This window comes from Pseudarthrobacter sp. NPDC058196, assembly GCF_042882685.1.
In the GTDB taxonomy this organism is placed as follows: domain Bacteria; phylum Actinomycetota; class Actinomycetes; order Actinomycetales; family Micrococcaceae; genus Arthrobacter.
In genome coordinates this window covers 1-227,504 of the sequence record NZ_JBHVVN010000001.1, presented here as the reverse complement: position 1 = coordinate 227,504, position 227,504 = coordinate 1, and the positions used below count along the sequence as shown (strand labels likewise).

The window sequence follows — 227,504 nt, the reverse complement described above, 5'->3', positions numbered from 1 at the left end:
GTCGACGTCGGTGGTGCCCACCAGGACCCGGTCACCCATCGGGTAGATCAGGACGATCCGGCCGTCGGTGTGCTCAAAGAAGATCTCCCGGCCGCGGCACGCGGCCAGGAGGCCCGGGTGGTCCAGCACAATGTGCGAGCCCTTGGTGCCGCCCATGAATGATGATGCGGCACCCATGGCTCCGTTGGTGAGGTCCACCCACGCGCCGGTGGTGTTGACGATGACGTCCGCCGTGAAGTCGAATTCCTCGCCGGTGAGTTCGTCGCGAAGCCGGACCGTGCTGCCCCGTCCGGTCCCGGGGTTGGGGGCCGGCGACATGGACTGCAGGGAGAGGTAGTTGCTGGCACGGGCCGTGTTGCCTTGAGCCTGCTCCGTCCCGGCCGGGCGGCCGGCTTTCTCGCCGTCCTGCAGGACATCGAGGGTGAGCCGCTCCGGGTTGTGGACGGAGGCATCGAAGTAGGTGGCCGTGTATTTGACGTCCGGGCGGAGGGCAGGCAGTTCTGCGAGGGCCGCCTTGTGGGTCCGGAACTGGTGCCGCGGCACGGTCCCGCCGTCACGGGAAAACGAGTCGTAGAGGCTCAGCCCGGCTTTGATGAGGAACGCACCGCGCTCCTTCGGCTTGCCCTGCTGCTTGTGGGTCAGGAAGCGCAGGGGCGCGGACAGGATGCCGGAGAACGTGCTGAAGATGGGAATGGTGGTCTGGAGCGGCTTGACGTAGTGCGGCGCGATTTTCAGCAGCCGGTTGCGTTCCACCACGGACTCACGGACCAGGCGGAACTCGCCGTTTTCGAGGTAGCGAATGCCGCCGTGGATCATGTGCGACGACGCGCCGCTGGCCCCCTGGCAGTAGTCACCGCGTTCCACGAGCGCCACGTCGACGCCTTGCAGCGCCAGGTCACGGAACGTGCCGACGCCGTTAATGCCACCACCCACCACCAGCACTTTGGCGTGCGGGCGCCGCCGGAGGCTGTGCACCGATGAACGTTCGGCTCCGGCTCGGGGGGCGCTGGCAGACGGTTGGACAGTTGGTTCCTTGGGTCCCAAAACAAACTCCCTTGGGGCTTTGAGTGATGCGGTCGCCACCGTGGCGCGCCGCCGTTCTGCTCTATTCTTTGGAGAGATGGAAAATGGAGTCAAGCACTATGCACAAACGTGCAGAACGGAAATGAGATGACACTTTCCAGGGACGCAGATGCCCTCCGAGCTGCACAAATGTACTATCTGCAGGACCTCACCATGGACGCGATCGCACGCGAACTGCGCACGTCCCGGTCCACCGTTTCACGCCTCCTGTCAGCCGCCAGGGAATCGGGACTGGTGCAGATCCAGATCCGCAACCCGCTCGATACCGGCCCGGAACTGGAAGGCATGATCCGCCGCCGCTACAACCTGGACGTGCACGTTGTCCCGGTCCTTGGGACGCTCAACGAGGCAGAGACCCTGGACCGTGTGGCCATGCAGGCCGCACGCACCATCGGCCCCCTGGTGGACTCCAACGCCATCATCGGCGTTGCCTGGGGATCCACCCTCAGTGCGGTCAGCCGGCACCTCACCAGGAAGATTACCCACGACAGCGTCATCGTCCAGCTCAACGGCGCGGGAAACATGCACACCACGGGCATTACCTACGCCAGTGACATCATGCGCAGATTCGGCAGCGCCTACGGCGCACGGGTGGAGCAATTTCCGGTGCCGGCCTTCTTCGACCACGCCGCCACCAAGACAGCCATGTGGAATGAACGCAGCGTGCAGCGCATCCTGGAACTCCAGGCCAAGATGAGCATCGCCATCTTCGGCGTCGGTTCGGTCCACGCCGACTATCCCAGCCACGTCTACGCCGGCGGATACCTCGACGAGGAGGACCTGAACGCGCTGGCCAACTCGGACGTGGTGGGCGATGTTGCCACCGTGTTCTTCCGGGCTGACGGGTCCTCGGACGGGATCGTCCTGAACGAACGCTCCACGGGCCCGGCACTGGCCCAGCTCCGCCAGGTTCGCCGGAGGATTTGCGTGGTCTCAGGTGTCTCCAAGATCAACGGCCTCCGCGGGGCCTTGGCGGCCAGGCTGGCCACCGACCTGATCCTGGACGAAGCCACCGCCCGCCGCCTGGTCGATTACGAGGGCCTGACAAGCTGAAGTGGGTAGAGTCGTTTCCATGAGAACCTCACCCCGGCTCAGCCTGAACAACGGCGTGCTGATCGACCAGCTTGGCTTTGGGCTGTACAAAGTGCCGGCGGCGGACGCCGAAGGCCTGGTGGCCACGGCGCTCGCGGCAGGCTACCGCCACTTTGACACCGCGGCCATGTACGGGAACGAGACCGGCGTTGCGCGCGGCATCAGTTCCCAGCTTGGCGACGGAACCGGAAGTGGCGGGTCCGGGGAGCTGTCTCCCTCCCTGGCCCGGCAGGACGTCTTCATCACCACCAAGGTCTGGAACGACCATCACGGCTACGATTCCACGCTGCGTGCCTTCGACGACTCCATGGTCAACCTGGGCCTCGACTACGTGGACATGTACCTGATCCATTGGCCTTGCCCGCGACGCGGGCTGTTTCCGGAAACGTACCGCGCACTGGAGACTCTCTACCGTGAAGGCCGCGTCCGTGCCATCGGCGTCAGCAACTTCCAGCCCGCCCACCTTGACCGGCTCCTGCAAAGCGCTGAAGTGGTTCCCGCCGTCAACCAGGTCGAACTGCACCCCTGGCTGCAGCAGGAGGAGTTGCGGAGCAAGCACGCGGACCTGGGGATCCGGACGGAAGCGTGGAGCCCGCTGGGCCGCGGCCAGGTACTCGCCGATCCGGTCATCGAGGCCTGCGCTGCCGAGCACGGCAGGACCCCGGCACAGGTTATCCTCCGCTGGCACATGCAGCTGGGCAACATCGCCATCCCCAAGGCAAGTTCCGCGGACCGCATCCGGGAGAACCTGGACGTCTTCGGTTTCGACCTTTCCGAACGGGACCTGGCTGCGATCAATGCGTTGGACCGCGGGCAGCGTACCGGTTCGCATCCGGACAACGTCAACTAGGCGCGGACATGGATACCGTGAACCCGGGGCCCTCCCCTGCGCCCGCATACTTCAGTGCCGGACTGGCAGCGCGAACTGCAGCCGGCACCGTAACCCTCGACGGCGGCAGGGTGGCGTTCTGGACCTATGAGCCGCTCGAGGAAACAGCGGAAACCCGCACCATCCTGGTGATCCATGGTTTCCGCGGTGACCATCATGGGCTCCTGCGTGTCGCGGACCAACTTCCGGACATGCGCATCATCATGCCGGACCTGCCGGGCTTCGGCCGTTCGGACGCCTTCGCCCGGGACGAGCATTCGGTGGAGCGCTACGGACAGTTCATCAGCGACTTCATGGCGGCCCGGGGGCTGGGACCGGACACCGTGCTGCTGGGCCACTCTTTCGGTTCGATCGTGGCAGCGCACTTTGTGGCCGGCCATCCCGGCGCAGTCCGTCCCCTGATCCTCATCAACCCCATCGCTGCCCCGGCGCTGGAGGGGCCCAAAGGCGTGATGACGCGCCTGGCAGTCCTGTACTACCGGCTGGCGGCAAGGCTCCCCCGCACGCCGGGGCTGGCCCTGCTGCGCAACCGTCTGATTGTGCGCGTCATGAGCGAGACCATGGCGAAGACCCGTGACAAGGAACTGCGGGCGTTCATCCACGGCCAGCACCACGCGTACTTCAGTTCCTTCGCCGACCGCGACAGCCTGCTGGAGTCATTCACGGCGTCGGTCAGCAACCACGTGGCCCAGGTGGCCGGCCGGCTGGACCTCCCCGTACTGCTGGTGGCCGGCGAAAGGGACGAAATCGCCACGCTTCCCAGCCAGCAGCGCCTCCTGGCACTGCTGCCGGACGGGGAGCTGAAGGTGATTCCCGGCGTCGGACACCTGATCCACTACGAAACCCCGGAGCCCGCCGCCCGCTATATCCGCAGCTTCCTGAAGGATCATCCCGCGTGAAGATTGTCATTGATGCCCGCTTTACCCGCACCGACCACCATGACGGCATCAGCCGCTACGGGGCCAGCCTGATCGCCGCTACGGCCAAGCTCGCCGACGTCTCGATGCTGGTCTCCGATGTCCGGCAGCTCGCCCTCCTGCCGGATGTCCCCTACACGCTGATCAGCAGCCCGCTCTCACCGCTGGAGCTGTTCGTGGCCCGCAAGGTCAACAGCCTCGGGGCCGACGTGGTGGTATGCCCCATGCAGACCATGGGCACCTGGGGCAGGAAGTACGGCCTGATCCTGACCCTGCACGACCTCATCTACTACGAGCACCCCACTCCCCCGGGATTCCTGCCGGCACCGGTCAGGCTGCTCTGGCGCCTGTACCACAAGGCGTTTTGGCCCCAGCGGCTGCTGCTGAACCGGGCCGACACCGTGGCCACCATCAGCCGTACCACCGAGGCACTCATAGCCAAGTACCGTCTCACCCGCCGCCCGGTGCGCATCATCGCCAACGCCCCCCAGCCCGCCCGGGTCCACCGCACCCCGGGCGATGGCGCGGACAGGACGATCATCTACATGGGCTCGTTCATGCCCTACAAGAACGTGGAAACCATGGTGGCCGGAATGTCCGGACTGCCGGGCTACACCTTGCACCTGCTGAGCCGGATCAGTCCACAACGGCGGGCGGAACTCGAAGGCCTGGTGCCGCCGGGCGCCTCCGTGGTGTTCCACAACGGCGTCACGGACGAGGAATATGACGGGCTCCTGCGGCGGGCCACCGCGCTGGTGAGCCTGTCCAGGGCCGAGGGCTACGGGCTCCCTTTGGTGGAGGCCATGGCCGTGGGGACGCCCGTGATCGCCAGCGACATCCCGATCTTCCGCGAGGTGGGTGGAGACGCAGCCCTGTATGTGGATCCTGGCTCCCCCGAACAGTTCGCGCGCGCCGTGGCGCAGCTGCAGGATGACGGGCATTGGCAGGACCTGTCCCGGCGTTCCGTGGCGCGGGCAGCTGAATTCAGCTGGGAGGAATCAGCGAGGCAGCTGGTGGATGCGGCACACGAAGTGGTGGCGAACAGGCGGCGCTGAACGGGCGCCGAAGCCGCGACACGCAGGCCGGGCAACAGGCACCGTGCCGGGAACGTCCTACAGGACGTCCACGCCGTCCAGGCGCAGCTGTACCGGCTCAACGGTCCGCTTCGCGGCTGAGGCTGCCCGGGTGACCCGCAGGACGCGGACGACGGCGGCCGCCTGGCCATAGGGGAAGAACAGCAGGGTCCGGACGTCCTCGGCCGAGCGCCTCCCGGACGGCGGAGCGGTGAGCACCAGCGGCGCAGGGCCCGCGGTCCGCACCGTTGTTCCGACGCTGCCGAGCCCGGCCTCGACGGCGGCCGTGTAGTGCTCCACAGCGGCGCGCGGCCCGGTGACGGATGCGATTCGGACCGCCGGCGGCAGTTGGAGTTCCATCCGCAGGGACAGCTCCCGCTGTGCGTAGCCAGCGGGGTCCCAGCGGAGCAGTGCGCCCGTGGCGGCAGGGTCCGTGGCCGTCACCACCACCAGGCCGCCGTCCGGGGCAGGCCGGACCAGGGCCGCGGCGTTGAGCCACCGGCGGACCGTATCCTCGCCGGCACGGAGCGTTTCCCGGCGCAGCAGGGAATCGCCGTCCAGGAGCAGGGCCGCTGCATAGCCGCCAGCTGCGACGGGCTCAGCCCCCACCGTTGCCACCACCAGGGCTTTTGCTTCCCCCACCCGGGCCTTCACTTGGTCGCCGGACGAGGTAATGACGGTCTTGCCGGGAAAAGCCCGGCCCAGTTCCTCGGCAGTACGCAGCACCCCGGTGGCCCCTTTCCGGAGCCGCCGCCCGCCGCAGTGGGTGCACTTCCAGTCCGGTGCCGGAGTGGAACACCAGCGGCACTGGGGCAGCGCTGACGTGCCTGCCAGTGCCAGCGGCCCCTGGCAGGTTCCGCAGCGCGCTGGTTCGCGGCACGTTTCACAGACCAGTGACGGCGCGTAGCCGGCCCTGGCCACCTGCACCAAGACAGGTCCGCGCTCCAGGCCTTCCTTGGCGGCCTGCCAGGCCGCGTGGGGAAGCCGGGCGACAGTGGCCAGCGGGTCCCGGGCCTGCTCGTAGGTGTCGGAGGTGCTGACGACGCGGGGAACGGTCGCCCTTAGGGTGTCGCGCGCGGTGCTGACGGGGACGGCCCAACCGGACTCCACCAGCCGCTGGACCTCCGTGCTGCGCGAGTGGCCGGCCAGGAGGCATGCGGCGCCTTCCTGTTCCGCCCGCAGGAGCAGGACTTCCCGGGCGTGCGGGTAAGGTGCCCGTTGCTCGATATGGAGGTCGTCGCCGTCGTCCCAGCAGGTGACCAGCCCAAGGTCTGGTACCGGCGCAAAGGCGGCAGACCGCGTGCCAATGGCCACCTTGGCGGTGCCGGCCAGCAAGCGCAGGTAATTCCGGTACCGGGGTGTGGGGCCGTCGTCTGCGGTGAGCCGTGCCACGGCATCATCGGGCAGCACATGCTTGAGTGCTGCTTCGAGGCGGTCAAGGTCACGGTAATCCGGCACCACCACCAGGGCGCCCCTGCCTGAGGTGTAGGCGGCGGCAGCGGCCTCGGCGAGCAAGTGCGGCCACCCGGCGGGTCCGTAACCCTGGAGCGGGTTGACCACCGCGCGCGGCGTTCCCCCGGCCGCCAGGTGCCGCAGAAAGGCCGCCCCGGTGCGGTAGGCCGTCCAGGCTGACGGGCCGGCGGAAACGGGAGCGGTGCCCGCTTCTGCGGCCGGGCTACCGCCGGGGTATTCCTTTTCCAGCTTGGCGACGCGGGGTGGAACTGCGAGGCGGAGCACGTCGCTGACGGTGCCGGCGTACCGGGCGGCGACGGCCGTGGCCAGATCCCGGACGGCGGGGGTGAGGACCGGAACCGGTGAAACAACCTTGGCCAGGGGCACCAGGGCGTGGCCGGCGTCGGACTCCGCCACCCGTTCAAGGAGGAAGCCGTTGAGGTCCTGGCCGTTGAACTTGACCTTGACCCGCACCCCAGGCCGGGCATCCTGGTCAAGAGAAGCCGGGACGGCGTAGTCGAAGGGCCGGTCCAAGTGCGGGAGGGAGGACTCCACGAGGACCCGCGCCACCGGCAGCTGCGCTGCCAGGGCCCCGGCGGACGGAGTCCGAACCGGAAACCCCTGCAGCAGCGATGGCTGGACCGAACTGTCAGCAACCATGGCGGTTACCTCCGTTCAGCTACCGGGTTGGACATGGACAGCCAAGCACAGGGCACTGACATTGGTCTTCCGGACGCCTCCACGAGAACTGTCAGGCGTTGAAGAACGCCTTCAGGTCATCCACCCGGTCCAGCCGTTCCCACGTGAAGTCGGGGTCGTCGCGGCCGAAGTGCCCGTGCGCGGCGGTCTTGGCGTAAATGGGCCGCTTGAGGTCCAAGGCGTCGATGATGGCGCGCGGGCGCAGGTCGAAAATCTCGGCGATGGCGGCGCTGATCCTTGCCGGGTCAACGGTCTCGGTACCGAAGGTCTCCACGTACGTTCCCACGGGCCGGGCCTGGCCAATCGCGTACGCGATCTGGATCTCGGCACGCTTGGCCAGTCCTGCGGCCACCACGTTCTTGGCCACCCAGCGCATGGCGTACGCAGCGGAGCGGTCCACTTTGGACGGATCCTTGCCGGAAAAGGCGCCGCCGCCGTGGCGGGCCATGCCGCCGTAGGTGTCGACAATGATCTTGCGGCCGGTGAGCCCGGCGTCCCCAACCGGTCCGCCGATGACGAACTCACCTGCCGGGTTGAGGATGTTCGCGGTGCGCGAGAGGTCCAGGTTGGCACCGGCGAGCACGGGTTCGATCACGACGGCGGCGAGGTCGGCCCGGAGCTGCGCGAGGCTGGCGCCCTCCGCGTGCTGGCTGGAGATCACCACTGTCTCCACGGAGACGGGAACGTCTTTGTCGTAGCCGACGGTCACCTGGGTCTTGCCGTCCGGGCGGAGGTAGGCCAGCTGGCCGGTCTTGCGGACCTCGGTGAGCCGTTCGGAAAGACGGTGGGCAAGCCAGATCGGGGTCGGCATGAACGAGGGGGTCTCGTCGCTGGCGTAGCCGAACATCAGGCCCTGGTCGCCTGCGCCCTGGAGGTCGTAATCGTCCTCCTGGCGTCCCTCGCGCGCCTCGAGTGAGTTGAACACACCGCCGGCGATGTCGTTGGACTGCTGTCCGATGGAGACGGAGACGCCGCACCGGGCACCGTCGAAGCCGTTGGCCGAGGAATCGTAGCCGATGCCCAGGATAGTCTCGCGGACGATCTGCGGGATCTCGACGTAAGCGTCGGTGGTGACTTCGCCTGCCACGTGCACCAGGCCTGTAGTGGCCATGGTTTCCACGGCCACACGCGACTCGGGGTCGGCCGCAAGCAGCGCGTCCAGGATCGCGTCGCTGATCTGGTCGCAAATCTTGTCCGGATGGCCCTCGGTGACCGACTCGGACGTGAAGAGCCGGAGCGCGGGGGGCGTGGCCCCATGGGCCTGGGGAAGGTGCAGCGGTAAAGTCACTCAACTACCTTACTGGTTGGTGTTGGTTGCCAGGCGGGAGATGTCCCCGTGCTAAGCAAACGTGGCCTGAAACACTTCAGGCGCGGGGTGAAACGTGGTTCAGTTCAAAGCTGATGCGCCTGATGATGGCTTCCGCAACCTCGGTTTTGGTCCCGGACGCCTCCTGTGGTTCGGAGCCGGCCCGGGAGAGGATGACCACCGCATTGGAGTCCTGTCCGAAGACCTTGTCCGTCCCCACATGGTTGAGGACCAGCAGGTCGCAGCCCTTGCGCCGCAGTTTGGCTTCCGCGTAGACCAGGACGTCGCCTTGGCTGTCTCCTGTTTCGGCAGCGAATCCGACGACGAGCTGCCCGGCTGCGGCACGGTGTTCGTTGCGCTGCTCCACGAGTTCCTGCAGGATGTCCGGGTTGCGGACCAGGGTGATGACGGGGTCGGCGGTGTCGTCCCGCTTCTTGATTTTGGTGTCCGATACTTCTGCGGGCCGGAAATCGGCCACGGCGGCGGACATGATGATCACGTCGGAATCGGCGGCTGCGGCCAGGGCGGCCTCACGTAGCTCCAGGGCCGTCTCCACCCGTTGCACGTCAACCCCTGCCGGCGCCGAGACCTCCATGTGGGCTGCCAGCAAACGCACGGTTGCTCCGGCGTTCCGCGCGGCGACGGCCAGCGCCACGCCTTGCTTACCGGAGGACCGGTTGCCGAGGAACCTGACCGGATCCAGGGGTTCCCGGGTGCCACCGGCACTGATGGTGACGGTGCGTCCTGCCAGCGGAAGCTGGTAGTCTGACCGGCCCTGCACCAGGGCCATGGCCGCCTCGAATATCGCCTGGGGTTCCGGGAGCCTGCCGGGTCCCGAGTCGGCGCCGGTCAGCCTGCCGGAGGCGGGTTCCAGGACCGCCGCGCCACGCGTGCGGAGCGTCTCCACATTGGCGCGGGTGGCGGCATGTTGCCACATCTCCGTGTGCATGGCCGGGGCGAAGAGCACCGGCCCGTGCGCCATGAGCAGGGTGTTGGTCAACAGATCGCCGGCCTGGCCGGTGGCTGCCTTGGCCAGGAGGTCGGCCGTGGCCGGTGCGACGACCACAAGGTCGGCCTCGTGGCCCAGGCGGACGTGGTTGACCAGGTGCACGTCATCGAAAACACTGTTGCTGACCGGGTTGCCGGACAGCGCCTCCCAGGTGGCGGTACCGACGAACCGGGTGGACGCCTCGGTGGGAATCACCGTGACGTCATGGCCGGCTTCAGTAAAAAGCCGGAGGAGCGATGCCACCTTGTAGGCGGCAATCCCTCCCCCGACTCCGAGGACTATGCGCACGTGACCTCCGTCAACAGCGAGTCAGTTCGGCTGCAGGACTACTCTGCGGCTTCGATCGGCGTGGAAACCAGCTTGCCTTCGTTGATCTCGCGCAGGGCGATCGAGAGCGACTTCTCGTTCAGCTTGGTGTCGACCAGCGGGCCGACGTATTCGAACAGGCCCTCGTGCAGCTGGGCGTAGTAGGCGTTGATCTGACGAGCACGCTTGGCACCGAAGATCACCAGGCCGTACTTGGAATCCGCTACCTTCAGCAGATCGTCGATCGGCGGGTTGATGATGCCTTCAAGGTTCGTAGACACGAATTTCTCCAAATTCCTAGCGGGCTGACGGTTCCGGCAGATGTGGATGCGGTGTCAGCCCCATGAGTGAAACAAGCTCGTCCGCTGCCCGGCGGACGTCATCGTTGATGACGGTGTGGTCGAACTCCGGTTCAGCAGCGAGTTCCAGTTTAGCGGTTTCCAGCCGGCGCTGCTGTTCCTCAGGGGTTTCGGTCCCCCGGCCCACCAGTCGCCGGACCATCTCGTCCCACGTGGGCGGGGCCAGGAAGACGAACTGTGCGTCCGGGACGGCTGCCTTGACCTGGCGGGCGCCCTGGAGGTCGATCTCCAGCAGGACCGAACGGCCCTCGGCGATCGCCCGGTTCACGGTGCTCTTCAACGTGCCGTAGGTGTTCTGGCCGTGGACCACAGCCCATTCCAGGAGGTCACCGTCGGCGATGAGCTGCTCGAACTCTTCCTTGGACTTGAAGAAGTAGTGGACGCCATCCTCTTCACCCGGCCGGGGGGCGCGGGTGGTGGCCGAGACGGAAAGCCAGACTTCGGGGTAGTTGTCCCGGATGTAGGTGGACACGGTGCCTTTGCCAACAGCCGTCGGACCTGCGAGGACTGTCAGTCCCGGTTTCTTGCTCACGAATTCCTTTTGCTGGAGGTGGGAAAGCGCAGGCGCCCGGCCTGCGCTAATGCTCGTCTATAAAATCTACCAGCGCCCGCCGCTGGTGGACGCCCAGTCCGCGGACCCGGCGGGACGCCGCAATGCCCAACTGCTGCATGATGGCCGCGGCCCGGACCTTCCCGATGCCGGGAAGGGCTTCGAGCAGTTCGGACACCTTCATCCTGGCCAGGGCGTCGTCCTCAAGGGCTGAGCCAATGATGTCCGCCGCGGACCTGTCCCCGTTTCGAAGGCTTTCCTTGGCCGCCGCCCGGGTGGCCCTCGCCGCTGCCGCCTTGCCCAGGGCCTCGGCCCGTTCAGTCGCAGATAAAGGTCGCAGGACCATCACGGACACCCCCGGAGTCGGCGGAATTCATCCAAGGGCGGCCGCCCTTGGACCTGTCCTGAAAATACCCTTTGGTGCAGCCCGAAGCAATGCATCCGGGCAATTGGCGGACTATTGTCCCTGCAGCCCGTCCAAGGTGCGCTGGGCGGCCTCCCGCAAACCGCCCTGCCGGGGCCCTGCCGAGAGGATGTCCCGGCTTGAGGTTCCCAGGACCAGGGGGTATGCGTCGCCGAACGTTGCCCGAAGGTCCGCCGGGGTTGCGCCCTGGGCTCCGAGGCCGGGCGCCAGGATGGGGCCGCGCAGTGCTGCCAGGTCCAGGTCCAGGTCCAGCAGGGCGCTGCCAACGGTTGCCCCCACCACGAGGCCCACGGACCCGAGGTTTCCCACGTAGCGGGCGTTCTCCCTGGCTGCGGCGGTGGTGATCCTGCGCGCCACCGAATCGCTGCCGCCGACGTGCTGGACGGACGCGCCTTCCGGGTTGGAGGTCAGGGCAAGGACGAACACGCCCCGGCCCGTCTCCGCGGCAAGGTCCAGTGCCGGCCGCAAGGACTCGAACCCGAGGTAGGGGCTAAGGGTGACCGAGTCCGCCGCGAGCGGGGAGCCGTCACGGAGCCAGGCGTCGGCGTAGGCGGCCATGGTGGAACCAATGTCCCCGCGCTTGGCGTCGGCGATGCTGAGCACCGACTGGTCGCGGGCTGCGGCCAGGACCTCCTCCAGCACGGCAATGCCGGCGGATCCGTGCCGTTCGTATAGCGCCACTTGGGGCTTCACCGCGGCAGCGAGCGGAGCCACGGCCTCAAGGACAGTCAGCGAAAACCGCCTCAGCCCTGCGGCGTCGTCGTCCAGTCCCCAGTTTTTGAGCAGCGCCGGGTGCGGGTCGATGCCCACGCAGAGCGGACCGCGGGATGCCATGGCGGCGCCCAGCCGGGAGCCAAAGGACTCCCGGCCGGCGCCCGGTACCTGCTCAGGCATGCTGCAGGGCCGCTTTCCGCTGCGACTCGGCAAGTGCTGCCGCGTGCTCCTGCAAGCTGGTGACGGACCACTCGTAGGTGCGCATGGCTTCGATGGCCTGGACGGCGGCGTTGAACTCGGCCACCGTGGTGATGCACGGGATGCCGATGGACGTGGCCGCGGCCCGGAGTTCGTAGCCGTCGCTGCGGGCTTCGCCGCCGGACGGCGTGTTGAAGACCATGTCGATCTCGCCCGCGACGATGAGGTCGGCAATGGTGCCTTCCCCTTCAGCGCTGCTGCCCTCGGCCACCTTCCGCACCGGGGTGGCCTGGATGCCGTTGCGGCGCAGGACATCGGCGGTCCCGCCGGTGGAGACGATCTCGAAACCGAGGTCCGAGAGCCGCTTGACGCCCATGATCACCGAGCGCTTGTCACGGTTGGCCACGGACACGAAGACCTTGCCCTCGGTTGGCAGCGCGTTGTTGGCACCTGCCTGGCTCTTGGCGAAGGCGGTGTCGAAGTGCTTGTCGATGCCCATGACTTCGCCGGTGGAGCGCATCTCGGGCCCGAGCAGGGAGTCCACCACCTTGCCCTCGAGGGTCCGGAACCGGCTGAACGGCAGCACGGCTTCCTTGACGGCCACGGGGGCGTCCAGGGGCAGGGTGGAGCCGTCACCGGTTTCGGGCAGCATCTTGTAGGCGCTGCGCAGCTGGTTGATGGTCACGCCGGTGCCGATCAGTGCGGCGGCCTTGGCCATCTGGACGCCGGTGGCCTTGGACACGAACGGGACGGTCCGGGAGGCGCGCGGGTTGGCTTCCAGGACGTACAGGACGTCCGAGGCCAGCGCGAACTGGATGTTGATCAGGCCGCGCACGCCCACGCCCTCGGCGATGGCCCGGGTGGCCACGCGGACCCGTTCGATGACGTTGCTGCCCAGGGTGATCGGCGGCAGGACGCAGGCGGAGTCACCGGAGTGGATGCCGGCTTCCTCGATGTGTTCCATGATCCCGCCCAGGTACATGTCGGTGCCGTCGAAGAGGGCGTCGACGTCGATCTCGACGGCGTCCTCCAGGAACCGGTCGATCAGTACCGGGTGGTCCGGGGTGATCTCGGTGGCGTTGGCGATGTAGCGGGAGAGGTTGGGCTCGTCGTAGACGATTTCCATGCCGCGGCCGCCGAGGACGTAGGACGGGCGGACCAGGACGGGGTAGCCGATCTCGTCAGCGATCTTCTTGGCGTCCTCGAAGGAGACGGCCGTGCCGTTCTTCGGTGCCACCAGGCCGGCCTTGTCCAGCACGCGGGAGAAGGCGCCACGGTGCTCGGCGAGGTCGATGGCCTCCGGTGAGGTACCCAGGATGGGCACGCCGGCGTCGGCGAGCTGCTGGGCCAGCTTGAGCGGGGTCTGGCCACCGAGCTGGACAAACACGCCCATGACGCCGCCTGTGCGTTCCTCGGCTGCGATGACCTCCAGGACGTCCTCGAGCGTGAGGGGCTCGAAGTACAGCCGGGTGGAGACGTCGTAGTCGGTGGAGACGGTTTCCGGGTTGCAGTTGACCATGACGGTCTCATAGCCGGCCTTGCGCAGCGCCATGGACGCATGGACGCAGGAGTAGTCGAACTCGATGCCCTGGCCGATGCGGTTGGGGCCGGAGCCGAGGATCAGGATGGACGGCTTGGAGTGCAGCGCAACCTCGTCCTCCTCGTCGTAGGCCGAGTAGTGGTACGGCGTGTACGCGGCGAACTCGGCGGCGCAGGTGTCAACGGTCTTGTAGACCGGGCGGATGCCCAGGGCCTGGCGGACGCCCCGGACCACAGCCTCCGGGTTGTGGGTGAGGGAGCCGATCTGCTCGTCCGAGAACCCGTGGCGCTTGGCGCGCTTGAGCATGTCCGCTGTCAGCGCACCGGCCTGGCGGATTTCATGGGAGATCTCGTTGAGCAGCTGGAGCTGGTCAAGGAACCAGGGATCGATCTTGGTGGCTTCGAAAAGTTGCTCCACGGTGGCCCCGCCCAGGAGGGCGCGCTGGACCTGGTGCAGGCGCTCGGTGGTGGGCCGTTTGGCCTTTTCGATGAGTTCGGCCACTTCCCATTCCGGGACGCTGCTGAAGTCCAGCTGCGAGCCCTTCTGTTCCAGGGAGCGCAGTGCCTTCTGCAGTGCTTCGGTGAAGTTGCGGCCCATGGCCATGGCCTCGCCCACCGACTTCATGGTGGTGGTGAGGGTGTTGTCCGCCGCCGGGAACTTCTCGAAGGCGAAGCGCGGGACCTTGACCACCACGTAGTCCAGGGTGGGTTCGAAGGACGCGGGGGTCTTCTGGGTGATGTCGTTGGGGATCTCATCCAGGGTGTAGCCGAGCGAGAGCTTGGTGGCGATCTTGGCGATCGCGAACCCGGTGGCCTTCGACGCCAGCGCCGACGAGCGGGAAACGCGGGGGTTCATTTCGATGACCACCACGCGGCCGGTGGCGGGGTCGATGGCGAACTGGATGTTGCAGCCGCCGGTATCGACGCCCACTTCGCGGATGACGGCGATGGCGACGTCGCGCAGCTTCTGGTACTCGCGGTCGGTGAGGGTCAGCGCCGGAGCCACGGTGATGGAGTCGCCGGTGTGCACGCCCACGGGGTCGAAGTTCTCGATGGAGCAGACGACAACCACGTTGTCGTTCTTGTCCCGCATCATTTCGAGTTCGTATTCCTTCCAGCCCAGGATGCTCTCTTCGAGCAGGACCTCGCTGGTGGGGCTGTACTGCAGGCCCTGGCCGACGATGCGGCGCAGGTCGTCCTCGTTGTAGGCGAGGCCGGAGCCCAGGCCGCCCATGGTGAAGGACGGGCGGACCACCATCGGGTAGCCCAGGTCCTCTGCTGCCGCGAAAGCCTCATCCATGGTGTGGATGATGTGGCTGCGGGCGGATTCAGCACCGCAGCGCTCCACCACGCCCTTGAACTTCTCACGGTCCTCGCCGAGCTCGATCGCGGCGATGTTCGCACCGATCAGTTCCACGTTGTACTTCTCCAGCACGCCGTTCTTGTCCAGGGCGATGGCGGTGTTCAGTGCGGTCTGGCCGCCGAGGGTGGGCAGTACGGCGTCGGGCCGTTCCTTGGCGATGATCTTCTCCACCACCTCGGGGGTGATGGGTTCGACGTAGGTGGCGTCGGCGAACTCGGGGTCGGTCATGATGGTGGCCGGGTTGGAGTTCACGAGGATGACGCGCAGGCCTTCCTCCTTGAGGACGCGCAGGGCCTGCGTGCCGGAGTAGTCGAATTCCGCAGCCTGGCCGATGACGATCGGGCCGGAACCAATGACGAGGACGCTTTTGAGGTCTGTACGTTTCGGCATTACTTCTTGTCCTCGGTCTTGTTGTCGGTTGCAGTCTTGGTGTCAGTGTTCCTGGTGTCCGCCATCAGGTCGATGAAGCGGTCGAACAGGTACGCGGCGTCGTGCGGGCCGGCGGCCGCTTCGGGGTGGTACTGCACGGAGAACGCCGGGATATCCAGGCAAGCGAGGCCTTCCACGACGTCGTCGTTCAAGCTGATGTGGCTGACTTCCACCCGGCCGTACCGTGATTCCGGCGCCTGGGTGGCGCCGTCGAGCGGGGCATCCACGGCGAAGCCGTGGTTCTGGGAGGTGATTTCGACCTTGCCGGTGCGTCGGTCCATCACGGGCTGGTTGATGCCGCGGTGTCCGTAGCGGAGCTTGTAGGTGCCAAAGCCCAGAGCCCGGCCCAGGATCTGGTTGCCGAAGCAGATCCCGAAGTACGGCAACTTTTCGTCCAGTACCGAGCGCAGGAGGCTGACCTGGGCGTCTGCGGTGGCTGGGTCGCCGGGGCCGTTGGACATGAAGAAACCGTCGGGGTTGACGGCCTTGACGTCGTCAAGGGTGGCAGTGGCAGGCAGCACGTGGACGCGGACGCCCCGCTCGGCGAACCTGACTGGGGTCATGGCCTTGATGCCAAGGTCGATCGCCGCGATGCTGAAGCGGGGTTCGCCCTCCCAGCCGTGGTCCTTCGGTTCCACCACATAGGCTTCGTCGACGCTGACCTCCTCTGCCAGGCGCGAACCCTCCATGGGGGCGCTGGCCAGGACGGCGTCGAGCAGTTCCTTGTCCGTGGCCTCTGCCGCCTCGCCGGAGAAGATGCCGGCGCGCATGGTCTTGTGTTCGCGCAGGTGCCGGGTGATGGCGCGGGTGTCCACGCCCTGGATGCCGACGATGCCCTGGGCCACCAGTTCTTCGTCAAGGGAGCGCTCGGAGCGCCAGTTGGAGGGCCGGCGGGCGGCGTCCCGGACAATGTAGCCGGCCACCCAGATCCGCCGGGACTCGGCGTCTTCGCTGTTCACACCGGTGTTGCCGATGTGGGGTGCGGTCTGCACCACGAGCTGGCGGGCGTAGGACGGGTCCGTAATGGTTTCCTGGTAGCCGGTCATGCCGGTTGCGAAGACGGCTTCGCCCAGGGCGGTGCCGGTGGCGCCGTAGCTGGTGCCTCGGAAAATGCGGCCGTCTTCGAGAACCAGCGCAGCGGGGGCTGACACAGGAGCGGAGGTGGTTGCTGTCAATGTATTCGCTTTCACTGTCTTACTTTCCACTGGTGGCACCAGCCGCTGGGGCTGACGAAATCAATTCCTGAAGGGCTTGGTACAGCACGTCTTTGTCCGCGGCGCGGCGGGTCCGGAATCCCGTGTCGAGTTCGTGCGCGCCGAGCGTCCAGGCCAGCACAAGCAGGCCGTCCTTCTCGACGAACTTCCCGGCCATGCCGCTCTCCTGGCGGACACCGGCCAGCGAAGCGGCCGGGATGTAGAGCGCCGGCGCTCCGGACCGTTCGTAGAGGACGCCATGCGGGTACGCCGCGAGGGTTGCGTTGGTGCGGATGCCCAGGCCGTGGACGGCGATCCGGTCAAGCCAGTCGCCGGCGGTCGTGGTGGCAACGTACTGCCCTTCGGCGACGGCGACCGGTTCACCGGGTGCCGCAGGCACCGGGGGCAGCTGTTCGACGTCGGACTGGCGCTTGAGCCGGTTCCGCCAGCCGAGCCACATCATCACCAAGACGACGGCGATGATCGCCACGGTGAGCACGCCGGACAGGAGTTTGGTGTCCATCAGGCGACGCCTGCCGTGGTGGCTGCGGCGTCGGGGTGGGGCGTGTTCAGGGCACCCTCGAGCACCGTGGGGTGTCCCTTGTAGAAGGTGGCCACCACCTTGCCCGGCAGTTCCCTGCCCTTGAACGGCGAGTTGCGGCCCATGGTGGCCATCGCGAACGGATCGACGGTCCAGCGGGCTGCCGGGTCCACCAGGATGAGGTTGGCGGGTTCGCCCGCTTCGATGGGCCGGCCCTGGTCAGTGAGCCGCCCGATCTTCGCGGCGGCCGTGGACGTGACCCTGGCGAAATCCGCCCATGTCATCAGCCCGGTTTCGATCATGGCGTGCTGGACGACGGAGAGGGCGGTCTCCAGTCCGGTCATTCCCATTGCGGCCTGCGCCCATTCACATTCCTTATGCTCGCTGGGATGCGGTGCATGGTCGGTACCCACAACGTCGATCGTGCCGTCTGCGAGTCCGGCACGCAATGCCTGGACGTCTGCGTCGGTCCGCAGCGGCGGGTTGACCTTGAAGACGGGGTCGTAGCTGCGCACGAGGTCATCGGTGAGCAGCAGGTGGTGCGGGGTCACCTCCGCTGTGACGTCGATGCCCCGTTCCTTGGCCCACCGGATGATTTCCACGGAGCCGGCCGTGGAGACGTGGCAGACGTGCAGCCGCGAGCCGACGTGCTGGGCCAGCAGGACGTCCCGGGCGATGATGCTTTCCTCGGCGACCGCGGGCCACCCGGTCAGGCCGAGGACCGCGGAGACGTCGCCCTCGTTCATCTGCGCCCCGGCGGTGAGGCGGGGTTCCTGTGCGTGCTGGGCCACCACGCCGTCGAACGCCTTGACGTATTCCAGCGCCCGGCGCATCAGGACGGGGTCGTGGACGCAGATGCCGTCGTCGGAGAACATCCGGACGCGGGCGCGGGAATCGGCCATGGCGCCAAGCTCTGCCAGCTGCTCCCCCGCCAGTCCCACCGTGACGGCCCCGACCGGGCGTACGTCCACCCAGCCTGCGGCGCGGCCCAGGGTGTAGACCTGTTCGACGACGCCGGCGGTGTCCGCGACCGGGGTGCTGTTGGCCATGGCGTGGACGGCGGTGTAGCCTCCCAGCGCTGCTGCGCGGGTTCCGGTTTCGACGGTTTCGGCATCTTCCCGGCCGGGTTCGCGGAGGTGGGTGTGGACGTCCACCATGCCGGGCAGCGCCACGAGGCCGGCGGCGTCGATCACCGTGGCTCCGCCGGCGGCCAGGGCCTGGCCGATTTCGGCGATGATGCCGTCGCGGACCAGCAGGTCCGAGGCTTCGCCGCCGAGGATGGAGGCGCCCTGGATGAGGTAGGTTCCGGTGGTGGTCATCAGATGCTCTCCTTGAGGGGCGGGGCGGCTGTGTAGGCCGGGGTCCGGGTTGCGGCTGGTTCGCGGGAATCCCCGGAGAGCAGCAGGTACAGTGCCGCCATCCGGACGGACACGCCGTTGCGGACCTGGGCCAGGACGGTGGACCGGGGTGAGTCGGCGGCGGCGGCGCTGATTTCCAGGCCGCGGTTCATGGGCCCGGGGTGCATGATGATGGTGTCCGTCATGCCGAGGTCGTCCAGGGCGCGGAGACGGTTGTCGTCGAAGCCCCAGCGGCGGGAGTATTCCCTGGTGCTGGGGAAGAACGAGGCGTTCATGCGTTCGCCCTGGACGCGGAGCATCATGACCGCGTCCACGCCGTTTGCCAAAGTTTGGTCGAGGTCGTAGCTTACGCTGCAGGGCCATTGTTCGACGCCGACCGGCAGCAGCGTGGGCGGCGCCACCAGGGTGACCTCCGCACCCAGGGTACGGAGCAGCCAGACGTTGGACCGTGCCACGCGTGAATGCAGGACATCGCCTACGATGGCCACGCGCAGCCCCTTGAGGTCGGTACCCTGCGACGCCGTCCCTGCCAGCCGCGCCCAGTGCCGGCGCATGGTGAAGGCGTCCAGGAGGGCTTGGGTGGGGTGTTCGTGGGTGCCGTCACCGGCGTTGATGACACCGGCGTCGATCCAGTCCGTTGCAGCGAGCCGGTGCGGTGCGCCGGACGCCCAGTGGCGGATGACGACGGCGTCGGCCCCCATGGCGGACAATGTCTGGGCGGTGTCCTTGAGAGATTCTCCCTTGGATACCGAGGACCCCTTCGCGGCGAAGTTGATCACATCGGCAGACAGCCGCTTGGCCGCGGCCTCAAAAGAGATGCGGGTCCGGGTGGAGTCCTCGAAGAAGAGGTTGACTACCGTGCGTCCGCGCAGGGCCGGGAGTTTCTTGACTTCCCGCTCCCCCACGGCCGACATTTCCTCGGCGGTGTCCAGGATGCGGATGGCGTTCGAAAGGCTGAGGTCCTGGGTGGACAGGAGGTGTTTCATGCGCCGCCCTCGATCACGACTTCGTTGACCGGGTTTCCACCCTCTGGCGTGTCGGTCTCTTCGAGCCGGACCCGTACCTTTTCGGCTGAGGACGTGGGCAGGTTCTTGCCGACATGGTCAGCACGGATGGGAAGTTCGCGGTGGCCCCGGTCGATCAGGACTGCAAGCCGGACGATGCGCGGGCGGCCGAGGTCCACGAGGGCGTCCAGGGCGGCACGGATGGTGCGTCCCGAGTACAGGACGTCGTCGATCAGCACCACCACCTTGTTATCGATCCCTGTCCGGGGCAGTTTGGTGGGGTACGGCGGCCGGGTCCCCTGATGGGAAAGGTCGTCGCGGAACATGGTGACGTCCAACTGGCCCACGATGGCGGCGGCGTCCACGGTGGCGTCGGCAGCAGCGATTTTTTCGGCCAGCCGGACAGCCAGCGGGTAACCGCGGCGGGGAATGCCCAGCAGGACCAAGTCCCGGGATCCCTTGTTGGCCTCGAGGATCTCATGGGCGATACGAGTGAGTGCCCGGTCAATGTCCGCCTGGCTGAGGACAACCCTGGCTGGAACCGGTGCGCTGGTGACAGAAGTCAACGCTCGTCTCCCCTTTCCCCGCCTCACAGGACGGAATTAAAAAAGGAACATTTGCTGTTCAAAATTACCACATGGCCTTCCGGTGCATGCTCCCGGGGGAACGCGTTGCTGATCACATCGGCTGGCTTGGGTTAGCGGTTCCTTGGCGCTCCGACGGCCCCCGCCTAGGCTTTCCGGTATGCCGACGTATCCGCAGCAACCAACACCCGGGCTCCCCGACCACCCCTACCGCGAAGCGCCCGGGCCGCTCCCACGGCAGGCCAACCCCAGCTGGATGGGCCAGGTCCATCCAGGACATTACCGCGCGGCACCGGGTCATGGCGGCCAGCCCTTGGCCACCGTCGGCCCACCGGCACCGGGGACTGTCCAGCGGGCCTCCCGGGCGCGGAGCGGGCTGGCGGGGCTGTCCATAGCAGGCGGTGTCCTCGCGTTCCTGAGCCTGTTCCTGGTGGTCCCGTTCCTGCTGTCCAATACCGGCGCAGGCGGATTCCTGATCGGGTTCCTCGCGTCATTGGTCCCTTTGTCGGTGGTCCTGGCGGCGGTCCACATAATCGACAGATGGGAACCGGAGCCCAAACGGCTGCTGTTGTTCGCCTTCCTGTGGGGCGCCGCGGTATCCGTCGCCGTGACCCTGCTCATCCAGCCGTTCTTCGTCATCGCGTTCCAGTTCACGGACCAGCCGGACCTGCAAACGTATATGGCCACCGTGCAGGCGCCCGTCGTAGAGGAATTCGCCAAGTCCCTGGGCCTGCTGATCATCCTGCTGGCAGCGCGGCGGCAATTCGACGGGCCCGTGGACGGCGTCGTGTTTGCCTTCACCATCGCCGGCGGGTTCGCCTTCACCGAGAACATCCTCTACTTCGGCAGGGCCGTGGCCGAATCGGCCTCGCCGGCCGGCGACCTGGCCCAGATCTTCTTCCTCCGCGGCGTGATGTCGCCCTTCGCGCACGCGATCTTCACCGGAACCACGGGACTGGTGATGGGGTTCGCCGCGCGGAAGTGGCATACCGGAGCCTCCGTGGGAGCGTTCCTCGTGGGGCTGCTGCCGGCGATGTTCCTGCACAACAGGTGGAACAGCATGGGCGGGGGCTTCCTGCTGGACTACATCATGGTCCAGGTTCCGATCTTCCTGCTCGCGGTGGCGGGCATCGTCTTCCTTCGGGTTGCCGAGAAGCGGCTGACCCGGCAGCGCCTGCTGGAGTATTCGGCCGCAGGCTGGTTCACGCCGGACGAGGTCCAGCTCCTGGCGACCGCGGCCGGAAGGCGTACGGCCTTGTCCTGGGCCGCCAGCTCGGGCCGGAAACCTCAGATGAAGCAATTCCTGAAGGCGGCCACACAGCTCGCGAATATCCGCCAGCGGATCCTGAGCGGGCGGGATGTGCCCCTTCACCAGGCCGAGGAGCGGCAACAGCTCCAGCGGATCCTGGAGCTCCGCGCGGTCATCGCCGGGTGAGAACGCAGAAGGGGCCCGCCGGTTGTCCGGCGGGCCCCTTCTGCGTTCAATTGATGCCGCGAGCCTGGTCTCCAGGCTAGGCGAGCAGCGAGGGCTTCAGCTGCTGCAACCGGCCCAGCAGTCCGTTGATGAACTGCGGTGACTCATCCGTGGACAGCGTCTTGGCCAAGGCAACGGCCTCGCTGACCGCCACCCCGTCAGGGACGTCGTCGTTGTACAGGAGCTCCCAGGTACCGATGCGCAGGATGATGCGGTCCACTGACGGCATCCGTTCCAGGCTCCAGCCCTGCGAGTAGGTCTCCAGGAACTCATCAATGGCTGCCTGCTGGGACACTACGCCCTCAACGATTTCCAGGGTATAGGGGTTGACCACCTGGTCGGTCTTTTCCCGGCGCGCACGAAGCACGTCAAACGCCGAAACAGAGCGCTGCTCCGCCTCGAACAGAACATCCAGTGCCCTGTTGCGGGCTTTACCGCGGGCGCTCACTACTCGGTGACCCGGCCCAGGTAGCTGCCGTCACGGGTGTCCACCTTGACCTTGGTGTTGTTCTCGATGAACAGCGGCACCTGGATCTCGTAACCCGTTTCCAGGGTGGCAGGCTTAGTGCCGGCGGACGAGCGGTCACCCTGCAGGCCCGGCTCGGTGTAGGTGATTTCGAGGACGACGCTCGGCGGCAGTTCGATGTAGAGGGGGTTGCCGTCGTGGATGGCAATGTTCACCATCTGGTTCTCAAGCATGAAGTTGGTGGCGTCCCCCACCGTGGCACCGGAAACGGTGATCTGGTCGTAGTCGGAGGTGTCCATGAACACGAAGTCTGCGCCGTCCTGGTACAGGTACTGGTAGTCGCGGCGGTCGACGGTGGCCGTCTCAATCTTGAGGCCGGCGTTGAAGGTCTTGTCGACAACCTTGCCGGACATCACGTTCCGCATCTTGGTGCGGACAAACGCGCCGCCCTTGCCGGGCTTGACGTGCTGGAACTCGATGATGTTCCACAACTGGCCCTCAAGCTTCAGGACCGTTCCGTTCTTAATGTCGTTAGTGGTTGCCACTGGTTTCCTCTGGTTTCTTTATCTGGCCGTTTGGGCCAGGTGCTGTATGCCGGGCGGGCAAACCAAAGCGGCCCGCCTGCACGTGTTTGTCAAAAATCGCGTGGATGCAAAAATTCCACAACCATTCTACCGGTAAATACCGGGCAGCCTGTCCGCTGCCGCCTCAGCAGGCCAATTCCAGGATGTCCCGCGCACGCTGCAGCGCCACGGTGGAGGAATAGATCTGGGCAGCATCCGCGGACTGAGCCACCCGCAAGTCCAGCGCCTTGGAGAAAGACTCCACGGCGGCGGAGGTCTGGCCCGCTGCGTATTGTGCCTTGCCCAGGAACTGAAGTGCCAGCGCTTCCCGGGGCGTGCCGTGCACCTCTGCCAGGAGCTGCCGGAACAGATCAATGGCGCGGTCCATCCGGTGGGTGACGCTCAGTACCTCGGCTTCAAAGACGCGCAGCCGGAACGATTCAGGGTCCTTGAACCGTGCTTCGGCCAAGAGTTCAGCCGCTTCGGAAGCGTGGCCATCGACCAGCAGGACAAAAATATGGTCGGCAGGGTCAGTGGAGGCTGCCAGGGCCTCCCGGACGGCGTCCTGATTGACTATCTGGGGCATCAAGGTATCCGGATTGATGCGGATACCGGGAAATCCTGCCTGGGGCCAGTCGGCGGTGCCGGTCATGTCGCCCTGCATCAGGACGCAATTTCCTGGTAGGCGGCGAACAGCAGCGAGGTGTCCGGCACGTCCAGTATGCCCGGCTTGGCGATTCCGTCCAGCACCACGAAGCGCAGCAGGTCGCCGCGGGACTTCTTGTCGCGGCGCATCCCGTCCAGCAGCCCCTGCCAGCGGTCCCGGCGGTAGGTGACCGGCAGCCCGAGTCCGTCCAGAATGCTCCGGTGCCGGTCGGCGTCGGCGTCGCTGAGCCTGCCCACGCTGCGGGCAAGTTCGGCCGCGAACATCATGCCCACGGACACCGCGGCGCCGTGCCGCCACGAGTAACGCTCCACCAGCTCGATGGCGTGGCCCAGGGTGTGTCCGTAGTTCAGGATTTCCCGGAGCCCGGATTCTTTGAGGTCCTCGGACACCACCTTCGCCTTGACGGCGATGGCGCGTTCAATCAGCTCACGCAGGGCGTCCGAGCGGGGGTCCACCACCGCGGCCGGGTCTTTCTCCACGAGATCGAGGATGGCGGGGTCGGCAATGAAGCCGCACTTGATCACCTCGGCGAGCCCGGAAATGATCTCGTTCTTCGGCAGTGTGTCCAGCGTGTCCAGGTCCGCCAGGACGGCCGCGGGCGGGTGGAACGCCCCCACCAGGTTCTTCCCCTCGGCGGTGTTGATGCCGGTTTTGCCGCCCACGGACGCGTCGACCATGCCCAGCAGGCTGGTGGGCATGTGGATGACCTTGACGCCGCGCAGCCAGGTCGCGGCGACGAAGCCGGCGAGGTCGGTGACCGCGCCCCCGCCCACGGCCACGATGGCGTCCGAACGGGTGAAGTCGTTCTGGCCCAGGACCTGCCAGCAGAATGCCGCAACCTGGATGTGCTTGCCTTCCTCGGCGTCAGGGATTTCCGCTGTAAGCGAGGTGAAGCCGGCCTCGGCAAGCTCGTCGCGGACGGTGTCGCCAGTGAGGCGCAGCGCGCGGGGGTGGATCACCAGGACCCGGCGGACGCGTTCACCCAGCAGGGCGGGAAGTTCACCAAGCAGGCCGCGCCCGACGACGACGCCGTAGTTGTTTCCGGCACCTTCGCCGGTGACGTTGATGACTGTTGATTGCGTGTTCACTTCTCAACTTCCTGTTTGGCAGCTGCGTGGTGCCGCAGTGCTGCTTCCAGCCGTCCGCCGAGCTCGGGTATGGAGCCGTGCCGGACGTCCAGGGTAATGTCAGCCAGCCTCTCGTAGACCGGCCTGCGGGTGGCGAACATTGCTGTCCAGCGGCCCATGGCGTCGCCGGCGAGGAGTGGCCGCCCCGAGTTCCGGGCGATCCTGTCTGCCACCGTATCCGCGTCGCATTCGAGGTAGACCACGGTGCAGCGGCCCATGAGCTGCTGCGTCCCGGAGTCGAGCACGGCCCCGCCGCCAAGCGAAATCACCGTGGTGGTCTCTGCCGCTTCCTCAACGGCGTCGGCGACGGTCCGGGCTTCGATTTCCCGGAACGCGTGCTCACCGCGCCCCGCGAAGATATCGGCGATGGAGCCGTGCCCGGCGACGATGACGGCGTCCGTGTCAATGAAGCGGGCGCCCAGCTGCTGTGCCAGTTGCTGGCCTATGGCCGATTTGCCGACGGCCATGGGGCCGATGAGCACGATCGGCCGGCCGCCTGCGGGGCCGGTACTGCTGTGATGGAGCACTACTGGCCGATCGAGTCCAGGGAAGCCGGGATGTTGTCCAGGTAACCCTTGATGTTGCGGGCGGTTTCCGCCACGGAGTCACCGCCGAACTTCTCCATGACGGCTTCGGCCAGGACCAGGGCCACCATGGCCTCGGCCACGACACCTGCGGCCGGGACGGCACAGACGTCGGAGCGCTGGTGGTGTGCCTTGGCCGGTTCACCGGTGCTGACGTCGATGGTGCGCAGGGCGCGCGGCACGGTGGCGATCGGCTTCATCGCGGCACGGACCCGGAGGACGTCGCCAATGCTCATACCGCCTTCGATGCCGCCGGCGCGGTTGCTGGCGCGGCTGATCCGGCCCTTGCCGTCACGGACAATTTCGTCGTGGGCGGCCGAACCGCGGCGCGCAGCGGTCAGGAACCCGTCGCCCACCTCCACGCCCTTGATGGCCTGGATTCCCATGAGCGCCGCGGCCAGCCGGGCATCGAGCCGGCGGTCCCAGTGAACGTAGCTTCCCAGTCCCGGCGGAAGCCCGTAGGCGAGGACTTCCACCACGCCGCCGAGCGTTTCGCCTTCTTTGTGTGCGGCGTCCACCTCGGCAACCATGGCGTCGGAGGTTTCGCGGTCGAAGCAGCGCAGAGGATCGGTGTCCAAGGCGATGACATCGCCGGGCAGCGGCAGGGGCCTGCCTTCGGGCACGGTGACGCTGGCGATGGATACGGTGTGGCTGACCAGTTCGATCCCGAGGTGCCGGAGGAACCGGGCCGCCACGGTGCCGAGGGCCACCCGGGTTGCCGTTTCGCGGGCGCTTGCGCGCTCCAGGACGGGACGGGCCTCATCGAACCCGTATTTCTGCATGCCGGTGAAGTCGGCGTGGCCCGGTCGGGGCCGCGTCAGCGGTGCGTTGCGGGCCTGGTCGGCGAGGATTTCAGGATCCACGGGGTCGGCAGACATGATCTGCTCCCATTTGGGCCATTCGGTGTTGCCCACCTGGATGGCGACGGGACCGCCCTGGGTGCGGCCGTGCCTGACACCGCCGAGGATGGTAACCACGTCCTGCTCGAACTTCATCCGTGCGCCGCGGCCGTAGCCGAGCCGGCGGCGGGCCAGGGAGTCTGCGATGTCCCCGCTGGTGATTTCCACACCAGCGGGGACGCCCTCAATAATTCCCATCAAAGCCGGGCCATGGGATTCACCGGCAGTCAACCAACGCATAATTTCCATCCTGCCACGTAGGGCGGTCACAACGCCCGTCGGGCAAGGCCGACTGCGTCACACATCACATCTATGACAGCTGCGTTAACGTCTTCCCCGCGCCGGGTGAAAAGCCGCACCTGCTCCACCGCCTGGTACAGCAGCATCTCCAAACCGGGCACCACGCGGCCGCCGCCGGCCTGCCACACCGAGGCCACCAGGCTGGGCCAGGGATCGTAGGCGACATCCAGGAGGACACCCGGCGTCGGTGTCTTCAAGGCGGCGATTCCGGCGGCGAGCCCGTCGGCCGCGCGTGGCGGCAACGTGGAGATGACGACGTCGGCTTCCGACGTCGGGCGGGCGGCGGCGGTGAGGGGACGGACTTCCAGCGCGACGCCCAGGCTGCCGGCAGCGGCCCGGACGTCCGACGTCCGCGCGGCATCACGGACGAAGACCTGAACCGCAGGGGTGCCGAGTTCCTTCAGGGCAGCAACAGCCGACGCCGCCGTGCCGCCGCCGCCGAGGATGACGGCGGTCGGCGCCGCAGCAGTCCCGGCGTGGCGAAGGGCGTTGACGATCCCGGCGACGTCGGTGTTGGAACCCACCATCTTGACCGTTCCTCCAGACTCCTCGAAGGTGACCGTGTTGACCACGCCCAGGGTCTGCGCCACTCCCCTGACTTCGTCCACCTCATTGAGCATGGCGGTCTTGAGCGGCATGGTAACGGAGAGCCCGCGCCAGCCGGCCTGGTTCCGGATCTGGCGCATGAAGGACGGCAGCAATTGCTCGGTGACGTCGATGGCCGTGTAGCTGATGGCCGCATTCAGCCGCTCATACGCCGAAAGGTGCAGCGCGGGAGACTTTGAGTGGCTGATCGGGTGGCCCAGGACGGCAGCCCGCAGGCTCATGTGCAGCGGCCCGCGTTGGCCTTGCACCACGCGTTGTACTGCTCCACGTAGGCGTTGTGTTCGGCCAGGGTCTTCGCGAACTTGGTTTCCTTGGTGTCCAGGTTGACGGTCACCCAGTACAGGTAGTCGTTGGATTTGGGCTTTGCGGCTGCGTCGATGGCAGTCTTGCCGGGAGAACCGATCGGGCCCGGCGGGAGTCCGGGGTTGGCGTAGGTGTTGTACGGGTTGGACTTGTCCTTGCGCTGTTCATCCGTGAAGTTGAAGCTCTTCGTGCCCAGGCCGTAGGTCACCGCCGAGTCCACCTGGAGGAAACCGCCGGTCTGGTCGTTCGGCTTGAGCCTGTTGTAGATCGCACCCGCCACGTCGCCGTAATCAGCCTGGCCGCCCTCGGCCTGGACAATGCTGGCCACAATGACGGCCTCGTACTGCTTGGCGGGGTCGGTGATTCCCTGGGACACCAGCTCGTCGGTGGTGGCTTTCACGAGGGACTGCAGGATGTCCTTGGCAGGGGTTCCGAGGGGGAAGCGGTATTCGCCGGGCGCGAGGTATCCTTCGAGGTTCTTAGCGTTCGCCGGCAGGCCAAACTGGGCAGGCTGGTTACTTAGGGCCTGGAGCTGCTGCACGGAAACTCCAGAACCCTCCGAAATGGCCTGCAGCGACTCTCCGATCCGCAGGCCTGCGCTGAGGGCGAAGTAGATGACCTTGGACTTGTCCTTTCCGGCAAGGACGTCGACGGCGTCGGCGTTCTTCATTTCAGTCTTGAAGACATAGTCGCCCGGCGACAGCGTTGCGCCGGATGCATGGAACGCCTGCATGAAGGTGTCGGCGTTGGCGACGACCCGCTGGTTCTCAAGGTCGGCAGCAACCGAGCGGGTACCCTCCCCGCTTGCCACGGTTACGTGGACCTCTCCGGTCCCCGGACCCGGGAAGTCCGATGGCTTGCCGCTGCCGAGGAGGGGCTTGAGGAACTGGGCGCCCACGGCCACGGCGGTCACGAACACAGCCAGTGTCAGGAACAGTGCGAGCAACCTGCGCCGGCGCCGGACCTTTTTCGAGGGCCGGGGCACTACCTGGGCTGCCGAGGACACGGGAAGCAGCTCGTGGACTGCATCCGTGTGGCCAGCGTCCGGATGCGCATCCTCGTGGTACCCGGCGTCGTATGCAGGGTCGTCGGGAATCTCCCCGTAATGGAGCCCGTCGGCGTCATGGTGCCCGTCGGTGAAGGGGGCGTGGTCCGGGTGGTGGGCAACGTCGTCGTGGTGCCGTAGGTCCCGGTGGTGCGCAACGTCCGCGTAGGCGTACGCGTCCCCATGGTGCTCCGCGTCCCGGACGTGGGCCAGGTCGTCGTGCTGGTGTACGTCGTCGTCAACCTGCACGTGGTCATGGGCCGCAACGGCGTCGTCGTGGGTGCCGGCCGAATGCTCGTTGCCCCAGGCACCATCAAGGTGGGAATCACCGGCAGGCCGTCCGTCCTGGATGGACGGTGGCGCTTGGGGAGCAGCCGGCACGTCACCGGCGTCGGGAAGCGGAGCGAAGGTTGGTTCGGCGGCGGAAGCAGCGGCTGCCGGCGGCGTGACGGGAGGCGGCGGGACCTCGCCCGTCTCATAAGCCTGCTCAGGGACGGCGTCGTGGCCACCGGTATTGAGGCTCTTCTCGCGTGCGCGCAGTTCCTTGCGGGTCAACGGCCTCGCGGCCCCGGCATCCTGCGGGCCGGAAGTGTCGTCAATGTTGGCAGGGCTCACTGTTGCCTTCCATTATCTGAAGATTGGGCCGTGTCTGCGGAGGCGGCGCGGACTGGTTCGTCCACCCCACCGGCCCCCAGGTCCACGGTCGGGGATGGCGCTGTCACGCGTGAGCCGACATCCGCTCCCCTGGCTTTCTGCATGTCGATGGCGTGCTGAAGGATACCCGCCGCCGCGACCTGATCAACTACTTTACGGTGGTTCCTGCTGCTCATGCCAGCTTCGTGCAGGTTCCGGTGCGCCGTGACGCTGCTCAGCCGCTCGTCCACGAGGTTCACCGGGACCGCCAAACCGCGGCCGGAAAACTCGGCGACCAGCAGCAGGGCGTAGTCCGTGGCCATCCTGGCTGAGGCGTGTTCCTCCCCCTTCATGGTGCGTGGCAGCCCCACGAAAACCTGGACGGCTCCAAGTTCCTCCGCCAGGTTGGCGATGACCCGCACATCCGAGTTCTTCTTGGCGTTCCGGTCAAGTGTCTTGTACGGCGTGGCCAGGATCGCATCGCGGTCACACATGGCCACCCCGACCCGGACGGTGCCCACGTCCACCCCCAGTTTGACGCCCTGGGGGTAGCCGCCGGCAGCTGCAGGATTGTTCATGGCAGGATTAGCGCGCCGAAATGGCGTTGACGACGGCGGCCAGAGCGGCGCCAACCTTTCCGGCGTCGGTCCCTCCACCCTGGGCGACATCGTCCTTGCCGCCACCGCCACCGCCGAGCACGCCTGCGGCGACGCGGACCAGCGCACCCGCTTTGACGCCGGCTTCCCGGGCTGCCTCATTGGTGGCGACCAGGATCAGCGGACGGTCGTTGGCCACACCCGCGACGGCAACCGCGGAGGGCGCCGACCCGAGCCGGTTGCGCAGGTCCAGGGCCAGGCCCCGGAGGTCGTCCGCTCCGCTGACGGTGCCGGCGTCGTGGGCCAGTACCTTTACTCCGCCGGCGTCCTTGGCGGTGTCCACCAGCTGCGCGGCCGAGGCGGCCAGCTGTTCCTTGCGGAGCCGGTCCAGTTCCTTCTCCGTGGCCTTCAGCTTGGCCAGCGTGGCGGAAATCCTGTCGGCGAGCTGGCCGGACGGGACCTTCAGCAGGTCCGTCAGTTCGGTCACCAGGGCCCGCTCGGCGGCAAGGTGGCGGAAAGCCTCCATGCCCACGAAGGCTTCCACGCGCCGGTTGCCTGAACCGACGGACTGTTCGCCCAGGAGGGACAGGCTGCCGATCAGCGAGGTGTTGGCAACGTGGGTGCCGCCGCAAAGCTCGCGCGACCATGCGCCGTCGATTTCCACCACGCGCACTTCGCTGCCGTAGTTCTCGCCGAAGAGGGCCATGGCCCCCATGGCTTTGGCCTCGGCCAGGCCCATGATCTTCGTTTCCACCGCGTAGTTGTTGCGGATGGCAAGGTTGGACACCTCTTCGATTTCAGAACGCGTCGCGGTGCTCAGGCCTTCGCCCCAGGCAAAGTCGAAGCGCAGGTAGCCGGCCTTGTTGAAGGAGCCACGCTGGGTGGCCTCCGGCCCGAGGATCTGGTGCAGGGCGGCGTGCACGATGTGCGTGCCCGTGTGGGCCTGCTCTGCTGCATGCCGGCGTTCACGGTCGACGGCGGCGCGCACCAGCGAGTCTGCACCAATCTCGCCTTCGCGGACAACTGCTTTGTGGACGCTCAGCCCCTTGATGGGGCGCTGGACGTCCAAGACCTCGACGACGAACCCGTCACCGGTGATGAGGCCGGTATCGGCAGCCTGGCCACCGGCCTCGGCGTAGAACGGGGTTTCGGCGAGCACCAGTTCGATTTCGTCGCCGGTGGCAGCTTGCTGGACCTTGCGGCCGGCGCTCAGGAGGCCGCGGACACGCGACTCGCCCTCAAGTTCGGTGTAGCCGGTGAAGACCGTCTCACCCTGGCCCAGGAGCTCCTGGAAGACGGTGACGTCGGCGTGGCCGCCCTTCTTGCCCTTGGCATCTGCCTGCGCACGCTGGCGCTGTTCCTGCATCAGGCTGCGGAAGGCCGCCTCGTCAACCTTCAGGCCCGCCTCTTCGGCCATCTCGAGCGTGAGGTCGATGGGGAAGCCGTAGGTGTCATGCAAGGTAAAGGCATCCTCGCCGGACAGCGGCTTGTGGGCAGCCTTGGATTCCTTCACCGCGTCCTCCAGCCGCGCAGTGCCGGACGCAATGGTGCGCAGGAACGCTTTCTCCTCGGCGTAGGCGATCCGGCTGATCCGTGCGAAGTCGGTGTCAACCACGGGGTAGACGCCCTTCATGGCATCCCGCGAGGCCGGCAGCAGTTCCGGCAGGCAGGCCTGTTCGACGCCCAGCAGGCGCATGGAGCGCACGGCGCGCCGGATCAGGCGGCGCAGGACGTAGCCGCGGCCCTCGTTGGACGGGGTGACGCCGTCGGAGATCAGCATCAGGGCCGAGCGGATATGGTCGGCCACAACGCGCATCCGGACGTCGTCCGTGTGGTGGGGGTCCTCGGGAGTCTCAGCGGAGGTGTATTCCTTGCCGGAGAGTGCCGCGGCTTTGTCGATGACAGGCCGGACCTGGTCGGTCTCGTACATGTTCTCGACACCCTGCAGGATCATGGCGAGGCGTTCCATGCCCAGGCCCGTGTCGATGTTCTTCTTGGGCAGCTCACCCACAATGTCGAAGTCCACCTTGGAACGCACGTTCTCGATCTGGTACTGCATGAACACGAGGTTCCAGATCTCGATGTAGCGGGTCTCGTCAGCCAGCGGCCCGCCTTCGATGCCGTAGGCCGGTCCGCGGTCGTAGTAGATCTCCGAGCAGGGCCCGGCCGGACCAGGCTGGCCGGTGGACCAGTAGTTGTCCGACTTGCCCATGCGCTGGATGCGTTCAGCGGGGACGCCGGTGTTCTTGAGCCACAGTTCCTCGGCTTCGTCGTCCTCTTCGTAGACGGTCACCCACAGCCGCTCGGGCGGAAGGCCGTAGCCGCCGTCGTCAACGCCGGTGGTGAGCAGCTCCCAGGCGAACTTGATGGCGTCTTCCTTGAAGTAGTCGCCGAACGAGAAGTTGCCGCACATCTGGAAGAAGGTGCCGTGCCGGGCCGTCTTGCCCACTTCTTCGATGTCACCGGTGCGGATGCACTTCTGCACGCTGGTGGCACGGGAGTAGGGCGGTTCCTCACGGGCGGTGAGGTAGGGGATGAACGGGACCATGCCGGCCACCGTGAACAGCAGCGAGGGGTCGCTGGAGACCAGCGATGCGGAGGGAACCGCCGTGTGGCCCTTGCTGACAAAAAAGTCCACCCAGCGCTTTGTGATCTCCTGCGACTTCATGAGCTGTTTTCTTACCCTTCGTGGTCCGCGGCTCCTGCCGGGCGCGGAAAGTTAATTCAGGTGGCGGGTTCCAGGATCGGTTCCCGCCGGTTGTCGTTGGCTGCCGTTGCATGCCCAGCGGCTCAGCGGCGTACCAGCTCCGCGGAGTCGACGCCCAGTGCGGCGCGGAGGTCGGTCTCACGCTCGCGCATCCCGGCGCGGACGGCGTCGGCGAAGTCGTACACGCCGTCTGCCAGGCGCCCAACAGCACGGTTGAGGCCTTCGGGCCCGAGGTTGGCCTGCGCCTCAGTGACTTTACGGAACGCGATGACGCCGATGGCCACGCCAATTCCCATCCAAACAATTCTTTTCATGTTCGTTCTTTTCGAATCTAGCGGCTGCGGCGGCCGGCTGCGGGCTTCCTGCGGTTCGCGAAGGCGCTGCGAACGCCGTAGCTGAACGCCGCCACCTTGATCAGCGGCGAACCCACCGTGGCGGCGACCAGCGAGGACAAGGCGGAAATGTTGGCGGACGCATCCGAGACGTTGGACGAGATGCCGTCGACCTTCTTCAACTGCTGGTTGGTGGTCGACACGGTGGCGGTGACCTCGTCCATCAGGGGCGTGGCGCCGTCACTGATGGATTTTATGGCGGTGCGCACCTCGTCGAAGACACTTCCCAGCTTCAGGATGGGTACCGCGAGCAGCAGCACCAGGAGCGCGAACACCCCGGCAGCGATCAGGCCGGCAATATCGCCACCAGACATAGACGTTCATCTCCTCGAAATTCCGTGGTCGGGTTCCATCCTGGCCGGACCCGGAAGGCCCGATGCGCAGATGTCCCCCAAGTACCTTACATACAAAGAAGCCCGTGGCGCTTGCCACGGGCTTCTTTGGATACGCTGCTGGGATTTAGCGTGCGTAGAATTCGACGACGAGCTGCTCTTCGCAGGTCACCGGGATTTCCGAACGCTTGGGGCGGCGGACCAGGCGGGCCTGCAGGGCTTCCAGCTTGACGTCCAGGTAGGCCGGAACGGCAGGCAGGACGTCGCGGTGGGCACCGGCGGCGGCAACCTGCAGCGGAACCATGGTCTCGCTGCGGCTGTGGACGTGGACCAGCTGGCCCTCGCCGACGCGGAACGACGGACGGTCAACGCGGACGCCGTCAACCATGATGTGGCGGTGCACAACCAGCTGGCGGGCCTGGGCGATGGTGCGGGCGAAGCCGGCACGCAGGACCAAGGCGTCAAGGCGCATTTCGAGCAGTTCGATGAGGTTTTCACCGGTCAGGCCCTTGGTGCGGCGGGCTTCCTCGAAGGCACGGGTCATCTGTGCTTCGCGGATGCCGTACTGGGCACGCAGGCGCTGCTTTTCGCGCAGGCGGACGGCGTAGTCGGAGTCCTGCTTCTTGCGGGCGCGGCCATGCTCACCGGGGCCGTACGGGCGGCGCTCCATGTACTTGGCGGCCTTGGGGGTCAGAGCGATGCCGAGGGACCGCGAGAGGCGGGCCTGACGGCGAGCACGAGTGTTGTTAGCCACTTGTGTCCTTCCAATATCTGCGGTGTGTCAGTGTTACTGGCCTCCACGATGGAGAGCATCGGCCAACCGCTGCCTTTTGCTACTGGGCACAGGGCATAAGCTTCTCAACGGTAAAATTGGGGAGATTGTGCGCCGGGCCTTGCCAGACAAACATATAGCCTACCACGGCAGCTACTTGCCCCTCACAATCTTCCGCAGCCGCTCCAGCCGTACCGCGATGTCCCGTTCGGCTCCATTGTTCGTTGGCTGGTAGTAGTCCCGCCCCACCAGGTCGTCCGGCGGATACTGCTGGCCGGCCACCCCGTGCGGAGCATCGTGGGCGTACTTGTAGCCCACACCGTGGCCCAACTGCTTGGAGCCCGGATAGTGTGCATCGCGGAGGTGGGCGGGGATTCCGACCCCGAAGCCGGCCCGCACATCGGCGATCGCCTTGTTGATGCCCATATAGGCGGCGTTGGACTTCGGCGCGGTGGCCAGGTGGACCACTGCCTCGGCCAGGATGATCCGCCCCTCCGGCATTCCGATCAGCTGCACTGCCTGGGCTGCGGCCACTGCCGTCTGGAGCGCGGTGGGATCCGCCATGCCCACATCCTCTGCCGCGGAAATGACGATCCGCCGGGCGACGAAGCGGGGGTCCTCCCCCGCTTCCAGCATCCGCGCGAGGTAATGCAGTGCGGCGTCCACGTCGGAGCCCCGGATGGACTTGATGAAGGCGCTGGCCACGTCATAGTGCTGGTCGCCGGCACGGTCGTACCGGACCGCGGCAGCGTCCAGGGCACGCTCGGTGTGGCGCAACTCCACGGTGACCGGTTCATCGGTGACCGGCTCCCCCGCCGCACCTTCCTCTCCCGCTGAACGTTCGACGTCGTCCGCGTCACCGAAAGCGACCCCCGCCGCGGCCTCCAGCGCCGTCAACGCCCGGCGGGCGTCGCCGCCGGAGAGCCGGACCAGGTGGTCGAGCGCCTCCTCGCTGAGCCGGACCTTGCCGCCGAGACCGCGGGGGTCTTCCACGGCCCGCACCAGCAGGCCCTCGATATCGGCGTCCGTGAGTGGCTTGAGGGTCAGGAGCAGGGACCGTGACAGCAGCGGGGAGACCACGGAAAAGGAAGGGTTCTCGGTGGTGGCGGCCACCAGGACCACCCAGCGGTTTTCGACGCCGGGCAGCAGCGCGTCCTGCTGGGCCTTGTTGAATCGGTGGATCTCGTCCAGGAAGAGCACGGTGGTGGTCTTGTAGAGGTCGCGGGCGGTCAGGGCGTCATCCATGACGCGCCGGACGTCCTTGACGCCTGCCGTGATGGCGGACAGTTCGACGAATTTCCGTCCAGGCCCGCGGGCAATGACGTGCGCAAGGGTGGTCTTGCCGGTGCCCGGGGGTCCCCACAGGATCAGGGAACTGGGCCCCGCCGGACCTGCGGCATCGGCCCCTGCGGCCAGCTGACGGAGGGGTGATCCCTGGCCGAGCAGGTGCTGCTGGCCCACCACCTCATCCACGCTGCGCGGCCGCATGCGGACCGCCAGCGGGCTCCGCGGCGATCCCTGTCCCCGCGCACCGTGCCCCCCGGTACCGGCGCCTGCCCCGGCGACAGGACCGTCGTCGTCGTCGTTTTCTGGGCCGTGCCCGAAGAGATCATCCACATAGATAGGCTACTTCCAGTCCACTCCTGCTTTTCACGGCTCCCGACAGCAAAGGATCGCCATGCCCGCCACTGCTTCCGCCGGCGGACCGCCGTCCGTCCGGACGGCATTCGTGGCCGGCGCCCGGCTGGCCGGCTGGGTGGAACGGTTCGGTTCCTCCCACGGCGGTTTCCGGTTGCGGGATGACGACGACGGCCTCCGGCTTTTGGCCGCTGACGGCAGCGAGGCGCTCCTGCAGGCGCCGTGGCCGGCGGACGGCCGTCCCGGACGCGGCGACGACCCGGTGGAACGCCTGGCCGCCCTGGCGTCCCAGCCGCGCCGCCTGGGACTGCTGCTGGTGCGGCGGGGCGGCTACGGCATAGGGGTGGCAAGCGAAGGCATGCTGTTGGCGTCCAAGGCAGGCACCAGGTACGTTCAGTCGCGCACCGCGGCGGGCGGCCAGTCCCAGCAGCGGTTCGCCCGGCGCCGTTCCAACCAGGCGGACGCCTTGGTGGCCTCCGTGGCGGAACAAGCGGCAGCGGTATTCGGCGGCGAGGCGTTCGAGTACGTGGTGCCGGGCGGTGACAGGGCCCTTGCGGACCTTGTCCTGCAGCAACCGCCCCTGCGCCCCTATGCCCAGCTGTCCCGCCTCGCATATCTCGACGTACCGGAGCCGAGGGGCGCCGTGTTGAAGAAGGCGGCGGCGGACGCGTGCTCGGTGAGGGTCACCGTGACCGACGCGTCCGGCTAGTGCGCAGGTGATGCCTGGTCAGCAGCCCGTCAGCGACCGGCGCGGCCGCTCCTGGCGGTACAGATAGCGTCCGGATTCACTGAAGCCCGCCCTGGAATAGAGCGCCCGGGCACCATGGTTTTGCGCCGTCACCAGCAACCAGAAGTCCGTCACACCGCGGTCGACGCCGGCCCGCAGCAGGGCGTGGAGAGTGGCAGCCGCATACCCCTTACGGCGCGCGTCAGGACGTGTGGCCATCCCGTACACGCCACCAAGGGTGCCGCCGGCAGGCATGGCAAGGCGTCCGACGGCGGCCGCGCGGCCGTCGCCGTCCCGCGCCAACGCGTACAACGACGGGCATCCTTCGAGGATTGCCCGTGCGGTGCCCAGGGCATCCCCGCCGCCGCGGCCGTCCACCTCCCACCAAAGCCGCAGCCAGTCCTCGGACGGCACAGGTGCCAGTTCGACCGCCGCGCCTTCACGGCCGTCTTCAGGGGTACCGCCTGCGGCGGCGCTGCGGGTCATGACCACGGTCTCGGACTGGCGGGTGAACCGCTCGGCGTCGAGCAGGTCGTGGAGCGCTGCCGCGGCGGGATTGTCGAACAGTTGGAAGATCACGGGCAGCCGGCGCTGGCGGTACCACGCCCTTGCGTCGGCGAGCAAGGCGGCCAGGTCGCCGTCGGATTGGCCGGCCTCCTGGGCACGCGGCCAGATGGAGTTGGCCCGCTGAGTGACGCCAGCCGCCGCCCGGAGCACCCAGTTGCCGGCTTCCTGCCTTTCAAGGGCCGGCCACGCAGCGTCCATGGCAGCTTCGAGATCCAAGGCAGCGGGTTTCGTATTGTCAGGGGTCGGCATCGGCATTCCTTCCTTAACGGCCGAAGGTCCCCCGGTTGGACCCGGGGAACCTTCGGTGGCGGCGCCTTGGGCGGCCGTCCTTTTTTTACTGCTTTTCTACCGGCTTTTTAGCTTCCGGTTTGAAGTCCACGCCTGCTTCCTTGCGCTGCTGGGGCGTAATGGGCGCCGGAGCCTCGGTCAGGGGGTCATGGCCGCCACCGGACTTCGGGAAGGCGATGACGTCGCGGATGGACTCAACTCCTGCCAGCAGCGACACCACGCGGTCCCAGCCGAAGGCGATGCCGCCGTGCGGGGGTGCGCCGTACTTGAAGCCCTCGAGCAGGAAGCCGAACTTGGTCTGGGCGTCTTCCTTGTCCAGGCCCATCAGTTCGAAGACGCGTTCCTGCACTTCGCGCTGGTGGATACGGATGGAGCCGCCACCGATTTCGTTGCCGTTGCAGACGATGTCGTAGGCGTAGGAGAGCGCCGATTCCGGATCCTTGTCGAAGGTGTCAAGGAATTCAGGCTTGGGCGAGGTGAAGGCGTGGTGGACGGCGGTCCACTGGCCTCCGCCCACGGCGACGTCGCCCGAGGCAACGGCCGCGGCGGCGGGCTCGAACATGGGCGCGTCCACGACCCAGCAGAACGCCCAGTCGGTGGGATCGATGAGGCCGGTGCGGTGGCCGATTTCCACGCGGGCGGCACCAAGCAGTGCGCGCGACGGGGTCTTCTCGCCCGCGGCGAAGAAGATGCAGTCGCCGGGCTTGGCGCCAACAGCGTCTGCGAGCCCCGCCCGTTCGATCTCGGTGAGGTTCTTGGCCACCGGGCCAGCGAGCTCGCCGTCGTCCTTGTACAGGACGTACGCGAGGCCCTTGGCGCCGCGCTGCTTGGCCCATTCCTGCCACGCATCCAGGGCGCGGCGTGCCTGCGAGGCGCCGCCGGGCATGACGACTGCGCCAACGTAGGGGGCCTTGAAGACGCCGAAGTTGGTGTCCTTGAAGAATTCGGTGAGTTCGGTCAGTTCCTGCCCGAAGCGAAGATCCGGCTTGTCAGAGCCGTACCGGGCCATGGCGTCGGCATAGGTGATGCGCTGGATGGGAGTAGGGATGTCCGCCCCAATGAGCTGCCACACCGCCTTGACGATGTTTTCGCCCAGCCGGATGATGTCGTCCTGGTCCACGAAGCTGGCCTCGATGTCCAGCTGGGTGAATTCCGGCTGCCTGTCCGCACGGAAGTCCTCATCACGGTAGCAGCGCGCAATCTGGTAGTACTTCTCGAATCCGCCCACCTGCAGGAGCTGCTTGAACAGCTGCGGGGACTGCGGGAGGGCGTACCAGGAACCCGGGGCCAGGCGGGCCGGAACCAGGAAGTCACGGGCGCCTTCCGGCGTCGAACGGGTCAGCGTGGGCGTCTCGATCTCCACGAAGCCCTCATCGTGGAGAAGGTCGCGCGCCACCCGGTTCGCCTCGGAACGGAGGCGCAGGTTCCGGCTGGGCCCAGGACGGCGGAGGTCAAGGTAGCGGTGCTTGAGGCGCGCTTCCTCGCCCACCTCGACGTGCTCGTCAATCTGGAAGGGCAGCGGGTCCGAGGTGTTGAGGATAGTGACGTCCTCGGCGATGACCTCGATCTCACCGGTGGCCAGCGCCGGGTTTTCGTTGCCCTCGGGCCGCCGGGAAACAATGCCCTTGACCTGCAGGACGTACTCGTTGCGCAGGCCATGGAAGACCTCTTCTTCACGCACCACCACCTGCGAGACGCCGGAAGCATCGCGCAGGTCCACGAAGGCCACACCACCGTGGTCACGACGGCGGCCCACCCAGCCGGCCAGGGTTACGGTTTGTCCAATGTGCTCGGAACGAAGGGATCCGAGGTCATGTGTGCGCAGCACAGCACGCCTTTCTGCGGGAAAACAGTGGGAAGTTCAATATGATCGTTCCGGGAACGATCCCGTCCGAGTTTACCCGCTGGAAAGGTACTGCCGCCTCATGGGCCAACCCCAGCAGCTTCAACGCCGGCTCGGCACCTTCGATGCCACCGCCATCGGCCTCGGCTCCATGCTGGGCGCCGGCGTGTTCGTGGTGTTCGCTCCCGCCGCAGCCCTGGCCGGGAACCTGCTGGTCTTATCCGTGGTTCTGGCCGGTGTTGTGGCGTACTGCAACGCGGTAGCCTCGGCGGCGCTGGCCGCAACGTATCCCACCAGCGGCGGCACCTATGTTTACGGCCGGAAACAACTGGGTGAGTGGCCCGGCTTTGTCGCTGGATGGGGATTCGTCACGGGGAAGACCGCATCCTGCGCGGCCATGGCGTTGACCTTCGGCAGTTACGTGGCACCGGGCTATGCCGCGCCGGTGGCCGTTGGTGCGGTGCTTGCCCTGACCGGCATCAACCTGCTGGGAATCACCCGAACTGCCCAGCTCACACGGATCCTGTTGTGCCTCGTCCTGGCTACCCTGGTGTTCGTCGCGGTTGCCGCAGTCCTCGGCCCGCATCCTGCCGCGGACATGGCTGGCCCAGGTTCCGGCGGGCCGGCCGGGGTCCTCCCTGCGGCCGGCCTGATGTTCTTCGCGTTCGCCGGGTACGCGCGAATCGCCACACTGGGGGAAGAAGTAAAAGATCCCTCCCGTACCATCCCGCGGGCCATTCTCGCCGCGTTGGCCGCCGCCTTCACCATCTACCTGTTGCTGGCTTTGCTCCTGCAGGCCCACCTGGGAGACCGTCTGGCGACTGCCAGGACTCCCCTCCTGGACACGGTGTTGGCATCGCAGCTGGCGGCGGGCGCACCGCTGGTACAGGTTGGTTCCGCTGCCGCATGCCTGGGCGCCCTGCTCGCCCTGATCACCGGGGTCGGGCGCACCACGCTGGCCATGGCGCGGGAAGGTGACCTTCCCCGCTCCCTGGCCAAGGTGGGCGGGGCGCACGCCGTACCGTTTGTCGCTGAACTGGCCGTGTCCGCCGTCGTGATCCTGCTCCTGCTGACCACTGACGTGATGACCGTGGTGGGCTTCTCAAGCTTCGGGGTACTGGTGTATTACGCAGTTGCCAACGCCTCCGCCTACACCCTTGCTTCGCATCCGGGCCACGCGCCGCGCTGGCTGAACGCGGCGGGCTTCCTGGGGTGCGTGGTCCTGGCCTTCACACTGCCACCCGCTCCGGTACTGACCATGGCTGCGGTCCTGGCCGCGGGTACGGCCGGCCGTTGGCTGGTGCTGCGCTTCAGGCAGCACCAGCCCAGCCGGCAGCGAGGCCGCTAAACGGACGCTGTTGCGTTGGCCGTGGTGCTCACCTGTACCGTGAGGTCCTCCAGCGGCGGGGTCCAGGTCTCCGGAGCGGCCACCACCTGTTCGCCGGTCCGGATGTCCTTGACCTGGTGGGTGCCGTCCTCGTCCGTGAACCATACGAACGGGATTCCGCGCCGGTCAGCGAACTTGATCTGCTTGCCGAATTTCTCCGCCTTCGCCGCAACCTCGGTGGGGATGCCCCTGCTGCGAAGCAGGGCAGCAACGTCCTGCGCGGCACCCCAGCTGTCGTCGTGGCTCAGGGCCACCAGGACGGCCGTGGGCACGGAACGGGAGGCCTTGGCCAGGTCCTGGCTGAGGATCCGGGACACGAGGCGGGTGACACCGATTGACAGGCCCACCCCCGGGAACTTTCGGTTGCCCTTCGACGCCAGCGCATCGTAACGGCCGCCGGAGCAGATCGATCCCAGCTGTTCATGGCCAACCAGGACGGTCTCCACCACCGTGCCCGTGTAGTAGTCCAGGCCGCGGGCGATGCTCAGGTCCGCCAGCACCTTGCCGGGGGCCCGCTGGACGGCGGCATCGATCACCTGTTCCAGTTCATCCAAGCCCTCGTCCAGGAGCTCGTCGCTGACGCCCAGGGCACGGACCTTCGCCACGAAGGAGGTGTCTTCCGTGCGGATGGCCGCCAACTGCAGGGCCTTGGCTGCCTGCTCGTCGGAGGCACCGAGTTCCGTCTTCAGCAACTCCGCCACCTTGGCGGGACCGATTTTTTCGAGCTTGTCGATGCTGCGCAGCACGCCGGCGGTGTCATCGAGCCCGATCCCCCGATAGAAGCCTTCAGCCAGCTTGCGGTTGTTGATCCGAAGCCGGAAGTCCGGGATGGGAAGCGCGCTGAGCGCCTCGGCGATCACCAGGGCAATCTCCACGTCATAGCGGAACGGCAACTCACCGTCGCCCACAACATCGATGTCCGCCTGGGTGAACTCCCGGGCCCGGCCTTCCTGGGGCCGCTCGCCGCGCCACACCTTCTGGATCTGGTACCGGCGGAACGGGAATGCCAGGTACCCGGCGTTTTCCACGACGTACCGGGCAAACGGAACCGTCAGGTCAAAATGCAGGGCAAGCGCGTGGGGATCAGCCTTGCCGCCCTTGACGGGGTTGTCGCCGTCGTCTTCCTGCAGCCTGCTGAGGCCGTACACTTCCTTGTCGATCTCGCCCTTGCGCAACAGCTGGCCCACCGTTTCCACGGCGCGGGTTTCGATCGAAGCAAACCCATGCAGTTCAAAGACCCGGCGCAGGGTATCGAGCACATGCAGCTCCACCAACCGCTCCTCGGGAAGCCACTCGGGGAATCCGGACAGGGAGGCGGTGCGTGCCATGGGGAAAGTTCTCCTTACGGTGGAAGGTGCGCCGGGGCTGCCCGCGCGCCGCTCCAAGGCGACGTTCGGCGGCAGCACAGCCAGCCATGCATAAACTATGTGCGGCAGCCAGTTTATGCGCCATCCGTGTGCATCTCTAATGCAGCGGACCGGCGCTGACGGCCGCCCCACCTGCGCCCGGCGGCCATTCGCCGGGCATCAGCAGCCCGACGACGAGGAGGACCCTTGGCGGCCAGTTCACGCAGTGCCCGCGAAACAAAACGGCGCATCCAGCAAATGGAGGCCAAGCGCGAGCTGCGGCGCAGCCAGGACAAGCGGCGCAAACGCGACAACCTCGTGGCCGCCGGCGCGGGAGCCGCCGCCGTCGCGCTCGCCGTCGTACTTCAACTCACAGCCTTCGCCGGGAATCCCACCGAAGACGAATACGCTGCCGCGCAAGCCGGGCTGACCGACCCGTCGGCGTCCGCAAGCGCCTCCGCCGCTCCGTCTCCGCAGGTGTCCAACGGGGCGAACATTCCAGCCGCGGACACCGCCGCCGGCAAGACGTTCTCCGGTGAGCTGTCCCTGAACGGCAGGCCCCTCGGCGTGGAAGTGGACGGCACCAAGGCGCCGCAGGCGGCCGCAGTCTTCAAGTCACTCAGCGATCAAGGCTTCTTTAACGGCAAGGCCTGCCACCGCTTGACCACAGCAGACCAGTTCGGTGTCCTGCAATGCGGCTCCGCCAATGGTGACGGCCAGGGTGACCCGAACTACTCCTGGGGCCCGTTGGAAAACACCCCCGCCGACAACAAATACCCCGCAGGGACCATCGCCGTGGCGCGGACGGGCAACAACGCCTATGGAAACGGTACCCAGTTCTTCATCGTCTACAAGGACACCGTGATCAATCCGGACTCCGCCGGGGGCTATACGGTGGTGGGCAAGGTGACGTCCGGACTGGATGCGGTGTCCAGGATTGCCGCCGCAGGTATTACGCCCGGGGCCAGTGACACAGACGGCGCACCGATCCAACCAGTCACGATAGACTCGTTTTCTCTGAAGTAGGACGCCGGGCCCAAGCGGACACGGTGCAGTACGTGAGTATTTCCCTCCAAGCGAAAGACTTTTAGCGGTGACAGACAGTCAGAAATCCGACGAAACAGCAACAGACCTGACCGTGGCGGCGGCCTCGGACACCAGCGAAGGCGCCGGCACCGAAGCAGCCAACCCACCGGCAGCCGCAGCCCCGGAAGAGGCCGCTCCCGCGGAAGCACCTGAAGCGGCGCCCGCACCGGCTCCGGGCCCCCGGCCTTCCGCGCCGTCTCCTGCCGCGTTCGCCTCGCGCCCGAAGCCTGCTGCCGCCGCTCCTGCCGCCGCACCCGTTCCTGCCGCTCCCAGCACGTCTGTCGCCGAGGCCTCCAAGTGGGGCCGGGTTGAAGGGGACGGCCACGTTTACCTGACGATCGACGGCGGTGAACACCCGGTTGGGCAGTACCCCGGCGTCAGCGGTGAGGAAGCCCTGATCTACTTCGCCCGGAAGTATGACGACGTCGTGGCCCAGATCGTGCTCCTGGAACAGCGGGTCAGCTCCAAGGCCCCCAGCACGGACATGCAGAAGACCGTGACCCACCTGCACGAGCAGCTCGCCGAGCGGAACATGGTGGGCGACCTCCGCGCCGCCGAGGCCAGGCTGGAAAAGCTTGCCGGCCAGATCACGGAACTCGAGAAAACCGAAAAGGCCGAGCACGACGCCGTCCGCGCCGCCGAACTCGCGGCCAGGGAAGCCATCGTGGCTGAAGCGGAGGAGATTTCCGGCCAGGATCCCGCGCAGACGCAGTGGAAGACCTCCAGCGCGCGGATGAACGAGCTGTTCGAGAACTGGAAGGCCGCGCAGAAGAGCGGGGTCAGGCTGGGCCGGAGCAACGAGGATGCGCTGTGGAAGCGGTTCAGGGCTGCACGTACCGTCTTTGACCGCCACCGCCGGGCTTATTTCTCGCAGCTGGACAGCAACAACTCCGCGGCCAAGGCCGCCAAGGAGAAGCTGATCGCCGAGGCTGAAGCCCTGTCAACATCAACGGACTGGGGCTTCGCCGCCGGCGAATACCGCCGTCTCATGGACCAGTGGAAGGCATCGCCGCGTGCCAGCCGGAAGGACGATGACGCGCTCTGGGCCAGGTTCCGCGCCGCCCAGGACGTGTTCTTCACCTCCCGCCAGGCTGCCAACGACGAGATCGACCAGGAGTACACGGCCAACCTCGCCGTCAAGGAGGAACTCCTCGCTGAGGCCAACTCGATTCTTCCGGTAAACGACCTCGCGGCCGCAAAGAAAGCATTGCAGTCAGTCCGTGACCGGTGGGAAGAAGCGGGCAAGGTGCCCCGGGCAGACATGGGCCGGGTCGAAGCCGGCCTGCGGAAGGTGGAGGACGCTGTCCGCCACGCCGAGGAAGAGCAGTGGCAGCGGTCCAACCCGGAGCGCAAGGCCCGCACCAACAGTGCCCTGTCGCAGCTGGAGTCCGCCATTGCCGGGCTCCAGGAAGACCTCGCGAAGGCAGAGAAGAGCGGCGACCAGCGCAAGATCAAAGCCGCGCAGGAAGCCCTCGAAGCCCGCCAGGCCTGGCTGGACCAGATCCAGCGATCGGCCAGCGAGCTGTCCTGACCCTTCCCCGACTGACGCACGGGCCCGGTCCGGTTATCCACATAACCTGGACCGGGCCTGTGCTCGTTAACGGCCATCCGGGCAGGATGGGGACATGGCCACAACACCAGTTCCTTCCGGTCCCTGGCAACGCAGCCCTGCCGCGGCGGGCAGCCCGCTGCAGGGCACTGACGTCGCCTCCGCTCCCCGTTTTCCGGAGCTGTACGCGCCCGGGGCCCCCTTTGCGGGGCCGGAACTCCAATCCCTCGCCGCCGACGGCCTGTTGGCCCGGTTCCATCACCACGGCTATACCCTGCCGGGGATGCCGGCGTCGCCGAAGCTACGGGCCCGGGCAGCCGCCGCCGTCGTTCCCACGGCGGTAAGGCAACGCGTGGTTGCGGGGCGGATGACCGCAGCCTGGATCTACGGCTGCGCGGCGGAGCCTGACCGGCTGGCATTGTTGGTCGATACGAAACGGAGGGTATCAAGCCTGCGGAACACGCGAGGCTGCACCCTTCACGAAGTGAAACTCGGTCCGCTCGATGTCATCAGCCTGGGCGGGCTGATGGTCTCCAGTCCGCTGCGGACGGCGCTGGATATTGCCTTGCACGTGGAAACGGAACGTGCCCTGCCTGCCCTCACCGCCCTGCTGGCGCGGCCGCAGCAGGACGTAGGGCTTCGGCTGCTGGTACGTGCCATCGAAGCGTCCCCCCGCGTGCCCCACAAGCGGGCGGCGTTGGAGAAACTGGCGCTGCTAGCTCCGGCGCTTGTTCCCGGTGGTCCGGTAGACGTCGAACACCCCGTCGATCCTTCGGACGGCGCTCAGCACATGGCTGAGGTACTTGGGGTCGCCCATCTCGAAGGCGAACTTTGAGATGGCCACCCGGTCGGTGGACGTGTGGACGCTGGCCGCCAGGATGTTGACGTGGTTCTCCGACAGGACGCGTGTGACGTCCGAGAGCAGGGATTTCCGGTCAAGTGCCTCTACCTGGATTTCCACCAGGAACACGCTGGACTGGGTGGGCGCCCAGTCTACGTCCACGATCCTGTCGGGCTGGTCCTTGAGGTCGGAGATGTTGGTGCAGTCGGTACGGTGCACGGAGACGCCCGAGCCCCTCGTCACGAACCCAAGGATGGGGTCCGGCGGCACCGGGGTGCAGCACCGGGCCAACTTCACCCAGACGTCTCCCACGCCACGGACCACAACGCCGGAATCCGAGAAGCGGGCCTTCGTGACCTGGGTGGGGATGCTGATCTCTTCGACGTCATCATCGGCGCTTTCATTGCCGCCCAGGCTCTCGATGAGCTTCTCCATGACGGACTGGGCCGAGGTGTGCCCGTCACCCACGCCTGCGTAGAGTCCGGAAATATCCGTGTATTTGAATTCCTCGGCCACCGCAGCCAACGCCTCGTGCGTCATCAGCCGCTGCAGCGGAAGGTTCTGCTTCCGCATGGCGCGGGTCAGCAGTTCCTTCCCGCGGTCGATCGCCTCTTCGCGGCGTTCCTTGCTGAACCACTGGCGGATCTTGTTGCGGGCCCGTGCGCTCTTGACGAAGTGCTGCCAGTCCTGGCTTGGGCCGGCACCCTCAGCCTTCGAAGTGAAGATCTCCACCCAGTCGCCGTGGTTCAGTTCGCTGTTGAGCGGAACCAGCTTCCCGTTGACCCTGGCGCCAATGGTGCGGTGCCCCACCTCGGTATGCACGGCGTAGGCGAAGTCAACGGGAGTCGATCCCGCCGGCAGCGCCATGACCTCGCCCTTGGGGGTGAAGACGAACACTTCGCGCGCGTTGATTTCAAAGCGGAGCGAGTCCAGGAACTCTCCGGGATCAGACGTCTCCTGCTGCCAGTCCACCAGGGAACGCAGCCAGCCCATATCGCCGTCGCGCGGGCTTCCCGGGCCGACGGCGGTGCGGTTGGGCTGGTCCTTGTACTTCCAGTGTGCCGCCACGCCGTACTCGGCCCGGCGGTGCATCTCATGGGTCCGGATCTGGATCTCCACCGGCTTCCCGCCGGGGCCGATCACGGTGGTGTGCAGGGACTGGTACATGTTGAATTTGGGCATCGCGATGTAGTCCTTGAACCTGCCGGGCAGCGGGTTCCAGCGCGAATGCATGGTGCCCAGGGCGGCATAGCAGTCCCGGACCGAGTCCACCAGGACACGGACACCCATGAGGTCGTTGATGTCGTCAAAGTCCTTGTCGCGGACAATCATCTTCTGGTAGATCGAATAATAGTGCTTGGGCCTGCCGGTGATGGTGGCCTTGATGCGGGCGGCACGCAGGTCCTCGGTGATCTGGTCGCGGATGACGCCCAGGCTCTTTTCCCGCTCAGGGGTCCGGTCCCCCACCATCCGGACTATCTCCTCGTACACCTTGGGATAGAGGGCCGCGAAGGACAGATCCTCAAGCTCCCATTTGATGGTGTTCATGCCCAGGCGGTGCGCCAGCGGAGCGAAAATCTCCAAAGTCTCCCGGGCCTTGCGGGCTGATGACTCAGCGGACACAAACCGCCAGGTGCGCGCATTGTGCAGCCGGTCCGCCAGCTTGATCATCAAGACCCGGATGTCCTTGGCCATGGCGACGACCATCTTGCGGACCGTCTCGGACTGGGCAGCTTCGCCGAAGCTGACCTTGTCCAGCTTGGTCACTCCGTCCACCAGCATGGCCACTTCCTGCCCGAAGTCGCGCTTCAGGTCCGCCAGGGTATAGGGGGTGTCTTCCACGGTGTCGTGCAGCAGGGCGGCCGCGAGGGTGGTGCCGCTGAGCCCGAGTTCAGCCAGGATGGTGGCGACGGCCACGGGGTGGGTGATGTAGGGGTCGCCGCTCTTGCGCTTTTGCCCGCGGTGGCTGCGCTCGGCGACGTCGAACGCACGCTGGATGAGGTCAAAGTCCTCTTTGGGATTGTTGGCCCGGACCGTCCGCAGCAGTGGTTCGAGGATGGGCGAGTAGGTTGCCGCCCCCCGCCCCGTCAGGCGGGCAAGCCGGGACCTGGTACGCTCCCGGCGGCCGGGAAACGTGGCGCGCGAGCCGGAATTGTCCACGGGAACCAACGATCCGGGGCGCGCCGAAGATGCCATACCGGCCTGTACACCGGCAGGATTCTTATCATCCTCTGCCGTAGGCGCCGACGCCGATCGTTCTTCCAATGAAGCACCCCTCACCACCATTTAATTACCCCAGTCTATTCCCCATGGCAGCGACTTTTATAACCGGCCCCGCATACGCGAAGACCGGGCGACGCAGAGTCTGCGTTGCCCGGTCTTGCAGGGACCAGCGGGTACCGCCGGCGGCGGATCAGGCCTTGGCCGGCGAGGCCGGAACTGCCCGTTCCGCCGCACCCGCACGCCGTTGTTCCACGCGCCGTGCCTGCTTCACCAGGTCCGGTTCGCCCTGGCGGAGCCACGCATACATCGGCGCAGCCACGAAGATGGTCGCGGCCGTGCCGATGAGGATCCCGACGAACAAGGCCAGCGACAGGTCGCGCAGGGTCCCCGCACCAAGGAGACCGGCACCGATGAAGAGGATGGCCCCCACAGGAAGGATGGCCACCATCATGGTGTTAATGGAGCGGACCAGGGTTTGGTTGACGGCGAGATTGACCTCCTCGCCGAAGGTCCGGCGGGTGGAGGCCTCAATGCCGGAGGTATTTTCCCGGATCTTGTCGAAGACCACCACGGTGTCGTACAGCGAGTAGCTGAGGACCGTGAGGAAGCCAATGATGGCAGACGGCGTGACCTCAAAGTCGCTGAGGGCGTAGACCCCGGCGGTGATGAACATCGTCACCGCCATGCCTGCAAGAGCCGAGAGCGACATCTTCCATGTGCGGAAGTACAAGGCCATCAGCAACGCCGCGAGGAGCACGAAGACCACCAGGCCGATCAGCGCCTGCTTGGTCACGTCCGCACCCCAGGTGGGACCGACGAACGTAGAGGTCACCTCGTTGTCGGTCACGCCGTAGGCCGTGGTCAGGCCCTGCTTGATCTTGAGGGTTTCATCATCCGCCAGCTTGTCGGTTTGGATGCGCATGGTGTTGCCCGCGATGTTGGCCACCCGGGGAACGCTGCCCGCCACGACGTCGGTGACTGCGTGCTCGCCCACGGTGGGGTCGGTCGTCTTCACGTTGGAAACCGTGAATTCGGACCCGCCGCGGAACTCGATCCCAAGGTTGAATCCGCCCTTGGCCGCCGGGATGATGATGGACAAAGCCACTGCCACGGCAGCGATGAGGAACCAGATCTTCTTGGCGCCCACAAAGTCGTAGGAGCGCTTTCCGGTGTAAAGCTCATTACCAAAGCTGGCGAAGCCTGACATTACTTGTTCTCCTTCGCGGAGGTTTTCGACGAGCCGGCGAGCTGTTCCTGCTTCTCCGCCAGGCGCCGTTCGGCGATGGTCATGCGGCGCTCGGCCTCTGCCGCGGCACCGGCGTTCTTGCCGCGCACCGCCACGGGCCGGTCCTCGGGGGTCCGCATGCGGCCGGCACCGCGATACAGCGGCACCGCTCCCAGCCGCTCCGGGTCCAGGCCGGAGAACTTATGGCCCTCACCAAAGAATTTGGTGCGCGCCAGGAGTTGCAGGGTGGGGTGCGTGAACATGAACACCACGATGAGGTCGGCGATGGCCGTCAAGCCCAGGGTGAAAGCGAACCCCCGGACGTTGCCCACGGCCACGAAGTACAGGACGAGGGCAGCGAGGAGGTTGACCGCCTTGGAGGCCAGGACCGTGCGCTTGGCGCGCTTCCAGCCGTTTTCGACGGCGGACACCAGGCCGCGGCCCTCACGCAGTTCGTCACGGATGCGTTCGAAGTAGACAATGAACGAGTCCGCCGTCTGGCCGATGGCCACGATGATGCCGGCGACGCCCGCCAGGGACAGCCGGTAGTTCTCGGTCCAGCCAAGGATGGCGATGGCCAGGTAGGTCAGCGCACCGGCCACCACCAGCGATGCGATGGTGACAAATCCGAGGGCCCGGTACTGGAACAGCGAGTAAACCACCACCAGGAGGAGGCCGATCAGGCCGGCCAGGAGACCCATGCGCAGCTGTTCGCCACCGAGCGTGGCCGAAATCTGCTGGTCGCTCTGGATTTCGAAGCTGATGGGCAGGGCGCCAAAGCGCAGCTGGTCGGACAACGCCTTGGCGGTCTGCTCGGTGAACCCACCGGTGATCTGCGGGCGGCCGTCGGTAATCACAGCCAGCGAACGCGGGGCAGAAATGACGCGATCGTCCAGCACAATGGCGAACTGGGACTTGGGATCGGTGCCCGACTCGCCTCCAGCGGCAACGTAGAACTGGTTCAGGCGCTCGGTCACGTCCTTGAACTTGGCAGTGCCCTCGGCGTCGAACTGGATGTTGACGGCCCAGTCATTGGTGACCGCACCGTGCACGCCCTGCTGCAGCTGGAAGGACGACGTGACGATGTTGGTGCCTTTGACCTCCACCGGCCCCAGAATGTACTTGATGGCAGGGGTTTTGGCGGTGGCAGGTTCGCAGGTTACCAACGGCTTGGTGGGATCGGACCGCTGCGGATTCTCGGCCTGGGCACTGTTGCAGTCCAGTGCTTCGAACTGCTTGTAGATCTCGGGCGTGATCCAGTTGGTGTCGCTGCTGTTGGCCGGCGCAGCCGTCGGCTTGGGCAGCTGGTCCTCCGGAGTCTGTGACTCTGCCGGCACCGCTGCGCCGTCGCCGTTGAGGATGACGGGGCGGAAGTTCATGTCGGCGGATGCCTGGATCAGGTTCCGGGTTTCAGCGGACGGCGTGCCGGGGAGGCTGACCACCACGTTGCGACCGGACTGGGTGCTGATTTCCGCTTCGGAGACGCCTGAGCCGTCCACGCGCTGGCGGATGATCGCCACGGCCTGGTTGAGTTGCTGTTCGTTGATGTCCGAACCCCCCTCAACCTTCGGCGCCAGGATCATCTGGGTGCCGCCTTCGAGGTCCAGGGCCAGTTTGGGTGCCCAGCTGGCTTGTCCGGCGATAGTGCCGCCCGCCAGGACGGCGGTCAGCGCTGCCAGGATTACACCAAGCCAGACCAGGACGCGGAGCCCTGGTTTCTTGCGGCCAGTTCGTGCCATTGTCGATCTTTCTCTTATTCGCGGAAGAACCGCCGGCACGGGCTGCAGCCTGCGCCGGCGGTCATCCGCAGCGGTAGAGGGAGGAAAGGAGCCAGCGGGCCTAGCTGTCCTTCTTGCCCTCGTCGTTGAGGCGCTTCAGGGTTTCCTCAGGAGTCTCGGTGCCCGTCACTGAGCTGCCCGATTCCGGGGTGGTGAGCGAGGAAGCATCATCGGGCACGGCAGGCGACGCGACGGACGGTTCCGCAGCAGGCTCGACCACCTTGGTCACTGACTGGCGGTGCACGGTGGCCAGGTTTCCGGGGGACAGTTCAAGGGTGACCTTGTTCTCTGCTTCGTCGATGTCCACGATCCGGCCGAAAAGGCCGAAGCTGGTCATGACCTCCACGCCCGGGGCAAACTTCGACTGGAGCTCTGCCTGCTGCTGCTGCGTCTTCTTGTTGCGGCGGAACATCATGAAGATGAAGACGCCGAGCATGACGAACAGGAGAATTGACATTGGATCCAAGGGGAATTCCGTTCTTTTGCGTGGGTGTTGCCGGTTTTCCAGCGACGTCGGCCTCGCTTCAGCCGGGGCGGGAGGTAGACGCAGGCAAAGCCTGACGGTTCCTTCCCCAAGCGACGGAGGCGTCAGGGCCACCGGCGAAACAAAGCGCCGAACGTGCCGGGCGTCATACCAGTCTAAAGGGAAAAGCTGAAGGGAGCCTGCTATTGGCCTTCCGGGGCCCATTCGCCGGCACTTGCGGCGCCTTCCCCGGAATCGAAAAGGTCCAGCTGTTCCTGCGCGAAGACTCCGGACGGAATGGCGTAGCCCAGGTGCGTCCACGCGGGCGCCATGGCGATCCGGCCGCGCGGGGTCCGCCCCAGCAGCCCCTCGCGGACCAGGAAGGGTTCCGCCACCGTCTCCACGGTTTCGGTTTCTTCACCGACGGCGATGGCGAGCGTGGACAGGCCTACCGGCCCGCCGCCGAACTTGGTGATCAGTGCCTCGAGGACGGCTCGGTCCAGCCGGTCCAGGCCCTTCTTGTCCACTTCATACATGTCCAGGGCTGCCGATGCCGCCCGTGAGTCGATCTGCTCGATGCCGTGCACCAGCGCCCAGTCCCGGACCCGGCGCAGGAGCCGGTTGGCAATGCGGGGGGTGCCGCGGGAACGGCCGGCGATTTCGGCGAAGCCGGCGGAGTTCACCTTCAGGTCCAGCAGGCCGGCGGAGCGCCGCAGGACCAGCTCAAGTTCCGGAACGGAGTAGAACTCGAGGTGGCCGGTAAAGCCGAAACGGTCCCGGAGCGGCCCCGGGAGCAGGCCGGCGCGGGTTGTGGCACCGACCAGGGTGAACGGCGGGAGCTCCAACGGAATGGCGGTGGCGCCCGCGCCCTTGCCCACCACGATATCCACGCGGAAGTCTTCCATGGCCATGTACAGCATTTCTTCTGCCGGCCGGGACATGCGGTGGATTTCGTCAAGGAACAACACCTCGCCCTCCGACAGGGAGGACAGGATGGCGGCGAGGTCGCCGGCGTGCTGGATGGCCGGCCCGCTGCTAAGGCGCAAGGGGGCGTTCATCTCCGCGGCAACGATCATCGCCAGCGTGGTCTTGCCGAGGCCGGGCGGCCCCGAAAACAGCACGTGGTCCGCCGTCCGCCCGCGCATCCGGGAGGCCTGCAAGACCAGGGACAGCTGCTTGCGGACCCGGTGCTGCCCAACGAAGTCATCGAGGTTCTTGGGCCGCAGCGCCGCCTCGATGGCCCGCTCTTCCGGCTCCTCCCCCGCTGCAACCAGTGACGGTTCAGCCACGGCTGCCTATGCGGTTGCCTGCCCGGGCACCGTCCTGGCCCAGCCAGCGGAGCGTGGTGCGCAGGATCTCCGGGACGTTGCCGCGGAACGAAATTTCCGGCTCATCGGCCAAGGCTTTGTCGATGCTGCCCGACGCATCTTTTTCGGACCAGCCAAGGCTGGTCATCGCGGCGATCACCTGCGGCTTCCAGGCCGCCTCGGCGGGGGTGGCGGCGCCGGCGGCGGGAGCAGTCCCGTGCGGAACAAGCTTTCCGGCCAGCTCCAGCACGATCCGGCCCGCCACTTTGGGACCGATCCCCGGGACCTTCGTGAAAGTCTTGCTGTCCCCCGTGTGCGCGGCAACGCGGATCGCCTCGGGCTCATGGACCGCCAGCACGGCAAGGGCGAGCCTGGGACCGACGCCGCTGACACTGAGCAGGACGTCGAATACCTCACGTTCGTCGTCGGAGGCGAAGCCGAAAAGCGTAAGCGAGTCTTCCCGGACGATCAGGGATGTGAACAGTTGCCCCTGATCGCCCACCTGCAGCCGGCTGAGGGTCTGCGGCGTGGCGTTCACGCTCATTCCGGCGCCGTTAAGGTCGATGACGGCCGTGGACAGGCCGACGTGCGCTACGGTTCCACGGAGGAAACTGATCAAGGCCGGGCTCCCGTTGTATCGCCGGTCTCGCAGTGAGCACCCGGCTATCCGAACATATCTACGAATACCCTAGCAAGCGGCAGGGATATTCAGCGCGCGCGGCGCGCCTTGGCCTCCGCCTCAGCCCACGCCCGCTGGGCGGGCGTCAAGGATGAACTGCCCGGCCCGGTGGTTGCCACGGCGGCACCGCTCCCGGCCCGCCACGCGTGGGTGATGGCCAGCGCCAGCGCGTCGGCGGCGTCGGCCGGGCGCGGAGGGGCCTCGAGGCGGAGGATCTTGGTGACCAGTTTGGTTACGGCGTCCTTGTTGGAAGAACCGCTCCCGGTCACCGCCGCCTTCACTTCCGACGGCGTATGCAGCGCCACCGGTATGCCGCGGCGGGCGGCCGCCGCGATGACGACGCCGGACGCCTGCGCCACGCCCATCACGGTGCTGACGTTCAGCTGCGAAAAGACGCGTTCGACGGCGAGGACCTCGGGTTCGTACCGGTCCAGCCACTCGTCAATGGCGGTGGCGATGACCAGCAGCCGCCGGTCCAGCGATTCGTCGGGCGATGTCCCCACCACCCCGACGGCCACCATCGTGGCCCTGCGGTTCCGCTCGACGTCCACCACGCCGATCCCGCAACGGGTCAGGCCTGGGTCGACGCCCAGGACGCGGAGCGTCACCGCTGGTGCCGGGCCTTAGTTGGCAAGGCGGGACGTCACTCTGATTCCAGGGCAGCCTGGACTTCGTCGCTGAGATCGGCGTTGCTGTAGACGTTTTGGACGTCGTCGAGATCTTCGAGGGCGTCTGCCAGCTTCAGGAACTTGCGGGCGCCGTCGACGTCGAGTTCCACCTGCATCGACGGGACGAACTCCACCTCGTCGGTGTCGTACTCGATGCCGGCTTCCGTCAGTGCCTCGCGGATTGCCTGCAGGTCACCCGGTTCCGAGTGGATTTCGAAGGTCTCGCCGTTGTCCTTGACTTCCTCGGCGCCCGCATCCAGCACGGCCATCAGGACGTCGTCCTCGCTCAGGCCGCTCTTGGGCAAATTGACCACGCCCTTGCGGGTGAAGAGGTAGCTGACCGACCCGGGGTCGGCAATGGTGCCGCCGTTGCGGGAGATGGCCAGGCGGACCTCGGAAGCCGCGCGGTTCTTGTTGTCCGTGAGGCACTCGATCAGCAGGGCCGAGCCTTGGGGGCCACGGGCCTCGTACATGATCTCGGTGTAGTCCACCACTTCGCCGGTGAGGCCGGCGCCGCGCTTGATGGCGCGGTCGATGTTGTCGTTGGGTACAGAGGTCTTCTTGGCCTTGGTTACCGCAAGTTCCAGGCCCGGGTTGCCCGCGAGGTCCGGTCCGCCCATCCGGGCGGCTACTTCGATGTTCTTGATCAGCTTGGCGAACGACTTTGCCCGGCGGCTGTCAATGATCGCCTTTTTGTGCTTGGTCGTCGCCCATTTGGAGTGGCCTGACATGCTCTACGCTTCTCCTCTGATCATGCGGATAAAAAGTTCGTGTACGCGTTTTTCGCCAGTCACTTCCGGGTGGAAGGAGGTGGCCAACAGCTGGCCGGAACGCACTGCCACAATTCTAGCCGCCCCGGGCAGCGGGACGGCGTGGGAGGCGTGCTCCGGATCCGCCGGTTCAACCTGGGCGAGGACTTCCACGCCCGGGCCCACCCGCTCAACCCAGGGGCCGCGGATGAAAACGGCGTGCACCGGTGCCACCCCTGATTCGGTGGCACTGAAGTCCAGTCCCTTGAAGTCCAGGTCGGTTTCGAAGGACTCGCGCTGGCGGCCGAACGCGTTGCGGCGGACGGTAATGTCCAGTCCTCCGAATGTCTGCTGCGGTGCGCCGGAGAGGTCGGTTGCGGGATCCGCGATGTCCGAGGCGAGCAGGATCATGCCGGCGCAGGAGCCATAGACGGGGAGTCCTTCGGCGATGTACTTCCGGAGCGGATCGGCGAGCTCGAAGGCCCGGGCGAGCTTGTCGATGGTGGTCGATTCGCCGCCGGGGATGATGAGGCCGTCCAGGCCGTCCAGTTCCCGGGGGCGCCGCACCGGCATGCCCCGGGCGCCGGTAGCCTCGGCCGCATGCAGGTGCTCGCGGAAATCGCCTTGCAGGGCCAGGACACCGATCCGCAGGCCTGTTCCCACGCGCGAAGGAGCAGCTGATGGGGGATTTGTCATCCCTCCAGCATACGGGCCACGACCTTCGACCGCCGTCGGGCGGCACGGTCCGGCAGCGGTTGCATGCCGTTGCTGGGATATATTCAAAACATGGTCTTCTTCAGTGTTCCGCTCGGCAAGCTGGTCCGCCGGGTGTCCCGGCTTCGGGGCGGCGGCTCGGCCCTGCCGGGCCTGGTGGTCGAGAAAATCGATCCCGGGTTCATGCGGCGGACGCTCAGCACCCTCCCCCATGGCGTGGCCGTCGTCAGCGGCACCAACGGCAAGACCACCACCACCAAAATGGTGGTTGAACTGCTCGAAAGCCAGGGACTGAAGGTTTTCACCAACCGCACCGGCAGCAACTTCACCCGTGGCGTGGCGGCGGCGCTCCTGGGCGAAGTGGACTGGCGTGGCAGGCTGGACGCCGACGTCGCGGTCCTGGAACTCGACGAAGCGCACGCGGTGCACTTCGTGAACAGCGTCCCACCCCGCTACTGCCTGCTGCTGAATGTGCTGCGCGACCAGCTGGACCGCTTTGGCGAGATCGACAAGACCGCCCAGCTGCTCCAGCACATCGCCGCCAAGACCACCGGCACTGTGGTGCTGAACCGTGAGGACCCGCGGGTGGCACGCATCGCGGTCACCCTGACCGGCCAGGAGGTCAAGTACTTCGGCCTGGACGAGTCGTTGCTGGCAACCTTTCCCAACGACGACGACATGCGCGCAGCCCCCGGCAGCCCGGCTCCGGCGGGCCTGCCGCAGAAGCCGCCGGCCGACGTCGTACTGCTGAAGGTGGGCGCGGACAGCGCCGAGTTTGCGTACGACGGCGGGGCAGTCACCACGGCAATGAAGCTGCGGGGCGTGTACAACATCTTCAACGCCGCGGCGGCGCTGTCGCTGGCCCGCAGCATTTGCGGGGGCGGAGCCGCCACCGCAAATCACGCCACCTTGCTGGAGGCGTTGTCCCGGGTGGCGCCCGCGTTTGGACGCGGCGAAAGCCTGACCGTCGACGGCCTGCCGCTTGACCTTGTCCTGGTGAAAAACCCCAGTGGATTCCGGCTGGGGCTCAAGTCGTTCCCGGCCGGCGGGTACGCCACCATGATCGCCATCAATGACAACTACGCCGACGGCCGGGACATGTCCTGGCTCTGGGATGTGGAATTCGATTCGCTCCGGGCTGAAGGTGTTGACCAGCTGACCGGTTCCAGGGCCTATGACATGGCGCTCCGGCTGCAGTACGACGACGTCCGCATCGGCGCCGTCGAACCCGAGATCGCCCCCGCGCTGGCGGCTTTCATCAGGGAAGGCCGCGGGAAGCCCAAGCGGATCTTCTGTACATACACCGCCATGCTGGCCATCCGCCGTGAGCTGGCCAAAATCACCACCGTGGAGGTTGTCTCGTGAATCCGGCCGAAACCTCGACCGCTGCCCATCCATCCAAGGGCACCCTCCGCGTAGTGCAGCTCTACCCGCGGGACATGAACATCTACGGTGACTGGGGCAACGCCCTGGTCCTGCAACGCAGGATCGCCTGGCACGGCTACACGCCCGATGTCCTTGAATACAACGTGGGCGATCCTTTTCCGGACAATGTGGACATCATCGTCGGTGGCGGCGGGCAGGACAGCGGGCAGCTGGTCATCCAGGACGATCTGCAGGCCCGGGCCGGCGAATTGCGGGAACTGGCCGAGCAAGGTGCGCCCATGCTGGTCATCTGCGGCCTGTACCAGCTTTTCGGCCGGTTCTTCAAGACCCGCACCGGTGCCGTGATCCCGGGCATCGGCATCCTGGACGTGGAAACCCACGGCACGGACGAACGCCTGATCGGCAACGTGAAGGTGTCAACCACCGAGTTCGGCGAAGTCCTTGGCTACGAAAACCACAGCGGGCAGACCACGCTGGGCGGCGGGGTACGGCCGCTTGGAACCGTGGCAAAGGGAACGGGCAACAACAGCAACGACGGCCACGAAGGTGCCCGGTACCGGAACATCGTGGCCAGCTACCTGCACGGTTCCCTGCTGCCCAAGAACCCGGCCATTGCCGACTTCCTGATCCGGACCGCGGCAGAACGCAAGTTCGGCAGCTTCTCCCCCGGAACACCGGACGATGCCTACGCTGTCCTGGCGCGGGAGCACGCAGCCCGCAGGCCCCGCTAAAGTCACTGCCGCACGCGGGCGCTGCCTTCTAGCGCCACTGGAAATACTCACGGTGGATGTTCGCCCGGCGGACTCCGGCCGCCCGGAAAGCCCTCCGGAACTGGCGGAGCATGGTGTCCGGGCCGCCCATGAACACCGACAGCCTGCGCGGTTCGGTGCCCACAGCTTCCAGGACCGCTTCGGGGGTCAGGCGGCCGTCCGCCGCGGTGTCCACCACGTGGACCGTAAGCCGCGGATGGTTCCTGGCGACGGCGGCGATCTCGTCGGCGAATGGGGACGGTCCCGCCGACGTGACGAAGAAGTGGACGTTCTCGTGCAGTTCCCCGTCAAGTGACCGGAGCCAACTCAGGAACGGCGTGATGCCCACGCCGCCGGCGATCCACACCTGGTCGGCGGTGCCGCGGTGCCGGTCGAAGCGGCCGTAGGGGCCGCCGACCACCGCCGGCATCCCCGGCCTGATGACGTCCGGCAGCCTGGTGGTGTGGTCCCCCAGAGCCTTCACCGTGATGCTGATGCCACCCTCACCCGCGGGCCCGGAAATGGAAAAGGGATGCCGTTGCCAGCCCTCTGCCGTTTCCAGGTAAATCATGGCGAACTGCCCCGGCCTGAAGCTCAACGGCCGGCCCAGGGGACGGAGGGCCACCTCCACCAGGTCCGCAGCGACCGTCCGGACGCCCGACACCTGGTAATCGTGGTGCGGCAGGAAATGGCGTGATAGCAGTTCCCGGTAGGCATAGAAGGCCAGCCCCGTCGCCCCGATGGCCACGTAGCTCCACCGCAACGCAGGGGCCGCCTCGAAAGCGCTGGCATCCAGCAGGCCGTGCAGGAATCCGGCAGCAACGAACAGTCCGGTCAGCCGGTGGAAACCGCGCCAGCGTTCATAGCCCCCCAGCAGGCGGCCCACCAGCTGGAAGGGCCGGGTTTGCAGCGAGGCGATGACAACGCGGCGCGCGGCCGCCGGAAGCATGGTCCGCCACCGCGGGAGGATGGCCCACACCACGAGCGCAATGAGGCCGCAGGTGGCTGCCACGGCCAGCGTCTTGCCGAGGCTCGTGGCCTCGGGGCTGGCCGCAAATTCAATGTGCGGCAGCAGCAGGACCGTCGCGGTGATTGCCGCCCTCCGGTGCCAGATGGCCGCGTGGTCAATTCCGCCAAAAATAGGTTCAACGTGCGGGAGCGTGCTGACCAGGACCAAGGCAATCGAGTACAGCAGGACGGACTCCCCGCCGAAAAGCTGCCCCACGTAGCCAAGGACAGGTTCCCCCGCCGGACGCACCGCGTACCAGAACAGGGCGTACGCAACCACCAGCACCAGAACCACCCCGGGACCCATCCAGCGGAGGGGCATTCCCAGGACGGCGGCCCGGGGCCTCGTGGCAGGCTTGGTCATTGGCCGGATCCCTTCGTGGTGGCAACCTGCTGCGGATCCAGGCAAAGGACGCGCAAATGCGGGCCGCTCGTGGCCCGCACTCGCAATTCTAGGGAGGGCAACGCGCTGCAGCCGCCTTTTCGGGCAATTGAGAAGCGTGGCCCGCTGTGAAAGGTTTACCCCATGACGAACCCGCTCCTGACCTCGAGTCCCCTGCCTTATGGGCTGCCTCCGTTCGCGCTCCTCTCCGCCGGGCACTACGGTGAGGCCGTCAAGGCCGGGTTGGCGGAGCACCTGCGCGAGATCAAGGCCATCACAGCCTCTGAAGAGGCCGCGACCTTCGAAAATACCGCACTGGCCATGGAGCGCTCGGGACAACTGCTGAACCGGTCGGCGGCTGCCTTCTTCACGCTGGTTTCCGCCGACGCCTCGCCGCAGATCAGGGAGCTCGAAACGGAACTGTCGCCGCTCCTGTCAGCCCACCAGGACGAGATATATCTCAATCGGGCCTTGTTCGACAGGTTTTCCGCGATCGACACCGACCGCCTCGATGCCGAATCAGGCCGGCTGGTGGAGGAATACCTCAAGGAGTTCCGCCAGTCCGGCATCCAGCTGGACGACGCCGGCCAGGAACGCCTCAAGGCGATCAACGCCGAACTGTCCACCCTCGGAACCGAATTCGGCCAGCGCGTCAAGGAGGGCATGAAGTCCGCGTCGCTGCTCCTGGACGATGCCGCCGAGCTCGCGGGGCTGCCCGCGGACGACGTCGCCAGCGCCGCCGAGGCCGCCCGCACCGCTGGGCACGAGGGGAAGTGCCTGCTGACCCTGATCCAATCCAGCAACCAGCCGGCCCTGGGAGCGCTGCAGAACCGCGAAGTCCGGCGTCGCCTGTTCGAAGCCTCGATCGGCCGCGGCAGCGCCGGGGGCAGCCTCGATGTGCTGGACCTCGTCAAGGAGATGGTCCGGCTCCGCGCCGAAAAGGCCACCCTGCTCGGCTTCGCCAACTTCGCCGAACTCAGCGTGGACCAGCAGACCGCCCCCGACTTCGAAGCCGTCCAGGCCATGATGAACCGGCTGGCACCGGCGGCGGTCCGGAACGCCGACGCCCAGGCGGACGCCTTGGCGGAAGCCGCCGCCCACCCCCTGGAGCCCTGGGACTGGGCCTACTATGCCGCCAAGGTGAGGCGGGAGAAGTACGACGTCGACGAACAGGCACTGCGCCCGTATTTCGAACTGGACCGGGCCATAACGGACGGCGTCTTCTTTGCAGCCACAGCGTTGTACGGGATCACGTTCCATGAGCGGACCGACCTTCAGGGCTATCACCCCGACGTGCGGATCTGGGAGGTCCGCAGTGAAGACGGTACCGGCCTGGGGCTCTTCCTCGGGGACTACTACGCCCGCGACACCAAGCGCGGCGGGGCATGGATGAACTCGCTCGTTGAACAGTCCGCGCTGCTGGGCACCAGGCCCGTGGTGATCAACACCCTCAATATTTCCAAGCCGGCACCCGGTGAACCCACGCTGTTGACCCTGGATGAGCTGCGGACCCTGTTCCACGAGTTCGGCCACGCAATGCACGGCCTGTTCTCGGCGGTCACCTATCCGCGCTTCGCCGGGACGTCGGTGCCACGGGATTTTGTCGAGTACCCCTCCCAGGTCAACGAAATGTGGATCATGTGGCCGGAGGTGCTGTCCAACTACGCCCGCCATTACGTCACTGGTGAGCCGTTGCCCCAGTCCATCGTGGAACGGCTGGAGGAGTCGCGGCTGTGGGGTGAAGGTTTCGCCACGACTGAGTACCTGGGAGCGGCGCTTCTCGACCTCGCCTGGCATGTGCTGGAGCCGGGAGACATCCCCGACGACGCACTGGCCTTTGAGGCGAAGGCCCTTGCAGCGGCCGGCATCGCCCACCGCTTGATCCCGCCGCGGTACCGGACCGGGTACTTCCAGCACATCTTCGCGGGGGCGGGATACGCGGCAGGCTATTACTCCTACATCTGGAGCGAGGTGCTGGACGCCGAAACCGTCGACTGGTTCACCGAGAACGGCGGGCTGACCAGGGCTAACGGCGAACGTTTCCGCAGCGAGTTGCTGTCCAGGGGCAACAGTCGCGATCCGCTGGAATCGTTCCGGATCTTCAGGGGCCGCGACGCCCGGCTAGACCCGCTGCTCAAGCGCCGCGGCCTGGAGTAACCGCACCACAACGCAAACGACGGCGGCCTGTCGCCCAGAGGAGTGACAGGCCGCCGTCGTCGTTCCATCGGCAGAGCAAGGCGCAGGTCGGCGTTACCCGGCAGCGCGCGTAAAAGGGCCCCCGCGCCCCGCCCAGCCGCGAAAGCTGCCAAGGGAGCGCGGGGAATAGCGCGCAGAGGGTGACGCCGACCGACGCCCCCAGGCGCCGAAAGGGTAAGAGTTACCAGCCGCGCTCGGCCAGGCGGTGCGGCTGGGGGATCTCGTCGACGTTGATGCCCACCATGGCCTCGCCCAGGCCGCGGGAAGCCTTGGCGATGACGTCGGGGTCATCGAAGAAGGTGGTGGCCTTCACGACGGCGGCCGCGCGCTGGGCGGGGTTGCCGGACTTGAAGATGCCGGAGCCAACGAAAACGCCGTCGGCGCCGAGCTGCATCATCATGGCGGCATCGGCGGGGGTGGCGATGCCACCGGCGGTGAAAAGGACCACGGGGAGCTTGCCTGCGGCGGCGACTTCCTTGACAAGCTCGTACGGGGCCTGCAGCTCCTTGGCCGCGACGTAGAGCTCGTCCTCGGGCAGCGCGGCCAGTTTGGCGATCTCGGAACGGATCTTGCGCATGTGTCCGGTGGCGTTGGAGACGTCGCCGGTGCCGGCCTCGCCCTTGGAGCGGATCATGGCCGCGCCCTCGTTGATGCGGCGCAGGGCCTCACCGAGGTTGGTGGCGCCACAGACGAAGGGAACCTTGAAGTTCCACTTGTCGATGTGGTTGACGTAGTCGGCCGGGGTGAGGACCTCGGACTCGTCGATGTAGTCGACGCCGAGGGACTGCAGGATCTGGGCCTCGACGAAGTGGCCGATGCGGGCCTTGGCCATGACCGGGATGGACACGGCGTCAATGATCTGGTCGATCATGTCCGGATCGGACATGCGGGACACGCCGCCCTGGGCACGGATATCGGCCGGAACACGCTCCAGCGCCATGACTGCCACGGCACCGGCGTCTTCGGCGATGCGGGCCTGCTCGACGTTGACGACGTCCATGATGACGCCGCCCTTGAGCATCTCGGCCATGCCGCGCTTCACGCGGCTGCTGCCCGTGACGCTGTTCGCGGAGGAACCGGCCTCGTTGCTTACATCAGGTGTAGACACAAAAACCCCTATGGGTAGACAGATGATCTTCGCCGGGCATGCGGCGGCAGCTGCCGGAGGTGCACGCACGGATTGCCGGGTCGCTTGACCGGGCACTTATATACTAGTCCCCCGCCGCACGGCAGGCTTAATCATGTCTAATCTGCGGGCGTGGGCTCTGCCAACGCCTGCCGGCGCACGGAAGTGATGCGCTGGACCACCGTCACAAGGCTTGCCGCCGCCAGGAGGACCAGTGTTGCCAGGAGCACCATCGTCGGGAGGCCCAGCCCCGTAAGGCCGGTGACCACCAGGACGGATACCAGGCGTTCGGCCCGCTCGGCGATCCCCACATTGGCGGTGAACCCCAGCGACTCGGCCTTGGCGCGGGCGTACGAGACAACCATGCCCAGGACGAGGCAAACCAAAGCCGCCGTCGCGATGATGGCATTGTTGCCACCGGTGTAGAACCAGACGGCCACCCCGGCGAACAGTGCGCCATCGGCGACGCGGTCGAGGGTGGAGTCAAGGAAGTTGCCCCAGCGGCTCTTCACGTTCTGCATCCGGGCCATGATGCCGTCCAGGACGTCGGAGAAGATGAATGCCGTGATAAAGACCGTTCCCCAGAAGAGTTGGCCCAGCGGGTAGAACACCAAAGCCCCGACAGCCACGCCAAGGGTTCCTGCGATGGTAACCGCGTCAGGGGAAACGCCCATCCGAAGCAGCCAGCGGGCCAGCGGGGTGAACAGTGCGGTGAAGAATCCGCGGGCGTGCCTATTCAGCATCCGATTCCCCGGGCCAGGCGTCAGCCACTTGTTGCCGGACCTCGTCGAGGGTCTGGGTGATGGCTTTGGTCTGGGCAATGATCGGGAAGAAGTTGCCGTCGCCGCCCCAGCGCGGAACGATGTGCTGGTGCAGGTGGGCGGAAATGCCTGCCCCGCCCACAACGCCCTGGTTCATGCCGAGGTTGAAGCCGCCTGGATTGGAAACCTTGCGCAGGACCCGCATGGCCGTCTGGGTGAGCTCGGCGAACTCGGCCGTTTCCTCAAGGGTCAGGTCCGTGTAGTCCGGGATGTGCCGGTAGGGGCATACCAGCAGGTGGCCGGGGTTGTAGGGAAACAGGTTCAGCACCACGTAGCAGGTCCTGCCGCGGTAGACGATGAGCGCCTCTTCGTCGGTGCGGCCGGGGCCAAGGCAGAACGGGCAGTCGTTTTCATTCTTGAACTGGTGCTGGCCGCCCTTGATGTAGGCCATGCGGTGCGGAGTCCACAGGCGCTGGAAGGCGTCCGGGACACCGGCGAGGTCGAAGTCGTCGGTAACGCCGGCATCACCTGGATACCCTGCGCCTGTGTTCTCCTGCACTGTCCTGGTTCCGTTCGGCTAGCTGGTCCGGTTACGGACGGCTTCGGTAATCCGCTTGACCGCCTCGGCCACAGGCACGCCGTTGTCCTGGCTGCCGTCCCGGAAGCGGAAGGACACGGCTCCGGCCTCCGCGTCGTCGCCTCCGGCGATGAGCACGAACGGGATCTTGTCCTTGCTGGCCGTGCGGATCTTCTTGGGGAACCGGTCCGAGGAAGTATCCACCTCGGCGCGGATGCCCGCCGCCTTGAGCTCGTCGACGACGTCGAACATGTACTCGTTGAAGGCCTCCGCCACGGGAATGCCCACCACCTGGACAGGGGCCAGCCAGGCGGGGAACGCGCCGGCGTAGTGTTCGGTCAGGACGCCCATGAACCGCTCCACGGATCCGAACAGCGCACGGTGGATCATCACGGGGCGCTGGCGGGTACCGTCAGCGGCCTGGAATTCAAGTTCGAACCGTTCGGGCAGGTTGAAGTCCAGCTGGATGGTGGACATCTGCCAGGTCCGGCCCAGTGCGTCCTTGGCCTGCACGGAGATCTTGGGTCCGTAGAAGGCCGCTCCGCCCGGGTCCGGCACCAGTTCCAGCCCGGACTCCTGCGCCACCTCGGCGAGGGTCCTGGTGGCTTCCTCCCAGGTGGCGTCGTCGCCCACGTACTTCTCCGGGTCCTTGGTGGACAGCTCCAGGTAGAAGTCGTTCAGCCCGTAGTCCTTGAGCAGGTCCAGGACGAAGGTCAGGGTCTTGGTGAGCTCGTCCTTCATCTGCTCGCGGGTGCAATAGATGTGGGCGTCGTCCTGTGTCATGCCGCGGACGCGGGTCAGGCCATGCACCACACCGGATTTCTCGTACCGGTAGACCGAACCGAATTCGAACAGCCGAAGCGGCAGTTCGCGGTAGGACCGGCCGCGGGAGCGGAAGATGAGGTTGTGCATGGGGCAGTTCATCGGCTTCAGGTAGTAATCCTGGCCGGGCTTGCGCACGGTGCCGTCCTCGTTGAGTTCGGCGTCCACGTGCATGGCGGGGAACATGCCGTCCTTATACCAGTCCAGGTGTCCCGAGACCTCGTACAGGTGGCCTTTGGTGATGTGCGGGGTGTAGACGAACTCGTAGCCGGCCTCGACGTGTCGCTGCCGCGAGTAGTCCTCCATCTCCTTGCGGATGATGCCGCCCTTGGGGTGGAAGACCGGCAGGCCGGAGCCAAGCTCGTCCGGGAAGGAGAACAGGTCGAGTTCGGAGCCGAGCTTGCGGTGGTCGCGGCGTTCGGCCTCGGCGATGCGCTCCTGGTATGCCTTCAGCGCGTCCTTGGTGGGCCACGCGGTGCCGTAGATGCGCTGCAGCTGCTGGTTCTTCTGGTTGCCCAGCCAGTAAGCGGACGAGGACCGGGTCAGGGCGAATGCGTTGGAGATGAGCTTGGTGTTGGGCAAGTGCGGGCCACGGCAGAGGTCGCACCAGACGGTGGCGCCTTCCTTGCGCTCCACGTTGTCATAGATGGTGATGTCGCCGGCACCGACCTCGACGTTGACGCCCTCACCAGCCTCGGCGGCATCGTTCTTCTTGCCGAGAAGTTCGAGCTTGTAGGGCTCGTCCTTCATGGCCTCCCGGGCTTCGTCTTCGCTGACCACGCGGCGGACGAACTTCTGGTTCTGGTTGATGATCTTCTGCATCATCTTTTCGAGGGTCTTGAGGTCCTCGGGGGTGAAGGGCTCGGCAACGTCGAAGTCGAAGTAGAAACCATCGGTGATGTAGGGACCGATGCCAAGCTTGGCGTCGGGACGCAACTGCTGCACCGCCTGGGCCATCACGTGGGCGGTGGAGTGGCGCAGGACGTTCAGGCCGTCGGGTGAATCGATGGTGACGCCCACCACCTCGGCGCCCCCCGGAAGTTCCTGGTCCAGGTCCTTCAGTTCGCCGTTGACGCGGGCTACAACAACATCACGGCGCTCAAAGAAGAGTTCCGCACCGGTTGTCCCGGTAGTCACCACGGTCTCTTCGCCATCGACGAGAAGGGTGATCTGCTGGGCATCTGACACGGGTGTCTCCTATTCAAAGTTCAGGCTTCATAGCTTGTGGCATACGGGGACCACAGCCAGCCACCGTCAATGCTATCGGTTTCGTGAGGGGCCGACCAACGCGGCACACGGTGCCGGTGGGAGGATTCAGCCGCTGAAACCGGTAATGGCCAGCGCCCTGCTGATGCCATCCAGGGGATGCGGGCCATCAGAGTCCGGAGGCGGTGTTGATTCCGGGAACGGCAAAGTCCCGGTCCGGGCCAGGTCCCAGGCCATGCTCGCGCTTAGGCTGATGCCCCGTGGGCCGGTCCTCCTGGTGGTACCCCGGATCAGCAGCAAACGGGTACCAAAAAGGAGGGGCCCTGCGCTCTCCTGGGCCTCATGGAAGAATACCGAGTCCACGCAGCCGGTGCCGTCGTCGATGCTGATGAACACCACCCGCCTGCCGCCGCGCATGGGAGGGGTCTGGGTTGCCACCCGCACACCGGCTACCAGGACCTCGGTGCCGTTGCGCAGGCTGAGGAGGGAGTCGGCTGTGGTGACGCCGAGCCTGTCCAGCAACGGCCGGTGGCTTTCCATCAGGTGGCCGCTGACATCGACGGCCATGAGATCGAGTTCGGCCCTGACGTTTTCCACCAGGGTTGGTGCCGGCAGTCCGGGTTTGATGTTCCGCAGTTCAACATCGCCCAGCGGCAGTGACAGCTGGCCTTCCAGGACTTCCACGCCCTTCCGCGCCCCTTTGCCGGTTTGGAGTTGTTGGAGGTGATGTACAAGGTCTGCCCGGTTGGCGTGGCCTCCCGCTTCACGGTGCAGCGAATCGAAGGCGCCTAATTGCGCGAGGCGCCTGATGCTGGGCTTGCTGAGCCGCGAGCGCGCCCTGAGATCCGCCAGTGAGTCGTAGGGCTGCCCGGCCACAATCCGCTTCAATTCTGTCGCTGAGAGGCCGTAGATTCCGTTCAAGCTCAGCCGGATGCCCAATTTTCCCTGGTCCTTGCCTTCCTCCACCCGTTCCACCCGGTACTGGGCCTGGCTGCGATTGATGTCCAGCGGCAGGATGGGGATGCCGAGCCGCCGGGCTTCGGCAACCAACAGACGCTTGGGATACATTCCGGGATCGTGCTCCCAGAGTCCGGCCAGGAACGCTTCGGGATGGTGGGTCTTGAGCCAGGCCGACTGGTAGGTGGGTACGGCAAAGGCGGCACCGTGGGCCTTGCAGAAACCAAAGCTGCCGAATGCCTTGAGGGTTCCCCAGACCTTGTCCACCACTTCTGGAGCGTAATTGCGTACACGGGCTTCGCGGCGGAAGAATTCCTCCACCGCCGCCTCCAGGGCTTCGTTGCCGAGGGCGCGCCGGAATTCGTCCGCGCGGGCCAGCCCGCACCCGGTCATGACGTCGAAGGTCTTGAGGATCTGCTCATGGAAGACCGTCACTCCATGGGTTTCCTGGAGAACGGGTTTGAGGTCCGGGTGCGGATACACCTCAGGAGCGAAACCATGGCGGTGTTCCAGGAAGGGACGCACCATGTCCGATTTCATGGGTCCCGGCCGGAACAGGGAGATGTCGATAATGAGGTCGTTGAACTCCCGGGGCGCCAGCTTTCCAATCAGTTCCCGCTGGCCAGGGGATTCGATCTGGAAACACCCCAGGGTATGGGTGCTGCGGATCAGCTCATAGGTTGGTTCGTCATCGAGTGGGACGGCGTTGAGGTCGATCAGGCCGTCAGCGGTGATGTAGTCAGGTCCGCTGCCATCCGGACCTGCGGGGTGTCGGCCCTCAGCAACCACCTCGGCCTTGGACGGATGCAGGCGGATCACTTCCCGGACAGCGAAGGCCATGGCGCTCTGCATCCTGACACCGAGGACATCGAGCTTGAGCATTCCCATGGGGTCCATGTCGTGTTTATCAAACTGGCTCATGGGCAGGCCCAGGCCGCTTGGCTGGACCGGGGTGCGGTCCAGGAGCGTGGCGTCTCCCAGGATTACACCGCAGGGATGCATCGAGATGTGCCGGGGCAGCCGGTCAAGCCTCTCGGTCAGGTCCACCAGCAGGTCAAGTTGCTGGTTTCCGTCAGCGTCCCGATGCTGCACCCGGCCGGCGAACTCCTTGAGCTCGGGTTTTTCCTGCAGCGCTTCCCGGAATTTCCTGGCCGAGAACCGCCACAACTGCTTGGCGATCTCCCCCACCTCGTCGTCGTCCATCCCCAGCGCCATCCCGGCGTCGCGCACTGCCCCGCGGGCCCGGTACCCGTTTTGCATGCTCATCAGGGTGACGCGCTCGGAGCCGAAGCGTTCGAAGATTTGGCGGTAGACGTTATGTCGTTCAGCGCTTTCGACGTCGATATCGATATCCGGCAGCGTGGCCCGGTCGTTGGAGAGGAACCGTTCGAAGATGAGATCGTGCTGCAGGGGATTTACGTGGCTGACCTCGATCAGGTAATTGACCAGGCTGGACGCCCCGGACCCACGGGCTGCCGCCCTGACTCCCATGTCCTGGATCATCCGGGATACCTCTGCCACTGTCAGGAAGTAGGACGAGAAGCCCAGGTTCCGGATGATCCCCAGCTCATGCTCCAGCCGTGCCAGCATCGTTTTTTCGTCGTGTCCGCCGATCCCCGGGAACCGCCTGCCAATTCCCGCATGGCACCGCTGGATGAGTTCCACATGCGGATCCCGGGTGATGCCAATGACTGATGCCTCCGGCACCACGGGCTGCTTCCACCCCATGTCCGTGGTGGGGTCCATCCGGCAGAGGTCGGCGAGCGCCTCGGTTTGTGCCATCAGTTGCTTTAGGTCGGCGGTCCCATACCCTGCTGCGGAAATGATTTCCTTGCCCAGGCCGAGCATCTGTTCCGCGGTTTTCAGCCACCCCTGGCCGGTGGGCTGGAGCAGCGGTTCCCCCGCCAGTTCGGGCAGCGACTTCAGGGTCCGGGCAGAGTCCAGGACATCCGCGGTGGGCGCCCCGTCCGCAGCGCAATACCGCACCGCGTTGCTGAGGATGGCGGGAACGTGGTGTTCCTCGGCAAGCCGGAGCATGCGGACAGCATGGGCCGTGCTGAAGGGAAAGCCGGGGGCGCTGAGCTGGGAGACGATTTCTGCAACGACGGTTCCCGCGGGCATGGCATCCAGCCATTGTTTGAAAAGGGTTCGGGGGCGGAGGTAACGCCGTCCTCCCATGGCCCTGCCGACGTCGGAATCCGGTCCAATCAGGACGGCCAGCACCGGCTTGAGTGTTGCAGGGTCGAGGGTACGGGAGGCCAATTCGGCACGGGTGACAGCCACCGGCACTGTTCCCCCGGCCTTCCCGGAAGTCCGGGCGTGGGCGTCGGAAACCAGCCGGCACAGGGCACGGTACCCCGCACCATTGTTGTGCCCGCGGGCCAGCACCACCACACGACCGGCTACCTGAGTGCGGTGGTCCCCGTCGTCGTCGAAGACCGCAAGGTCCACCCCCACGATGGGGTCGATGCCCGCAGCCAGGCAGGCCTTAAGGTGCTTGATGGTGCCGTACAGGCCGTCCCTGTCGGTGCAGGCCAAGGCAGTGGCACCGTCGCTTGCGGCAGCCTGCGCAAGTTCCTCCGGCCAGGAGACGCCGTAATGGGCGCTGAATGCTGTGGAAACGTGTAAGTGGGTGAAGCTCATGCTGTTCTGGGGCGCAGGGCGTCATGGATCCTCAACAGCCGCCACCGGCCGCTGCCAACATGCCGGGTGAGGTCGAGGGTCAGGGGTTCAGAAGCATTGTTCGCGGCAGCGGGAAGCACCTGGATGCGCCAGATTTCGTGGTCCACCACGCCTGGGCCGCTGCCCAGGGGTGCCCTGGCGTCTTCAGCCCACCACTGCCGGCGTTCATACCACCGGACGGGTTCGGCGCAGACGAGGTAGTTCCTGCCTGCCCACGTTAACGATTCTGGTTGCCCGGAGGGGGAACATGCCACGTCAATGGACTCGCTGAACATGCCCATGCGCGCCTCCCGGACGGTACTTCCCAATTGCCAGATTCGAATATGTGTTCGAATAAATAAAGTCTACGCCGGGCAAGCGGCAAAACATAGGCGGGGGTGGACGGAGCGTGCGTCAGGGAGCAGGATGATGGCATGAGTACCGATGACGCACTCCTGAAGCAGGCAAGCATCAAGACCCAGGACTCCACCCTGGTGGCCACGTTCAATATCGATGGCGCCATTCCGGGTTCCGGCGCCTACGTGGTGGGCTTGATGGGCGCCACACCGGACTATTCCACGCAGCGGCGGCTGTGCATTGAATTCATGAACGGGGAGGCCATTGCCTGCTACGCGTTCAACCGGGACCAGGGAATCGAGGAAGACTACGACCTGTCCGGCGTATCCCACTCGGAAAGCACCATCACCGGAAGCTTTCCCGCCACTGCCTTGAACGGGCTCGGGAAAGGACACGTCCTGTCAGCCTTCAGCGAGGCCGACGGACGGGAGTTCCAGCATGGGGTTCCGGTGGAGGAATCCCTGTAGGGGTTCCTTAGCTGTTTTCCTTATGGATCTTCAGTTCGAGCTCAATAAACGCGGAGATCATGGCCCGGTAGGTTGACTCGACGATGTCCGGGTCAATGTCCTTTTTCTCTGCCGCGGCCCGGACGTGCTCGATGATCCGTTCCACCCGGCCGGGGGCCCGTACCTCGGCGTCGTCGCCTTTCAGCGTTCCGGCGATCCGGATCAGCCGTTCGCGGCGGGCGATGAGGGTGACAATCTGTTCATCCACCTCATCGACGGCAACCCGGACAGCTGCAAGCTGCTCCTTGTCGGCCTGGGCATCCCGATCGTTTCCTTGAATTGTCGCCATCATCTGACAGTATCGAAGCATGGAGCCCAGAGTCGACTTTATCTCCCTCGGTGTCCGCAGCGTTGACCGGTCGCGGGCCTTCTATGTCGACGGCCTCGGCTGGCCGGTCCACCGCGAAGTTGCCGGAGAGGTGCTGTTCATCCAGGTGAACCACGGACTGGTGCTCTCCCTATGGGACGCCCGGCAGATGCAGGCGGAAGCAGGGGTCAGCCCGCCGGACGGGGTTCCCTGCATCACCCTCAGCCATAATCTCGGCAGCGCCATGGACGTGGACCGGGTCATGGAAGAGGCCGCGGGGGCGGGCGCCGTTATCATCGCCGAACCCGTCACGCAGCCCTGGGGCGGCTATACGGGGTACTTCGCGGACCCTGACGGCTTCCGCTGGGAAGTCGCCTACAACCCCACCTGGACCGTGGACGACGCCGGCACGGTCACCGTGTGATGGCCGTCCGCACCCTCGGCGGGGCTGCTAGAACAGGGCCTCCACGGGGCGGATCAGGTCCGGTCCGTTGTTGCGGACGTTACCCACGTCTTTGCCCACGGACTCCACGTGCCAGTCGGCGGCAGCTTCTTTGACCCCGGCCCGCACCAGGTCCACAAGGGCGGCAGCGTCGTCAGCCTGAGGGTCCAGCCACGCCTGCGTGGTGGTTTTGTCCATGGGCAGTGGCACGCGGTCGTGCAGCTCCGTCAGCTTTCCGAAGATGGTGGATTCAGTCCCGGGCGGTGGAGTATCCGCAGTGAGGATGGAGGTGGACAACAGCCAACGCCCCGGTTCACCTTCCGGAACGGACGGATCCTTCCACCACTCATACAGGCCGGCGAATACCAGCTCGTGCCCCTCGCCGGGGTGCACATAATAGGGCTGCTTGGACTTGCCGGGCCCTTGCTTCCATTCGTAATAGCCGTCGGCGGGAACGGCACAACGCCGCGACTTCACTGCCTTCCTGAACGCGGGCTTCTCCAGCACCGATTCGCTGCGGGCGTTGATCATGCGCGACCCGATCCCGGGATCCTTGGCCCAGGACGGGACCAGGCCCCAGCGGGCCACATGCAACTGCCGCACCTGCCGGGCCCCCGCAGCGTCCTCCACCAGCCGCTCCAGCACGATGGGAACGGCGTCCGTAGGGGCTACATTCCACGACGGCGGGATGCTCACCTCGTCCTCCAGCTCGGCGTCGAACTCCGCCAGGAGGTCCCCCACGGCGCGTGCAATTACGTAGCGTCCACACATGGGACCAGCATGCCACCGGCGCCACATACTGTCATCCAGGCGCCCCGCGGCCCCGGAAAGCCCGGGAATACCGACGGCCACGCTACCGTTGACCGTAAGGAAACCTTTCAAGCGACGTTTAGGAGATCCGCGTGGACTTCACTCCCGAATCCGGCACCATCACCATGTTTTCCACCACCTGGTGCGGCTATTGCAACCGGCTGAAGAAGCAGCTGGATGCAAAGGGCATCGGCTACACGGAAATCAACATCGAAGAGGTCGACGGCACTGCCGAACTCGTGGAGAAGCTGAACGGCGGCAACCGCACCGTTCCCACCGTCCTGTTCCCGGACGGTTCCGCAGCCACCAACCCGTCGGCCGCCGAGGTCCAGAGCAGGCTCGCTGCCTGAACGGCTGGAGACACCCGGCTTCGCGCCGAAGAACTGATGCGGGTCACGCCCCCAGGCTGCTGAAGGAAGCAGTTTCCAGGGTGGCGTGGCCCGCATACGTTTCCAGGAGGGCATGCTCCACGGCCGCCACATCCAGCCCTGGCACCAGATCGTCGGCGGCACCGGCCGTGGACGGGTCCCAGGCCAAGCCGAGGGCGGCATAGCAGTCCGTGAGCACCTTCCGGATCGGGGCGGAATCCTCCACCACAATCACCGAGCTGAAGAGCCAGCCACCGGAAACCACCCGTTGCGCGGTGCCCACCAGCTTCACCCGGCGGGAGCTGTCCGACGCATCGGTTCCGTGCACACTGAACTCGCCGGGGCAGTATTCGCCGGGGATCTCCCCCACCCCAGCCTGGACCCCGATGCTCCGCAGGGCCTCTGCGAAGAGTTCACCAAAGTAGCCGAACCGGGCCTTGGACCCTGCCACCGCGTCTGCGTCCGGTTCGATGTGGTCCACCACCAGGGTGCCTTGGTGGTAGGCGGCGGCCCTTCCCCCGGCCCTGCGGACCAAGGGTTCAAATCCGTTGGCCAGGCAGGCCCGGGCGGCCGCATCAAAGCCGGGCAACCGGGTGTCCCGCTGCCCGAAGGCGACAGTGGGAGCGGGCCGGTACAGGCGCAGGGTGGGACCGAGGCTGCCTGCCCTGGCCCTGCCCAGCAGCTCCAGGCCGAATTCGAGGTCCCGTCCCGCGCCGAGGGATACGTCCTGCCGCACCACGGTCAGCGGGCGGGCATCGGTACCGGTGTGGTGCATTGTTGCTGAACTCCCTGGGGTCGGTGGCGGCCGGCGGACAGGCCTCCCTTAGGTTACGCCCGACGACGGCACACGCCTTAACGGCCCCGGCGCCCTGCCCAGAGGGCGTGCAGCAGGGGAAACGAAGAGACGGTCATCAGGACGTTGCCAAAGACAAGGTCGTCAGCGCGGACGATGGCGCCTGCCACCAGCAGTGCACCGAAGACCAAGGCCGAACCGGAGCGCCGCGCCGCCCTCTCCAGCCGGGCAGCCTGCCGCTCCAGCCGCGGGACTGCGACCTCGAGCGATCCCGCCTCGAGCCTGCCGGCCAGGGCATCCAGCCTGCCCGGCAGGCGGAACGCGGTCGCGGCGGCATCGAGGGCCTGCCGGGCCACGTCCTGGACCACGTTGCCGCGTTCGGTCCGCAGCAGCTGCGCCGCGTAGGGTTCCACGGAGTCCCAGAGGTTGAAGCGCTCATCCAGGGCGCTGCACACCCCTGAGGTCAGGGACATGGCGCGGATGATCAACAGGAAGTTCTCCGGCAGCTGGAACGGCAGCGAGCGGACCACGTCTCCGAACTCCACCGCGAAGTCGCGGAACTCGCGGGGGTCCACCTCGCGGAGTTCGGCAAAGCCCATGCCGCCGAACCGGGCAAAAAGCTGGCTCATGGCCCGCTCCAGTCCCGCGCCGTCCGCCGACGGCATCAGGACGCCGACGTCGTTGATCGCCGCCACGAGTCCCTTGCCATCGCGGGCGGCCGCGGCGATCAGCAGCTTCCGCAGGCCGCTGCGCGTGGAGGCCGTGACCTCGCCCATCATGCCGAAGTCGATAAATGTCAGCTTCCAGCCGCGTTCCCCCGCGCCCGCGGGGGCCGGCGTGACGAAGATGTTGCCAGGATGCGGGTCTGCGTGGAAGAACCCGTTAGTGAAGAGCTGGTCGAACATGATGGACGCGAAGACGGGGGCCACCGAGGCCGGATCGATGCCGGCGGCCCGGAGCGCTCCCGCATCGGTGATCTTGATGGCCGTGACGTCCTCAAGGGTGAGCACGCGGCGGGTGGTCCGTTCCCAGACGACATCCGGCACTGCCACCCTGGCGTCGCCGGCAAAGTCTGCGGCGAAGCGTTCAGCGTTGACGGCCTCGTGCAGGTAGTCGATCTCCTGCAGGCTGATCTGGGCGAATTCCTCCACCAGTGCCGGCATGTCCGCGCGGCGGGAGACGAGCCGCACATGGCTGAGCCAGCCGGCCACTTTCCGCAGTGCGGCAAGGTCGACGTCGACGATCGCACCGATGCCCGGACGCTGTACTTTCACGACGACGGCTTCCAGACCCGTATCTTCGGCGTCCAGGGGATTCAGGCGGGCGCGGTGGGCCTGGCCCAGGGAGGCGGCAGCAATCGCGGATTCGTCCACGGCGGCGAAGACCCGGCCCACGGGAGCACCTAGTTCCTGTGCTGCCAGGGCGGCGATCCGCGGGAAGGCCACCGGCGGCACCTCGTCCTGAAGCCCTTCGAGTTCTTTGGTGATTTCCGGCGGGAGGACGTCGAGCCGGGAGGACAGGAACTGTCCCACCTTGATCATCAGGCCGCCGAGGTCGATGGCCAGGTCGTGGAACCTGCGTGCGAAGTTCTGCATCCGGCGGGACCGCGTCCGCGCGGAGATCCGGCCCAGCCCCACCCTGGGCAGGAGCAGTTCGAACCACCACGTGGTGGCAAGATGCCAGGCGGCGAAGCGGAGGATCCGCCGGTACCGGCCGCGGTGTTCCCGTACGGCCGACGCCGGGTCGTCCCGGTCCCGGACGGTCAGCGCCACCCGGGTCAGTCCTGCGCGAGGATGGCGTACAGCCGCCGGCGGGCCTCGTCGAGCACCGCCACCGCCTGCTGTACCTGGTCTGGTGAACCTGTCCGGCCCACCTGCGCTGCGGCCTGGGCCAGTTCGATCCCGGCCTTCGGAAGGGAGGCGCCGCCGGTTCCGTAGGTGGGGGCAGCGGGATCCCATGGCGCGGACCCGTGCTGGTCCGCCGCCTCTTCGCGGCCGGCATCGGTCAGTGAGTAGATCTTCCGGTCGTTGGATTCCTCGGCCCTGATGGACCCTTCGTCCGCCAGCAGCTGCAAGGTGGGGTAGACCGACCCTGCGCTCGGCTTCCAGCTGCCGCCGCTGCGCTCCTCAATCTCGCGGATGACCTGGTAACCGTGCATTGGCCGCTCAGCGAGCAGAGCAAGAATCGCCGCCCGGACCTCGCCCTTTCCGGCCCGGGTTCCGGCCCGTTTCTCGAATCGGGAGCGAAGCTCCTCGACCGCCTGCCACATTCCGTCCAGGTTGTTCCCGCCGAACCCGCCTGCAGGGTTTGAACCACGCATGATGAACTCCTTCGTCAATCGCGAACGATACACAACGATACTCAGCGATACATTCAGGCACCATAGCCGCCCGGCCGGTTTTCCGGGACAGGAAGGGCTGAGGCGACGTCAGGTCCTGCGCAGGGTGAGGATCTGCTCCGCCCGGCCAAAAGGTCCCTGCCGGTCGTGCAGCACCGTGGACGTGAGGCCAATCCCGTCAGAGCCGAAGGAAACGGCGTTGTCCAGCCCCAGCCACTCCCCTGCCGGCCGGCGGTACATGTGGATCTGCAGGTCCAGGTTGGGGAACGCATAGCTGTCTTGGCCCGGCGGGACCCTGGCGGCGATGCCGTTGGCGGTGTCCACCATGCCCATCAGCCGCGCCAGGTCGCCGCTGTCGGCCCGGTCGGTCAGCGGGTGCTCGGTGCGGAGCCACACCTTCCCGGCCCCGGGGCGGTGCCCCTCAGCCACCCGCATCTCTAGGGAACGGATGTAGCCTCCCGGCCAGACCGCCGAACCATCGTACGGCTTGCATTCGTCCGGGCCGGGTATGGCCGTGTCTTCGACCTCTGCTACCGGGCTGGTATCGCTGGTCAGCATGCGCCACGCCGTGGCACGGATGGCGGTACGGCCGCCGGCCACCAGTTCGGCCTGCACCAGTTCAATGGTCCTGCCTGGCCGCAGGGTGGTGGTGTCGATCCGGAAGCCGCCCCCGGGGATCAGTCCCAGGATCTCGTAACTGATCCTGGCCATCCGCATGTCGTCGCGCGGCTGGTGCCGTTCCAGGAGGTCTGCCATCAGGCCCGAGGCCGGGGCCATGTGCTGCTCGTGGGCGTTCCAGGCGCCCTGGGCGTGGATGGTTGAACGGAACCGGCCACCGCCCAGTTCCTGGTAATAGAAGTTGCCCTCGGCGAGTTCAGGCAGGTCTGCAGTCAAAGCTGGCCCCTTACGCAAAATTCAGTGAATTGCCACTAACCCTATCGCCAGTCGGTGCGCCGCGACGCGGAAGGCAACGAAATGTTGGCGGGTACAACAGCCAAGCGGACTACACTCAGGAACTGGTCCTGTCAGCAACCCTCAAAAGAGGTGTTTCATGCGCGTCATCAGCTACAACCTTCGCAAGCATGCCGCAAGCGGCGAACTTCTCGCCCTGGCACGGAATCACGACGTCGATGCGCTGTGCCTGCAGGAGGTGGATGCCAGCGACCTCCCGGAGACCCTGGGCCCCCTCCATCTGGCGGACGCCACCAAGGGCAACAGGCTGGGCCTGGCCATCTACTACCGGACCAGCAGGTTCACGGCGCTGGATACGCAGTCCTTCGCATTGAAGAAATCCATGCACGACAGGGTCCTTGCCCCGGCCCATGAGCGGCTGATCGGCACCCGGGTCATGGACAACGAGACCGAACACGAACTGGTGATCGGCTCGTTCCACGCAGCGCCCCTGACGGCGTCGAACTCATTGCGGCGAAAGCAGATCCACGCGGCCCACGCCGAGCTGCTGAGCATGGGCAAGGGCCTCATGACGCTGATGGTGGGCGACTTCAACTATCCGTTCTTCACCAAGAACCTGGATATGCACATGAAGAACTCCGGATATGCCCTCTCCCTGAGCAACCGGCGCACCTACACCCGGTACAAGGTTTTCAAGGGCCATTTCGACTTCGCCACCTCCCTGGGCCTGGATATCGCCAGCGTGGAAACCCTTCCGCGCGGCAATTCGGACCACCTGCCCATCCTGGTCACTGCCGAGTACGGCGAGGGCTACTAGGAACCGGCAGCACGGCCGCCGATTACCAGGATTCGCCGGCCTCCAGTTGTGCCAGCAGGTCCGGCCAGGCGGCCGCGAAACCGGGGTGGAGTTCCATGCCGTGGACTTCAGCCACCGGAACCCACAGCAGGGCAATGCTCTCCGGATCGCTGATTACCGGCTCAAAGGATTCCCGGACACGGACCGCCACAGTGGTGTAGGACCAGTAACCGTGGTCCAGCACGGAGGTAAAAAGGACTTCGACATTGTCAGGCGGAACGGAAGCTTCCTCGTAGGCCTCCCGGAGGGCGCCGTCAACCGGCTCTTCGCCCTGGTGCAGGGCTCCGCCGGGCAGGCCCCAGGTTCCGCCGTTGTGGCTCCATACCGCGCGGTGCTGCAGGAGGACTCCCCTGGCGGGATCCCAGGCCAGGACCCCGGCCGCTCCGAACCTGCCCCAGAACCGGCCGCGGTCGCCTTCCACCCAGGCGTCGCCCGGATCGCGGGGGCCGGTCCGCGGCGGCGGAGTGGAAGACAGGCTGGAGGGCGGGAAATGATCCATTGGCCCAGTTTGTCAGGTGAAGGGGCGGGACGTCAGGTGCCCTGCCCATGGTCGACGGCGAAATCACCGCCGGGATACATGACCGTTTCGTGGCCGTCGTCGAACCGGACCAAGTAGGGCGGCCCGCCGCCCGGGCCGCGCACCTCCAGGATCACCCCGTGCCGGTCGGTGGACCCCACATTCCTGCCGCGCACCACGATCCGGTCGCCTTGGGCTGCCTCCATGGCAATCACCTCCACGGCCCAAGGGTACGACTCGCGGCCGCGCCGGAACAGGGCCGCACGGCAGGATTTCCGATATGCCATTGAATCCCGGCGGCTGGGTGGAGGCAGCCCTGCTGGACGAAGCGATATTCGACGCCGGCGGCCTTGCCGGGGCCAGGCTGGTGGACGTCCTGCGTTCAGCCGCTTGGCACGTGGGCCGGAATTGCCTAGGCTGGAACAATAAGCAAGCTTAGTTTTTGTTGGCAGACCATTCCGCAATTGCCGGTTGCTTCATATCCCGGGCTGCCGAGAGCCCGCGTCCCGCCCGAACAGGAGGACCCCATGACTGACCAGTACACCTTCCGCAATCCCGTGACCGCCTACGAAAAAATCTCCCCGCCCAAGCAGCACCAGCCCGAACCGGGCCTCGACGCCGACCTGGAGCCCAAAGCGGACCTGGGTGAGGAAACCTACCGCGGCACCGGCCGGCTGGAAGGCCGCCGGGCCATCGTTACCGGCGCGGACTCGGGGATTGGCGCCGCGACGGCCATCGCCTTTGCCAGGGAGGGCGCCGACGTCGTCCTTTCCTACCTGCCGGAGGAAGAGGAAGACGCCGCGCGCATCGCCGGGATTATTGAGGCCGCGGGCCGGAAGGCGGTCAAGGTGCCGGGCGACCTCAAGGACTCCGCTGCGTGCCGCGAACTGGTGGATACTGCCGTGGCAGTCCTGGGCGGGGTGGACCTCCTGGTCAACAACGCCGGAAAGCAGGTTGCCCAGGAAGATCTGCAGGACATTTCGGACGAGCAGTTCGACCACACGCTCAAGACCAACGTGTACGCCATGTTCTGGGTCACGAAGGCTGCCGTGCCGCACATGCCGGCAGGCTCCACGATCATCAACACCACGTCCATCCAGGCCTACAACCCGTCGCCAACCCTGGTGGACTACGCCACCACCAAGGCCAGCATCAACAACTTCACCAAGGGCCTGGCGCAACAGCTTGCGCCGAAGGGTATCCGCGTGAACGCAGTGGCGCCCGGGCCCATCTGGACTCCGCTGCAGGTCAGCAGCGGCCAGCCCAAGGAGGCGTTGCCCGAGTTCGGCCGCTCCACTCCCCTGGGCCGCGCCGGCCAGCCCGCTGAACTGGCCCCCGCCTACGTCTTCCTGGCCTCATCGGAGTCCAGTTACGTGGTGGGCGAGACGCTGAACGTCAACGGCGGCAGCCCCACGCCCTAGCATCCCGGCCGGACCCGCCCGGTTTGGGTGCCGTGCTAGTCCGCGGCGTCCTGGCCGGCCAGCAGTTCATCGGTGGCGGGGTCGGGCTCGCCGTCGAAATATTGGGCCAGGACCGTCTTGAACACTGTTTCCCCGGGCGCGGCCCGGAGAAACAGCGTCATGGACGAGCGGAGCTTTTGCGCATCGATTCCGCCAAGGATGTCCGCCGCCGAACGGCCGGCATGGGTAGTCAAAGCCAGGGCGCACTCAAGAAGGCGCGGGCCCAGGACGGGGTGGTCCAGGTAGGCGCGGGCCTCCGCCAGGGACGAGATGGCGTAGGTGCGTGATGTGGCGCTCTGCCCCAGCCCGGCAACCTGGGGAAAAATGAACCACATCCAATGGCCGGTCTTGTTGCCGAGTTGCAGTTCGCCCAGCGCGTGCCCGTAGGTGCCCCCACTGTCTTGGGCGGCGACGAATCGTTCCAGGTCAACCGGCTCACTCATGGGGTCTCCTCTGTGGGTTGCGGGTCACTGCGTCAACTCTTGTTCCAGGAGGCCTGCTGCCGCTTGGAGCCGGGGTTCCGGGTCTTCGCGCCACCGCGCCAGGACGGCGGCGGCCCGCTGGCGGTCGCGGTCGCCCAGGCCGGCCAGCAGGGGCACGAGGACGTCGGAGACCAGCGGCGCGGCCAGGTCGGCCGCCTGGGCCGAGCGCAGGAAGCCCTCCAACCGGGTCAGGTCCGAATGCCGCAGCAGCTGCACCTTTGTTTGCAGGAGGACGACGGCGGCGAGGCGGCGTTCGAAGACCGGCCAGGAGCCGGGTTTCGGCTGGCCCCACAGGGCGGAGGCCAGCATGACCGTGGTGTCGTGGCCCATGTCCTTGAACTTCCGGAGGGCGTCCCGGACGGTGCCGCGGACTGCGCCGATCGAAGACCCGTAGGAGGCCATGGCTCCGCCCAGCCGGTAGCCCACCTCGTCGGCCCGGTACCAGGCTCCCTCGTTCCGGAGGGTCCGGTCGATGAATTCAGCAGCAGCCGCGACGTCGGACACCTCGGTCACCGCCCCCGTCCCGCAGACGCATGAAGGATACAGAAGGGGGTCCAGGGCCGCGCCTCGAGCCTGCCGTCCGCGATGGGCTCGCCGCAGACCACGCAGGTTCCATAGGTGCCGTTGGCCAGCCGGGCCAGGGCTGCCTCCACCTGGTCCAAGCCGGCTGAACTCTGCCTCAACAATGCCGACGCCTGCGACAGTTCGAAGGCGATCGTGGCGCCCTCGGGATCGTGTTCGTCATCGACGTTGGAGTCCTGCCGGGCCGAGTTGGCCGCGTCGATATCGGCCCGCAGCGCCGGCAACAGTGCCAGCCGCCGGGCCCGTTCCTCTTCGAGCAGCACCCTGAACCGTTCGAAATCTGGCATGCCGAAAGCCTAGCGCGTCAGTCAGTACCAGTTCAGGGCGACAGAATGGCTCCAGGCGCCGCAGGGGGACCCGTAGCGGTCGCGGATGTAGCCAAGCCCCCAGTCGATTTGCGTCCGGTAGCTGGTCAGCCAGTCGCTTCCGGCGCTGGCGTACTTGCCCGGCGGCAGGGCCTGGGCTATGCCATAGGCCCCGGAGGAGGCGTTCGTGGCGGTGGTCAGCCAGCCGGATTCCTTGGTCCACAGCTGGGACAGGCATTGGAACTGGTCGGGGCCCCAGCCGAAGGCGCCCAGGCGTCCGGAGGCATAGGCCTTGGCGCCGGCCGGATCGTTGACGGCACCGCCGGGGACGGAAGGAACGACGACGGGCGGCGGGCTGGGCACGGCAGGCTGCGGCGGATTTCCGGGGATCGGGTCGGCCGGCGGGGCCGGGTTCGCTGCGTTGCCGGCCGGAGCGGCGGGCGCGGGTTTGGGCTGCCGCGCTGCGGCTGCGGCGGCCTGCGCCGCGGCTTCGGCCTGCTGGCGGGCCTGCTCCGCCGCAGCGGCCCGCTTGGCCTCCTGGGCCGCTTCATAGGCGGCCAGCGCCGCCTGGCCCTGGCGGTACTCTCCCTCGAGTGCCGCCGTCGTTCCCTTCAGCGAGGCCAGCTGGGCGGTCAACTCGGTGCTGTGCTGCTGTTCGTCACTGACCTGCCGGGCGAGTGCGTCCTGGGCGGAGCGGGCTGCATCCAGTTTGGCTTTTGCTTCCCGGGACAAGCGTTCGCGCTCATCGCGGGCCGCTTTTTCCTGTTCTGCCAGTGACGCGGCAACTTTTCCGGCGGCAGCAGCTTTGTCCACCAAGGCCGCAGTCTTGTCGCCCACCAGCTGGACGAGGTTGAGCCCCTGGACGCTGTTCTTCTCCAGGGCATCAAGGGCAACGAAGAACCCGGCATTGGTCCCGCCCGTCTTGTACGACTGGACGGCAAGGGCGCCGATTTCCTTGCGATGCCGGGCCAGTTCGTCGTTGGCGCGGGCGGCCTGGGCGGACAATGCGTCCAGCCTCGTCGATGCCGATTGCAGCTCGGCATCTGCTGCGGCGTAGTCAGCCGCTGCCCGGACCGCAGTATCACCGGCGGCTTCCGATTGGGTCTGGAGGCCGCTCAGCAGCCCGTTGATGGTGGTGATCTCCGCCGCTTTCGCCGCCTCGGAAGACTGCGCCTGCTGCACATCAGCCCAGGACGGATATCCGCCGGGCGGTGGAGGCTCGTCCGCAGAAGCAGGCAAAACCGTAGCCGCTGCCACTGCGATGGCGAGCAATCCCGCCAACAGCGGGGACTTGGGCGTAGTCACGAACAGGGGCATAGTCCCGAAGCATACCTGCGACACACCGGTGCGGAAAGGCGGCCGTGCCCGCTTTGTGACCGAATGGGGCTGCCCCGGTCCGACCGCAGTCCGGCGCGGACGGAACGGACACATCCAATCGTTGGTTGAATACGAGAGGGAAAGCTCGTATGTTACCGAAACGTGACAATTGGAGTGTCGGCGGGTTATGGTCTTCTGGTGTCCCTCCCCAAACGGGACATTCCCATCAGTTTGCCGAGCCCTGCCGCTGATACCGGGATTCAATCGCATTCATGCTGGCAGGGACGGGGGAACCAAGTTTCCACGGCCTCTGAGGTCTTGGGGTTAAGTCGGACAGCTCCTCCGCCCACCGCGGAGAGGTGTCCGGCCGGGTATCTCCAACCCGAACCCGACAGCTCACCCCGCAGGCATGGGAGAGGCGATCTACCGTGTCAAAAAATCTCACCACTGCCCGCCACCGCGCGACCCCGGCCCGCTCCATTGCGCTCGAGGGGCTGGCCGTGACGGCCAAGTCACAGGCCCGTTCGTTTGGCCGTCCGGCCCTCGCTGTTGCCGCCGCGTCCGGCATTGCCTTCGGCGTTGGCGCCCCGGCCCACGCGGGCGTGACTGGCGCGGACACCACTGAGCAGGCCAGCGTCCAGGCCGCCGCAGCTCCTGCAACTGCTCCGGCAGCCGCGGCAGCAACCGTCCACACGGTCGTTTCCGGGGACACCCTCGGCGCGATTTCGGCCGCGTACGGAGTCAGCCTCAATGACGTCCTGGCCGCAAACGGCCTGGGATTGTCGTCCATCATCTACCCCGGCGACCAGATCCAGATCCCCGGCGCAGGCTACGTGGCAGCACCTGCCCCGGCGCCGGCAGCGGCCCCCGTCCAGGCGGCAGCCGCCACCGCACCGGCGAACACCGGCATGAACATGTCCTACGCATCCGCCACACCGGTGGCTTCCACCACCGGGACCGGCACCGGCGCTGCCATCCTGGCCTCGGCCTACAGCCAGATCGGCGTGAGCCAGGACTGCACCGCCATGGTCGAAAAGGCCCTCCGCTCCGTCGGCAAGAGCGTCGGCGATCTGGCTCCGACGCAGTTCTTCCAGTACGGCAGCGTGGTCGGGAGCCCGGCACCTGGCGACCTGATCATCACTTCGGGCCACGTAGGCGTTTACGCCGGCAACGGCCAGGTCGTGAGTGGCGGCGTCAACGGCTACACCACGCAGGTGCACTCCATCAGCTGGCTCAGCGGCTACTCCGTGGTCCGCGTGGCCTAGCCTTCGCGCAGCAAAGCCTGCTTCCGACAGGAGGGTGGCAACCGGGTCTCCGGTTGCCACCCTCCTGTCGTTCTGCGGCGGCACTCGTTCCGTGGCGGATCAGGTCCCGCAGAAGGTCCTGTAGGTGCCGAAGTCCGCCGGGGCGCCTTCCATATAGCGTTCCAGTCCGGCCCGCTCGGTGAAAGGATCGGTGACGGCTTGAAGCAGGCGGTGCAATGGGGCCATGTCCCCTTCCGTGCCGGCGGCGAGGGCTTCCTCCACCAGGTGGTTCCGGGGAATGTACGCCGGGTTGACGCTCTCCATCAGCCCTGCGTCGGGTTGCAGTGCCAGCCACCGCTCCGACCAGGCGTCGAAGCCGGACAAATCCATCACCATCCCGCGCACGGGGCGCAGATCGCCGCGGGCCGCCCTGCCGAGGTTCCGGAAGAACAGGGTGTAGTCCACCGGGCCGTCTTTGAGGATGGCCACCACATCGTCAATAACACCGGACGCGGCGTCGTCGCTGACGTTTTCAGCGGCAAGGCCCAGTTTGGTCTTCATGCCGCCGGTCCACGCACTGCTGTACTGTCCGCGGAATCCACCGAGCACCTCTACCGCCGCAGCAACAGCCTTACCTTCGTCTTCGTCGATGAGCGGGAGCATTGCCTCGGCAAGGCGAGCGAGGTTCCATTCCGCAAGGACGGGCTGGTTGGCGTAGGCGTAGCGGCCACTGACATCAATGGAACTGTAGACGGCGGCGGGATTGAAGGCGTCCAGGAATGCACACGGGCCGTAGTCGATGGTTTCCCCTGAGATGGTCATGTTGTCCGTATTCATGACCCCGTGCACGAATCCCGCCAGCATCCATCGGGCCACCAGCCCGGCCTGGGCGGAAACAACGGACGCGAACAGTCCCAGGTAGGGGCTTGGGGCGTCGGCAGCGTGCGGATAGTGCCTGCTGATGGCGTGGTCTGCCAGCCGCTTCAGGAGGTCCACGTTTTCCGTGGCCCGGGCGTACTGGAAACTCCCAACCCTCAGGTGGCTGTGGGCCACCCGTGCCAGGACAGCACCGGGCAGCATGCCCTCACGCCGGACCTGCCGCCCCGTTGCCACGACGGCGAGGGAGCGGGTGGTGGGAATACCCAGGGCGTGCATGGCCTCACTGACAATGTACTCGCGCAGCATGGGCCCGACGACGGCCCGGCCGTCCCCGGCGCGGGCGAAGGGGGTGCGTCCCGAGCCTTTGAGGTGGACGTCCAGCACGCGGCCGCTGCGGTCCCTGATTTCCCCCAGCAGGAGTGCGCGTCCGTCGCCGAGCAATGGCGAGTATCCGCCGAACTGGTGACCGGCGTAGGCCTGCGCCACCGGGGTGGCGCCGGCGGGAACGTGGTTGCCCACAAGGAGGCGGACCCCTTCGGGACTGCGGAGGTATTGCGGGTCAAAGCCAAGGTCTGCTGCGAGCTGTTCATTCAGGACCAGGAGTTCGGGGCCTGGCACTTCCTCGGCCTGCCAGGGAACAGCGAGTTCCGCCAGTTCCCGGGCGAAACGGCCGTCGAAAATGACCGTGGATTCAGCTGCTGCCTTCATGGGTTAACCCTATCGCCGCGGTGGCGCCTGGTGCCCGGCACTGTGCGTTCACGCACTGCCGGCGTCTGCTGCCCCGTCATGCAACCCTTTGGCATAGGCGGCCTGGCCTGCGTGCTGTAGGCAGTCCCCCAGGATACTGACCAAGCGCACCCCAAGGGTTACCGGCGGATCCCAGCGCCTGTCCACCACACGGTCCAGGTCCGGGTCTTCCAGGCCTTCGAGGACCTTTGCGGTCTGTCGGTGGACTGCTTCGCAGTACTCCAGCAGGAGTTCAGCGGATGCCCTGACAGCATCCACCTGGCGGCTGGAGTGGCCGTAGCCCGTGTCGCTGTCCGCCAACGGGAGGCCAAATCGCGACACGAAGCCTTCCGACGTCCAGACCTGTTCCAACTCATAGGCGGACGAGACCTGCGCATCCTCCACCCTGCCCAGGTGCCACACCAGCCAGGCAATGGAGTTGCCGTGACCGGACGGGCGGTGCTGGAGCCGTTCCTCGTCCAGCCCGTCGAGCACCCGCCGGACCAGGCCCGGGAGGCGGCCAAAGGACTCGATCAGCAGTTCTCTGGAATGCATGGACCTGATGCCTTTCTCGTTGACCGCTGCAGGAAACAATAAGCTTACTGAGTAACGTATCGCCTGTGAACAGCCGCCCCGTCAACACTGGCCCTTGTTTCGGCTTTCAAGGGGGCGTGGGGTACAAGGTAACTAAGGTGCACCATTTCGTGGTCCGGATGGTGACGGCAAGCAAGGAGAACCGCATGGAACGCAGCAATTTATCCGCGGACGGACACGGGGCAGAACCGTCCCGGGCCCAGTCCCTCGCTGCAAGGATGTCAGCGCTCTGGGCAGACGGTCTGGGCCGGGCAAGCATCCGCGCGGTCCAGACGCTCTCACTGCTGGCGCTCGCCTGGGTCGCCGTGGTGGCCGCCACCCGGGTTCCGCTGGTGACCATCCCGGTCCTGGTGGCCTTGATCCTGGCCTCGGCAATGGCTCCTGCCGTCCGGTGGCTCGCCGCCCGCGGGCTCCCGCGGGCGCTCGCAGTGCTGTCGTCCTTCCTGGTGATCATCGCCGTTGCGGCAGGAGTGGTGGGCGGCATCATTGCCCTGGTCCGCCAGCAGGCCTCGGTGCTGGCAGCCCGGGCCGAGGCAGGGATCGGCCAGCTGCAACAATTCATCACCACCGGACCCATCGCGCTGACCGGCGCCCAGATCGACGCGGCCCGCAGCGAATTCCAGAAGTTCCTCGCCGGCGGGACCCTGGGAGCAGATGCGCTGACCGGGCTCAGGACTGCCGGCGAGATTGCCGCCGGCACGGTCCTGACGGCAGTCATCCTCTTCTTCTTCCTCAAGGACGGCGAGAAGATCAGGACGTTCATGATCGGGTTCCTCCCCGGCAACCATCAAGGAAAGGCGCAGCTGGCGGCCGAACGCAGCCTCCTGGTGCTCGGCGGCTACGTCCGGGGCACCCTCATCATCGCCGCGATCGACGCGATCCTGGTCCTGGTGGGACTGCTGATCCTTCGAGTCCCGCTGGCCGTCCCGCTGGCCGCCGTGGTCTTCCTGGGCGGATTCATTCCGATCATCGGGGCAACCACCGCCGGCAGCCTCGCCGTGCTGGTTGCCCTGGTGGAAAACGGGCCGGTTCCCGCGCTCATTGTGCTGATCATCCTGGTGGCCGCCAACCAGTTCGAACACCACATCCTCCAACCTGTCTTCATGGGCCGGGTACTGCGGATCCACGGGCTGGTGATCATCCTGGCACTGACGGCCGGGGCCACCTTGGCCGGAGTGGTCGGGGCCCTGCTGGCTGTCCCGCTGGCCGCCGTCGGATGGACCGTCTACAGGACGCTGGCCGGACGCGAAACAACGGCCGGGGAACCTCCAGCACCATCCGGGCCCGCGGCCTGACGGCCCTCCGGCTCCCCCGCTTCGGTGACTTTCGGCCCTAGAGTGTCGGTGGGGCGGGGGCCAGTCTTGAAGGGCAGGAAGACCCTTTCACGACAAGCAGGAAGTACGGCCATGCCATCCCAGAAACCCATCGCCGTGGGCACCAACGATTCAGCACAAAGCCAGGCCGCTGTCTTGTGGGCAGCCCGCCGCGCCCAGCGCGCCAACCTGCCCCTGGTGATCCTCCACGTGGTCGATGACCGGTGGATCGCCGAACCGTACCCCTGGTTCGGGACGCTCCAGCAGGCCGGCGAGGAACTCCTCAAGACCGCCGCCGGACGTCTCGAAGGGTCCGTGCCGGTCACCCCCGCCACGGAAATGCTCACCGGAAGCGTGGGCGGGTCCTTGGCCAAATATTCCAAGAAGACCTCCATGATGGTCATCGGCTCCGGCAGCGGGCACCTCGGAGGTACCCTGGCCGACCGGGCACTCCAGGTTGCCACCGCCGCCAAAGTCCCGGTCGCCGTCATCGGAACCCAGGACCTCGAAGGCAGGACCGGCGTCGTGGTGGGCGTGGATGGATCCGCGGAATCGACCCAGGCCGTCGCATTCGCCGCGGCCGAAGCAGACCGCAACGGTGACGAACTCACGGTCGTCTACGCCGTCAATGTCCCGGACCCGGTCGTCGATACAGGACTGACACCCGGCGCCCTCGCCGACCTGATCGTCGATGAGGAACGCATTGTCCTCTCCGAAACGGTCGCCGGGCTCAAGGAAGACTACCCGGACCTGACGGTGCACCAGCGCCTCGTATCTGACAGGGGCCCGGTGGACGCCCTGGTCGACGCCGCCGCAGGGGCCCGCCTCCTGGTGGTGGGGAGCCGGGGACGGGGCGCCTTCAAGCGCCTGCTCCTTGGTTCCACCGCCCACGGCGTGCTGAAACACCTTCCATGCCCCACCATCATTACCCGGACCAAGGCCATAAAGGACACCATCTAGCCGCAGAGCCCGCAGGTCTTCCCACCTGTCCATGACCACCCGGAAGGTCCGGCGCCATGAAAAAACCCGCCGCAATCATCATGCTGATCCTCGGGATCCTGCTGGCACTCCCGGGCCTTGCGGCACTGGCGGGCGGCGCCGTGGCTTCCGCGGTGGGCTCGATCCAGGGCGACGGTTACCTCACCTCCGGAACGTCACGGTTTTCCGTGAACTCATTCGCCTTGACCTCCCCCCGCGCCGACACCATGGGCCAGGAAGTGCCCGGCCGGCTTCCCTTTGACATTGGTACCCTCCGGCTGCGGGCAGAATCGGTGACGCCTGGCAAGGCGGTCTTCATCGGCATCGCACCGCAGGCCGACGTCGAAAAATACCTTGCCGGCGTGCACCATTCCGAACTCCTCAACGTCTACCAGCGGCCGTTCCGGGCCGATTACCGTGACGTTCCCGGGAACAGTCCTGCCGCCCCGCCGGCGGACCAAGGCATCTGGAGCGCCTCGGTGTCGGGCTCCGGCCAGCAGGAGCTCACCTGGAACCTGGCCCCGGGGGCCTGGGAGATCGTGGTGATGAACGCTGACGCCGCGCCCGGCGTGGACGTCCAGCTGCAGGCGGGGTTCCACTCAGACCTCTTCCGTCCGGCAGCCACAGCCCTGCTGGTGGCCGGGATTGTCGCCTTGCTGATCGGGATACCGCTAATTGTTTTCGGGGCGGCAGCGCTAGGGCGGCATGCAGGACCAGCCCAGCCTGGAGTCCCGGGACCATCCGGGGCATCCCCTGCACCACAGCCCTTCGCTCCGGTCCCGGTTCCTCCCGCGGGCTACCCGGCCAGGCTGGTCGGCGAACTGGATCCGGGCCTCTCCCGCTGGTTGTGGCTGGTCAAGTGGTTCCTGGCCATTCCACACCTCGTCCTGCTGTTCTTCCTCTGGTTCGCGCTTGTGATCACCACGATCGTGGCAGGATTCGCCATCCTGTTCACCGGCCGCTACCCGCGGGCACTGTTCGATTTCAACGTCGGCGTGATGCGCTGGAACTGGCGGGTGGCCTTCTACGCCTACGCCGCCGTCGGCACCGACCTCTACCCGCCTTTCACGCTGAGGCGCACCAACTATCCTGCCGACTTCGACGTCGACTACCCGGAGCGGCTGTCCCGCGGCCTGGTCCTGGTGAAATGGTGGCTCCTGGCCATCCCCCATCTCCTCATCGTGGCCGCATTCGAGGGAACCACGGGCACCGTGTGGAGGTGGGAGACGGGGGACAACGTCTTCGGCAGCACCTACGAACGCGGGTCGGGCCTGTCCCTCCTGGGCCTGCTGGTGCTGGTTGCGGCGGTCATCCTGTTGTTCACCGGCCGCTACCAGCGCCCCTTGTTCGACCTCATCCTCGGCGTGGACCGCTGGATCTACCGGGTCCTGGTGTACACCGCACTGATGCGTGACGAGTACCCACCCTTCCGGCTGGACCAAGGCGCAGGCGAGCCCGGGTTGGCCCCGGCCGCTCCCGCCGCAGGCCTTCCACCCGCCGGGGCCGGCCCGCCGCCGGCGGTTGGGCCCCAAGCTGCAGGGCCGGCGCAGTGACCTTCGCCCCTACCTCGCGGCGGCCGGGAAAGACGATGATGGGCGTGACCAGCCAAGTCCGATGAGGGAGCAGACATGAGCGTTGCCGGGGCACCAATAACCAGCATTGTGGTGGGCGTCGATGGATCGGAGGCATCCGTTGAGGCCCTCCGCCAGGCACAGCGGATGGCAGTGCCGTTGGGTGCCAAGGTCCAGGCAGTAGCCTGCTGGGACTACCCCCAGGTGTATACCGGCTACGTGATGATGGGGGTGGAGGGCTTCGAGGAAGGCGCCAAAGCAGTCCTGGACGACGCCGTGACGCAGGCGTTCGGCGCCGACACGCCGTCGAACGTCACCGCGACCCTGGTCCGGAGCCATCCGCGGGAGGCCCTGATCGACGCCACCCGCGAGGCCGACATGATCGTGGTGGGGCGCCGCGGGCACGGCGGGTTCGGCGGCCTGCTGCTGGGCTCGGTGAGCTCCGCCGTCGTCGCCCATGCCCACTGCCCGGTTTTGGTGGTGCACACCCCGGAGACCGGCGGCGCCGATTCCAAGGCCTCCTGACAGGGGCGGCGCCAAAGTCGATCAGCGTCCGGGGCGGGTGACGGCAAGTGCCGGCAAATGGCGTACGACGACGGACGCTCGCCCTGGCGATCGCCGGCGCCTTGGTGGTCCTCGCCGTAGCCTTGGTCATGTTTGGCCCGGCACCGGCGGGCGGCCCGCCGGTGCCGGCCCCTTCGGGGTCCTCAGCCGCACCGCCCTCCCCCCAGCCCACCCGGTCCCCGTCCGCCAGCACGGATGCTGCGCCCGCCACGACGCCGGCTGAAACGGACACGCCCGAAGCGGGCGAAACCCCGGTGGAACCTCCGGCCACAGTCGCGCCGGCCGAGCCGGGGCCCTCCGATGCACCGGAAGAACCGGCGGTACCGCCCACTCCCCAGCCGCCGGCATTTCCCGAACCCCTCCTCGGCCAGGACCTCACAGTCGTTCCCGGGGCAGGCCGCACCGTCGCACTGACCTTCGATGCCGGAGCAAACGCGGCAGGACTGCCAAAGATCCTGTCCACCCTCGCCGCCAAGGGCGTTGCCGGCACCTTCTTCCTGACCGGCAGCTGGGCCGCCAACAACCCGCAGGGGGTGGCACAGATTGCCGCCGCCGGGCACCGGGTGGCAAACCATTCCATGACGCATCCCGGGTTCACCGGACTGGCCGACGACGCCATCATCAACGAAGTGCGAAGCGCTGAACAGGCCATCCTGGCAGCAGGAGCCGATCCCAGGCCGCTGTTCCGGTTCCCCTACGGCGAACGCGACGCGCGGACCATCGCGGCCGTCAACGCCCTGGGATACGTTGCCGTTCGATGGACCGTGGACACCCTGGGGTGGAAGGGAACCAGTGGCGGCGCCAGCGTCCAGTCGGTGGCCGACCGCGTCCACGCCGGGCTGCAGCCCGGGGAGATCGTCCTGATGCACATCGGATCGAACCCCGACGACGGCACCACGCTCGACGCGGACGCCCTCCCCCAGGTCATCGACCGCATCAGGGCGGCAGGGTACGGTTTCGTCACCCTCGATGCCCTGCTGGGGCGCTGGCCTCCGGCCGGAACGGGACTAATGGCTCTGCCTGCGGTCACCGCGCAATCCAATACTGGAAGGGAAGGCAGCCGGTTGGCGGCGGCCTTCAGTGAATCGGAGGTCGGGGGAAGTGTGCGGCTGGAACGACGGCATGGGCCTGTGGGGCTATGCACTGATGAGCATCAGCATGGTGGTGGTTTGGGGAGCGGTCATCACCGGCATTGTCCTGCTGGCCCGCTCCCTGCGGGCCCCCTCCCCGCACAACCCGCAGCCTCCGTCTCCGCGGCTGGCGGAGGACCTGCTCGCGGAGCGTTTCGCCCGCGGGGAGATCGACGTTGCGGAGTACCAGAACAGGCTGGCCGTCCTGCACGGCCACCCGGGCACCTGAGCCAATGTCTCCGGCAGGAAACGGACACCGGGAGCCCATGATGCCTCTTTCTGAATTCGAAAAAAGGGAACTCGAACTGATCGGCCACGGGCTGGAACAGGACGACCCCAGGCTCGCCGTCAAACTCAACCACGACGCCTTCGCCCTGTCCCGCCGGACCAGCTTCCGGCGCGCCTTGGTGCTTTTTGCGGCCGGGCTCTGCATCCTCCTGCTAGGTCTCGTGGCCCACGCCCCCGCCATTGGCATTGCCGGCTTCGCGGTGATGAACGGCGCCGGATACTGGGCCATCAAGGATCTGCACTGGTCGCTGCGGAAGGCAACCCCGCATGTCACCCGGGTGGAAGGCACCACCAGCGAATAGCAGGTCTCGACGGCGGTGTCCCGGGTGGCGTGAGCCAGGCGCGCCAGTGTTTCAGGCGTCAGTGTTTCAGGGCAGTGCCGTTGCGTCGGTCCGGGAAACTTCCCCCGCGCGCCCGCTTTCCGCGGCGTGGACCACCAGCACCGGACAGTGGGCGTGGCTGACCAGGGTTGAACTGACCGAGCCAAGGACAAAGCTGCCGTGGCCCCGCCGTCCCACGATCAGGAGGGACGCGGTGCGGCTCGCGTCCAGGAGCACGGGCCCGGGCTTCCCGCGGACTATCCGGGTGTGCACGAAGGGCGGCGCTTCTCCGAATGCGTCCTGGATCGCCTGGCCAAGCACCTGCTCGGCGGCATACTTGAAACCCTCGATGCCTACGGCCAGGTAAACCCCGTAGCCGGCAGGGACATCCCAACACGCCCATGCCTCAACCGGCGCGCCCAGGGGTTCAGCCACCGCCCGCGCCACGCGCAACGCCGCGACGGACGCGTCGGAACCATCAACTGCCACGATGATCCTGGGGCGCCGTTCTGGTGCCGCGGACGGCTCCTGGTTCCCTGCTGTTGCCACATTCCCTCCCGTTGCCATCGGACCAAGCGTGGACCGGAACCGGCTGCCGGGACTAGGGCCAAAAGTCATGGCGGATTGGAGCAGCGCCACGGTCCGCACGGCGTACCCGGTGGCGGCCGGACCGGCCCGGCGGACTTTGGTCCCTTCCGGCCACGCCCGTTGCAGGTAAGAATGGGGTGTGGCCGCTCCGGGGAGCTGCCACACAGGTGTGGTTTGGTCCTGTAAGCGTTTGGGAGCGTGGGGTGCACATGCATGAAACTGCCGGCAGTGAAGCCATCGGGTCCGCCGGGCCGCTCCGCGTGTTCATTCTTGATGATCATGAACTTGTCCGGCAAGGCCTGAAGGACCTCCTTGAGGGCGAGGGTTTCGTGGTGGTTGGCGAAAGCGGTTCGGCGGCCGAGGCCACGCGCCGTATCCCGGCCCTGCACCCCGATATCGCCGTCCTTGACGGGCGCCTTCCCGACGGCACCGGAATAGAGGTGTGCAGGGATGTCAGGTCCCTTGATCCGCGCCTGCGCTGCCTGATCCTCACCAGTTACGACGACGAGCAGGCCCTTCGCGGTGCCGTCCTCGCCGGCGCGTCCGGGTACATCCTGAAGCAAATCAGGAGCGATGACCTCCTTGCCGGCATCCGGAGGGCCGCAGCCGGAGAGTCCCTGTTCGAACCGGGCGTTGAGCAACGGATCATCGCGGGCCTTTCCACAGCCCCCACGGACCCCCGCCTGGACGGCCTGAGCACCCAGGAGAAGAAAGTGCTCGCCCTGATCGGCCAGGGCCTGACCAACAGGCAGATTGGCGATGAACTGTTCCTGGCGGAAAAGACGGTCAAGAACTACGTCTCGTCCATCCTGGCCAAGCTCGGTTTTGAACGGCGGACGCAGGCCGCCGTCTACGTCACCCGGAACAGTGCGGAAGGCGCCTGACCGGGTACGCGGAACAGGGGTGCCGCGATTCCGGGCACCGTGCACTCAGGACAGACGGGCGGACCACGTCACTGACGTGCCCTCACCGGGGACGCTGTTGACGTCGCAGCGGCCGCCAAGAAGCCCGGCGCGGTAGCGCATGTTGGCCAGACCGCTTTCCTTGGCGGGTTCACTGAATCCGTGACCGTTGTCAGTGATGCACAGCTGAACGTCATCGCCGGCAACGGTGAGGCTGACCTGGATCTCCTCGGCACCGGAATGCCGCAACGCGTTGCTGAGCGCTTCCGAGAGCACGGGCAGCAGTTGGGCAGCCACATCTTCGCTGACCGAATCCACCGGACCGTCGAGTGACACCTTCGGAATCAGGCCATAGCTGCGTGAGCTTTCCCGGACAACCCGGAGAATCCGGCCGGTGAGGGGCTCCCGTTCCACGTCTGCGGTGCGAAGCGAGTAGATGGTATCCCGCAGCTTGCGGATGGTGTCATCCAGTTCCTTGGTGACCGCGGCGATTCGCTCATGGGCCACGGGGTCCATGGTGAAGCGCCGCAGGCTTTGGATGCTCAACCCGGCGGCAAACAACCGCTGGATGACAAGGTCGTGCAGGTCGCGGGCAATCCGTTCCCGATCCGTCAGGAGCAGGTCCTGCTCGCGCAGGGCACTCACGCGCGCCAGGTCCAGGGCCAGGCCGATCCTGCTCCCAAAGATGGAACCCGATTCGGCGTCGGCCTGGGTAAATGCGGCAGCTCCGTGGGCGCGGGCCAGCACAAGCACCCCGTTGTCGCTGTTGCCGTGCCCCAGTTGGCATACCAGGACGGGCCCCAGTTTTTCCGTCATCCCGTGCGCAAAGACCTGCCGCGGGTCCGCAGCCACGAAGGATTCACCGCTTGCGACGACGGCGGACACTGCACTGGAGACCACCAGTTCCTGCCCCGCCTGGAGCCCCGGCACGCCAAGGCACGACCGGCACCGTAGGACGCCGTCGCCGGCCAGGACCCCGATCACGGCCACCGCGGCTCCGGATACCTTGAGGGCGGTCCCGGCCACGATATCCAGGCTTTCAGCATCCCCTGCGTGGGGCGCCATGATCAGACGGCTGCTCAGTTCCATGCCCGCCTCCAGCCATTTCTGCCGGCGGCTGCTGTCTTCAAAGAGGCGGGCGTTCTGGATCGCGACCCCGGCTGCGGCCGCCAAGGCCACCGCGAGGTCTTCGTCCTCCTGCGTGAAATCAACCCCGCCCTGTTTTTCGGTGAGGTACAGGTTTCCGAATACCTCGTCCCGGACGCGGACCGGCACGCCCAGGAATGTCCTCATCGGCGGATGGTTGGGTGGAAAACCCGACGCTATGGGATGCTGGCCGAGGTCATGGAGCCGCAGCGGCTTCGGTTCGCGGATCAGCAACCCGAGGACACCGTGCCCGGTGGGCAGGTCACCGATGGAACGGATGCCCGCTTCATCAATTCCCACCGTGATGAAGTGGCTGAGCCGGCGGTCTTCGCCGATGACGCCAAGCGCCCCGTACCCGGCACCGACCAGGGCGCAGGCCGACCTCACCAGCCGGTCCAGGACGGCTTCAAGGCTCAGGTCCTCGGCGACGGCAATGACTGCCGCCAACAGTCCGTTGATCCGCTCACGGGTATCCAGCAGTTCGTCACCCCGGGCCGTGAAATCCCGCAGCAGGTCCTCCATCTGGTCCCGCATTGGAGAGCGCCACGGCTGCTCAGTGCTCACGTCCCACCTCCGGCGGCAAAAGCCCGCATTGCCGCAGGCCCGTAGCGCGAATCAAGTGTTCGAAGACATCCTCTGGGAGTAGTCTAGGGGTCCGCGTCAACGGCAGGCATCCCCTGCCGGCGGCGGGAATCCGGCCCACTGTCGCCAGCTCGCCTGCACCGGCGGGACCTTTTCCCCTACCGGCCGAATAATCGCGGCCCTAGGCTACGGCCATGAATACAGCAGGGGCAGATTCGGAGATCAAGGAACTCGGTGTCCACGATTGTTGGAAACTCCTTCATTCCACGTCCGTTTGCAGGATCGCGTTCATGGACGGCGACTCAGTTGAAAACTTTCCCATGAACTTTGTCACCACCAACGGAACCCTGCTGATGCGCACGGGTAAGGCAACAAAACTCTCCTCCTTCGACGGCAAGGCTGTGGCGGTGGAGGCGGACGGGATGAACCAGTACGGAACCATCGCCTGGAGCGTCATCCTCAAGGGCCACGCCACCGTGGTTTCCGATGCCGAAGAGACCCAGGACGCCGTGGATGCCGGACTCTCACCGTGGCAACCGGGCCAGAAGAACACCCTGGTACGGGTTACGCCGCACGACATCAGCGGCCGGAGGTTCGTCATCGCGGCGCCTTCGCACTGGTGGCCGCCCCGGGAGCCTGCAACGGACTGAAGATCGCGGCGGCAGGAACACGCTGCTCACCGCGCCCCCTCCACCCCCACAACACCCCAAAGGATGGCCCCCATGGCACCTGCCAAGCCAATCGCCGTCGGCATCACCAACACACCGGCGTCCGACGCCGCCCTGATGTGGGCCGCTGCACGGGCCAACAGGCTCAAGGCTCCCCTCGCCGTCGCCAACGTGGTGGATGACCGGTGGATGGCCTCCGAAGTGCTGCCCTACTTTGAGGTGTTGCGCGAATCAGGCCTGGGCCTCCTCAAAGAGGCCGGCGAGAAGGTCAGGGCCGCCTGCCCGGGGCTAAACGTTTCGCTGCAACTCCTGGAAGGAGGCGTGGGCTCGGCACTGGGCGCGTACTCCAAAGAGGTCGCCATGCTTGTCCTTGGCACCAGCGGCCACTCGCGTGGCGCACTGACAGACCGTGCCCTCCAGGCAGCCGCCACGGCGGAATGCCCGGTTGCGGTCCTCGGCGAAGGGCAGGACGCCGGCCGTGGCATATTCGTTGGGGTGGACGGATCCGAGGAGTCAACGCAGGCGGTGGCCTATGCCGCTGCCGAGGCTGATGTGCTCGGCGAAGAGCTGACGGTCCTCTACGCGTTCACCGGCCCCAACCGTTGGATCGCGGCAGGGTTGCCCTCAAGCAGCTTTGCCACCCATGTGCTCGAAGAGGAGCGGATTGTCCTGGCGGAAACCGAGGCCGGCCTGCGGCAGGACTACCCCGACCTCGCCGTCCACACGGTGATGGAAACCGTCGTCGAGCCCGCGGATGCCTTGGTGCGGGCGGCTTCCGGGGCGCGCCTGCTGGTGTTGGGCAGCCGGGGCAAGGGCGGCTTCGAGCGGTTGCTCCTGGGCTCCACGGCGCACGCGGTGCTGGCACAGCCCCCGTGCCCCACCATCATCACGCGGATGCACAAACCGCAGCACGGCGATTGAGCGCGCCCGCTTGGTGGAGCCTGCCATGCCGGCCGCCGGGGAAGCCGGGGCCTCCGCGCCCGACGTAGAGGGCCGCCGTGCCCGTGAAGGGCTGACTACCGGTGAAGTCCTGGAGCGGACCGCAGCCGGCCGGATCAACAGCGTGCCCACGGCCACCAGCCGAACATTCAGGGCGATCGTCCAGGCCAACGTATTGACGCTTTTCAACGCCGTTGTAGGTGGCTGTTTCATCCTGCTGTTCGTCTTGGGCCAGTGGCGTGACGCCCTGTTTGGGTTGTCGGCCATCAGCAACTCGTTGATCGGGATTGTCCAGGAGTACCGGGCCAAGCGCTCACTCGACCAGCTTGCCATTACGCAAGCGGCGACGAACACGGTGATCAGGAACGGAGCACGGGAGCGGATTCCGTCGGCGGGGCTGGTCCCCGACGACATCGTGGTGCTGGCCGGCGGCGACCAGGTCACGGCTGACCTGCTGCTGCTGGGCGGAGCCTCACTGGAGGTGGACGAATCCTTGCTGACCGGCGAATCCGAGCCGGTTCCCAAGGTTGACGGCGCGGTCCTGCTCTCCGGGTCGCTGATCCTGGCGGGCAGTGGCCGGGCCACCGTGCTTCGGGTTGGGCCGGATACGTTCGCCTACCGCCTCGCGGCGGAGGCACGCCGGTTCTCGCTGGTCACGTCGGAGATCCGCAGGGGCCTGGGGAAAGTCTTCGTCGTCATCACATGGTTGCTGCTGCCCACTGCGTTACTGCTGGTCAACGCCCAGATGCAGGATCGGGGCGGGTGGACGGGTGCCTTCGGCTCAGGGCGGTGGATCCCCGCTGTGGTGGGGGCAGTGGCGGGGATCATGGCGATGATCCCCCTCGGGCTGCTGCTGATGACCAGCGTGGCATTCGCCGTTGGCGGCCTCCGGCTGGCACGCAAAAAGGTCCTGATCCAGGAACTGGCGGCCGTGGAAGTGCTGGCGAGGGTGGATGTCCTGTGCCTCGACAAGACGGGCACGCTGTCCTCGGGCTCCATGGTGTTCGACGCCGTCCATGCGCAGGGGGGCTTCCACGCGGCGCGCTGGCAGCCGGTGCTGGAGTGGTTTGGGGCCCAGGCGGCGGGCGGAAGCACCGCCGCGGCGATCGGCGCGGCTTTTCCCACGGCAGCCCCGTTTCCGGAACTGGCCGCCGTCCCGTTCTCGTCCGCCCGAAAATGGAGTTCGGTCACTTTGGGGCCGGAGTCCGGGGCAGCCGGAACGTGGATCCTCGGCGCGCCGGACGCCGTCCTCGGAGATTCCCCGGGTTGCGGGCAGGCGCACCGGGAGGCCGCCGCACTGGCCTCCACGGGCCTTCGGACGCTGGCACTGGCCCACCTGCCGGAGATTCTGCCGCCGGACGCCGCAGATACGGGACTCCCCTCGACGCTGGAGCCGGTGCTGCTGATAACGTTCCGCGAAAGAATCCGCGCGGATGCGGCCGCAACACTGGACTATTTCCGCCGGCAGGGCGTGACCGTCAAAATTATTTCCGGTGACGATCCCAGGACGGTGGCGGCCCTGGCACGCGGAGTTGGCTTTGGCAACGGGGTCGGGTACGACGCACGCCATCTTCCTGACGATCCGGCCCTGCTGGAAGAGGCGGTGGAGGCGCACAGCCTTTTCGGCAGCGTCACGCCCTCCCAGAAACGGGACCTGGTCAGGGCCCTGAAGCGGCGCGGGCACACGGTGGCCATGACCGGAGATGGCGTAAACGACGTCCTGGCACTGAAAGAGGCGGACCTCGGCATCGCCATGGACTCGGCCTCACCGGCCACCAAGGCGGTGGCCCGGCTGGTACTCCTGGACGGCCGCTTCGAAAGGCTGCCGGCGGTCGTGGACGAGGGCCGCCGGGCCATCAGCAATATCGAGCGGGTTTCCCTGGTATTCCTCAGCAAGACCGTCTATGCCACGGTCATCTCCGTGGTGTGCGGCATCCTGTTGCTGGCCTTTCCGTTCCTGCCACGGCAGTTGTCCGCACTCGACGGCCTGACCATCGGCCTGCCGGCCTTCTTCCTCGCACTGCAGCCGGGCGGCGAACGCTACGCCCCCGGGTTCCTCCGGCGTTCCCTGTCCTTCGCCGTGCCGGCGGGCTTCTGCACAGCCTTGTGCGTGTTGGCCGTCAGCGCGTTCGCCCAATGGTTCGGCGGGCACACCCGGGAGAACGCGCAGTCCGCAGCCACCGTCACCCTGGGACTGCTGGCCGCGTGGATCCTGGTCATGGCGTCCCGGCCGCTCAACGGCACCAAGGTCCTGATACTGGCCGGCATGTACGCGGGCCTGGTCCTCCTGTTCAGCGTCCCGCTGACGCGGCATTTCTTTCGGGTGGATTGGCCTCCGCCGGGCCTGCTTGCCATCGCTGTTGGGGTCGGCCTGGCAGGGTGCGCGGCCATCGAGGGGGTGGGCCGGTTAACCCGGCACAGGCGTGCCCGTGCGGGGTGAACCGGGGCTGGGACCTTGGACTCTGGCTCCTGTCCTGCCAACAGAGGATGGTGGAAATGCCGGGCCATCCGATGGTCCGGCTTCCACTTGAGCAGGAGGCAGTAATGACTGACCTGATGAAATGGTTCGATTCCCGGCGCTCGCCCTTGGACGCCATCGAACGGCTTTTTGAGGGTGACATCGGTACTTCCGCCATCCGGGTTGAGGAGATGGTGGACGGAAATACCCTCGTAGTGCGGGCTGAGCTGCCCGGCATCGACCCTGAGAAGGATGTGGACGTCACCGTTGCCGACGGCGTGCTGTCCATCAGGGCGCAGCGGGAAGAAAAGAAGGAACACAAGGACAAGGGCAGTTACCGGACCGAGTTCCGGTACGGGTCCTTCGTCCGGCGTATTCCGCTCCCCGGCGGAGTCCAGCAGGCGGACGTCACCGCCGCCTACAAGGACGGTGTCCTTGAGGTCCGTGCCCCGATGCCTGACCAGGCGATGGAAGCCAGCGCGTCGAAGATCCCCATCACCAGGGGCTGAGCAGCGCCAGGAGGACGACGCCGGTGCCTGGCCCCCGCGGGGACCAGGCACTTTTGTGTCCCGTGGGCTTAGGACGACTTGCCGGACGCAGCTTCCGCTGCGGCGATGACCGGAACAGTTTTGACGTAGGTGTCCGGGTTTAATGAGACAGAGTCGATGCCCTGCCCGACCAGGAATTCGGCAAGGTCCGGATGGTTGCTGGGCCCCTGCCCGCAAATTCCAATCTTGATGCCGGCAGCATGGGCTTTGCGGATGGCCTCGGCAATGAGCGCCGTCACGGCGGGGTCGCGTTCATCGAACAGGCCGGCCAGCTCCTCAGAATCGCGGTCCACTCCAAGAACCAGCTGGGTGAGGTCGTTGGACCCGATGGAGAACCCGTCAAAGCGCTTCGCGAATTCTTCGGCCAGGACCACGTTGGACGGGATTTCGCACATCATGTAGAGCTGCAGGCCTTCAGCGCCGCGGACCAGGCCGTGCTCCGCCATCGCCTCGATGACCTGGTCCGCTTCGCCCACGGTGCGGCAGAAGGGGACCATGACGATGACGTTGCGGAATCCCGCCTGTTCCCGGACCCGCTTGAGCGCCCTGCACTCCAGGGCGAACCCTTCCCGGTAGTGGCTGCTGTAGTAGCGGGAGGCGCCGCGGAAGCCAATCATGGGGTTCTCCTCTGGACGCTCGAAGAACCTGCCGCCCACCAGGTGGCTGTATTCGTTGCTCTTGAAATCGCTGAGCCGGACGATCACCGGTTTCGGGTGGAAGGGAGCGGCGATCTTGGCGATACCCGTCGCCAGCACGTCCACGAAGTACTCCTGCGGATCGTCGTAGCCGCTGGTTAGCTGGCGGATGAGGTCTGCTTCCTGCGGATCAGTGACTTTTTCCGGATGGACCAGTGCCATGGGGTGGACGCGGATCAGGCTGTTGATGATGAACTCCATCCGGGCCAGTCCCACCCCGGCTGCGGGCAGCCGCCACCATTTGAACGCGGCGGCCGGGCTGGCGATGTTGATCATCACATCCGTTCGGGTGGCGGGAAGGCCCGCCATGTCCACATCCTCCACTGCGTACTCCAGCAGTCCTTCATAGACGCGCCCTTCTTCCCCTTCCGCGCAGGACAAGGTGACCGGGGCGCCGTCGGACACTATCTCCGTTGCATTGCGCGTCCCGACGACGGCCGGCACGCCAAGCTCACGGCTGACGATCGCGGCGTGGCTGGTGGTCCCGCCGTGGTCGGTGATGATGCCGGCGGCGCGCTTCATTACCGGCACCCAGTCGGGGTCGGTCATCCGGGTGACCAGCACGGAGCCGTCAACGAAAGACTCGATGTCCTTCGCGTCGCGGATCACGCACGCCGCACCCTTGGCGATGGCATCACCAATCGCCGCCCCGGTTGCCAGGACCGGGCCGGGGTGCAGGAGGTGGTAGGTCCGGAAGGTGGACGTGCTTCTGCGCGCCTGGACCGTTTCCGGCCGCGCCTGCACCATGAAAAGGTCACCGGTCAGGCCGTCCTTGGCCCACTCCATGTCCATCGGCCGCCCGTAATGCTGTTCGACGGCGGCGGCCCACCGGGCCAGGAGGACAATTTCCGGGTCGCCCAGCACCAGCGAGCGCCGTTCGCGTTCGCTGGTGTCAACGGTCCGGGTCCGTGCGTCACCGCCCTGGCTGTACACCATCTTGCGCTCCTTGGCGCCCACGTTCCGTTCGATCACCGGGCTGAACCGCGGATCGGCCAGCAGCGGCTTGAACACCTGGTACTTGTCCGGGTTGATGGTGCCCTGGACCACCGTCTCCCCCAGCCCCCAGGCGGCGCTGATCACCACAACGTCGGGAAAGCCGGACTCGGTGTCAATCGAGAACATCACCCCGGAGGCGCCGACGTCGGAGCGGACCATCCTCTGGACGCCCACGGACAGGGCAACGTCCAGGTGGTCATAGCCCTTCATTTCCCGGTAGCTGATGGCACGGTCGGTGAACAAGGAGGCGTAGCAGCGCCTGCAGGCCTCGAGGACGCCGCGCTCGCCCGCAACGTTCAGGAAGGTCTCCTGCTGGCCGGCGAAGCTGGCGTCGGGCAGGTCCTCTGCCGTGGCGCTGCTGCGGACGGCCACCGGCACCTGGGCCTGCCCCGTCCGGCGGCACAGGTCACGGTAATGTTCCTGGATGTCCGCGGCGATGGCGTCGGGGAAACTCGCCTGCAGGAACAGTTCCCGGATGGCTGCGCCCGCCTGGCGAAGGGTTTGCCCGTCCTGCGCGTTGGTCATCCATGTGCTTCCGGATCCGAGGTTCCAGGCCGTTGGCAGCCAGGAAGGTCCGGTAGGCGGCGGCAGTCGTGGCAAATGCCTCGGGAACCCGCACTCCCGACGATTGAAGGGACCGGCTCAGCTCCCCCAAGGAGGCGTTCTTGCCGCCAACCGACGGTATGTCCGCGATCCCGGTGTCTTCGATCCAGGTGACATTGACGTTGGCCAGGACGGCTCCTGCGGGGGCACTCATGGCTCGATTCTGGCCTCCGCCCGGCAGGGCAGGCAGAGTCTTTGGTCCCGGCGCCTGCCCCTCAGCGGGACAGGTACTCACCCCACGGAGGCCCCCTGGACAGGCCGCCGGCGGGTCCGGACAGCTTTGTGGACCCAGTCGGCTGCCAGGACCGCAGGGGCGGCGAGGAGCGCAAGGGCAAGGCCCATGGGTGTGGGCGGGGCCTGGCCCAGCACCGCTGCGATATACGGCAGGTACAGGCAGGCTGCCAGGATGGCCAGTTCAGCCAGCACGGCCCACACCAGCAGTCCGTTCGTCCCCCAGCCCAGCTTCCACGGCGGCACCGTGGCGCTCCGGCACGCGAAGGCGTTGGCGAGCTGCCCCAGCACCACTGCCATGAAGGCGGCACCGGAGGCAGCCGCCAGGAGGCCCGGAGCGGGCGGTTGCCCACGGGTCCATCCGCCGGCGGTGAGGACAGCTGCGAACACGGCCATTTCCGTGATGGCCTCCACCGGCCCCAGGATGCAGAAGACGCGGACGATCAGCCGCCGGTCCATGAGGTGCCGGCGTTCGGGAGGACGGGACAGGACGCGTCTGCCGGGCGCCTCCGCTCCGAGCGCCAGGGCAGGGAGCAGGTCGGTTCCAATGTCCAGGGCAAGGATCTGGAGCACCCCCAATGCCAGCGGAAACTGGCCGCCGGAAAGAGCCCAGATGACGAAGGGGGTCAGTTCCGCGACGTTGTCGGTCAGGTGGTACGTGAGGAAGCGGTGGATATTGGCGTACGTGGCACGGCCCTGCTCGATGGCTGCGACGATGGTGCCGAAGTGGTCATCAAGGAGCACCAGGTCCGACGCTTCCCGCGCCACGTCTGTCCCGCTGAGCCCCATGGCCACGCCGATATCGGCTTCGCGGAGGGCCGGGCCGTCGTTGACGCCGTCGCCGGTCATGGCCACCACGTGACCGCGGGCCTGCAGGGCCTTGGCCACGCGGAGCTTCTGTTCGGGCGATACCCTGCTGACTACTACCCCGTCCCGGTCCAGGAGGGCCCCCAGAACCTGGTCGTCCCCGGGCAGGTCCGAACCCTCAAGGACACATTCAGGCGATCCGGTCAGGCCGATCTGGCGGGCGATCGCTGCCGCGGTCCCCGGGTGGTCACCGGTAATCATGGCGATCTTCAGGCCGGCCCGGCGCGCTGTCCCGATCACGTCGCCCACATCGGGACGGGGCGGATCCTGGAGGCCGATCAGGCCGAGGAGTTCCAGTCCGGTTTCCAGGTCGGCTGGCGTGCTGGACTGCCACATTGCCGGCACTCCCCCGAGTCTCCGCCGCGCCACGGCGATGACACGCAAACCACGAGATGCCATCACCTCCACGTGGTCCTTGACGTACGGCGGCACGGAGCCGCAGGCCGGAAGCACCGTTTCGGGGGCGCCCTTGCAGAACAGGTCCGGTCCCACAATGGCGGATTCCCGGCGCCGCACCGGGTCAAAAGGCAGCCGGCGCGCAGGGGCGGCCCCGGGTCCGGTTCCCGTCAACCGGCGGGCCAGGACGTCCAGGGCGGCTTCCATCGGATCGCCCTGGGCGCGCCATTGCCCGCCGTGCAGCTCGGCCCGGCCCTGCGAGGCAGTCCGTGCTGCGAGCGCGGCGGCGGCCGCCTTGTCCACTCCGCGTCCCTGGACGTCCGCGTCGGGGCCATAGCCGTCGCCCGTCACGTGCACGGACCCGTCCGCGGTGAAGACCGTCGACGGCGTTCATCCGGTTCTGCGTAAGGGTGCCGGTTTTGTCGGTGCAAATGAATGTTGTGGACCCGAGGGTTTCGACTGCTTCGAGGTTGCGCACCAGTCCGTTGCGTGCTGCCATCCGTTGCGCGCCCATGGCAAGGGAGAGTGTCACGGTGGGCAGGAGCCCCTCCGGTACCAGCGCCACGGCAACGCCAATGGCGAACAGGAACGAATCGCGCCATTGGAAACCCACCAGCAGTGATGCCAGGAAGAAGACGGCCGCGATTCCCAGCGCCATCGCCGCGGTGACCCGGACGATCCGGCGCAGTTCCGTGGACAGGGGTGTCGGGGGCGAAACCGCTTTGTTGGTGAGGTCGGCGATTCCGGCAAGCCTGGTGTTGGCGCCGGTCGCGGTTATGGTGGCTTCCCCGTAGCCGTTGACCAGGAAGGTGCCGCCCCAAACCTGGTCTCCCCCAGCTTTGGGGACCGATTCGCTTTCGCCGGTCAACATCGACTCATCCACCGCGCATGCCGAGGCCATCAGGAGGACCATGTCGGCGGGGATCCGGTCTCCGGGAGCGAGCAGGACCACGTCGTCCACCACCAGTGCTCTGGCGTGGACCGTCCGTACTTTCCCGTCCCGCCGGACCGTGACATCGGCCGGCAGCAGGGCGCGCAGCTTGGCTGCGGCGTGCTGGGCACGTTCCTGCTGGATGTGGGCGAACACCCCGTTGACGATCACGACGACGACGATCGCCACCCCCAGTTGGGGCATGTCCGCGATGAAGGCCAGCCCGGCGGCGCACCAGAGCATGAGGGCGAAGAAGTGCGTCATCTCCCCCCAGAGCTTCCGCCACTGCGGGACAGGTTTTTCAGTGGGCAGCTGGTTGGGGCCGGCCTGTTTCAGGAGTTGCGCGGCCCTTGCAGACGTCAGGCCCTCCGCGGTCCTCACACAGCGTCCGCCTCCTGGCCCACCAGGAGCACCGGGCAGGCGGAATGCGCTGCGCATGCCTTGGTGACGGAACCCATGGACTGCTTGAGGAGGCCGCCCTCTCCATGCCTGCCCACCACCAGCATCTGCGCGCGCCGGCTTTCGTCCACCAGCACCTTCGCCGGAGGCCCAAATTTGACGTCCACATCGACGTTCTCCGGCCGCTCGCCCGGGAAGGCCCGGCCCAGGGCGTCCTCCACGAGGCGTTCGGCAGCGTCCTCAAGCCTCGCGGTGAACTGCCGGTCTGCCCCTTCGAGGCGCGAGGTCACCAGGTAGTCGGGCATCCCGACGCATGTGATGACCTCAAGCCGGGTTCCCAGGCGGGCGGCCAGCTTGCCGGCATACCGCAGGGCGGCGGAGGAAAATTCGGAACCGTCCACGCCCACGATGACGGGCTTTGCCACTGTTTCTGCGTTCATACCACCACGTTCGCCGCTGGTGCATTTCGTGGGAAGGGCCGAAAGTCATGCAGGCGGGCGGACTGCACCGCCGGCCAGCGAACGGCGCCTGGAGCCTGCCATCTGCGTCGGGTCGGCGCCGTGGAGGGCGCGCAGGCCGTTGAGGATGGTGGCCAGGTCCACCAGCTCCTGCAAGAGGGCACCGGCGACGGCGGGAATGTATCCGGTCATGGCGATGGCCATCAAGACGAGGCTGAGCCCTATACCCGTCCAGATGCTCACCAGGGCCACGGCCACCGTCCGTTTGCCGATGGCGACGGCCTGGGCCACCTTGGACAGGTCATCGAGCATGACCACCACGTCAGCCGATTCGCTGGCGGCCGTGGCGCCTTTGGCGCCCATGGCTATTCCTACCTCGGCAGCGGCCAGGACGGGCGCGTCGTTGACGCCGTCGCCCACCATGATGACCGGGCGTTCCCGGATGGCGGCCACGGTGTTGACTTTGTCCTCCGGCAGGCATTCCGCCTGCACGCGGCCGATTCCCGCTTCCTCGGCGATGTGCGCAGCGGTTGCCTGGGCGTCCCCGGTCAGCAGCATGGTGTTCCGCACTCCCATGGAGTTCAGCTGTGCCAGGGTATCCACGGCGTTGCGTCGCAACGGGTCCTGCATGACCAGCGCACCCGCGTACTCGCCGTCCACGGCCACGTGAATGGCCAGCTGGCCGCTGTGGACCGGTGTTTCACGGAATCCGGTGGACACGCTGCTGACCAGGCCTGCTTTGCCCACCACCACGCGCCGGCCGCCGCAGACAGCTTCCACGCCGTGGGTGGCGGTCTCTGCCGCCTGGTGTACCGGCAGGAGCACCAGGTTGGCCGACCGTGCCGCCTCGATCACCGAACCTGCCAGGACGTGCGAGGAGTACTGCTCAGCCGAGGCAGCCAGCTGCAGGATCCTTTGGCTGCCCAGGGCGGCGCCCTTGCCCGGCGCCACCCGTATTTCGTCAAGGACGGGACGCCCGGAGGTGAGGGTTCCGGTCTTGTCGAAGACCGCTGTCTGCGCCTTCGCGAGTTGCTCGAGCGTCCGGGTGTTCTTGATGATGATGCCCTTGTGCGCGGCCTGGCTGGTACCGGCCAGGAAGGCCACCGGCGCGGCGATCAGGAGCGGGCAGGGCGTGGCCACCACCAGGACCTGGGCAAAGCGGACCGCTTCACCTGACAGGAGCCACGCCGTGGCCGCCATGGCCAGGGCGAGGAGGGTGAACGGGACGGCGTACCGGTCAGCGAGCCGCACCACGGGGGCCCGGCTGTTGGATGCCTCCTCGACCAAAGCGATGATGCGGCTGTACTGGGAGTCGGCCGCGGTGGCCGATGCCCGCATGCGGATGGCAGCTACACCGTTCACCGAGCCGCTGAGCAGCACCTGCCCCCGGGAGTGCTCCACGGGAAGGCTCTCGCCCGTCAGCGAGGATTCGTCAAGGCTTGCCGTTTCGGACAGCAGCGTGCCGTCCACCGGCACCAGCTCGGAGGGGCGGACCATCAGTACGTCCCCCGGCACCACCTCGCCGATCGGGGTATCTGCGAGTACGGCGCCGGGTCCCTCGCGGTGCGCGAAGCGGGGTGCCCGGTCCAGCAACGACCGCAGTTCCCGGGCGGCACGCCCCTGGGCAAAGTTCTCGAGCGCCTCCCCGCCGGTCAGCATGAGGATGACCACCAGGGCGGCCACGTATTCGCCCACTGCCACGGTGCTGGCGATGGCCATCAAGGCCAGGAGGTCGATCCCCCAACGCCCCTCCCGCAGGGCACGGACCATCCCGCCGGAACGCAACACCACGATCACGGCGGCGTAGGCAGAGGCGAGGATGCGGACCTGCAGTTCCAGGCCGGATTGCAGCAGCACCAGCGTGGCCGCCAGTACCAGGCATGTCAGCGCGACGACGGGGTACCGCTTGGTGAAACGCCACGCCTTCTCCGCGGGTGACTTCGACGGCGCTTCTGCGTCAGCTCCGTCGAGGCGTCCGCCCGATGCCGTGGGCGGGGCGGCCTGCTTCCTCATTCAGGACACTTCAGCTGTGTGCCGGTGGTGATCACGCATAGAGCCGAAAGTACCGGGCGGCCGCCGCCTGGGCTAGGGCATTTGGACCCGGCACGGAACCCACCGCCCACCCCCTCCGGGTGACAGGTCATCCTTCCGTTAGGGTCCTATGGCCCTGTCGTTCCGCCGATGCCGCAGGGAGGCTGTTGGCATGAACGGAAACGGGCACGGGCCGCGGAAGATCCACGTGACCGAGCAGGCTGTCGCAGTAGTCCGCGAACGCGTCCCGATGGACGCCCTGACAGGTTTTTTTGGCCGCGCCTTCGGCGCTGTGATGGCGGCAGTCCAGATGCAGGGCGCCAGCCCGGCCGGCCCGCCGTTCGCGCTGTACCACGGACTGCCTGGCGAATCCGTTGACGTCGAAGCGGGTTTCCCCATCGCCGGACACTTTCACGGAACAGGCGAGGTGGCCAGCGGGACGCTTCCCGACACCGATGCCTTTGAGGCCATTCACAGCGGCCCGTATGACACCCTGGGCACCACCTACGATGCCATCCGGCAGCGTATGGAGGACGACGGCGCCACCCCGGGCGGGATGATGTGGGAGTTCTACCTGAGCGATCCGGAGAAGCAGCCGGATCCGGCCACGTGGCAGACCAGGGTGGTCTGGCCTGTTGCCTAAGGCCGGGTCACATCCCCCTGGCCGGAATGGCTGGCAGCGGCTCTACGTTGTGGCGGGCGCGTCGTCGATCTTGTTTGTGCTCCTGCTCGTTCTTGCCCTGGTGCTCGATTTCCTGGCACCTCCGCCGGTCCACGGCGGAGCCGCCACCCTTGGGTTCATCGCAGCCAACAAGGCCAACTACGTGGCCGAGCAGATTCTGTGGATCCTGCCGGTGCTTGTCTTTGCTGCCCTCTTCACAGCCCTGTCGGTCTTTGACAAGAGCCTGGCCCTGGTGGCCCTGACCGCCGTCACCGGTGTCCTGTCCGCCTTCGGAATCTTCCTGACGTGGCTGGGCATGCTCAAGGGAACGGCCGTTTTCCCGCGGTACCTGCCCGTCGCGTAGGGCCTCCGGACACCGCCCCCGGAACTAGAAGCTTGAAGAACTGCCCGACCCGGAAAAGCTCCCGCCGGTGCTGCCGTACCCGGTGGTGCCTCCACCACCCCTGGCCGAGTTGACACTGCCGATGCCGCTGGTGAATCCGGAGTTGAAGGTGGCAACGGAGAAAAACTGGTAGGTGGGATAGCACGTGCCAAGGATGCTCGGTTCGTACCTGCGCTGCCGGCGGGGGGTGGACCCTTCCTGGGCGGCGTCCATTTTCTCCCGCATCAAACGTGCCTCGTCCGCGTTCCTGGCGAACTTCTGGATGACCGTTTCGGCGTGCTGCTCCAACAGCTCCGACAGCCGGGACCGAGCGTCGTAGAGCCGGTCCAGCGCCTGCTCCGGAGTGATTGCCCCGTCCGCCAGGTCCGCCGTCCAGCGCTCGATCTCCCGCAGGCTTTCGTCCCGGAAGGACCGCAGGGCAGCAGCGCTGGCGGACTCGCCCTGCCCGTGGCGCTTTGCCAGGAGCTGCTCCAGCCCGGCGAGGTCCGTGCGGAACGGTGCAAGCTGCCGGTCCCAGGCAGTGGGCCAGGTGGCCGCCCGGTTCAGCAGGGCGTTGCTGTCCGCGATGACGTCGTCCAACGCATCCAGCTGGGCTGCGTTATCGGCGAATTCGCGGGCAAGGTTGAGGCTCTTCCGCCGGCTCAGCGCTCGCCGCGGGAGCGCATGCACCTGGTTGGACAACTCCGTGGTGGCTGCGTACCGGCTCAGGAAAGTACGGTGCTTCTCCAGGACCTGGCTGCCATAGCGCGACGATTCGGGGATGGTGCCCGCGTTCAGCTCCGTGACCTCCAGGTCCATGCTGACGTTGGCGTAGCTGCGGTCCCCCCGATCAATCTGCCTGCGGCACCTGGCCCTTGTCACGCCGCGGACGGTAAGCCATGCTGCTGCGCCCAGCGCCGCGAGCCCGCCCGTTACCCACACCGTGATCAGGAACCCGGCAGAGCGGTACCAGGGCTGGTTGATGAGCTCGGCTGCCCGGCGGATGCCGGCCACGGTGCCGTCGGTCCACTGGGCGTCGCGGAAGAGTTCCTTCGATGCGTCCTGGATGTCGCCGCGCTGCTCCAAGGACACTTTCCTGTCCTCACCCATGCATGTGCCCACATGGCGGCCCACAGGATCAAGCGCGAAAATGAACAACCCGTCCGCCCATTTCTGCCCATCGGCACTGATCCATTCCGGGTGCCGGGACCGGGCAAACGCGAGGACCGTTTCGTTGAGGTTGTCCGCCGCGGTTCCGTTGTAGGTGAAGATTGCGACACGGGTGGGTTCGTAGAACTGGATACTTTCGACGGCGGGGACCAGTGTATTGCGGTCCAGCACCCCTGCGGTGTCCTCCACAACGACGGCCACGGGCGCACTCGCGGCGCTCGCAGCCGGCACCGCCACGAGGAGGACACCCAGCGCAAGCACGATCACACCAATCCGGTTGGCCAGAGTACCCATATCCCTCTCCTCACTTTGTGGAATCAGGATGGAACCAGGACCACGCCGGACAAAGGGCCAAAGGTCCCACCGGGCCGCATCCCGGCGGGACGAGACAGTTTCCTCCCGGCCGCCGGCCGGACCGCCGCATAAGCTGGCCTGGTGACCCCTGCACCTTCCCCTGGCGCCCTGGACGCCGTCGTCCATTCAGGACCTGTTGACTGGTGGGTCATCCTCGCCGGGCTCGGGCCGCTGGCCGTTCTCATCGCGGCACTGCTGGCCTTCTACATCAACTGGCGGACGCTGAAGCAGCGCACCGCCGCGGACAAGACATCGCTGGAGCAAAAGCGCGAAGCGGACGCCAATGCCTTGCAGCAAAAGACGGCGGCGGACAGCCGGTCCGAGTGGTGGCGGCGGACCCAGTGGGCCCTGGACAGGGCCTTGGACCCGGACGAAGGAACAAAGGCACTCGGGCTGGCCACCCTGGAGGTGCTGGCACGGAGCGAGCTCGCGCGCACCGAGGAGCTCGAGCTGTTCGATATTGCCTGGAAGAGTGTCTCCGGGGAAGAAAACGGGGAGGACACTGAGACGGACACGGACTCATGGGAGAAGGCGGCCGGCGTGGACGGCCACGCCATCTTGAGTGAGAATGAAACGAAGGATGAAGAAACTGCGGAGGAGGTTGGACCATGAGCGCGACGTCACCTGAGCACCGTTATGTCCACCCGGCACGGAAAACCGCTGCCCCCTCGGCCACGAAGAAGGCAACCCCCGCCGAGCACCGGGTCCAGGTCGCAGCGGCCCGGCTGCGGGTCACGCTCGATGAACGGCTGGGGCGCGAAACACCCGCCAAGACCAAGGCGCTGGCCAAGGAACCGATCTAAATCCCGCTGCACGGTGGGGGCCGGCTTCGCGCGCCAAGACGAGGTGAACGGTGGCTGCAGTAATACTGGCTCTGGACGCCGACGCACTGCACCGCCGGGACTACCGTGCCGCCGTCGAGCATGTAACTGAGTACGGCAGGCTCGTGGACCGCTGGAAACTCGATTCCCGGCCGGGAACGGGCCCGGGAACGGAAGCCTGGTTGCTGCTGCGTGGCAGCACGCAGGGCAATGGCCTGATCGGCCACGGGCTGGTGGTGTCCGAGCCGTACCAGTTCTCCGCGGCCGGCGATCCCGCTGACACTGGCTGGTTCATCACCGTGCTCTTCGACTCGCTGCTCCCCGTTGGCGAACAGACAGGCCCCGGCATCATTGAATCCGCCGTTCCGGGCATATTTCCCGCCGCCGCGTCCGCGCAGTCCCTGGTGGAAGTCCCGCCGGAATCCGAGCCTGCCCTTCGCAGGCTGTGGCGTGGCCATGGTCCTGCGACGACCGATCCCGATGAGCTGCCCGGCGGAACCGTTTTCCCGTCTGCCGTCCGCCACGTGCAGGTGAACCGTTATGAGCGGGACCCGGATGCGCGCAGGTTGTGTTTAGCCTTCCACGGCACGTCATGCGCGGCCTGCGGCTTTTCTTTTGAAGCGGTTTACGGCGCGGCCGGCGCCGCCATGATCGCCGTCCACCACCTGGTCCCGGCAGAGATGCTCGGACACGGTTATCAGCTCGACCCGGTGGCCGATCTCGTCCCGCTGTGCCGGAACTGCCACGCGGTCGCGCACAGTGAGAACCCGCCGCGGACGGTTGCCGAACTGCGCACTATGGCCTCCGCCGCCGGCCACGTGGTCGGTCACGTGGTCAGCGCGGCCGAACTTCGGGCGCAGGCCGATGCGCGCCGGATCCTCGAGGGCGGTCCGGCCTAGGGTCCGCAGGACTATGTTGGGACCATGGCAATGCCTGGCCGGAGCAGGGACGGGGAGGACCCCGAGGACCTCGGTCGTGACCGGGTGGATGCAGCCGCACGGTTGGACGCTGGTTTGGGCGACGTCGACTGGGCAGTCCCGCCGCCGGGATCGGTGGGCTTCACCATCGACGTGCCGAGCGGCAGGCTGGCTGCCGTCGCGTTGGGCGATCCGGCTGACCCCTGCGTCGTACTGGTGCCGGGCGCCACAGGCTCGAAAGAGGATTTTTCCCTGATGATGCCTGACCTCGCCGCGGCGGGATACTTTGTTGTGGCCTACGACCTTGCCGGCCAGTACCAGTCGGCCGGGGCCGGCCCGGAGAACCTGGTTCCGCCCCGTAACCATTACGACTACCGGCTGTTCGTGGATGACTTCGTGGCCGTCCTGGAGACGACGGCGACGCCTGTCCATGTGGTTGGGTACTCATTCGCGGCAATCATTGCCCAGCTCGCCTACGTGGAGCGGCCCGCGCTTTTCCGGTCCCTGACACTGTTGGCCTGCCCGCCGGAGCCGGGGCAGGGCTTCAAGGGAGTGGGCCGGATCGGCCGGTTCAGCACGTGGGTGAACGGCCGTGCAGGGGCCGCCCTGCTGATCTGGGGCATCCGCAGCGGCCGGGTGGCGAGGGTCCCGCGGGGCAGGCAGCGGTTCGTGAACTATCGGTTCCGTTTCACCCGCCGGGCCTCAATCCGGGACATCTACACCCTCATGCAGCATGTTCCGGATGTCCGGCAGGAGCTGGCGGAAGCGTCCCTCCCCAAGTTCGTTGCGGTGGGCGACCACGACCTGTGGCCACTGGGCCTCCATCGGCAGTTCGCCCAGGCAATCAGGGCGCGGATCGGGGTGTACCGGGGTGGCCACAGCCCCTGCGAAACGTCACCCCACGAGTTCAGCCGGGATTTGCTGGCCCTCTACACCAAGGCCGGAGAAGCGTAACCCCCGGCACCCTGTGGCTGCCCGCGGATCGGCCCCACTGCTGGCCCGGAGGGCGATTACCGGATTCCGGCGGCACGCAGGGTCCGCGCCAGTTCGCCCGCCGCTGCGTGCAGGGTCTCCACGGTCTTTTCGATGACGTCATCGGTGGCAAGCTCGATCGGCATGGAGCAGCTCATGGCGTCCGTGCCGGGAATGCGGTACGGGACCACCACACTGACACAGCACAGCCCAACAGTGTTCTGTTCCCACTCCACGGCGTGCCCGGTTTTCCGGAACTCGGCCAGCTCTGCCCGCAACGCCTCAAAGTCGGCCACAGTGTTGGGTGTCAGCGGGGCGTAAGGTCCCGTACCAATCCGTTGCCGCACTTCTTCGTCAGTGTATTCGGACAGGATCGCCTTCCCCAGCGCGGTCACCTGGGCCGGCAGCTTGCGGCCCACCCGGGAGGAAAGCCGTCGGCGGTCCACTGCCTGCCGTGTGGCCAGGTAGATGACGTCGGAACGGTCCAGGCGTGCGTAGTGGGTGGTGAAGGTGGTCGCGTTGCGAACCTTTTCCAGGATGCCCGGAACGTGTCCCATCACAGGATCACGGTCAAGGTACGCGGTGCCGCACAGGAGGGCATGCGTGCCGATCCGGTAGGCGCCCTCCGGCGTCTGCTCGATCCAGTTGAGCTCAAGCAATGTCAGCAGCAGCCAGTGCAGGCTGGAGCGCGGATAGCCGGTCAGTTTGAAGATCTCAGCGGTGGTCAGCGGTTGCGGGGCCGCCGCGACGAGTTCGAGGATCGCGATGGTCCGCTCGGCGGACTTCACCAGCTTCACGTCGCCGCCGGGTGCCTCCCCGCGCTGGCTCTCCTGTACCTCAAGTGATGCCATCAGTGCTCCCCCTGTCGCCACAGTCCCGGCCTGCCGCAGTTCATTTGGCGGCCAGGTGCGGGTAGTTGTCTATTCCCACCTTATGGTCACTGCCGGCCCAGGCGCCGCCAAGGAGTGCGGCCCATTCGTCGGGAGTCGTGGTGTCAACGTCACCGGCGAATACCTCCGCATTGTCCCGAGGCTCAAAGCCGATGGCACGGCCGGCCTCCAGGTTCGCCCACCCGCGGCTGTTTGCAGACACCGCCCACACCACGTGGTGCCCCGGCGCGCCTGCACTGCTGAGTGCCGCCTCGACCAGGCGGAAGGAATCCGCCGGGGAAAGCCACGAACCGAGGGTCCGCAGGTTTTCCGGCCGTTCACCGCCGGTGCCGATCCGGGCGCTGACCACCTTCATGCCGAACTTATCGGCGTACAGGCTGCCCAATGCCTCCACGGCGGCTTTGCTGACGCCGTAGTACGTGTCCGGGCGCGGCGCCAGGACAGCGTCCGCAGCCGCCGCGTGCGTGGGATGGAATCCCACGGCATGCGTGGAGCTGGCCAGGAGGACACGGTCGACGCCGTTGCGGCGGGCCGCTTCAAGCGTCACCTGGGTGCCCGTGATGTTGGTGGACACAATCTCCCCCCACGTTTTCTCGCGGTGCAGGCCGCCCAGGTGCACCACCCCGGTGACGCCGGCCAGGGCGGCGTTCATGAACTCGGGGTCCGTCACCGACCCCACGTATACCAACTCGTGTGCACGGGGGTCGGGAGCCTCTGCCAGGTCCAGCAAACGGACGGCGTAACCGGCGTCCGCCAAGTACGGCCGCAGCAACGTGGCCATCATTCCTGCCCCTCCCGTGACGGCGACAGTGACGGGGTTCGATGGTGCGGCCAAGTTTCCTCCAGTGGTTGACAGCCTGTGACCATGATCATACTCTCGTGAAGTACGTTTCACATAGTAACAGTCATTTATATATGTAAAAAGGAGAATCAGAGTGGATTCGAAGTTCAAGTCCCGCTCCCGGGCGGCTCTCGCGCTGTCCATCGCATCGGCCGCCTTGTTGACCGGCTGCGGCAGCGGATCCTCGGCACCGGCGGCCAAGGATGATGGCCAACCCATCGAGGTGTGGGCGCGGGCCGGAACCGATGCCGCCACCACCTACTCCGCACTGTTCAAGGAGTTCACCGCCAAGACGGGTGTGCAGGTCAACTTCCAAGGCGTCCCTGACCTGGACCAGCAGCTCCAGACCAGGGCTGCGTCCAAGAAACTGCCGGACATCGTGATTAACGATTCCGCGGCCTTAGGCAATTACACATCGCAGGGCTACCTGCAGAAAATTGATAAGTCTTCCGTCGCGGGCAACGACGCGATCCCGGACTCACTGTGGAAGGAAACGCAAGGCCTGGACGGATCCACCTACGGCGTACCGTTCTCCCGCCAGACCATGGTGACAATGATCCGGAAGGACTGGCGTGAAAAGCTGGGCCTGCCCGTTCCCAAGACGCAGGAAGACCTGGCCAAGCTCGCTGCTGCTTTCGCCACGCAGGACCCGGACGGCAACGGCCAGGCCGACACCTATGGCATGACGGTTCCCGGCTCCACGGAGCGCGGCTACTTCGGCTGGTGGGCCTCCTCCTACCTCTGGCAGGACGGCGGGGCCTACCTCAAAGACAACGGCAACGGGAAGTACTCGGCCTCCGCATCCGACGCCCAGGCGGGTGTCACCTGGATCAAACAGCAGTTCTGCACCCCCGGCAACACCCAGCCGGGCGCCCTCACCGCGGCCACCAGCGCCGCGACCCCCTTCTTCCAGACCGGCAAAACAGGCATCATCCTGACCGGCCCCTACAACTTCTCCTCATTCGATGCCTCGCTCGGTAAAGACAAGTACGAAGTCATCGAGACCCCCAAGGGCAGCAAGGACAACACCGTCCTGGCAGAAGGCGAAAACATCTACGTCACTGCCACCAACGGCAAGAAGGACCAGACCAAGCAGGTCATCGACTACCTCGTCTCGGCAGAGGGGCAGAAGGCGGGCATGACCGCCGGCAAGCAGCCGATCGTCCGTGTTCCGGTGAATTCGGCCGTCGATGCCGCCGCCGTCTACAACGATCCGCGCTGGGCCGTGGTCCAGGATGCGTTGAAGAACTCCTCGAAGGCCTTCCCGTCCGCCATCAACTTCGTCCCGATCAAGCAGGCCGCCGCCGAAGCACTGAACAAGATTGCCTCCGACTGCGCTGCGGACAACGTGTCGTCCGGCCTCAAGGACCTTGACACCGCCATCAACAACGAACTGACAAGCCAGAACGCGAAGTCATGACCACAGCCCCAACCAAACCAGCACGGTCGCTGACCGGAGCTCCGGATACGGGCCAGGTGCCGGTGCGCAGGAAGCGCAGCAACGGCAAGCAGCTCCTGGCCATCTGGCTGTTCCTGGTGCCGGCGGCCGTGCTGGGCCTCTATTTCAAGTTCATCCCCATGGTCGAGGGCATCCGGCTGAGCTTCTTCAAGGTCCAGCCGTTCCTGGGGGACGTGTTTGTCGGCATGGACAACTACATCAGCGTCCTGACGGACGCCCGGTTCATGGAAGCCCTGGGCCACACCGTGGTTCTCGGCGTGACCCAGACGCTGGGCGCGCTGGTGGTCGGGTTCGCTCTGGCTCTTCTCCTCGAAGGCCAGGCCCGGTCGCTGTGGATCCTGCGCACCACCATCTTCCTCCCCGTTGTCACAGCCCTGGCCGTCGTAGGCGAGATCTGGCGCATCCTGTACTTTCCCACCGCGGACGGACCGCTGAACAGCATCCTGGGCTGGCTGGGCCTTGGTCCGCTGCAGTTCCTCAACGGTACGGACACGGCACTGTGGTCCATCGCCGTCGTCGGTATCTGGAGCGGAGCGCCGTACAACATGGTGATCATCCTCGCCGGACTCACCGGCGTGGACCGTTCCCTCTACGAATCGGCGGGGGTGGACGGAGCCAGCATCTGGCAGCGACTGCGGTACATCACGTTGCCCGCCCTGCGCCCGTCGCTGGTGATCGTCTTGACCCTTGCCGCCATCCGCAGCCTTCGCAGCTTCACTGAGGTCTATGTGCTCACCGGCGGCGGTCCCGCCGGGTCCACCGAAGTATGGATGACACGCATGTACTCACTCGGATTCCAGCGCAATGACATCGGCGTGGCGTCGGCAGCAGCTGTCCTCCTGCTGGTGGTCACCCTGTTGCTCACCGTAGGGACCCAGCTTCTCGGTAAAAGAAAGGCAGCACGATGACGCACACCGTTTCCCGCCCGAAAGCGCGAACCGCCAAGCCGTCTGCGGGTGCACGATTCGACACCGCCCTGGGCTGGTCTCCCCGGTTGGGACCGAACATGGTCCTTCGCATCCTGCTCTGCGTGCTGGTCTTCTGCATCTTTGCGCTGCCCTTCGTGGCCATCATTTCCGGTGCCTTTGACCGGAATTCCAGCCCCACGGACATATCGCTGCTGCCCAAGAGCTTCACCCTGCGGAACTTCGAGGCCGCCACGCAACAAGGGCTGTGGGGTTACCTGCTGAACTCCCTGGTGGTGGCCGGCGGCGGACTCCTGCTGCAAATGACGGTTTCGGTGTTCGCCGCCTACAGCCTGAGCCGGAAGAAGTTCCGGGGACAAGCGGTGGTCCTGCTACTGGTCCTGCTGACCATGATGCTGCCGGAAGAGATCATCGGCATCCCGCTGTCGCTGGTCCTCGGAGATTTGCCGCTGCTGGGAATCAGCCTGCGCGGTTCCGTCCTCGCCGTCATCCTCCCGGTAGGCATTTGGGGTTTCTCCATCTTCATCATGAGCGAATTCATGAAGGAGATCCCGGGCGAGATCGAAGAAGCCGCCCGGCTGGACGGGGTGGGCGAATTCCGGATGCTGTTCACCATCATCCTCCCGCTCTGCAAACCCGCCCTCGGCGTCATCGGAATCTTCGGCTTCATGATGGTCTGGGACCAGTACCTGCTGCCCCTCATCGCCGCCAATGATCCCAGCGACTACACCCTGACCGTCGCCCTCTCGGTGCTCCGCAATGACACCACAGTGGGACCAGGGGTGCTTCTGGCCGGTGCCCTGATGGCCATGATTCCCAGCCTCCTGGTGTACCTCTTCCTGCAACGCTCCATGATCCGCGGCATCACTTCGGGCGCCACCAAGGGGTAGGGCAAACCCCTCGCTCCCCGCCGCCCATTCCACGAAAGAAACCTTATGAAAACCAGCACCACCATCCCTGCAGTGTCCACACCCACAGCGGCGGACCTCATCATCACGGACATCACCATCACCCCCATCGCGTTCTCAGACCCGCCGCTGCTGAACGCCGTCGGAGTGCACGAGCCCCTGGTCCACCGGGTAGTCATTGAAGTCCGGACAGCCAACGGCCTGCTGGGACTCGGCGAATGCGCCGGCGGCCGCAGCCGGTTGGACAACCTTGCGGTAGGGGCCAACGCCATCAAAGGCGTGAACGTCTTCGAGACCACCCGGATGGAACAGCTGATCAACCAGGTCCTCGACCCCGCCCTGTCCGCGTTCGAACGCGCAGCCGTCTTCTCCGCTTTCGAGGTTGCCGCGCTGGACATCCAGGGACACGCCACAGGCCGGACCGTCAGTGAACTGCTGGGCGGCACCGTCCGCAACGAAGTTCCCTTCAGCGCCTACCTCTTCTACAAGTGGGCGGAGCATCCGGCCATGGACGGCAAGCCCGCCATCGGCGACGCGTGGGGCGAGGCGCTGGACCCGGCGGGCATCGTCAGGCAGGCACAAAAGATGATTGCCGATTACGGGTTCAAGTCCATCAAGCTCAAGGGCGGAGTCTTCCCGCCGGCCGAGGAAATCGAAGCCATCAGGGCCCTGCGCGAAGCATTCCCGGACATGCCGCTTCGGCTGGACCCCAATACCGCCTGGACTGTCGAAACGTCCCGGTGGGTTGCCCGGCAAACCGAGGGTCTGTTGGAGTACCTGGAGGATCCGACGCCGGGCCTTGAGGGGATGGGCCAGGTGGCTGCTGCAGCCACCATGCCCCTCGCCACGAACATGTGCGTTGTTGCTTTTGAACACATCAAGCGCAGCGTCGAGCTGGACTCGGTCCAGGTCATCTTGGGCGACCACCACTACTGGGGCGGCCTGCGCCACACCCGGGAACTCGGGGCCATTTGCGAGACGTTCGGAATAGGATTGTCCATGCACTCCAACTCCCACCTGGGCATCAGCCTCGCCGCCATGGTGCACGTGGCCGCGGCCACCCCAGCCCTGACCTACGCCTGTGACACCCACTATCCCTGGAACGGGCACAACGACGTGGTCAAGCCCGGCGCCCTGAGCTTTGAGGACGGCAGCGTCCGCGTTCCCACAGGTACGGGATTGGGCGTGGAACTGGACCGGACCAAGCTGGCCGAACTGCACCAGCAGTACCTGGACGCCCGGATGACGGCCCGGGATGACACCGGCTACATGCAGCGCTTCGTCCCTGACTTCACGGCGGACCTCCCCCGGTGGTAGGTAGGCAGGCGCCGCAGACCACCGGCTACCTCTATCCCTGGGACGTGCTGGGTGACCCCGGGGCCGTTCACTGGATCAAGGCCAGCGGCGTGGATCGCGTGGCACTTGCAGCGGCCTACCACTCGGTGCGGGCCGGCACACCGCGGCACCCGGTCCGCCGCGTGGTGGACGCCGAATCCGCGGCACTCTATGTCCCCGCCGCCGATACGTTCGCCGGCCAGCCCCTGGTCCCGGGCAGTGCGCGGGACTGGACCGGGACGGACAACTCGTTCGGTGAGGCCGCTTCGGCGCTGCAGGCCGCCGACATTCCGGTCGACGCATGGACGGTCCTCACCCACTCAAGCGCAGCCGGGGGCAACAACCCCGGCATGTGCGTGCGCAACGCATTCGGCGAGGCCTACAGCTACGCGCTGTGCCCCTCGCACCCCGCGGTCCGCGGGTACGCCGGCAGGATCGTGACCCAGGTCTTGGCCCACGGGCAACCTGACGGCCTCATCCTGGAGGCTGTGGGGCCGCTGGGATTCAGCCACCAGAACAGGCACGAAAAGACGGAGGGGGCGGAGTACTCACCATGGGTGCAGGCCCTGTTGTCGCTGTGTTTCTGCGAGTCATGCAAGGCTTCGTACGAGGCACGCGGCCTGCCGGCCGCCCCGCAGCAGGACCGGGTGCGGTCAGCGATTATGGAGTCAGAGGATCCCGACCTCACCGCAGCCACAGCGGCCAATGCGGAGGACTTCCTTCCGCTTTTGGAGGTCCGGTGGGACGCCGCCGCGGCGCTGCTGGACCAGTGCTTGGCAGCCGTTGAAGCCTCTGGGTCACGTCCCCGCATCTCCCTGCACGCCACGCCGGATCCCTGGAGCACGGGACCGTTCCTGCCGGTGGAGGCGCTGCGCAGGAGCCGGCTGTGGAGGCAGCGTGGTGACGTGACCGCCGTCGTGCCTTGCTGGGGCAGCCCGGGCGACGGTGCGCTGACGGTCCAAGCCATGTCAGCCGAGGGTGTGCGCACAGGTGCGTACGTCCTGGCGTTGCCGCCCAAGGCGCCCGACGGCGGCGGGCTGGCCGGCGAGTGGGGCGCACTTCACGCGTCCGGAGCCGACGAACTTCACGTCTATCACATGGGACTTGCCTCGACCAGGAGGCTCTCGGCGATCTCGCAGGCACTCTCACGCCTGCGCTGACGACCGGAGAATGGGAAACGCCCCTGTCCCGTGCAGACGACTGAATATCGGGCCGGTGCCCCGGCTCGAATCTTGAGCCAAATTTGTGTGGAACGTGGGCGGACGTTCGGGTTCCAGTCCTACCGTTGAAATCAAGGTCCTGCCGGCGAGGCAGGACCTTGGCACCAGGGACAGGACCGGCGGCCGGAGCATCCACGAGACCATGGATGCCGCCCCCCAAAGGCCGCCGGTCCAGCCCCTCCACCTTGTGTCCCGGTTGCTTTCACCGGTGGCCGCGATCACCATGGAAGCGTGCAAACGAAAGGCTGCTGGCGCCGGCCGGCTTTGGCCCTCTGCCTTCTGGCGCCGGTGGGCGGAGCGGCCGCGTGCTCCTATGACTACCCGGACCCTGCGCACACCCCCATTACCGAACCGGACACCACGGCCACAGCCCGGCCGTCGCAATCCGCTGCACGCCCCCCTGACCCCCTGGTCCTTGAACGCGGGGTGCGGAACTACCAGGATTTGGACGGGCTCCTCAAGGCTGTCCCGGGGGACGTCCTCCTGTTTCAGGAGGGGCCATTGGACGGGCCTGCCAGGGGATTTGAAACCACGGAACAGGTCAACGCGGCCGGCGAGTACACGGTCACCGCTGCCTGTGTCGGCGCCCCCCACGCGAAGATCTACATCCGCCAGGAGAATCCCAAGGTTACGCTCTGGCCCGTCGAACTCACGGTGGACTGCCCAGGATCCACGTCACAGGTCATCACCCTTCAACAGGGCTATGTTTCTGCGCACCTGTCCCTGCCTGCACCTGGAGCTACGCCCTGGACGGGGGCGGTGGGTGGAGTGCGCGTGACCGGATGGCGCGCGTCTTAGAGGCACCTACCGCGGGCGCCCCGGGCTCATCGGACGGCCACGTCCTTCCAGACAGCAATCCGCCCCAGGGCAGCGGCGAGGCCAACCGTTGCCCAGAGACCAAGGGCACCGATTGACCAGCCGAAGCCGAGCAGGGATCCCAGCGCCCAGAAGCCCAGGGTCGGCACGAGGAAGAACGCGGCAACATGGACCCACTGGTTGCGGATGGGCCGGAGCAAGTATCCAAGCATCCAGGCCAGTGGGACCCCCGTGGCCAGGGCGATGCCGGACCCGTACATCAGGACCATCAGGGCAAGGTCGAGCAGGAACCCCTGAGAGGTCGCCGCCAGCACGATATACAGGCCGACCAGCCACAGCGTTGTCGTGATGGCCCAGCCTTTGAAGAGCGCCCGGCCCGTCAGGATCACGCCGCTCCTGATGAGCACCTCACCGGCTGGCGTGCCGTCACCCGCGGCACCGTCCGTCATGCCACCTGCCCTGCAGCTTGGTCCCCGGTCATTTGGCGGCCAGTTCGTTGCGACGGAAGGTTCCGGCGATGGAGAGTTTGCGGCCGTATTCGATGGATCCGTACCTGAACAGGTGGACGGCCAGCCGAAGGATCAGGGTCCCGACGACGAAGAGTTCGACGACGACGATCGTCGATTCAACAAGGTTGAGGGTTCCGAACCCGTTGCGGAGCAAGGCGGTGACCGGAGCGGTCAGCGGGAAGTACGTGAAGATCTGGACGATCAGTGCGCCCGGGTTGGAGATGATCAGGCTGAATGTGTAGAACGGAATGAACATCATCGCCACAAGGGGTCCGAAGACGGTTCCGGCTTCCTTGGCGGTTGGCATGATCGCCCCGATGGCTACGAGGACCCCGGTGAAGACGGTGAACCCGCCCAGCGTGAGCAGTGCCCCGGTGATCATGGGGCCTGGTTCGAAGACCAGGGAGGACAGATCGACCTCCGGCAGGGCCAGGCGGTCACGGAAGAACAGGTAGGCCAGTCCCACCGGCGCCAGGAACACGAGGATTTGGACCAGCCCGACGGCGAACAGCGAGACAATCTTGCCGGTGATCAGGGTGGTTGGGTTCAGGGTGGTCAGGATCATTTCGGTGACCCGGTTTTCTTTCTCCTCCAGGGTGGAGTTCAGCATCTGGTTTGAAAGAAGGATCATCGAAATGTAGAAGATGACCAGGAACAGCAGGGGCGGGATGATTCCGCCGACGCCTGCTGCGACGCTGCCGTCTTTGAACGTTTGCGAGTCGAACTTCACGGCCCCGGTCAGCGCAGCGGTCAGCTCGGGTGAGCCCACTTGGTTCTGGGCTGAAACCGCCAGAAGCTCTTTGGCCACGGCCTGGTATTTGTCGTTCTCGAACATTCCCTTGTCAGTCCCGTAAACCTTCACCGGCTCCTTGGCCGGGTCGGCCGGGTAGGCGAAGTACGCCTCCGAGGTGCCGTCTTTCACAGCTGCGACAGCAGCCGCCGGGTCGCCGGCCACCGTCCCGCCGGCCAGCTTGGCAGCAGCAGGCACGATGATCCCGGACGCGTCGGTGTAGGTGAACGCGAACCGTGCGCTCTTCTGGGCGGCCGCGGTGTCCTTGGTGCTGGCGTTGGACGCGTACACGAGGGCGAAGATGAGCACGAGGATGACCGGAAGGGCCAGCGTTGCGATCACGAAGCCGCGCTTCTTGATGGTCCGGAAGAACTCGAAGGAGATGACGGTGCCGAGGTTGTGCCGTCCCATTGCCATCTCAGCCTTCCGCCAATTCATGCTGTTCGCCGTACACCTGGATGAAGATTTCATCCAGGGAAATCCTTGCCGGGGTAAAGGACCGGACCCCGCAGCCGGCGTCCACGAGCGCCCGGAGGACGCTCTCCTCCGTCGCCCCGGGCCGCGGCGAGAGTTCCGCCCGGCCGTTCTCCTCCGATACGACGTCGAACAGCGGCGACGCAGGCAGGGAACCGTCATGGGTGACCCGGTAGACGGTGCCGCCGAATTCTTCCTGGACCTCTTCCACCGTCCCGTAGGCGCGGGAGACGCCGTTTTTGAGCAGGATGACGCGGTCGCAAAGCCGCTCGACTTCCTCCATCTGGTGGGTGACCATGATGACGGTCGCCCCGGCCCGCTTGTGCTCTTCGATGATGTCCATCAGCAGACGCCGGTTGACCGGGTCGAAGCCCTTAGTGGGCTCGTCCAGGATCAGCAGCCCCGGGTTGTTCATGATGGTTACCCCCAGCTGGACTTTCTGCTGCTGGCCGCTGGAGAGCTTGTCGAGGCGCGTCTTTGCCTTGCCGGCCAGCCCGACCCGGTCCAGGTAGTCCTCGGACCAGGACCGTGCCCTGGCCTTGGACAATCCCTTGAGCCGCCCAAAGTACACCATGACGTCCAGGACGTGTTCCTTCTTGTATAGGCCTCGCTCCTCGGGCAGGTAGCCGAGGCTGGCCCCGTCCCTGGGCTCGAAGACCTTCCCGCCGATGTGCAGCGTCCCTGCCGTGGGCCGGTAGATACCCAGGAGCGCCCGCAACGTGGTGGTTTTCCCGGAACCGTTGCTGCCAAGGAATCCGAAGGTCTCTCCGGCGTGGACATCGAAGGACAGGTCACGGATGACCGTGGTGTCCCCGAAGTCCATCCGGAAGTCCTGAATGTGTACCAGCGGCTCCTGTGCCGTGTCCCCCGATGTCATGATCCCAGCGTATCGGTTGGCGATCGCGCCGTACCGGCCCGCCTACCCCACGATTTCTCTTCACGATAGCCACCCGGCCGCAGCCGCTGCTAGCGCAGGGCTGTGCGGAGCCGTTCCACCAAATCGTCGAGCGATTCGTGCCATTCCGGTTCGTCGGCGTCGTCCCACAATTCGGCGAGTTCGGATTGCTCCCCCGCCACGCGCTGAACTGCCTCCAGGGCCATTTCCACATCATCGGCCGTGAACTCTGCCCCATGGGAGGCGACCCAGTCAGCGACGTTCTCCGGCAGCTCCCCCAGTGGGTTGCTCTGGCTGGCTGAAACCACTTCGGCGGCGGCGATCGCTATTGCCCCCTCGGGCGCCTCGACGTACCTGTCACCAGCCTTTGCCAGGGCCGCCCGGACGACGTCCGCTCCGCCGCCTTCGAGCTCCTCCATCCAGTCCAGCGCGTCGTCGTTCTCGAACGGCAGGTACCCCCATGCGCCCATCCATCGCCCCTCTCGGTTTTTTGTGTGCTGGCACCAATATGGCAGAAGCATCACAAGGAGAGAGACTAAAGGCACACAGCGATGACGTCTTGACCGCTGCGTCCCAGCGGAAGTATGTTCCCCCCATGGCCGGCCATCTGCCGCGAGGCGTTGTTCTTGTACACGGCATGTGGGGTGTTCCGGAGGATTGGACATGGGTCCAGCGTGCACTCCACAGGCAGGCGGGCTTGCAGGTGGCAACTCCTGACCTCCCCTCCCACCGCTCGGCTGAAGCAGGGCTGCTGGATGACGCTGAGGAGGTCCGGGAGGCCATTGCCGAAAGCCCGGAACCCACTGTTGTCGTGGGATGGTCCTACGGCACGGACGTCGTGGGAATAGCCGCGCACGGGATGCCAAACGTGCGCCGCCTGGTGTATGTTTCCTCGCCCCCACTGCAGATCCATCCTGAAGTGCGGGACGTCAGCTGGCTGGACACGATAGAGCACATGCTCCGGGACGCACACGGCCGGTTCGCCCTGGACGGCGACTGGTGGCTCAAAGAAGATGAGGCCGGCCTCCGGCTTCCCGAGGAGGTGCGCCTGTTCTTGAAGGCGCACCGGCGCAGGTTCGCCACACCCCGCACCCGAAGCGATCCAGTACCGGCCGCTGCCTGGGCAGAGATCCCCACGACCGTCCTCCTCGGCGTCAGGGACAACCTGACCGGGGCGGAGGCGCGTGCATGGGCACGTCAGGCCGTGGACGATGTCCGGGACATCGACACTGACCATTTCATGTTGTTCAATCGCCCGAATATTGTGGCGGACGTCATTCTCGAGCAGTTGCCATGAGCCTTCGAATAGCGCACGCTAAAAACACGCCATGCCTTGACCACCTAACTATCAGCATGCTTATGATAGGTCTCAACGGATGGGGATCCGGGTTGTGGAGTATCGAAAGGGTGCGCTCAGCGAACGGGGCGCACCTTTTTCGTGTTCTCATGGTCCGGAGTTGCGTCCCGGGACGCCGACCCTGAAGTTCTACTCTGTCAGCATGCACCCCTTAGTGGCGGTCGGCCTGGTGATCCTGGCCGGGCTGGCGTGGACAGGCACGGTTGTGACCTTACTGGTTGCCTTCGCGAAGGTACGAAGCGCGAAGGCCTTACGCGCACGGGACCTTGAGTCGCGAAAATCTGATGTAGCGGCCGCGCGGACGTAGCGGTCCTGCGTACCCAAGCGCTGCCAGCCGACCGTCAAGACGCGAGGTCCTCGCGGTGGATCCGGGAGGACCGGCGGTAGACTGGGCGGGGTAAGGACGGATTGGGGATCCGCGGCGGGCTCACAGCCTGTTGTTCCGCTGGTCGGTCAACGCCAGCACCCCAAGGAACCGCTTTGACCTTCTTCCAGGACCTGCCCGTACCCGAACTACCTCGCCGGGGCCGTACCATCCGTTACGTGCCGCCCGTATGGGCCGGCGCCCCGCGGCATGAGCTGCCCGCAGTGGCGGCGGTTGGCCGTTTCCTTCATCTGTCGCAGACTTTCATCATGGCCGTTGAAGCCGTCAGGGTGTATTCCACCGGCTGCCTTTTTGATCTGTCGTGGAAGTTGCGCCGCCTGGACGAGAACGACGAGGAATGGGCTGAGCTGAACGCTTCGTTCTTCAGCCAGCCGCACGCCAGGTGGGCCAAGGCCAACATGCCTCTCGAGGCCCTTCTCTGCGGAGTGGAGTTTGCCGACGGCTCTAAAGCCTTTACAGGGGCGTTGCTGAATAGACCTCACCCTGCACCCGACTCGCCTCAGCCGGAGCCGCCAGTCATCCTCTTCCAAGGCCAAGGCGGCAGCGGCGGGGACGACGAGATGGCAGCCAGCGGAACCCTCTGGCTGTGGCCCTTGCCGCCGGCCGGGGTCATGCTCCTCGTTACCCAATGGACCGACATGGGCATGCCTGAAACCTCCATTGACCTCGACGGAGCCCAGCTCCGCGAGGCCGCTACCGGCGCCCAGCAGTACTGGCCGGAAGGAGACGGAGAGTAGTGGCACTCGACAGCTTGGTCCCGGCCGTCGTCTTCGCGGCGGTGTTCTTCTACATCCTCTACGGCGTCATCCGCGCTGCCGTCCGTGACGGCATCCTCCAAGCCGACGATCGCCGACAGAAAGCCCGTCAAACGGTGGGCGGCGGCGGAAGCGGACCGTAAGCGCCTGGCGCTGGCGCATCATGCCCGCGGGTAACGGCCGCGGTTGGCAGTCCCGCCATGTCAACGTACGACAACGCACTTTGGTGCAGGCGTTGCCCATGGCCCCACAGACGAATGACCCCGCACGCCTCAGCATGCGGGGTCATTCGGGTTATCCGGGAAGCTGGTCAGCTCTTCGAAGAACAGCGAGCGGCGGGCGACGACCTAGAAGTCCCAGTCCTCGTCTTCCGTGTTCACGGCCTTGCCGATCACATAGGACGAACCGGAGCCCGAGAAGAAGTCGTGGTTCTCGTCAGCGTTGGGCGACAGGGCCGAGAGGATGGCCGGGTTCACGTCGGTGACGGAAGCCGGGAACATCGCCTCGTAGCCCAGGTTCATCAGGGCCTTGTTGGCGTTGTAGTGCAGGAACTTCTTGACGTCCTCGGCCAGGCCCACGCCGTCGTACAGGTCGTGGGTGTACTGGACTTCGTTTTCGTACAGCTCGAACAGCAGCTCGAACGTGTAGTCCTTGATCTCCTGGCGCTTCTCCTCGGAAACCTTCTCCAGGCCCTTCTGGAACTTGTAGCCGATGTAGTAGCCATGCACGGCTTCGTCGCGGATGATCAGGCGGATCAGGTCAGCCGTGTTCGTCAGCTTGGCCCGCGAAGACCAGTACATGGGCAGGTAGAAGCCCGAGTAGAAAAGGAAGCTCTCCAGCAGCGTGGAAGCCACCTTCCGCTTCAGGGGATCATCGCCCTGGTAGTAGTCCATGACGATCTGGGCCTTCTTCTGAAGGTTCTCGTTCTCCGTGGACCAGCGGAACGCCTCGTCGATCTCCTTGGTGGAGGCCAGCGTGGAGAAGATGGAGGAGTAGCTCTTGGCGTGCACCGACTCCATGAACGCGATGTTCGTGTACACGGCTTCCTCGTGCGGGGTCAGCGCGTCCGGGATCAGGGAGACAGCACCAACAGTGCCCTGGATGGTGTCCAGCAGGGTCAGGCCGGTGAACACGCGCATGGTGAGCTGCTGCTCGGCCGGCGTCAGCGTGTTCCAGGACTGGACGTCGTTGGACAGCGGCACCTTCTCCGGCAGCCAGAAGTTGTTCACCAGGCGGTTCCAGACGTCCACGTCCTTGTCGTCCTGGATGCGGTTCCAGTTGATGGCCTCGACGTGGCTCAGCAGCTTGACCTTTTCGGTCATGTCATCCCCTATGCGTTGGGTGGGTTTTCTCTAAGTTAAAGCGTACGACGGCGGGCGGGCACCCGCCGTCGTACTCAACCTTTGGTCTCGACTGGCTCGACCGCCGGGGCTACAGCATGCAGCTGACGCAGCCCTCAACCTCGGTCCCTTCCAGCGCGAGCTGGCGGAGACGGATGTAGTAGATCGTCTTGATGCCCTTCTTCCAGGCGTAGATCTGGGCCTTGTTGATGTCGCGGGTGGTGGCGGTGTCCTTGAAGAACAGCGTCAGCGACAAGCCCTGGTCCACGTGCTGGGTGGCAGCGGCGTAGGTGTCGATGACCTTCTCGTAGCCGATCTCGTACGCGTCCTGGTAGTACTCCAGGTTGTCGTTCGTCAGGTACGGCGCCGGGTAGTATACGCGGCCCAGCTTGCCTTCCTTGCGGATCTCGATCTTGGACGCCACCGGGTGGATCGAGGAGGTGGAGTTGTTGATGTAGGAGATCGAGCCGGTAGGCGGCACGGCCTGCAGGTTCTGGTTGTAGATGCCGTGCTCCATGACGGAAGCCTTCAGCTCACGCCAGTCAGCCTGCGTGGGGATGTGCACGTTCTTGAACAGCTCGCGGACCTTCTCGGTCTGCGGAACCCATTCCTGCTCCGTGTACTTATCGAAGAATTCCCCCGAGGCGTACTTGGACTTCTCGAAGCCGCCAAACGTCTGGCCGGTTTCGATGGCCAGCAGGTTGGAGGCGCGCACCGCGTGGTACACCACCGAGTAGAAGTAGATGTTGGTGAAGTCCAGGCCCTCTTCGGAGCCGTAGTGGACCCGCTCCCGCGCCAGGTATCCGTGCAGGTTCATCTGGCCCAGGCCGATGGCGTGGCTCTGGTCGTTTCCCTTGGCGATGGACGGCACCGAGGTGATGTTGGACATGTCCGAGACGGCGGACAGCGAGCGGATGGCGGTCTCGATGGTGAGGCCGAAGTCCGGCGAGTCCATGGTCTTGGCGATGTTCAGCGAGCCCAGGTTGCAGGAGATGTCCTTGCCGGTATCCGCGTAGGACAGGTCGTCGTTGTACGTGGTGGGCTGGGAGACCTGGAGGATCTCCGAGCACAGGTTGGACATGATGATCTTGCCGTCGATCGGGTTGGCCCGGTTCACGGTGTCCTCGAACATGATGTACGGGTAGCCGGACTCGAACTGGATTTCGGCGAGGGTCTGGAAGAACTCGCGCGCCTTGATCTTGGTCTTCTTGATCCGGGAATCGTCCACCATCTCGTAGTACTTCTCGGTAACAGAGACGTCGGAGAACGGCATGCCGTAGACGCGTTCGACGTCGTACGGCGAGAACAGGTACATGTCCTCGTCCTTCTTGGCCAGCTCGAACGTGATGTCCGGGATGACGACGCCCAGCGAAAGGGTCTTGATGCGGATCTTCTCATCCGCGTTCTCGCGCTTGGTGTCCAGGAAGCGGTAGATGTCCGGGTGGTGGGCGTGCAGGTACACGGCACCGGCACCTTGGCGGGCACCGAGCTGGTTGGCATAGGAGAAGCTGTCTTCGAGGAGCTTCATCACGGGGATGACGCCGGAGGACTGGTTCTCGATCTGCTTGATGGGCGCCCCCACCTCACGGATGTTGGTCAGGGCGAAGGCCACGCCGCCGCCGCGCTTGGACAGCTGCAGCGCGGAGTTGATGGAGCGGCCGATCGACTCCATGTTGTCTTCGATGCGGAGCAGGAAGCAGGAGACCAGCTCGCCGCGCTGCTTCTTGCCGGCGTTCAGGAAGGTGGGGGTGGCGGGCTGGAAGCGGCCCTCGATGATCTCGTCCACCATCTGCAGGGCAAGCTGCTCGTTGCCGCGGGCCAGGTGCAGGGCAACCATGCACACGCGGTCCTCGTAGCGCTCCAGGAAACGCTTGCCGTCAAAGGTCTTCAGCGTGTAGGAGGTGTAGAACTTGAAGGCACCCAGGAAGGTTTCGAAGCGGAACTTCTTCTTGTAGGCGCGGTTGAACAGTTCACGGATGAAGTTCATCGTGTACTGGTCCAGCGTTTCGCGCTCGTAGTACTGGTTCTTCACCAGGTAGTCGAGCTTCTCCTCCAAGTCGTGGAAGAACACGGTGTTGTTGTTCACGTGCTGCAGGAAGTACTGGTGGGCGGCCTCGCGGTCCGCCTCAAACTGGATTTCGCCGCTGGGACCGTAGAGGTTCAGCATGGCGTTCAGCTCGTGGTACCCCAGGCCCTTGTAGGCAGCCGGCATCTCGGGCTTCCCGGCCCTGGTTACTTCTGTGTCAGCGACAGTCGTGTCCAAAACGTGTCCAATCCTTGGTTGACCCGGGTGACGTCTTCCGGCGTTCCCATAAGTTCGAATCGATAAAGGTGGGGTACTTTGCACTTAGCGGCGATGATGTCACCGGCCATGCAGTAGTTGTCCCCGAAATTCGTGTTGCCGGCACCAATCACGCCGCGGAGCAGTTGCCTGTTCTGCGGGTTGTTGAGGAACCGGATGACCTGCTTGGGAACGGACCCCTCTCCCCCGGTGCCACCGTAAGTAGGCACCACCAGCACGAACGGCCGGGTGGCGAGGAGGGGCGCGTCCTTCGCGTAGAGCGGGATCCGGGCCACCTCACGGCCTAGCTTCCTGACGAAGCGGCTGGTGTTCTCGGATGCGGAGGAAAAGTAGACGAGCTGGCTGCCGGTACTGACCGGCACCGCACCAGCCTGTGCACTGGCCGGGGCGGACGCCTCCATGCGCTGAGCCGCATGGTCACGCTGTGCTGTGGGTGCCACCATGGACGTCACCTCAGCTTGTTGCTGTCGGGAAAAGCGGAAACCTTAGGCCACGGAGGAAACGGCGGACAGCGCCAGTTCCTCGATCTTGTCCGGGCGGAAGCCTGACCAGTGGTCCTGGTCGGTGACCACAACGGGAGCCTGCATGTAGCCCAGTGCCTTCAGGCGCTCCAGCGCCTCGGCGTCCTGGGAGATGTCGACGCTCTGGTAGGTGATGCCCTTTTTGTCGAGCGCACGGTAGGTGGCGTTGCACTGAACACACGCAGGCTTCGTGTAAACCGTTACGGTCATTGTCGCTGTCCCCTTAGTTGAAATCTCTTGCTGGTGCGGTGTCCCCGTCCAAGCCGTATGTAGATACTACATGTAGTGCAGGCGCCTCTTTTGGACCCCAAGATGATGTATTACAAGTATGTCATTTAATGCACCGTTAATCCACAGGCAGGGGCCAATAAAATGGCCGGGATCCCGGGATTTTTGTCAGCACCGTCCACACCCTGTGGACTACTTAGCCACAATTAACGGCCCAGCGTGTCGCGAAAACGACGGCGTGTCGCGGCGTTGTCCACAAGGGCGCCGGGCACGGAAAAGGGGTCCCGAAGTGACCTTCGGAACCCCTTGGGGTGACCAATCGCACCCGCCACCTGATGCCGGCGGCCCCGGCGGGGACCGCTACAGCGGAACGGGCCTGCTGCAGAGGATCTGCTCTACGCCCATCCGGCCTTCGGCGAAGCTGCGAAGGGCCCCCACCAGGTACAGCCGCCAGACACGGACAACTTCCGGGCCCATCATTTCCCCGGCCCGGTCCTGGTTTTGCTCGAACGTCGCGTACCAGGCCTCGAGGGTGCGGACGTAGTGCCTGCGCATGCCCTCGACCGCCTCCACCTCGAACCCTGCGCCCTCGAGGAAGGTCAACGTCTCCCCCACCGGGCGCATATGCATGTCAGGAGCAATGAAGGATTCGATGAACGGACCGCCGCCGGGGTGGCGGCCGCGCCGGGACATCTGCTGGATCAGCACTTTGCCGCCCGGCGCCAGGTTGTCGAACAGCGCCTGGGCATACACGGGATAGTTCCTCTGCCCCACATGTTCACCCATCTCCAGGGAGGCGACGGCGTCGAACGGACCGTCCGGTACCTCGCGGTAGTCCTGGACCCGGATCTCCACCTGGTCCGCCAGGCCGTACTCCTTGATCCGCGCATCGATGAATGCTTTCTGTTCCACGGAGAGGGTGACACCAACCACCGTGGCTCCGTACTGTCGCGCGGCGTGCAGGCTGAGGGAACCCCATCCACAGCCAACGTCCAGCAGGCGCATGCCCGGTTCCAGCCCGATCTTGCGGCAGACCAGGTCCAGCTTGTCGCGCTGGGCGTCCTCGACGCCGTATCCGGGGCCGGGAGCTTCAGTCCAGTAGCCGCTGGAGTAGGCCATTTGCGGATCCAGGATCAGGCCGTAGAAATCGTTGCTGAGATCGTAGTGGTGGCTGATCGCGGCACGGTCACGGATCAGGCTGTGCAGCCGTCCCCGGACCCTGGCCTGGGTTGCCGGCGGCGCCGGCGGTGTTCCCAGGGCGCCGGCAGAGCGGGCGATCCTGCCGATCCCGGCGATGACTCCGGGCGTAAGGCGGATGCCGGACAACTCGCGTTGCCTGACCACTTCCCACAGCTGCTGCAGCGCGGAATTGAGGTCCCCGTCAATGTCCAGTTCACCCGTGACGTAAGCCTGTGCGGCGCCAAGTTCGCCGGGGTTCCACAGCAGCCGCCGGATGGCGTCAGGGCTGTTGAGCCGGACCACTGGCGCGTCCGCCGGGCCGGCTTCCGAGCCGTCCCAGGCCTTCAGTCGGACGGGCAGTTCCCCGCCCACCACGGGCCGCAGGACCTCTGCGATCGTTTCGGCAAGTACGGCTGTCATCAGCTGCCTCCGTTGACGGCGGCATTCTTCCTCCGGTCCAGCACAATTTGCTGGACGTTCAGGTAGCCCGAGGCAAAGCCGGCCCTTGAATAGCAAAGGTAGAAGAGCCACATCCGCTGGAAGACGGCGTCGAAGCCCAGTTCGGCCACGTCGTCCTTCCGCGCCATGAAGCGCTCCTCCCAGAGCCGCAGCGTCTCGGCGTAGTGTTCACCGAAAGCGAGGCGTTCACGGACCTGCAGCCCGGTCCGCTTTTCGGTGACTTCCTCGATGGCACGCACCGACGGAATCACGCCGCCAGGGAAGATGTATTTGTGCACCCAGGTGTATCCGGTCCGGGTGGCAAGGAGCCGGTCATGGGCGATGGTGATGGCCTGGATGGCAACCTTGCCGCCCGGGGCCAGGACACGCTCGATGGTCTGGAAGTACGTGGCCCAATATTCGTAGCCCACGGCCTCGATCATCTCGACCGAAACGACGGCGTCATATTCGCCCTCCACGGCGCGGTAGTCCTTCAGCTCAATGGTCACCTGGTCCGCGTAGCCTGCCTCTGCCACCCGTTTCCGGGCCAGCGCCTGCTGCTCACTGGACAGCGTGACCGAGTAGACGGTGGCGCCGCGGGCGGCTGCACGCAGCGCCAGTTCGCCCCAGCCGGTGCCGATCTCCAGCACCCGGGTTCCGGGTCCGACGGCGGCCTTGTCCAGCAGTCGGTCGATCTTCGCCTGCTGGGCGGCGACGAAGCCCTCCCACGGCATGTCCTTCACGGCGCTTCCGGACGCCGGGAAGAGTGCGCTGGAGTAGGACATGGTCTCGTCAAGGAACGTGGCGAACAGCTCGTTGGAGAGGTCGTAGTGACGGGAAATATTGGAGCGGGTGTTCTTCAGGGAGTTGCGTTCCGTCCGCGGCTGGCGCGGCAGGAAAATGGACCGCAGTTTCTGCAGCGGGACCGGTATCAGGGTGCCCGCCCGCTCCGCGAAGACCTCCAGCACTGCTGTCAGGTTGTCTGCATCCCAGTCGCCCGCCATGTAGGCCTCGCCCAGGCCGATCAGGCCCCCGTCACCCAGCCGCAAGGCAAAGTGCCCGGGCCGGTGGATGGTCATGACGGGAGCACCCGAGCCGGCCGGGGATGAGCCCAGCACTTGCCCGTCAGGATAGTGCACCTCAAGGGGAAGGCGCCGCACCGCGGCCTTGAAGATCCCTTCCGCAATCCGCGCTGCACCGTTCGCCTTGAAACCGGCGGGTACGGCGGCAATTCCCGGCCAGATGCCCGCATCGATGGACGCGGGTGGCCGCGGCACGGTGTACGGTGCGGCGGAACCGTTCTGGTTCGCCGGCCGCTCAGCCGAGGGGGCGCCGTTATCGTCCGTCATTGTCATTGAACTGCCTCCTGTGGGGGGTGATGTGGTCTGGCGACGACGGGCAGGCGTCTTGCCCAGAGCTTAACGCCCTGAAGCCGGATAAGTGCGGATACCAGCATCGGCGCGGCAGGCACTGCAACGGCCGCCGCGATGATGTTCCGGATGGTGGCCGGTTTACGCCTGCCGTCCATGGTTGCTACGAAGGGTCGGTGCCCTTCGCGTTCCAGGACGATTGACACCGCAAGCCGCTCGCCGGGGGCGGGGAGCTTCATCCGGTATTCGCCGTCGACGTCGTTAAAGGGTGAAACGTAGAAAGCCTTCGGCACTGACGCGCGTCCCGAGGGATCCGTCCGGAGCAGGTAGCAGTGCCTTTCGCCGTAGGTGTTGTGGACCTCGGCTACCACGCACCGGAGCTCTCCATTGGTGCCGTAGCACCAGAAAAGCGTCAGCGGGTTAAAGACGTAGCCAAAAACCCTGGCGCTGGTCAGCATGTGGATGGGACCGCCGTCTGGCTCTATCCCCTGCGTCCCCAAATAACGCTCCACGTTGGCCCTGATGCTGGCGCCGGGATCGCCCAGATGGTCTCCCGCGCGGAACTCCGCCAGCGGCCGGAGCAGGGGTGGAAGGGCAGGAAGGTCATCCACGTCCACGAACCAGCTGTAGCTGCGGTAAGTAAACGCGTTCTTCAGCGGGGTCTGCCGCACGTGCGAAATGGCGGTGCGGTAGATGGAGGCGCCCATGGTCACGCCGGTTCCGCGGCCATCAGTTCCCGCTCCCCCTCGCCGGAGGAGCCTCCGGCGTCAGCGGCCCGGGCTACCGGCCAGGTGCGGCCGAGTTTCTCCGCGGCGCGGACCCCGGAGAGGGCACCGTCCTCGTGGAAGCCCCAGCCAAGGTACGCTCCGGCGTAGGCAATCCGGTCATTGCTGAGCGCCTTGATTGCATGCTGGGCCTGCAGGGACTCGGGCGTGTATTGCGGGTGCTCGTAGACCATTCTGTCCAGGACGGCGGCGTCGGCAATCAGCTCGGACTCGCCAAGGCTGACCAGGTATGGCCGGCCGTCGGAGGGTTCGAGCCGCTGCAGCCGGGTCAGGTCGTAGCTGACCAGGACTTTGTCGGGGCGTGCGTCGCAGCCCGGAAGCCGGTAGTTCCATGAAGCCCGGGCGTTCTCCGCCGCGGGCAGGACCGCGGGGTCCCGGTGGAAGACGGTGTGGTTGACCGAGTACGGCATGCCGCCGAGCGCTTCCTTTTCCTCGGGCGTCGCGTCGGTCAGGAACCCGAGTGCCTGCGCCGGGTGGGTGGCGATGACGACGGCGTCGAAGGCTTCCAGCCCACCGTCAGTTGCGATCTCCACACTGTCCGGGGTTCGCCGGATGGCGGTGACCGGCGTTTCCAGCCTGATGTCGGGGAGGGTTGCGGCGAGCTTTTCGACGTAGCGGGCCGAACCGCCGGTGACGGTGCGCCACTGGGGTGAGCCTTTGATGCCCAGCATCCCGTGGTGGCCCAGGAAGGTGAAGAGGTACCGCGCCGGGTAGGACAGGGCGGTGGTGGGGTCGCAGGACCAGACGGCGCTGACCACCGGGGTCATGAAGTGGGAGATGAAGTAGGGGCTGAACCTTTCCCGCTCCAGGAAAGCGCCGAGTGTCAGTTCGGGAACGTCAACCTCGCCGCTGAGGGCCGACGGCGGCGCGGTCCGGAGCAGTTCACGCGCCTTCCGGTAGAAGCGGGTGACTTCCAGGAGCATCCGCAGGTACCGGCCGCGCAGCAGGCTCGAGGGTTTGGCGATGATGCCGCGGGCGCCGTCCCGGGCGCCGGCGTATTCCAGACCGCAGCCGTCACAGCGGATGGACATGCTCATCTCCGAGTCCTGGGTTTCCACGCCGAGCTCGGCGAACAGGCGGAGCAGCGTGGGATAGGTCCGTTCATTGTGAACAATAAAACCAGTGTCGACGCCGATGACGTTGCCGTCCGGCTGCGGCATGTCATGGGTGTGGGCGTGGCCGCCCAGCCGTGAATCTGCCTCGAACAGGGTGACGTCGTCCTGCCGGTTCAGCACGTAGGCGGCCGTCAGTCCGGCCACGCCGCTGCCGATGACGGCGACGCGCCGCCGGCCGCCTGCATCTACTGCTGGATTAGGTGACAATTCGTGCTCCTCTGTTGGACATCTGCCGCTGGACCGGGTGTACAGAGGGCAATTCGGTACCGCGGCGGCGGCGGATGGGTGCAGTACTGTGGGCTGGTGGTAAACCCCGTGCACTTGAAGACCTTATTGGAGGTCACGCGGCTGGGCTCATTCGCCGCGGCCGCCGCAACACTCGGTTACACAGCGTCCGCCGTTTCGCAGCAAATGTCCGCGCTGGAACGGGACACCGGCGTAACCCTCTTCCAGCGCTCGGCGCGCGCCGTGGTCCCTACCGAAGCCGCCGTCGTCATGACCCGCCACGCCGCGAAAGTTCTCACGGACATCGAAGCGCTGATGGCCGCCGCGTCCAGGGCCCAGGACACCGGAAGCCAGGAGCTGCGGCTGGGGATCTTCCCCAGCCTCGCCACCTATGTCCTGCCCCGGATCCTGAAGAACCCGGCTTGGAAGAAGCTCGGCATCGACCTGCGTGTGTCCGTGGCGGAACCTGGCCAAACCATCCAGGGGCTGCGGACCGGCGGCGACCTTGACCTGGCGGTGGTGTTCCAGGTGGGCCAGACCGGCTTCGCCTGGCCCAACACGATCAACCGGCAATGGATTGGCGACGACGACTTCCGTGTGGTGCTGCCTGCCGGCTGGGGATTCCGGGCCGACGCGAAAGTGGCAGCGGACCATCTCTCCGAAATGCCATGGATCATGCACCACCCCGGCACCAGCGATGCCATGGTGATCGAACGGCTCTTCGCCGGCTGCAACCTGCACCCGCGCGTGGTGGCTCACAGCGACGATTTCCACGCAAGCCTGGAAATGGCCGCCGCCGGGCTGGGCGCCGCCCTTGTCCCGGAGCTCGCGCTGCGGAACAAACCGGCTGGGGTGGTGGTGCTGGACGTCCCCGAAATCCGGCTGGCACGCAACGTGTTCGCACTTCTGATCAATGACCGGAAAACGGCACGGGTGCAGCTGTTCGTTGACCTGCTCGCTGAAACCCTCGCCGGCATGCGCACCGCGGTGAATTAGCGCCGAACGCTGGAATGGGCTGGCCTTCGGGTCTATGTTGAGAATATGAACAAGGTAGCGAGCCAGCACTTTGGAGAGATCGACCTGAACCACGGCATGGATCATCTCTTCGCCGCCCGGCATGAACTGCGCGGCCACCCGCTGGAACTCGACCTGAACATCAATGCCCACGACCACTTCGATGAAGCCGCGCTCCGGAAAGTCGAATACCGTCTGCGATTCCTGCCCGAACTGGTGGACGAGGTCCGCGAGATGATTGCCGAGGAACTTGAGCAGGAGGGCACCAGCCCGCAGGAATACCTGCACTTCCACTGCAACGCCCTTAAGGAAGAACATCTGCACAAGGTGTTCGGTGTCCAGGACCGCAGCCAGCTCACCAACGAGGTTTTCCTCAAAGCGCTGAAGCTCGGCCATGTGGGCATCTACCCCGGCCAGCCCGAACGCTACTTTGTCCTGGACTTCACCCTCGGCGAGCACTTCACCGATGAGGTCCTGGTGGCCTGCGCCGACCAGGACGGCGTGGTCGACGACGAGATCGTCTGGGAGTCGTGAGGCTGCCTGCTTAAAGTACGACGCCGGCCAGGTCCACCTGAGGTGGCCTGGCCGGCGTCGTACTCGGTTTCGACAGGCTCAACCACCGGTGGTTATGCCTGTCGGAATCCCTCTACTTGGCCGCCTCCAGCAGGCCGGCGCGGACCGCTTCGGTTGCCTTGACCAGGTTGCGCAGGGATTCTTCGGTCTCGGCGTAGCCACGGGTCTTCAGGCCGCAGTCCGGGTTGACCCAGAGCTGGCGGGACGGGACGTGCTTGACGGCGGTGGACAGCAGTTCGGTGACTTCGGCTTCGCCCGGAACGCGCGGCGAGTGGATGTCGTAAACACCCGGGCCAACCCCGCGGCCAAAGCCGTGGGATTCAAGATCGTGGACCACCTCCATGCGGGAGCGGGCAGCCTCGATGGAGGTCACGTCGGCGTCCAGGCCGTCGATCGCGTCAATGATCACGCCGAACTCCGAGTAGCAGAGGTGGGTGTGGATCTGGGTGGCGTCTGCGGCACCGGCGGTGGCCAGGCGGAAGGAGTCAACGGACCACTTCAAGTAGCCGGCCTGGTCCGCCTTTCGCAGCGGGAGCAGTTCGCGCAGGGCGGGCTCATCCACCTGGATGACCTTGATGCCGGCGGCTTCGAGGTCGGCAATCTCATCACGCAGCGCCAGGCCAACCTGGTTGGCGGTCTCGCCCAGCGGCTGGTCGTCGCGGACGAAGGACCAGGCCAGGATGGTGACGGGTCCGGTGAGCATCCCCTTCATGGGCTTGGCGGTGAGGGACTGGGCGTATTCTGCCCATTTGACGGTGATGGCGGCGCTGCGGGTGACATCGCCCCACAGGATGGACGGGCGGGTGCAGCGCGAGCCGTAGGACTGGACCCAGCCGTGGACCGTGACGTCGAAGCCTTCGAGGTTCTCGGCGAAGTACTGGACCATGTCATTGCGCTCGGGCTCGCCGTGCACCAGGACGTCGTAGCCCAGCTCTTCCTGCAGGTCCACGACGCGCTTGATTTCGTCCTTCATGAGCTGCTCGTACTGTTCATCGCTCAGCTGGCCCTTGGTGTTCCGGGCACGGGCGGAACGGATCTCCGGGGTCTGCGGGAAGGAGCCGATGGTGGTGGTGGGCAGGGGCGGCAGCCGCAGCGCCGCTTCCTGGGCGGCTTCCCGGACGGCGTACTCGGACCGGCTGAAGTCGGCAGCCGTCAGCGCTTCGGTGCGGGCGCGCACATCCTGGCGGCGGACACCGTCGGCTGCGGCACGCGAAGCGATCACGGCGGTGGCGTCATCGATGGCTGCCTTTGCCGCGGCGGGGTCCGCGAGGTACGACGCCAGGATCTTGACCTCGGCGGCTTTCTGGTCGGAGAACGCCAGCCAGCTGCGGAGCTGTGCGGTCAGCTGGGTCTCTTCCTCGACGTCGTGGGGAACGTGCTGGGTGGAGGTGGACGTGGAGACGGCGACCTTGGCGGCGGCGGCCTTCAGCGCGTCCAGTTTCGCGGCCGACACGGCGAGGTCGTTGCGCCAGATGTTGTGACCGTCAACGACGCCGGCAACAAGGGTCTTGTTGCCCAGTCCGGCCAGTGCCGCGGCGGACGGAACGGCGCCCTTGAAGACGTCGACGTGCAATGCGTCGATGTTGGTGGCAGCCAGCGTGCCCAGCTGTCCATCGAGTGAACCGTACGGGGTGGACACGAGGATCTGCGGGCGGTTGGCCGCAGCGGTCAGCACCTCGTAGGCCCGGGCAACCGCGGCTTCGATCTCAGCGGCAGGGGCGTCCTGGTCGGCCACCAGCGCGGGTTCGTCGAGCTGGACCCAGCTGGCGCCGGCGGCGGCAAGCTTTTCGAGCAGCTGAACGTAAATGGGGAGGATGTCCGCCAGGCGCGACAGCGGCGCAAAGCCGGCAGGTGCGTCCTCTGACGCCTTGGACAGCAGCAGGTAGGTAACCGGACCCAAGATGTACGGGCGGGTCTCGATGCCGTTCTCCAGCGCGAACGCGAACTCGTCCACCTTGGCGGTGGAGGCAAGGGTGAACGCTGTCTCGGGTCCGATCTCCGGGACCAGGTAGTGGTAGTTGGTGTCGAACCACTTGGTCATTTCAAGCGGCTGCTGGTCCTTGTTGCCGCGGGCCAAGGTGAAGTACGCGTCGATGTCCAGCCGGCCTTCGGCGTCGAGGAGCTTGCCGAAGCGGGCCGGGACGGCGCCCAGGTGGGCGGTGGTGTCCAGCACCTGGTCGTAGTAGGAGAACGTCCCGGGCACGGCGGCGGCTTCGGTGAGGCCAAGGTCCTGCAGGCGCCGGGCGATGGACAGCTGGATGTCCTTGGCGGCGGTGTCGAGGGCGGCAGCGTCAATTTCGCCTGCCCAGTAGGCTTCGACGGCCTTCTTGAGTTCGCGGCGGCGGCCGATGCGCGGGTAGCCGAGCAGGGATGCGGACGGGAACGGGGTGTTTTTGGGCGCGGTCAGTTCAGGCATGGTGATCTCCTAGGAAGTATGGAGCGTACGAGGGTGGTCTGTTGGGTTCGGCCGGGAAGGTGTTCAGCTGGCGAGCTGGGGCCGGGCGGCGGCGTCGCGGCGGGTGCCCAGGCGGCTGTGGCGCGGCAGGGCAAGTTTGTCCAGCACCTCCAGCGCGCTTTGGTGCTCGTTGAAGGTGTAGAGGTGGATACCGGGCGCGCCGGCATCCAGGGCGGCGTTGGCAAGGTCCACGGTGGCGTCGACGCCGATGTGGAGGCGTTCGAGGTCGCTGTCGGCGGCGGCCAGGCGTTCCATCAGTGCGGGTTTCGGTTCGACGCCGGCCAGTTCGCCCAGCCGGGTGAGCCGGCGGAGGCTGGTGAGCGGCATGACGCCGGGGATGATCGGGATGGTGACTCCGGCGCGGCGTGCCCTGGTGAGGAGGTTCGCGTACTGCTCGGTCTCGAAGAACACCTGGGTGATGGCGAAGTCGGCGCCGGAACGCTGCTTGGCCAGCAGCACCTCGACGTCGTGTTCCTCGCTGGGCGACTCCGGGTGCCGGGAGGGGTAGGCTGCCACGCCGACTGCGATCTTTCCGGCGCAGAGCAGGGCTGAACGGCGCTGCTCCACCCGCCTGATCAGCTCGATCAGGTCCTGGGCGTACCGCAGTGCACCGTCTGAGGGCCTGCCGCCGTCCTTGGGCAGGTCGCCGCGCAGCGCGAGGATGCCCCGCACTCCGATGTCCAGCAATTCGCCGATGATCCCGGCCAGTTCCTGCGGCGTGTTTCCAACGCACGTCAGGTGGGCCAGCGGCCGTAGGGTGGTCTCAAGCAGGAGCCGGTTGATGAGTTCGACGGCGGTGTCCCGGTTGGATCCGCTGGCGCCGTACGTCACGGAGACGTAGTCCGGCGCTGTGGTCTCGAGTTCACGGATGGTGGTCCAGAGAGTCTCGGCAGCAGCCGGGGAGCGCGGCGGGAACAGCTCATAGGAGAGCGCTACCGGTGCGGTATCGGAGAGGTTTGGGTGTGCTTCAATGAGGCTTGGTGGTGACATTTGCGTCCTTGGCTTTGGGCCATTGGGGGTTGCCTGCCGGTGAATGTGCAGGAAAACCGCCAATGAATTGAGTTTGGGGAACACGGAGGGACTCCACCGAGGACGCAGCCGCGACTGTTACGCCTGGAATGAAGTAGTCCGTGAGCAAATGTCAGGCCCACATGGAGGCACCCACACCCTCCGGAGCGGAGGATCGCTGACACGTTACCGCGGTAACTTGTGTACGACTCTACGAGGGGCCGGAGGGTGCAATCAAGTCAGCAACCGAATAAGACACAGTTTTACGGTGTCTTTCGCAACCGCTGCAGAATTTCCTTCGCCGCCGGAACAGCCCCTACCAGGGCCGTTCGGGTGGCGTTCCGCTCGTATCGTCCAGGTATTGCTCCCGTTCGCGCCCGCTGTTCCGTTCCCGCTGGGCCTGCCGCGAGCTGTCCTGGAGTTGGTCAAGCTGGCTTTGCCGCGCCTCTGCCGAGGGGGCAGGGGCCGGCTCCGTCGATGGTGCCGGTGTTTGGCCCGGCGCCTGCATGGCCGAGTTGAGCTTTCCTTCCAGCCGTTCGGTGGCGTCCCCCAACCGTCCGCCGGCCCCGGCTGCCGCGTCCGGGGACGAGCAACCCTGTGGTGCCTGCCGCACCGTGGCCAGCGCGGCCTGGTAAAGGACAGCGGCCGACGCCGGGTCCCCGGCCTGCAGCCGTTCGTCACCAAGGCGTTCGATCACCAGGGCCAGATTGACCCTGATCAGGCATTCGTCCCCGGAGGCCGCCGGAACCGTGCGGAGCGCCATTTCAAAGTCGGTCCGGGCGGCGCCGTAATCGCCCCGCAGCACCGCGGCGCCGCCCGCGGCGAACGGCGCTTTGTGCGGTTCCACCACGTTGGCCACGCTGAGGCCGGCGGCGGCGGCGTCCACTCCGGCGGCGTCTCCGGCCGCGTACCGTGCCGATGCATCGTCGGCGAGGACGCCGAGGCTGAGGAGTTTTGCCGCCACGCACAGCGCCAGGAGCACCGGCAGCAGCGACCAGAGCAGCAGGCGCCGGCGGCGGACTGGAGGTTTCACCGTGTGGCCTCCATCCGAACCGGCCGCGGGAGTCCGCGGAGCCTGCGCAGGACAGCCGCCGCTTCGGGCAGTGCCAGCAGGAACACGCCGGCGGCAAAGAGCCAATAGAGCTCGGTCCGGGCAACGACGGAACCGTCGTTGTCCGAGTATCCCGCCTTTCCCGGGTGTGCCTGCTGCAGCATGTCAGATACGGAGGCGCCGGCGTCGCGATGCACGTACGGTACGCCCAGCTGCGCCGCGATGGTCCGGAGCCGTCCCTCGTCGATGACGGAGCGTGCGTCCGCTGCGCCGTTGTCCCGGACATACCCGCTTTGCGGTCCTTTCGCATCGCCGCCGCCGGTGCCGTCGCTGGAGCCCAGCCCGGTGTTCTCCTTCATCCGGCCCCCATCCGCGGTGCCATAGCCGAGGACCGCTCCCCCAGCCACCAGCCCGGCGTCGAACGCCATTGCCTCGGGTTCCTTGCCGCTGGTCTGTTCACCGTCCCCCAGGTAGTACACCAGCCGCGGGCGGCCGGGGTTGCTGTCCCGGGCGGCGGCCAGCCGCTCAGCGAGGACCTGTCTGGCCGCGGTGATGCTGCTGCCCTTGGCGTAGGCGGTGACCTGGGGCTCCAGGACGTCGGTGATGGTCTCAAGCGCCAAGGTATCGGTGCTCAACGGCATCCGGACGTGGGCTGTGGTGTCAAACGTTATGACTGAAAAGCGCGCGCCCGGCAACTTTTCGGCAATGGCCTTGATGTCCTTGCGGACGCCCTCCAGCCGCGGGGATGCGCCGCCGTAGTCCTCGGCCACCATGCTGGTGGTGGTGTCCACGACGAAGAACACGTTGAGGTCCGTCGAGGCGGCCTGCACTGTTCCGCCGGGCAGGCCGGGGCGCAGGGCGGCTGCCCCGAGGAGCAGGACGATGCCCGTCCGCCTGAGCCACGCGCGGCGCCCGGGCCCTGCGGGACGGGGCGGCGCGCCTTGCCGGCCGCGCCTCAGCGGTGGCTGCACCTGCCATAGCGCGGCGGAGAGCACCAGTGCGGACAACACGGCGGCGCCCAGCGGCACTCCCGGGACCTCCGTCACCACCGCCCGCGGCGCTCCTTGGATGGCAGCGGTCTCGGTCTTTTCGACGCCTGCCACGATCCCGGCCACGGCGTCAGGGCTGTCCAGGGCGTAGTACGAGCCGCCCGTGGACTCCGCCGCAGCCCGCAGCCGGGCTCCCGGCTGGTCTGCCCCGGCGCCGTAGTCAACGTCCCCCGGATTCAGGGCATAAACGTGCACCGACCTGTCCTTGGCCAGTTGCGCCGCCTGGTCCAGGGTCATGATCGGAGAGCCGGAAAGGAAGTTGTCCGTGGCCAGCACTACCGAGCGCGAGCGCTGTGGCCCGGCGGCACCCGCGCCGGGGGCGCCCTGGAAGCTGTTCAGGCACGAGGCCAGGCCGTCGCCGATCAACGAGGAACCACGGCCGCTCCAAGTGCCGTCGAGGAATCCGGAGCTGCCGGGCTTGCCGTCGAAAGCATCCTTGGCGGCCTGGAGCTGCTCCTGGGCGTAGGCGTAGTCATCCGTCAACGGGAACACCTGGATGGCACTGCTGTCGAAGATGGTCAGGCCGATCCGCTCGCCGTTGAACTTCCTGGCCAGGCCGGCGAAGACGTCCACCACGGCGGCGTCGGCGCCGCTCATGGAACCGGATGCGTCCAGGCACAGCATGATGTCCCGGTTGTGCTGCTCCGGCCTGGTGGTTGCCACGTCCACGGGGCGGGCCGCGGCCACCGCCGTCGAGGCCAGCAGCAGGGCACACGCAGTCCCGGCCACGAGCAGCCACCTCCGGTGCCGCCGCAGGGCTGCCTGGTATTCCGGCAGCGCGGTGAGCCGGTCCGCGTGGGCCACCGGCCGGCGTCGAACGTCTTCCCGTCCCTTGCACCGCAGCCCGGCCCATATGGCCCACGCCACGGCGGCGGCAGCCGGCAGCAGCACCCACCACAACATCAGTTCCATGCGCGCACCGCCGCCGAAGCCCGTGCCGCGGAGGCACCCACGGAGGGCAGCGGACCGGGCCCGAATTCGGCCGGGTAGAGGGCTTCGACGGCGTCCGCGGCCGCCGGCAGCGGGTGCTGCGCCAGGTCCAGCTGCGTCATCCGGGTGGCGTCCACCCCGGTGGCGTCCCGGACGAAGCCGCGCAGGAGCATGCTGATCTGCTGGTGCGCGGCCCGTGCGTCGAGGGTGCCCGCTGAAGCATCCCGTTCCACGTCCTGGATGCGCTGCAGGTAGGCGGCCTTGAGCGCCGGGAGGTCGGTCAGGGCGGGCCGCACCGGCGCGGGGCTGGATGCGGGGGCAGCACGGGAGCTTAACCACACGTAGGCGTACCAGCCGGCCACCAGGGCCAGGATTGCCGCTCCGCACCACACCCAGGCGGGGTTGTACGGCATCGGTCCGTAGAATCCGGGGTCAGCCTGCACGCCGATGCCTTTCCAGCAGGGCAAACAGGCCGGTCATGACCTCGTCGCTGGCGGCCACGTCCCCCTCAACGATCCCGGCAGCACGCAGCATGGCCTTGCGGTCCGCATCGCGCCGGGCGGCCGCGGTGGCATAGGCGGCCGCCACGCCGGCCGACGCCGCAGGCTGCCAGGCCAGGAGCGCGGAATCGGCCACGCTATAGGAATCGGCTGCGGAAAAATCCGCTGATTCCGGGCTGGACGGTGCCAGGTCCGCATCCCGGACCGTCAGCCAGAGAATCTCGTGCTGCGCGCGGAGCCTGCGGAGGAGTTGGGCGGTGGTGGCGTCAGCGGGCAGTTCATCCGCGACGACGAACAGCAGATGGCGGCCCTTGACGTTGCGGGCCACATGCTGCAACTGGTCCTGGAGCCTGCTCGGGGGGCCGTCCAGCCTGGTGTGGGTGTCGACGTGCCTCAGCAGCCGCTCCAGATGCTCCTCACCGCCCTTTGCGGGCAGGGACCGGGTGGTGGAAGAGTCGCCGCAGACCAGGCCCACCACATCCCCATGGCGGTGGGCCAAGTAGCCCAGGACTCCCAGCGCGAGGATGGCAATGTCCTTCTTGGCCTCCCCCGACTTGGCCTCTGCGGCCATGTTGCGCCCGGTATCGGTAACGAGGAGGACTGTTTGCCTTCTGACTGCCACATAGCGCCGGATCAGGGGTGAGCCGTGGCGCGCCGAGGCCTTCCAGTCGATGTCGCGGACCTCGTCACCGGGAACGTAGGCACGCAGGTCATCGAAGTCGAGGCTGCGGCCCCGGAAAACGGAACCGTATTCGCCGTCGAGCATTCCACGGGCTTTCCGGTGCGCGAAGATGGCCATCTTCGACTTCACGCGCTGGAGGAGGCTTGCCATGCGGGGTCAGGGGGTTTGGACGGCTGCGACGATGGCGTCGATCACGGATTCGACCGGCACTTGCTCGGCCACGGCGTCGAAATTCAGGATCAGCCGGTGCCGCAGCACGCGGTGGGCCAGCGAGGTCACGTCCTCGGGAATGACGTGGTCGCGGCCGTTCAGCAGGGCCACCGCGCGGGAGGCCTGGCTGAAGGCGATGCTGGCGCGGGGGCTGGCACCGAATTCGATGAATCCGGCAAGCCGGGCATCGATGTATTGCGAAGCGTGCCGGGTCACGTACACCAACCCCACGATGTAGTTGATCACCGCAGGATCAATGTAGATGCGCCTGGTGAGGGCCTGGATTTCGGTAACGGCGTCGAGGGAGGCGGCGGCAGCAGGCTTCTGGTCCGGGGTGAAGATGCTGGCGTCGATCCTGCGGATTATCTCCGCTTCCTCCGCAGGCGAGGGATAGTCCAGCACATCCTTGAGCATGAAGCGGTCCATCTGGGCCTCGGGGAGCTGATAGGTGCCCTCCTGCTCGATCGGGTTCTGGGTGGCCAGGACCAGGAACGGTGAGGGCAGCCGGTAGTCCTGGCCGCCGATGGACGTCTGGCGTTCCTGCATGGCCTCCAGCATGGCGCTCTGGGTCTTGGCACTGGAGCGGTTGATTTCGTCCAGCAGCACGATGTTGGCGTGCACCGGCCCCAGCTGGGTGACGAAAGTTCCTTTGGCGGCGTCGTAGATCTGGGTTCCCACAATGTCGCTGGGCAGCAGGTCCGGGGTGCACTGGATCCGGCGGAAGTCCGCACTGACGGCCTCGGCCACCGTTTGCGCCGCGGTGGTCTTCGCCAGCCCCGGGACGCTCTCCAGCAAGATATGGCCGCCGGTCAGCAGGCCCACCAGGAGCGATTCGCGCAGCCGTGACTGCCCCACCACCTTGGCGTCGAAACTGCGGGAAATGTTCGCGACCACCTGCTGCGCCCTGGCCAGCTCCGCCGGTTGGATTCTTGCGGGCACGCTGGTCGAAAGCACTGGTATTCCCCCTGATGACGGTGACGGACTCTCGGGCCGGGCCGGCCATGTCCCGCCCGCCATCCTATCCAAGACCGCGGCGCGGGGTCCGGCAATGGGCACCCCTCCCCATGCGGGGCCGGCGGGTCTATCCTGTTGGCATGATCGAGCTTCCAGCCAGTTACAAGGAATACCTCGCCGGCAAGAGCCAGCTGTTCGTCGACACGGTCAGGCCCGTCCTGATGCAGTCGGCGGCGGAAAAACTTCACGGCGTCCGTGTGGTGTACAACCCGGGACCCACCGGGCACCAGGCCCACCTCGACGATACTCTCCCCTTCGGTGTGGTGCTGGAGGACATCGACTAGCCCCTGACAGCTCCCGACAGGGCCAACGAGTTGCCGGAGCCGCGCGCCACGATGACGTAGAGAGCCAGCACCGGAAGAGAGTAGAGGATGGAGAACGCAGCCAACTGGCCGTAAGCCACGGCCCCGTTTTGGCCGAAAAAGCTGAAGATCGATACCGCCGCGGGCTGGTTGGCTTCAGAGAGCAGAAGCACGAACGGAACGAAGAAGTTCCCCCATGCCTGGATGAACACGAAGATGAACACGACGCCCAGGCCCGGGCCCATGAGCGGCAGCACGATTGAACGCAGGGCAGCCAGCCGGGATGCCCCGTCCACCCAGGCGGCCTCCTCCACCGCCAAGGGCACCGTATCCATGAAGTTCCTGGTCATCCAGATGGCCATGGGCAGGCTGGTGGCGGACAGGAACAGCACCGTGGCGGGCAGGGAATCCAACAGCCGGAGCTGCACGAACAATCCGTACACCGGAACCATGATGGCCGTCACGGGCAGGCAGGTACCAAACAGAATGCCGTAGAGGAACGGGGTGTTGAACCGCGACCGGAAACGGGAGAGCGGATAGGCCGCCAACACGGCAGCGGTCAGCGTCACGGCACCGGTCCCCACAGACAGCAGCAGGCTGTTCCACAGCGGCCGGAACAACAGCTCCGGGGTAAGGACGGCGGCAAAATTATCCAGGGCAGGCTGCAGCGGCACTTTGGTTCCATGCCCGGCGGCCGGGTCCAGCGAACCGAGGACCAGCCACAGCAGCGGCAGCACGAAGCACGCGGCGATCGAGAGCAGGACGGCGTCCGCCACCGCACTCCCCCGTGGCCGGCGGGCGGTCCGTGCGGCCGTCACGGCTTCTGCTCCCGCAAGAGGCGGAGGTAGCCGCCCCCGAACACTGCCCCGACCAGGATCAGCACCGAAGCGACCGCGGTGCCATAGCCAATGTCGCCGAATTTGAAGGCTTCCTGGTAGGCCATGACCGGCAACGTGGAGCTGCCGTTGGCCGGCCCGCCTGCGGTCATCACCCAGATCAGGGTGAAGACGGCGAGGGTCTGCAGGGTGGTCAGCATGAGGTTGGTGGCGATGCTGCCACGGATCACCGGCAGGGTGATGAACACCAGCCGCTGCCAGGCGCCGGCCCCGTCCATGTGCGCGGCCTCGGTGAGCTCGGCCGGGACGCCGCCCAGCGCCGCGCGGTACACCAGCATGGAAAAAGCGGTGCCCCGCCACACGTTCGCCATGATTACGGCCACCATGGGCACGGCGTAGAGCCAGTCGACTTCCGCCAGCCCCAGCCCGCCGAGCAACTGGTTGAGGGTCCCGTCGCGGCTGAAGAAGGCGTAAGCGGCGAAGGCGGCCACGATTTCGGGCAGGACCCAGGCGGCAACGACGGCGGTACCCACCACCGCCGAGACGGCAGGACGCGCCCGGCGCATAAGGACCGCCAGGGCCAGCCCCAGGATGTTCTGGCCCAGGATGGCCGACCCGCCCACGAACAACACCGTCAGGGCCAGCGAAAGCGGGAACACCGGGTCCTGCAGCAGCCGCTGGTAGTTCTCCAGACCCACCCAATCCGGGTTCCTGGCATGCCTGCCGGTCAGTCCGGCATTGGTCAGCGAGGCCTGGAATGCCCACAGCACCGGGCCCGCCAGGAAGACAGCAAGCAGCAGGACGGCCGGCAGGACCGGCAGGTAGCGGGCGATCTGCCGCCTGTGGGAGTGGCGTGCCACCGCTACTTCCGGACGGTCTTGTCGCCGCCCACGATGCCTGCCACGGCCGCGTCGTAGTCGGCGGCCGCCTCCTCCGGGGTCCTCTTGCCGGTGATGACGTCTTCGGTGGCTTCCTGGACGGCAGCGGAGATCCGCGGGTAGTCCGAGGTGGCGGGGCGGTACCGGGTCACCGCCACCAGGCTGGACACGTCTTTGACGAAGGGGTTGGCGGACTGGTAGCCGGGATCGCCTGCGACGTCGGTGCGGACGGCGATCTGAGAACTGGCGACGGTGAACTGCAGGGAGTTCTTTGCGTTCAGCGCCGTGGCCAGGAACGTGAAGGCGAGGTCAGGCTCCTTGGTGTCCGCGCCCACGGCCAGGGTCCAGCCGCCGGACATGCTCACGGCCCCCGGTGCCGCACCGTTCTGCGTGGGGAACGGTGCCACGCCCATGTCCTGCGCGTACGCCGGCCATTCGTAGCTTCCACCTTTTTGCCAGAACGACGGCGTGTACGAGCCTTCCACGGTGGCGCCCAGCTTTGCCTTCGGGAACCAGTCTCCGAACACCTTCTTCCAGACGTTCGGGTCCAGCGCATCGGCAGGCGAAACCGCAAGGTCCTCCCGGTAGAGCGTCTGGAGGAAGGTCAGCGAATCCTTGAAGCCTGCTGACCCGACGACCCACTTTTTCGCATCCTGGTCATAGAGACCCGCCCCGGTGCCGTACAGCAGTTCGTAGAACCCCTGCATGACTGTTCCCTCGCCAGTCCCCTTGCCTGCGTACATGTTGAACGGAATCACGGCGGGGTTTGAGGCTTTGATCTTCCTGGCGGTGTCCAGGATGTCCTGCCAGGTGGCCGGGCGCCAGGGCAGTGCGATGCCCGCGGCCTCGAAGACCTTTTTGTTGTACCAGATGGCCCGCGTGTCGGTGCCCAGCGGCACCGCGTAGGTGCCGCCGTCGTCCGCCTTCCCTGCTTCCTTGGCGCCGGCGTCGAACTTGTCCCAGTCTTCCCACGCCTTGAGCCGGCTGTCCAAGTTCAAGAGGTAGCCGGCATCCACGTCCGAGCGGACCTTGAACGTGTCTTCATAGAAGACGTCGGGGGCGGTGGCCGGCGACCTGAGGGCGAGGGCAAGTTTGGTGCCGTAGTCGTCGTCGTTGGCCTGGATGGGCTGGAGTTCAATGGTGACGCCCCGGTGCGCGGCTTCGAACTCCTTCTTGGCGTCCTGGAACATGGTGTCCAGCGCAGTGAAGGAATCCGTCTTCTGGTAGGCCACCTTGATGGTCTTGCCGCCTGCAGGGTCGGCGGGAGTACAGCCCGCAAGGGCCAGCACTGCAGCGGCCAGCAGGGACACCGTTGTGGATACCCGGCGACGCATGGTCAGCTTTCCAGGAGCAGCCGCTGGGCGCGGGGCGCGAGGGTATGTTCCAGGACCAGCGATGCCGCGCCGATGGCTCCCACGTCCTCCCCTACGCCGGTGCCCACGACCTCGATGGGGTGGATCAGGCGGGCGGCGCTGTTGGTATCCAGGAGGGACGGGATCAGCTCCAGGTAGCGTTGCGACAGGCAGGTCCAGAAGGGCCCGCCGAAGACAACGCGTTCAACATCCAGGGTATTGGTGACCACTGAAACTGCCCGTGCCACCAGGACGGCTGACTTGTCCAGGATGGCGGAGGCCCGCTCGTCCCCGCCGTAGGCCCGTGCGCAGAGGTCGGCGAAGCTCTGTTTGATTTCGGCCGCGCTGCTTGCCCGGGACCCCTCCAGGATGCCGGCTGCCTCCGCCTCTGCCACCAGCACCTGCGGGATGCAGGAGGATTTCACGCAGCCTCGCTGCCCGCAGTCGCAGGGAGGACCGTCCGGATCCACCACAATGTGGCCGATCTCGCCGGCATTGCCGGACGTTCCGCGAATAACCTCGTCGTTGAGGACGATGCCGCAGCCGATGCCGGTTCCCATGTACATGAAGACAAAGCTCCCGGCGCCGCTGGGGCCGCCCGCCCAGGTTTCCGCCACGGCCGCGCTGGTGACATCCTTGTCCACCAGCACCGAGTAGCCGGTTGCCCTGGCCAGCGCCTCACGCAGTTCCACACGGTCCCAGCCCGGCAGCAGCGGAGGGTCCACCACGGTGCCGTTATCCAGGTCGATCGGGCCGGGAGCGGCCACGCCCAGGCCTGCGATCCGGCTGCGGTCCACGCCGGAATCGGTCACGAGCTGCGCCAGTTCCGCGGCGATGGTGGTGATGACGGCGGAGGGATCGTTCCCTCCGGGGGTCTTGATGCGTGAATGCCGGACCACCGCGCCCACGAGGTCCAGCACCACGAACGTGGTCACGGCCGGGTCCAGGTGGACTCCCAAGGCGTACATCCCGGCGGGGTTCAGGCGCAGGATGGTGCGCGGCTTGCCCGGTCCGCTGCCCTCTTTGCCGGCTTCCACGATCAGGTTCTGGTCCAGCAGGCGGCGGGAAATATTGGAGATGGTCTGCGGGGACAGGCCCACGATCTGCGCCAGTTCCACGCGGCTCAAACCGCCGGTGGTCCTGCGGATCGCATCGAGGATGACGGTGAGGTTGAAATCCCCCATCCTGGGCAAGTTGGTTCCGCGCCTCGGAGAAGATTGGCGGATCTCAGACACGGTGTCCCCTAAACGTCTTCGGCTACCTGCATACGGTGATGCTTTGAATCGTACGTTAAGGGCGCGCGCGCGCCCACATGGCCGGTCGGCGGCGCGGCGCGGATGACGATCCACGTCAGCGGCGGGTTGGTGGTTGGTGCCGGGCCGCGGGTGACAACCGCGAAACCCGCTCAGCGGGAGCGGCGGACGCTTCGCGTGACGGTGAACTTGGGGTTCATGCCCTCCACAACAGTGGGCCCCACGTGCCGTTCCAGCGCCGGCAGGTAGGCAAGGTGCCGGTTGAAGACCGTCCACAACTCCCCGCCGGGAGCCAGGACGCGTCCTGCCGCCTCGATCATCTTGAGCCCGGCACCCGCGTGGACGCCGGCGCCAACGTGGAAGGGCGGGTTCAACAGGACGGCATCGGCAGCGCCATCTGCGAAAGTGCTGAGCGCGTCGTCCTGCAGGACGGTGATCCGGTCCGCCAGGCCGTTCGCCCGTGCGGTGGCCAGGGCCGACTGCACGGCGGCCGCAGACTGGTCGGTGGCCGTCACGGCGGCGCCGGGGAACTGGCGCGCGTACATGGCGGCGAGGATGCCGGTGCCGCAGCCAAGGTCGACGGCGTGCTGCGCCGGTTTCATGGCGGGCAGGAACGTCAGCAGGAAGCGGGTGCCGATGTCCAGTTTGGCACCGGCGAAGACGGCGCCGTGGGCGGCGACGTCGAGGTCCAACTCGGCGAGGTGCTCCACCACCGGAAAGCGTGGCGGTGCGGCCGGCTTTGCTCCGGCGGCCAGGACCAGCCGCGACTTTTGCCGGGCGAGCTGCGGTTGGACGGACGTGAAAAAGCGTTCCAGGACCGCGTTCATGCCCAGGGACATGTGCTTCACCCGGCCGCCGGCCAGCAGCAGCACCCCTGGGGCCGCATGGCGGGCGACGGCCGCCGCAATTTCCTCCAGCTCCGCCAGGGTCTTGGGCAGTTGCAGGAGGACTGTGTCCGCACCTGCCAGGAGCTCAGGCCCGAGGGGCAGCTGGTCGAATTCCGTTCCGTTACCCGCGATTCCCGGCAGCTTTGCGTGGCATTCGGCGGCGTTCAACCTCAGCGCCCGCTCCCCCGTCACCAGGTCCTGGTGCACTCGCAAGGAGGCCGGGGCGAGGACACCGGATGCGCCCAAGGTCAGGGCGCCGTAACGGTCGCCGATCACGGCAAGGGTGCTGCCGGAGCGGCCAAGCTGCACAGCGGTCTCCAGGAGCAGCCGGTCCGTGGCGTCCCAGGCATGCAGGTTGGGCGCTTCAACATCTGGCCGCCGGCGCAGGACGTCGAAAATCTCAGCCAGGGTATGTGCTGCCACCGGTGTCGTGCCGCCTTCTGTCGTTCGTGCCGGCCCCGGGTTCCCCGGAGTCACCCCCACGTTACCGTTTCCGCCGCCGGGGCCATCCCGGGGAGTGCCGCAATGGCGGCCACTGCCGCGCGGCCGGCCCGGTTGGCGCCGATGGTGGACGACGACGGCCCATAGCCCACCAAGTGGACGCGCGGCTCGGCTGCCACCTGGGTTCCTTCCATCGCGATCCCGCCGCCCGGTCCCCGGAGGTGGAGCGGGGCAAGGTGTTCCAGCTCGGCCCTGAAGCCGGTGGCCCAGAGGATGACGTCCGCCTTCAGCAGGCTTCCATCGGCGCGGCGGACTCCGTCCGGTTCGATGGACGTGAACATGGGCTGCCGGTCAAGTACACCGCGCTCCCGGGCTGCGAGGAGCGCCGGAGTCCAGATGAGTCCGGTCACCGATACGACGCTTTGCGGTGGGAGGCCCCGGCGGACACGGTCCTCCACCAGTGCCACGGCGTCGTGCCCGGCCCGGGCGTCGAAAGGGGCATCCCGCCAGACCGGTTCCCGGCGGGTGAACCAGCTGGTGGACGTGACGCGGGAGATCTCGTCCAGCAGGCCGACGGCGGAGATCCCGCCGCCCACCACAATCACGTGCTTGCCCGTGAATTCATCGGCGGAGACGTAATCGGCAACGTGCAGCTGCCGGCCGCGGAACGATGACTGGCCCGGGTAGATGGGCCAGAATGGGCGGGTCCAGGTGCCGGTGGCATTGATGACCGCCCTGGCGCTCCAGACGCCGTCGGACGTCTCCACCCTCAGCCGGCCGGCAGGGTCGTCGTCTTCCCGCCGGACAGCACGCACCCTGACGGGCCGGTGCACCCGAACACCCAGGGCCGCCTCGTAACCGCCAAAGTAGCGGGTCAGGAATTCGGAGCTGGGCTCGGCGGGGTCCACCTCCGGTTTGGGAATTCCCGGCAGGTCGCTGATGCCGTTGACAGTTGCCATACGGAGGCTCTTCCACCGGTGCCGCCAGGCACCGCCCGGACCTTCCTCGGCGTCGAGCACCGCAAAATCGAATCCCCGGCGCTGCAGATGGTAGGCGGCGGACAGGCCGGCCTGGCCCGCCCCGACGACCACCACAGAGGTTGGCTCAGGAATCACTCCCCAATGATAGTCGTGGAGGGCAGCGCAGCCTTAGGGTTGGCCCATGGACACTGCAGGAGCCGCCAAGACCACGGGACATGCTGACCGGCTGGCAACAGCATTGGGGGTGGTGCTCGGCACCGACCGGATCCCTTTGCGCCTGAGGGCCTGGGATGGCTCCGAGGCCGGGCCCGCAGACGCGCCGGTCCTGGAGTTCAAGTCGCGGCGGGCTCTGCGGCGGATGCTCTGGTCACCGGGGCAGCTGGGGCTGAGTCGGGCGTACGTAGCGGGTGAGATCGACGCCCCGGGAGACGTGTTCGCTGCCTTCGGGGCACTGAGCTCTGCAGGGAAGTTCGCGGAGCCGGGCCCGTTCCGGCCGCCTACTGCCCGCGAACTGTGGCTGCTGGCACGGACGGCGGTCAGGCTGGGTGCGGTAGGTCCCAATCCGGTTCCGCCGCCGGAGGAAGCCCGCATTGCAAGGAAGGGCAGGATGCATTCTCGCGGCCGGGATTCTGCCGCCATCTCCCATCATTACGACGTCGGCAACGACTTCTACGCCTTGGTGCTGGGGCCCTCCATGGTGTATTCCTGCGCCGTATGGCCGGCCGGCGGCGCGCCGGATCCGCAGACGCCGGACGCGGGACTGGACGCCGCGCAGGAGGCCAAACTTGACCTTGTCTGCCGCAAACTGGGCCTCCAGCCCGGGATGCGGGTCCTCGACGTGGGGTGCGGCTGGGGCAGCTTCGCCCTCCACGCGGCCGCCAGGTACGGGGTCAGCGTGGTGGGGGTGACGCTTTCGACGGAGCAGGCCACCCTGGCCCGCAAGCGGGCCGCGGATGCCGGCCTCACCGGCAGCGTGGAGATCCGGGTGCAGGACTACCGGGATGTGCGCGACGGACCGTTCGACGCCATCAGTTCCATCGGTATGTCCGAGCACGTGGGCCGGGCCCAAACCCCTGCCTACGCCGCAGCGCTCTTCGGGCTGCTCAAGCCCGGCGGCCGGCTGCTGAACCACGCCATCTCCTGGAACGCCGGGCCCACGAGCCCCGATCCCGACTCGTTCATTCCCCGGTACGTGTTCCCTGACGGGGAAATGATCAGCCTGGGCGAGATGGTGGCCGCCTTGGAAACGGCCCGTTTCGAAGTCCTCGACGTCGAGGCCCTCCGCCGCCACTATGCCCTGACCCTCCGGGCCTGGGTCCGGCGGCTGGAAGGGAACTGGGACGAAGCGGTGGCCCTCGCCGGGGCGGGGCGAGCCAGGGTGTGGCGGCTGTACATGGCGGCCAGCGCCCTGGGCTTCGAAAACGGGCTCACGGGAGTCAACCAGGTCCTTGCCCGCCGGCCGGGCGGGGCGGAGCCGCCTCTGCGCCGTCACGACTGGTTGTGACGGCGCAGCCCGGCTGTGTGGCTAAGCGACCGGCGACGGGCCGCCCGGCTGGGTGTAATGCTGGGTTTGCTCGATCTGCACCACTTTCGGGTCCGTCTCGTCGGCGTCGTAATCCGTCGGCCGCGTCAGGTCCTCCCCGGTCCGGACCTTCAGCGCCCGCAGCACCACAGTCAGGACGACGGCGACCACCAGGTTGAGCGCGAACGCGGACACCGCGATGTACACGCTGAAGTCCGTCCCCGGGAAGGCGGCCACCGAGCCGCCGAAGTGCGCCTTGGTGACAGGGTTGACCACGTTGTAGGCGGAAACGGTCCCGAACACGATGCCCACTGCCCAGCCGGCCAGGAGGGCCCACCTGTCGAACCAGCGGGTGTACAGGCCGGCCACCACCGCCGGGAACGTCTGCAGGATCCAGATGCCGCCCAGCAACTGCATGTTGATGGCAGCGGACTGGTCCATCGCGATGACGAAGACCAGTGCGCCCACCTTCACCACCAGGGAGACGATCTTGGATACTTTCGCCTCGGTCCTCGCATCGACGTCGGGCCGGATGAAGTCGCGGTAGATGTTGCGGGTGAACATGTTCGCGGCCGCGATGGACATGATCGCTGCCGGCACCAAGGCGCCGATGGCGATGGCGGCCAGCGCGATCCCCGCGAACCAGGACGGGAAGTGGTCAAGGAACAACTGGGGAACCACCAGCTGCGGGTTGACCGACCCATCCAGGTCGATGGGCTTGGTGCCGGCCTGGATGGCTACGAAACCCAGCAGGGCCAGGAAGCCGAGCATCAACGAGTACAGCGGGAGGATCGCGGCATTGCGGCGGATGGTGTTCCGCGCCTTCGAGGCCAGCACGGCGGTCACGGAGTGCGGGTACATGAAGAGTGCCATGGCTGAACCCAGGGCGAGTGACCAGTACGCGGAGTAGTTGGCGGCGCCCGGGATGAAGACGCCGGCCGGCTTGCCCGTGGCCTGGCTGACGTTGCCCAGTTTGGCCTGCGCCGAGTTGAAGATCGTGTCCCACCCGCCGAACTTGATGGGCAGGTAGATCACGGCCACGATGACGGCGAGGTAGATCAGCAGGTCCTTGACCACGGCGATCATCGCCGGTGCACGCAGGCCCGAGGTGTAGGTGTAAGCGGCGAGGACCACGAAAGCCAGGATCAGCGGCAGGTCCGTCAACAGCACGTTGCCGGAGCTGCCAAGGCCCAGGACCGTGAGCACCGCCTTGATACCGACCAACTGCAGCGCGATGTACGGCATGGTGGCCACGATTCCGGTGACTGCCACGGCCAGGGAGAGCCAGCGGCTCCCGTACCGGCCGCCCACGAAGTCCGCCGAGGTGACGTAGCCGTGGCGGTGGGAGACCGACCACAGCCGGCTCATGATGATGAAGATGATCGGGTAGAGGACGATGGTGTAGGGGACGGCGAAGAAGCCGCTGACCGCACCCGTGGCCCACATAGCCGCCGGGACCGCCACGAAGGTGTAGGCAGTGTAGAGGTCCCCGCCCAGCAGGAACCAGGTGATCCAGGTTCCGAATCCGCGGCCACCCAGGCCCCACTCGTCGAGGCTGTGCAGGCCCTCCACTTCGGATCCGCGCCGCCACTTGGCAGCGAGGAACCCCATTACGGCCACGACGACGAACAGCAGCACCACGATGACCAGGGCGGTCCAGTTAATTTCGCGCCCGTTCACGGCCGGTCCCCTCCCCGTCCGTTCCGGGCGGAGGTGCCACCCGCCCTCGGCGGGCCGCCGGCACGTGCCTCAGCCCGCCGTCGTCGGTCTTCCTTGGTGACCAGCCAATAGGCTGTGCCGGTCAGCACAGCAGAAATTGGCACCCAGGCCAGCTGGTACCAATAGAAGAACGGCATGCCGCCCAATCGCGGGGCATCAAAGGAGTACAGCTGCGGCATCAGCGGGAGCAGAATGGCGGCCGCCAGGAGGATGCCCGCCCCAATGTACGGGGCCGGCCGGGCCGGGCCCCGGATGGCCGTATCACGGGAAAGCGGGGTTCCGTGGGGAACCGCTTCGCCATTCGCACCGTAGCCGGAATCATCTGCATGGGACATCTGCGACCTCCTCGTCTGCGACGTGCCGGGGGCTGGGCTCCCGTTAGTGCGGCCCAGCGGCGGGACGCTGGGCCCTCCATGATCAGTTGTACCCCCGTATGACCTGCGCGGGAAGGGTTTTTCACCGGGCCGGCCGCTTCCGGGCAGCAACGAAAAAGGGAACCATCACCAGGTGATGGTTCCCTTTTCCATGCTTCGCACGGTGGAGCTGAGGGGACTCGAACCCCTGACCCCCTGCATGCCATGCAGGTGCGCTACCAGCTGCGCCACAGCCCCGTACTCTGTGTTCCTTCCGGTCGATTTCCCCGGAGCAACCTGACCAGAGTAATGCACTTTTGCGCTGGACGCCAATCGGGTATTTTCCGCCGCGCCGGCGGCCATGGACCGCCGCCGGAAGCTGCACCGTGCGGCGGCCGTGACCGCTCAACAACAAAAAATCCGCCGGAACCGTGATGGTTCCGACGGATGTTCGGGTGGAGCTGAGGGGACTCGAACCCCTGACCCCCTGCATGCCATGCAGGTGCGCTACCAGCTGCGCCACAGCCCCGGAATGTTGCCGCTCCGAGAAGCTTTGTTCGGGGTCTCCCCCGAAGCAACTCAAATATCTTAGAACAGCAATTCCGAAAATTCCAAATCGGGAATATTCCCGGATCGGGGGCGCGCCTACTCGCCGTCGGACACCGCGCCGGCCTGGGCCGGGACGTCGTCGCCGAGCTGCAGGTCCACCACGGGGCAGTCCTTCCAGAGCCGCTCAAGGGCGTAGAACACCCGGTCTTCCTCGTGCTGGACGTGGATGACGATATCCGAGTAATCCAGGAGCACCCAGCGGCCGCCGGACCGCCCCTCGCGGCGCACCGGCCGGAGGTCCTGCTTGGCAAGTTCTTCCTCGACGCCGTCCACGATCGCGTTGACCTGGCGTTCGCTGGGTGCAGAGGCGATGAGGAAGACGTCGGCCAGGGCCAGCCGTTCGCTCACGTCCAGTGCCACGATGTCGTGGGCAATCTTGTCAGCGGCAGCCTTGGCGGCCGTACGGGCCATGGCGATGGACGTTTGTGTTGCAGTCACGGGACTCCTTGTTTGGGTTAAGTGTTTGTTGCCGCTGGTGGGATCAGCGGGACATGCCGGTGACGATCAGGATGATGCCGGCAACCAGTGCCAGGATCCCGAACGCGAGGATGCAGAACTGGAGGACCCGGTTGCGCCGGGCCCTGGTGAGCCCTGCCGTTGCGGCGTCCAGCGGATCGAGGCCGTAAGCGGACCTTGCGGGTACCCGGGGAAGGTCCTCGAAGAGGTCTTCGGACTGGCCCTCCGTACGCGCAGCCGGTTTGGGCCGGCTGGCCGCCTTGGCTGCCGCTTCGGCCCTGGCAATGACCTGGGACCGGCCGGTGCCGGAATCGGCAGGCACTGCTTTGGTGCGGGCAGCGGGCCGGCGTTTGCCGGCAGCCTGGACCTTCGTACCGGGCCGGGTGGCGACCGGAACGTGCGAGGTTGCCGGCGGTTTCATCACCGGGCGCTCCACGCCGGGGACCTGGACGAATTCGAGCGGGGTGACCATGGCAAGGTTGCTGGCGGTGGAGGGGCCGGATTTGTCCTGGGAGCCCGCATCCGATGCCTGGTTTGCGGGACCTGCGGCCTGGGCCTGGCCTCCCGCCTGTTCGGCGAGTTTCTGCCGGGCCATCGCCCGCCGGTTCATGACCGCCGCCCTCTCGGCCAGCGCGATCTGTTCGGCGAGGATCTCCGGATCCACCGCTTCCGGGTCCTGGGAGGCGATGTGCTCCATTTTGGCGATCTGGTTCCGCGCCTGGGCCGCGATAAGCGCGCGCGCTTCCAGGGCCTGCTCCACGGTCATGCCGTCAGGCGCGGGGTTGCCGGCTCCCGTAGTGGCCGCGGGTGCAGGCGTTCCGGTGGCCGGCGGGGAGGTTGGGTCCGCTGCGGGTGGAACCACCGGGTTCGCGGCTGTCAGGGCCTGCTCCTTGAGCTGCTGCAACCGCAATTGGCGCCGGGTGGGCGGACCGCCGGAGGACAGCTGCCCTTCCTTCTCTTCGAGCTCTTTGATGGTGCGCAGGGCGGCGCGGTCGCGGGCACGAATCTGGGAGGACCGCTGGGGGGCGGACTGGCCCGGAACAGCCCCTGGACGCGCGGCAGGCTCGGCACTTGGGGTCGAGGCAGGGCGAATGGCAGGGTCCTGCGCTGCAGGTACCCGCCTGGCAGGTTCGGGCCTGGCAGGTTCGGGCGCGCCGGCGGCCGGCCGATTCGCGGCAGGCGGGCGTTGCTCCGTGGTGGCCGGGGTGCCCTGTTGGGCGTCCCTGGCCTTCCGGAGTTCCCGGCGGCTGCGGATAGGAGGCTGTTCCTGACTCATTGAGAACTCATTCAGTACTGGCTGGTTCACGTGCTTCGGAAAGTGGTTCATCCGCGCCGGCCGGCGGATCGGCATAGAGATCGTACTTGGCGATGTACTGCACCACCCCGTCCGGGACCAAGTACCAGACCGGATGGTTCGCCGCCACACGGGCACGGCAATCCGTAGACGAGATGGCCATGGCCGGGACTTCCAGGAGACTGACGTCCTCACGGCCCATCCCGTCAAGGACGTGCCCCGGGCGGGTGACTCCCACGAAATGCGCCAGCGACCAGAGCTCGTCAATGTCCTTCCAGGACAGGATCTGCGCCAAGGCGTCAGCACCCGTGATGAAGAACAAGTCGGCGTCCGGCCGCTGGGCCCGAAGGTCCCGCAGTGTGTCGATGGTGTAGGTGGGACCCGGCCGGTCCACGTCAACCCTGCTGACGGTAAAGCGCGGATTGGAGGCCGTGGCGATCACGGTCATCAGGTAGCGGTGCTCAGGCTCGCTGACCTGTTTATGGGACTTTTGCCATGGCTGCCCGGTGGGGACGAAGACCACCTCGTCGAGGTCGAATTCGGCCGCGACTTCACTGGCTGCCACCAGGTGCCCATGATGGATGGGATCGAACGTCCCGCCCATGACACCAAGCCGCAGCCTTCCCCGGGCACCATTGCGGTGCAGGTTGTGCGAAATGTTAGTGGCCCTGCCCGCGATCGTGCTTGTTCGGGTGCTGGCGGTGCGGATCCGCGTGCTCGTCGGTGGCTGCGTGCCGGTTGCCCAGGTTGTTGTAGGACCATGCAATGAACATCAGGACCACCAGGAGGGCGAACATTGACACGCCGAAGACCCACGGCTCTGCCAGCAGCGGGGCGGGCTCCTCATGGGCTGCGTCGCCTGCGGCGGCGATGGACGTGACGATCTGCTGGAGCAGCATTTTCTCCCCTATGTTCAAGGATTTTCAGGCAGCGGAACCTTCCGCTGCTTTCTAAGGTTCTGGTCTATGTTACCGCGTTGCTACCCGCGGACCTGGCCTTCGCCCTGGACAATCCACTTCGTGGTGGTCAGCTCGGTCAGGCCCATCGGACCGCGGGCGTGGAGCTTCTGCGTGGAGATCCCCACCTCTGCGCCCAGGCCCAGTTCACCGCCGTCGGTAAACCGTGTGGAGGCGTTGACGATTACCGCCGCGGAATCCACCTCTGCGATGAACCGCTCAGCGTTGGCGAGGTTGTTGGTGAGGATCGCTTCGGTGTGGCCCGTGGACCACCTGCGGATGTGCTGGACGGCTTCGTCGAGGCTGTCCACCATGGCCACCGCAAGGTCCAGGTCCATGTATTCCGTGGCCCAGTCCACGTCGGTGGCCGGCTCCGCATCGATCCCGGCGGGCAAGGCTGCACCGATCCGCTGGTCAACATGCAAGCGGACACCCGCGTTTCGAAGGGCCATTGCGACCGCGGGCAGCACCGTGGCGCCGGAGTGGACCAGCAGGGTCTCCACGGTATTGCAGACGCTGGGCCTCTGGGTCTTGGCGTTGAGCAGGATCTCCACCGCCATGGTTTCGTCCGCGGATTCGTCCAGGAAGATGTGGACGTTTCCCTCGCCCGTCTCGATGACCGGTACAGCGGAATTGGCCACCACAGTCTGGATGAGGTCGCGGCCGCCACGAGGAATCAACACATCCACCCGGCCGCGGGCCTTCATCAGGACGTTGGCGCCGGCGCGGCCGAACTGGTCCACCGTCTGGACGGCGTCCGCCGGCAGGCCCACGGATTCGAGGGCTTCGCGCAATACCCGCACCAGCACCTGGTTGGTGGCTTCTGCTGCACTGCCGCCGCGCAGGATGACGGCATTGCCGCTCTTGAGCGCCAGTCCAGCGATGTCCACGGTGACGTTGGGTCGTGCCTCGTAGATGGCTGCCACTACGCCCATGGGCACGTTGACCTGGCGGAGGCGCAATCCGTTGGGGAGGGTTTGCCCGCGGACCACGTTGCCTACGGGGTCCGGGAGGTTGGCCAGGTTCTCAAGGGCCGCCACCAAGCCGTCAACGCGGCTTTCGGTGAGGGTGAGCCTGTCCAGGAGCGCCTTGGAGGTGCCGTTGTCCCGGCCGCGCCGCACGTCCATGGCATTGGCGGCGAGGATGGCCTGCACGTTCTCCTGCAGGGCTGCTCCCACCGCGCGGAGGCCGCGGTCTTTCCATGCCCGGTTGGCGGTGGCCATACGGCGGGCTGCGTGGCGGGACCGGTCCGCGATGGCGTGGACCGCCGCTTCGACGTCAGGCGCGTCGTCCGGCACCCCTGCTTCCTGTCCTGCCGCCGGACCCGGCTGCTCGTGGGCAGCAGTGGTTCCGGTATTAACAGCAGCGTGGGTCAGGGCTTCAGTCATGGTCCAAGTTTAGGCGAGCCGCCCGTTTAGACCAGCACCAGGTCGTCTACATGAACAACTTCGCGGTCATAGCCGCTGCCCAGTTCCTCGCCCAGCTCCCGGGTGGAGCGCCCGAGCATGTGCGGCAGCTCCTGGGAGGAGTAGTTGACCAGTCCCCGGGCGACAACGGTGCCGTCGGCACCGGCCAGTTCAACGGCGTCGCCCGCTTCAAAGTCGCCGTGCACGGCCGAGATGCCCGCAGGGAGCAGGGACGTGTGGTGGTGGCGCACAGCCCGCACCGCGCCGTCGTCCAGGACCAGGCGGCCCTGCACGGAGGCGACATGGGCCAGCCACAGGAGGCGCACGGGCTTGCGCGAGCCGTTAACCGAGAACCAGGTGCCGACGTCCTCGCCGTTCAGGGCCGCGGCCGCGTTGGGCGTGGACGTGACCAGGGCGTGGATTCCCGAGCCTGCCGCCATGCTGGCCGCTTCCACCTTGGTCATCATTCCGCCGGTGCCCACTCCGGCCTTGCCTGCTTTGCCAATGGACACGCCCTCAAGGTCGCGTGCCCCGGTGACCAGCGGGATGCGCTTGGCACCGTGGGCGGGCGGACCGTCGTAGAGGGCGTCGACGTCGGACAGCAGCACGAGCGCGTCAGCGCGGACCAGGTGCGCCACCAGGGCGGCGAGCCGGTCGTTGTCGCCAAAGCGGATTTCGTGGGTGGCCACGGTGTCGTTCTCGTTCACGACGGGGACCACGCCAAGGTTGAGGAGCCGGTCCATGGCGCGGAGGGCATTGGTGTGCTGGCTGCGCCGCATCAGGTCCTCCGCCGTGAGCAGGACCTGGCTGACGGTGACCCCATGGGCACCGAACGCCTGGGTGTACCGGGCCATGAGAAGGCCCTGGCCCACGCTGGCCGCGGCCTGCTGGGTGGCCAGGTCCCGGGGACGCTTGGCCAGCCCCAGCGGGGCCAGCCCGGCGGCGATGGCGCCGGAGGACACCAGGATGATTTCGGCACCCGCGTTGCGCTTGGCGGCGAGGGCGTCGGCCAGTGCGGTGAGCGACTCCTCGGAAATGCCGCCCTTGATGCTGGTGAGTGAGGAGGATCCCACCTTCACCACGATGCGGCGGGCACCTGCCAGCAGGCTTCTGTCCACGGAGCCCGCGGCGGGCGCCGTGTCCACGACCCTAGAGGTCATCGTCCGCTTCCATTCCGCTGTCCTGAACGGGGTTGGCAGCACGGCGTCCGCTGACGGACTCGGTCCAAACACCGGCCTTGCGTTCTGCCTCGAGTTCGGCACGGGCGGCAGCCTTGGCGTCGCGGCGTTCCTGCTGCTCCTCACGCTTCTGGCTGCGCGTGGGGCGGTCGCCGATATCAGCGAACCGGACGTCCGTGCCACGGGGTGAAGCCAGGAGTTCGGCGCCTGCCATCATGGTGGGCTCCCAGTCGAAGACGACGCCGTCGTCCTCACCAATGACCACGGTATCCCCCGGCTTGGCACCCTGCCTGAACAGTTCGGTTTCCACGCCAAGCTTGGCCAGCCGGTCCGCAAGGTAGCCGATGGCTTCCTCGTTGGTGAAGTCAGTCTGCTTGACCCAGCGCTCGGGCTTCTCGCCGAGGACGCGGAACAGCGGTTCCAGGTTCTTTTCCTCGCGGCGGATCTTGAACCCGGTTTCATTGACGGCGCGGGGCCGCAGCACGACGGGCTGGACCTTGGGCGGTTCGGCGGCGACAGCGTCGCGGGCGGCTTGGACGATTTCGGCCATGGCGAAGCCGAGCTGGCGCAGGCCCTCGTGGCTGGTGGCGGAGACCTCGAAGACGCGGTATCCGCGCGATTCCAGTTCGGGGCGCACGAATTCGGCCATGTCCTTGCCGTCGGGCAGGTCCACTTTGTTCAGTGCCACGAGGCGGGGGCGGTGGTTGAGGGGAACCACCTGGCCGTCGGAGCCTGCGTAGCTCATGTCCACCGCGTACTTTTCGAGTTCGCCTTCAATGATGGCGAGGTCCGAGAGCGGATCGCGCTCGGATTCGAGGGTGCCGCAGTCAAGCACGTGGACCAGGGCGGCGCAACGCTCAACGTGGCGCAGGAAGTTGTGCCCCAGGCCCTTGCCTTCGCTGGCGCCTTCGATCAGGCCCGGGACGTCGGCGATGGTGAAGCGGACATCGCCGGCCTGCACGACGCCCAGGTTGGGGATCAGGGTTGTGAAGGGGTAGTCGGCGATCTTGGGCCGGGCGGCCGACATTGCGGCGATCAGGCTGGACTTGCCCGCAGACGGGAAGCCCACCAGGGCGATGTCCGCAATGGACTTCAGTTCAAGGACAACATCGCGGGAGTCGCCTTCGATTCCCAGCAGGGCAAACCCGGGGGCGCGCCGCTTCTGCGAGGACAGGGCGGCGTTGCCGAGCCCGCCAATCCCCCCGGCAGCGGCCACGAACTCCGCCCCCTCGCCGACGAGGTCAGCCAGCACGGTGCCGTCCTTGGATTTGACCACGGTGCCGTCCGGTACGGGGAGGATCAGCGTTTCGCCGTTCTTGCCGCCGCGCCAGTCGCCCATGCCGGGACCGCCGTTGCTGGCGTGCCGGTGCGGGGCGTGGTGGTAATCCAGGAGCGTGGTGGTCTGGTGGTCCACCCTGAGGATCACGTCGCCGCCGTTGCCGCCGTTGCCGCCGTCGGGCCCGCCGAGGGGCTTGAACTTCTCACGGTGGACGGAAACGCATCCATGGCCGCCGGTTCCGCCGGATACGTGCAGTACTACCCGGTCTACAAAGCTGGCCACGTGGATCTCCTCAGAATGCTGTTTACGCGGCGCCCGGGGACGCCACAACGATTGTAATGCTGTTAAAAGAACAGTGGAGCGGGCCCTCAGGCCCGCTCCACCGCTTCAAGACTGGTTGTTACTCTGCGGCTGCAGCAGCAACGATGTTGACCACGCGACGTCCGCGGCGGGTGCCGAATTCAACGGCGCCCGGGGTCAGTGCGAACAGGGTGTCGTCACCGCCGCGGCCTACGCCGGCACCCGGGTGGAAGTGGGTGCCACGCTGGCGGACGATGATCTCGCCTGCGGAAACGACCTGGCCACCGAAGCGCTTGACGCCGAGGTACTGTGCGTTGGAATCGCGACCGTTGCGAGTGGAGCTCGCGCCCTTTTTATGTGCCATCTGAAATGCCTGCCTCTAAATTCTGGGGAATCTGTTGAAATGCCTGAACAGTAACCGGTGGTTACTTGATGCCGGTGATCTTGACCTTGGTCAGTTCCTGGCGGTGACCCTGGCGCTTCTTGTAGCCGGTCTTGTTCTTGAACTTCTGGATGACAATCTTAGGACCACGCAGGTCCTGGAGGATTTCAGCCGTAACAGTTACCTTGGCCAGGTCCTTGGCTGCGGAGGTGACCTTGTCACCGTCAACCAGGAGCAGTGCGGGCAGCTCAATGGTGCTGCCGGCTCCACCGGCGACGCGGTTCAGGGTAACGAAGTCTCCAACGGAAACCTTCTCTTGGCGGCCGCCTGCGCGGACAATCGCGTACACCACTTGGGAACTCACTTCTCTCGACGTTTATAACAAAATTTGCGTGCGGAACCGACTCAATAAAAGCCTGGTTTCTCGCTGTGCCTCAACGCCGTGGGGTCATAACCCAAGTGTTGGCGTAAGCACCGAAGATCCAGAATACGCTAAATCCGTCTCCAGCCGCAAATGAGGCTGGTTCCGGAGGGCCGGCTGTGATAGTAACCACAACCTGGCATGCAGCGCCGCAACCGTGCGTATCCATTGTAGCCGGGGCGCCGCCATCGGTCGTCAGGAGTGGATGCGCGGCGCGTCGAAGAATTCCATTTCAAGCCGGCAGGACTGCTTGAACGCCGTCACCATGGCCGCCTGTTCGTGGTCGGAGGCCTTCCGTCCGGCCTCGTCCACGATGGCGATGGCCTGCCGGGTGGCCTCAGCGAAGCCTTCGTCGGCATAGGTGCGGATCCACGCAGCGTAGGCGTGCCCGTCCGGTTCGCCTGCCGCGAGGAACTGGGCGTGCAGTGTCCTGCCAACCTCGGCGTAGAGCCAGAAGCAGGGAAGGACAGCAGCGGCCAGGACGGCATAGCTGCCCGACGCCGAGACGGCAGTGAGGTGGTCAACGTAGGACTTGGTGACCGGCCCAAGGCCCGTCTGCCCGGGCCGGGTGCTGAGCCACGAGCGGTGCAGCTCCGATTCCACCTCCAGGCACTGCCGGGCCGAGCCTGCCCAGAACAGCTGCTCCGCCTCGGAGGGGGCCAGGGCGCTGGCCCGGGCCAGCACCCGGGAGTATCCGTTCAGGTACTGGGCGTCCTGGGCGAGATAGTAGGCGAAGTCCTTCTCGGCCAGTTCGCCCGAGACCAGGCCGAGGATGAAGTCCAGGGCGTAAATATCCGCCAGGTCCTGCCGGGCTTCGGCCCAAAGCCGTGCCGCGAAGCCGCCTTCCCGGAGGTGGGGCCGTACATGGTGGAAGTGGTGCACGGGTCCGCTCCCCTGGCCCACCTCCAGCTGGCCGGACTCCTCAAGCGCTCCGGCCAGCCAAGGCTTGACCGTCCGCAGTGACGCCTCCCAGTCGCCCAGCCGCGCCTGGACCGTTGCCATGGCAGAGGACAGCGAACAACCCGTGCCGTGGCTGTTGCCGGTGTTGACGCGGGCGCCAGGCACTTCCACGACGTCACGGGCCAGCAGGCCGGCGGTGTTCACCAGTGCGTCCGGGCAGCCCTCCCCTGACAGGTGTCCGCCCTTGACCAGGACGGTGGCGCCTGTGGCATCCGCCAGGCGCCTGCCCTGCTCCAGTGCGGCTTCCCAGTCCCCCGCGGGTTCTTCGCCCACGAGCATGGCCAGTTCCGGAAGGTTGGGGGTGATGAGGTGGGCAAGCGGCAGCAGGTCGCGGAGGGCGGCTTCGGCGGATTCCTTCAGCAGCCGGTCGCCGCTGGTGGCCACCATCACCGGGTCCAGGACCACGACGGCGGGACGCACCTTCTCGAGCCACTGCCTGACCGTGCGGATCACCGCTTCGTCGCCGAGCATGCCAATCTTGACGGCGTCGATGGTGATGTCGTCGCTGACGGCATCGAGTTGCTGGGCCAAAAATGCAGCAGGCGGAACGTGGACGGCCACGACGCCGCGGGTATTCTGCGCCGTGAGTGCTGTGATGGCGGCCATGCCATACCCGCCGTGCGCTGCAATGCTTTTCAGATCCGCCTGGATTCCTGCTCCGCCGGATGGATCCGAGCCCGCGATGGAGAGGACGCGTGGGATGTCGCGGCCCCCAGGGGTTCCGAAGGGGTCAGTGGAGGCAGTTGGCAGGGGCATGGAGAGGGTCGAAGACAACAGACATCCCTTCGCCGGTACTAGCCGGACAGGTTCAACGGGTGTGGATCTCAGCCGGCCTTCTGCGCGGCACCCCGTGTCGGATTCCCAGCCTAGCCGGTGGCACGGTGGCACGGTGAAGGTGACAGCGTCCGGATACAGGAAGTCCCCGCTTCGTGGACTGTTCCCCCTGAATTTTCGGGGGGAATAGTCCACGAAGCGGGGACTTCACTTATCGACGCGGTGGCCTGCCGGGATTTACAGCTCCGAAGCCGGGACGCCCACGCCGAGGATGATCGGTTCCTCGGAGCGCTTGCCGGTATCCGCCGCCTGCTGGTTCGCGGGCTCGGGGACCTTCGCTGCGTGCGAGTGCCCCGTGGTGGCGGGTTGGACGTTCTCATGGTGCTGGACGGCGGTTTCGTTGGCGGCACCCTGGGCGCGGCTGGCGGCACGGTGGCGGCGCGGCCTGCGCTGCCTGGTCTGCTCCAGCGTGTGGTCGGAGTAGTCCTTCCCGGCCGGTGCTTCCGCGGCGCGCGCCTGGGCTTCGCCGCCCTGCGGCCGGCTTTCCTGCGCGGCCTGTTCCGTTGCCTCATCAGCGGCTGCGGGGTTTTCCGGTGCGGCCTCAACGGCGGATTCCGGCTGGCCGAGGTGCGCGAATGCTTCCGCGAGACGGTCCAGCGTCAGGGCGGCCTTGGGGTGCTGCTCCTCCGCGTGCTCCACGAACGGAAGCGGTACTTTCTCGCCGCCGAACGTCAGGACCGCTGCGGGACGCCCGTGCGCATCGGCGTCGTGCTTCTCCGCGTCAGCTGCCGGAGCAGGCTGGACCGGCGCTTGCGGGGCCGGAGCCTGCCCTGCCGGGGCGTGCCGGGCAGCTGCCAGCTCGTCGTCGTGCAGGTGCGCCGCGTGGGCCGCTGCGGCGATGTTCGCCAGGGCAAGCCGGGTGGCCTCAGCCTTGGCGTGCCGCTCGGCGTCGGTGGGGTCCGGTTGGACGGTGTGCACATGCACCGCCGGTGCCGGAACGGCCTCGGCCTGCTGGCTACCGCGTCCACGGCGGCGTTTCCGCTCGGTGCGGGCACCGGGCTGGCCGGCGTCGGTCCGCTGCCCCTCCGGGCGGTGGGCCTCCCCACGGGTGTCGGGACGGTTGTCGGCGCGCTGGACGTGGTGTTCGGCCGCCACGATGTTGGCCCGGCGGTGCTCCACCGGATCGTCGTGGGTCACCACGCCGCGTCCAGCGCATGCCTCGCACTGCTCGCCGAAGACTTCCAGCAGGCCGGTGCCCATGCGCTTGCGCGTCATCTGGACCAGGCCCAGGGACGTGACCTCGGCAACCTGGTGCTTGGTCCGGTCACGGCCCAGGCACTCGACGAGGCGGCGCAGGACCAGGTCGCGGTTGGACTCGAGAACCATGTCAATGAAGTCGATCACAATGATGCCGCCGATGTCGCGCAGCCTCAGCTGGCGGACCACTTCCTCGGCAGCTTCGAGGTTGTTCTTGGTAACGGTTTCCTCAAGGTTGCCGCCGCTGCCGGTGAATTTGCCGGTGTTGACGTCCACCACGGTCATGGCTTCGGTGCGGTCGATGACCAGGGAGCCGCCGGATGGCAGGAACACCTTGCGCTCGAGCGCCTTGTGGATCTGCTCGTCGATGCGCCAGGCAGAGAAGATGTCCTGGTCCTTGGTCCACTTCTCGAGGCGGCCCACCAGGTCCGGGGCCACGTAGGTGACGTAGGCCTCGATGGTGTCCCAGGCTTCCTCGCCGGAGACGATGAGCTTGGAAAAGTCTTCGTTGAAGACGTCGCGGACCACCTTGATGGTCAGGTCCGGTTCGCCGTACAGCAGTTCGGGGGCAAGGACCTTGGTGGAGGTGGACTGGCTCTCGATGCCTTCCCACTGCGCGCGGAGGCGGTTGATGTCGTGCGTGAGTTCCTCTTCAGAAGCACCCTCTGCCGCGGTGCGGACAATGACACCGGCGTGCTCGGGGAGGCGGTCCTTGAGGATGCGCTTGAGGCGGTTGCGTTCGACGTCGGGCAGCTTGCGCGAGATGCCCGTCATGGAGCCGCCGGGCACGTACACCAAGTAGCGTCCGGGCAGGGAAATCTGGCTGGTGAGGCGGGCGCCCTTGTGGCCCACGGGGTCCTTGGTCACCTGGACCAGGACGGTGTCGCCGGACTTCAGAGCGTTTTCGATGCGGCGCTGCTTGCCTTCGAGGTTGACGGCTTCCCAGTTGACCTCGCCGGCGTACAGCACGGCGTTACGGCCGCGCCCGATGTCCACGAACGCCGCTTCCATGGACGGCAGCACGTTCTGGACCTTGCCCAGGTACACGTTGCCGATCAGCGAGTCCTGCTGGGTCTTGGACACGAAGTGCTCGGCCAGGACGCCGTCTTCGAGGACGCCGATCTGGATTCTGTCGTCGCGCTGCCGGACGATCATCTGCCGGTCCACGGATTCACGGCGGGCCAGGAACTCGGCTTCGGTGATCACGGTGCGGCGGCGGCCGGTGTCGCGGGATTCGCGGCGGCGCTGCTTCTTGGCTTCAAGGCGGGTGGAGCCCTTGACGCTGGTGACCCGGTTGTTCACGGGTGCTTCGCTGACGGCGCGCGGCGCACGGACACGGGTCACCGTGTTGGGCGGATCGTCATCCCCGCCCCCGGTCAGCTCAAGGTCCTGGTCGCCGCGGCGGCGGCGACGGCGACGGCGGGAGGTCACGCCATCTTCCAGCGGGCCGTTGGCGTCCTCGTCGGCTTCGTCTTCGGCGTCGGCGTCACCGCTGCGGCCCTCGACGTCCTCGTCCGTCGGCTCGCCGATGCGGCTCCGGCCACGGCGGCCGCGGCTGCGGCGCCGGCGGCGGCTGGTGGAATCGTCTGCTTCGTCGGCCTCTTCCTCGTCAGTCTCCTCCTCCGCCGCGGGCGTTGCCGGGCGGACCACCGTGCTCAGGTCCGGTGCCTGGAAGAGGACAGACGTGGGGGAACCGGGTTCCAGGAACAGCGAACCGATGGGGCTTGCTGCCGCGGCGGACGCCGCTTCGCTTCCGGCTTCAGGGACTGCCGTTGCGGCGGCAGGCTCCTGTGCGTGCCCAGCGTCCTTCGGGGCCGCCTGAACGGCGGGGCTGTCGGCTTCCGGGGCTGCGGCCGTTGGCTCGGGGGTTTCTTCAGTTGCCGGTTCTTCCACGGCGTCCTCTGCTGCGGGCGCTGCAGTTTCCGGCGCTGCAGTTTCCGGGGACGGGGACGGGGACGCAACCTTGCGGGTGGCTACCCGACGGCGGCGCACAGGCTTCGTTTCGACGTCCGCCGCGGCATCCGGGGCGGGGCCGGCAGCCGGGCTCTCATTGGCCGGTGCTGCGGCGGGCACCTCACCCGCGGGAACGGCGCCGGGAGCGGTGGATCCAGCGTCATCGGCGAACGCCGGGAGGGGCTCGGCAGCGTCGGCTTTCTGCCGGGCGCGGGTGCGGCGGGCCGGCGCCTTCTTCTCTGCGACGGGTTCTTCCACCGGCGTGTCCCCTGCAGGGTCCGGCGCGGCGGCTCCCTCCGCACTTACCGCTTCGGCAGCCTTGGGCGCCGCCTTCCGCCGGGTGCGCGGAGCCTTCTTCGGTGCTGCAGCGGCCTCTGTGGCCACAGCTTCGTCGTTAACGGCCAGTTCTCGATCATTTTCCATATGTGGCAACACTCCTGCCCCTGACGTACCGCCACATCCGGCACCCATTGGGGCACATATTGTCAAAACCCGCAGGCGTTGACAGAAGTCAAATGGATGCTCCCAGGTTCGCACCGGCATTGGGGTGCGGCAGCCCACAGGAGCCGGTGGATGTTCTGAAAACCCGTTGTTCTGCGTGCCACAACCAGGTGCCGCTCAATGGAGTCGCGGGAGTGCCGGAGAATTCCGAAGCCTGCCCTGCTCATCATTGGCGGTCTTGGGAACAAACCACCGGACCGGAGTCCGAATGTGGATCGGCTTCCAGCCATGTCCATTCTCTCACACCCGGGCTGGATCGCCGCGGAGGCCAGCGCTGCCGTTGCCTTTCCTGGGTGGCGGGACCAGCCACCGGCGTTACAATCAGGCACAGGAGCACCGGATGAAAAGGACGCCACACCCATGCCCAGCATCGCCCCCGTCAGCGCCCACGAAAGCGATCGCGACATCGATCCGCGCACCACTGCTGCCGAAAACCTTCCCCGGATGACCCGGAACCGGCCGTTCGGCTGGCTGCTGGTCATCACCGGAATCGTGGGATGGCTTGCCTCCGGAACCCTCGTCCTGGAGAAGCTGGAGGTACTCAAGGACCCCAACCACACCACCGTCTGCGATGTGAATCCCTGGATCTCGTGCGGCCAGGTCATGCAGACCTGGCAGAGCTCAGTATTCGGCTTCCCAAACATGTTCATCGGAATCGTGGCATTCGCCATCATCATTACCGTTGGCATGGCCCTGCTCGCCGGCGCCACCTTCGCCCGCTGGTACTGGGTTGGCCTGCAGGCGGGCGTTACGCTGGGCTTCGCGTTCGTGGTGTGGCTGTGGTCCCAGGCCCTTTACTCCATCCACATCCTCTGCCCGTTCTGCATGATCGTGTGGTCGGCCATGATCCCGCTGTTCGTCTGGACCACCATCAGGAACATCACGGCGGGCGTCATCCCCCTGCCCGCCCGGGCAACGCGCATCCTCGGTGACTCCGGCTGGATCATCACGGCACTGCTGTATGTTGCCGTCATCGCCACCATTTTCTTCGCGTTCATCCAGGTGTTCGCGGGTACCTCCGGCTTCTAGGCCGCAGACAACAGAAGCCCTTGGTCCCGAAGAACCAAGGGCTTCCTGCTGTTTCGGGACCTGTCAGCCCTGGAACCAGATCTTGATCTCGCGCCCGGCGGATTCGGTGGAGTCCGAGCCGTGCACCAGGTTCTGCTGGACCTTCAGGCCCCAGTCCCGGCCGAAGTCGCCGCGGATGGTGCCGGGTGCCGCTGTCGTGGGATCGGTGGTCCCGGCCAATGAACGGAAGCCCTCGATGACGCGGTGGCCTTCGAAGATGGCCGCCACGACCGGGCCGCTGAGCATGAACTCCACCAGCGGCTCGTAGAACGGCTTGCCCACGTGTTCTTCGTAGTGCTGCTCCAGCAGTTCGCGGGTGGCGTCAACCTTCTGCAGCTCAACAAGGCTGTAGCCTTTGGCTTCGATCCGGGCCAGGATGGCGCCGGTCAGGTTACGGGCGACGCCGTCGGGCTTGATCAGGACGAGGGTGCGCTCTGTGGTCACAACTGCTCCAATGGGTTGGGTGGGGTTTCAGGTCAAGTCTACGGGGACTATGGCTGGGCCGGGCCGGCGGCCTGGTCCGGGTGGGAGGCTTCCCATTCAGCTTGCTCGCGGGCGCGCTGCGCAGCTTCACGGTCAAGCCGGATGCCCGTGCGGATCCCGTACCACCAGGCGATAGCGAACAGGGCACCCACCAGGAACATTGCCGGCTCAAAGATGCCGGTCAGGACCAGGATGACCTGCAGGATCCACCCCAGGGCCACCCCCCAGGGCTTGTTGAGGACCGCGCAGGCCACCACCATGATGGCACTCAGGGCCAGGCCCACGCCCAGGATGAGGGCCGGCGGGAACTCGTCCCGGCGCAGGCCGAACACCGCGAGGGTGGCGAAAAACATGACGAACGCTTCAAGGAGCAGCACCGTGGAGGCAAACATGACCTTGGTGGAGCGGCGCTTCTTTGGCATCCCGGGGCGCCAGTCGCGCTGTGCCTTTGTCAGTCTGGCCATCGATTACGCCTCAGTCTTCCCGAGCAGGATCCGGGCCTCAGCCACGAGGGTGATGGAGCCCGTGACCAGCACGGCACCGGAGAGGTCGTCGTAGGCTTCGGCCCGCTCGACGGCCCATTCCAGTGCGTCGTCCAGCTTCTCGGCGATGTGTACTTTGTCTTCGCCGAAGCCAAGGTCAACGGCGAGCTCGGCGAGTTCGGCCGCCGGAACGGCGCGCGGGGAGTTTGACTGGGTGAAGCAGTACTCGTCTGCCAGGCCGCCCAGGGATTCCTTGAGTTCGCGCAGGATCTCTTCGGCGTCCTTCTCCTTGAGCACGCCCACCACCGGAACCAGCCTGGTGAACGTGAATGCTTCCTGCAGGGCGGCGGCGGAGGCCTTGATGCCGTCCGGGTTGTGTGCGGCGTCCACGATGATGGTGGGCGCCGTGCGCACCACTTCCAGGCGGCCGGGCGAGGTCACCGCAGCGAATCCTTCCTGCAGGACCTCGAAGTCGAGTTCCTTTTCGCCGCCAAAGAACGCCTCCAGTGCGGCGACCGCCACGGCGGCGTTTTGGGCCTGGTGGGATCCATGCAGCGGCACCAGCAGGTCCGGGTAGCGCCCTGCGATGCCCTGGATGGTGACCATTTGGCCGCCCACGGCAACGGTGCGTGACTCGACGCCGAACTCCACCCCTTCGAAGCGGAAGGGGACGCCCACTTCCTTGGCCTTCTCCAGCAGCACCTGGGCCGCGTCGATGGGCTGGGCGGCGCTGATGAGGTAGCCGCCGGGTTTGATGATGCCTGCCTTTTCGTGGGCGATGTCCTCCGTGGTGTCGCCGAGCAGGTCGGTGTGGTCCAGTGAAATCGGGGTAACCACCGACACCTGGCCGTCCCCGACGTTCGTGGCATCCGTGATGCCGCCCAGGCCCACCTCGATCACGGCCACGTTGACCGGCTGGTCAGCGAAGATGGCGAAGCCCAGGATGGTGAGGCATTCGAAGTACGTCAGCCGCGGCTGACCCTCGGCTTCCAGTTCCGAATCCACAATCTGCAGGTACGGCCGGATTTCGTCCCAGATCCGCACAAAGGTCTCATCGGGCACGGGGTGGCCGTCGATGCTGATCCGCTCGGTGACCTTGGACAGGTGCGGGCTGGTGTACCGCCCCGTACTCAGGCCATGGGCGCGAAGTACGGACTCGATCATCCGCGACGTGGAGGTCTTGCCGTTGGTTCCCGTCACGTGGATGATCGGGAACGCCTTGTTGGGTTCGCCGAGCACGTCCATGGCGCGGAACAGCGGAGCCAGGCGCGGCTCCATCTTATTTTCCGGCGCCCGGCCCAACAGTTCCGCGTAGACGCTCTCCACCGAAAATTCGTCGGTCATGTCCTAGGCCTCCACTTTTTCCACCACGACGGCGGGTTCGTCCACGTCTGCCGGTTCAGCAGCCAGGTCAACGGTCAGGGTCTCGCCCTTGACCAGTTCGGCGTTCGCCAGCAGGGCGGCCACGACGTTCTGCGCAGCCGTGACCGTGGTGCGGATCCGGTCGCTGACGTTGAACCCGGCGTCCTTACGGGCCTGCTGGATGGCGCGGACCATGTCGCGGGCCAGGCCTTCGGCCTCAAGTTCGGGCGTGACCTCGGTATTGAGCACCACGAAGCCACCGCCCGGCAGGACGGCCACGGCCTTGGAGCCGCCGTCACAGCCGTCGGAGTCCGCCACGACTGTCTCCAGGGTGTACTCCTGGGGCTCCAGCCGCAGCCCGCCCGCGGTGACCACACCGTCGTCGTCCACTGACCAATCGCCGGACTTGGCACCCTTGATGGCAGCCTGGACGTTCTTGCCCAGCCTCGGGCCCGCGGCGCGGGCGTTGACCACCAGCTTCTGCTGGATGCCGAATTCCTCCGGGGACGCGTTCTCGGCGTCCAGCAGGCGGACTGCCCGCAGGTTGAGTTCATCGGCGACGACGGCGGCGAAACCGTCCAGCGCACCGGCACCCGGTGCCACCACGGTGAGCTCCTGCAGGGGCAGGCGGACGCGCAGGTTGGCTGCCTTGCGGAGCGAGGAACCGGTGGAGCAGATCTGCTGGACGCGGTCCATGGCTTCGACGAGGGAGGGGTTTGCGGGGAACAGGCCTGCGTCCGGCCAGTCGGCCAGGTGCACGGACCGGCCGCCGGTCAGGCCGCGCCAGATCTCCTCGGACACCAGCGGCAGCAGTGACGCCGCGGCGCGGGTGACGGTCTCGAGGGCCGTGTACAGGGCGTCGAAGGCGTCCTTGTCCTCCTCAAAGAAACGTTGCCGGCTGCGGCGGACGTACCAGTTGGTGAGCATGTCAAGGTAGCTGCGCAGCGAGTCGCAGGCACCGGAGATGTCATAAGAGTCCAGCTGTGCCGTCATGTTCCGGACCAGGTCGCCGGTGTTGGCCAGGAGGTACTGGTCCAGGGTGTCGGCGTAGCCGTCGTAGCGAAGCGTGGCGTCGTAACCCCGGCCGCCATCAGCGGCGTTGGTGTACAGCGTGAAGAAGCTGTACACGTTCCACAGCGGCAGGATCACCTGGCGCACACCGTCGCGGATGCCTTGTTCGGTGACGATCAGGTTGCCGCCGCGGAGGATGGGGCTGGACATCAGGAACCAGCGCATGGCGTCGGAGCCGTCGCGGTCCAGGACCTCGGAGACGTCCGGGTAGTTGCGCAGGCTCTTGGACATCTTCTGCCCGTCGGAGCCGAGCACGATGCCGTGGCTGATGACGTTCCGGAACGCCGGGCGGTCGAACAGCGCGGTGGAGAGGATATGCAGCATGTAGAACCAGCCGCGGGTCTGTCCGATGTACTCCACGATGAAGTCCGCAGGGTTGTGGGTGTTGAACCAGGCTTCGTTCTCGAACGGGTAGTGGACCTGGCCGTAGGGCATGGAGCCGGAGTCGAACCAGACGTCCAGGACGTCCTCGACCCGGCGCATCACCGACTGGCCCTCTTCCGGGGTGCGGGGATCGTCCGGATTGGGCCGGGTCAGCTCGTCGATGAACGGGCGGTGGAGGTCCACCTGGCCGTCCTTGTTCAGGGGAAGCCGGCCAAAGTCCGCTTCCAGCTCGGCGAGGGAACCGTAGACGTCGGTGCGCGGGTACTCGGGATCCGTGGACTGCCACACCGGGATGGGGCTGCCCCAGAAGCGGTTGCGGCTGATGGACCAGTCGCGGGCGTTGTCCAGCCACTTGCCGAACTGGCCGTCCTTGACGTTGCCGGGGATCCAGTTGATCTCCTGGTTCAGCTCGGACATCCGGTCCTTGAACTTGGTGACCTCGACGTACCAGGAGGACACGGCCCGGTAGATCAGCGGGTTCCGGCAGCGCCAGCAGTGCGGGTAGCTGTGCTCGTAGCTCGCCTGGCGGACCAGCCGGCCCTGGGCGCGGAGCACCTGGGTGATGGGCTTGTTGGCCTCGAAGACCTGCAGTCCGGCGATGTCGTGGAGTTCGCCGTGCTTGAACAGGGGCAGGAACTTGGCGCCCTCGTCAACGGAGAGCACCACCGGGATGCCGGCTTCCTCGCAGACCTTCTGGTCATCTTCGCCGTAGGCGGGGGCCTGGTGCACGATGCCGGTACCGTCGGTGGTGGTCACGTAGTCGGCCACCAGGAAACGCCAGGCGTTCTCCATGCCGTACTTTTCGTTGTCGGCGAAGTCGTCCCAGAGCCGCCGGTACGCCAGGCCCTCCAGTTCAGCACCGCTGTGGGTGGAAACGACTGCCGCTTCGGCGTCCTCGAAGCTGTCGTATCCGAGGTCCTTCGCGTAGTTGCCCAGCAGGTCTGCCGCCAGCATGAAGCTGCCCGTCACCGGGGCGTCGGCCGAGGCAGCCTTGACGCCGTTGGGTCCGGCTGGGAGCACGGCGTAAGTGATGGAGGGCCCGACGGCGAGCGCAGCGTTGGTGGGCAGCGTCCAGGGCGTGGTGGTCCAGGCGAGGGCCTGGACGCCGTCGAGCTGCTTGGACAGCGCGGATTCGCCGGCCAGGATGGGGAACGTGACGGTGACCGTCTGGTCCTGGCGGTTCTTGTAGACGTCATCGTCCATGCGCAGTTCATGGTTGGACAGCGGCGTCTCGTCCTTCCAGCAGTACGGCAGGACCCGGTAGCCGTTGTAGGTCAGGCCCTTGTCGTGCAGCTGCTTGAAGGCCCAGAGAACCGACTCCATGTACTCGACGTTCAGGGTCTTGTAGTCGTTATCGAAGTCCACCCAGCGCGCCTGGCGGGTGACGTAGCTGCGCCATTCATCGGCGTACTTCATGACGGAGGCACGGCAGGCGTCGTTGAACTTGTCGATGCCCATGGCTTCGATTTGGGTCTTGTCCGTCATGCCCAGCTGCTTCATGGCTTCGAGCTCGGCGGGCAGCCCGTGCGTGTCCCAGCCGAACCGGCGCTCCACCCGCTTGCCGCGCTGGGTCTGGTAGCGGCCCACCAAGTCCTTGGCGTACCCGGTAAGGAGGTGGCCGTAGTGCGGCAGGCCGTTGGCGAACGGCGGGCCATCGTAGAAGACGAATTCATTGCTGCCCGGCTCGCCGCCGGGGGCGTCAGCGCTGCGCTGGTCGATGCTGGCCTGGAAAGTTCCGTCCTGGTCCCAGTACTTCAGGATGCGCTCTTCGATCTCCGGGAACTTTACGGAGGCGGAAACGCCGGCATTGCCGCTGGCTGGGGTGCTGGAGGCTGAGGCCTTGGGGTAAAACGTCATGTTCGACATCCTGGGTTGGGCGCGGTGAACCTCCGGCGCGGGCCGGCTGTTCCGTTCAGGATGCGAGGACGGCGTCCGTGCCGTCCTGGGACTGCACGCTCACCGCGGTACCACCTCACTTACCGGCACTGCGTGTCCCTCGCGGAACGGGCGCCGCACCGGCCTCTCGTTAACTGCTGTGACGGGCATACCCGTCCGGTTCTACTGACGCGGCAGCCTTGGACGGGCGGCAGCGGGTTCTTCCGGAAGCTCACCGGTGATTGCCGGGTCATAGCCACTGGCCAGTCTACTATTTCTGCCGCGTCCAGTGCCATTCCGGAGCCAGGGGCGCAGGCACGTTGCCTGCACCCCCGGCCGGGGCTCCCGGGTTGGCGGCCTGCGGTCAGCTGCCCTGGTCAACCTGGAGGCGGAGGGAGTCGTACATGATCCCCGCCATCGGCTGCATCCAGTTGTCGCTGGTCGGTGCCTTCGCCGTCCTGGTGGGCGTGAGCGTCAGGATGTTCTCGCCGTCCCGGATCAGGCTGGCCGGGAAGGAGATCGTGGGAAGCTGGCGGTACATGGCCCGCGCCACCAGCCGGTAGGACGAGTTGTCGCCCGGGACACCAGGAAGGGGGTCGATGGACGCGATCGGCGTTCCGTTCAGCGCGACCCCCAGAGTGGCGAAAACCTGCCCCGCCAAGGCGATGTCGAGGTACCCGTGTCCGCGCTGGTAGCGGTGGGCGTCGAACCGGATCCGCCAAGTGGTCAGCGACTGGTCCGGCACGGTGCCCCGCCATTGCAGCTGTCCGTGGGTGCCGGGCGTTTGGACGACGGGTTGGAAGTAGTTCCAGTCCTTCGCCGGCTCATCCACGCCCACCGTGAAGTCCACGCCGGCCGGGAACTCGTAAGGGTACTCCAGCCAGGTCAGTGTCTTCCGGAAGCCGTCCTTGCCGCCATGGATGTGGAATTCTTCAGCCGACCTGTTGGGGGTGCCGATCTGCCACAGGGTAGCGCCGTGGTTGGATGGGACCCAGACGTGGGTTCCGGTGTCGACGCTGGTTCCCGCAGCAACTGTAATGCCGGTGCGGCGGTACTCCCCCATGACCCCGTCGGTGAAAGCAGCCAGGGTGTAGGTTCCCGGCCGCACGCCCCCGAGGCTGAACCTGCCAGCCTTGTCGATCCTGGCGGAATAGATGTAGTCGAGGTTCAGGTATTGCCAGTCGTCCCCTGCCAGGGTCACCCCCTGGTACGCGCGGTCCTCCTTCGGCTGGTAGAGCACCGCCCACCCGTTGTCCACCGCACCGAGCGACGCGACCGAGAGCTTGCCGCTGACGGTGGAGCGCTCGGCCGCGGCGTAGGCCGGGTCGGTGACCCAGCTGTAGGGCCACGCCGCCTGTTCGCGTTCAGCCGCCTGCTTGGCGTCGGTCCACAGGGCTCCCACGTTGGCTTGTTCGTCGCCCCCGGCGGCCTCGGAAACGTGCAGGTAGAAGGGGCCGTAGACCTTTTCCCATCCCTTGGCCGGCTGGACATCCGGTTCGCCGTAGTGCCCGGTGAGGGGATGCCAGAGGAGGATCATGCCGTTGTAATAGTCGTGGCAGGTCAACTCCTGGCGCGTGGGGCCGCCGAATGCTTCTTTGCTGGGCTGGACCAGTGACAACCCCACCTTCCCGTTCGAGATCATGAAGACATGGTTGTCTCCTTCCAGGTTCGAGGAGTTCTGGTATTTGGAGTAGATCGATCCGTCCGGCAGCGCGTAGGTGGTGTCCTGCAACGTGACCCAGTTCCGCGTGTCCTCAATGGTGGGACGCTGCTGGACGCCGCGCGCATCGTCCACCACGAACCAGCGGAACGCAGGGTCATCGGCCGCAAACGCGTACCTCAGCTGCCCGAGCGCCAACCCGTCCGGCATGTTGTCCGGATACTTGGCGATCCAGTACGAGTGGAGGCCGGACGCTCCGCGCTCAAGGGCCATCCTGATATCCAGGTAGAACGTAAGCCGGGCGGGGTCGTTGGCGAGCATCGAGATCTCAATGCGGTCCGCGCTTTGGCTGACCACCCGGAACGCCGCCCCCGACAGGCCCGAAGCCCCGGCGGCGCCTGAGTAGTTGAACGTTGTGTAGCCGCTCCCGTGGGAACCGGACAGGAGGTTGGATGCACCGTTGCCCTGGCTGCTGCCCACCAGCCGGAGGTCGGTGATCTTCGCGGTGGACTTGGTCACGGTGAAGCGGACAATCCCGTTATCCAGCGTGACGGAGGTGCCGTTGTCAACGAGTGTGACGTCGGAAGCACCCGCAGCTGCGGCCCTGGCGGGCGCCAGCCCGGTGACCGCGGCAGCCCCGGCGGCGGTACCCAGGAGGCTGAGGATGGTACGGCGTGCGATGGTGTTGGACATGGAGGTCTCCTTTTGGCGTCATTGCCTGCGCAATCTTGTGTTGTGCGTTCCCGGCGCACGCAGCAGTACCCCACCTTTGGGGGCGCGCACCGGACAAGCGCCGTCCTCCCCCTGCGGGAAAGCGCTTTCTTTGAAACGTTACATATTGCGTGACATGCCAGTCAAGAGGTTTACGGGACCATCTCCCTGCGGGAACTTCCCTAATGGGGCTGATGGCGGCGCTCGGCGCCGCCATCTACTCATGGTGACCAGCCAGGGCACCAGGGGCTCAAACTATTCAGTCAAGCGGGTTCCAGGCACCAACGTTGCGGCGGTGGTGGCCACCCTGCACATCAGGGGATCTGGCTGTACTAGCCCTTCCTGATCAGTTTGTGTGTCGCTGCCTGCGCCACCGGCCGGATAACGATCTGGTCCAGGTTGACGTGGTGCGGGGCGGAGACGGCGTATCGGACCACGTCTGCCACATCCGCGGCGGTCAGAGGCTTCTCCACCCCCTGGTAGACCTTCCCGGCCGCCTGCGCATCGCCCAGGCGATTCAGCGCAAATTCCTCGGTTTGCACCAGGCCCGGCGCCACCTCAATGACTCGCAGGTTATGCTCCGCTTCCTCCAGGCGGAGGGCATTCGTCAGGGCGTGTTGGCCGAACTTGGCCGCGTTGTAGCCGCCGCCGCCCTCATAGGCATCCAGCCCCGCCGTGGACGTCAGGTTGAGCACGGTGCCCCCGCCGGTGGCGCGGAGCATCGGCAGGAAGGCGCGGGTCAGCTTCATCGTGCCCAGGACGTTGACCCGGAACATCCACTCCCAGTCGGCGGTGCTGGCGTCGCCCACCTTGTCCGCTCCGCGGGCGCCGCCGGCGATGTTGACGAGCGTATCGATGCCGCCTGCGTCGGTGACTTGGGCAAGGAGCCGGGACACGTCGTCGTCCTCTGCGATATCGGCAGGGATCGCGACAGCGCCCGTCTCGGCTGCCAACGCGGCGAGGCGGTCCGCCCGGCGTGCGACGGCGAAGACCGTCCAGCCCTCCGCGCGCAAGGCGCGGACAGCCGCTTCCCCGATTCCGCTGCTCGCGCCAGTCACCAATGCTGCCTTTTTCTGCAAGTCCTCAGTCATGGCACAACCCTAACGGGGCCGGCCGGCGGGACGTCCCGGAACGTAACCAAAAGCAGCGTCCGGGGCCCTGGGTCCGCCCGTCCGGAAGAAGTGCCGGGGAGCGTGCCATCCGGACGGCCCGGGGTTGGTTGGGTGGGATCGAAGCGGGCATGAAAGAATTGCCCAATGGCTGAAGACACGCAGGGTACAGACACGCCCACCACCGCCCCCATCAACGTTCCGGACAAGCCGGCCCTCGAAGGCCTCGAAGCAGCGCTCACCCAGCGCTGGCTGTCCGAAGGAACCTACAAGTTCAATCCCGACACCACCCGGGAGCAGGTCTACTCGATCGATACTCCCCCGCCCACTGCGTCGGGTTCCCTGCATGTGGGGCACATGTTCTCCTTCACCCAGACGGACGTTCAGGCGCGTTACATGCGCATGACGGGCAAGAACGTCTTCTACCCCATGGGGTGGGACGACAACGGCCTGCCCACCGAACGCCGCGTACAGAACTACTACGGCGTGCGGTGCGATCCCGCCGTTCCGTACAACGCCGACTACCGGCCCCCGGCCCAGCCCGCCAAGAACCAGCGCGATTTCGACGTCGTGTCCCGCCAGAACTTCATCGAACTCTGCGAGGAACTGGCTGTTGAGGACGAGAAGGTCTTCGAGAACCTGTTCCAGACCCTGGGCCTGTCCGTGGACTGGGACCTGACCTACCGCACCATCGATGACACCTCCCGCGCCGTGTCACAGCGCGCTTTCCTGGCCAATCTGGCCGCCGGCGACGCGTACATGGCCGAGGCCCCCACCTTGTGGGACGTCACGTTCCGCACGGCCGTGGCCCAGGCGGAACTGGAAGACCGCGAGGTTCCCGGCGCCTACTACCGCTACCCTTTCTTCACCGAAGACGGCGAAAAGATTTTCATCGAGACCACCCGTCCGGAACTGCTCGCTGCATGCGCCGCCCTGGTGGCGAATCCCGACGACGAGCGGTACCAGCCGCTGTTCGGCAAGACCGTGAAGTCGCCGCTTTTTGGCGTCGAACTGGAAGTCAAGGCCCACCCGCTGGCAAAGGCGGACAAGGGCTCCGGCATCGCGATGGTCTGCACCTTCGGCGACCTGACCGACGTCACCTGGTGGCGCGAACTGCAGCTGCCCACGCGCGCCATTATGGGCCGTGACGGCCGCATCATCGGCGAGACCCCCGAGTGGATCACCAGCGAGTCCGGCAAGGAGGCGTACGCGGCCATTGCCGGCAAGACGGCGTTCTCCGCGAAGGAGGCCGTGGTGGAACTGCTCAAGGAAGCCGACCTGCTGGACGGCGAGCCCAAGAAGATCACCCACCCGGTGAACTTCTTCGAGAAGGGCGACAAGCCGCTCGAGGTTGTGACCTCACGCCAGTGGTACATCCGCAACGGCGGCCGCGACGAGGACCGCCGCGAACGCCTGATCGGCCGCGGCAAGGAGATCGACTTCCACCCCTCGTTCATGCGGTCCCGCTACGAGAACTGGATCGCCGGGTTGAACGGCGACTGGCTGGTCTCCCGCCAGCGGTTCTTCGGCGTGCCCATCCCCGTCTGGTACCCGCTGGACGGGCAGGGCAACCCGGATTACGACCACCCCATCATCCCCTCGGACGACATGCTCCCCGTGGATCCGGCAGCGGACGCCGCACCGGGCTTCGACGAGTCGCAGCGCGACCAGGCAAACGGCTTTACCGGAGATGCCGACGTCCTGGACACCTGGGCCACGTCATCCCTTACCCCGCAGATCGTGGGCGGCTGGAGCCGGGACGAGGACCTCTTCGCCAAGGTGTACCCGTTCGACCTCCGCCCCCAGGGCCATGACATCATCCGCACCTGGCTGTTTTCCTCTGCGGTCCGCGCCGACGCCCTCCAGAAGAGTGCGCCCTGGAAGCACGCGGCCATCTCCGGCTGGATCCTGGACCCGGACCGCAAGAAGATGTCCAAGTCCAAGGGCAACGTAGTTGTCCCCACGGACGTGCTGAATGAGTACGGCTCGGATGCTGTCCGCTACTGGGCCGCTTCGGCGCGCCTCGGCGCCGACACCGCCTATGAAATTGCGCAGATGAAGATCGGCCGGCGCCTTGCCATCAAGCTGCTCAATGCCTCCAAGTTCGTACTGAACCTGGGCGCCACCGAAAACTCAGTCCTCTCGGACGACCTTTCGGTGCTGACCAACCCGCTGGACCGCGCACTGCTGGCGCAACTTGCCGACGTCGTCGCCCAGTCCACCAAGGCGTTTGAGAACTACGACTATGCCCGCGCGCTGCAGCTCACGGAAACGTTCTTCTGGCAGTTCACGGACGATTACGTGGAACTGATCAAGGACCGCGCCTACGGTGCCGCCGGCAAATCGGAGCAGGCATCGGTACTGGCGGCCCTGGCAACCACCCTGGATGCCCTGCTGCGGCTCTTTGCGCCCTTCCTCCCGTTCGCCACGGAGGAAGTCTGGAGCTGGTGGCGCAGCGGCTCCGTCCACCGCGCCGCATGGCCTTCGGCGCTGGAGATTCCCGGTGGTGACACCACCATGCTGGCCACCGTGGGGATTGCCCTCAGCGGTGTCCGCAAGGCCAAATCCGAGGCGAAAGTCAAGCAGCGGACGGAGGTGCTGTCCGCCACGATCACTGCCGGGGAGACCCTGACAGCGCAGTTGCGGGCCGGCCTGGCGGATTTGAAGGCTGCCTCAAACGCCCGCGAAATCACCTTGGTAGTGGGTGACGGGGACCTTGCAGTCACCGACGTTGCCCTCGCCGCGAGCGACGAGCCCGCCAAGGCCTGAGAACCGGCCCGTACCAGGGCAAAGGGGAAGCCCCATCAGCGTTTTGCCGTTGGTGGGGCTTCGACTTTTTCGGCCATCTGGTGACGTTTTTCCAATGGTCTGGCAGGATCCGCTGAGTTTCCAGGTCTTACTACACCGTCACTGGTAGCTTGCATTCGACTTCGCCGATGGCTGCGTCGAAATTGCATATCACTGAATCTTTGGTTCCTGCGTCCCGCTTCTTTCGAAGTAGGTAAGAACCATTGTTCTCCCGCACCGGTCCACGTGCAAGGGCCCCGGGAGAACTACATGACAGTAGTTCTCCCGGGGCCCTTGGACCATAAACGCCTAGTCGAACCCGGGGCTTTCGGTGCGGCTGCGCTTGAGTTCGAAGAAGTGAGGGTACCCGGCGATCGCGGTGGTTGCGTCCCACAGCGTCCCGGCTACCTCGCCGCGCGGAATGCGGGTCAGGACGGGTCCGAAAAACGCTGTTCCGTTGAAGGCGACTACCGGGGTTCCGACGTCCTGGCCCACCAGGGAAATGCCTTCCTCGTGGCTGGCACGGAGCTGGGCATCATACGCGTCAGTGGTTGCGGCCTCGGCCAAGGACTCCGGGAGGCCGCATTCGGCGAGGGCCTTGGCAATAACCTCCGGCCGGTCCTTCTCGCCACGGTCATGAATCAGTGTGCCCATGGCGTCATAGAGCGGCTTGATGACCTGGGGGCCGTGCTCTTCCCGGGCGGCGATGATTACGCGGACCATGCCCCAAGCGTTGTCCATGGATTCCCGGTAGGCCGGCTCAAGCTCGCGGCCCTCGTTCAGGACGGCCAGGCTCATCACGTGCCATTCGGTTTCGATGTCACGGACGGCTTCCACCTCGCCGATCCAGCGGGATGTAATCCACGCGAACGGGCACAGGGGGTCGAACCAGAAGTCGGCTTTGTTCTTGGCGGGTACAGTCACGGGGTCCTCTCGGTCAGGCAGACTTGCGGCGCTTGGCCGCGTGCGGAATCAGGGTGGGTTCGGCGCCCCGCAGCACCACGTCTTCGGTGATAACCACGCTGGCAACATCCTCGCGGCTCGGCAGGTCGAACATCACCGGAAGCAGGACTTCCTCCAGGATGGCGCGCAGGCCGCGGGCACCGGTACCGCGCTCAAGGGCCTGCTCCGCGATGGCATCCAGGGCGGTGTCGTCGAACACCAGTTCCACGCCATCGATCTGGAACATCTTCTGGTATTGCTTCACCAGGGCGTTCTTGGGAGTGGAAAGGATCTGGATCAGGGCGTCACGATCCAGGTTGGAGACCGTGGTGATGACGGGAAGCCTGCCGATGAATTCGGGGATCAGGCCGAACTTCAGCAAGTCCTCCGGCATGACCTCGCCGTACGAGTCAACCTTCTTGCTGGCCTCGTTGAGCGGGGCACCGAAGCCGATGCCCTTGCGCCCGGAGCGGGAGCCGATGATCTCTTCCAGCCCGGCAAACGCACCGGCCACGATGAACAGGACGTTCGTGGTGTCGATCTGGATGAATTCCTGGTGCGGATGCTTCCGGCCGCCCTGCGGCGGCACCGACGCCACCGTGCCCTCCAGGATCTTCAGCAGTGCCTGCTGGACCCCCTCGCCGGACACGTCCCGGGTAATGGAAGGGTTTTCGCTCTTACGCGAGATCTTGTCGATCTCGTCGATGTAGATGATGCCCTGCTCGGCCTTCTTGACGTCGTAGTCAGCGGCCTGGATGAGCTTGAGCAGGATGTTCTCGACGTCTTCGCCGACGTAGCCGGCCTCGGTCAGGGCCGTGGCGTCGGCGACGGCGAACGGGACGTTCAGGCGGCGGGCGAGTGTCTGCGCAAGGTAGGTCTTGCCGCAGCCGGTGGGCCCGATAAGGAGGATGTTCGATTTGGCGATCTCGACGTCGTCATGATGGCCGGCGTCACCGAGGCTGCCCGACTTGGGCGCATGCCCGGCCTGGATGCGCTTGTAGTGGTTGTAGACCGCGACGGCGAGGGAACGCTTGGCAGGCTCCTGGCCAATGACGTATTCCTGCAGGAAATCGAAGATCTCCCGCGGCTTGGGGAGTTCGAAGCTGCCCAGGTCCGCGACCTCGGCGAGTTCCTCTTCGATGATTTCGTTGCACAACTCGATGCATTCATCGCAGATGTAGACACCGGGCCCGGCAATGAGCTTGCGGACCTGCTTCTGGCTCTTTCCGCAGAAAGAGCACTTCAGCAGATCGGTGCTCTCGCCAATCCGAGCCATATGTGAACCCCTTAGTATCCTGCTGCCAGGCAGCCCTGCGCCATTGCTGAAAAATCGTTCCCGGCCAGCGGGGACCGGTTTGTGACATCTTCCACTCTAGGTCACATTCGACGCCAAGGGTGGAATGAAAAGGCCGGTGCGGCCAAATGAACTTGGCCTGCACCGGCTTTCCGGACTGTTACCGCGTGATCGCCTGGGGTTTGATCTTGCGGGAATCGAGCACCTGGTCGATGAGGCCGTAGGCCTGTGCTTCGGCGGCGGTGAGGATCTTGTCCCGCTCGATGTCGTTGTTGACCTGCTCCGACGTGCGTCCGGAGTGGTGGGCCAGGGTGTCCTCCAGCCAGGAGCGCATCCGCATGACCTCTGCCGCCTGGATCTCCAGGTCGGACGCCTGGCCGCCCTGGCCGCCGGACAGCGCCGGCTGGTGGATCAGGACGCGGGCGTTGGGCAGCGCCAGCCGCTTGCCGGGGGTACCGGCTGCCAGCAGCACGGCGGCCGCGCTGGCTGCCTGGCCCAGGCAGACCGTCTGGATCTCGGGGCGGATGTACTGCATGGTGTCGTAGATAGCCGTCATGGCAGTGAACGAGCCACCGGGTGAGTTGATGTACAGGGTGATGTCGCGGTCCGGGTCGGTGGACTCCAGGACCAGCAGCTGGGCCATGATGTCGTCAGCCGACGCGTCGTCCACCTGCACGCCGAGGAAGATGATGCGGTCCTCGAAGAGCTTGGTGTACGGGTCCTGGCGCTTGAAGCCGTAGGGTGTGCGTTCCTCGAACTGAGGCAGGACGTAGCGGCTGGACGGAAGATTCCCGGCGGACCACCCAAAGTTGTAGTTCATTGTGTTTGCTCCTGATCGAAGGGGTTCTGGATGCCGGTTAGTTCTGCGAGGCTGATTCGCCGGAGGAGGAGTTGGACGTTCCGCCGCCGCCGGAGACCGAGCCGGCGTGCGCGGCGATCTTGTCGAAGAAGCCGTATTCGAGGGCTTCGGTGGCGGTGAACCACTTGTCGCGGTCGTTATCCTTGAGGATGGTCTCCACGGTCTGGCCGGTCTGCTCGGCAGTCAGTTCCGCCATGACCTTCTTCATGTGCAGGATGAGCTCGGCCTGGATCTTGATGTCCGAGGCGGTGCCGCCGATGCCGCCGGAGGGCTGGTGCATCAGGACGCGTGCGTTCGGCGTGGCGTAGCGCTTGCCCTTGGTGCCGGAGGACAACAGGAACTGGCCCATGGAGGCTGCCAGGCCGGTGGCCACGGTGACGACGTCGTTGGGAATGAACTGCATGGTGTCGTAGATGGCCATGCCTGCCGTGACGGAACCGCCGGGCGAGTTGATGTAGAGGTAGATGTCCTTTTCAGGATTCTCGGCGGACAACAGCAGCAGCTGCGAGCAGATTGCGTTGGCGTTGTCGTCACGCACCTCCGAGCCCAGCCAGATGATCCGCTCTTTGAGGAGGCGGTTGTAAATGTAGTTGTCCTGGGCTGCAGGATCGACGGTCGCCATCCGGGGGGCCTCTGAGTGCTGTGACATGTTTATTTACCTCTCACTGGTGACGGTGACATCACTGAAAATCACTACTTGGACACTAACCGGTTTCCAGGATGATTTGTTCGCGCACTGACTGCTGTTCGCTGACGGCGCACGATCGGCGAACAGCGCACGCCCCCGTTTCCGGGCCAACGCGAACGGCCCCCGGATCGGAAGGATCCAGGGGCCGTTCGCGGCGGGTGGGAAGGACTATGCCTTGGCCTCGGCAGTGGCTTCCTCTGCCTCGGCAGCTTCACCCTCAACTGCTTCGGTGGCGTCAGCGTCAGCGGCTTCTGCAGCCGGAGCTTCCTCGCCGCCGGGGCGGACGAAGTCGCTCAGGTCGACAGCCTTGCCGTCGGTGTCGGTCACCGTGGCCTGGCCGAGGACGACAGCCAGTGCCTTGCGGCGGCGGACCTCGGACACCATCATGGGGACCTGGCCGCTCTGATCGATGATCTGGGCGAACTGGTTGGGGTCCATGCCGTACTGGCTGGCCGTGGTGACGATGTAGTCGATCAGCTCGCTCTGGCTGACGTTGACTTCTTCCTTCTCCGCGATGGCGTCGAGGATGATTTCGTTCTGGAAGGCGCGGGCCGTGTTGGCGCGGACCTCTTCGCGGTGCTCTTCGGTGTCGTGCTCGCCGTCTCCGTGGCCGTTACCCTCCTGGAAGTGGGCTTCGAGCTGCTCTTCGACGACCGAGTCGGGAACGGGAACCTCAACGAGCTCGACGAGCTTGTCCAGGACCTTGTCGCGGGCTTCGACGCCCTGCTCGACGATCTTGGAGTCGGCAGCCTGCTTGGCGAGGTCCTCGCGGAGCTCGGCGAGGGTGTCGAATTCGGAGGCCAGCTGGGCGAAGTCATCGTTCGCTTCGGGCAGTTCGCGTTCCTTGACGGCCTTCACGACTACCTTGACCTGAGCGGCTTCGCCGGCGTGGTCGCCGCCCACCAGGGTGGTGTCGAAGATGGCATCTTCATCTGCGCTGAGCCCGGTGACGGCCTCGTCCATGCCCTCGAGCATGGTGCCGGCACCCACCTGGTAGGACAGGCCGGCAGCGGAGTCAACCTCTTCGCCGTCGATCGTGGCGGTGATGTCGATAGTGAGGAAGTCGCCGTCGGCGGCCGGACGGTCAACGGACTTGAGCGTGCCAAAGCGGCCGCGCAGCTCGTCGAGGGCCTTGTCGACGTCGGCTTCGGAGGATTCCGCGGCGGCAACCTGGACCTCGATGCCGGCGTAGTCCGGGAGTTCGATTTCGGGGCGGACGTCAACCTCGGCGGCGAACTTCAGGCCACCGTCGGTTGCGGAGGGATCGGGCACCTCGGTGATCTCCACCTCGGGACGGCTGAGGGGGCGTATGCCGGATTCCTGCACGGCAGCCTGGTACCAGCCGTTGAGGCCATCGTTGATGGCGGTCTCCAGGACGTAGCCGCGGCCGACGCGCTGGTCGATGAGCTTGGCGGGAACCTTGCCCTTGCGGAACCCGGGGACCTGGATCTGCGACGCAACGGTCTTGTAAGCCGAGTCGATGCTGGGCTTCAGTTCCTCAAAGGGGACCTCAACATTGAGCTTGACCCGCGTGGGGGTGAGGTTCTCGACAGCGCTCTTCACGGTCTAAGTACTCCTGGGTTGTGGGATGGGTTTCTGCAAACGCATTGGATGTCCAGGCCTGCTGGTCCTGGCCGCAGAGTCGGGGTGACAGGATTTGAACCTGCGACTTCCTGCTCCCAAAGCAGGCGCTCTAGCCAAGCTGAGCTACACCCCGTAAGTGCACAGGCAAGTCTACGGTGATACGCGTCGCGAATGCACATTTGACACGTAGGCCATGGATTAGGTTTAGTTGTATCCGGCTTCAACAGCCAGCCCGGAGTTTCCGCGAAAACGGATCTTCCTTCGGGGACGTAGCTTAATGGTAAAGCCTCAGTCTTCCAAACTGATTACGCGGGTTCGATTCCCGTCGTCCCCTCCACCGATACAGAAGAAGGCCCCTCATACGAGGGGCCTTCTTCGTTTTTGCTACTCCCCCGGTTGCTGGCAGGAGGGGCACCAATAGAGGTTACGGCCCACGAGGTCGGTAAGGAGCACGATGGTCCGGCACACCCTGCAGGGAAGGCCCTGCCGCTTGTAGACGAAGTGGACGTCCTCGCGGGCGGGGAAGTGTGCACCCTTGGGCGGCACTGGATTCCCGGCTGCAGCGGCCTTGGCGGCGGTGGTGCCGTTGAGGGTCCAATATTTCGGCGGCGTGGTGATGATCCGCCCGTCAGTGACGCCGTCGGCCATGACGGTGACGACGTCGCGCCACAGCTTCCGGGCATCGCTGTCCGGGAGGGCGCCGCCGGGAAGCCACGGATCCAGCCGGCGCCGGAACAGAACTTCAGCGCGGTAGACGTTGCCTACCCCGGCAATGATCTTCTGGTCCATGAGCAGCGCAGCCAGCGGCGTCTTCCGGGCCCGAAGGTTCGCAGCGAACCGGCCTGCGTCGCCGCGGAGGTTCCGCAGCGGATCCGGCCCGAGCCGCGCCAGGACGGCGTCGGCCTCCGCGGCGGTGATGGTTTCGCAGGTGGTTGCGCCGCGCAGATCCGCCCAGCCGTGGCTCCCGGCCAGCCGGACACGGACGGCCCCCACCGGTGGCGGCGGACCCTCGTAGGCTGCGCCGCCGTCGTCGTCCCCGTCGGCAAAAGCTTCCTGCTCCCCCACCCGGCGGGGCGCTCCAATACTGGATGCGCCGGCAAAGGTGCTGTCGCCGCCGAAGCTCCAGGCACCGTACAGGCCGAGGTGGACGTGCAGCACCAACGTGTTGCCAAAGTGGAGGAAGAGGTGCTTGCCGTGTGCCTCGGCGGCGACGAGTGCGTGCCCGTCAAGCAGAGCGGCTCCCCCGGCGAACCTGCCCTGGGGGCTGGAGACGGCGAGCGTTTCGCCGAGGAAGACGTCGCCGAACTGCCGGGCGAGCCTGCGGACCGAATGTCCCTCAGGCACTACTCGATGACCTCGCCCGTGGCCTCGTAGGCTGCAATCTTGCCGATCCGGCGGACATGGCGCTCATCGTTGCTGAACGGCTCGGCAAGGAATGCCTCAATCAGCTCGGTGGCTTCTTCCACCGAGTGCTGGCGCCCGCCCACGGCCACGACGTTCGCGTCGTTGTGCTCGCGGGCGAGGGTGGCGGTGGAAAGATTCCATGCCAGGGCAGCACGTACGCCCTTGACCTTGTTCGCGGCAATCTGCTCACCGTTTCCGGAACCGCCCAGCACGATGCCCAGGGCGTGCACGCCTGCCTGCTGGTCGGCGACCACCGCGAGGGCGGCGTTGATGCAGAAGGACGGGTAGTCGTCCTGGGCGTCGTAGACCTTGGGCCCGTGGTCCACGACGTCGTATCCCTTGCCTGTCAGGTGGGACACCAGGTGGGCGCTGAGCTCCATGCCGGCGTGGTCGGTGGCGATGTGGACCCGCGGGAAGGCAGGGGAAGTTGTCACGAGCAAGATCCGTTCGGTTCGGTGGGCTGGCAAGCCGGCCGGGTGGGGGCCGGAACAACACGGATAAGGATACTAGGACTGCCCCGGGGTCAGGACTCGGGTTGCCCAGCGGCCGCCGGCGGCCCGCCCCCGCGCCGCGCCCTGGCCGCCACCCTGGTGAGGACATCGGCCAGCCGTGCCGCCGAGGCCTGGGTGCCGCCGCTCACGGCCAGGCGCTGGCCGTCCGTCTTGCGCACGACGACGGCGGGCCCGCTGCTGACGAGCATGGCCGCGGTGCCGCGATGGTGCCGGTAGCCCCACCCGCCGTAATCAGCGGCCTTCACATCGGCCGCGCTGGCGGCCGAAATGGCACCGGCAGGGACATCCATGACAGGTACCACTCCGGCCAGCAGGACTTTCAGTCCGCCGCGGTCGGCCTTGACACGGGCGAACAGGAACGCCGTGCCGGCAGCGGCCAGGAGGACCAGCAGTATCCCGAGCCACGGCACCACGACGGCGAGGAGAGCCGCCGGGAACAGCGTAGCGATGCCGATCATGACGAACACGGAGCTCCGGGCGTGCACCCACAACCGGATGGTCTCCAGGGCGAGATCCGGGTCCGTTTCCCTGGTGATGGCTGTCTGCAGGGCACGGTCGTCATCCGGGGACCACTGCCGGTCAGCCTTGTACACCATGGCCATGGTGACGCCCAGGGAAACGGCAGCGCCGCTCCCGAGTGCCAGGACGGTCATGTCCACCCGTGACTGCCGGGCGTCAGCGAGCCCCACCTGGCCGATGAGGCCTGCCGCCAGGGCCGAGGTGATAAAGAGGCTGAGGAAGAAGCCGGTACCCATCATGATCCGGCGCATCAGCACAGGCCTGCCCAGGGGTACCGCCTGCAGCAGGACCACCCAGCCGGCAATGACAATCGCCCCTGCCCCTGCACCTACGTAGGCTTCGAACGGGGCAAAGGCGGCCCCGCCGTCGGCCGTCCAGCGCACCGCGAGCGGGTCCGGAAGGTCCGGGCGGAGCAGCCAGGCGCAGAAGGCAAAGGCGGCGGCGAGCGCGACGGGGAACCCGAGGGCAAAGCGCAGTGCCTTGGCATCCACCGAATCCAGCAGCTTTCCCATGTACCCAACGCTACCCCTGCAGCCGGCTCCGGAATTCACGTGGCCGGGGGCTGCGGCGCGCTGTGAGCCGGGCAACTTGCCAAGGACGGCAAGGATGAAAGAATGCAGCAGAGTGCCGGAACCGGGACCACCGGCCGGCAACCGAAACTTCTCTGGAGGCCCTCCTTTGCCAGGTATGAACCTGACGCGCACCGAAGCCCGTGAGCGCGCAGAACTGATCACCGCCGAGTCCTACGATGTCAGCCTGGACCTGACCCGGGGCGGAGAGGTCTTTGGCAGCACCACCACGGTGAAATTCACGGCCGTGCCCGGATCGTCGAGCTTCATTGATGCCGTGACCCGGACCGTCCACAGCGTGACACTGAACGGCCGCGTCCTCGATCCCGCAACCGTGTCCGACGGCGTGCGGATCCAGCTGCCCGGGCTGGAGGAGCGCAACGAGCTGACCGTCGTGGCCGACATGCCCTACATGAACACCGGCGAAGGCCTGCACCGGTTCGTGGATCCGGTGGACAACGAGGTCTACCTGTACACCCAGTTCGAGGTTCCGGATTCGCGCCGGATGTTCACCGTCTTCGAACAGCCGGACCTGAAGGCAACCTTCGCGTTTACCGTCACGGCACCCTCGCACTGGGACGTGATCTCCAATTCCCCCACCCCGGAGCCGGTGCAGGCCCCGGCCGCAGAGGACGGCGGAGCCAGGTCCGTATGGGCGTTTGCGCCCACCCCGCGCCTGTCCTCCTACGTCACCGCCCTGATCGCCGGACCGTACCAGTCCGTCCGCAGCGAGGTGGCCAGCTCGGACGGCCGCGTCATCCCGCTGGGGGTGTTCGCGCGGAAGTCGCTCATGCAGTACCTGGACGCCGAGAACATCTTCGAGCTCACGCGGCAGGGCTTCGGGTTCTTCGAAGCACAGTTCGGCTGCCCTTACCCGTTCGAAAAGTATGATCAGCTGTTCGTGCCGGAGTTCAATGCCGGCGCCATGGAGAACGCCGGCGCGGTGACCATCCTGGAGGGCTACGTCTTCCGCAGCAAGGTCACGGGGGCGCAGATCGAGCGGCGCGCCATCACGGTGCTCCACGAGCTGGCCCACATGTGGTTCGGGGACCTGGTGACCATGCGGTGGTGGAACGACCTCTGGCTCAACGAGTCCTTCGCGGAGTACATGTCCCACCTGGCGGCAGTGGAGGCCACGTCCTTCACCAGCGCCTGGACCACATTCGCGTCGGTGGAGAAGTCATGGGCCTACCGGCAGGACCAGCTGCCCACCACCCACCCCATCTTCGCGGAGATCAACGACCTGCAGGATGTCGAGGTCAACTTCGACGGCATCACCTACGCCAAGGGCGCCTCGGTGCTGCGGCAACTCGTGGCGTGGGTGGGCCCTGAACAGTTCATGGCCGGGGTGCGCGAGTACTTCCGCAAGCACTCGTGGCAGAACACCGAACTCAGCGACCTGCTGGTAGAGCTGGAGAAGGCCAGCGGACGCGACCTTGACGGCTGGGGACGGCAGTGGCTGGAGACGGCCGGCGTGAACACCCTCACCCCCGAGCTGGACGTGGACCAGGACGGAACGCTGAAGTCCCTGGCGATCGCGCAGACCGCGGTACCGGAGTGGCCCACCCTCCGGCCGCACCGCCTTGCGGTGGGGTTCTACAACCTCAACGCCACAGGGAAGCTGGAGCGGGTTCACCGCGAGGAGCTGGATGTCGACGGCGAACGCACCGAGGTGCCGGGCGTGGCAGGCCTGGCGCAGCCGGACCTGATCCTCGTCAACGACGACGACCTCGCCTACGCCAAGGTCCGGCTGGACCCGAAATCCCTGGCCACCGCCACCGCACACCTCAAGGACTTCGAGGCCAGCCTGCCCCGCACCCTCGTCTGGAATTCGGCGTGGGACGCGGCCCGGGACGGCCAGGCTCCGGCACGGAAGTACGTGGAACTGATCCTTGCCAACGTCGCCGCCGAGACCGATTCCTCCGTCATCCTGGTCCAGCTCCGCCAGCTGGCCACCACCCTGAACTTCTACGTGGCGGAAGAACACCGCGAAGCCACCATGGTGGCAGCCGCGGACAGGTTGTGGGAGCTGGCTTCGGAAGTCCCCGGCGGCTCCGACGCACAGCTGCAGTTCGTGAAGTCCTTTGCCCTCCTTGCCGGCAGCGGGTCCCAGCTGGACCGGGTGGCGGGCCTGCTGGACGGGTCAGCTGCCCTTGACGGGCTGGCCGTTGACCAGGACCTCCGTTGGGAGCTCGTGGCATCCCTGGTGGCCGGCGGCCGGCTGGGCCAGGACGGCATCGATTCAGAGCTCGAGCGGGACAACACGTCCAGCGGGCAGAACGCCGCCGCCCTCGCCAAGGCGGCGCTTCCCACGGCTGAGGCGAAAGCGGCCGCCTGGGAGTCGATCGTGGTCAAGGGCGAGCTGTCCAACGCGCTGCAGGGATCGGCCGTGGCGGGCTTCATGCGGGTCCGGGACCGGTCACTGCTGGAGCCGTACGCGGAGAAGTATTTCGCCGCGGTGCCGGCCATTGTGGCAACCCGGACCCACGCACTCGCCCAGCAGATCGTCGTCGGCCTCTACCCCGCGCTGCTGACCACGCAGGCCACCGTCGACCAGACCGACGCCTTCCTGGCGTCGCTGCCGGCGGAAAGCGCCGCGCTGCGGCGGATGATGCTGGAAAACCGCGACGCCGTGGCCCGGGCCCTGCGCGCCCGCGCCGCCGACGTGCTGCCGGATGGCATCGCCGGGTGAGCATCGGCGAACACACCTACGCGCTGACGGTCCAGTGGACCGGCAACCGGGGTGGCGGCACGTCGTCGTACCGGAGCTACTCCCGTGACCATGACGTGCTCATCCCGGGCCTTCCGGTGTTGAAAGGCTCGGCGGACCCGACGTTCCACGGGGACCGGGAGCGGTACAACCCCGAACAGCTCCTCCTGGCGGCCCTGGCGCAGTGCCACATGCTGTCCTACCTGCACGTGGCCGTGAAGCATGGCGTGGTGGTCACCGACTACCGGGACGAGGCATCCGGGCTGATGCGGCTCAACCGCGACGGCAGCGGACAGTTCGAACACGTGACACTGCACCCCAGGGTCACCGTGGCCGACGCCGGCCAGCTTCACCTGGCCGCCGGACTGCACCATGAGGCGAACCAGGTCTGCTTCATTGCCCGCAGCGTGAACTTCCCGGTGGGGCACCGGCCCGTTACGGTGGCAGGCTAGGCGCCGCCTGCACGGCAACTTGCCTGGAGAGGAAGGCCGTACCGCCCAGGGTGAGGATGCGCATTGCTCCACGCTGCGGCGCTAGGGTTGAAAGAGAACAGCGCAAACCCCCAAGGAGCTATTTCCCCCCATGGTCAGTATGTTGTCCATCATTCCCCCAGCATCCAGCCAGCCCGCGGGCGTCAGCATTCCGGGCATTGTGATCAGCCTCGGCGTCGGTGTGGGTATCTGGCTTGTTGCCACCTTCATCATCTCCCGCATCACCAAGCGGGTGGCGTCCGGAAGCAACTTCTTCAAGAAACCCACGTTCAAGTGGGTGGCGCCTGCCCTCAGGGCCCTGGACCACGAACGGCGCGTCCAGCGGGCGGAAACCATCGGGTCGCTGCTGAACAGCATCGTCGGGGTCCTGGTGGCAGTCATCACCGGCATGTATGTCCTGCAGAACCTGGACATCAACATCGCTCCCCTGCTTACCAGCGTGGGAATCCTGGGTGTGGCCATCGGCTTTGGCGCCCAGCAGCTGATCCGCGACTTTCTGGCGGGGATCTTCATCACCATCGAGGACCAGTACGGCATCGGCGATGTCATCGAAACCAGCGAGGTGGTGGGTGTAGTGGAGTCCATGGGGCTCCGGATCACCAGGGTCCGCTCCGACGACGGCGCCATCTGGTACCTGCGCAATGGTGAAATCCTGCGCGTGGGGAACCGGTCGCAGGGCCGTTACCTTCCGCTGCACGAGTCCGACGACGGTACCACCGACCAGGCCTCGGCTCACGTGGAGACCAAGAAGACCGACCAGAAAGCCGGCGAATAGCATGACGCTTCCGATCGAGCCGCGCCCCGCCGTCCCGGGCCCCCTCCAGCCGCAGCGGCCCCAGCTGATGCAGAACGACCCCTTCAGCCAGCCGGCGTACACGGACAGTTTCTACGACGCCGTGGGTGGGCACGAGACGTTCGCGAAGCTCATCGACGTTTTCTACGACGGCGTCGCCACGGATCCGCTGCTGCGGCCGATGTACCCGGAGGAGGACCTGGCTCCTGCAAAGCGCCGGTTCCTCATGTTCCTTGAGCAGTATTGGGGCGGACCCACAACGTACGGGGAGGAGCGCGGGCATCCGCGGCTGCGGATGCGGCATATGCCCTTCAAGGTCACACCCGAGGCGAAGGACCGGTGGCTGTTCCACATGCGCGCGGCAGTGGACGCCCTGGACCTGCCTCCGCTGTATGAGGGGACGCTGTGGGAGTACATGGAACGTGCGGCCCTGTCCATGGTGAACAGTCCGTCCGGCGCGTGATGCCCGCCCGGCAGGGGCCGGAAATTACAGGAGGCCGCTTCCGGTGCGCGCCAGGACGTGCCCGCGCGGACCGCTGAGCCTGAACCAGCGGCCGGAACGGTAGAGCCCTTGGTCGCCGTCGGCCAGGAACCCCAGGGCAAGTGCTGCGAAGGCTGCGCCGGCCGGCAGGCCGGACTGGTCCAGTTCCCGTCCCCACACGGCAGCGCGTGCATTGTTAACGATCAGGGCGCCGGGCTTGTCCGGCACAATGCCCGCCACTTCGGCGATGCCTGACTCGGCGGCCTCCCGCAGGCGGGCATCGCTGATGGTGCCCAGCGGTTCCCATCCGCCACGCGGGGCGCCTACCCCGGTCCAGGATTCGGTGACCGTGGTGGGCGGAACCGGCAGCTCGACGTCGGACCCGCCGGCGCGGGCGAGCCGGTCCAGGACGGCCGCCAGGGGCACCGTGACGTCTGTTGATGACGGATCCGCCAGCGCCATGGTGCGCAGGCCCAGGATGGTGGGGGTCGATTCGCCGAGCAGCCGGGGCCGCAGGACGCACACATAGGCCGCCAGGACGGAGCCGGCAGCCTGGAGCCGGATGGCGCCGTCGTCAATTGCTTTGGCGCGGGTGGCGAACGTCTTCAGGTCCGCAAGATCCCTGGGATCGGCGAAACGGAAGGACGACGTGAGGAGATCAGACACAACAAGAACACTACCGGCTGCGCGCAGGTTGAGTGGTTCCGCGGGCGCCGTCTAGAGTCGGACCATGACTGAAGCCGAAGCCGGACTGCTGGCGCCCACCAGCGGCGATCCCACCTCATCGCTGATCGAACTGCTGGACCTTGGCGATCTCGAAGGCGCCCGGACGGACGAGGACATCTTCCTTGGCCCGTCCCAACGGCAGCCGCATCACCGGGTCTTCGGCGGACAGGTGCTGGCACAGTCGCTCGTCGCCTCCACCAGGACGGTTGATCCGGACCGGCTGGTCCATTCAATGCACGGTTACTTCCTGCGGCCCGGCGACGCCAACAAGCCCATCACGTTCGGTGTGGAGCGGTTGCGGGACGGCAGGTCGTTTTCGGCCCGGCGTGTCCATGCCTACCAGGACGGTGTGCCGATCCTGTCCATGATCGCTTCCTTCCAGGTCGAAGCCGAGGGCATTGAACACGCTGCCGCCATGCCGGACGGAATCCCGGATCCGGAGTCGCTTCCCAGCACTGCGGACCTGCTGGGCAAGTTCGACCATCCCGTGGCGCGGCATTGGGCGTACGAGCGGCCCTTCGACATCCGGCATGTCGACCCTGCCCTCTACGTCTCGGCCAACGGTCCGCGCGAGGCGCGCAACGCCGTCTGGATGAAGACCCTCGGGCCCGTGCCGGACGACCCCAACCTGCACCGGGCGGCCCTGGCCTACGCCAGCGACTACACCCTGCTCGAGTCAATCCTCCGGAGGCACGGGCTGAGCTGGATCACCCCCGGGATGAACGTTGCCAGCCTGGACCACGCTATGTGGTGGCACCGTCCCGCCCGGGTGGACGACTGGCTGCTCTACGTCCAGGAGTCGCCCAGCGCCCAGGGTGCCCGCGGCCTGGCCGCCGGCAAGATCTTCAACCGGGAAGGCCAGCACGTCGCCTCCGTGGCCCAGGAGGGCATGGTGCGGGTCCCGCTCGACACGGCGGGAACACCCGAATCCGGGTCATAGGAAATCCCTGGACGCGATAAGGGCGGCACCCTCACGGGTGCCGCCCTTATGTTTACGTGGATACGCCGCTGTGTCGGCCCGAGGTTTAGTCGCGGGTCAGGCGGCGGTGGGTCACACGGTGCGGCTTGGCCGCGTCTGGTCCGAGCCGCTCCACCTTGTTCTCCTCATAGGATTCGAAGTTGCCCTCGAACCAGTACCACTTCGACGGGTTCTCCTCGTCACCTTCGTAAGCGAGGATGTGGGTGGCGACCCGGTCAAGGAACCACCGGTCGTGGGAGACGACAACGGCGCAGCCGGGGAACTCCAGGAGTGCGTTCTCCAGGCTGCTGAGGGTTTCGACGTCGAGGTCGTTTGTGGGCTCGTCAAGGAGCAGCAGGTTGCCGCCCTGCTTCAGGGTCAGGGCCAGGTTCAAGCGGTTCCGCTCACCACCGGACAGGACGCCGGCCTTCTTCTGCTGGTCCGGGCCCTTGAAGCCGAACGCTGCAACGTAGGCGCGGGACGGCATCTCCACGTTGCCGACCTGGATGAAGTCCAGCCCGTCGGAGACAACCTCCCACAGGGTCTTGTTGGGGTCGATGCCGCCGCGGCTCTGGTCCGCGTAAGAGATCTTGACCGATTCGCCGATCTTCAGGTCGCCGCCGTCGAGCGGTTCCAGCCCCACGATGGTCTTGAAGAGCGTGGTCTTGCCAACACCGTTGGGGCCGATGACGCCGACGATGCCGTTCCGCGGGAGGCTGAAGGACAGCCCGTCGATCAGGGTCCGGTCCTCGAAGCCCTTCTGCAGGTTCTTGGCTTCCAGCACCACGCCGCCGAGGCGGGGTCCCGGCGGGATCTGGATCTCTTCGAAGTCAAGCTTGCGGGTGCGGTCGGCTTCCGCGGCCATCTCCTCGTACCGGGCCAGACGCGCCTTCGACTTGGTCTGGCGGCCCTTGGCGTTGGAGCGGACCCAATCAAGTTCCTCGGCAAGGCGCTTGGCCTGCTTGGCGTCCTTCTTGCCCTGGATCTCAAGGCGGGCGCGCTTCTTCTCCAGGTAGGTGGAGTAGTTGCCCTCGTAGGGGTAGAGGTGGCCGCGGTCCACCTCGGCGATCCATTCCGCCACGTGGTCGAGGAAGTAGCGGTCGTGGGTGACGGCGAGGACAGCGCCCGGGTAGCTCGAGAGGTGCTGTTCGAGCCACAGCACGCTTTCGGCATCCAGGTGGTTGGTGGGCTCGTCGAGGAGCAGCAGGTCCGGCTTCTGCAGCAGGAGCTTGCACAGTGCCACACGGCGGCGCTCACCACCGGAAAGGTTGGTGACGTCCGCGTCGGCCGGCGGGCAGCGGAGGGCATCCATGGCCTGCTCGAGCTGGGAATCGAGGTCCCAGGCGTCGGCGGCATCAATGGCTTCCTGAAGTTTGCCCATTTCTTCGAGGAGGGTGTCGTAGTCGGCGTCCGGGTTGGCCATTTCCTCGGAGATCTCGTTGAAGCGCTGGATCTTGCCGTAGATCTCGCCGACACCTTCCTGGACGTTGCCCAGCACGGTCTTTTCCTCGTTCAGCGGCGGTTCCTGAAGCAGGATGCCCACGCTGTATCCGGGGCTGAGCCTGGCCTCACCGTTGGAGGGCGTGTCCAGCCCGGCCATGATCTTGAGGATGGTGGACTTACCGGCACCGTTGGGGCCCACAACACCAATCTTGGCGCCCGGGAAGAAGGACATGCTTACGTCATCGAGGATGAGCTTTTCGCCAACGGCCTTGCGGGCCTTGGTCATTGTGTAGATAAATTCCGCCATGGTCTCAAATCTAATGGGTCGGCGGGCAGATCTCACATTTGCAGGGCTCCTTCGGCTCGATCAGGACCCTACGAAGCACTTCCCGCTGGCGAGGACGGGCAGTACTGTCACGGTCACGGCCCCTTCCCGGACCTGGCCTATCACGCAGGCCTTGCCTTGCAGCACCGCCGCCTCGATGGCGTCCGCTTCCAGCCCGGTAGGCGTGCGGCTTTGCGAGACCTGGAGCACGCCGGGGGCAATGCCGGCACCCGTCAGGGCGTCGCTTACCTGGCCCGTGGCGGGTTTGGGGGCACCGGCGGCCAACTTGGTGAGGGCGTCGGTGACCGTCCGCTTCACCGTCTCGGTGGCTGCGGCCTCGGCGGCCGGCGACGATGCTCCGGAGGTGTCCGCGAGCGCCCCGTCGCTGCTTTCACCGGCGGCTGCCGAGGCCTGGGGCCGCGCGGACTGTCCCTGCGTGGCCTGGGCGGCAGCCGAGGGCGCCGGGTTGCCGGACTGGTCCATGGTGGGCGCGTTCGATGAAGGACCGGCAACGCACCCTGTCAAGAGTGTGGCCAGGACGGCGCACGCCAGCGCTGCACCGGCCCGGTTGTTCTGCCGGTGGAAAGGGGTGTGCCGCATGGTGCCATTCTGCCATGGTCCCGTTGGCGGACGGGCGGTGGGCGGCCGGGGGGTGCCGCCGCTCCGCCCGTCCGGGACTTGATGGGACGCGCTGAAGGCTGATGCGTGGATCCTAGACTTCCGCGAGCTCCCCCGTTTCGAGGTCAAGCGAGGCCATGGCGCCGTCACTGTCCTCGATGACCACTGATGCATGGCCCTCATCGTCCGGGTGTTCGTCCCTGTCCTCGGGCTCATCCTGGAGCTGGTCCAAACCCGCGTGGGGGCCGGGATCGGAGGCCGGTGGATGTTCCACGAGAGAGAGCGCCGGCCGTGACGATGTCCGGATGAAGTTGGCCGAGCCCAGGGACAGGTCATGCCCCACGGTGTCGGCGTCGATGACGGTGGAGTGGTAGACGCGCCCGTCCTTCTCCCAGGTGCGGATCTTCAGTTTGCCAACCACGATGACGGGCTGGCCTTTCCTGATGCTGCATCCAAGGGTTCCCGCGAGCTGGCGGTAGCCCTGGACGGTGAACCAGTTGGTGTGGCCGTCCTGCCAGGTATTGGATTCCCGGTCGAAACGGCGGCTGGTGGAACCGACGCGGAAAGAGGCCGTAGCCACTCCCCCCGGCGTGGTGGAACTCGTGATCTCGGTGGCCACGAAGCCCCGGATGGTGATCGTTTCGCTCATCTCTTCGTCCTGTCTCAATGGTGCTGCCCTGTGCAGGCATGACCAGCATTGCGCCGGACGGCGGAAGGAAGGAGGGGCGGGTTGGTGTATGTGGACAACGTGGGTGCAGGCGCCATTGTGGAGGGGCAGTGGGTGCCGGATGACAGCGCCGGCAGCTCCGGCAAGGTAAACTTTTCGAGGCGCCGGCGTACAGGCCGGAACCCGATGCCTCAGTAGCTCAGGGGATAGAGCAGCGGCCTTCTAATCCGCCGGTCGGGGGTTCGATTCCCTCCTGGGGCACCCAGCCAGCGCCCCGGTCTTCGGACCGGGGCGCTTCTGTTTTTACCCTTGCTATGCCTGCAGCCTGTGCGGCGCTTCGACGAGTGACCGGATGACACTGCCGGCGGCACCCAGCAGCGCTCCCGACTCCCCCACGGCCGAAACCGAGACCTGGCCGGCCGCGTACCTGCCCGGCGCATACTTCTGCAGGCTCTCGAGCAGCGGATTGCGAAGCCATGGTTCGAGGACGGCGAAATGCCCGCCGAGGACGACGGAGGCAATATTGACCACCCGCGCCGTTGACGCGAGAGCTATGCCCAGGCAGCGCCCGGCACGCTCGACGGCGGCCAACGCCCCCGGCTGCCGTGCATCCAGCGCCCGGAGGAGCTCGGCCATGGCGGCCGAGCGTGAATGTCCCGCGGATCCGATCCCGGCCGCCTCGAAGATGGCATCCTGGCCGGCCACGGTTTCCAGGCAGCCCGTCCCGCCGCACGAGCATCGCGCACCGTCGGGGTCCACCACGATGTGGCCCACTTCGCCGGCGTGGCCACCGGGGCCCGTGAAGAGTTCAGACCCGATGACCAGGCCGCCACCGACGCCCACCTCGCCGGAGACGAAGAGGAAATCCGATGCACCATCCGGCCGGTGCCGCAGCTCGGCCAGGGCGGCGGCGTTGGCTTCGTTGAAGAGGGCAACTCCCAACGGCGCTTCGGGCAACAGTGCGGCAAGGTCAAGGTCGGCACCGGCCCAGCCCAGGTTGGGTGCCGTGAGCACCCGCGCGGCGGATGGGTCCACCAAGCCGGGCACCGCGAGTCCGCCGCCCAGGACCTGGACTCCCTGTTCCCCGGCCGCACTCCGTACCCTGGCAGCCAAAACGGCGAGCGCTGCCATGACGGGACCGTCCACGCTGTTGCGGTTATTGCGTTCCTGCACCTCACTGACCAGAACGCTTCCCGCCAGGTCAACCACTGCAGCGGAGATGTAGTCCACGTTGATCTCCATCCCCATGACTGCCCGGCCGGGGTTAAGTTCCAGCCCGACACCCGGGCGCCCGCGACCCTGCGGATTGAAGCCGATCTCGCGGACGATGCCGGCGTCCAGGAGATCCAGCACCAGGCTGGACACGGATGCTTTGGTCAAGCCGGTGGCGGCCGCCAGCTGGGCACGGCTGGGATGGGCTCCCGGCGGGAACTCGGCGATCCTTCCCAGCACCAGGGCCAGGTTGCTGCGCCGGACGTCCCCCACGCTTCCAGGGGCCGACCCCCCGGTTCCCGCCACCGCGGGCGCCGGCATCACCATCACAAAGCTCCTCCGTCAGCACATGGGTCCGGCCGTCATCTGGCTCGCCGGACCCCTTGACCCCACCCTACGTCCGCCCATATAGTTCAGGCAATAAACTAAAGTTTCGCACCCGGCGAAGCACACGATTGCAAGGACGCATCATGACCCTCTCCCCCACCCCCGCTGACAAGTTCACCTTTGGTCTCTGGACCGTCGGCTGGACGGGCGCCGACCCGTTCGGCGTGGCCACCCGTGCCGCCCTGGATCCCGTGGAAGCAGTCCACCGGCTCAGCGAACTGGGCGCCTATGGCATCACGTTCCACGACAACGACCTGGTCCCTTTTGATGCCAGCGCCTCCGAGCGGGAGCTGATCCTCAAGAACTTCCGCGCAGCCCTGGCAGAAACCGGCCTGAAGGTTCCGATGGTCACCACCAACTTGTTCAGCCACCCGGTGTTCAAGGACGGCGGCTTCACTTCGAACGACCGCTCCATCCGCCGCTTCGCCCTCTCCAAGGTCCTGCGCAACATCGACCTCGCCGCGGAACTCGGCGCCGAAACCTTCGTCATGTGGGGCGGCCGCGAAGGCAGCGAATACGACGGCTCCAAGGACCTTGCCGCCGCGCTGGACCGGATGAAGGAAGGCGTGGACACGGCCGCGGGCTACATCAAGGACAAGGGCTACAACCTGCGGATCGCACTGGAACCCAAGCCCAACGAACCCCGCGGCGATATCTTCCTGCCCACCGTCGGCCACGGCCTGGCCTTCATCGCCCAACTGGAACACGGCGACATCGTGGGCCTGAACCCGGAGACCGGCCACGAGCAGATGGCCGGGCTGAACTTCACCCACGGCATCGCCCAGGCGCTCTGGGCCGGCAAGCTCTTCCACATCGACCTCAACGGACAGCGCGGCATCAAGTACGACCAGGACCTCGTCTTCGGCCACGGCGACCTGACCAGCGCCTTCTTCACGGTGGACCTGCTCGAAAACGGCTTCCCGGGAGGCGGCCCGAAGTACGACGGCCCCCGGCACTTCGACTACAAGCCCTCCCGCACCGACGGCTACGACGGCGTCTGGGAATCCGCAAAGGCCAACATGTCCATGTACCTGTTGCTCAAGGAGCGTGCCCTCGCCTTCCGCGCCAACCCCGAAGTCCAGGAAGCGCTCAAGGCCTCCGGCGTCTTCGAACTCGGCGAACCCACGCTCAACGCCGGCGAAAGCACCGCAGACCTGCTCGCTGACACCGCCTCCTTCGAGGACTTCGACGCCGACAAGGCCGCCGAGCGCTCCTTCGCGTTCGTCCGCCTCAACCAGCTCGCCATCGAACACCTCCTGGGCGCCCGCTAGGCCATGGCACTCGTCGCAGGGATCGACAGTTCAACCCAGTCCTGCAAGGTAGTGATCCGCGACGCGGACACCGGCGAACTGGTCCGCCAGGGCCGCTCCGGCCACCCCGACGGCACCGAAATCCATCCGGACCACTGGTGGACGGCGCTGCAGAAAGCCGTTGCCGAAGCGGGCGGCCTGGATGACGTGGCCGCCATCTCCGTCGGCGGCCAGCAACACGGCATGGTCTGCCTCGACGCAGACGGTGAGGTGGTCCGCCCGGCACTGCTGTGGAACGACACCCGCAGCGCCGGGGCAGCGGTGGAACTCATCAACGGCGCCGGCAACGGAGACCCCGTTGCCGGCGCCCGGTACTGGGCCGGCGCCACCGGCACCGTCCCCGTGGCCTCATTGACAGTGACCAAGCTGCGCTGGCTTGCGGCGAACGAACCGGACAACGCCGCCAAGGTTGCTGCCGTATGCCTCCCGCACGACTGGCTGACCTGGCGGCTCGCCGGTTACGGGCCGGGCAGCGGCGCGGCGGGCCTGGCCGCACTGGCAACGGACCGCTCTGATGCCTCGGGCACCGGGTACTACTCGACGGCGGAGGGCAGGTACCTGCCGGACGTCCTGGCATCCGCGCTGGGACACGTCCCAACCCTCCCCAAGGTCCTCGGGCCACTGGAGCAGGCGGGCCGCACCCCCGCAGGCGCCGTGCTTGGAGCAGGTGCCGGGGACAACGCGGCCGCCGCACTGGGCGCCGGAGCGGAACTGGGCGACGTCGTCATGTCCCTGGGCACCTCGGGAACGGTATTTGCCGTCTCGGACACGGCGCCGGCAGATGCATCGGGACTGGTGGCCGGGTTCGCCGATGCTGCAGGGAACTACCTTCCGCTGGTGTGCACGTTGAACGCCACGCGCGTTTTCGATGCCACCGCCGCCCTGCTGGGTGTGGACCTGGCGGAGTTCAACAGGCTGGCGCTGTCCGCTGAACCAGGCGCCGGAGGGCTGACGCTGGTCCCGTACTTCGATGGGGAACGGACGCCCAACCTGCCGGACGCCACCGGCACCCTGCACGGCATCACGCGGACCAACTACACCCCCGCCAACCTGGCGCGCGCCGCCGTCGAAGGCGTGGTCTGTTCCCTGGCCGACGGCCTGGCCGCGCTGCAGGACCAGGGCGTGGCCGCGCGGCGGATCCTCCTCGTGGGCGGCGGCGCCCAGTCCGGCGCCGTCCAGGACGTCGCAGCGAGCCTGCTGGGAACCCGTGTCACGGTTCCCCGCCCGGGCGAGTATGTCGCGGACGGAGCGGCCCGCCAAGCCGCCGCCGCACTCACCGGTCATTTCCCCGCCTGGTCCGCGGACGCCGTCGACCTCCCCGGGGGAACGGACGACGCCGGCGTGCTGGCCCGGTACCGCCGGCTCGCCTTGGCGTACGCCTAGGACGGTCCGCGAAACCACGAAGGGCCCGGACCGCCCTGCGGCGGTCCGGGTCCTTCCATATGGGGCGCAGGCTCCGGCTTTCGGAAAACGTCGGCAGGAGCCCGCGGTCTGTATCCGGTCAGGCGAACGGGAGGACGAGCTCCGCGTACCGCTCCTTGACCTTGGCCAGGACGGTATTGCCGTCCGTGTCCCAAATCTCCTGGTTGAAGATCTCCACCTCGATGTCGCCGGTGTAGCCGGCATCCCGCACCCAGGTGCCGATCGTGGCGAAGTCCACCACACCGTCGCCCATGTACCCGCGGGACAGCAGCGGGTCCGCGGCGATGGGCATATTGAAGTCGCACACCTGGTAGGAAGCGAGGCGGTTCTCCCGGCCCGCGCGCCCGATCTGCGCCTTCAGTTCCGGATCCCACCAGACATGGAAGGTGTCCACGGCGACGCCCACCGTTGAGGCATCGAACGGCGCGGCGAGGTCCAGCGCCTGCCCCAAGGTGGAGATCAGGGCACGGTCGGCTGCATACATCGGGTGCAGCGGCTCCAGGACCAGGCGGACGCCGTGCTCCGCGGCGAACGGGACCAGGTCGGCGAGCCGGTCGGCAACGCGTTGACGCGCCGCCACGACGTCCTTCTCCCCCGGCGCCAGGCCGCCGACCACCAGGAAGAGTTCCCGGGTGTCCAGGGCCACGGCTTCAAGGATCGCTGCGCGGTTGTCCGCGAGCGCAGCCGCTTGGCCGTCGGCGTCCGCCGCGGTGAGGAACCCGCCGCGGCACAGCGAGGAAACGCGCAGGCCGGCGTCCTTGATCAGGCGGGCCGCCTTGTCCAGGCCGGCTTCCTCCACCCGGTCCCGCCAGGGGCCGATTGAGGGTATGCCGGCGTTGACGCACCCCTCCACGACCTGGGCGAGCGTCCACTTCTTGGTGGTGGCGCTGTTGATGGACAGGCGCGCGAAGTCGCTCATACTCCCACCCCGTTGATGCGCAGGTAGTCGGACATCCGGAAGGCCGCCAGCGCGGGGTCTTTCAGCAGTCCGGCCTGGTCCGCGAGCTCGAAGGTCCTGGCCAGGTGGCAGACGGAGCGGCCGGAATGCAGGCCGCCCACCATCTGGAAGCCGGGCTGCTTGCCGTTGAGCCAGGACATGAACGCGATGCCCGTCTTGTAGTAGAACGTGGGGGCGCTGAAGATGTGCTTGCCCAGTTCCCGGGTGGAGTCGAGGATTTCGCGGGCCTTGGCGGCGTTGCCTGCGTCGTAGTTCTGCAGGGCAACCGAAGCGGCGGGGTAGATTGCCGCGAAGATTCCCAGCAGGGCGTCGGAGTGGTGCCTGCCGTCGCCGTCGATGAGTTCCGGGTAGTTGAAGTCGTCGCCGGTGTAGAGCCGGACGCCTTCGGGCAGGGCCGCCCGCAGGGCAACCTCGTGGCCGGCATCGAGCAGCGAGACCTTCACCCCGTCCACCTTGGCGGCATTGTCCTTGATGAGGCCCAGGAACGTTTGGGTGGCCGTGGCAACGTCGTCCGATCCCCAGTATCCGGCGAGGGCGGGATCGAACATGGTGCCCAGCCAGTGCAGGATGACCGGCTGGTCCGCTTCCTGCAGCAGGGTGGAGTAGACCGACAGGTAGTCCTCGGGGCCACGTGCCACCTTCGCCAGGGCGCGGGAGGCCATGAGGATGACCTTGGGCCCGGCCTCTGTGACGACGGCGATCTGCTCGCGGTAGGCCTCAAGGACGGCCTTGATGCCGGCCTCGCCGGAGGGCAGCGCGTCGATGTCCAGCTGGTCGGTGCCGGCACCGCAGGAGACGAGGTCCCGGACGGACTTCCCGGCGGTGGCCGCATTGCCGGCCGAGACCACGGCGGCAGCTTCCACCCCTGTCCGCTTGATGAGCTGCTGGGTGGCGGACCAGTCCAGGCCCATGCCCCGCTGGGCGGTATCCATGGCGTCGGCCACACCGAGGCCGTAGGACCACAGCTCGTGGCGGTACGCCATGGTGGCGTCCCAGTCAAGCCGCGCGGGGGCACCCGGGGTGTTGTCGGCGAGCACTTCGGGGATGACGTGCGCGGCGGCGTACGCCCGGCGTGCCGTCAAGGGCGCCGTGGGACGGCCCCACGTGGCGCCGCCCTGGAGCCGGTACTCCCGGGTGCCGCCGTCTTCGGAGGGAAGGATGAGGGAAGTCATCAGAGGGTGATCTCCGGGATGTCGATGGTGCGGCGTTCGTCGTTTGACTGCAGGCCCAGCTCGGCGAGCTGGACGCCCCGGGCGGCGGAGAGCAGGCCGAAGCGGTGTTCGCGGCCGGCGACGACGTCGCGGAGGAATTCCTCCCACTGCAGCTTGAAGCCGTTGTCCAGGTCGGCGTTGGCGGGCACTTCCTGCCACTGGTCGCGGAATGATTCGGTAACCGGAAGGTCCGGGTTCCAGACGGGCTTGGGAGTGTGGGCGCGCTGTTGGGCGACGCACTTGTTCAGGCCGGCGACGGCCGAGCCATGGGTGCCGTCCACCTGGAATTCCACCAGTTCGTCGCGGTATACCCGGACAGCCCAGGAGGAGTTGATCTGGCCTACGACCTCGTCGCCGGCCGGGGTAACGAGCTCGAAAATGCCGTAGGACGCGTCGTCGGCGGTGGCCGTGTACTCCTTGCCCGCTTCGTCCCAGCGCGCCGGGATATGGGTGGCGGTCTTGGCATTGACGCTCTTGACCTTGCCGATGATGCCTTCAAGAACATAGTTCCAGTGGCAGAACATGTCGGTGGTCATTCCGCCGCCGTCTTCCTTGCGGTAATTCCAGGACGGGCGCTGGGCCGCCTGGATGTCGCCTTCGAAGACCCAGTAGCCGAACTCGCCGCGGATGGACAGGATCCGGCCGAAGAAGCGTTCATCCACCAGCCGGCGGAGCTTGACCAGGCCCGGGAGGTACAGCTTGTCGTGCACAACGCCCGCCGTGACGCCGGCTTCCTTGCCGATGCGGGCCAGTTCAATGGCCTCCTCGAGGGTTTCTGCCGTCGGCTTTTCCGTGAAGATGTGCTTGCCCGCCAGCATGGCCTTCTTCAGCGTCGCGGCCCGCAGGCTGGTCATGGAGGCATCGAAGACGACGTCCACCGTGGGGTCATTGATCACGGCGTCGAGGTCCGTGGTCCACTCGGACACCTTGTGCTTTTCCGCCAGCTCGCGGATCTTGGCTTCGTTGCGGCCCACCAGGATGGGCTCAACCTGGACCCGGGTGCCGTCTTCCAGCGTGAAGCCGCCGGCGTCGCGGATGGGCAGGATGGACCGCAGCAGGTGCTGGCGGTAGCCCATGCGGCCGGTGATGCCGTTCATGGCAATACGGATCGTTTTAGTTTCGAAGCCCATGTGTCCTCCACGGTGAGTGAGCAAGGTGTACTCAAGACGAATTGGGAAAGCGCATTCCCTCTGTTTCCATGATGCACCGCGCCGTTTCGCTTGGCAAGCGCTTTCCGGAAGTAGTTTGAACTGTCATAATGTCCTTAGCCTTTTGAGGCCGCCCCGACCACCAGGAGATGCTGTGGCTGCTAGTACCCTTACCGAGGTTGCCCGCCTGGCCGGCGTCTCGCCTGCCACGGCGTCCCGCGTGCTGAACGGCTCGGCCCGGACCCCCGGCAAGGACATTGCCGAGCGCGTCCGCCAGGCGGCGGACTCACTGGGGTACATCCCCAACGCACAGGCCCAGGGCCTTGCCAAATCCAGCTCGGGCCTGATCGGCCTGATTGTCCACGACATCGCCGACCCGTACTTCGCCGCCATTGCCCGCGGCGTGCAGGACGCCGCCCGGGAACAGCGGAAGATGGTGCTCCTTGCCACGACAGGCGGCGGCCCCGCGGAAGAAAAGGAAGCAGTGGCTGCCTTCGCCGCCCGCCGTGCCGACTCCATCGTGATCGCCGGCTCCCGCTCCTGCCGCGCGGAGGACCAGGAGGGCAACGCACAGCTGGCGGCCGAGCTGGACCGGTATTGCCGCAACGGCGGCAGGGTGGCAGTGGTGGGGCATCCCGTGGTGGGTGCCACCGCATTGGAGGGCTACCACGTCGTCGAAGTCCCCAACCAGGAACTTGCCGGCCGGCTGGCCACCGAGCTTGCCGCCGGCTGGGACGGCGACTTCGTCATTATTGGCGGGCCCGAAGGCCTGTATACCTCCGATGACCGGGTCCGGGGTTTCCAGGAAGGCCTGGCACGCGCCGGACACCGGCCGGCAGAGGTGCTCAGGAGCGCCTTCAACCGTTCGGGCGGCTACGAGGCAGGCCTGCAACTGGCCGCACGAATCAAGGCGGCCGCCGCCGGGAACCCCGCCGCGCCTAAGCTTTGCATTTTCGCGGTCAACGACGTGATGGCGATCGGCGCCGCAGCAGCCCTCCGGTCCGAGGGGCTGCGGATTCCCCGCGACGCGTCAATCGCGGGTTTCGACGACATCGAGACGCTGCGGGACTTCCGGCCGGCCCTGTCCACCGTCCGCCTGCCGCTCGAAGATATAGGCCGGCTGGCCACCAGGGCCACCCGCCCCCGCCCGGCCGGCCAGGACCAGGAAGCGGCGCCTGACGAAGCCGTTACCGGCGAGGTCGCGCTGCGGCGCAGCACCGAGGCCGCCGCCGTATGATGCCGCGAAGGATCACCGCGGTTCCGGCCTGCACTGAAGCCGCGGGCACGCGCCCGGCCATCCTTGTCCTGCCAGGCGGCGGTTATGCGCACCAGGCGGACCACGAGGCGGAGCCGGTTGCGGAATGGCTCGCATCGCTGGGTATCCACGCTTTCGTCCTGCGTTACCGGGTGGCCCCGGACCGCCACCCGGCGCCCCTTGAAGACGCCAAAGAGGCCATGCTCTACATCCGGAGCGGACCGCACGGCCTTGCCGTGGACCACGAGCGTGTGGGCGTCCTGGGATTCTCGGCCGGCGGTCATCTGGCGGCCACGCTGGCCACCGCAGCAGCCAGCGGCAACCGGGACCTCGACGTGGCCGCCGCCGTCCCGGACCTCTCGGTCCTTTGCTACCCGGTGGTGTCCCTGATCCAGGACACGCATCAGGGGTCGGTGGACAACCTCCTGGGCGAGGTGCCGCCGTCGGACCTCCTTACCGGCCTCTCCGCGGACCTGAACGTGACGGCCCGGACTCCGCCGGCTTTCCTCTGGCACACCGCAGACGACGAAGCTGTCCCGGTGGCCAACAGCCTGAACTACGCCAAGGCGCTGATCGCCGCCGGCGTTCCCGCCGAACTGCACGTCTTCCCGGAGGGGCGGCATGGACTCGGACTGGCAGCCGCGGACCCAGGCCCCGGACAGTGGACGTCCTTGTGTGCGTCCTGGCTGGTTCGTGCCGGCTGGGCGGAGGCCACGGCCGCAACCGCCCGGGCCGCAGCAGCCGGCCCCTTTTAGTCCCGCCGGTCCACTGCGCGGATGGTCCAGCTCGCCGAGTGGGACCCGCCCGGTTCGAGGTGGATTAGGTCTGTTCCGGAATTGAAGGCGTCCGGCGGACAGGTCATGGGCTCAACCGCCAGGCCCAGCCGGTCCGGACCCACAGGCTTGTCCCCCGTATGCACCTGGACCCAAGGCCACTCCGGCCCCCATTCCAGCTCCACGCCGTTTCCCGACGGATCCAGTACGCGGACGCGCGCCAGCCCGGCAGCATCGCGGGAGATCCCGGTAAAAGCGTGGTCGATCTTGACTGGTCCCAGTTTGCGCGGGAGACGGAAGTCGAAGTCATCCTGCTCCACCTGCCGCATGGCCACCGGGAGCAGCCGGTCCGGGGTGACCTCAAGGTAGGCGTCTGCCGGAAGTTCAAGGGACCAGTCATCCAGCGGAGCAGCGCCGGCTACAAGGTAGGGATGGGGGCACACCCCATAGGGTGCGGCCCGGGTACCGGTGTTGACGGCGGTGACCGTACCGCGGAGGCCATCACCGGAGAGGGAATAGGCGACCGTGAGCTCCAGGCTGCCCGGGTATTCCGGCCCCGCGGGAACACGGCAGCCGAGCACTGCCCGGTCCGCCGATGCCTCCAGGACGTCCCAGGCCTGGTGGATGGCCAGCCCATGCAGGGCCGACCCGCGCTCCGGCTCATTGATGGCGGCAGCATAAGACTCGCCGCCGTACGAATAGGCTCCGTCAGCGAGCCGGTTGGGCCAGGGAGCGCAGATCACGCCCCGGTAGTCCGGAACCCCGCCCTCCGACCCAAAGCCCACCACCAGGTTCCGGTCCCCGCACCCCAGTTCCCGGAGTGCACCGCCGCGGGAGGTCACGACGGCGGTGTAGGGTCCGTGGGCGATGCGGACTTCGGTTCCGGTTCCGGGCATGGCATCCTCCACGATCAATGTTGTTAGCGCTAAACAGCATACGTCATCGCAGCGGCGCCCGGCTGGTTAGAGTTGCCCCATGGAAGCGGCACCCGACCAGTACCTCATCGGCGCCGTCAGGAGTGCGCTGTGGGAGTTGTCCGATCCCGCGCGTGCCGCCGGCGCGCAGGCATATATGAAGTCTTCCGTGCCGTCCCTGGGCGTCCGGGTTCCGGACGTCCGGAGGATCGCGGCGCAGGCCACGGCAGGGTTTCCCCCAACATCGGCGGCCGGGCTGCGCGCCACGGTGCTGGAACTGTGGCGCACGGCCGCGTTCCGGGAAGAACGCTATGCGGCCATCGACCTGACCGGCAACCGCCTGGTTGCCAAAGACCTGGCGATGCTGCCGGTGTATGAGGAAATCATCCGCACCGGGGCATGGTGGGATTTTGTGGACGGCGTGTCCGGCCGGATCTGCGCCCTGCTGCTGGCGCACCCGGCCGAGATGACAGCTGTGCTCAGGACGTGGAGCCGTGATCCGGACTTCTGGATTCGGCGTGCGTCCATCACGTCGCAGCTGCGGGCGAAGGAAGCCACCGATACGGCGCTGCTTGCCGATGTCATTGAACCGAACCTGGCGGACCGGGAATTCTTTATCCGCAAAGCGATTGGCTGGGCGCTCCGTGAGTTCGCCAAAACGGCGCCTGAATGGGTGGAGGAATTCGTCGCCCGGCATGGGCAGGAGCTGAGTCCGTTGTCCCGCAGGGAGGCCCTGCGCAGGATCGGCACCGGCCGCCCGTAGCGTAGCCGCCGCTAGATCACGGGACGTTCGACGACGGGCTCGTGCGTCTTGCGGAACAGCCGGCGGGTGCCGGGATCCCAAAAGATCAGGTAGAGGCCGAAGAGCAGCGCGGTCAGGGCCGCCGCAATCCGGGCCAGCAGGAGGGCGAAGCCCAGGTCTTGGGTCTGCAGGTAGGGAAAGACGTCCAGCTGGTCCGAAATTGCGTAGATCATGAAGAATGACACCACGAAGTACAGCGCTTTGACCTGCCAGTCGTTACGGATGCCCGTCACGGCGAACAGCGGGATCAGCCACACCACGTACCAGGACTGGATGATGGGGGCCAGCAGGACCACTGCGGCCAGGCCGAGCGTGAGGCGGCGCATCAGGCGGTCATGGTCGCCCTTGAGGATCTGCCAGGCGAGGATGGCCACGGCAAGCAGCTTGCCGGCGTCGAACACCCAGCCCGCCGGGACTGAGCCGTCCAGCCCGAACGCGTTGGCAAGGGACCCCACCACCATGCCAAGCAGGCCCACCGGGGCGTACCAGATGGAGATGCTCCCGGGCGCGGAGAGTCCGTTGATCCAGCCGAAGCCGAAGCCGTTGACCAGGCTCATCAGGGCCAGCAACGCCAGGCTCAGGCCGGCCGTGAGCGCCCAGAACGCGATTTTCCGCAGCCACCCGGCGTTCCTGCCCGCCCAGAGGAGGCCGATGAACGGAAGGAAGACGATGGTGATGGGCTTGACGGCAATGGACAGCGTGACCAGCACTATGCCCCGGACCTCCCGGCGGGTCGCGGAGTAGTAGAGCCCGGCAAGCGCCAGCCCGATCATGAGCGAGTCGTTGTGCACGCTGGCAATGAAGTTGGTCAGGAATAGCGGGTTGGCCGCGGTGAGCCACAGGGCCCGGTGGGGATTGATGCCGTGCAGCTCTGCGAGCCGGGGCACGTAGATGACGCAGAGCACGACGCCCGCCAGGGCCACCAGCCGGAACAGCATGATGCAGGCTTCCGGCTGGACGCTGGTCGCCCACACGACGAACTGCTCGATCCAGAGGAACAGCTGGCCGTAAGGAACCGGAGCTTCGGTCCACTGTTTGTCGGCTCCCAGCTGGAAGTAGTTGGACAGCGCGGAAATGCCGTTTTCGTAAGGGTTGAACCCTTCCACCATCAGCCGTCCCTGGCCGATGTAGGCATAGACGTCGCGGCTGAACAACGGGACGCTGAACATCATGGGGAGTCCCCACGCCACCACCGCCGCCAGGGTGGCGCGCCGGGCCTGGCCGCCCCACACACGGACTTTTTGGCCGAGCCGCAGCCAGGCGCGCACCAGCAGCATGCCCCCTGCGGCGACCAGCACGATGGACAGGGCCACGCCCGGCGCTTCGGTGCGCATCCAGATGAACAGCGGCATGCGGCGGAGTTCGGAGACCGGCGCGAGCCAGCCCACCCCGGCCGAACCGAACATCATGAACAACGACCCGAGGAAGCCGGCAAGCAGGGGTGAGCGGGGATTGTCCACCTCGGCACCGCCCGCCGGGGCAGTACCGGCCGCCGCCATCTCCCCCGTTGCGGGCACAGGCGCCGTCATTTCAGGAATGTCCAATCTTCTTGCGTTTCCGCTGCTGCCCGGCGAACCGCTGGGCGGCCGGGACATGTTCGAAGGCGGCGGGGCGACCCGCCGTGTACCCGAAATCCTAGCATCGGCGGGGCGTCCGGGACTGTAACGGTACGCTTGTCCGGTGCCTATATCTAACGAACGAATCGTCTGGATCGACTGCGAAATGACCGGCCTGGACATCAAGAACGACGCCCTCATCGAGGTGGCAGCCCTGGTCACCGATTCGGAACTGAACATCCTTGGGGACGGTGTCGACGTGGTGATCAAGCCCGAGGACTCGGCCGTCGCCCAGATGTCCGACTTCGTCCGGGACATGCACACCAAGTCCGGGCTCCTGGCGGAACTTCCCCACGGCAAGACCATGGCGGAGGCGGAGGCCGCCGTCATGGAATACATCTCCGCGTGGGTTCCGGATCCGCGGAAGGCTCCGCTCGGTGGCAACTCCGTGGGCACCGACCGGGTGTTCCTCTCCCGCGACATGCCGGCCGTCGTGGAGCACCTGCATTATCGGGTGATCGACGTCAGCACCATCAAGGAGCTCTCCCGCCGCTGGTTCGCGCGGGCGTACTTTCAGTCGCCGGCAAAAAAGGGCGGCCACCGTGCACTGGGTGACATCAAGGACTCCATTGATGAACTCCGCTACTACCGTGAAGCGGTGTTCGTGCCGGCGCCGGGCCCTGACAGCACCACGGCCCAGAAGATCGCCCGGCGCATCACCAGCGACGATGCCGCCGGCCCGGCCGGCGAGTAATCTGCGCCACGTTTGGAGGAAATTTCGCGGAAATCGCGGAAAGTGGACAAAGCACCCCTTCCGAGCAGGTAAGCTATTTGAGTTGCGTTTCCAGGGAGCCGGTAACCCGGTCAGCCCTTGAAGCACATGGTGGGCGTAGCTCAGTTGGCAGAGCGCCTGGTTGTGGTCCAGGAGGTCGCGGGTTCAACCCCCGTCGCTCACCCTCACGGGGCGGCTCTTGCAGCCGTCAACAAAGGAGGCCGCACCGGATATCCGGTGCGGCCTCCTTTGTTGTGTCCCACCAAGGTACGTGCAGGGACGCCGGCGCTGCCGGCCCCGAAGCCGAAGGACTATTGCTATGACCGTTCTGCCGATCACCATCTGGGGCGAGCCCGTCCTGCACCGCCGGGCAGCGGAAGTCGAGGTTTTCGACGACGAACTGCGCACCCTGATTGCCGACATGTTCGAGACCAATGAGGCCGCCAACGGCGTGGGACTCGCGGCGCCGCAAGTCGGCGTGGGCAAGCGGATCTTCGTCTACAAGTACGCCAACGACGACGGCGCTCCGCCAAGCGGTGCGCTGGTGAACCCTGTCCTCACCCTCTCCAAGGTCTCCGGCGCCGCCCCTGACCCGGACGAGGAGGAAGAGGGCTGCCTGTCCTTCCCGGGCGAGCAGTACCCGCTGAAGCGGGCCGAGTGGGCCCGGGTGGAAGGCTTCGATGGTTTTGGCGAGCCGGTGAAATTCGAGGCGACGGGGTGGTTTGCCAGGGTCATCCAGCATGAGTTCGACCACCTGGACGGCAAACTGTACGTCAACCGGTTATTGGACCGCTACTCCCGCAAAGCCCTCAAGCAGGCCAAGAAGAACGGGTGGGGCGTTCCGGGGCTGACGTGGATGCCCGGCGTCGATCCGGACCCGTTCGGCCACTAAGCGGCTTCCGCGCCGCCGCTCAGCCGGCGGTAATCGTCTGCTGCCCCGGGCAGGACGCCAGCACCTGTTTCATGGCATCCTTCTCAGCCGCCGTCACCCACAGGCCGTAGGCGGCCTTCACGGAAATCTGCCGGGCCACGTAGTGGCAACGGATCGCGGTGTTTTTCGGCAGCCACGTTGCGGCGTCACCGGCGCTCTTTTTCTGGTTCGCCTGCCCGTCGGCGGCGACCAGGTTCAACGGATCGTTGGCCAGGCTCTGGCGTTCCTTCGGGGTCAGGCCCTGCGCGCCCTTTTGCCAGGCGTCGCCCAAGGCGACCACGTGGTCGATCTGCACCGCACTGCTGGTGTCGGCGCCGCGGCGGAACTCAATGGCCTGTCCGGTGTACGGTTCCTGGAAATGGCCGCCCGTTACCTTGCACGAGGAACCTTCGGTGAACACGACTCCGGCGAGGTCGCGCCTCAGGATGTCGTTGCGGGTATCGCATCCGTTCCGGTCCACATCAAGCCACGCCTGGCCAAAGGCTTCCCGGCTATAGCCGGTATTCGGTGCCCTGCCTTTCACTGCCAGGCCGTCAAGGGCGGAGAGTGCGGCGCCCGCAGGTACGGGGTTGGGCTCGGCCACCGGTTTCATAAAGGCGGCATCGAAAACCGGCGCCTCGGTTGGCCCGGCAGCCGCGGGTCCGGCTGCCGCGAACTGTCCGGCAGTGAAGAACCAGGACAGCGCGGCTATGACGGAGGCCGCGACCGCTACCAGCAGGCCCCAGGCCTGCCGGGAACGGCGGCGCGCACGGCGGTAGCCGGACCAGCTGACAGTCACGGCGCTGAGACCGGATCGCTAAAGGGGGACACCCCAAGAGCCTAGGCCAGGGACCGCAGCGGGCCGCCGATATCCACACTGTGGAGGACGAGTGATGGATCACACGCCCACGGCATCTACTGCTCGCGCGTGACCCTCCGGAGGTCCTCCTCCGCAGTGGCCAGGAGTTCCTCCAGCTGGCGGACGCGCGCCTCGCTGGCGTCCCCTGCCTGGTGCGCGGCGCGGGCGCCCTCCAGGAGCCTGAGGGCTTCCTTGTGGTTGGCCTTTGCCACGTCGAGTGCGTGTTCGAGGGTGGTTTCGTGCTGAAGCGTCGATTCGTTGTCCATGCCACCAGTCTGGTCCGGTTTCCCGGCTGATTCCAGTGAACCAGCCGGGAATTGGCAGGACGTGTCGCTTTTGGTCAGACGGCGATCGCCGCCAGGGCAGCCGCGCTTTCCTTGGCAGGGAACGACGGCGGGTTCACGCCGGCCATTTCCTCCATGACCCGCACTACCTGGCAGCTGTAGCCGAATTCGTTGTCGTACCAGACGTAGAGGACCAGGTTCTTGTCCGTGGACACCGTGGCCAGGCCGTCAACGATGCCTGCGCGGCGGGAGCCCACGAAGTCGGTGGAAACAACCTCGGGCGAGTCGATGTAGTCGATCTGCTTGCGAAGGTCCGAGTGCAGCGACATCTCGCGCAGGTAGTTGTTCACCTCATCCTTGGTGGTGCCGTTCTCCAGGCTGAGGTTCAGGATGGCCAGGGACACGTCCGGGGTGGGAACGCGGATGGAGCTGCCGGTCAACTTGCCCAGGAGCTCAGGCAGGGCCTTGGCCACCGCCTTGGCGGCGCCGGTTTCGGTAATGACCATGTTCAGAGCGGCGGAACGTCCACGGCGGTCGCCCTTGTGGAAGTTGTCGATCAGGTTCTGGTCGTTGGTGAAGGAGTGCACGGTCTCCACGTGCCCGTGGATCACGCCGAACTTGTCATTGATGGCCTTCAGGACCGGGGTGATGGCGTTGGTGGTGCAGGAGGCGGCGGACACGATCCGGTCGGAATCGTTGATGTCCCGGTGGTTGATGCCGTGGACGATGTTCTTCAGTTCGCCCTTGCCCGGAGCCGTCAACAGGACGCGTGCAACACCCTTGCTCTGGAGGTGCTGGGACAGTCCTTCAGCGTCGCGCCAGCGGCCCGTGTTGTCCACCACCAGGGCATCCTTGATTCCATAGGCGGTGTAGTCGATGGTGGCGGGATCGTTCGAGTAGATCACCTGGATGCGGACGCCGTTGGCCGTGATGGTGTTGGCTTCTTCATCGATCCGGATGGTGCCCTCGAAGGAACCGTGGACGGAGTCCCGGCGGAGCAGGCTGGCCCGCTTGGAAAGGTCGTTGTCGGACCCGCGGCGGACCACGATGGCGCGCAGGCGCAGGCCGTGGCCGCCACCGGCCTTTTCGATCAGCAGGCGTGCCAGGAGCCGCCCGATGCGGCCGAACCCGTAGAGCACCACGTCGGTGCTGGTGCGTTCATCGCCGCCACGCTTGCCAACGATCTCGGCGAGTTCGGCACGGAGGAACTCTTCAAGGGTGGCTCCGTTGCCCTCTTCCTTGAATTTCTGGTTCAGGCGGGCGATGTCGATCGCGGCGGCACCCAGGTCCAGCCCGGCCAGCGTGTTCAGCAGGGGTGCCGTGTCCTCCAGGAGCAGTTCGTCCTTGCTCATCCGGCGCGCGAAGCGGTGTGCCTTGAGGATGTTCATGGTGGACTTATTGATCAGGCTCCGGCCGTGGATGCTGGTCACCACGTTGTTTTCGCGGTACAGCCTGCCGATCACCGGGATCATGGCCTCGGCGAGGGCCTCCCGGCCCATCCACGTATCAAGACAAGAATCAGACGTCTGGCTCACAGAAATACCTTCCTCGGGTCAGCCGTGTACGTCCTCGTACACAGATGTAGGCCACCTGATGATGTCCAGGGGCACCGGCACCTGCAGGGGTCGGCCCCCAGGCACCTGGATCGCGTGCAAAGAAAAACCGCCGGCTGCGAACGCAACTTTCGGCGGTAGAACTCCTGCGTCCGGGATCCATTCTAATTTGGCGCAGCTCCCCGAACACGCCTGTGCTGCGTGAAATCACTCACACGGGCTCCCCGCGGGCGCTCAGTTGTGGACGGCGGCGTACAGGTTGAGGCTGGCGGAAAAGACCACCCAGGAGAAATACGGCAACACCAGCAACCCTGCGGTGGCGTCCACGGGGCCGAACCGGACGATCAGGAACGCCAGGGTCGCGGCCAGGGAGCAGATGACGAGGAATGCCGCCCACAGGGCAGCGGCGCCGGCTATGGGGTACATCGCGAAGAACGTCACCGGCCACGATGCGTTGAGCAGGAGCTGGACGGCATAACCGGCCAGGGCCGGACCCCTCAATCCACCTTTGCGCCAGACCAGCCACGCCGCGGCGGCCACTCCGACGTACAGCACCATCCAGGTGATCCGGAACATCAGCGACGGCGGCATCCACGGCGCCTTGAGCGAGCCGGCATACCAGCCCGTGGAATTGAGGATGATGGGGATCGAGGCAAGCACCCAGGCCGCAGCCGACAGTCCAAGGAACCCCGCAAGGGCGACAATTTGGGAACGCCGGCCGGGTACTTTTCCGGCCGTCCCGGCGGCCGGCCGGAGATCAGTAATAACGGGCACGGTCCAGCATCCCCAACACCGCGCCCAAGGTCAAACCCGGTTTTGCGGATGGGACAGCCGGTACGCCGGGTTCTGTTCTCCCCTGCCGTTGCCGGAAAGGGAGCGACGGCCATCCATCTACGAGTACCGTTGCCGGCACCCTCCAGCGGCTTACCCGGACACTCGGGCGGGCAGCCCTCAAACGTGTCCTGTCTAGCCTTGCTCCGGGTGGGGTTTACCTAGCCTTCCCGGTCACCCGGGAAGCTGGTGGTCTCTTACACCACCGTTTCACCCTTACCCGCCCTCTCCGGCCAAGGCCGGACAGGCAGGCGGTCTGTTTTCTGTGGCACTGGCCTGCGGGTTACCCCGAGTGGGCGTTACCCACCACCCTGCCCTGCGGAGCCCGGACGTTCCTCGAGCCACTTTCGTGGCGCGCGGCCGTCTGGCTGTCCCATCCGGGTCCAGTCTACCGGCGCTCCCGACCGCTTTTGTCGCCGGTAGGATCGGACGGTGCTGATTCTGCTTCCCCCGTCCGAAGGCAAGACACCCGCGCGCCGCGGGTCCGCCGTCGACTGGCCCTCGCTGAGTTTCCCTGAGCTCAATCCCTGCCGCGCCAAGGTCCTGGCAGCGCTGGAAGCGGTCAGCGCGCACCCGGACGCCCTCACGCTGCTGGGCGTGGGCGCCTCGCTGCGGGACGACGTCGAACGCAATACCCGGCTCCATGGCGAGCCTGCCGCCCCGGCACACAGCATCTACTCGGGCGTCCTGTATGACGCCCTGGGATACCGGAGCCTGACGCCCGCACAGCGGCGCAAGGCGGACGCGTCCGTGCTGGTGGTTTCCGCGCTGTGGGGGGCCATCCGCTTTGGCGACAGCGTTCCGGCCTACCGGCTTTCGATGGGGACGGCATTGCCCGACGTCGGCCGGCTGGCTCCGTTCTGGAAGGCGCAGTTGGATGACACGCTGGGCCGCGCCGCCGAGGGCCACCTGGTGGTTGACTGCCGTTCGAGCACCTACGCGGCCGCGTGGGCGGCGCCACCGGAGCGGACCGTCACGGTGAATGTCTTTACCGAGGCCGCCGGCGTCCGGAAAGTGGTGAGCCATTTCGCCAAGCACACCCGCGGCGAACTGGCGCGGCACCTGCTGGCACGCCGCGGCAAAGCCCCTGCGGCGGCGTCGGACCTGGTGAAGGTTGCGCGCGAAAAATGGGACGCGGAGCTGGTGCCGGGTACGTCACGCAAGCCCCATGCCCTGAACATCATCCTGCCCGGCTGACCCGCAGTTGGTTCAGGACCAGTCGTCCGAACGGACCAGGATGGCGCCGGAATCCGGGCAGAACACGATGTCATCCGCCGCGGCCGCCTTGATCTCGGCGAGGTCGCCGGGGCTGAGCTTCATCCCGGAGGCCTCTGACGTCCCGTGGAAGAGCCGCGCGGCGCCTACGCCCCTCTTGGCGAGGGTCTTCTCGTAGACGGCCACCATGCCCGCATCGAGGCCTGCGGCGAATTCGGCCCGCCGGGCAACGAGGACTTCGGCCTCGGCGGCGACGTCGGCGAGGGCCGCGTCCAGCTCGGCCCGGATAGTGCCGAACGAGCCCTGGATGTCATCGACGATCGTCTGCTGGGCGGCCTGCCGTTCCCGCAACGTGTCCAGCCGCTCCAGGATTTCCAGTTCCACGTCTTCGAGGTCTGAGCGCCGCTTGTTCAGCGATTCAATATCCTTCTGCAAGGCCACCAGGTCCTTGGAAAGCCCGGTGCCGCTGTTAAGCCTGGCTTCGTCGCGTTGGATGCGCGAAGCAACCTGTTCGACGTCGGCTTCCGCCCGCTTGAGCGCGGCTTCGGCGTCATGCACCGCCACCTTGGCAGCACCCAGTTCTCCGTTGGCCACGGACAGAGCCGCTTCGAGGTCCTTGATCCTGGGGTCATTTTCGAGCGTCCGCCGGCGGTTGGCGAGGCCGGTCAGCCTGGCGTCCAGTCCTTGCAGTTCGAGCAACTTCAACTGTTCCGCCGGTGCTGCCTTCGCCACTGTTACCTCCGCTTGATCCCGTCCGGCCACGGGCCGGGCACCCTACCGGCGCTTCCTAGACTCTATCGCCTGGGCTGCACGGTTGCCGCTGCCAGGCTCAGCCAGGGGTGAGGATGAAGTCCCACGGATCACTGTTGGTGGTGCTGACCCGGATCTCCAGGTCGCGCCCCTGGTCCGCCAGGACGTTCCCCAAGGCTGCGGCGGCGGCCGGCAACCACAGCCATTCACTGGCAAAGTGCGAAACGTCCACCAGGTATGGCCGGCCGTTGAGGGCAGCCTCCCGGGCCTCGGACGCGGGATGGTGGCGAAGGTCTGCGGTCACGTACACGTCCGCGTTGCTGGCCCTGACCTCGTTGAACAGGGAGTCGCCGGCGCCGCCGCACACGGCAATCCGCCGCACCAGGCCGTCCTTGTCACCGGAAACGCGCACACCCCCGGCAACTGAGGGAAGAATCCCGAACACCCGTGCAGCAAAATCACCCAGGCTCATGGCGTCCGCCAGGTCGCCGACCCGCCCAATGCCTTCCTCCGGCAGCCCGTTGGCCGCCGCGGTGAGTGGGGCAACATCCTGCAGCCCCAGCGCATCGGCCAGGACATCGGAAACGCCCCCGACGGCGGAGTCCCCGTTAGTGTGCACGGTCAGCAGGGCCGTCCCCGACTCGATCAGCCGGTGGACTGCCCGGCCCTTGGCCGTGGTGGCAGCCACCGACGTGACACCCTTCAGCAACAACGGATGGTGGGTAATGAGGAGACCGGCACCCCACTCAATTGCTTCTTCAATGACTTCCAGGGTGGGGTCGACGGCGAACATCACCTTGCTGACCAGAGCGGACGGGTGGCCTGCCACAAGCCCTACCTCGTCCCAGTTCTCCGCCAGCGATTCCGGCCACAGCTCCTCCACGGCAAGTAACAGTTCGGCCAGGGTAGGATCCTCGGCGGCACCGTCCCGGGCGAGCGTGTCGGAGGAGGTTTCGCCGTCGTGATCTGCCTTGCCGGTAACGTCGGTGTCCACAGGTTCCATAGTCTTAGTTTTACCCCATCGCCTTCCCGGTACCGCATGTTGCAGCGCCGGGAAGAGCCGGCGGGAATCATCCGGCGCCGTCAACCATTGAAGAGGTCATGAAAACTTTTGTTCTTGGCGGGGGCTGCTTCTGGTGCCTCGACGCCGTCTACCAAAAGACCAAGGGCGTCACGTCCGTGGTGTCCGGTTATACCGGCGGGCACGATCCCCACCCCGACTACTACTCGGTGTGCAGCGGGACCACGGGCCACGCGGAGGTTGTTGCCGTGACCTTCGACGAGGAGGTCATTCCGGCCGAGGTCATCCTGGACATGTTCTTCGCCCTGCACGATCCCACTACCCTGAACCGCCAGGGGTACGACGTGGGCACCCAGTACCGTTCCTCCATGTTCTACGAGACCACGGAAGAGAAGATCCTGTTCGAGGAAGCGATCGAACGCAACCAGGCGCTGTGGAAGCATCCAATCGTCACCGAAGTCAGCCGCCTGCCGCGGTTCCACGTGGCGGAGGAATTCCACCAGGACTACTACGCCAAGCACCCCGAACAGGGGTACTGCCAGGTGATCATCAACCCCAAGCTGGCCAAGGCGAGGAAATATTACTCTTCATGGCTTAACGCTTAGCCAGCGTTACGCGGCCTCGTTAGGCTGACCTCAGTATTCACCCCTTAGAGATAGGCGTATGTACATGGCACGGATCTATGACGATGTAACGCAACTGGTCGGCGGGACACCGCTGGTTCGGTTGAACCGGCTCAGCGAAGGATTGGACGCCACCGTTGCGGTCAAGCTGGAGTTCTACAACCCGGCCAACAGCGTCAAGGACCGTATCGGTGTCGCCATCATTGACGCCGCGGAAAAGTCGGGTGCACTGAAGCCCGGCGGCACCATCGTCGAGGGCACCTCCGGCAACACGGGCATCGCCCTCGCCATGGTGGGTGCCGCACGGGGGTACAAGGTCATCCTGACCATGCCGGAAACCATGTCCACCGAACGCCGCGTCATGCTGCGCGCCTTCGGCGCCGAGATCGTGCTCACCCCGGGTTCCGAGGGTATGCGCGGAGCCGTGGAAAAGGCCCAGGAGATCGTGGCCAACACCGAGAACTCCATCTGGGCACAGCAGTTCGCCAACGAAGCCAACCCTGAGATCCACCGGAAGACCACCGCAGAGGAAGTCTGGGCGGACACCGACGGTGCCGTTGACATCTTCGTGGCTGGCGTCGGCACCGGCGGAACCATCACCGGCGTCGGCCAGGTCCTGAAGGAACGCAAGCCCGGCGTGCAGATCGTGGCCGTGGAACCCAAGGACTCCCCCATCCTGAACGGCGGCGCTCCGGGCCCGCACAAGATCCAGGGCCTCGGTGCCAACTTTGTTCCGGAACTGCTGGACACCACCGTCTACGATGAGGTCATCGACGCTTCGCTGGAGGACTCGGTCCGCGTTGCCCGCGAACTGGGCATCAAGGAAGGCATCCTGGGCGGCATTTCCTCGGGCGCCATCGTCTGGGGTGCGCTGGAACTGGCCAAGCGCCCCGAAAACGCGGGCAAGCTGATCGTGGCCGTGGTCTGCGACTTCGGTGAGCGTTACATCTCCACCGTGCTGTATGACGACATCCGGGGCTAAGCAGACTCAGCTGCCCGCCCGTTTCCTGTAGAAAGAACTTTGTGGGCTTTTTCGCAAGACTGAAAGAAGACCTCGAGGCCGCCCGGTCCCACGACCCGGCGGCTCGAGGTTCTTTTGAGAACTTTTTCGCTTATTCCGGCCTGCACGCCATCTGGATCCATCGGCTCACGCACCGGTTGTGGCAGAACCCTGCCCTGCGTTTCCCGGCGCGGCTGCTGTCGCAGCTGGGCAGGTTTGCCACCGGCATCGAGATCCACCCGGGGGCCACCATCGGCCGCAGGTTCTTCATCGATCACGGCATGGGGGTGGTGATCGGTGAGACCGCGGAAATTGGCGAGGACGTGATGATCTACCACGGCGTTACGCTGGGCGGCCGTTCGCTGGCGCGGATCAAACGGCACCCCACCATCGGGGACCGCGTAACGATTGGTGCCGGAGCCAAAATCCTGGGGCCGATCACCATTGGCCGGGACAGCGCCGTTGGTGCCAACGCCGTAGTGGTCAAGGACGCGCCGCCGGAGTCGATCGTTACCGGCGTTCCTGCAAAGTGGCGTCACCGCGATGCGCAGCGGGAAACCAAACCTGCGGTGGATCCGGCCGAATACGATATCGAATACCGGATCTAGGACTCCGGCGTTACCCGGATCCCCGAGGTGTCCCGGCGGCCCACCCACAGTGGGCCACTGACGAGCAGACAGCCATCAGCGTCGTCGACGGCGCTGTGGAAGTGGTCTCCGAAGGACAGTGGACGAAGTCCGGGCCATAGCCTGGCCCGTGCCCTGCTAGCCGGGGAAACGCTTGTAGATGCTCCACAGCACGGTGTCGAATGCGCGGTCCGGAAGCAGCCGGCGCAGCAGCAGGATGGCCCGCGCGCCCTTCCCCACCGGGTAGCGGGTCCTGGGCCGCGGCGAGGTGGCGGCGTGCAGGATCGCGTCCGCAATCACGGCAGGGTGCGAGGACAACGCAGAACCGTCGGTTGAAGCCAGCGCTGCCGCCACCACCTGGGCTTGGGCGGCGTACGGTCCGGTCCCCGAACTCGCCAACAGGCCCGCTGCGGAGATCGCGCCCCACTCGGACTGGGTGCCGCCCGGTTCGATGATGGACACATCGATGCCGTGTGGTTTGAGCTCCACCCGGAGCGAATCGCTAAGGCCCTCCACGGCGAACTTCGTGGCGTGGTACCAGGCGCCCAGCGGCTCGTACATCTTTCCGCCGATCGAGGAGATGTTGATGATCCGCCCCCGGCCGGCGGCCCGCATGCCCGGCAGCACAAGCTGCGTCATCCGCGCCAGCCCAAAAAGGTTGACGTCGAACTGCCGGCGGCCCTCGGCCAGTTCGACGTCCTCAAGCGAGCCGTAGGATCCGTAGCCGGCGTTGTTGACCAGCACGTCGATCCGGCCGTGGGCTGCGAGGACTTCCCCGACTGCGGCGTCCATTGACGCGTCATCCGTCACGTCGAGCGCCAGTGTCCGGACGCCGTCGGCCTTGAGCGGTTCCATTTTCTCCACCCGGCGGGCGCCGGCGTACACGGTGAATCCGTGGGCAGCGAGTTTCCGGGCAGCTTCGAAGCCGATTCCCGTTGACGCGCCGGTGACAAAGGCGACGGGCTGGTTCATGGGCGGACTCCTTGGGACGGCGAACCGGGAGGGCTGGCTGCGCGGATGGAAGGCCGGTGCGGCCGGAAATGCCGACGGCCGGCGCCCCCAGAGTATCGGGAAGCGCCGGCCGCCGGGCCGGAAGCGGCGTGGGCTAGTGCGTGTCGACTGCCGAAATCTCGGACTTGTCCTCGCCCCAAAGGGTGTGGAACGTGCCTTCGGTGTCCACACGTCCGTAGGTGTGGGCGCCGAAGAGGTCGCGCTGGCCCTGGATCAGGGCGGCGGCAACGCGCTTGCGGCGCAGGCCGTCGTAATACGCCAGTGAGGAGGAGAACACCGGCACCGGGATACCGAGCTGCACGGCCGTGGCAACGACCCGCCGCCAGGCCGGGAGGGCGTCGCCAATGGCCTTGGTGAACGCCGGGGCGAACAGCAGGTTTGCGGGCTTCTCGTCCGCAGCGTAGGCCTTGGTGATGTCCTTGAGGAGTTCCGCACGGATGATGCAGCCCGCACGCCACAGGGAAGCGATTTCGTCCAGCTTGAGGTCCCAGCCGTATTCCTTGGCTGCGGAAGTCAGCATGTCCAGGCCCTGCGCGTAGGAGACCAGCTTGGAGGCGTAGAGCGCCTGGCGGACATCCTCTACGAACGTCTCCGGGATCTCAACCGTTGCCTCGTTGCCGGCCAGCAGCTCCTGGCCCAGCTTGCGCTGGGCTGCCTGGGAGGAGAGTGCACGGGCGAATACCGATTCGGCAATGCCGGACACGGGGGAACCGAGCTCCAGTGCCGAGATCACGGTCCAGCGTCCGGTGCCCTTCTGGCCCGCGGCGTCGACGACGACGTCCACGAACGGCTTGCCGGTCTTGGCGTCGACGTGGCCCAGGACCTCGGCGGAGATCTCGATCAGGAAGGACGAGAGTTCGCCTTGGTTCCATTCGGAGAAGATCTTTGCCTGCTCGGCCGGTTCGATGCCGGCGCCGGAGCGCAGGAGGTCGAAGGCCTCACCGATGACCTGCATGTCGGCGTATTCGATGCCGTTGTGGACCATTTTGACGAAGTGGCCGGCGCCGTCGGTGCCAATCCATGCGCAGCAGGGCTCGCCGTCCACCTTTGCCGAAATCTTTTCCAGCAGCGGGCCGAGGGCCTTGTAGGACTCCTTGGAGCCGCCGGGCATGATGGAGGGCCCGTTCAGGGCACCCTCTTCGCCGCCGGACACGCCGACGCCCACGAAGTGCAGGTCCTTCTTGGCCAGCGCGGCTTCCCGGCGGCGGGTGTCCTCGTAGTGCGAGTTACCGGCGTCGATGATGATGTCGCCGGGTTCCAGCAGCGGCTCCAGCTGCTCGATCACCGAATCCACCGGCTTTCCGGCCTTGACCATGATCAGCACCCGGCGCGGCTTCTCCAGGGAATCGACCAGTTCCTGCAGGGATTCGGTCCGGATGAAATCGCCCTCCGAGCCGTGCTTCTCCAGCAGCGCGTCGGTCTTCTCCACCGACCGGTTGTGCAGGGCAACCGTGAACCCGTTGCGGGCGAGGTTGCGGGCAAGGTTGGCGCCCATCACTGCGAGGCCGGTGACACCGATGTGTGCAGACATCAATAACTCCAATTCATTGTTTGCCCCGGATCCAGGGTTCCGGTGCGGGTTGGGACGCCGGGGCATATCAGGGGGTCGGAATAAAGCATATATATTCTGGCGGTGACGCGAAAGTAACGTCCGCGTCATGAACCCGATTGTGTCGCTGCCAGTCTAGGACTGCCGTGCTCCCGTGTCCCGGCCGTACCGGGTTGCCGCCAATCCCGCATCCGCCAGCAACTAGGCTTAGCAACATGACCAGCAGCCTCCACCACCGTGCCATCGAGAACCTGGGCACCCGGATCATCTCAGGGGATCTCCCCGCGGGACACGTCATGCTCGCCGAGCAGCTGGAGGATGAACTGAAGGTTTCCCGCTCCGTAATCCGCGAAGCGGTGCGCGTCCTGCAATCCCTGGGGCTGGTGGAAACCACCAAGCGGGTTGGCATCCGGGTGTTGCCCTCAAGCCGCTGGAACCCCTTTGATCCGCAGGTGATCCGGTGGCGGCTGGCCAGCGACGCGCGCGGCGCCCAGCTGCGCTCCCTCGCCGAACTCCGTGCCGCCGTGGAACCCGCAGCCGCCGAACTGGCAGCAGAGAATGCGCCGGCTCCGCTGCGCCTGGAACTCGTGGACGTTGCCCGCGCCATGCGGGAAGCCGGCAACAAGGGCGAGGTTGCCCGGTTCCTTGAGCTGGACATCCGCTTCCATTCGCTGCTGCTCTCCGGTTCCGGCAACGAAATGTTTGCCAACCTCATGGGGCAGGTGGCCGAAACACTGACGGGCCGGACCGTTCACGGCCTGATGCCGGACCATCCCCACCAGGCCGCCCTGCAGTGGCACGAGGATGTTGCAGAGGCAATCGCCAAGGGGGACGCTCCCGCTGCCCGCGAGGCATCGGACCGGATCATGCGGCGCACCATGTCACAGATGGCCGAAACCTGGACGGAGCAACCGCGGGTGTTCATCCCCGTCCGGCAGTGACGATCAGCTGCTTCCTTCCCCGTCGAAGCTGAGGAGGACTTTGCCGGAGCTGGTGGAGTCCTTGGCCACCTCGAAGGCGTGCAGGGCGTCGGTGAGCGGGAACTGGTGGGTGATGACGGGGTCGATGTGCAGGGTGCCGTCGGCAAGGGCCGTGATGACCTGGTCGATTTCGTCGTTGAAGCGGAAGGAGCCTCTGAGGTCCAGTTCGCGGGTGATCGCCAGGGAGATGGGTAACGGCTGCATGCCGGTGGGCAGCAGCCCGACCATCACCACGGTCCCGCCGCGCACCGCGCCGCGGATGGCGGAGGCCAGCCCGTGGTGGTTGCCGGAGGATTCGATCACCACGTCCGCCTCCACCCCGGCGATGGCTTCGGTGTCTGCGGCGTTGATGACGTGGTCCGCGCCCACGGCCATGGCGATCTCCAGCGGTTTGGGATGGAGGTCGACGGCGGTGATGTGCGCTGCGCCGGCGCGTTTGAGGACCGCGACGGCAAGGGCCCCGATAGGTCCGGAACCGATCACGAGTGCCGTTTTGCCGGCCACGTCCCCGGCGCGGGAGACGGCGTGCCAGGCCACGGACGCGGGTTCGACCAGGGCGGCCGTGCGCAGGTCGATGCCCTCGGGCAGGGCCCGGAGCATCCGGACGGGCAGGTTCACGTACCGGCTGAAGGCGCCGTCGGTGTGCGGGTAGCGGGCGGCGCTGCCCAGGTACGTGCACCCCGGGGAGAGGTTCGGCCGGTCCGCGGGATACCTGGCCGCGCCCGGCCCCGGGGTGGCGGGGTGGACGGCGACGGCGGTTCCGGGCTGCGGCCCCTCGCCGTTGGCGGCCGCGCGGACCACCACGCCGGAAATCTCGTGGCCCAGTACCAGGGGCGCCTTCAGGATGGATTCCCCGGCCGCGCCGTGCAGCCAGTAGTGCAGGTCCGAGCCGCAGATGCCGCCGTACAAGACCTCGACGACGGCCTGGTCATCCGCCGGCAGGGCCAGCGGGACCTCATCGACCCGGAGGTCCCCGGCGGCGTGCGCCACCACGGCCGGCCCGGAACTTGGGAGTGCTGTATCCAGTGCCATCAGACCACCACCGTCATTCCGCCGTCGATGAAGATG

208 protein-coding genes, 6 tRNA genes, 1 other RNA gene, 2 pseudogenes and 2 riboswitches (1 of these 219 running past the window's edge) are annotated in these 227,504 nt (G+C 66.5%); of the genes and pseudogenes, 72 read left to right on the top strand and 145 right to left on the bottom strand.

The window, feature by feature from the left end; all coding sequences use genetic code 11:
• On the bottom strand, window positions 1–1,044 hold the 5' portion of the coding sequence (locus ACFVVC_RS01085; RefSeq protein ID WP_387448056.1) for a glycerol-3-phosphate dehydrogenase/oxidase. Its footprint begins 774 nt before the window's first position; the window shows 1,044 of its 1,818 coding nt (coding positions 1–1,044); it begins with the start codon at window positions 1,042–1,044; its stop codon lies off the left edge, out of view.
• A gap of 126 nt (window positions 1,045–1,170) precedes the next feature.
• On the opposite strand from ACFVVC_RS01085, the gene ACFVVC_RS01080 reads away from it, so the two are divergent.
• The 4 genes from ACFVVC_RS01080 to ACFVVC_RS01065 are packed head-to-tail and all read left to right on the top strand — an operon-like array spanning window position 1,171 to window position 5,036.
• Window positions 1,171–2,136 carry a sugar-binding transcriptional regulator gene (locus ACFVVC_RS01080; RefSeq protein ID WP_387448054.1) on the top strand — a complete coding sequence of 322 codons (966 nt, stop codon included), beginning with the start codon at window positions 1,171–1,173 and terminating at the stop codon, window positions 2,134–2,136.
• Between the two features lie 19 nt (window positions 2,137–2,155).
• A complete protein-coding gene (locus ACFVVC_RS01075) occupies window positions 2,156–3,025 on the top strand; it encodes an aldo/keto reductase (protein ID WP_387448052.1) in 870 nt (289 codons plus the stop codon).
• Window positions 3,026–3,033: 8 nt separating this feature from the next.
• On the top strand, window positions 3,034–3,963 hold the full coding sequence (locus ACFVVC_RS01070; protein ID WP_387448050.1) for an alpha/beta fold hydrolase: 930 nt from the start codon (window positions 3,034–3,036) through the stop codon (window positions 3,961–3,963).
• Window positions 3,960–5,036, top strand: coding sequence for a glycosyltransferase family 4 protein (locus ACFVVC_RS01065; protein ID WP_387448048.1), 1,077 nt, complete (start codon window positions 3,960–3,962; stop codon window positions 5,034–5,036). Before ACFVVC_RS01070 ends, ACFVVC_RS01065 begins: the two co-directional genes overlap by 4 nt.
• A gap of 57 nt (window positions 5,037–5,093) precedes the next feature.
• Here the strand turns inward: ACFVVC_RS01065 and ACFVVC_RS01060 are convergent, their stop codons facing one another.
• The 13 genes from ACFVVC_RS01060 to pyrR form a co-directional block, all read right to left on the bottom strand.
• On the bottom strand, window positions 5,094–7,166 hold the full coding sequence (locus ACFVVC_RS01060) for a primosomal protein N' (protein WP_387448046.1): 2,073 nt from the start codon (window positions 7,164–7,166) through the stop codon (window positions 5,094–5,096).
• A gap of 91 nt (window positions 7,167–7,257) precedes the next feature.
• A complete protein-coding gene (metK, locus tag ACFVVC_RS01055; RefSeq protein ID WP_387448044.1) occupies window positions 7,258–8,493 on the bottom strand; it encodes a methionine adenosyltransferase in 1,236 nt (411 codons plus the stop codon).
• 76 nt (window positions 8,494–8,569) lie between these two features.
• A complete protein-coding gene (gene coaBC / locus ACFVVC_RS01050) occupies window positions 8,570–9,808 on the bottom strand; it encodes a bifunctional phosphopantothenoylcysteine decarboxylase/phosphopantothenate--cysteine ligase CoaBC (protein WP_387448042.1) in 1,239 nt (412 codons plus the stop codon).
• A gap of 38 nt (window positions 9,809–9,846) precedes the next feature.
• The gene (gene rpoZ / locus ACFVVC_RS01045) at window positions 9,847–10,107 is read right to left on the bottom strand and encodes a DNA-directed RNA polymerase subunit omega (RefSeq protein ID WP_026264487.1); all 261 of its coding nucleotides are present in this window, start codon (window positions 10,105–10,107) and stop codon (window positions 9,847–9,849) included.
• A 16-nt stretch (window positions 10,108–10,123) separates the two neighbouring features.
• On the bottom strand, window positions 10,124–10,717 hold the full coding sequence (gmk, locus tag ACFVVC_RS01040) for a guanylate kinase (RefSeq protein WP_387448040.1): 594 nt from the start codon (window positions 10,715–10,717) through the stop codon (window positions 10,124–10,126).
• 46 nt (window positions 10,718–10,763) lie between these two features.
• Window positions 10,764–11,081: an integration host factor, actinobacterial type gene (gene mihF, locus ACFVVC_RS01035; RefSeq protein ID WP_026264488.1), complete on the bottom strand. Its 318-nt coding sequence runs from the start codon at window positions 11,079–11,081 to the stop codon at window positions 10,764–10,766.
• A 111-nt stretch (window positions 11,082–11,192) separates the two neighbouring features.
• Window positions 11,193–12,053, bottom strand: coding sequence for an orotidine-5'-phosphate decarboxylase (gene pyrF / locus ACFVVC_RS01030; protein ID WP_387448038.1), 861 nt, complete (start codon window positions 12,051–12,053; stop codon window positions 11,193–11,195).
• Entirely contained in the window at window positions 12,046–15,363 is a 3,318-nt protein-coding gene (carB, locus tag ACFVVC_RS01025) for a carbamoyl-phosphate synthase large subunit (protein WP_387448037.1), read from the bottom strand. The genes pyrF and carB overlap by 8 nt, the downstream gene beginning before the upstream one ends.
• Window positions 15,363–16,616, bottom strand: a complete 1,254-nt coding sequence (gene carA / locus ACFVVC_RS01020; protein ID WP_387448036.1) for a glutamine-hydrolyzing carbamoyl-phosphate synthase small subunit — start codon at window positions 16,614–16,616, stop codon at window positions 15,363–15,365. The genes carB and carA overlap by 1 nt, the downstream gene beginning before the upstream one ends.
• A complete protein-coding gene (locus ACFVVC_RS01015; protein WP_387448034.1) occupies window positions 16,597–17,118 on the bottom strand; it encodes a hypothetical protein in 522 nt (173 codons plus the stop codon). The genes carA and ACFVVC_RS01015 overlap by 20 nt, the downstream gene beginning before the upstream one ends.
• Entirely contained in the window at window positions 17,118–18,455 is a 1,338-nt protein-coding gene (locus ACFVVC_RS01010; RefSeq protein WP_387448032.1) for a dihydroorotase, read from the bottom strand. The genes ACFVVC_RS01015 and ACFVVC_RS01010 overlap by 1 nt, the downstream gene beginning before the upstream one ends.
• Window positions 18,455–19,480, bottom strand: a complete 1,026-nt coding sequence (locus ACFVVC_RS01005) for an aspartate carbamoyltransferase catalytic subunit (protein ID WP_387448030.1) — start codon at window positions 19,478–19,480, stop codon at window positions 18,455–18,457. The genes ACFVVC_RS01010 and ACFVVC_RS01005 overlap by 1 nt, the downstream gene beginning before the upstream one ends.
• Window positions 19,477–20,064: a bifunctional pyr operon transcriptional regulator/uracil phosphoribosyltransferase PyrR gene (gene pyrR, locus ACFVVC_RS01000; RefSeq protein ID WP_387448028.1), complete on the bottom strand. Its 588-nt coding sequence runs from the start codon at window positions 20,062–20,064 to the stop codon at window positions 19,477–19,479. The genes ACFVVC_RS01005 and pyrR overlap by 4 nt, the downstream gene beginning before the upstream one ends.
• 178 nt (window positions 20,065–20,242) lie before the next feature.
• Here pyrR and ACFVVC_RS00995 point away from each other — a divergent pair, with 178 nt between their 5' ends.
• Window positions 20,243–21,517 carry a PrsW family intramembrane metalloprotease gene (locus ACFVVC_RS00995; protein ID WP_387448027.1) on the top strand — a complete coding sequence of 425 codons (1,275 nt, stop codon included), beginning with the start codon at window positions 20,243–20,245 and terminating at the stop codon, window positions 21,515–21,517.
• Between the two features lie 76 nt (window positions 21,518–21,593).
• On the opposite strand, the gene nusB is transcribed toward ACFVVC_RS00995, so the two are convergent.
• The 14 genes from nusB to ACFVVC_RS00925 all read right to left on the bottom strand — a co-directional run bounded on the left by nusB (window position 21,594) and on the right by ACFVVC_RS00925 (window position 35,165).
• The gene (gene nusB / locus ACFVVC_RS00990) at window positions 21,594–22,004 is read right to left on the bottom strand and encodes a transcription antitermination factor NusB (RefSeq protein ID WP_018761427.1); all 411 of its coding nucleotides are present in this window, start codon (window positions 22,002–22,004) and stop codon (window positions 21,594–21,596) included.
• A complete protein-coding gene (gene efp, locus ACFVVC_RS00985) occupies window positions 22,004–22,567 on the bottom strand; it encodes an elongation factor P (protein ID WP_018761428.1) in 564 nt (187 codons plus the stop codon). Before efp ends, nusB begins: the two co-directional genes overlap by 1 nt.
• Before the next feature lie 163 nt (window positions 22,568–22,730).
• On the bottom strand, window positions 22,731–23,249 hold the full coding sequence (locus ACFVVC_RS00980) for a tetratricopeptide repeat protein (protein WP_387448024.1): 519 nt from the start codon (window positions 23,247–23,249) through the stop codon (window positions 22,731–22,733).
• Window positions 23,249–24,340, bottom strand: a complete 1,092-nt coding sequence (gene aroB / locus ACFVVC_RS00975) for a 3-dehydroquinate synthase (protein WP_387448022.1) — start codon at window positions 24,338–24,340, stop codon at window positions 23,249–23,251. Before aroB ends, ACFVVC_RS00980 begins: the two co-directional genes overlap by 1 nt.
• The gene (locus tag ACFVVC_RS00970) at window positions 24,337–24,906 is read right to left on the bottom strand and encodes a shikimate kinase (RefSeq protein ID WP_387448021.1); all 570 of its coding nucleotides are present in this window, start codon (window positions 24,904–24,906) and stop codon (window positions 24,337–24,339) included. Before ACFVVC_RS00970 ends, aroB begins: the two co-directional genes overlap by 4 nt.
• Window positions 24,906–26,105 (bottom strand): chorismate synthase, encoded by a 1,200-nt coding sequence (gene aroC / locus ACFVVC_RS00965; protein ID WP_387448864.1) that lies wholly within the window; start codon window positions 26,103–26,105, stop codon window positions 24,906–24,908. Before aroC ends, ACFVVC_RS00970 begins: the two co-directional genes overlap by 1 nt.
• Before the next feature lie 23 nt (window positions 26,106–26,128).
• The gene (locus tag ACFVVC_RS00960) at window positions 26,129–26,989 is read right to left on the bottom strand and encodes a shikimate dehydrogenase (RefSeq protein ID WP_387448019.1); all 861 of its coding nucleotides are present in this window, start codon (window positions 26,987–26,989) and stop codon (window positions 26,129–26,131) included.
• The gene (mltG, locus tag ACFVVC_RS00955) at window positions 26,986–28,731 is read right to left on the bottom strand and encodes an endolytic transglycosylase MltG (protein WP_387448017.1); all 1,746 of its coding nucleotides are present in this window, start codon (window positions 28,729–28,731) and stop codon (window positions 26,986–26,988) included. The genes ACFVVC_RS00960 and mltG overlap by 4 nt, the downstream gene beginning before the upstream one ends.
• Window positions 28,728–29,327 (bottom strand): Holliday junction resolvase RuvX, encoded by a 600-nt coding sequence (gene ruvX, locus ACFVVC_RS00950; RefSeq protein WP_387448015.1) that lies wholly within the window; start codon window positions 29,325–29,327, stop codon window positions 28,728–28,730. Before ruvX ends, mltG begins: the two co-directional genes overlap by 4 nt.
• A 7-nt stretch (window positions 29,328–29,334) precedes the next feature.
• A complete protein-coding gene (gene alaS, locus ACFVVC_RS00945) occupies window positions 29,335–32,013 on the bottom strand; it encodes an alanine--tRNA ligase (RefSeq protein ID WP_387448013.1) in 2,679 nt (892 codons plus the stop codon).
• 122 nt (window positions 32,014–32,135) lie between these two features.
• On the bottom strand, window positions 32,136–32,366 hold the full coding sequence (locus ACFVVC_RS00940) for a DUF6167 family protein (RefSeq protein ID WP_243835433.1): 231 nt from the start codon (window positions 32,364–32,366) through the stop codon (window positions 32,136–32,138).
• A gap of 17 nt (window positions 32,367–32,383) precedes the next feature.
• Window positions 32,384–32,758, bottom strand: a complete 375-nt coding sequence (locus tag ACFVVC_RS00935; RefSeq protein ID WP_018761438.1) for a DUF948 domain-containing protein — start codon at window positions 32,756–32,758, stop codon at window positions 32,384–32,386.
• A 145-nt stretch (window positions 32,759–32,903) separates the two neighbouring features.
• Window positions 32,904–33,530, bottom strand: a complete 627-nt coding sequence (rpsD, locus tag ACFVVC_RS00930; RefSeq protein ID WP_009357431.1) for a 30S ribosomal protein S4 — start codon at window positions 33,528–33,530, stop codon at window positions 32,904–32,906.
• Between the two features lie 171 nt (window positions 33,531–33,701).
• Window positions 33,702–35,165, bottom strand: a complete 1,464-nt coding sequence (locus ACFVVC_RS00925) for a replication-associated recombination protein A (RefSeq protein ID WP_387448010.1) — start codon at window positions 35,163–35,165, stop codon at window positions 33,702–33,704.
• A gap of 61 nt (window positions 35,166–35,226) precedes the next feature.
• On the opposite strand from ACFVVC_RS00925, the gene ACFVVC_RS00920 reads away from it, so the two are divergent.
• Complete coding sequence (locus ACFVVC_RS00920) at window positions 35,227–35,895, top strand: acVLRF1 family peptidyl-tRNA hydrolase (protein ID WP_387448009.1); 669 nt, start codon at window positions 35,227–35,229, stop codon at window positions 35,893–35,895.
• Window positions 35,896–35,913: 18 nt separating this feature from the next.
• On the opposite strand, the gene ACFVVC_RS00915 is transcribed toward ACFVVC_RS00920, so the two are convergent.
• Together ACFVVC_RS00915 and aspS are read right to left on the bottom strand one after the other, a co-directional pair.
• On the bottom strand, window positions 35,914–36,729 hold the full coding sequence (locus tag ACFVVC_RS00915) for a GNAT family N-acetyltransferase (RefSeq protein ID WP_387448007.1): 816 nt from the start codon (window positions 36,727–36,729) through the stop codon (window positions 35,914–35,916).
• Between the two features lie 85 nt (window positions 36,730–36,814).
• The gene (gene aspS, locus ACFVVC_RS00910; protein WP_387448005.1) at window positions 36,815–38,596 is read right to left on the bottom strand and encodes an aspartate--tRNA ligase; all 1,782 of its coding nucleotides are present in this window, start codon (window positions 38,594–38,596) and stop codon (window positions 36,815–36,817) included.
• Between the two features lie 97 nt (window positions 38,597–38,693).
• Between aspS and ACFVVC_RS00905 the strand changes: the two genes are divergently transcribed.
• A complete protein-coding gene (locus tag ACFVVC_RS00905; protein WP_387448003.1) occupies window positions 38,694–39,959 on the top strand; it encodes an APC family permease in 1,266 nt (421 codons plus the stop codon).
• On the opposite strand, the gene hisS is transcribed toward ACFVVC_RS00905, so the two are convergent.
• Entirely contained in the window at window positions 39,956–41,326 is a 1,371-nt protein-coding gene (hisS, locus tag ACFVVC_RS00900) for a histidine--tRNA ligase (RefSeq protein ID WP_387448001.1), read from the bottom strand. The genes ACFVVC_RS00905 and hisS overlap by 4 nt on opposite strands.
• 225 nt (window positions 41,327–41,551) lie before the next feature.
• Between hisS and ACFVVC_RS00895 the strand changes: the two genes are divergently transcribed.
• The 3 genes from ACFVVC_RS00895 (at window position 41,552) to ACFVVC_RS00885 (ending at window position 44,814) form a co-directional block, all read left to right on the top strand.
• Window positions 41,552–42,370 carry a peptidylprolyl isomerase gene (locus tag ACFVVC_RS00895; protein ID WP_387447999.1) on the top strand — a complete coding sequence of 273 codons (819 nt, stop codon included), beginning with the start codon at window positions 41,552–41,554 and terminating at the stop codon, window positions 42,368–42,370.
• Window positions 42,371–42,437: 67 nt separating this feature from the next.
• Window positions 42,438–43,961 carry a DUF349 domain-containing protein gene (locus ACFVVC_RS00890; RefSeq protein WP_387447998.1) on the top strand — a complete coding sequence of 508 codons (1,524 nt, stop codon included), beginning with the start codon at window positions 42,438–42,440 and terminating at the stop codon, window positions 43,959–43,961.
• A gap of 94 nt (window positions 43,962–44,055) precedes the next feature.
• The gene (locus tag ACFVVC_RS00885; RefSeq protein WP_387447996.1) at window positions 44,056–44,814 is read left to right on the top strand and encodes a type IV toxin-antitoxin system AbiEi family antitoxin; all 759 of its coding nucleotides are present in this window, start codon (window positions 44,056–44,058) and stop codon (window positions 44,812–44,814) included.
• Here ACFVVC_RS00885 and ACFVVC_RS00880 read toward each other — a convergent pair.
• From ACFVVC_RS00880 to pdxT, 9 genes are all read right to left on the bottom strand, one after another.
• Window positions 44,695–47,085 (bottom strand): RelA/SpoT family protein, encoded by a 2,391-nt coding sequence (locus ACFVVC_RS00880; protein ID WP_387447994.1) that lies wholly within the window; start codon window positions 47,083–47,085, stop codon window positions 44,695–44,697. The genes ACFVVC_RS00885 and ACFVVC_RS00880 overlap by 120 nt on opposite strands.
• 148 nt (window positions 47,086–47,233) lie before the next feature.
• Window positions 47,234–48,250, bottom strand: a complete 1,017-nt coding sequence (secF, locus tag ACFVVC_RS00875; RefSeq protein WP_387447992.1) for a protein translocase subunit SecF — start codon at window positions 48,248–48,250, stop codon at window positions 47,234–47,236.
• On the bottom strand, window positions 48,250–50,007 hold the full coding sequence (secD, locus tag ACFVVC_RS00870) for a protein translocase subunit SecD (RefSeq protein ID WP_387447990.1): 1,758 nt from the start codon (window positions 50,005–50,007) through the stop codon (window positions 48,250–48,252). Before secD ends, secF begins: the two co-directional genes overlap by 1 nt.
• A 100-nt stretch (window positions 50,008–50,107) precedes the next feature.
• Window positions 50,108–50,503 carry a preprotein translocase subunit YajC gene (gene yajC / locus ACFVVC_RS00865; RefSeq protein WP_387447988.1) on the bottom strand — a complete coding sequence of 132 codons (396 nt, stop codon included), beginning with the start codon at window positions 50,501–50,503 and terminating at the stop codon, window positions 50,108–50,110.
• Between the two features lie 209 nt (window positions 50,504–50,712).
• Window positions 50,713–51,798 carry a Holliday junction branch migration DNA helicase RuvB gene (gene ruvB, locus ACFVVC_RS00860; protein ID WP_387447985.1) on the bottom strand — a complete coding sequence of 362 codons (1,086 nt, stop codon included), beginning with the start codon at window positions 51,796–51,798 and terminating at the stop codon, window positions 50,713–50,715.
• Window positions 51,791–52,435 (bottom strand): Holliday junction branch migration protein RuvA, encoded by a 645-nt coding sequence (gene ruvA, locus ACFVVC_RS00855; RefSeq protein WP_387447983.1) that lies wholly within the window; start codon window positions 52,433–52,435, stop codon window positions 51,791–51,793. Before ruvA ends, ruvB begins: the two co-directional genes overlap by 8 nt.
• Window positions 52,436–52,524: 89 nt before the next feature.
• The gene (ruvC, locus tag ACFVVC_RS00850; RefSeq protein WP_387447982.1) at window positions 52,525–53,103 is read right to left on the bottom strand and encodes a crossover junction endodeoxyribonuclease RuvC; all 579 of its coding nucleotides are present in this window, start codon (window positions 53,101–53,103) and stop codon (window positions 52,525–52,527) included.
• A gap of 35 nt (window positions 53,104–53,138) precedes the next feature.
• Window positions 53,139–53,894, bottom strand: a complete 756-nt coding sequence (locus tag ACFVVC_RS00845; RefSeq protein ID WP_387447980.1) for a YebC/PmpR family DNA-binding transcriptional regulator — start codon at window positions 53,892–53,894, stop codon at window positions 53,139–53,141.
• A gap of 3 nt (window positions 53,895–53,897) precedes the next feature.
• On the bottom strand, window positions 53,898–54,608 hold the full coding sequence (gene pdxT, locus ACFVVC_RS00840) for a pyridoxal 5'-phosphate synthase glutaminase subunit PdxT (RefSeq protein WP_387447978.1): 711 nt from the start codon (window positions 54,606–54,608) through the stop codon (window positions 53,898–53,900).
• Window positions 54,609–54,698: 90 nt separating this feature from the next.
• Here pdxT and ACFVVC_RS00835 point away from each other — a divergent pair, with 90 nt between their 5' ends.
• Together ACFVVC_RS00835 and ACFVVC_RS00830 are read left to right on the top strand one after the other, a co-directional pair.
• On the top strand, window positions 54,699–55,991 hold the full coding sequence (locus ACFVVC_RS00835; RefSeq protein WP_387447976.1) for a MurT ligase domain-containing protein: 1,293 nt from the start codon (window positions 54,699–54,701) through the stop codon (window positions 55,989–55,991).
• A complete protein-coding gene (locus tag ACFVVC_RS00830) occupies window positions 55,988–56,743 on the top strand; it encodes a type 1 glutamine amidotransferase (RefSeq protein ID WP_387447974.1) in 756 nt (251 codons plus the stop codon). Before ACFVVC_RS00835 ends, ACFVVC_RS00830 begins: the two co-directional genes overlap by 4 nt.
• Window positions 56,744–56,771: 28 nt before the next feature.
• Here ACFVVC_RS00830 and ACFVVC_RS00825 read toward each other — a convergent pair whose 3' ends face one another.
• Window positions 56,772–58,133 carry a hypothetical protein gene (locus ACFVVC_RS00825; protein WP_387447973.1) on the bottom strand — a complete coding sequence of 454 codons (1,362 nt, stop codon included), beginning with the start codon at window positions 58,131–58,133 and terminating at the stop codon, window positions 56,772–56,774.
• 162 nt (window positions 58,134–58,295) lie between these two features.
• Here ACFVVC_RS00825 and ACFVVC_RS00820 point away from each other — a divergent pair, with 162 nt between their 5' ends.
• Window positions 58,296–60,308 (top strand): M3 family metallopeptidase, encoded by a 2,013-nt coding sequence (locus ACFVVC_RS00820; RefSeq protein WP_387447971.1) that lies wholly within the window; start codon window positions 58,296–58,298, stop codon window positions 60,306–60,308.
• 220 nt (window positions 60,309–60,528) lie between these two features.
• Here the strand turns inward: ACFVVC_RS00820 and pdxS are convergent, their stop codons facing one another.
• From pdxS to ACFVVC_RS00790, 6 genes are all read right to left on the bottom strand, one after another.
• A complete protein-coding gene (gene pdxS, locus ACFVVC_RS00815; RefSeq protein ID WP_387447969.1) occupies window positions 60,529–61,455 on the bottom strand; it encodes a pyridoxal 5'-phosphate synthase lyase subunit PdxS in 927 nt (308 codons plus the stop codon).
• 137 nt (window positions 61,456–61,592) lie between these two features.
• Window positions 61,593–62,216, bottom strand: a complete 624-nt coding sequence (pgsA, locus tag ACFVVC_RS00810; protein ID WP_387447967.1) for a phosphatidylinositol phosphate synthase — start codon at window positions 62,214–62,216, stop codon at window positions 61,593–61,595.
• Window positions 62,206–62,793, bottom strand: a complete 588-nt coding sequence (locus ACFVVC_RS00805; protein WP_387447965.1) for an HIT family protein — start codon at window positions 62,791–62,793, stop codon at window positions 62,206–62,208. Before ACFVVC_RS00805 ends, pgsA begins: the two co-directional genes overlap by 11 nt.
• An 18-nt stretch (window positions 62,794–62,811) precedes the next feature.
• Window positions 62,812–64,821 carry a threonine--tRNA ligase gene (gene thrS, locus ACFVVC_RS00800; protein WP_387447963.1) on the bottom strand — a complete coding sequence of 670 codons (2,010 nt, stop codon included), beginning with the start codon at window positions 64,819–64,821 and terminating at the stop codon, window positions 62,812–62,814.
• 126 nt (window positions 64,822–64,947) lie between these two features.
• Entirely contained in the window at window positions 64,948–68,439 is a 3,492-nt protein-coding gene (locus ACFVVC_RS00795; protein WP_387447961.1) for a DNA polymerase III subunit alpha, read from the bottom strand.
• Entirely contained in the window at window positions 68,436–68,759 is a 324-nt protein-coding gene (locus ACFVVC_RS00790) for a DUF6504 family protein (RefSeq protein ID WP_387447959.1), read from the bottom strand. Before ACFVVC_RS00790 ends, ACFVVC_RS00795 begins: the two co-directional genes overlap by 4 nt.
• A 132-nt stretch (window positions 68,760–68,891) precedes the next feature.
• Here ACFVVC_RS00790 and ACFVVC_RS00785 point away from each other — a divergent pair, with 132 nt between their 5' ends.
• Window positions 68,892–69,281 (top strand): hypothetical protein, encoded by a 390-nt coding sequence (locus ACFVVC_RS00785; RefSeq protein WP_308930833.1) that lies wholly within the window; start codon window positions 68,892–68,894, stop codon window positions 69,279–69,281.
• 7 nt (window positions 69,282–69,288) lie between these two features.
• Here the strand turns inward: ACFVVC_RS00785 and ACFVVC_RS00780 are convergent, their stop codons facing one another.
• Window positions 69,289–69,612 carry a chorismate mutase gene (locus tag ACFVVC_RS00780; RefSeq protein ID WP_387447957.1) on the bottom strand — a complete coding sequence of 108 codons (324 nt, stop codon included), beginning with the start codon at window positions 69,610–69,612 and terminating at the stop codon, window positions 69,289–69,291.
• Window positions 69,613–69,628: 16 nt separating this feature from the next.
• On the opposite strand from ACFVVC_RS00780, the gene ACFVVC_RS00775 reads away from it, so the two are divergent.
• Window positions 69,629–70,051: a VOC family protein gene (locus ACFVVC_RS00775; protein WP_387447955.1), complete on the top strand. Its 423-nt coding sequence runs from the start codon at window positions 69,629–69,631 to the stop codon at window positions 70,049–70,051.
• A 27-nt stretch (window positions 70,052–70,078) separates the two neighbouring features.
• On the opposite strand, the gene ACFVVC_RS00770 is transcribed toward ACFVVC_RS00775, so the two are convergent.
• The gene (locus ACFVVC_RS00770) at window positions 70,079–70,840 is read right to left on the bottom strand and encodes an SOS response-associated peptidase (protein ID WP_387447954.1); all 762 of its coding nucleotides are present in this window, start codon (window positions 70,838–70,840) and stop codon (window positions 70,079–70,081) included.
• A gap of 131 nt (window positions 70,841–70,971) precedes the next feature.
• Here ACFVVC_RS00770 and ACFVVC_RS00765 point away from each other — a divergent pair, with 131 nt between their 5' ends.
• The gene (locus tag ACFVVC_RS00765) at window positions 70,972–71,229 is read left to right on the top strand and encodes a mycoredoxin (protein WP_018761469.1); all 258 of its coding nucleotides are present in this window, start codon (window positions 70,972–70,974) and stop codon (window positions 71,227–71,229) included.
• A 43-nt stretch (window positions 71,230–71,272) separates the two neighbouring features.
• Here the strand turns inward: ACFVVC_RS00765 and ACFVVC_RS00760 are convergent, their stop codons facing one another.
• The 4 genes from ACFVVC_RS00760 to ACFVVC_RS00745 form a co-directional block, all read right to left on the bottom strand.
• Entirely contained in the window at window positions 71,273–72,022 is a 750-nt protein-coding gene (locus ACFVVC_RS00760; protein ID WP_387447952.1) for a biotin/lipoate A/B protein ligase family protein, read from the bottom strand.
• A 77-nt stretch (window positions 72,023–72,099) separates the two neighbouring features.
• Entirely contained in the window at window positions 72,100–73,812 is a 1,713-nt protein-coding gene (locus ACFVVC_RS00755; RefSeq protein WP_387447950.1) for an ABC1 kinase family protein, read from the bottom strand.
• Window positions 73,813–73,817: 5 nt separating this feature from the next.
• A complete protein-coding gene (locus ACFVVC_RS00750) occupies window positions 73,818–74,360 on the bottom strand; it encodes a PadR family transcriptional regulator (protein WP_387447948.1) in 543 nt (180 codons plus the stop codon).
• Window positions 74,361–74,468: 108 nt separating this feature from the next.
• Complete coding sequence (locus ACFVVC_RS00745; RefSeq protein WP_387447947.1) at window positions 74,469–75,272, bottom strand: thioesterase family protein; 804 nt, start codon at window positions 75,270–75,272, stop codon at window positions 74,469–74,471.
• 157 nt (window positions 75,273–75,429) lie between these two features.
• Between ACFVVC_RS00745 and ACFVVC_RS00740 the strand changes: the two genes are divergently transcribed.
• Window positions 75,430–76,107, top strand: a complete 678-nt coding sequence (locus ACFVVC_RS00740; RefSeq protein ID WP_387447946.1) for an endonuclease/exonuclease/phosphatase family protein — start codon at window positions 75,430–75,432, stop codon at window positions 76,105–76,107.
• Window positions 76,108–76,129: 22 nt separating this feature from the next.
• On the opposite strand, the gene ACFVVC_RS00735 is transcribed toward ACFVVC_RS00740, so the two are convergent.
• Together ACFVVC_RS00735 and ACFVVC_RS00730 are read right to left on the bottom strand one after the other, a co-directional pair.
• Entirely contained in the window at window positions 76,130–76,645 is a 516-nt protein-coding gene (locus ACFVVC_RS00735) for an NUDIX domain-containing protein (RefSeq protein WP_387447944.1), read from the bottom strand.
• A gap of 32 nt (window positions 76,646–76,677) precedes the next feature.
• Window positions 76,678–76,869 (bottom strand): DUF1918 domain-containing protein, encoded by a 192-nt coding sequence (locus tag ACFVVC_RS00730; protein WP_387448861.1) that lies wholly within the window; start codon window positions 76,867–76,869, stop codon window positions 76,678–76,680.
• 74 nt (window positions 76,870–76,943) lie between these two features.
• Between ACFVVC_RS00730 and ACFVVC_RS00725 the strand changes: the two genes are divergently transcribed.
• Together ACFVVC_RS00725 and ACFVVC_RS00720 are read left to right on the top strand one after the other, a co-directional pair.
• Window positions 76,944–77,102 carry a hypothetical protein gene (locus tag ACFVVC_RS00725; protein WP_387447943.1) on the top strand — a complete coding sequence of 53 codons (159 nt, stop codon included), beginning with the start codon at window positions 76,944–76,946 and terminating at the stop codon, window positions 77,100–77,102.
• 88 nt (window positions 77,103–77,190) lie between these two features.
• The gene (locus ACFVVC_RS00720) at window positions 77,191–78,084 is read left to right on the top strand and encodes a glucose 1-dehydrogenase (protein WP_387447942.1); all 894 of its coding nucleotides are present in this window, start codon (window positions 77,191–77,193) and stop codon (window positions 78,082–78,084) included.
• A gap of 35 nt (window positions 78,085–78,119) precedes the next feature.
• On the opposite strand, the gene ACFVVC_RS00715 is transcribed toward ACFVVC_RS00720, so the two are convergent.
• Genes ACFVVC_RS00715 through ACFVVC_RS00700 form a run of 4 tightly spaced genes read right to left on the bottom strand, consistent with a single transcriptional unit; the run spans window position 78,120 to window position 80,797 of the window.
• Window positions 78,120–78,566 carry a DUF1810 domain-containing protein gene (locus ACFVVC_RS00715; RefSeq protein WP_387447941.1) on the bottom strand — a complete coding sequence of 149 codons (447 nt, stop codon included), beginning with the start codon at window positions 78,564–78,566 and terminating at the stop codon, window positions 78,120–78,122.
• Window positions 78,567–78,590: 24 nt separating this feature from the next.
• A complete protein-coding gene (locus ACFVVC_RS00710) occupies window positions 78,591–79,118 on the bottom strand; it encodes a DNA alkylation repair protein (protein ID WP_387447939.1) in 528 nt (175 codons plus the stop codon).
• Window positions 79,115–79,474: a TraR/DksA family transcriptional regulator gene (locus ACFVVC_RS00705; RefSeq protein ID WP_387447937.1), complete on the bottom strand. Its 360-nt coding sequence runs from the start codon at window positions 79,472–79,474 to the stop codon at window positions 79,115–79,117. The genes ACFVVC_RS00710 and ACFVVC_RS00705 overlap by 4 nt, the downstream gene beginning before the upstream one ends.
• 21 nt (window positions 79,475–79,495) lie before the next feature.
• On the bottom strand, window positions 79,496–80,797 hold the full coding sequence (locus tag ACFVVC_RS00700; protein ID WP_387447935.1) for a coiled-coil domain-containing protein: 1,302 nt from the start codon (window positions 80,795–80,797) through the stop codon (window positions 79,496–79,498).
• 247 nt (window positions 80,798–81,044) lie between these two features.
• Window positions 81,045–81,234: riboswitch (cyclic di-AMP (ydaO/yuaA leader) on the top strand.
• Window positions 81,235–81,237: 3 nt separating this feature from the next.
• Here ACFVVC_RS00700 and ACFVVC_RS00695 point away from each other — a divergent pair.
• A complete protein-coding gene (locus ACFVVC_RS00695; protein ID WP_387447934.1) occupies window positions 81,238–82,074 on the top strand; it encodes a LysM peptidoglycan-binding domain-containing protein in 837 nt (278 codons plus the stop codon).
• A 99-nt stretch (window positions 82,075–82,173) separates the two neighbouring features.
• Here ACFVVC_RS00695 and ACFVVC_RS00690 read toward each other — a convergent pair whose 3' ends face one another.
• Both ACFVVC_RS00690 and ACFVVC_RS00685 read right to left on the bottom strand, forming a co-directional pair.
• Window positions 82,174–83,640, bottom strand: a complete 1,467-nt coding sequence (locus ACFVVC_RS00690; protein WP_387447932.1) for a YdiU family protein — start codon at window positions 83,638–83,640, stop codon at window positions 82,174–82,176.
• A 48-nt stretch (window positions 83,641–83,688) separates the two neighbouring features.
• Window positions 83,689–84,213 (bottom strand): DUF664 domain-containing protein, encoded by a 525-nt coding sequence (locus ACFVVC_RS00685; RefSeq protein WP_387447931.1) that lies wholly within the window; start codon window positions 84,211–84,213, stop codon window positions 83,689–83,691.
• Window positions 84,214–84,398: 185 nt separating this feature from the next.
• Between ACFVVC_RS00685 and ACFVVC_RS00680 the strand changes: the two genes are divergently transcribed.
• From ACFVVC_RS00680 to ACFVVC_RS00655, 6 genes are all read left to right on the top strand, one after another.
• Window positions 84,399–85,547: an AI-2E family transporter gene (locus tag ACFVVC_RS00680; protein WP_387447929.1), complete on the top strand. Its 1,149-nt coding sequence runs from the start codon at window positions 84,399–84,401 to the stop codon at window positions 85,545–85,547.
• A 111-nt stretch (window positions 85,548–85,658) separates the two neighbouring features.
• Complete coding sequence (locus ACFVVC_RS00675) at window positions 85,659–86,525, top strand: universal stress protein (protein ID WP_387447927.1); 867 nt, start codon at window positions 85,659–85,661, stop codon at window positions 86,523–86,525.
• 56 nt (window positions 86,526–86,581) lie between these two features.
• A complete protein-coding gene (locus tag ACFVVC_RS00670) occupies window positions 86,582–88,096 on the top strand; it encodes a DUF4389 domain-containing protein (RefSeq protein ID WP_387447925.1) in 1,515 nt (504 codons plus the stop codon).
• Window positions 88,097–88,171: 75 nt separating this feature from the next.
• The gene (locus ACFVVC_RS00665) at window positions 88,172–88,639 is read left to right on the top strand and encodes a universal stress protein (protein WP_387447923.1); all 468 of its coding nucleotides are present in this window, start codon (window positions 88,172–88,174) and stop codon (window positions 88,637–88,639) included.
• Window positions 88,640–88,686: 47 nt separating this feature from the next.
• A complete protein-coding gene (locus ACFVVC_RS00660; protein WP_387447921.1) occupies window positions 88,687–90,078 on the top strand; it encodes a polysaccharide deacetylase family protein in 1,392 nt (463 codons plus the stop codon).
• Window positions 90,078–90,398, top strand: a complete 321-nt coding sequence (locus tag ACFVVC_RS00655; RefSeq protein WP_387447919.1) for a DUF3040 domain-containing protein — start codon at window positions 90,078–90,080, stop codon at window positions 90,396–90,398. The genes ACFVVC_RS00660 and ACFVVC_RS00655 overlap by 1 nt, the downstream gene beginning before the upstream one ends.
• Before the next feature lie 66 nt (window positions 90,399–90,464).
• Here the strand turns inward: ACFVVC_RS00655 and ACFVVC_RS00650 are convergent, their stop codons facing one another.
• Window positions 90,465–90,965 carry a universal stress protein gene (locus ACFVVC_RS00650; RefSeq protein ID WP_387447918.1) on the bottom strand — a complete coding sequence of 167 codons (501 nt, stop codon included), beginning with the start codon at window positions 90,963–90,965 and terminating at the stop codon, window positions 90,465–90,467.
• A 248-nt stretch (window positions 90,966–91,213) separates the two neighbouring features.
• On the opposite strand from ACFVVC_RS00650, the gene ACFVVC_RS00645 reads away from it, so the two are divergent.
• Window positions 91,214–91,888 carry a response regulator gene (locus ACFVVC_RS00645; protein ID WP_387447916.1) on the top strand — a complete coding sequence of 225 codons (675 nt, stop codon included), beginning with the start codon at window positions 91,214–91,216 and terminating at the stop codon, window positions 91,886–91,888.
• A gap of 45 nt (window positions 91,889–91,933) precedes the next feature.
• On the opposite strand, the gene ACFVVC_RS00640 is transcribed toward ACFVVC_RS00645, so the two are convergent.
• Window positions 91,934–93,586: a GAF domain-containing protein gene (locus ACFVVC_RS00640; protein WP_387448858.1), complete on the bottom strand. Its 1,653-nt coding sequence runs from the start codon at window positions 93,584–93,586 to the stop codon at window positions 91,934–91,936.
• Window positions 93,587–93,828: 242 nt separating this feature from the next.
• On the opposite strand from ACFVVC_RS00640, the gene ACFVVC_RS00635 reads away from it, so the two are divergent.
• The 4 genes from ACFVVC_RS00635 to ACFVVC_RS00620 all read left to right on the top strand — a co-directional run bounded on the left by ACFVVC_RS00635 (window position 93,829) and on the right by ACFVVC_RS00620 (window position 98,208).
• On the top strand, window positions 93,829–94,284 hold the full coding sequence (locus tag ACFVVC_RS00635; protein ID WP_387447914.1) for a pyridoxamine 5'-phosphate oxidase family protein: 456 nt from the start codon (window positions 93,829–93,831) through the stop codon (window positions 94,282–94,284).
• Between the two features lie 72 nt (window positions 94,285–94,356).
• The gene (locus ACFVVC_RS00630; protein WP_387447912.1) at window positions 94,357–95,223 is read left to right on the top strand and encodes a universal stress protein; all 867 of its coding nucleotides are present in this window, start codon (window positions 94,357–94,359) and stop codon (window positions 95,221–95,223) included.
• A 25-nt stretch (window positions 95,224–95,248) separates the two neighbouring features.
• Window positions 95,249–97,681: an HAD-IC family P-type ATPase gene (locus tag ACFVVC_RS00625; RefSeq protein ID WP_387447910.1), complete on the top strand. Its 2,433-nt coding sequence runs from the start codon at window positions 95,249–95,251 to the stop codon at window positions 97,679–97,681.
• Window positions 97,682–97,785: 104 nt separating this feature from the next.
• A complete protein-coding gene (locus ACFVVC_RS00620) occupies window positions 97,786–98,208 on the top strand; it encodes an Hsp20/alpha crystallin family protein (protein WP_387447908.1) in 423 nt (140 codons plus the stop codon).
• Between the two features lie 68 nt (window positions 98,209–98,276).
• On the opposite strand, the pseudogene ppsA reads toward ACFVVC_RS00620, so the two are convergent.
• From ppsA to ACFVVC_RS00600, 4 genes and pseudogenes are all read right to left on the bottom strand, one after another.
• Window positions 98,277–100,695 (bottom strand): annotated as a pseudogene (gene ppsA / locus ACFVVC_RS00615) (phosphoenolpyruvate synthase).
• A 77-nt stretch (window positions 100,696–100,772) separates the two neighbouring features.
• A pseudogene (locus ACFVVC_RS00610) lies at window positions 100,773–103,347 on the bottom strand (cation-translocating P-type ATPase).
• Window positions 103,344–103,805, bottom strand: a complete 462-nt coding sequence (locus ACFVVC_RS00605; protein ID WP_387447906.1) for a universal stress protein — start codon at window positions 103,803–103,805, stop codon at window positions 103,344–103,346. Before ACFVVC_RS00605 ends, ACFVVC_RS00610 begins: the two are co-directional and overlap by 4 nt.
• A gap of 45 nt (window positions 103,806–103,850) precedes the next feature.
• Window positions 103,851–105,836 (bottom strand): heavy metal translocating P-type ATPase, encoded by a 1,986-nt coding sequence (locus ACFVVC_RS00600; RefSeq protein ID WP_387447904.1) that lies wholly within the window; start codon window positions 105,834–105,836, stop codon window positions 103,851–103,853.
• A 190-nt stretch (window positions 105,837–106,026) separates the two neighbouring features.
• On the opposite strand from ACFVVC_RS00600, the gene ACFVVC_RS00595 reads away from it, so the two are divergent.
• Window positions 106,027–106,497, top strand: a complete 471-nt coding sequence (locus tag ACFVVC_RS00595; RefSeq protein ID WP_387447902.1) for a GyrI-like domain-containing protein — start codon at window positions 106,027–106,029, stop codon at window positions 106,495–106,497.
• A 76-nt stretch (window positions 106,498–106,573) separates the two neighbouring features.
• The gene (locus tag ACFVVC_RS00590; RefSeq protein ID WP_387447901.1) at window positions 106,574–106,879 is read left to right on the top strand and encodes a hypothetical protein; all 306 of its coding nucleotides are present in this window, start codon (window positions 106,574–106,576) and stop codon (window positions 106,877–106,879) included.
• A 24-nt stretch (window positions 106,880–106,903) separates the two neighbouring features.
• Here the strand turns inward: ACFVVC_RS00590 and ACFVVC_RS00585 are convergent, their stop codons facing one another.
• Window positions 106,904–108,361, bottom strand: a complete 1,458-nt coding sequence (locus ACFVVC_RS00585; RefSeq protein ID WP_387447900.1) for a DUF5129 domain-containing protein — start codon at window positions 108,359–108,361, stop codon at window positions 106,904–106,906.
• Between the two features lie 141 nt (window positions 108,362–108,502).
• Here ACFVVC_RS00585 and ACFVVC_RS00580 point away from each other — a divergent pair, with 141 nt between their 5' ends.
• From ACFVVC_RS00580 to ACFVVC_RS00565, 4 genes are read left to right on the top strand one after another with little or no spacing between them, the layout of a single operon-like run.
• On the top strand, window positions 108,503–109,033 hold the full coding sequence (locus tag ACFVVC_RS00580) for a hypothetical protein (protein WP_387447898.1): 531 nt from the start codon (window positions 108,503–108,505) through the stop codon (window positions 109,031–109,033).
• On the top strand, window positions 109,030–109,224 hold the full coding sequence (locus ACFVVC_RS00575; RefSeq protein WP_387447896.1) for a hypothetical protein: 195 nt from the start codon (window positions 109,030–109,032) through the stop codon (window positions 109,222–109,224). The genes ACFVVC_RS00580 and ACFVVC_RS00575 overlap by 4 nt, the downstream gene beginning before the upstream one ends.
• A 50-nt stretch (window positions 109,225–109,274) precedes the next feature.
• Entirely contained in the window at window positions 109,275–110,141 is an 867-nt protein-coding gene (locus ACFVVC_RS00570; protein WP_387447894.1) for a restriction endonuclease, read from the top strand.
• Between the two features lie 30 nt (window positions 110,142–110,171).
• On the top strand, window positions 110,172–111,113 hold the full coding sequence (locus ACFVVC_RS00565; RefSeq protein ID WP_387448855.1) for an alpha/beta fold hydrolase: 942 nt from the start codon (window positions 110,172–110,174) through the stop codon (window positions 111,111–111,113).
• A 56-nt stretch (window positions 111,114–111,169) separates the two neighbouring features.
• Here the strand turns inward: ACFVVC_RS00565 and ACFVVC_RS00560 are convergent, their stop codons facing one another.
• Both ACFVVC_RS00560 and ACFVVC_RS00555 read right to left on the bottom strand, forming a co-directional pair.
• Window positions 111,170–111,982 carry an IclR family transcriptional regulator gene (locus ACFVVC_RS00560; protein ID WP_387447892.1) on the bottom strand — a complete coding sequence of 271 codons (813 nt, stop codon included), beginning with the start codon at window positions 111,980–111,982 and terminating at the stop codon, window positions 111,170–111,172.
• Window positions 111,983–112,022: 40 nt separating this feature from the next.
• The gene (locus ACFVVC_RS00555; protein ID WP_387447890.1) at window positions 112,023–112,856 is read right to left on the bottom strand and encodes an NAD-dependent epimerase/dehydratase family protein; all 834 of its coding nucleotides are present in this window, start codon (window positions 112,854–112,856) and stop codon (window positions 112,023–112,025) included.
• A 100-nt stretch (window positions 112,857–112,956) separates the two neighbouring features.
• Between ACFVVC_RS00555 and ACFVVC_RS00550 the strand changes: the two genes are divergently transcribed.
• The 6 genes from ACFVVC_RS00550 (at window position 112,957) to ACFVVC_RS00525 (ending at window position 119,508) form a co-directional block, all read left to right on the top strand.
• Complete coding sequence (locus tag ACFVVC_RS00550; RefSeq protein WP_387447888.1) at window positions 112,957–114,282, top strand: ABC transporter substrate-binding protein; 1,326 nt, start codon at window positions 112,957–112,959, stop codon at window positions 114,280–114,282.
• Window positions 114,279–115,229 carry a carbohydrate ABC transporter permease gene (locus tag ACFVVC_RS00545; RefSeq protein WP_387447886.1) on the top strand — a complete coding sequence of 317 codons (951 nt, stop codon included), beginning with the start codon at window positions 114,279–114,281 and terminating at the stop codon, window positions 115,227–115,229. Before ACFVVC_RS00550 ends, ACFVVC_RS00545 begins: the two co-directional genes overlap by 4 nt.
• On the top strand, window positions 115,226–116,137 hold the full coding sequence (locus ACFVVC_RS00540) for a carbohydrate ABC transporter permease (protein ID WP_387447884.1): 912 nt from the start codon (window positions 115,226–115,228) through the stop codon (window positions 116,135–116,137). Before ACFVVC_RS00545 ends, ACFVVC_RS00540 begins: the two co-directional genes overlap by 4 nt.
• A 45-nt stretch (window positions 116,138–116,182) precedes the next feature.
• Window positions 116,183–117,472: a glucarate dehydratase family protein gene (locus ACFVVC_RS00535; protein WP_387447882.1), complete on the top strand. Its 1,290-nt coding sequence runs from the start codon at window positions 116,183–116,185 to the stop codon at window positions 117,470–117,472.
• Window positions 117,466–118,650 (top strand): hypothetical protein, encoded by a 1,185-nt coding sequence (locus ACFVVC_RS00530; protein ID WP_387447881.1) that lies wholly within the window; start codon window positions 117,466–117,468, stop codon window positions 118,648–118,650. Before ACFVVC_RS00535 ends, ACFVVC_RS00530 begins: the two co-directional genes overlap by 7 nt.
• Before the next feature lie 291 nt (window positions 118,651–118,941).
• Window positions 118,942–119,508, top strand: a complete 567-nt coding sequence (locus ACFVVC_RS00525; protein WP_387447879.1) for a hypothetical protein — start codon at window positions 118,942–118,944, stop codon at window positions 119,506–119,508.
• A 26-nt stretch (window positions 119,509–119,534) separates the two neighbouring features.
• Here the strand turns inward: ACFVVC_RS00525 and ACFVVC_RS00520 are convergent, their stop codons facing one another.
• The 4 genes from ACFVVC_RS00520 to ACFVVC_RS00505 form a co-directional block, all read right to left on the bottom strand.
• Window positions 119,535–119,975, bottom strand: a complete 441-nt coding sequence (locus ACFVVC_RS00520; protein WP_387447877.1) for a hypothetical protein — start codon at window positions 119,973–119,975, stop codon at window positions 119,535–119,537.
• Window positions 119,976–120,003: 28 nt separating this feature from the next.
• Window positions 120,004–121,236, bottom strand: coding sequence for an ABC transporter permease (locus tag ACFVVC_RS00515; protein ID WP_387448851.1), 1,233 nt, complete (start codon window positions 121,234–121,236; stop codon window positions 120,004–120,006).
• A 7-nt stretch (window positions 121,237–121,243) separates the two neighbouring features.
• A complete protein-coding gene (locus ACFVVC_RS00510) occupies window positions 121,244–122,176 on the bottom strand; it encodes an ABC transporter ATP-binding protein (RefSeq protein WP_387447875.1) in 933 nt (310 codons plus the stop codon).
• Window positions 122,177–122,265: 89 nt separating this feature from the next.
• Window positions 122,266–122,664, bottom strand: coding sequence for a DUF4259 domain-containing protein (locus ACFVVC_RS00505; protein WP_387447873.1), 399 nt, complete (start codon window positions 122,662–122,664; stop codon window positions 122,266–122,268).
• On the opposite strand from ACFVVC_RS00505, the gene ACFVVC_RS00500 reads away from it, so the two are divergent.
• From ACFVVC_RS00500 to ACFVVC_RS00490, 3 genes are all read left to right on the top strand, one after another.
• On the top strand, window positions 122,655–123,491 hold the full coding sequence (locus ACFVVC_RS00500) for an alpha/beta fold hydrolase (RefSeq protein WP_387447871.1): 837 nt from the start codon (window positions 122,655–122,657) through the stop codon (window positions 123,489–123,491). The genes ACFVVC_RS00505 and ACFVVC_RS00500 overlap by 10 nt on opposite strands.
• A 693-nt stretch (window positions 123,492–124,184) precedes the next feature.
• On the top strand, window positions 124,185–124,673 hold the full coding sequence (locus tag ACFVVC_RS00495; protein ID WP_387447869.1) for a hypothetical protein: 489 nt from the start codon (window positions 124,185–124,187) through the stop codon (window positions 124,671–124,673).
• Window positions 124,673–124,834 (top strand): hypothetical protein, encoded by a 162-nt coding sequence (locus tag ACFVVC_RS00490; RefSeq protein WP_387447867.1) that lies wholly within the window; start codon window positions 124,673–124,675, stop codon window positions 124,832–124,834. Before ACFVVC_RS00495 ends, ACFVVC_RS00490 begins: the two co-directional genes overlap by 1 nt.
• Before the next feature lie 204 nt (window positions 124,835–125,038).
• Here the strand turns inward: ACFVVC_RS00490 and nrdF are convergent, their stop codons facing one another.
• The 8 genes from nrdF to ACFVVC_RS00450 form a co-directional block, all read right to left on the bottom strand.
• Window positions 125,039–126,013: a class 1b ribonucleoside-diphosphate reductase subunit beta gene (nrdF, locus tag ACFVVC_RS00485; RefSeq protein ID WP_018761532.1), complete on the bottom strand. Its 975-nt coding sequence runs from the start codon at window positions 126,011–126,013 to the stop codon at window positions 125,039–125,041.
• 109 nt (window positions 126,014–126,122) lie between these two features.
• Complete coding sequence (gene nrdE, locus ACFVVC_RS00480; protein ID WP_285246337.1) at window positions 126,123–128,243, bottom strand: class 1b ribonucleoside-diphosphate reductase subunit alpha; 2,121 nt, start codon at window positions 128,241–128,243, stop codon at window positions 126,123–126,125.
• Between the two features lie 20 nt (window positions 128,244–128,263).
• Complete coding sequence (nrdI, locus tag ACFVVC_RS00475) at window positions 128,264–128,734, bottom strand: class Ib ribonucleoside-diphosphate reductase assembly flavoprotein NrdI (RefSeq protein WP_387448849.1); 471 nt, start codon at window positions 128,732–128,734, stop codon at window positions 128,264–128,266.
• An 84-nt stretch (window positions 128,735–128,818) separates the two neighbouring features.
• Window positions 128,819–129,064, bottom strand: a complete 246-nt coding sequence (nrdH, locus tag ACFVVC_RS00470) for a glutaredoxin-like protein NrdH (protein WP_013601222.1) — start codon at window positions 129,062–129,064, stop codon at window positions 128,819–128,821.
• 378 nt (window positions 129,065–129,442) lie between these two features.
• A complete protein-coding gene (locus ACFVVC_RS00465) occupies window positions 129,443–130,681 on the bottom strand; it encodes a class I SAM-dependent methyltransferase (protein ID WP_387447864.1) in 1,239 nt (412 codons plus the stop codon).
• On the bottom strand, window positions 130,681–132,054 hold the full coding sequence (locus ACFVVC_RS00460; RefSeq protein WP_387447863.1) for a class I SAM-dependent methyltransferase: 1,374 nt from the start codon (window positions 132,052–132,054) through the stop codon (window positions 130,681–130,683). The genes ACFVVC_RS00465 and ACFVVC_RS00460 overlap by 1 nt, the downstream gene beginning before the upstream one ends.
• Entirely contained in the window at window positions 132,051–132,782 is a 732-nt protein-coding gene (locus ACFVVC_RS00455; protein ID WP_387447861.1) for a DUF1365 domain-containing protein, read from the bottom strand. Before ACFVVC_RS00455 ends, ACFVVC_RS00460 begins: the two co-directional genes overlap by 4 nt.
• The gene (locus ACFVVC_RS00450) at window positions 132,779–134,176 is read right to left on the bottom strand and encodes an NAD(P)/FAD-dependent oxidoreductase (protein WP_387447859.1); all 1,398 of its coding nucleotides are present in this window, start codon (window positions 134,174–134,176) and stop codon (window positions 132,779–132,781) included. The genes ACFVVC_RS00455 and ACFVVC_RS00450 overlap by 4 nt, the downstream gene beginning before the upstream one ends.
• A gap of 96 nt (window positions 134,177–134,272) precedes the next feature.
• Here ACFVVC_RS00450 and ACFVVC_RS00445 point away from each other — a divergent pair, with 96 nt between their 5' ends.
• Window positions 134,273–135,190 carry a LysR family transcriptional regulator gene (locus tag ACFVVC_RS00445; RefSeq protein WP_387447857.1) on the top strand — a complete coding sequence of 306 codons (918 nt, stop codon included), beginning with the start codon at window positions 134,273–134,275 and terminating at the stop codon, window positions 135,188–135,190.
• 45 nt (window positions 135,191–135,235) lie between these two features.
• Complete coding sequence (locus ACFVVC_RS00440; RefSeq protein WP_018761541.1) at window positions 135,236–135,742, top strand: DUF2004 domain-containing protein; 507 nt, start codon at window positions 135,236–135,238, stop codon at window positions 135,740–135,742.
• A 112-nt stretch (window positions 135,743–135,854) separates the two neighbouring features.
• On the opposite strand, the gene metE is transcribed toward ACFVVC_RS00440, so the two are convergent.
• The 7 genes from metE to ACFVVC_RS00405 all read right to left on the bottom strand — a co-directional run bounded on the left by metE (window position 135,855) and on the right by ACFVVC_RS00405 (window position 144,620).
• A complete protein-coding gene (gene metE / locus ACFVVC_RS00435; RefSeq protein ID WP_387447855.1) occupies window positions 135,855–138,197 on the bottom strand; it encodes a 5-methyltetrahydropteroyltriglutamate--homocysteine S-methyltransferase in 2,343 nt (780 codons plus the stop codon).
• Between the two features lie 63 nt (window positions 138,198–138,260).
• Complete coding sequence (locus ACFVVC_RS00430; RefSeq protein ID WP_387447853.1) at window positions 138,261–139,226, bottom strand: methylenetetrahydrofolate reductase; 966 nt, start codon at window positions 139,224–139,226, stop codon at window positions 138,261–138,263.
• Window positions 139,227–139,560: 334 nt separating this feature from the next.
• Entirely contained in the window at window positions 139,561–140,277 is a 717-nt protein-coding gene (locus tag ACFVVC_RS00425; RefSeq protein WP_387447851.1) for a hypothetical protein, read from the bottom strand.
• On the bottom strand, window positions 140,274–142,256 hold the full coding sequence (locus ACFVVC_RS00420) for a VWA domain-containing protein (RefSeq protein ID WP_387447849.1): 1,983 nt from the start codon (window positions 142,254–142,256) through the stop codon (window positions 140,274–140,276). Before ACFVVC_RS00420 ends, ACFVVC_RS00425 begins: the two co-directional genes overlap by 4 nt.
• Window positions 142,247–142,717 (bottom strand): hypothetical protein, encoded by a 471-nt coding sequence (locus tag ACFVVC_RS00415; RefSeq protein WP_387447847.1) that lies wholly within the window; start codon window positions 142,715–142,717, stop codon window positions 142,247–142,249. Before ACFVVC_RS00415 ends, ACFVVC_RS00420 begins: the two co-directional genes overlap by 10 nt.
• Window positions 142,707–143,606, bottom strand: a complete 900-nt coding sequence (locus ACFVVC_RS00410) for a DUF58 domain-containing protein (protein ID WP_387447845.1) — start codon at window positions 143,604–143,606, stop codon at window positions 142,707–142,709. Before ACFVVC_RS00410 ends, ACFVVC_RS00415 begins: the two co-directional genes overlap by 11 nt.
• Before the next feature lie 6 nt (window positions 143,607–143,612).
• Window positions 143,613–144,620 (bottom strand): AAA family ATPase, encoded by a 1,008-nt coding sequence (locus tag ACFVVC_RS00405; protein ID WP_387447843.1) that lies wholly within the window; start codon window positions 144,618–144,620, stop codon window positions 143,613–143,615.
• 140 nt (window positions 144,621–144,760) lie between these two features.
• Here ACFVVC_RS00405 and ACFVVC_RS00400 point away from each other — a divergent pair, with 140 nt between their 5' ends.
• The gene (locus tag ACFVVC_RS00400) at window positions 144,761–144,964 is read left to right on the top strand and encodes a hypothetical protein (RefSeq protein ID WP_387447841.1); all 204 of its coding nucleotides are present in this window, start codon (window positions 144,761–144,763) and stop codon (window positions 144,962–144,964) included.
• Here ACFVVC_RS00400 and ACFVVC_RS00395 read toward each other — a convergent pair.
• The 6 genes from ACFVVC_RS00395 to ACFVVC_RS00370 all read right to left on the bottom strand — a co-directional run bounded on the left by ACFVVC_RS00395 (window position 144,961) and on the right by ACFVVC_RS00370 (window position 151,744).
• A complete protein-coding gene (locus tag ACFVVC_RS00395; RefSeq protein WP_387447839.1) occupies window positions 144,961–145,800 on the bottom strand; it encodes a carbohydrate ABC transporter permease in 840 nt (279 codons plus the stop codon). The two genes, ACFVVC_RS00400 and ACFVVC_RS00395, sit on opposite strands and share 4 nt — an antisense overlap.
• Window positions 145,797–146,678, bottom strand: coding sequence for a carbohydrate ABC transporter permease (locus tag ACFVVC_RS00390; RefSeq protein WP_387447837.1), 882 nt, complete (start codon window positions 146,676–146,678; stop codon window positions 145,797–145,799). Before ACFVVC_RS00390 ends, ACFVVC_RS00395 begins: the two co-directional genes overlap by 4 nt.
• Before the next feature lie 2 nt (window positions 146,679–146,680).
• The gene (locus tag ACFVVC_RS00385; protein ID WP_387447835.1) at window positions 146,681–148,030 is read right to left on the bottom strand and encodes an extracellular solute-binding protein; all 1,350 of its coding nucleotides are present in this window, start codon (window positions 148,028–148,030) and stop codon (window positions 146,681–146,683) included.
• A gap of 2 nt (window positions 148,031–148,032) precedes the next feature.
• Window positions 148,033–149,232: an ROK family transcriptional regulator gene (locus ACFVVC_RS00380; protein ID WP_387447833.1), complete on the bottom strand. Its 1,200-nt coding sequence runs from the start codon at window positions 149,230–149,232 to the stop codon at window positions 148,033–148,035.
• A gap of 221 nt (window positions 149,233–149,453) precedes the next feature.
• On the bottom strand, window positions 149,454–150,611 hold the full coding sequence (locus ACFVVC_RS00375) for a class I SAM-dependent methyltransferase (protein WP_387447831.1): 1,158 nt from the start codon (window positions 150,609–150,611) through the stop codon (window positions 149,454–149,456).
• A gap of 50 nt (window positions 150,612–150,661) precedes the next feature.
• Window positions 150,662–151,744, bottom strand: coding sequence for an FAD-dependent oxidoreductase (locus ACFVVC_RS00370; RefSeq protein ID WP_387447829.1), 1,083 nt, complete (start codon window positions 151,742–151,744; stop codon window positions 150,662–150,664).
• Between the two features lie 46 nt (window positions 151,745–151,790).
• Here ACFVVC_RS00370 and ACFVVC_RS00365 point away from each other — a divergent pair, with 46 nt between their 5' ends.
• Complete coding sequence (locus ACFVVC_RS00365; RefSeq protein WP_387447827.1) at window positions 151,791–153,113, top strand: class I SAM-dependent methyltransferase; 1,323 nt, start codon at window positions 151,791–151,793, stop codon at window positions 153,111–153,113.
• Window positions 153,114–153,134: 21 nt separating this feature from the next.
• Here ACFVVC_RS00365 and mctP read toward each other — a convergent pair whose 3' ends face one another.
• The 15 genes from mctP to ACFVVC_RS00290 all read right to left on the bottom strand — a co-directional run bounded on the left by mctP (window position 153,135) and on the right by ACFVVC_RS00290 (window position 168,851).
• Window positions 153,135–154,811, bottom strand: a complete 1,677-nt coding sequence (gene mctP, locus ACFVVC_RS00360; RefSeq protein WP_387447825.1) for a monocarboxylate uptake permease MctP — start codon at window positions 154,809–154,811, stop codon at window positions 153,135–153,137.
• The gene (locus ACFVVC_RS00355; protein ID WP_387447823.1) at window positions 154,808–155,185 is read right to left on the bottom strand and encodes a DUF3311 domain-containing protein; all 378 of its coding nucleotides are present in this window, start codon (window positions 155,183–155,185) and stop codon (window positions 154,808–154,810) included. Before ACFVVC_RS00355 ends, mctP begins: the two co-directional genes overlap by 4 nt.
• Before the next feature lie 203 nt (window positions 155,186–155,388).
• Window positions 155,389–155,461 (bottom strand) — tRNA-Ala (locus ACFVVC_RS00350).
• 198 nt (window positions 155,462–155,659) lie between these two features.
• A tRNA-Ala gene (locus tag ACFVVC_RS00345) sits at window positions 155,660–155,732 on the bottom strand.
• A gap of 116 nt (window positions 155,733–155,848) precedes the next feature.
• Window positions 155,849–156,250: a ribosome silencing factor gene (rsfS, locus tag ACFVVC_RS00340; RefSeq protein ID WP_387447821.1), complete on the bottom strand. Its 402-nt coding sequence runs from the start codon at window positions 156,248–156,250 to the stop codon at window positions 155,849–155,851.
• A 43-nt stretch (window positions 156,251–156,293) separates the two neighbouring features.
• A complete protein-coding gene (locus tag ACFVVC_RS00335; RefSeq protein WP_387447819.1) occupies window positions 156,294–157,544 on the bottom strand; it encodes a hypothetical protein in 1,251 nt (416 codons plus the stop codon).
• 7 nt (window positions 157,545–157,551) lie between these two features.
• Window positions 157,552–158,166: a nicotinate-nucleotide adenylyltransferase gene (gene nadD / locus ACFVVC_RS00330; RefSeq protein ID WP_285246268.1), complete on the bottom strand. Its 615-nt coding sequence runs from the start codon at window positions 158,164–158,166 to the stop codon at window positions 157,552–157,554.
• 55 nt (window positions 158,167–158,221) lie between these two features.
• Window positions 158,222–158,461: a hypothetical protein gene (locus ACFVVC_RS00325; RefSeq protein WP_387447817.1), complete on the bottom strand. Its 240-nt coding sequence runs from the start codon at window positions 158,459–158,461 to the stop codon at window positions 158,222–158,224.
• A gap of 80 nt (window positions 158,462–158,541) precedes the next feature.
• Complete coding sequence (locus tag ACFVVC_RS00320; RefSeq protein ID WP_387447816.1) at window positions 158,542–159,906, bottom strand: glutamate-5-semialdehyde dehydrogenase; 1,365 nt, start codon at window positions 159,904–159,906, stop codon at window positions 158,542–158,544.
• A 26-nt stretch (window positions 159,907–159,932) separates the two neighbouring features.
• On the bottom strand, window positions 159,933–161,084 hold the full coding sequence (gene proB, locus ACFVVC_RS00315; protein WP_387447814.1) for a glutamate 5-kinase: 1,152 nt from the start codon (window positions 161,082–161,084) through the stop codon (window positions 159,933–159,935).
• A complete protein-coding gene (obgE, locus tag ACFVVC_RS00310; RefSeq protein WP_387447811.1) occupies window positions 161,074–162,663 on the bottom strand; it encodes a GTPase ObgE in 1,590 nt (529 codons plus the stop codon). The genes proB and obgE overlap by 11 nt, the downstream gene beginning before the upstream one ends.
• A 118-nt stretch (window positions 162,664–162,781) precedes the next feature.
• Window positions 162,782–163,045, bottom strand: a complete 264-nt coding sequence (gene rpmA / locus ACFVVC_RS00305; protein WP_009372867.1) for a 50S ribosomal protein L27 — start codon at window positions 163,043–163,045, stop codon at window positions 162,782–162,784.
• A gap of 61 nt (window positions 163,046–163,106) precedes the next feature.
• A complete protein-coding gene (gene rplU / locus ACFVVC_RS00300; RefSeq protein WP_018761567.1) occupies window positions 163,107–163,415 on the bottom strand; it encodes a 50S ribosomal protein L21 in 309 nt (102 codons plus the stop codon).
• 264 nt (window positions 163,416–163,679) lie between these two features.
• Window positions 163,680–165,200: a bifunctional hydroxymethylpyrimidine kinase/phosphomethylpyrimidine kinase gene (gene thiD, locus ACFVVC_RS00295; protein ID WP_387448845.1), complete on the bottom strand. Its 1,521-nt coding sequence runs from the start codon at window positions 165,198–165,200 to the stop codon at window positions 163,680–163,682.
• 7 nt (window positions 165,201–165,207) lie between these two features.
• Window positions 165,208–165,305, bottom strand: a riboswitch (TPP riboswitch).
• 150 nt (window positions 165,306–165,455) lie between these two features.
• Complete coding sequence (locus ACFVVC_RS00290) at window positions 165,456–168,851, bottom strand: Rne/Rng family ribonuclease (RefSeq protein WP_387447809.1); 3,396 nt, start codon at window positions 168,849–168,851, stop codon at window positions 165,456–165,458.
• Between the two features lie 438 nt (window positions 168,852–169,289).
• Between ACFVVC_RS00290 and ACFVVC_RS00285 the strand changes: the two genes are divergently transcribed.
• Window positions 169,290–169,958: a vitamin K epoxide reductase family protein gene (locus ACFVVC_RS00285; protein ID WP_387447807.1), complete on the top strand. Its 669-nt coding sequence runs from the start codon at window positions 169,290–169,292 to the stop codon at window positions 169,956–169,958.
• 63 nt (window positions 169,959–170,021) lie between these two features.
• Here the strand turns inward: ACFVVC_RS00285 and ndk are convergent, their stop codons facing one another.
• From ndk to ACFVVC_RS00255, 6 genes are all read right to left on the bottom strand, one after another.
• Entirely contained in the window at window positions 170,022–170,441 is a 420-nt protein-coding gene (ndk, locus tag ACFVVC_RS00280; protein ID WP_387447806.1) for a nucleoside-diphosphate kinase, read from the bottom strand.
• Between the two features lie 47 nt (window positions 170,442–170,488).
• Window positions 170,489–170,944 (bottom strand): DUF4233 domain-containing protein, encoded by a 456-nt coding sequence (locus ACFVVC_RS00275; RefSeq protein ID WP_387447804.1) that lies wholly within the window; start codon window positions 170,942–170,944, stop codon window positions 170,489–170,491.
• Window positions 170,945–170,947: 3 nt separating this feature from the next.
• Window positions 170,948–172,306, bottom strand: coding sequence for a bifunctional folylpolyglutamate synthase/dihydrofolate synthase (locus ACFVVC_RS00270; RefSeq protein WP_387447802.1), 1,359 nt, complete (start codon window positions 172,304–172,306; stop codon window positions 170,948–170,950).
• A gap of 3 nt (window positions 172,307–172,309) precedes the next feature.
• The gene (gene ileS / locus ACFVVC_RS00265; RefSeq protein ID WP_387447800.1) at window positions 172,310–175,636 is read right to left on the bottom strand and encodes an isoleucine--tRNA ligase; all 3,327 of its coding nucleotides are present in this window, start codon (window positions 175,634–175,636) and stop codon (window positions 172,310–172,312) included.
• A 382-nt stretch (window positions 175,637–176,018) separates the two neighbouring features.
• Window positions 176,019–178,007: a polysaccharide lyase family protein gene (locus ACFVVC_RS00260; RefSeq protein WP_387447798.1), complete on the bottom strand. Its 1,989-nt coding sequence runs from the start codon at window positions 178,005–178,007 to the stop codon at window positions 176,019–176,021.
• Window positions 178,008–178,357: 350 nt separating this feature from the next.
• Window positions 178,358–179,116 carry an SDR family oxidoreductase gene (locus ACFVVC_RS00255; protein ID WP_387447796.1) on the bottom strand — a complete coding sequence of 253 codons (759 nt, stop codon included), beginning with the start codon at window positions 179,114–179,116 and terminating at the stop codon, window positions 178,358–178,360.
• A gap of 165 nt (window positions 179,117–179,281) precedes the next feature.
• On the opposite strand from ACFVVC_RS00255, the gene valS reads away from it, so the two are divergent.
• Entirely contained in the window at window positions 179,282–181,903 is a 2,622-nt protein-coding gene (valS, locus tag ACFVVC_RS00250) for a valine--tRNA ligase (protein ID WP_387447794.1), read from the top strand.
• A 327-nt stretch (window positions 181,904–182,230) separates the two neighbouring features.
• Here valS and ACFVVC_RS00245 read toward each other — a convergent pair whose 3' ends face one another.
• The 6 genes from ACFVVC_RS00245 to ACFVVC_RS00220 all read right to left on the bottom strand — a co-directional run bounded on the left by ACFVVC_RS00245 (window position 182,231) and on the right by ACFVVC_RS00220 (window position 187,421).
• The gene (locus tag ACFVVC_RS00245) at window positions 182,231–182,845 is read right to left on the bottom strand and encodes a DsbA family protein (protein WP_387447792.1); all 615 of its coding nucleotides are present in this window, start codon (window positions 182,843–182,845) and stop codon (window positions 182,231–182,233) included.
• 13 nt (window positions 182,846–182,858) lie between these two features.
• On the bottom strand, window positions 182,859–184,139 hold the full coding sequence (gene clpX, locus ACFVVC_RS00240; RefSeq protein ID WP_018761579.1) for an ATP-dependent Clp protease ATP-binding subunit ClpX: 1,281 nt from the start codon (window positions 184,137–184,139) through the stop codon (window positions 182,859–182,861).
• Window positions 184,140–184,317: 178 nt separating this feature from the next.
• A complete protein-coding gene (locus ACFVVC_RS00235; RefSeq protein WP_018761580.1) occupies window positions 184,318–184,977 on the bottom strand; it encodes an ATP-dependent Clp protease proteolytic subunit in 660 nt (219 codons plus the stop codon).
• A 37-nt stretch (window positions 184,978–185,014) separates the two neighbouring features.
• On the bottom strand, window positions 185,015–185,638 hold the full coding sequence (locus ACFVVC_RS00230) for an ATP-dependent Clp protease proteolytic subunit (RefSeq protein ID WP_387448842.1): 624 nt from the start codon (window positions 185,636–185,638) through the stop codon (window positions 185,015–185,017).
• A gap of 234 nt (window positions 185,639–185,872) precedes the next feature.
• A complete protein-coding gene (gene tig, locus ACFVVC_RS00225; protein ID WP_387447790.1) occupies window positions 185,873–187,267 on the bottom strand; it encodes a trigger factor in 1,395 nt (464 codons plus the stop codon).
• Window positions 187,268–187,346: 79 nt separating this feature from the next.
• A tRNA-Pro gene (locus ACFVVC_RS00220) sits at window positions 187,347–187,421 on the bottom strand.
• Between the two features lie 130 nt (window positions 187,422–187,551).
• On the opposite strand from ACFVVC_RS00220, the gene ACFVVC_RS00215 reads away from it, so the two are divergent.
• Window positions 187,552–187,625 (top strand) — tRNA-Gly (locus tag ACFVVC_RS00215).
• Between the two features lie 47 nt (window positions 187,626–187,672).
• Here ACFVVC_RS00215 and ACFVVC_RS00210 read toward each other — a convergent pair.
• From ACFVVC_RS00210 to ACFVVC_RS00200, 3 genes are all read right to left on the bottom strand, one after another.
• Window positions 187,673–188,632, bottom strand: coding sequence for an Fpg/Nei family DNA glycosylase (locus tag ACFVVC_RS00210; RefSeq protein ID WP_387447788.1), 960 nt, complete (start codon window positions 188,630–188,632; stop codon window positions 187,673–187,675).
• On the bottom strand, window positions 188,632–189,126 hold the full coding sequence (locus tag ACFVVC_RS00205) for a ribose-5-phosphate isomerase (protein ID WP_387447786.1): 495 nt from the start codon (window positions 189,124–189,126) through the stop codon (window positions 188,632–188,634). The genes ACFVVC_RS00210 and ACFVVC_RS00205 overlap by 1 nt, the downstream gene beginning before the upstream one ends.
• Window positions 189,127–189,215: 89 nt before the next feature.
• Window positions 189,216–190,235, bottom strand: coding sequence for a hypothetical protein (locus tag ACFVVC_RS00200; RefSeq protein ID WP_387447784.1), 1,020 nt, complete (start codon window positions 190,233–190,235; stop codon window positions 189,216–189,218).
• Window positions 190,236–190,410: 175 nt separating this feature from the next.
• Here ACFVVC_RS00200 and pepN point away from each other — a divergent pair, with 175 nt between their 5' ends.
• The 4 genes from pepN to ACFVVC_RS00180 all read left to right on the top strand — a co-directional run bounded on the left by pepN (window position 190,411) and on the right by ACFVVC_RS00180 (window position 194,749).
• Window positions 190,411–192,984, top strand: a complete 2,574-nt coding sequence (gene pepN, locus ACFVVC_RS00195) for an aminopeptidase N (protein WP_387447782.1) — start codon at window positions 190,411–190,413, stop codon at window positions 192,982–192,984.
• Window positions 192,981–193,454, top strand: coding sequence for an OsmC family protein (locus ACFVVC_RS00190; protein WP_387447780.1), 474 nt, complete (start codon window positions 192,981–192,983; stop codon window positions 193,452–193,454). The genes pepN and ACFVVC_RS00190 overlap by 4 nt, the downstream gene beginning before the upstream one ends.
• A 130-nt stretch (window positions 193,455–193,584) precedes the next feature.
• The gene (locus tag ACFVVC_RS00185) at window positions 193,585–194,268 is read left to right on the top strand and encodes a mechanosensitive ion channel family protein (RefSeq protein ID WP_387447778.1); all 684 of its coding nucleotides are present in this window, start codon (window positions 193,585–193,587) and stop codon (window positions 194,266–194,268) included.
• A 1-nt stretch (window position 194,269) separates the two neighbouring features.
• Window positions 194,270–194,749: a globin gene (locus tag ACFVVC_RS00180; protein ID WP_387447776.1), complete on the top strand. Its 480-nt coding sequence runs from the start codon at window positions 194,270–194,272 to the stop codon at window positions 194,747–194,749.
• A gap of 24 nt (window positions 194,750–194,773) precedes the next feature.
• Here ACFVVC_RS00180 and ACFVVC_RS00175 read toward each other — a convergent pair whose 3' ends face one another.
• Entirely contained in the window at window positions 194,774–195,433 is a 660-nt protein-coding gene (locus tag ACFVVC_RS00175; RefSeq protein WP_387447774.1) for a hypothetical protein, read from the bottom strand.
• A 64-nt stretch (window positions 195,434–195,497) separates the two neighbouring features.
• Here ACFVVC_RS00175 and ACFVVC_RS00170 point away from each other — a divergent pair, with 64 nt between their 5' ends.
• Window positions 195,498–196,433 carry an acyl-CoA thioesterase gene (locus tag ACFVVC_RS00170; protein ID WP_387447772.1) on the top strand — a complete coding sequence of 312 codons (936 nt, stop codon included), beginning with the start codon at window positions 195,498–195,500 and terminating at the stop codon, window positions 196,431–196,433.
• Window positions 196,434–196,518: 85 nt separating this feature from the next.
• Here ACFVVC_RS00170 and ettA read toward each other — a convergent pair whose 3' ends face one another.
• The 3 genes from ettA to ACFVVC_RS00155 all read right to left on the bottom strand — a co-directional run bounded on the left by ettA (window position 196,519) and on the right by ACFVVC_RS00155 (window position 199,486).
• Window positions 196,519–198,201: an energy-dependent translational throttle protein EttA gene (ettA, locus tag ACFVVC_RS00165; RefSeq protein ID WP_018761593.1), complete on the bottom strand. Its 1,683-nt coding sequence runs from the start codon at window positions 198,199–198,201 to the stop codon at window positions 196,519–196,521.
• 60 nt (window positions 198,202–198,261) lie between these two features.
• Window positions 198,262–198,819 carry a DUF6993 domain-containing protein gene (locus ACFVVC_RS00160; RefSeq protein WP_387447770.1) on the bottom strand — a complete coding sequence of 186 codons (558 nt, stop codon included), beginning with the start codon at window positions 198,817–198,819 and terminating at the stop codon, window positions 198,262–198,264.
• Window positions 198,820–198,931: 112 nt separating this feature from the next.
• The gene (locus tag ACFVVC_RS00155; protein WP_387447768.1) at window positions 198,932–199,486 is read right to left on the bottom strand and encodes a single-stranded DNA-binding protein; all 555 of its coding nucleotides are present in this window, start codon (window positions 199,484–199,486) and stop codon (window positions 198,932–198,934) included.
• 206 nt (window positions 199,487–199,692) lie between these two features.
• On the opposite strand from ACFVVC_RS00155, the gene ACFVVC_RS00150 reads away from it, so the two are divergent.
• Window positions 199,693–199,765 (top strand) — tRNA-Arg (locus tag ACFVVC_RS00150).
• A 51-nt stretch (window positions 199,766–199,816) separates the two neighbouring features.
• On the opposite strand, the gene ACFVVC_RS00145 is transcribed toward ACFVVC_RS00150, so the two are convergent.
• The gene (locus tag ACFVVC_RS00145) at window positions 199,817–201,043 is read right to left on the bottom strand and encodes an ROK family protein (RefSeq protein ID WP_387447766.1); all 1,227 of its coding nucleotides are present in this window, start codon (window positions 201,041–201,043) and stop codon (window positions 199,817–199,819) included.
• A gap of 143 nt (window positions 201,044–201,186) precedes the next feature.
• Between ACFVVC_RS00145 and xylA the strand changes: the two genes are divergently transcribed.
• Window positions 201,187–202,374: a xylose isomerase gene (xylA, locus tag ACFVVC_RS00140; RefSeq protein WP_387447765.1), complete on the top strand. Its 1,188-nt coding sequence runs from the start codon at window positions 201,187–201,189 to the stop codon at window positions 202,372–202,374.
• A gap of 3 nt (window positions 202,375–202,377) precedes the next feature.
• Entirely contained in the window at window positions 202,378–203,796 is a 1,419-nt protein-coding gene (xylB, locus tag ACFVVC_RS00135) for a xylulokinase (protein WP_387447763.1), read from the top strand.
• 118 nt (window positions 203,797–203,914) lie between these two features.
• Here xylB and ACFVVC_RS00130 read toward each other — a convergent pair whose 3' ends face one another.
• Genes ACFVVC_RS00130 through ACFVVC_RS00120 form a run of 3 tightly spaced genes read right to left on the bottom strand, consistent with a single transcriptional unit; the run spans window position 203,915 to window position 207,134 of the window.
• A complete protein-coding gene (locus ACFVVC_RS00130) occupies window positions 203,915–204,754 on the bottom strand; it encodes a sugar phosphate isomerase/epimerase family protein (protein WP_387447761.1) in 840 nt (279 codons plus the stop codon).
• Complete coding sequence (locus tag ACFVVC_RS00125; RefSeq protein WP_387447759.1) at window positions 204,751–205,965, bottom strand: dihydrodipicolinate synthase family protein; 1,215 nt, start codon at window positions 205,963–205,965, stop codon at window positions 204,751–204,753. Before ACFVVC_RS00125 ends, ACFVVC_RS00130 begins: the two co-directional genes overlap by 4 nt.
• Window positions 205,965–207,134 (bottom strand): Gfo/Idh/MocA family protein, encoded by a 1,170-nt coding sequence (locus tag ACFVVC_RS00120; RefSeq protein WP_387447757.1) that lies wholly within the window; start codon window positions 207,132–207,134, stop codon window positions 205,965–205,967. Before ACFVVC_RS00120 ends, ACFVVC_RS00125 begins: the two co-directional genes overlap by 1 nt.
• Window positions 207,135–207,306: 172 nt before the next feature.
• Between ACFVVC_RS00120 and ACFVVC_RS00115 the strand changes: the two genes are divergently transcribed.
• Window positions 207,307–208,389 (top strand): LacI family DNA-binding transcriptional regulator, encoded by a 1,083-nt coding sequence (locus ACFVVC_RS00115; RefSeq protein WP_387447756.1) that lies wholly within the window; start codon window positions 207,307–207,309, stop codon window positions 208,387–208,389.
• Window positions 208,386–209,162: an alpha/beta hydrolase gene (locus ACFVVC_RS00110; RefSeq protein ID WP_387447754.1), complete on the top strand. Its 777-nt coding sequence runs from the start codon at window positions 208,386–208,388 to the stop codon at window positions 209,160–209,162. Before ACFVVC_RS00115 ends, ACFVVC_RS00110 begins: the two co-directional genes overlap by 4 nt.
• Here the strand turns inward: ACFVVC_RS00110 and ACFVVC_RS00105 are convergent.
• The gene (locus tag ACFVVC_RS00105; RefSeq protein ID WP_387447752.1) at window positions 209,159–210,076 is read right to left on the bottom strand and encodes an aldose 1-epimerase family protein; all 918 of its coding nucleotides are present in this window, start codon (window positions 210,074–210,076) and stop codon (window positions 209,159–209,161) included. The genes ACFVVC_RS00110 and ACFVVC_RS00105 overlap by 4 nt on opposite strands.
• 79 nt (window positions 210,077–210,155) lie before the next feature.
• On the opposite strand from ACFVVC_RS00105, the gene ACFVVC_RS00100 reads away from it, so the two are divergent.
• Window positions 210,156–210,857, top strand: a complete 702-nt coding sequence (locus ACFVVC_RS00100) for a DNA alkylation repair protein (RefSeq protein WP_387447750.1) — start codon at window positions 210,156–210,158, stop codon at window positions 210,855–210,857.
• A gap of 11 nt (window positions 210,858–210,868) precedes the next feature.
• On the opposite strand, the gene mptB is transcribed toward ACFVVC_RS00100, so the two are convergent.
• A complete protein-coding gene (gene mptB, locus ACFVVC_RS00095; RefSeq protein ID WP_387447749.1) occupies window positions 210,869–212,425 on the bottom strand; it encodes a polyprenol phosphomannose-dependent alpha 1,6 mannosyltransferase MptB in 1,557 nt (518 codons plus the stop codon).
• Between the two features lie 151 nt (window positions 212,426–212,576).
• On the opposite strand from mptB, the gene orn reads away from it, so the two are divergent.
• The 3 genes from orn to def all read left to right on the top strand — a co-directional run bounded on the left by orn (window position 212,577) and on the right by def (window position 214,116).
• Window positions 212,577–213,206: an oligoribonuclease gene (orn, locus tag ACFVVC_RS00090; RefSeq protein WP_387447747.1), complete on the top strand. Its 630-nt coding sequence runs from the start codon at window positions 212,577–212,579 to the stop codon at window positions 213,204–213,206.
• 129 nt (window positions 213,207–213,335) lie between these two features.
• Window positions 213,336–213,408 (top strand) — tRNA-His (locus tag ACFVVC_RS00085).
• Between the two features lie 135 nt (window positions 213,409–213,543).
• A complete protein-coding gene (gene def, locus ACFVVC_RS00080; RefSeq protein WP_387447746.1) occupies window positions 213,544–214,116 on the top strand; it encodes a peptide deformylase in 573 nt (190 codons plus the stop codon).
• Between the two features lie 19 nt (window positions 214,117–214,135).
• On the opposite strand, the gene ACFVVC_RS00075 is transcribed toward def, so the two are convergent.
• The 5 genes from ACFVVC_RS00075 to rnpB all read right to left on the bottom strand — a co-directional run bounded on the left by ACFVVC_RS00075 (window position 214,136) and on the right by rnpB (window position 218,037).
• Window positions 214,136–214,933, bottom strand: a complete 798-nt coding sequence (locus ACFVVC_RS00075) for an HNH endonuclease family protein (RefSeq protein ID WP_387447744.1) — start codon at window positions 214,931–214,933, stop codon at window positions 214,136–214,138.
• A gap of 116 nt (window positions 214,934–215,049) precedes the next feature.
• Window positions 215,050–215,259, bottom strand: a complete 210-nt coding sequence (locus tag ACFVVC_RS00070; RefSeq protein WP_387447742.1) for a hypothetical protein — start codon at window positions 215,257–215,259, stop codon at window positions 215,050–215,052.
• A gap of 74 nt (window positions 215,260–215,333) precedes the next feature.
• The gene (locus ACFVVC_RS00065) at window positions 215,334–216,812 is read right to left on the bottom strand and encodes a glyceraldehyde-3-phosphate dehydrogenase (RefSeq protein WP_387447740.1); all 1,479 of its coding nucleotides are present in this window, start codon (window positions 216,810–216,812) and stop codon (window positions 215,334–215,336) included.
• 252 nt (window positions 216,813–217,064) lie between these two features.
• Window positions 217,065–217,604, bottom strand: coding sequence for a TspO/MBR family protein (locus tag ACFVVC_RS00060; RefSeq protein ID WP_387447738.1), 540 nt, complete (start codon window positions 217,602–217,604; stop codon window positions 217,065–217,067).
• A 45-nt stretch (window positions 217,605–217,649) separates the two neighbouring features.
• An RNA gene (gene rnpB, locus ACFVVC_RS00055) (RNase P RNA component class A) lies at window positions 217,650–218,037 on the bottom strand.
• Between the two features lie 56 nt (window positions 218,038–218,093).
• Here rnpB and ACFVVC_RS00050 point away from each other — a divergent pair.
• Window positions 218,094–218,858, top strand: a complete 765-nt coding sequence (locus ACFVVC_RS00050) for a YaaA family protein (RefSeq protein ID WP_387447736.1) — start codon at window positions 218,094–218,096, stop codon at window positions 218,856–218,858.
• Between the two features lie 12 nt (window positions 218,859–218,870).
• On the opposite strand, the gene ACFVVC_RS00045 is transcribed toward ACFVVC_RS00050, so the two are convergent.
• Together ACFVVC_RS00045 and ACFVVC_RS00040 are read right to left on the bottom strand one after the other, a co-directional pair.
• Complete coding sequence (locus ACFVVC_RS00045; RefSeq protein WP_387447734.1) at window positions 218,871–219,608, bottom strand: zinc ribbon domain-containing protein; 738 nt, start codon at window positions 219,606–219,608, stop codon at window positions 218,871–218,873.
• Window positions 219,609–219,705: 97 nt separating this feature from the next.
• Complete coding sequence (locus tag ACFVVC_RS00040; RefSeq protein ID WP_387447732.1) at window positions 219,706–220,629, bottom strand: Nif3-like dinuclear metal center hexameric protein; 924 nt, start codon at window positions 220,627–220,629, stop codon at window positions 219,706–219,708.
• Between the two features lie 98 nt (window positions 220,630–220,727).
• Between ACFVVC_RS00040 and msrA the strand changes: the two genes are divergently transcribed.
• From msrA to epsC, 3 genes are all read left to right on the top strand, one after another.
• Complete coding sequence (gene msrA / locus ACFVVC_RS00035; RefSeq protein ID WP_387447730.1) at window positions 220,728–221,252, top strand: peptide-methionine (S)-S-oxide reductase MsrA; 525 nt, start codon at window positions 220,728–220,730, stop codon at window positions 221,250–221,252.
• A 64-nt stretch (window positions 221,253–221,316) separates the two neighbouring features.
• Complete coding sequence (gene cysK / locus ACFVVC_RS00030; RefSeq protein WP_026264549.1) at window positions 221,317–222,252, top strand: cysteine synthase A; 936 nt, start codon at window positions 221,317–221,319, stop codon at window positions 222,250–222,252.
• Window positions 222,253–222,293: 41 nt separating this feature from the next.
• Entirely contained in the window at window positions 222,294–222,878 is a 585-nt protein-coding gene (epsC, locus tag ACFVVC_RS00025; protein ID WP_018761618.1) for a serine O-acetyltransferase EpsC, read from the top strand.
• Between the two features lie 156 nt (window positions 222,879–223,034).
• Here epsC and ACFVVC_RS00020 read toward each other — a convergent pair whose 3' ends face one another.
• Together ACFVVC_RS00020 and gndA are read right to left on the bottom strand one after the other, a co-directional pair.
• Window positions 223,035–223,868, bottom strand: a complete 834-nt coding sequence (locus ACFVVC_RS00020; protein WP_387447727.1) for an oxidoreductase — start codon at window positions 223,866–223,868, stop codon at window positions 223,035–223,037.
• A gap of 133 nt (window positions 223,869–224,001) precedes the next feature.
• A complete protein-coding gene (gndA, locus tag ACFVVC_RS00015; protein ID WP_018761620.1) occupies window positions 224,002–225,438 on the bottom strand; it encodes an NADP-dependent phosphogluconate dehydrogenase in 1,437 nt (478 codons plus the stop codon).
• 233 nt (window positions 225,439–225,671) lie between these two features.
• Between gndA and ACFVVC_RS00010 the strand changes: the two genes are divergently transcribed.
• The gene (locus tag ACFVVC_RS00010) at window positions 225,672–226,397 is read left to right on the top strand and encodes a FadR/GntR family transcriptional regulator (RefSeq protein WP_387447725.1); all 726 of its coding nucleotides are present in this window, start codon (window positions 225,672–225,674) and stop codon (window positions 226,395–226,397) included.
• Window positions 226,398–226,400: 3 nt separating this feature from the next.
• On the opposite strand, the gene ACFVVC_RS00005 is transcribed toward ACFVVC_RS00010, so the two are convergent.
• Complete coding sequence (locus tag ACFVVC_RS00005) at window positions 226,401–227,468, bottom strand: L-idonate 5-dehydrogenase (protein ID WP_387447724.1); 1,068 nt, start codon at window positions 227,466–227,468, stop codon at window positions 226,401–226,403.
• Window positions 227,469–227,504: the final 36 nt, after the last annotated feature.

Coding starts and splice junctions, on each gene's coding strand:
- ACFVVC_RS01080 (WP_387448054.1), top strand. CDS start 1,171: ATGACACTTTCCAGGGACGCAGATGCCCTCCGAGCTGCACAAATGTAC.
- ACFVVC_RS01075 (WP_387448052.1), top strand. CDS start 2,156: ATGAGAACCTCACCCCGGCTCAGCCTGAACAACGGCGTGCTGATCGAC.
- ACFVVC_RS01070 (WP_387448050.1), top strand. CDS start 3,034: ATGGATACCGTGAACCCGGGGCCCTCCCCTGCGCCCGCATACTTCAGT.
- ACFVVC_RS01060 (WP_387448046.1), bottom strand. CDS start 7,166: ATGGTTGCTGACAGTTCGGTCCAGCCATCGCTGCTGCAGGGGTTTCCG.
- mihF (WP_026264488.1), bottom strand. CDS start 11,081: ATGGTCCTGCGACCTTTATCTGCGACTGAACGGGCCGAGGCCCTGGGC.
- pyrF (WP_387448038.1), bottom strand. CDS start 12,053: ATGCCTGAGCAGGTACCGGGCGCCGGCCGGGAGTCCTTTGGCTCCCGG.
- carB (WP_387448037.1), bottom strand. CDS start 15,363: ATGCCGAAACGTACAGACCTCAAAAGCGTCCTCGTCATTGGTTCCGGC.
- ACFVVC_RS01015 (WP_387448034.1), bottom strand. CDS start 17,118: ATGGACACCAAACTCCTGTCCGGCGTGCTCACCGTGGCGATCATCGCC.
- ACFVVC_RS01010 (WP_387448032.1), bottom strand. CDS start 18,455: ATGACCACCACCGGAACCTACCTCATCCAGGGCGCCTCCATCCTCGGC.
- ACFVVC_RS01005 (WP_387448030.1), bottom strand. CDS start 19,480: ATGAAACACCTCCTGTCCACCCAGGACCTCAGCCTTTCGAACGCCATC.
- ACFVVC_RS00995 (WP_387448027.1), top strand. CDS start 20,243: ATGCCGACGTATCCGCAGCAACCAACACCCGGGCTCCCCGACCACCCC.
- ACFVVC_RS00980 (WP_387448024.1), bottom strand. CDS start 23,249: ATGCAGGGCGACATGACCGGCACCGCCGACTGGCCCCAGGCAGGATTT.
- ACFVVC_RS00960 (WP_387448019.1), bottom strand. CDS start 26,989: ATGAGCCTGCGGGCTGCCGTCCTGGGCCACCCGATCAGCCACTCAAAG.
- ruvX (WP_387448015.1), bottom strand. CDS start 29,327: ATGAACAATCCTGCAGCTGCCGGCGGCTACCCCCAGGGCGTCAAACTG.
- alaS (WP_387448013.1), bottom strand. CDS start 32,013: ATGAAGTCGCAGGAGATCACAAAGCGCTGGGTGGACTTTTTTGTCAGC.
- ACFVVC_RS00940 (WP_243835433.1), bottom strand. CDS start 32,366: ATGAAAAGAATTGTTTGGATGGGAATTGGCGTGGCCATCGGCGTCATC.
- ACFVVC_RS00935 (WP_018761438.1), bottom strand. CDS start 32,758: ATGTCTGGTGGCGATATTGCCGGCCTGATCGCTGCCGGGGTGTTCGCG.
- ACFVVC_RS00920 (WP_387448009.1), top strand. CDS start 35,227: ATGCCCGCCACTGCTTCCGCCGGCGGACCGCCGTCCGTCCGGACGGCA.
- ACFVVC_RS00915 (WP_387448007.1), bottom strand. CDS start 36,729: ATGCCGACCCCTGACAATACGAAACCCGCTGCCTTGGATCTCGAAGCT.
- ACFVVC_RS00905 (WP_387448003.1), top strand. CDS start 38,694: ATGGGCCAACCCCAGCAGCTTCAACGCCGGCTCGGCACCTTCGATGCC.
- hisS (WP_387448001.1), bottom strand. CDS start 41,326: ATGGCACGCACCGCCTCCCTGTCCGGATTCCCCGAGTGGCTTCCCGAG.
- ACFVVC_RS00885 (WP_387447996.1), top strand. CDS start 44,056: ATGGCCACAACACCAGTTCCTTCCGGTCCCTGGCAACGCAGCCCTGCC.
- secF (WP_387447992.1), bottom strand. CDS start 48,250: ATGTCAGGCTTCGCCAGCTTTGGTAATGAGCTTTACACCGGAAAGCGC.
- secD (WP_387447990.1), bottom strand. CDS start 50,007: ATGGCACGAACTGGCCGCAAGAAACCAGGGCTCCGCGTCCTGGTCTGG.
- yajC (WP_387447988.1), bottom strand. CDS start 50,503: ATGTCAATTCTCCTGTTCGTCATGCTCGGCGTCTTCATCTTCATGATG.
- ACFVVC_RS00845 (WP_387447980.1), bottom strand. CDS start 53,894: ATGTCAGGCCACTCCAAATGGGCGACGACCAAGCACAAAAAGGCGATC.
- pdxT (WP_387447978.1), bottom strand. CDS start 54,608: ATGACAAATCCCCCATCAGCTGCTCCTTCGCGCGTGGGAACAGGCCTG.
- ACFVVC_RS00835 (WP_387447976.1), top strand. CDS start 54,699: ATGGTCTTCTTCAGTGTTCCGCTCGGCAAGCTGGTCCGCCGGGTGTCC.
- ACFVVC_RS00825 (WP_387447973.1), bottom strand. CDS start 58,133: ATGACCAAGCCTGCCACGAGGCCCCGGGCCGCCGTCCTGGGAATGCCC.
- ACFVVC_RS00820 (WP_387447971.1), top strand. CDS start 58,296: ATGACGAACCCGCTCCTGACCTCGAGTCCCCTGCCTTATGGGCTGCCT.
- pgsA (WP_387447967.1), bottom strand. CDS start 62,216: ATGCTGAATAGGCACGCCCGCGGATTCTTCACCGCACTGTTCACCCCG.
- ACFVVC_RS00795 (WP_387447961.1), bottom strand. CDS start 68,439: ATGAGCTTCACCCACTTACACGTTTCCACAGCATTCAGCGCCCATTAC.
- ACFVVC_RS00790 (WP_387447959.1), bottom strand. CDS start 68,759: ATGGGCATGTTCAGCGAGTCCATTGACGTGGCATGTTCCCCCTCCGGG.
- ACFVVC_RS00785 (WP_308930833.1), top strand. CDS start 68,892: ATGAGTACCGATGACGCACTCCTGAAGCAGGCAAGCATCAAGACCCAG.
- ACFVVC_RS00780 (WP_387447957.1), bottom strand. CDS start 69,612: ATGATGGCGACAATTCAAGGAAACGATCGGGATGCCCAGGCCGACAAG.
- ACFVVC_RS00775 (WP_387447955.1), top strand. CDS start 69,629: ATGGAGCCCAGAGTCGACTTTATCTCCCTCGGTGTCCGCAGCGTTGAC.
- ACFVVC_RS00770 (WP_387447954.1), bottom strand. CDS start 70,840: ATGTGTGGACGCTACGTAATTGCACGCGCCGTGGGGGACCTCCTGGCG.
- ACFVVC_RS00760 (WP_387447952.1), bottom strand. CDS start 72,022: ATGCACCACACCGGTACCGATGCCCGCCCGCTGACCGTGGTGCGGCAG.
- ACFVVC_RS00750 (WP_387447948.1), bottom strand. CDS start 74,360: ATGCGTGGTTCAAACCCTGCAGGCGGGTTCGGCGGGAACAACCTGGAC.
- ACFVVC_RS00740 (WP_387447946.1), top strand. CDS start 75,430: ATGCGCGTCATCAGCTACAACCTTCGCAAGCATGCCGCAAGCGGCGAA.
- ACFVVC_RS00735 (WP_387447944.1), bottom strand. CDS start 76,645: ATGGATCATTTCCCGCCCTCCAGCCTGTCTTCCACTCCGCCGCCGCGG.
- ACFVVC_RS00730 (WP_387448861.1), bottom strand. CDS start 76,869: ATGGAGGCAGCCCAAGGCGACCGGATCGTGGTGCGCGGCAGGAATGTG.
- ACFVVC_RS00725 (WP_387447943.1), top strand. CDS start 76,944: ATGCCATTGAATCCCGGCGGCTGGGTGGAGGCAGCCCTGCTGGACGAA.
- ACFVVC_RS00720 (WP_387447942.1), top strand. CDS start 77,191: ATGACTGACCAGTACACCTTCCGCAATCCCGTGACCGCCTACGAAAAA.
- ACFVVC_RS00715 (WP_387447941.1), bottom strand. CDS start 78,566: ATGAGTGAGCCGGTTGACCTGGAACGATTCGTCGCCGCCCAAGACAGT.
- ACFVVC_RS00705 (WP_387447937.1), bottom strand. CDS start 79,474: ATGCCAGATTTCGAACGGTTCAGGGTGCTGCTCGAAGAGGAACGGGCC.
- ACFVVC_RS00690 (WP_387447932.1), bottom strand. CDS start 83,640: ATGAAGGCAGCAGCTGAATCCACGGTCATTTTCGACGGCCGTTTCGCC.
- ACFVVC_RS00685 (WP_387447931.1), bottom strand. CDS start 84,213: ATGCATTCCAGAGAACTGCTGATCGAGTCCTTTGGCCGCCTCCCGGGC.
- ACFVVC_RS00680 (WP_387447929.1), top strand. CDS start 84,399: ATGGAACGCAGCAATTTATCCGCGGACGGACACGGGGCAGAACCGTCC.
- ACFVVC_RS00675 (WP_387447927.1), top strand. CDS start 85,659: ATGCCATCCCAGAAACCCATCGCCGTGGGCACCAACGATTCAGCACAA.
- ACFVVC_RS00670 (WP_387447925.1), top strand. CDS start 86,582: ATGAAAAAACCCGCCGCAATCATCATGCTGATCCTCGGGATCCTGCTG.
- ACFVVC_RS00665 (WP_387447923.1), top strand. CDS start 88,172: ATGAGCGTTGCCGGGGCACCAATAACCAGCATTGTGGTGGGCGTCGAT.
- ACFVVC_RS00655 (WP_387447919.1), top strand. CDS start 90,078: ATGCCTCTTTCTGAATTCGAAAAAAGGGAACTCGAACTGATCGGCCAC.
- ACFVVC_RS00645 (WP_387447916.1), top strand. CDS start 91,214: ATGCATGAAACTGCCGGCAGTGAAGCCATCGGGTCCGCCGGGCCGCTC.
- ACFVVC_RS00640 (WP_387448858.1), bottom strand. CDS start 93,586: ATGCGGGACCAGATGGAGGACCTGCTGCGGGATTTCACGGCCCGGGGT.
- ACFVVC_RS00635 (WP_387447914.1), top strand. CDS start 93,829: ATGAATACAGCAGGGGCAGATTCGGAGATCAAGGAACTCGGTGTCCAC.
- ACFVVC_RS00630 (WP_387447912.1), top strand. CDS start 94,357: ATGGCACCTGCCAAGCCAATCGCCGTCGGCATCACCAACACACCGGCG.
- ACFVVC_RS00625 (WP_387447910.1), top strand. CDS start 95,249: ATGCCGGCCGCCGGGGAAGCCGGGGCCTCCGCGCCCGACGTAGAGGGC.
- ACFVVC_RS00620 (WP_387447908.1), top strand. CDS start 97,786: ATGACTGACCTGATGAAATGGTTCGATTCCCGGCGCTCGCCCTTGGAC.
- ACFVVC_RS00605 (WP_387447906.1), bottom strand. CDS start 103,805: ATGAACGCAGAAACAGTGGCAAAGCCCGTCATCGTGGGCGTGGACGGT.
- ACFVVC_RS00600 (WP_387447904.1), bottom strand. CDS start 105,836: ATGAGGAAGCAGGCCGCCCCGCCCACGGCATCGGGCGGACGCCTCGAC.
- ACFVVC_RS00595 (WP_387447902.1), top strand. CDS start 106,027: ATGAACGGAAACGGGCACGGGCCGCGGAAGATCCACGTGACCGAGCAG.
- ACFVVC_RS00585 (WP_387447900.1), bottom strand. CDS start 108,361: ATGGGTACTCTGGCCAACCGGATTGGTGTGATCGTGCTTGCGCTGGGT.
- ACFVVC_RS00575 (WP_387447896.1), top strand. CDS start 109,030: ATGAGCGCGACGTCACCTGAGCACCGTTATGTCCACCCGGCACGGAAA.
- ACFVVC_RS00565 (WP_387448855.1), top strand. CDS start 110,172: ATGCCTGGCCGGAGCAGGGACGGGGAGGACCCCGAGGACCTCGGTCGT.
- ACFVVC_RS00560 (WP_387447892.1), bottom strand. CDS start 111,982: ATGGCATCACTTGAGGTACAGGAGAGCCAGCGCGGGGAGGCACCCGGC.
- ACFVVC_RS00545 (WP_387447886.1), top strand. CDS start 114,279: ATGACCACAGCCCCAACCAAACCAGCACGGTCGCTGACCGGAGCTCCG.
- ACFVVC_RS00540 (WP_387447884.1), top strand. CDS start 115,226: ATGACGCACACCGTTTCCCGCCCGAAAGCGCGAACCGCCAAGCCGTCT.
- ACFVVC_RS00535 (WP_387447882.1), top strand. CDS start 116,183: ATGAAAACCAGCACCACCATCCCTGCAGTGTCCACACCCACAGCGGCG.
- ACFVVC_RS00520 (WP_387447877.1), bottom strand. CDS start 119,975: ATGACGGACGGTGCCGCGGGTGACGGCACGCCAGCCGGTGAGGTGCTC.
- ACFVVC_RS00515 (WP_387448851.1), bottom strand. CDS start 121,236: ATGGGACGGCACAACCTCGGCACCGTCATCTCCTTCGAGTTCTTCCGG.
- ACFVVC_RS00510 (WP_387447875.1), bottom strand. CDS start 122,176: ATGACATCGGGGGACACGGCACAGGAGCCGCTGGTACACATTCAGGAC.
- ACFVVC_RS00500 (WP_387447871.1), top strand. CDS start 122,655: ATGCGCCCATCCATCGCCCCTCTCGGTTTTTTGTGTGCTGGCACCAAT.
- ACFVVC_RS00505 (WP_387447873.1), bottom strand. CDS start 122,664: ATGGGCGCATGGGGGTACCTGCCGTTCGAGAACGACGACGCGCTGGAC.
- ACFVVC_RS00495 (WP_387447869.1), top strand. CDS start 124,185: ATGGCCGTTGAAGCCGTCAGGGTGTATTCCACCGGCTGCCTTTTTGAT.
- nrdF (WP_018761532.1), bottom strand. CDS start 126,013: ATGACCGAAAAGGTCAAGCTGCTGAGCCACGTCGAGGCCATCAACTGG.
- nrdE (WP_285246337.1), bottom strand. CDS start 128,243: ATGCCGGCTGCCTACAAGGGCCTGGGGTACCACGAGCTGAACGCCATG.
- nrdI (WP_387448849.1), bottom strand. CDS start 128,734: ATGGAGGCGTCCGCCCCGGCCAGTGCACAGGCTGGTGCGGTGCCGGTC.
- nrdH (WP_013601222.1), bottom strand. CDS start 129,064: ATGACCGTAACGGTTTACACGAAGCCTGCGTGTGTTCAGTGCAACGCC.
- ACFVVC_RS00465 (WP_387447864.1), bottom strand. CDS start 130,681: ATGACAGCCGTACTTGCCGAAACGATCGCAGAGGTCCTGCGGCCCGTG.
- ACFVVC_RS00460 (WP_387447863.1), bottom strand. CDS start 132,054: ATGACAATGACGGACGATAACGGCGCCCCCTCGGCTGAGCGGCCGGCG.
- ACFVVC_RS00440 (WP_018761541.1), top strand. CDS start 135,236: ATGAACAAGGTAGCGAGCCAGCACTTTGGAGAGATCGACCTGAACCAC.
- metE (WP_387447855.1), bottom strand. CDS start 138,197: ATGCCTGAACTGACCGCGCCCAAAAACACCCCGTTCCCGTCCGCATCC.
- ACFVVC_RS00430 (WP_387447853.1), bottom strand. CDS start 139,226: ATGTCACCACCAAGCCTCATTGAAGCACACCCAAACCTCTCCGATACC.
- ACFVVC_RS00420 (WP_387447849.1), bottom strand. CDS start 142,256: ATGGAACTGATGTTGTGGTGGGTGCTGCTGCCGGCTGCCGCCGCCGTG.
- ACFVVC_RS00410 (WP_387447845.1), bottom strand. CDS start 143,606: ATGGCAAGCCTCCTCCAGCGCGTGAAGTCGAAGATGGCCATCTTCGCG.
- ACFVVC_RS00400 (WP_387447841.1), top strand. CDS start 144,761: ATGATCGAGCTTCCAGCCAGTTACAAGGAATACCTCGCCGGCAAGAGC.
- ACFVVC_RS00385 (WP_387447835.1), bottom strand. CDS start 148,030: ATGCGTCGCCGGGTATCCACAACGGTGTCCCTGCTGGCCGCTGCAGTG.
- ACFVVC_RS00380 (WP_387447833.1), bottom strand. CDS start 149,232: ATGGGGGATTTCAACCTCACCGTCATCCTCGATGCGATCCGCAGGACC.
- ACFVVC_RS00365 (WP_387447827.1), top strand. CDS start 151,791: ATGGACACTGCAGGAGCCGCCAAGACCACGGGACATGCTGACCGGCTG.
- ACFVVC_RS00355 (WP_387447823.1), bottom strand. CDS start 155,185: ATGTCCCATGCAGATGATTCCGGCTACGGTGCGAATGGCGAAGCGGTT.
- ACFVVC_RS00335 (WP_387447819.1), bottom strand. CDS start 157,544: ATGAGTCAGGAACAGCCTCCTATCCGCAGCCGCCGGGAACTCCGGAAG.
- nadD (WP_285246268.1), bottom strand. CDS start 158,166: ATGGGCGGGACGTTCGATCCCATCCATCATGGGCACCTGGTGGCAGCC.
- ACFVVC_RS00325 (WP_387447817.1), bottom strand. CDS start 158,461: ATGCTGCTCCAGCAGATCGTCACGTCCATCGCCGCCGCAGGCGACGCA.
- ACFVVC_RS00320 (WP_387447816.1), bottom strand. CDS start 159,906: ATGACTGAAGCCCTGACCCACGCTGCTGTTAATACCGGAACCACTGCT.
- proB (WP_387447814.1), bottom strand. CDS start 161,084: ATGACCTCTAGGGTCGTGGACACGGCGCCCGCCGCGGGCTCCGTGGAC.
- rpmA (WP_009372867.1), bottom strand. CDS start 163,045: ATGGCACATAAAAAGGGCGCGAGCTCCACTCGCAACGGTCGCGATTCC.
- thiD (WP_387448845.1), bottom strand. CDS start 165,200: ATGCCCCTGCCAACTGCCTCCACTGACCCCTTCGGAACCCCTGGGGGC.
- ACFVVC_RS00290 (WP_387447809.1), bottom strand. CDS start 168,851: ATGGAAAATGATCGAGAACTGGCCGTTAACGACGAAGCTGTGGCCACA.
- ACFVVC_RS00285 (WP_387447807.1), top strand. CDS start 169,290: ATGCCCAGCATCGCCCCCGTCAGCGCCCACGAAAGCGATCGCGACATC.
- ACFVVC_RS00275 (WP_387447804.1), bottom strand. CDS start 170,944: ATGGCCAGACTGACAAAGGCACAGCGCGACTGGCGCCCCGGGATGCCA.
- ACFVVC_RS00270 (WP_387447802.1), bottom strand. CDS start 172,306: ATGACCGACGAATTTTCGGTGGAGAGCGTCTACGCGGAACTGTTGGGC.
- ileS (WP_387447800.1), bottom strand. CDS start 175,636: ATGACGTTTTACCCCAAGGCCTCAGCCTCCAGCACCCCAGCCAGCGGC.
- ACFVVC_RS00260 (WP_387447798.1), bottom strand. CDS start 178,007: ATGTCCAACACCATCGCACGCCGTACCATCCTCAGCCTCCTGGGTACC.
- ACFVVC_RS00255 (WP_387447796.1), bottom strand. CDS start 179,116: ATGACTGAGGACTTGCAGAAAAAGGCAGCATTGGTGACTGGCGCGAGC.
- valS (WP_387447794.1), top strand. CDS start 179,282: ATGGCTGAAGACACGCAGGGTACAGACACGCCCACCACCGCCCCCATC.
- clpX (WP_018761579.1), bottom strand. CDS start 184,139: ATGGCTCGGATTGGCGAGAGCACCGATCTGCTGAAGTGCTCTTTCTGC.
- ACFVVC_RS00235 (WP_018761580.1), bottom strand. CDS start 184,977: ATGAACTACAACTTTGGGTGGTCCGCCGGGAATCTTCCGTCCAGCCGC.
- ACFVVC_RS00230 (WP_387448842.1), bottom strand. CDS start 185,638: ATGGCGACCGTCGATCCTGCAGCCCAGGACAACTACATTTACAACCGC.
- ACFVVC_RS00200 (WP_387447784.1), bottom strand. CDS start 190,235: ATGGGAAAGCTGCTGGATTCGGTGGATGCCAAGGCACTGCGCTTTGCC.
- pepN (WP_387447782.1), top strand. CDS start 190,411: ATGAACCTGACGCGCACCGAAGCCCGTGAGCGCGCAGAACTGATCACC.
- ACFVVC_RS00185 (WP_387447778.1), top strand. CDS start 193,585: ATGGTCAGTATGTTGTCCATCATTCCCCCAGCATCCAGCCAGCCCGCG.
- ACFVVC_RS00180 (WP_387447776.1), top strand. CDS start 194,270: ATGACGCTTCCGATCGAGCCGCGCCCCGCCGTCCCGGGCCCCCTCCAG.
- ACFVVC_RS00170 (WP_387447772.1), top strand. CDS start 195,498: ATGACTGAAGCCGAAGCCGGACTGCTGGCGCCCACCAGCGGCGATCCC.
- ettA (WP_018761593.1), bottom strand. CDS start 198,201: ATGGCGGAATTTATCTACACAATGACCAAGGCCCGCAAGGCCGTTGGC.
- ACFVVC_RS00160 (WP_387447770.1), bottom strand. CDS start 198,819: ATGCGGCACACCCCTTTCCACCGGCAGAACAACCGGGCCGGTGCAGCG.
- ACFVVC_RS00155 (WP_387447768.1), bottom strand. CDS start 199,486: ATGAGCGAAACGATCACCATCCGGGGCTTCGTGGCCACCGAGATCACG.
- ACFVVC_RS00145 (WP_387447766.1), bottom strand. CDS start 201,043: ATGGTGATGCCGGCGCCCGCGGTGGCGGGAACCGGGGGGTCGGCCCCT.
- xylA (WP_387447765.1), top strand. CDS start 201,187: ATGACCCTCTCCCCCACCCCCGCTGACAAGTTCACCTTTGGTCTCTGG.
- xylB (WP_387447763.1), top strand. CDS start 202,378: ATGGCACTCGTCGCAGGGATCGACAGTTCAACCCAGTCCTGCAAGGTA.
- ACFVVC_RS00130 (WP_387447761.1), bottom strand. CDS start 204,754: ATGAGCGACTTCGCGCGCCTGTCCATCAACAGCGCCACCACCAAGAAG.
- ACFVVC_RS00125 (WP_387447759.1), bottom strand. CDS start 205,965: ATGACTTCCCTCATCCTTCCCTCCGAAGACGGCGGCACCCGGGAGTAC.
- ACFVVC_RS00120 (WP_387447757.1), bottom strand. CDS start 207,134: ATGGGCTTCGAAACTAAAACGATCCGTATTGCCATGAACGGCATCACC.
- ACFVVC_RS00110 (WP_387447754.1), top strand. CDS start 208,386: ATGATGCCGCGAAGGATCACCGCGGTTCCGGCCTGCACTGAAGCCGCG.
- ACFVVC_RS00105 (WP_387447752.1), bottom strand. CDS start 210,076: ATGCCCGGAACCGGAACCGAAGTCCGCATCGCCCACGGACCCTACACC.
- ACFVVC_RS00100 (WP_387447750.1), top strand. CDS start 210,156: ATGGAAGCGGCACCCGACCAGTACCTCATCGGCGCCGTCAGGAGTGCG.
- mptB (WP_387447749.1), bottom strand. CDS start 212,425: ATGACGGCGCCTGTGCCCGCAACGGGGGAGATGGCGGCGGCCGGTACT.
- def (WP_387447746.1), top strand. CDS start 213,544: ATGACCGTTCTGCCGATCACCATCTGGGGCGAGCCCGTCCTGCACCGC.
- ACFVVC_RS00070 (WP_387447742.1), bottom strand. CDS start 215,259: ATGGACAACGAATCGACGCTTCAGCACGAAACCACCCTCGAACACGCA.
- ACFVVC_RS00040 (WP_387447732.1), bottom strand. CDS start 220,629: ATGGAACCTGTGGACACCGACGTTACCGGCAAGGCAGATCACGACGGC.
- msrA (WP_387447730.1), top strand. CDS start 220,728: ATGAAAACTTTTGTTCTTGGCGGGGGCTGCTTCTGGTGCCTCGACGCC.
- cysK (WP_026264549.1), top strand. CDS start 221,317: ATGGCACGGATCTATGACGATGTAACGCAACTGGTCGGCGGGACACCG.
- ACFVVC_RS00020 (WP_387447727.1), bottom strand. CDS start 223,868: ATGAACCAGCCCGTCGCCTTTGTCACCGGCGCGTCAACGGGAATCGGC.
- gndA (WP_018761620.1), bottom strand. CDS start 225,438: ATGTCTGCACACATCGGTGTCACCGGCCTCGCAGTGATGGGCGCCAAC.
- ACFVVC_RS00010 (WP_387447725.1), top strand. CDS start 225,672: ATGACCAGCAGCCTCCACCACCGTGCCATCGAGAACCTGGGCACCCGG.
- ACFVVC_RS00005 (WP_387447724.1), bottom strand. CDS start 227,468: ATGGCACTGGATACAGCACTCCCAAGTTCCGGGCCGGCCGTGGTGGCG.